The organism is Nocardia coubleae NBRC 108252 (assembly GCF_001612805.1).
GTDB classification, from domain to species: Bacteria; Actinomycetota; Actinomycetes; order Mycobacteriales; family Mycobacteriaceae; genus Nocardia; species Nocardia coubleae.
Window position 1 is genome coordinate 113,797 of record NZ_BDBD01000019.1, and the last position, 230,686, is coordinate 344,482.

A 230,686-nucleotide genomic window follows, 5' to 3' on the forward strand; every position below is an offset into this window, starting at 1 on the left:
CAGCCCCGTACATCCCGACCTCGAGGAGGGATCGCCGACGAAGTCGGCGGTTCGCGGCCGTCCCGACGATCAGGTGCCGTTGCGTACGCGACGAAGGAGCAAGCAACGGCGCCTGATCGTCGGGACCGGCGGGGCCGCGAACTCGAGCGCGCCAGCGCTCCAACAACACAGTACTCTCGGGCGGGTGAGCAGCGACATCACCGCGTCGGCGGCCTGGCAGGCACTGCAAACCAATCACCGCACTGTCGCACCTCTGCATCTGCGGCAGTTGTTCGCCGAGGATCCGGCGCGCGGCCGGGAGTTGACCGTGCAGGTCGCCGATCTACACATCGACTACAGCAAACATCGTGTGACCCGCGAAACCTTGCGTCTGCTGGTGGATCTCGCGCGCGCGGCCGGGGTGCCGCAGCGACGCGACGAGATGTATTCCGGCAAGCACATCAACACCTCCGAGGACCGCGCGGTGGGGCACATCGCGTTGCGTCTGCCGGTGGGCGAGCAGCTCGACATCGACGGCACCGACGCCGATGCCGCCGTGCACGACGTGCTGCGCCGGATGGGTGAGTTCGCCGATTCGGTGCGCTCGGGTGCGTGGCGCGGGGCCACCGGTGAGCGCATCACCACGGTGGTCAATATCGGTATCGGTGGCTCGGATCTGGGGCCGGACATGGTGTATCGCGCGTTGCGCCACTATGCCGATCCGGAGATCGAGGCCCGGTTCGTGTCGAATGTCGACCCGGCCGATCTGGTGTCCAAGCTGGCGGGTCTCGATCCGGCGCGCACGTTGTTCATCGTCGCGTCGAAGACGTTCTCCACCTTGGAGACCCTCACCAACGCGACGGCGGCGCGGCGCTGGCTGGTCGCGGCGCTCGGTGAGGACGCGGTGGCCAAGCATTTCGTCGCGGTATCGACGAACGCGGAGCGGGTGGCGGCTTTCGGTATCGACACCGCGCACATGTTCGGTTTCTGGGATTGGGTCGGCGGACGCTACTCCGTGGATTCGGCGATCGGCCTCTCGGTGATGGTGACCATCGGCAAGGAACGGTTCGGCGAGTTCCTCAGCGGAATGCACGCCGTGGACCGGCATTTCGCGTCGGAGCCGTTGGAGTCGAACGGTCCGGTGCTGCTGGCGATGCTCGGCGTCTGGTATTCGAACTTCTTCGGTGCGGAATCGCGTGTGGTGCTGCCGTATTCGAACGATATGGCGCGGTTCCCCGCGTATCTGCAGCAGCTGACGATGGAGTCCAACGGCAAGTCGGTGCGCGCCGACGGTACTCCGGTCACGTCGTCGACGGGTGAGATCTTCTGGGGTGAACCGGGTACCAACGGCCAGCACGCCTTCTATCAGCTGCTGCACCAGGGCACCCGGCTGATTCCGGCCGATTTCGTCGGCTTCGCCCGGTCGACCGACGACCTGCCGACCCGCGACGGCACCGGCAGCATGCAGGACATCCTGATGAGCAACCTGTTGGCGCAGACCAAGGTGCTCGCGTTCGGCAAGACCGCCGAGGAGATCGCGGCCGAGGGCACCGATCCGAAGCTGGTGCCGCACAAGGTGATGCCCGGCAATCGGCCGAGTACCACGATCATGGCGCCGGAGCTCACGCCGTCGACGATGGGTCAGCTGATCGCGCTGTACGAGCACCAGGTGTTCGTCGAGGGCATCATCTGGGGCATCGATAGTTTCGATCAGTGGGGTGTGGAGCTGGGCAAGCAGCAGGCGCTGGCCCTGATGCCGTTGCTCAGCGGGTCGGAAAACCCTGAGTCGGTGGGTGACTCGTCGACCGACGCGCTCATCGAGTGGTATCGCGCGCGGCGGCGCTGACCTCGTTCGCGGCGCGGATCCGGCTGGTGACGCTGGTGGTGACGATGGCGAGCAGGGTGCCGAGCACCACCAGGTCGAACACGATCTGCACCATGGTCACGATGCGGGCGGCCTGGCCGGTGGCGTGGATGTCGCCGTAACCGATGGTCCCGAGGGTGACCAGCGTGTAGTACAGCGCGTCGGTCCGGGTCTCCAGCCCGGTGAACTGGTTCGGGTGTAGCTGCTGCATGCGGTAGTAGACGAGCGCGAACACCACGCACACGATGCACAGCACGAGCAGCACCCCGTCGACCCGCTCCCCCAACGCGGTCGACTCCTCGAGGAGGTGCTCGATCCGCTGCCAGACGAGCCAGCCGAGTCCGGCGACGCTCGCGACGAAGGCGACGACCCCAACGACCTGCCCCGGCCACGCGTCGAGTTCGAACACCCACCCCACCGGAACGCTGTAGTACAGCAGCAGCGCGCAGACCGCTGCCGCGCCGTTGCGGACCGCGTGCACGGGGACTCGTCGCTTCATCAGTCCATGATTGCGCCGAATCCGCCGCTTTCCGCGCGACACACGCCCGGCGTGCCGCGGCTGGTAACGGATGCCGCGCGGTGAAGGGGGCGGTCAGTCCAGGGCGTAGCCGCGGCCCGTCGCGATCAGGACGCGATCCGCGCGGCTTCGGGTGGCGGCGATGAGGTCGGCATTGCGCAGGTCGCTGTCCATCACTTTCACCCGCGCCTCATCCGGGGTGCGGCCGCCCGCGGTGTGCCGGTCGAGCAGGCGTTCGGTGAGCACCTGCCGTGGCGCGTCGAGATACCAGCATTCGTCGAGCAGTCCGCGTACCGGCGCCCAACCCGGCGCGTCGGTGAGCAGCAGGTAGTTCCCCTCGACGACGACCACGCGTTCGTCGCGCACCACCACACCGCCCTCGGTCGGCTCGTCGACGGCCCGGTCGAACAGCGGCCACGGCACCGGTTCGCCCACGGGTGTTTCCCGGAGCAGACGAAGATCGGCGACGAACGCGTCCGCGTCGAAGGTGTCGGACTCGCCTTTGCGGGCCAGCGCGCCCCTGGCTCGCAGCACGTCGTTGCGCAGGTGATAACCGTCCATCGGCGCGACGACCGCACTGCGCCCGAGACGATTCAGCTCGTGGCAAAGACGCTGCGCGAGAGTCGATTTGCCAGCGCCCGGCGGGCCCGCGATACCGAGGAGAAACCGGTCCCCGCGCGTCGGCACCAGCCCGGCGAGGTCCCCTGCCGTCAACACATCGTCCGCTCGAGCCACGCGATCACGGTACCGCCGGCCCGGCCATGCGAAGGACCGGCCGGAGCTGACTCAGTGCGTATCGACGAACCCTCGTTCGAGAATCGCACCGGTATCGACACCCACCGGCAAGGTGCCATAAGCGATCCCCCAGTCGCCGCTCAGCCGGGTCGCGCAGAACGCATCGGCGACGGCCGGATGACCGTGGCGCACCAACTGCGCACCCTGCAACACCAGCGCCATCAACTCGACCACCCGGCGCGCCCGGTACTCGATATCGGACAGGTCGGTGAGTTCCTTGCCGACCCGGTCGATGGCGTCGTCGAGCCGCGGGTCCGCGCCACGAGCCAGGCCGACCTCGGCGAAGTAGGCCTCGACTGTCTCCGGCTGACGCCCCATGGCGCGCAGGGCATCCAGCGCCGCCACATTGCCCGACCCCTCCCAGATCGACATGAGCGGCGCCTCCCGGTACAGGCGGGGCATCCCCGATTCCTCGGCATACCCGTTGCCGCCGAGGCATTCCAGCGCTTCGGCGGCGTGCGCGGGCGCCCGCTTGCACACCCAGTACTTGGTGATGGCCAGCGCGATCCGGCGCAGCGCCGCCTCGCCCGGGTCGCTGCCCGCGCGGTCGGTTGCCCCGGCCAGACGCATCATCACGGTGGTCGCCGCGTCGGATTCGACGATCAGGTCGGCCAGCACATTGCGCATGGCGGGCTGGTCGATCAGCTTCGCGCCGAACGCTTCTCGGTGCCTGGCGTGATGCACGGCGGTGACCGCACCGAACCGCATGCCGGTGGCCGAGCCGATCACGCAGTCGAGGCGGGTCATATTGACCATCTCGATGATCGTCTTCACCCCGGCACCCTCGGCGCCGACGAGCCACCCGGTGGCGTTCTCGTATTCGATCTCCGAGGAGGCGTTCGACTTGTTGCCGAGCTTGTCCTTGAGCCGCTGGATCCGGATCGGGTTGCGGGTGCCGTCGGGCAGCACGCGCGGCAGCAGGAAGCACGACAGCCCGCCCGGCGCCTGCGCGAGGGTGAGGAACATGTCCGACATGGGCGCCGAGGTGAACCACTTGTGCCCGACGATGCGGTGCGACCCGTCCGGTTGCGGTGTGGCGGTGGTGGTGTTGGCGCGCACGTCCGAGCCGCCCTGCTTCTCGGTCATCGACATGCCCGCGATCAGCCCGGCTTTCGTCGAGGGCTCACGCAATCCGAAATCGTAAGTGCGCGAGCCGAGCAGCGGCTCGAAGCGGGCGGCGAGTTCGGGGTTGTGACGGAGCGCGGGCACCACCGCGTAGGTCATCGAGATGGGACACATGTGCCCGGCGTCGGCCACACCCCAGGTGTAGAACTTGGCCGCGCGGGCGGTGTGCGCACCGGGGCGCTCGTCGAGCCAAGGCGAGCCGTGCAGCCCGTGCGTGACCGCCACATTCATCAGGTCGTGCCAGTGCGGATGGAACTCGACCTCGTCGACGCGGTGTCCCCACCGGTCATGGGTGTGCAGCACCGGCGGGTAATCGTTGGCCAGCCTGCCCCACTCCTGTGCGGCGAAACCGCCTGCGAGAGCGCCGAGTTCACGTACCTCGGCCTCGGCCCAGCTCGCACCTTCCCGGTGCAGACCCTCGATGAGCGCGGGATTGCGCGAGGCGTCGAAGGGGACGAGCGGTGGTACCTGATTGAACACGTCATGGGTGATCACGGCGGAACTCCTTAGGGCTACAACGATTCCGGGCGCGCACCGAGCGCGCGAACGGCGAAGGCGACCAGCTCGGGAACGACGGACTCGGCGGGCGGGGCCGTGGCGAGGGGGCCGACGAGCACCTCACCGATGGCGCCGACGAGCGCGGCGGCGGACAGGTGCGAATCCTGCGGTGGCAGTGCGCCTTCGGCGACGCCGTGGGTGATGGCGGCTTCGAACGAGGCGGTGAAGGCGCGGCGGAATTCCAGGCGTTGCACGTCGACGGCGGCGTCGACGGGTTCGGCCAGCAATACGTAGGCGAGTCTCGGATTCTTGAGCGCACGCCCAGCGAAGGTCTCCACGGCCGCGCTGACCCGCTGCATCACGTCGCCCTCGGCGACCGCCGCGCGCACCGCGGCGACCTCGCGGGCGACGACCTTCTCGAACACGGCCGACACCAGCGCGGCCTTGTTCTCGAACTGCTTGTACACCGTGCCGGTGGCGATACCCGCCTCGGCGGCCACCGCGGCCATCGACAAGCCGGCGAACCCGTCGCGCGAGAGCACGGCCGTCGCACCCTGCACGATCAGCGCACGTTGCGCGTCGAGCCGGGCCTGCACGGCCGGCGTCCTCCGGTACACCATACGAAGAAGTGAACCACTGATTCACCTCTTCACACAAGGGTGGGTTTCGTCGTATGGTCGAGCTATGAGCTCAGGTCCCGCGTCCGATTCGGTGCGTGTCGAGAAGGCGGGGCCGGTCACCACGGTGATCCTGAACCGTCCCCACGCCCGCAACGCCGTCGACGGGCCGACGGCCCGCGCCCTGGCGGAGGCTTTCCGCGCGTTCGACGGCGACCCGACCGCCTCGGTGGCGGTGCTGTGGGGCGAGCACGGCACGTTCTGCGCGGGCGCCGATCTGAAATCGCTCGGCACCGACCGCAGCAACCAGGCGACGCCCGACGGTGACGGACCGATGGGACCCACCAGGATGCGGCTGTCCAAACCGGTGATCGCCGCGGTGTCCGGGCACGCGGTAGCCGGTGGGCTCGAGCTGGCGCTGTGGTGCGACCTGCGGGTGGCCGAGCAGGACGCCGTGTTCGGCGTGTTCTGCCGCCGCTGGGGTGTGCCGCTCATCGACGGCGGCACGGTGCGTCTGCCGCGCATCGTCGGCGAGGGGCGGGCGCTGGACATGATTCTCACCGGTCGGCCGGTGAGCGCGCCCGAAGCGTTGCAGATGGGGCTGGTCACCCGTGTGGTTCCCACCGGGGATGCGCGCCGGGTGGCCGAGGAACTGGCCGGGCAACTCGCGGCGCTCCCACAAACCTGCCTGCGTTCCGACCGCGAATCCGTGTACGACCAGGTCGGTCATTCCGAGGACGAGGCGCTGCGCATCGAATTCGCGCACGGTGTCAAGGCTCTCGCCGACGGTGCGCTGGAGGGTGCGGCCCGCTTCGCCGCGGGCGCGGGCAGGCACGGCGCCGCGTCCACGTCGTAATGGACCGCCTGACCGTCGTCGACGAGATCTTCCTGCGTACCCATCGGGGAATGGGCACGCCGATCGCCCTGCAGGGACTGTGGCGAACGCCGGACACGATGGATCCGGCTCTGCTGCGACAGATCCACCACGAGCTGAGTCATGGCCCGCTGGGCCGCAGAGTCGTCCGCGCCCACGTCCCCGGCGCCCGCCGCGCCTGGCAGCCCACCGTCCGCACTCACCCGCTCGACTACCTCGCGGCCGATGCCCACCGTGCGCCCCTGTGTGCGGTGGAAATCCTGCCGTGGGCCGATACGCTCGGCGCCGACCTCGATCCCGAGTACTTCCCCGGTTGGCGGTTGTCGGCGGCGCCTCTGGCAGACGGCGGAACCGTTGTCGCCCTGACCTGTTCGCACGCCCTTGCCGACGCTCAAGGGCTGATCCACGCTGTCGCGCTGGCCTTGCGACCGCTCAACGGCGAACCTACGGAACATGCGTCGACCGCGGTCACCTCTACCGCACGACACCAGCGCCGCGAACGGTCCGCGGACGAGGCCCGTTCGGACTGGGCCGATGCTCGGACGCAGTGGGCAACGGTGCTCGGCGGGACCGCGCGAGCACTGCGCAACGGTGTTCCCCGACCGCCCGAGACCATCGTCTACTCGGCAGCTCCAGGGCGCACCGTACGCAGCTCCCTGCTGGCTTTCGATGCGGCACAATGGGATTCCGTCGCGGCGGAAGCGGGTGGCACGCCGAACAGTCTGTTCATCTACCTGGTCGCGAACATACTGTGGGAGAACGGCTTCGGTGACGACACCATCACCGCGAGCCTGCCGGTGGACACCCGCGACGAACCACGCGTGGACAACGATCTCGCCGTGACCGAGATCCGGATCGACCGCGTCGACACCCCGGAGACGATCCGCGTCAAAGCCCGCGACGCCTATCTACGCCGCATGTCGGCGCCCGCCGGGCTGCCCGAAGAAATCCTGCAGGTACTCCCTGATCGATTGGCGTACAAGCTCAGCAAAGGTGCTGGTGAGCGCGACATCCTGTGCTCCAATATCGGCACAATGCCCGACGCCCTGCGCACCGTCGGCCCGCATGAGTGCACCCGCGTGGCCGCCCGTGCGATCCATCCGGGCATCACGGATTTTCCACGTACTCGCCTCTCCGGTTACCTCTCCCGTCTGGCCGACACCTACACGCTGGCGCTTGTCAGCTTGGACGAACACGAATCACTCACCGCGGCAGCGGATCGCGTGCTGTCGAAGGTCGGGTTGACCGCCGAGCCCTGGTGAGATCGCAGTGAGTCCTGGGTTGCGGCAACTCAATTCGCTGTCATACCCACGAGTAAAACCCTCAGCCCCCAGACGAATTGGTCGACGGACGTCCACGCCGCGATCTCGTCCACATGCGCGGCGGTACGCGTCCAGCGATCCACGTCCAGGTCCCTCAGCTGCTCCCGCCTCCGCGCGATCCGCTCCGAATCCGTAGGCAGCGGCGGTATTCCGTCGGTCTCCGCGATATCGAGCGCCGTCGAACCGAGGACATAGACGAGCACCGCGTACACCCCGTGCGCCCGCATCTGCGTATGCAGACCGCCGCGTGCGAAGCAGGCGAACAACGCCTCCTCGATATCGCGTGCGGCAGGTCCGTCCGCCGCCGGACCGTCGTGCGGACCCGACATCATCAGCACCGCGACCGCCGGATGCTCCCACAGCCGCGACCGCATACTCAGCGCCAGCTGGATCACCGCCGAGACCCACTCGACACCCCGGTCGTAGAGCGGCCCGAGCCGCACGTTCGAGAGCACGCGTTCGATGGCGGCCCGTTCCAGTCCGCTCCGATCGCAAGCCAGCGCGGCCGGGTCGACGCCGAGTCGCGCGGCCACCGCCTCGACCGTGAGTGCACCCGCCCCACTCTCGTCGAGCACTGCCAAGGCCGCGTCCACCACCCGATCCTCGGTGCACGACAACTGTTCGGGCGGCTCGCCCCCGCTGAGCGGACTCGACGGCATAGGCCGGACTGTACCGAGCGCGCACCCGCCCACTGAGGTGCCACGACGAGCGAATCGCACGACTCCATCGCCGCACTGCGCGACCTGATCGAATCACCGACGTCCGTCCCGGAACGTCCGACCCCTTCCCTACCGAAGCGCGACCGGCATCGCCGAATCCACGCGATCGGCCACTCCGGCGGGCACCTCGATCCCCGGCTCGAGGTCCGCCGACGGCACCGGCGCACCCCATACCTGCCGCAACGGTAGCTCCCCGGCCCACACCCCACCTGCGGCGATGTCGTCCTCGTCGTCCCTCGGCCCGCCGGTCCGGACTTTCACCGACGCCTCGGCGAGGTCGAGGGCCAGCACCATCGTGGCCGCCATCTCCTTGCGGCTGGGCGGACGGACACGGTCCCAGGACCCGGGCGCCGCATGCTCGACGATCACCCGCAGCGCTTCGAGACGTTCGTCCTCGTCGGTGACGAGTTCGGCCCGCCCACGCACCACCGCCGACCGGTAGTTCATCGAGAAGTGCATGGCGGAGCGGGCATAGATCAGGCCGTCGACGTGGGTCACCGCGATGCTGATGTCGGCGCCGATGGCGGCGCGCATATTGCCCGCGCCGGTGGAACCGTGCAGGTAGATCGTGTCGCCCGCGCGGCCGTACACGGTCGGCAGCACCACCGGCGAACCACCGAGCACCACTGCCAGGTGACAGATCAGCCCCGCGTCGAGCACCGCGTCCAGTTCGGCCCGATCGCTGCGGGCCCGTTCCTTGGATCTGGTCACCGTGGTGCGCGGGGTCGGGGACAGCGGCGTTCTGGTGTGCGTGCTCATAAGATGAGCATCGCCGCACGATTGGCCCTCGCACAGGTCCAATTCGATGCGGGAACGACAGTCCAATCAGAGGTGGGCGATGCTCGACGACTTCCCGATCCCGCTCGACCGCTCCGCCACCGAGCCCCTGTCGGTGCAGGTAGCCGGGGCCCTGCGCACCGCCGCGACCACCCGCGTCCTGCGCGTCGGCGACCGGCTCCCGCCCTCGCGCACCCTCGCGCAACGGCTGGGCGTGAGCCGGGCCGTGATCGCCGCCGCCTACGACCAATTGCACGCCGAAGGCTGGCTCACCGGTCGACGCGGCTCCGGCACCTACCTGAGCACCGCTCCCGCGACAGCACCGCCGAGCACCGTCGCGAGGAAGGGCATCGAGGACGAACCGACCCTGCTCGACCTCGCCGCGGGCGCACCGTGCATCGAGGCCCTCGACCGCGCGGCCTGGCGCCGCGCGTGGCGCTCGGCCGGTGACCGCGCACCCGAGGCCCGCAAGGACCGAGCGGGCGAGCCCGGCTATCGCGATGCCGTCGCCGAGCATCTGCTCTGGCATCGTGGACTGGCCGCGGGCGCGGCGTCGGTGGTACTGGCGACCGCGGGCACGAGTACCGCCGTCGGGGAACTCGCCGCGGCCCTGCTCCGTCCCGGCGACACCGTGGCCATCGAAGACCCCGGCTATCTGCGCGCGGTCGGTGCGTTCCAGGCCGCAGGGACGACGGTGCTCCCGGTGCCCGTCGACGCGCACGGGCTGTGTGTCGACCGCATTCCGACGGGTGTCCGTGCCGTGTATTGCACACCGGCACACCAGTTCCCGATGGGCGCGCGGATGCCTGCCGGGCGCCGGGTGGAACTGGTCGAATTCGCCCGCAGCACCGGCACTCTGGTCATCGAGGACGACTACGACGGCGAATTGCGCTACGACACCGCGCCCTTGCCGCTACTGGCGGCGATGGCGCCGGACGTGGTGGTCCACCTCGGCACCACGAGCAAGATCATCGCCCCCACCCTCGGTGTCGGCTGGCTCGTCGCCCGTCCCGACATCACCGAGGCCGTCCTCGCGCACCGCGTCCGCATCGGTAGTTCACCGAGCCCGGCCGGCCAACTGGTGCTGGCCGAATTCGCCCGCAACGGCGACCTCGCCCGGCATCTGCGTCGCCTGCGCCGGGTGGTCCCGCCACGGCGCGCTCTGCTCGTCGGTGAGCTCGCCGACCGGGGCCTGCCGGTCCTCGGTGACGATGCCGGGTCGCATGTGGTCGTCGAACTGCCCGACGCCGCCGCCGAGGCCGCCGCGGTCGATGCCGCCCGAAGCCGCGGAGTCCTGCTCGACGGGCTGGCCCGCCACCACCTCGCCACGCCGCACAGGTTCGGTGTCGCCCTCGGCTACACGGCCCTGACCAGCACCGAATTGGCCCGGGCCGTCCCGATCGCGGCCGACTGTCTCGCCGCCCATGTCACCCGGCGGTCGTAGCATGGACCACGACCCCGCGTGGGTCGCGGTTCGCCCGGCACTACCCCTCCGAGAATCGAAGTGGTGAGCACATGACCGATCAGGACATCCTGGCCAAGATCAAGCAGCTGGTCGACGAAGAACACGAACTGCGGTCCAAGGCGACGGCGGGCGAGATCGACCCGGTCAGCGAGCGCAAGCAGCTCGCCCAGCTGGAAGTGATGCTCGACCAGGCCTGGGATCTGCTGCGCCAGCGCCGCGCCCGCGCAGGCGCCGACGCCTCTCCCGAAGACACGCAGATGCGCTCGCCCCGTGAGGTCGAGGGCTACTTGCAGTGACCGACGAGTACGACGTCATCGTGATCGGTGGCGGCCCGGCGGGCGAGAACGCCGCCGCGTACGCCATCGCGGGCAGTGACCGCACCGCCGCGCTCGTGGAACGGGAACTGTTCGGCGGCGAATGCAGCTACTGGGCGTGCATTCCCAGCAAGACACTGCTGCGCACAGGTGCCGTGCTCGATCTCGCCGCCGGGTTGCCCGGGCTGACGGCGAGCGGCCCCGAGGTGGCCGATGTGCTTGCCCGCCGCGACACCTTCGTCCACCACCGCGACGACACGTCCCAGGTCGACTGGGCGAAATCGGCGCGCATCGATCCGATCCGCGGTGCGGCCAGGCTCGCCGGGGAGCGGCGGGTCGAAGTGCACACCGACGCGGGGGTGCGGGAACTGCGGGCCAGGCACGCCGTCGTGATCGCGACCGGAACAACGGCCGCGATTCCAGACACTCCCGGTCTGCGTGATGCCCTGCCCTGGACCTCGCGCGACGCCACCAATCTGACGGTCGTACCGCGCCGGGTCGCGATCATCGGTGGCGGTGTCGTCGCGTGCGAGGCGGCGACCTGGCTGATCGAGCTGGGCGCGGCCGAGGTGACCATGCTGGTGCGCGGTGACCGGCTGCTGCCACGGGTGGAGCCCTTCGCCGCCGATCTGGTGCTGCGAGGCCTGCGCGACAAGGGCGTCGAGGTTCGCTTGAACACCGAGGCGCTGATGGTGTCGCGCCGCGACCCCGCCGACACCGGGGTCGGCCGCATCCACGGCGGCCCGGTCACGCTGGTGCTCGACAACGGTGAGCTGGAGGCCGACGAGCTGGTCGTCGCGGCCGGTCGCGCACCCGCGACCGACGACCTCGGCCTGGAGTCCGTCGGCCTGTCGGGAGGCTATCTCGACGTCGACGATCACCTGACGGTCCGCGATGTTCCCGGGGAATGGCTGTACGCGGTGGGCGATGTGAACCACCGTGCGGCACTGACACATATGGGCAAATACCAGGCCCGCGTGTGCGGGGATGTCATCGCCGCTCGCGCACAGGGATCGCCGCTGGACAAGAGCCGCTACACCGCGAGTGCCGACCACGAGCAGATTCCCCAAGTCGTCTACACCGCACCGGAACTCGCCGCCGTCGGACTCACCGAGCAGCAGGCCCGCAAGGCCGGGTACGCGGTCGACACCGTCGAAATGGATATCTCGGTAGCCGGTTCCGCATTGTCGCGCGACGATTTCCACGGCCGCGCGAAGATCGTCGTCGATACCACCGAAAACCGCCTTCTGGGCGCCACTTTCGTCGGGCCCGACATGGGTGAGCAATTGCACGCCGCCACCATCGCGGTGGTCGGTCGGGTACCACTGGACACCCTGTGGCACGCGGTACCCGCGTTTCCCGCGGTCAGCGAATTCTGGTTACGGCTGCTGGAAACCTGGCGGGACCGCTGACTACTTGAGCAACCGCGACATCCGCCGGTCGGCGAGCACTTTGCCGCCGGTCTGGCAGGTCGGGCAGTACTGAAAAGAGCGCTCCGCGTAGGACACCTCGCGTACCGTGTCGCCACACACCGGACACGGCTGCCCGGTTCTGGCGTGCACCCGCATGCCGGATCGCTTCTCCCCCTTCAACCGGGCCGCGTCCTGCCCGGTCGAACGGTCGACGGCGTCGAGCAATACCGAACGCATGGCCGTGTACAGCTGCGAAACAGTTTCCGCGGGCATCGTTTTCGTATTCGCGAACGGCGAAATGCGGGCGGTGTGCAGTATCTCGTCGGAATAGGCATTGCCGATACCGGCCAGCAGGGTCTGATCCACCAGCGCGGTCTTGATCCGTTGCGATGTGCCGCGCAGCAGGGCCGCGAATTCGTCCTCGGTCACCGCGAGCGCGTCGGGACCGAGCCGGGCGATGCCCGGAACCGACTGCGGATCCTCCACTATGTACACCGCGAGGCGTTTCTTGGTTCCCGCCTCGGTGAGGTCGATGGCGGGTGTCGCGCCTTCGGGAGTGAAGAAATGCACGCGCAAGGCGAGGGGGCTCTTACCGCCGGGCTTGGGCGGCAACGGATTCGGTTCGTCGACCCACCGCAACCAGCCGCCACGTGACAGGTGGGTGATCAACCACAGCCCACCACAATCCATTCCGAGAAACTTGCCCCACCGGCCCGCACCGGTCACGTCCCGGCCGGACAGCGCGGTCACCGGCGGATCGAAAGTTTTCACCGCACTCAGCGCGGCCACGTCGACGCGACCCACCACCGCACCGACCGCATGATCCCGGAGGAACTGCGCCAACGCCTCTACCTCGGGTAACTCGGGCACAAGCGTCAGTCTAGCTATTCGGAACGCAACAGGTAGACGTCCATGATCCAGCCTTTTTCGGCGCGCGCTCGCGCACGACGCTCGAGAATGGATTTCTCCACCTCGCGCAGATTGCCTTCGATCAATATCTCGTCGGGCATACCGAGATAGGCGCCCCACCAGATGTGGATATCGTCGCCGGGCACCTCGGTGAACGAGCATTCGCCGTCGAGCATCACCACCGTCGAACCCGGACCGAGGCCTTCTTCGCGCAGTTTGCGCCCGGTGGTGATGTGCACGGGTTCACCGATGCGATGCAGCACCACCCGGTGGGCGGCGGCCAGTGCCGCGACGCTGGTGACGCCGGGGATCACCTCGTAATCGAACCGAACCCGCCCACGGTCGAGCACCCGCTCCACCATGCGCAGGGTGCTGTCGTAGAGGGCCGGATCGCCCCAGACGAGGATCGCGCCGTCGCCGTCCACCTGCTCGAAGGCCTCTTCCAGCAGCACCGCGCGCCGATCGTGCCAGTCCTGCACCACGCCGGTGTAGTCGGCGGGCGCGCGGTCGCGTGGCGGGTCGGCGATCTCGAGCACCCGGTGCTGGCCGTCGACGTACTCGCGCAGGATCGCGGTGCGCACGTCGACGAGTTCCTGCTTCTCGGCGCCCTTGCCGATCACGAAGAACGCCTCGGCCCGCCGCATGGCCTTGACTGCCTGCATCGTCACCTGGTCGGGGTCGCCCGCACCGATACCGATCACGTAGAGCTTGCGCATACGCGCAGAGCTTGCCAGGTGCGCACAGCAGTAGAATCGGCAGGCGTGGCCACCCCTGATACGCAGTACGAAGATCTGCTCCGGCGCGTGCTCGAACACGGCACGCCGAAAGCCGATCGGACCGGCACCGGCACCCGAAGCATCTTCGGCCATCAACTGCGCTACGACCTGGCCGAGGCGTTTCCGCTGATCACCACCAAGCGGGTGCACCTGAAGTCCATCGTCTACGAGTTGCTGTGGTTCCTGCGCGGCGATTCCAACGTGTCGTGGCTGCGCGAGCACGGCGTCACCATCTGGGACGAATGGGCGGACGCGGACGGCGAGCTCGGCCCGGTGTACGGCGTGCAGTGGCGTTCCTGGCCGACACCCGACGGCACCCACATCGACCAGATCGCCCAGGTGCTGCACACCCTGCGCACCGACCCGGATTCGCGCCGGATGATCGTGTCGGCGTGGAACGTGGCCGACCTGGACAAGATGGCGCTCGCCCCCTGCCACGCCTTCTTCCAGTTCTATGTCGCCGACGGCAAGCTGTCGTGCCAGCTGTACCAGCGCAGCGCCGACCTGTTCCTCGGTGTGCCGTTCAATATCGCCAGCTACGCGCTGCTCACCCTGATGGTCGCCCAGCAGACCGAGCTGGAGCCGGGCGAGTTCATCTGGACCGGTGGCGACGTGCACATCTACGACAACCACGTCGACCAGGTGCGTGAACAGCTCACCCGCGAGCCCTACCCCTTCCCCACCCTGCACCTGCGCCCGGCCACCAGCCTGTTCGACTACGCCTACGACGACATCGAGCTGTCCGGGTACCAGCACCACCCGGCCATCAAGGCGCCGGTGGCGGTGTGAGCAACCGCATGATCGGCCTGATCTGGGCGCAGGCCAACGACGGTGTGATCGGCGTCGACAACACCATCCCGTGGCGGCTGCCCGAGGACATGGCCAACTTCCGGGAGACGACCACCGGCCACCCGGTGATCATGGGCAGGCGCACCTGGGACTCCCTGCCCGCCGCCTTCCGGCCGCTGGCCGGTCGACGCAATATCGTCGTCACCCGCCAGTCCGACTGGGCCGCCGAGGGCGCCGAACGCGCCGCCTCGCTGCCCGACGCGCTGGCCATGACCGGCACCGCCGACACCTGGATCGCGGGTGGTGGCGAGATCTACCGCCAGGCGCTGCCGCTGGCGACCACGCTGCTGGTCACCGAGGTCGACACCACGGTGGCAGGCGATGCCTTCGCCCCGGTCATCGGCGCGGAATGGCACGCACCGGATACCCCGTGGCGCACCGCCGAAAACGGCCTGCGCTACCGCATTCGGCACTACGTCCGGCAGTGACAACACGTCGCTAACGGTCGCGGCAAAACGCCCGAGCGCGGGTGTGATCTCGGGCATACTCCCAGGCGAAGACCTGCCCGCGAGAAGCCTGCGAAAGGCGCGTTCCCATGGACAAGAAATCGCTGACCGCGGTGGCCCGTCAACAGTTGAAGCTGGCGGCCACCTCGACGAGTGGTCGGAGTTCGCAAACCCTCATCGGCGGCCACACCCACGCCCTGCGCCAGACCGTCGTCGCGCTGGCCGAAGGGCAGAGCCTGGCCGAACACGACAATGCCGGCGACGCGACGATCCAGGTCCTCACCGGCACGCTCGTACTGATCGCGGGCACCGACGAGTGGAAGGGCTCGGCAGGCGATCTGATCGTGGTTCCGCGCGCCCGTCACAGCGTCAAAGCCATCGACGACGTGACCTTCCTGCTCACCGTCGCCAAATAAGTACCTGTCGGTACGGCGTCGTACTCTGGACGCCATGGGTGAGCCACAACCGATTCTCGATCCACTGTCGCCTGCCGCGCTCTTCCTCGTCGTCACCATCGACGAGGGCGGTGAATCGGTGGTGCGCGATGTGCTCGCCGATATCAACGGTTTACGGCGATCGGTCGGATTCCGGGTGCCCGGGGAGGGCCTGAGCTGCATCACCTCGATCGGTTCCGCCGCGTGGGACCGCCTGTTCGCCGGGCCCAAACCGGCTGAGCTGCACGAGTTCCCGGGATACAACGGTCCGGTACACAGCGCGCCCGCCACCCCTGGTGACCTGCTTTTCCACATCCGCGCCGAAACCCAGGGCCCGTGCTTCGAATTGGGCATGGTGATCGCCGAACGGCTGCGTGGTGCGGCAACGGTCGTCGACGAGGTGGTCGGGTTCCGCTACTTCGAACAGCGCGACCTGCTCGGCTTCGTCGACGGCACGGAGAACCCCGAGGGTGGTGCCGCGGCCGCCGCTGCCCTGATCGGTGCCGAGGACCCCGAATTCACCGGGGGCAGTTACGTGATCGTGCAGAAGTACACCCACCCCCTCGACCAGTGGAACGCCCTGTCGATCGAGGAGCAGGAGCGGGTGATCGGGCGCACCAAGCTCGGCGACTACGAACTGCCCGACGATGTGAAGCCCGCCGATTCGCATGTGGCGGTGAACACCATCGTCGACGACGACGGCACCGAACGCCAGATCGTCCGTGCCAACATGCCTTTCGGCTCGGTCGCCGACGGCGAGTTCGGCACCTACTACGTCGCCTACGCCGCCACCCCGAGCGTCACCGAGCGGATGCTCGAGCGCATGTTCCTCGGCACCTCCGAAGCCGCCTACGACCGCATCCTCGACTTCTCCGTCGCGGTCACCGGCACCCTGTTCTTCACCCCGACCGTCGATTTCCTCGACGATCTGCCCGACGCGCCCGCGAACATCGCCGACGAGGCGGAATCCGGACCGTTGCCCGAGATAATTCCGGTGGAACGGGCAAATACCTCCGCAGCGGGTTCCGACGGCGCCCTCGCCATCGGCTCGATGAAAACTCGATGAGAAGGAGTATCCGAATGAACAACCTGCATCGCGAACTCGCGCCGATCACCGACGAGGCCTGGGCCGAGATCGAGGAGGAGGCCACCCGCACGTTCAAGCGCAATATCGCCGGACGCCGGGTCGTCGACGTCTCCGGCCCGCACGGCGTCGGTTACTCGGCGCTCAACCGCGGCAGGCTCACCCCGATCGACTCCCCCGACGACGGTGTGCAGGCACACCAGCGCGTGGTGCAACCGCTCGTGGAACTCCGGGTGCCCTTCACGTTGCAGCGCTCCGAACTCGACGACATCGAACGCGGCGCCCCCGACGCCGACCTCGACAACCTCAAAGACGCCGCCCAGAAGATCGCCTTCGCCGAAGACCGCGCGATCTTCGAGGGTTACGCCGCCGCGGGCATCACCGGCATCCGCGCCGCCGCGTCCTGCACCCCGATCACGCTGCCGAGCAATGTGGTCGACATCCCCGACGCCATCTCGCGTGCCCTCACCGGGCTGCGCCTGGCCGGTGTCCAGGGCCCCTACTCGGTACTGCTCAGCGCCGACCTCTACACCAAGGTCAGCGAAACCTCCGACCACGGCCACCCGATCCGCACCCACATCGAGCGCCTCATCGACGGCGAGATCATCTGGGCACCGGCCATCACCGGTGGTTTCGCCCTCACCACCCGCGGCGGCGACTTCGAACTGGCTATCGGTCAGGACCTGTCGATCGGTTACCTCAGCCACGACGCCGAGACGGTCCAGCTGTACTTCCAGGAAACCTTCACCTTCCTGGTCGAGACCTCCGAAGCGGCGGTATCCCTCGGGTCGTGAGCCCGATCGCGTGACCGGCGCTAGGGTTGGCCACGAATCGTGAGAGGGAGGTCCGCATGGCCGACGTGCGTGCCGGGGTCGTGCCCGCGAGCAGGAGCCTGTTCTACTGCCTGATCGGGCTGCTGGTCACCATCGGGATCGCCGGGCTGATGGTGGCGATGTTCGGCGCCAACCGGGTGGTGACCGGCCTGCTGGTCGGCGCCGTCGGCGGCGTGGCGGCGGGTGTCGCGCTGTTCGTCCGCGATGTCGTCGAGCTCACCGAGCACGGCATCTACGTGCGGACCCCGTTCCGGTCGGCCACGGTGCCGTGGGACCGGGTGGTGGCCGGGCGGTTCACCCTCGACGAACGCGGCCGCTGGGCACTGGCCCTGGACCTCACCGAGAACGGCGACGAACTCGTGCTGCTCTCGATCCCACCGGTCATGGGCCCGGTCTCGGGCGCCTACGACATGCGCAAGCGGGAACAGGTGAACGAGATCCGGGAAATGTTGCGCGCCAAGCGGATTCCGATCACCGTGCTGCCCGAGATCGCCGCCGCCCTCAACGAGCACTGGCAAATCGCGCCGCCGACCTCCCGCTGACTCAGGCGCTGAGCCCCGAGGTGAACCGCCGCCGGTAATCCGACGGCGACACACCGAGCCGTGCGATGAAGGTGCGCCGCAGCGCCTCGGGGCTGGTGAAGCCCGCGTCGGCGGCGGCCCGTCGCACCGAGCTGCCCGCCTCGAGCTGGGCGCGGGCCAGATCGAAGCGCATGTTCGCCGCGTATTCGGCCGGGCTGAGCCCGACCTCCTCGGTGAAGAGCCGGGTGAGGTGGCGTGGGCTCACGTTCACGTGGCGGGCGAGTTCCTGCACGCTGTGCCGTCGTGACGGGTCCTCGGCGATCAGGTCCGTCACCGCGCGCACCGGGCCCGGCGGTAGCGCCACCGCGCGCAACGGTGTCGAGAACTGTGCCTGCCCGCCGGATCGCTGGAGGTAGACCAGCAGACCCTGGGCGACCCGACGGGCCACGGCGCTGCCAAGGTCCTCGGCGACCAGCGCCAGCGCGAGGTCGATGCCCGCGGCGACACCGGCTGACGTCGCGATATCGGCCTCGCGGACGAAGATCCGATCCGCCAGCACCTCCACGCGCGGATACCGGCGGGCCAGCTCGGGGGCGAACTTCCAGTGCGTTGTCGCGCCGCGCCCGTCCAGCAGCCCGAGTTCGGCGAGCACGAAGGCACCGCTGCAGATCGACACCACCCGCCTGCTCCGCGCGGCGAGGACACGTGCCGCGTCGAGTAGTTCCGGCCGGACGAACTGGGCCGGGCGCACCTCGCTGCCCGGCACGACCAGCGTGTCGAGCGCGAGCACATCGGCGGCCGCCGCGTCCACAGCAACTCCCCCGCCGACCGAGGTCTGCACGGGCGCGCCGGTGGGTGAGAGCAGAACGATCTCGTAGGCATCGGCGAACTGATTGGCCTCGACGAACACCTCGGCCGGGCCTACGTAGTCGAGCGCCTTCACCTCGTCGAACAGGAGAAACCCGATACGCCGTGTCCCAGTAGATGTGTTGTGGCGTGGGCGATCCGGGGCTGCAGACATAGCCACAAATCTACTGTTCGTCCGAAATAGCGGGATTCGCGGCCGTTCGGGTAGGCGACAGCCCACCCGCGCTCGACAACTATGAGCAACCTATCCATCCACCTCGTTCGACAGGATCGCCATGCCCTACTTCACGACATCCGACGGCACCGAGATCTACTTCTCCGACTGGGGCACCGGGCAGCCCATCGTCTTCAGCCACGGCTGGCCGCTGAGCTCCGACGCCTGGGCGCTCGAGCGGAAGACCTTCGCCGACGCGGGCTTTCGCGTCATCGCGCATGACCGCCGTGGACACGGCCGCTCCGCGCAGCCGTGGCAGGGCAACGACATGGACACCTACGCGCGTGACCTCGCCGAACTCGTCGAATCGCTCGATCTGCGCGACGTGATCGTCGTCGGGCATTCGACCGGTGGCGGCGAGGCTGTGCGCTACGCGGCGCGCCACGGCCGGGACCGGGTCGCCAAGGTCGTCACCATCGGCGCGGTGCCGCCGATCATGGTGGCCACCGAGGCCTACCCCGACGGTCTGCCCATGTCGGTGTTCGACAACATCCGCGCCGGGGTGCTGGCCGACCGGTCCAACTTCTACCAGGAGCTGGCCCCGTCGTTCTTCGGCTTCAACCGCGAGGGTGCCGCCGTGTCCAAGGGCGCCATGGACGACTTCTGGCGGCAGGGCATGCTCGCGGGCATCCAGGCCGCCTACGAGTGTGTCGCCGCGTTCTCGGCGACCGATTTCACCGAGGACCTGCGGGCCCTCGAGGTACCGATCCTCATCGCGCACGGCGACGACGATCAGATCGTGCCCATCGCGAACTCGGCGCACAAGTCGATCGAGCTGGTCAAGGACGGCACGCTGAAGGTGTACCCCGGTGCGCCGCACGGCATCTTCGGTTCCTACCAGCAGGAGCTGATCAGCGACATCCTCGCGTTCATCAAGGGCTGAGGGGTTTCCGGCGCGGCCTCGCGCCGCGCCGGTCACTCAGTCCGACAGACGGTCGAGCACTGCGTCGGCGGCCGCTCGCACCGTATCCATCGCCCCGTGATGACCGACGATGCGCACGATCGCATCCGGGATGACGCGCTCGGCCTCCTCTCCCGCGGACCCTTCGTCGGACCTGATCGCGATCACCGTCTCGACCAACCGGAACGGCAGAATCCGCGCATCGTCGGATTGCCCTGCCGCAGTACATGATTCGGCGGCGAGACGCTCGTAGTGTTCACGCAGTTCGTCGCGGCGGCGACGGAAGGCGACGAAACGTTCGGTGCGCAGTTCCGGCAGCAGGTACAGGGCGCCGAGATTCCAGCGCGCGCCGCGCAGTTGGCGCACGTCGAACAGGGCGAGCGCGTAGAGCTTGGTCGTGGCGTCCTCGGGCTCGGCGTGTAGCTTGTGCGCCAATTCCACCGGGCCCGCGACGGTTTCGGCGAGCAGCGCGTCGAGGATGTCGTCCTTGGCCGCGAAGTGGTGATACAGCGAGGCCTGCCGGATGCCGACCGCGTCGGCGACCGCGCGGGTGGAGGTGTTGGCATACCCCTTGGTGGTGAACAGCTCCGCCGCGGCGTCGAGGATTTCCGCGCGCGGCGTCGTCCCGCGCCGACGGCGCTGTTCCAGCCGGGGACGCCCGGGTCCGAGGTTTGCCACGGCGTCGATTGTGTCACCGGTGCGTCACCACTCCCGCAATGGGCACCTCACCAGGTGCGATGCGGAACCGTTCAATTTCTGTCATTCGACAGAAACGTAGGCAACACAGAAGTTACGGCACGCCTCGGAGTCGATACACGCACGACACCGTTCGAGCGATCGCGAGCGCAAAACTATCGACTGATAGATATTGGCCGCACCGCCGAAGGACTCCGATATGGCCACGACGCTCGCCACCCCAGCCCCGCCCGACGCCGCGCGCGACGGCGCCGACCTCGCCCAGTTCGGCTACGAACCCGTCCTGCACCGCAAGCTCGGGCGCTACGCGTCCTTCGCGGCGGGCTTCTCGTTCGTCTCCATCCTCACCACCATCTTCCAGTTCTTCGGTTTCGGCTATTCGTTCGGCGGTGCCGCGTTCTTCTGGACGTGGCCGCTGGTTTTCGCCGGGCAGTTCCTCGTCGCCCTGAACTTCGCCGAGCTCGCCGCGCGGTATCCGATCTCGGGCTGCATCTATCAGTGGTCGCGCCGGTTGGCCGGTGGCCTCGTCGGCTGGTTCGCCGGCTGGATGATGGTGATCGCCCAGGTGGTCACCGCGGCGGCCGCCGCCATCGCCCTGCAGGTGGTGCTGCCCACGATCTGGAGCGGCTTCCAGATCATCGGCTCCGACACCGCGCTCACTTCACGCGACGGCGCGATGAACGCGGTGCTGCTGGGCAGCGTGCTGCTGGTGGTCACCACCACGATCAATGTGATCGGGATCGATCTGATGGCGCGGATCAACTCGATCGGGGTCACCATCGAGATCGTCGGTGTGCTCGCCATCATCGGGCTGTTCTTCTCGGGTTCCGAACGCGGTCCGGCCGTGGTGTTGCAGACCGATCAGGCCGCGCCCGGTCCGTTCTGGGCGGCGTTCCTGATCTCGGGCCTGATGGCGGCGTACGTGATGGTCGGATTCGATTCCGCCGGTGAGCTTTCCGAGGAGACGAAGAATCCGCGCCGGGTCGCCCCGCGCACGATTCTGCTCGCGCTGTCGGTGTCGGCGCTCGGCGGTGGGCTCATGCTGCTTGGCGCGCTGATGGCGGCACCGAGCCTCACCGACGGCGAATTGGCCTCCGGCGGATTGGCTTACGTCATCATGGCCAAGCTCGACAGTCCCGCCGGGTCGGTGCTGCTCGGCTGTGTGGCGGTGGCGGTGGTCGTGTGCACGCTCGCGATTCAGACGGCCGGTTCGCGGTTGATGTTCTCGATGGCACGTGACGGCAAGCTGCCCTTCGCCAAGGCCCTTTCCACCGTGCATCCGAGGTTCGGTACGCCCGTGTGGCCCGCCGTGGTGATCGGCGCGCTCGGCATCGGGCTGCTGGTGCTGAACCTGGGCAACCCGGCCATCTTCGCCACGCTGGCCAGTGTGTGCATCGTGAGCCTGTACCTGGCGTATCTGCTGGTCACGGTGCCGCTGCTGGTGCGGCGGATCAAGGGTCTGCCCGCGCCCGAGGACACGACGTTGTTCACCCTCGGCCGCTGGGGCGTTCCGGTCAACGCGCTGGCGGTGGTGTGGGGCATCGCGATGGTGATCAACCTGGCCTGGCCGCGACCCGAGGTGTACACGCCCGCCGGTGGTAGCTGGTGGCAGTTGTGGGCGGGACCGCTGTCGGTCGGCGTGATTCTCGCCGTCGGCGCGGTGGTGTACCGGGTCGTGGTCACCAAATCCGAGGCGGTCGAACCGGCGGTCGCACCAGCTCCCGCCTGAGCGCGTGGATCAAGATCACCGCGCTCTGGTGGCGGCATCGCCCGAGAAGCCGACGCCACCAGAGCGTGGTGATCAACCGACCAGCACCTCAGCACTGCCTGGTTGCCGCCGCAACCCGGTCGCTGCGGTGCAGAGGCCGACGAATCACCCAGTCCATCAACCGTTTTGCCGAGAACTCTCGGCCTGCATGTACGGAGGATCCTGATGACGGTTACCCCATCCGCAGACGCCGCGCGGGGCCAGGACACCGCGCCCACTCCCGCCCTTACCGAGGAAATCGCGATAGCGACCGGATCCACCGATGGCGCGCGAGCCCACGCGCGGGCCCAGGCTGCGGCTGCCACGATTGCCCGCCCGGAGATACCGCCGGGCGTCGAACCGACTCTGGCGCTGCGTATTCCGTCCGGCGGCTATGCGAATGTCGTCCTCGGCCGCGGGACCAGGGTTCGCTTGTCCGACCCCTCCGGGGCAACGTGTGCGCATCTGTTCCTGCTGCGCGCCGAATCACCTTGGGAGCGCTTGAATGTCGCCGACACCGTGAAGGTCCCGTGGCAGGCGTATCTGAGCGCCGGTCATCCACTGTTGTCGGATCAGGGGCGCGTGCTGGCCACCGTGCTCACCGATACCTCCGGGCACCACGACACCCTGTGCGGTCCGACCGGCGAAGCCCGCCACCAGCTGCACCTGGCCGCGGCCAAGCAGGGGCTCGAGCCGCGCGATGTCGGGCCGTCGATCGCCTTGTTCCGTGGGGTGCGCGTAGGGGCCGACGGTGCCCTCGCGGCGACCGGCAACGGTCCGGCGGGCGGGGCGATCGACCTGTTCGTGCATCTTCCGGTGACCCTGCTGGTCGCCAATGCGGCCCACCCGCTCGACGATCGCCCTACCGGCGACCTCGATCTGATCGCCTGGGCCGCAGAGACTTTCGACTCACCGAACGACGACCCCGAGTACCGACGGGCCGTGGAGAACACCGAGGCCGCGTGGGCGGCCGCACAGCACACGGAGGTTCCGGCATGACAACGTCCACCCGCACCGTCGTCCTGGACGAGACTGTTCCGGCGCGGGCGCCGTGGTCGGCGATCGTCCGGGCCGGCGAGCAACTCGAGATCATCGACCTGCACGGCAACCAGGCTGTCGACTGCCTGCTGTACTCGGCTGCCGACCACACCGACCGCTACAGCGCCCAGGCAACCATCGCCGCCCAGCGCAATATCTTCCTCACCACCGGCAGTGTGCTGCGCACCGAACGCGGCACCGCGCTGATGACCGTGGTCGCCGACGAGGTCGGTAACCACGACACCATCGCGGGCGCCTGTTCCCAGGAATCCAACACCCTCCGCTACGGCCACCACACCCGCCACCAGCACGCCTGCGTGGAGAACTTCCTCACGGCCGCTCTCGAATGGGGCCTCGGCAAGCGGGATCTGGTGTCCAACATCAACTGGTTCATGAATGTGCCAGTGGAGGCGGACGGCACGCTCGGCATCGTCGACGGACTGTCGGCGCCGGGTAAGAAGGTGACCTTGCGCGCGGAGATCGACACCCTCGTCCTGGTCTCCAACTGCCCCCAGATCAACAATCCGTGCAACGGATTCGATCCCACTCCCGTCCGAATGGTGGTGACCCGATGAGCCGCACCCTCACAGATTCCAGTGTCACCGCGGCCCCGACCGAAGCCATCTTTCCGACCACGGGTGCCGATGCCGTCCAGGTCTCGAAGTCGGCGCCCGCGTCGGACACCGACACCGCAGACCGGGAGCCGTCCGTCCAGCGACGGATCCAGGTCGTCCGGCCAGGAATGCAGACCACCGTGCAGGACTGGCCCGGGCGAATCGGCTACTGGCACATCGGGGTTCCGCCCTCTGGGCCGATGGACGACCTCTCGTTCCGGCTCGGTAACCGAGTGCTCGGCAACGCCGAGGGGGCGGCAGGGCTGGAATGCACACTCGGCGGGCCCGCGTTGCGGTTCGGTGCGGCGACGTGGGTGTGTGTCACCGGAGCGGTCGCCGAGGTGCGGGTCGACGGTCGTCCGGTCGAGCAATGGCGCACGGTCGAGGTGCCTGCCGGTGGGGTGCTCGATATCGGGGCGATCCGTGGGCCCGGGATGCGGACCTACGTGCTGGTGTCCGGTGGTATCCAGGTCGAGCAGTTCCTCGGCAGTGCCGCGACGTTCACCCTCGGCAAGTTCGGTGGCGGCACCGGTGCTGCCCTGCGCGCCGACGACACGCTCGAGCTGGGCGAGCCGAGAACCCGCCTGGCCGCCGCCGTCCCCATGACCGACATCCCCGCCTTCGGCAAGCGCTGGGAACTGGCCGTCACCGAAGGACCGCACGGCGCACCGGAGTTCTTCACCCGCAAGGACTTCGACACCATTCTCGGCACCGACTACGAGGTGCACTTCAACTCCGACCGCACCGGTGTACGCCTGATCGGCCCGAAACCGGAGTGGGCGCGCACCGACGGCGGCGAAGCGGGACTGCACCCGTCGAACATCCACGACAACGCCTACTCGATCGGTGCGCTCGACTTCACCGGTGACACCCCCATCCTCCTCGGCCCCGACGGACCGAGTCTCGGCGGTTTCGTCTGCCCGGTGACCGTGGTTGCCGCCGACCGATGGAAACTCGGCCAGCTCACACCGGGCGACACCGTTCGTTTCGTGGCGATCCGCTCCGAGCATGCCGCTCCCGCAGGAGCTTTGGGTACGCAGCGGCGCGCATCCATAGGCACGGTCGTCTCGGCGGGACGCGACGGCGACGACGGCATCCTGCTCCGCACCGAAGCCGACGACGAAACCAGCGTGACCTACCGCCGCCAAGGCGACGACGGCGTCCTCGTCGAATACGGCACCCTCACCCTCGATCTCGGCCTACGGGCCCGCGTACACGCCCTGCACCAGCACCTCATCGCCCTCGGCGCCCGCGGCGTCCTCGAACTCACCCCCGGCATCCGCTCGCTGCAGATCCGCGTCGACCCAGCCCTGCTTCCCATCCCGACGCTCCTCGACCTGATCACCGAAGCCGAAGCGCAACTGCCGAATTCGGATCAACTCGTCGTCCCTAGCCGCACCGTCCACCTCCCACTCTCCTGGGACGACCCGGCCACCCGCGAAGCGATCACCCGCTACATGCACGGCGTCCGCGCCGACGCCCCCTGGTGCCCGTGGAACATCGAGTTCATCCGCCGCATGAACGGACTCACCTCCGTCGACGACGTGTACCGCACCGTCTTCGACGCCGAATACCTGGTGCTCGGCCTGGGCGACGTCTACCTCGGCGCCCCCGTCGCCACCCCCACCGACCCCCGCCACCGCCTGGTCACCACCAAATACAACCCCGCCCGCACCTGGACCCCCGAAAACGCCGTCGGCATCGGCGGCGCCTACCTGTGCATCTACGGCATGGAGGGCCCCGGCGGCTACCAGTTCGTCGGCCGGACCACCCAGGTCTGGAACCACCGGGCAAGACCGTCCGGCACGGCCGGACCCGGCGTCGACCGGTTCGCGGAGGAAGCCGAAACACCATGGCTGCTCCGGTATTTCGACCGCATTCGCTGGCACCCCGTGGAAGCGGACGAGTTGCTCGACCTGCGCGCCGACTTCGCTGCGGGGAAGGTGGCGATCACCGCGCAGGACGGAGAATTCCGCCTCGCCGACTACCGGCGCTTTCTGGCCGACAACGCCGACTCGATCGCGACATTCCGGTCCACCCAGGCCGAGGCGTTCGACGCCGAACGCCAATCCTGGCGCACCACAGGCGAACTCGCAGACTGAGGTTCCGGTTCAGAGCCCGTACTTGCGGACGAAATCCTCGGTGACGTCGACGACAGGAAACCCGTGGTCGGTCGCCTTGGTGTCGGTGGCGGTTTCCTCGATCAGCCGATCGGGCTCAGCAGGCAGATGGCGCCACCGTGCTCGCGGATCGGATTCTTCGGCAGGTTTGCTGGTCATCGTCCCTCCCAGGTCCTCACATCCAGGATAGGCCAGCAGGCTCTGTTGTGCGGTCGCTGACGGGTTGGTTGCGTCGCGGAGGATGCGGAGGGCGGTGACCAGGCCGTCGAGTTGGGTGGGGGTGACGCCGGTGACTGACGGCACGGTGGAGGTGGCGCCGTTCGTTCGCTACCGTGGGTGCCTGATTTGTCCGAGGGGAGATCGGGGAGCGGACATGACGATGGTCGAGGTCGATTCAGCGCGCCTGCGTTCGGAGATCGCCGCGTTCTATGCCGGGTTCGGCGTGCCGAACGCACTGACGGCGGCGTTCGACGCGTCGACGCTGCTGGTGCCCCTGGTCGGCCCTGAAGACCGGGTCTTCACGATGGAGTCCGGCGGGGTTGCGTGGTTGTGCGCATTCACGGGTCTGCCGGAGTACGCGCGGTTCATGAGTGCCCGCGGTGTGGTCGCGGATCAGGAGTACCGGTTCCACACCTTCCTCGGTCGACGTTTGCGTGAGTTCGCCGAGGGGCAGCAGGAGCCGACCGGTGTGGCAGTCGACATGTCGGGTGCGGCGCCGATGGTATTCCCGCCGGTCGTGACGGAGGAACCATCGGCTGCTGGTGAGCGCCGCTGATGTCGGACCTGAATGTCGATCCGGCCCTGCTCACCCAGGCCGCGAACGGGATCAACACCATCGTCAGCGAGCTCAAAGAGTTCGGTATCGAGGAGACCGCTGCGACCGGGCGCGGGTTCGCGGAGCTGACGATGTCGGCGATGGAGGCAGGTAAGGCGAATGTGCAAGCCTCCTTCGAAACGTTCGCCGAACGCTGGTCGTGGGGTGTACGGGCGTTGGTGCAGTCGGGTAACGCGATCGCCGAAATTCTCGACTTGTCCGCAGGTCGTTACCACCTGATCGACGACCAGGTCTCTACTTCGTTCAAGCAGATGTTCACCCACCTCGCGGGGAATCCGCATCTGAGCAAAGCGGAGATCGAGGCGATGGACTGGGGCGAGGTGTTGTCGAACAACACCTGGAATCTCGCCACCCAAGCCGACTACAGCGCGGATTCTTTCGGCACAGCGTTCTCGCATATGGGTGACAACGTCTCGACGTTGGGGCAGGTGGGCGAGTACCTGGTGTCCGGTGACACGCCTGATCAGAGCGGTTTGGGCAGCATGTTCCTGCCGGATACCGGTGTCGCGGCCAAGGTCGCAGAAATTCAGCAAGCAAAGCAATCCGCCGGGGGGCAGTAGCTATGGGTATCGGCGATTTCATCAATGATCTCGGTGACTCCATCGAAGAGGGTCTCGAGTCCGCGACCGAAAAGGTCGGTCAGGCCTACAACTCTGCGTTGGACACGTGGTCGGGCGCGGCGAAAGCTGTTGGTGCGGACGGGTTGTCGGAGTGGCTCGACGACGCGGGCGACAAGATCGTCGACGCCACCGGTGGCGCGGTGCCGGAGAAGGAGCTCGGCGAAACCACCGATCCGAAAGAGCTGATCCGCGGTGAGCCGGCCAAGATCCGAGAGGTTGCCGAACAACTCGGTCAGATCGGTACGGCGATAGACCAAACCGGTGACGCTCTCCGAAAGATCGATGTCTCCGACTGGACCGGTGACGCATCCACGGCATTCCACGAGGAATTCGCCAAGCAGCCGAAGCTGTGGTGGGACGGCGCAGATGCGATGGGCAAGGCCAAGGGCGCCCTGGATGCCTGGGTGCACGAGGTCGAGGCCGCGCAAACCAAGGCCGCCGAGGCGATCGCGAAATGGCAAGCCGCCGACAACGAGGAACGCGATCGGAAAAACGAGTGGAACGCCAAGTCCGACGACGACCGCGAGGGTAAAAGCCTGACCGATACGTGGACCGCGATGCGCGACGAGGCACGTTCCATTCTCAACGGTGCTCGTACACAACGGGATAATGCGGCGAACACGGCCGTCACGGCAATTACCGCCGCCACGGAGACCGCGCCGGAAGAGCCGCCTTTCCTGTCTCGTTGGGGAAGCAATTTCGAAGACCTCGGCGCGATGATGGAGCACGCTCAGGCAAATATCACGACCGGACTGCTGACCTCGCTGACCGGCCTGGTGCAATTCGTGCGGTCGATCAATCCGTTGGATCTGTACAACGCGACGCACCCCGCCGAGTACATGTCGAAGATGTCGGACATGAGCACGGGGATGATCCTCGCGGCCGCAGACCCGAAAGCGACTGCCTCGGCAATGCTCGCCGGGTTCAAGGCAAATCCGACCGAGGCGTTGGGAGCCCTCACCGGTGATGCCCTGACGACCCTCGCGACGGGTGGCGCAGGCGGCGCCGCGAAGCTGACTGCCAGCACCGTGAACCGGGTCACCGATGTGGCGGATGCGGGCAACACCGCCCGCAGCGTCCTCGACAACGCCGCCGGTGCAGGCGGACGAAACGCGCCCGAGGCGCCGTCCGCGCCTGCCCAGTCGGTCGCCGATCCCCCGGACAATCCCTCCGCACCGGCAACGAACCCCGCGGCCACTGTCGGCGATCCACCGGCAGCCAACCCGCCCGCCACGCCCGAAGCTCCCGCCGCGAACCCGGCGAGCACGTCTCCTGACGCGCCACCGACCAACCCAGCCGCGCAAGCGGGCGACCCGGCCCCCACCAACCCCGACGGGCAATCGGGCGAGCCTGCTGTGGTGAACCCCGCTGACAACCCGTCGACCCTCACCGGCGATTCCACACCCGACAACAATGGTCCCGAGAGCGGGAAGCCGGAATCCCCGGCCTCGGCGTCACCGGACAACGATTCCTCCGAAAACGGGGCACCGAACACAAACACCACCGACGAATCCCTTTCGGGAAAACCAACTCCCGATTCCGAGGGTTCGGCGCCGGACCCCGAATCCGCGCCCGCCGCGTCACCGGACGGCGATTCCACCCCCACCAACGGCGACGCGACCGACCAGGACGGTGACAGGGCACCGGAGGCCAACCGCCCCGGTCACCCCGACGGCGACTCCTCCGGAGACACAGACCCGGGTAGTCACAGCGACACAACAGACCAGCAGAACAACAACACCGATCCGAGAGTTCGTTCAGACCAGGACAATGGCGGTGCCGGTGAGCCCAGCGCGGGTAACACCGCGCAAGAGGACGGACCGGCCAGCAACAGTACCGACGAACAAACGCCCAAGGTCGGAGACCCGGTCAACCCCGCGACCGGCGAATTCCTCCTTCCACTTACCGACCTCGATCTGCCCGGCGTCCTTCGGTTGGTGTTGAAACGCGCCCACCATTCCAACTACCGCTTCGGCCGCTGGTTCGGCCCTTCTTGGTCGGCCACCTTGGACATGCGGGTGGTCGTCGAAGAGGATTGCGTCACGGTCGTATTCGAAGACGGCATGTTGCTGCCCTATCCACATGCCGAGGTCGGTGTCGGTGTCGAACCGATCACCGGTGGTCAACGCTGGAAACTCACTCGCACCGAAGCCGGTGGCTATCGGTTGTGGGATCCGGATCGGGAACTGGTGTGGCATTTCGCTCCCGAGCCCGTGCTCGGCGGCATCGACACGCTCCTCGGCAATTTCGCGATCTCCGCGATCACCGACCGTCACCACAACCGAGTCAGATTCCACTACAACAGTAATGGAGACCCGACCGAGGTCACCTCCTCCGGTGGCTACCGAGTACTTCTGGATACAGCCAACGGTCGCATCAACTCGATCACCGTGGCGGGCGAAGTCGACGGGATCGAAACGTTCACCCGTGTACGCGAATTCGGCTATGACAACGGTGAACTGACTGCGGAAACCAACGGAGTCGGCGGAACCATCCGCTACACCTACGACGAACACCACCGCATGCTGTCGTGGACGGACTCCAACGGCAGCTGGGTCGTCAACATCTACGACGACGCAGGCCGCGTCATCACCCAGCGCGGCGCCGACGGTGTGTTCAACGCGGATTACGAATACCTCGAACTCGGTGACGGCACGGGTCGTCTCACCCGGCTCACCGACTCACGTGGAGGCGTCACAGGCTACGGATTCGACAACGACCTACGCCTGCGAGACTTCCGCGCTGCCGACGGCGGGCGCCGTCATATCGACTACAACACCGCCCGTAAACCACTGAAGGTCACCGAACCCGACGGTGCGATCACCCGCTACGAGTACACGGCCGACGGCGACGTAGCCAGAATCGTCCGCCCGGACGGCACCGACATCACCGTCGAATACGCCTACGCCAACCGTCCCACCGCCATAACCCAGCCCGACGGCACAACCGTGCATCGAGAGTGGGACAAGGCGGGCAATCTCGTCGCCGTCACCGATGCCGCAGGCGCACGCACCGAATACGCCCACCATCCCTGTGGTGCGGTCAGCGAAGTCCGCGATCCGGACGGCGCTGTCACCCGGATAGAAGTCGACGCCGCAGGCTTGCCGATCACCGTCACCGACCCGTACGGCGCGACCACGGAAATCCGCCGCGACACCTTCGGCCGACCCGTCCGGGTCACCGACCCGTTGGGGCAGACCACCCACTACGAATGGACCGCCTCGGGTCGCCCCGCCCGGCGGATCGACCCCGACGGCTTCGCCGAAACCTGGACCTACGACGGCGAGAACAATCTCCTCACCCACACCGACCGCAACGGCGGCATCACTCGCTACACCTACGGCGGCTTCGACAAAGTCTCCACCCGCACCGACCCCGACGGCTCGACCACTCGTTACCTCTACAACACCGAACGCCAACTCATCGCCGTCATCAACCCGCTCGGCCAACGCTGGACCTACGAATACGACCTCGCGGGCAGGCTCATCGCCGAAACCGACTACACCGGCGCCACCACCACATACACCCACACCATCACCGGCCGCGTCGCGACGGTCACGCCCGCCACCGGCGTCACCCGCCACCACCGCTACGACATCCTCGGCAATCTGACGTCTATCACCGCCGACACCGGCGAATTCCTCTCCTACACCCACGACCCCGCGGGTCGCGTCCTCACCGCCGTCAACGGCACTGACGAAACCGTCACCCACACACTGCGATTCACTTACACCCCCACCGGTCAGGTCGCCACCCAACAACTCGACGACCAACCACCGCTGGTCAACGACTACGACCACCGCGGCCGCCGCATCCGCCGCACCACTCCCACCGGCTCCGTCACCACCTGGCGCCACAACACCCTCGGTCAGGTCACCGCCCTCCACGCGGACGACACCGAGATCTCGTTCAACCACGACCCCGCAGGTCGCCTCACCGGCTGGCGCGTCGGTGAAGTCCAAATCGACCGAACCTTCACACCCACCGGCAACATCGCCACCCAACAAGTCACCGGCTTCCCCGCCGAAGAATTCACCCTCGACCTCGGCGACTTCGGCCCTTCGACCGCAAACCGCCCCGCCCCCTTCACCATCCGCCGCGACGACTACACCTACCGCCCCGACGGCTACCTCACCCACCACACCACCACCCGCCCCGACACACCTCCCACCCACGCCACCTACACCCTCGACCCCATCGGCCGGGTCAACACCATCACCCGCAACAACACCCTCACCGAAGCCTACGAATACGACCCCCTCTCCAACATCACCGCCAGCCTCCCCACCCCTTCCCCCACCCCCGCCGAACCAGCCGCCCCCCAGCGAATGGAAGGCCGCGAATACCACAACAACCTCCTCGTCCGAGACGGCCGCAACCACTACTACTACGACCCCGCCGGCCGCCTCATCCGCAAAGTAACCACCCGAATCTCCCGCAAACCGGCCGTCTGGCACTACCGCTACAACGCCTTCGACCAACTCACCGATGTCTACACACCGGAGCGAGAGTGGTGGCAATACGAGTACGACGCTTTAGCCCGCCGCATATCGAAAAGCAACTTTGCAGATAATGGCGCCTCGACACTTGCTCACGTCACCTTTACGAATGATGACGATTTAGTAATTGAACAGATAGCAGGCAAGGACTCCATAACACGTTGGCAGTATATTCCAGAAGAATATACATTATTGACTCAAACTAAATCACAACCCACAACAAGCGCGACCTCATCAGGGATTTCAATAACCCTCTCGGACCCCACAGGATCGCCCGACCAATTGATCGAGGCGTCCTCCGCGAATTCTACAGCCGTGGCGTATCGCAGCCTGTGGGGAGTTACCAGTTGGGCCGGTGAAGATGTCCCGCCCCACGGCTTTCCTGGGCAGTTTTTCGATAACGAATCAGGACTCAAATACAACCGGTTCCGAATGTACGATTCGCATGTCGGACGGTTCACCACGCTCGATCCGCTCGGCCTTGCACCTGCAGCAAATCCGAGCACCTACCCCCACAACCCGACGATGTGGCAGGATCCACTAGGCCTCAATCCAGACTACCGCCAGCCGACGTACGGCAACGGTGGCCACATTGATAATATATCCGCAAGCGAGGCCCAAAGAATTCAGAATGCCGCAAACTTGAGAGGCGTCGAGATTAGCGTAGTAGGCAGCAGGGCAGCTGGTACGTCACACGGGTACTCGGATTGGGACTACGTGATATCCGACATCAATTCGAGGACCCGCAGCAGAATCCAAGGTTCATTACCACAGGGCCCACACGAGCTTGGCGCCGGGCGTCGAATAGACATATTCACCGGTCGCCTCGTCGACGGCGAGCCCTACATCACCTTCTACCCGAATTGAGGAATAATGGAACACACCGCTGAAGTGCTCGAAACGCAGGGTGACTACTCATTGATCAGATGGAGTGGTCGAAAATTTCCCGGGCTATTGATGCAGGGTGATACATTGAGCATCCTGGTTTCCGACGCTCGCGAACTTGAGGAACTTATCGACGCAGGCGATTTGGAAGAAGCCCGCGCTGCCGCACATGAGCTTCTGAGGAGCCTTTCGGTAATGCAAAGGTCATACGAAGAGATGATGAAGCTTGCGGGAGTGAAACTTCCGTATGCACCCCATTCGTGATCGCGCGTGGCTGTCTTCAAATTGGCCGGCGGCAGCCAATAGGATGCACGAATATATTCCGTGAGGCTGGCGCAGGTCCGCTTGGCTAAGAGCCGCTATCGGGTTCGGTTGCTGAGTCGTCGCCAACAGATCAGTGCCGCACCGAGATTCAGGAATCCGTAGTGGATGTCGATGCGGCGTTCCCATCGGACGGCCAGGCGCCGGTACTGGGTAAAGTAGGGAGAAGGTCTGCTCCATGATCCAGCGGTCGGTAGTGACCTTGTCGCTTGTTCCGCGGCGGGGAACGTAGCAGGTGATGCCGAATCGCCGCAGCTCGGTGCACACGCTGGGGTGGTCCTAGCCCTTTTTGCCGATGAGGGTCTTGATCCGGCGGCGCGGTGGCACTGGCCGTCCACGCAAGGGGAACCCGATCGAGCAAGGACGAGAGCATCAGGTGGTCGTTGACATTGGCCGCAGAGAGTTCGACAACGAGCGGAAACCCTTTCTTCAGGTCAGAAGGTGATTCTTCGAACCGGTCTTGGCACGGCCTACCGGGCTAGGCCCGGTCGCGGAGCCCCTTTTCCGCCTGCACGTGCGAGCCATCAATCATGACCCGGTGAAGTCGATCAACCCGGCGGCGTTGCTGTGGTCCAAGACCGATTGGTGCATCGCCTCGAAGGCACCGGCAGCTTGCCAGTCCCGAACCTGCGCCAACACGTCCTCCCGGACCCGAACTCGAGTTCGTGGGGCAGGTCTTCCCACCCGATCCCGGTGAACCACACGAACAGGACCCCCTGGAACACCAGCCTCGGGTCATGCTGAGCCAGGCCCGGTGTCCCTGCCGGTTTCACCAGTAGTAGCGGTTCGATAACCGCCCACAACTCATCATTCACGATCCACGGCGGCATCACAGCAAAACACTCTGTACCACAGTATGTCTCACCCTACCCGACCGAACCCGTCAGGAGCTCTAAGGGTTGGCCCGCAAGTCTGGGTTGGCGAGGTCGGGTGAGGCTGGTGGTCGGAGCTCAGTGGGCGAGGTTGGCCAGAGTGGCTGCCCCGGCCATCGCGACCGCGACCCCGGCGCCGCGTAAGCGGCAGTACCGCAGGATCTTGCAGGTCTTCATACGGGCGAAGGCCTGTTCGATACGGGCGCGGACCTTGCGGTGGGACATGTTTGTGGGCGTTGTTTCCATTCCGGAGGTCGACACCGGGTGAGCGGCGGTGCGACCTGATCAGCTCGGTGCCCTGATAACCGCCATCAGCGATCACCACAGTGTTGCGGCAGGCGTGAGCCGCGCCGGACTCGATCCAGTGTGGGAGCTGGGTCGGCGCCAGCGCCAGGAGGCCCGGCGAGATATCACTCCCCGATGGCGGTTGCTGACGGGTTGGTTGCGTCGCGGAGGATGCGGAGGGTGGTGGTCAGGGCGTCGAGTTGAGTGGGGGTGAGTACGTCGATGAGCCAGGTGTCGAGGGCTGACAGGTAGTCGGGGAGGACTTCTTCGAGGCGGTGGAGGCCGGTGGGGGTGAGGGATGCGTAGGCGATGCGGCGGTCGGTGGGGTCTAGTTGGCGTTCGACGAGGTCGGATTTTGTCAGGCGGTCGACCAGGCGGGTGACTCCGCTGGTGGAGAGTTCGGTTTGGGCTGCCAAGTCGGACATGCGTAGGCGGCGGTTGGGGGATCGGCTCAGGCGGAGAAGGGCGTTGAGGTCGAGGCCGGACAGGCCGTGGGCGTGCCAGGTGGGTTCGAGCTTTGCGATGAGTCCGCTGTGTGCCTCGAAGAGCAGGCCGGAGATGGTCAGCCGGGGGTCGTCGAACAGTTCGGACATGTGAAGCACCCTAGTCGATGTTTGCCGTGAGGATTGTTGACATGAGGAATATCTCCGAGTAGACCTATGCGTACGCAATATTCCGCGCAGCAAGTATCGGAGTGGTCATGCAGAACAACTGGGTCGCCGGGTTCCGGAACGGTGTCATCAGCCCCGATGAGCAGATCAAGCTCGCGGAATCACGCGAGTTCGCGGACGAGACTGTGCGCCATGTCCTCCACATGGCCGGCGGTGGTACGGCGGTGAGGGTGCGGCTGACCAACCGGTACGGCGCGACGCCCCTGCGCATCGGCGCCGCTCGAGTGGCGTTGCGCAAGGCCGGCTCGGCGATCGACTCCGATGCCGATCATGAGATTCGCTTCGGTGGTGAGCCGAGCGCGGTCATCGAGCCGGGTGCGGATCTCGTGAGCGATCCGATCGACCTGCCGGTTGCCGCCGGCCAAGACCTATTGCTCAGCCTGTACCTGCCTGAATCGACGGGGTTGGCGACGTTTGCCCATCAGCCGGGCGAGATCTCCTATCTCGTCACCGGCGACCGGACCGCTGATGTGGAACTCCCCGATGCGCAGGAAGTCCCGTTCCGGTTCTTCGTCACCGGCGTGGACGTTCTCGACCCCACCGCGCCGCCGATCGCGGTGGCGTTCGGCGACTCCTGGTTCGAAGGGGTCGGCACTACAGTGAGCGCCAACCGTCGTTCCGTTGATGTACTCAACGACCGACTTACTCATGGATGGGTGGTCAACAACGGCATCGCGGGCAACCGACTCACCGCTACCGAGGTCGGCGAATCCGGTATAGCGCGTTTCGATTCCGATGCGATCGCGGTACCCGGGGTCACCGACGTCCTGGTGAATTTCGGCATCAACGACCTGATTCTCGGTGCGATGGGCGGGCAGCCCTCGGCGACCGCCGACGAACTGATCGCCGGCTTCACCGATCTCGCGAACCGGGCACACGCCGCAGGCCTACGCATCCACGTCGCGACCATCGGTCCCTACGCCGGCTGCGTCTATCCCGGCATGCCGCTCGTGGAGACACAGCCCACCCGTCACACGGTCAACGAATGGCTGCGCCGGACAGACATTTTCGACTCCGTCTTCGATGTGGACAGTGCGGTGGCCGACCCCGCGCGCCCCGACTTCATCCTGCCCGAATTCGACAGCGGCGACGGTATGCACCTCAACGACGCGGGCGCCGCGGCGATGGCGCACACGGTCGACCTTGCCGCTCTCTTCCGCGCGGATTAGGCCCGCTCACCGGCATGGCAGGTTTATGGCCAGGTCCGGCGGATGCCCTGCGCTGTCACGGCGTAGGCCGCTGGGCCACCGCGCTCGACGGCATGATGGATGGCTGATCGAGCACTGTGCACCCGCTCGATCATGGCGCTGATCGTCAGTTGCTGGTTGTCCAGGTAGAACATCACCGCAGCGTGCTTTTCGAGCGGGGCGCGCTCAACCGCGCGACCTTTGATTCTTCCGTCCTTGCAGAGCGGAACCCAGGCCCGAGTCAGGCCGAACTCGATCCAGGTCTCGTCCGTCGTCTCCTGAGCATCATTGGGGAAGTGGTCGACGATCCGGTGGATGTGCCACCCGAGTTCGATCAGACCTGCGGCAACCCCTTTACCGAGTCCCCGATCCAGGAAGAATTCAAGCGGCTGCTGGTAGTTCGGCTCGGACAATGGATTGGACTTCTTGTTCGTCGAGCTCGTATTCCCCCGCGACGACATTGATGGGCTCTCCGGCCTTGAAGAGGTCGATGATCGCGCTGACCGGGACTTTTGTCCGTTCGAGAACCGGGCTACCCCAGTTGAACTGTGGATCGATTACCACGGGCGCGGCCGCGGGAAAGCGCGGTAGATGCAGGCGGGTGGCGTACCCAGCCTCGCCCCAGTCGATGTAGCGCAGATAGTCGCTGATGAACTCGCGCACCGGTATCTGCCGATCGTGCACGCGGGCGAATTCGCCGTCGATGTACTCGACGAAAAGGTCGATACCGTCGGTGGCGATCCGCTTACTCGCCAGGGCGTACTCGGTGTCGAACTCTGCTCGCAGCGCCGCCACCGCAGCCTGGATCCGAGGCGTGCTGAAACGCAATTCGGTCCGTAGTGCCCGCAGCACGTAGGCCTCGACCATCGCTATGAACGGCACGCTGGCTCGACCACGTCGTTCAGGCTGCACCCGGTGAACCAGGGGGTGGCCATCGACGTCCTTCGAGAGCCACGAGTAGACGGTGCTCCTCGGGATCACCAGCTGGCGCGCCACATCAGCCGGGGTGAACAGCGCATCGGTGAACACATCGACCATCAGCACACCTCCTCGACCTCATCTGAGTATGTCACTACGACGATTGATAGCAGATGAGCTGCCGACACGCTCAGACCAGCGCGCCGACCGACGGTGAGGACACACCGTGGTCATCGGACAGGCGACGCGGTCAGCAATGTCTTCCCAGATGCGTGCCCTTCGGCGAAAAGGCTGATCGCGGCCGCGGCCTCCGACAGAGGTAGGTGGCGCTGAATCACGGGGCGCAGGGATCCGGTGGTCGCTAGTTCGGCAAGGTACTGCAGGTCCGCAGTCGCGGGGCGCATGAGGAGTGGTTTGAGGGTTTGGGAGGTGAAGAGGTTGGTGAGGAGGACTGAGCCCAACCAGCGGATAGGGCCGAACCAGTTGCCCCCGGGGGCGCCTGCGGAGGAGATGAAGACTCCTTCGGGGGTGAGGGCGCGGCGGTGGTCGCGGAGTTTTCGGTTGCCTGCCAGGTCGAAGATGATGTCGTAGGTTTCGCCGCGGGCAGCGAAATCGGTTGTGGTGTAGTCGATGACGGTGTCGGCGCCGATTTCGCGGACCATGTCGAGGTGGCGGGTGCTGCATACGGCAGTGACGTGGGCGCCGAGGGCTTTCGCTATCTGCACCGCGAAGGTTCCCACCCCGCCCGATGCGCCGTTGACGAGCACTCGGTGCCCGGGCGCGAGCTTGCCGATGTCTCGTAAGCCCTGGAGGGCGGTCATTCCCGAATCCGGCATGGCAGCGGCTGTTTCCATGTCCAGGCCATCGGGCACGAGGGCGAACCATTTCACGTCGGCGCGGACGAACTCGGCGAACGCCCCGCTGGGTACTTCACCGAAAACCCGGTCTCCGACCTGGAATTCACTGACCTCGGCACCGACAGCAACAACCTCACCGGCGAGATTCTGGCCGATCATTCGATTCTTCGGCCTGCGCAACCCGAAGCCCAAACGGAGCAAATACGGCGTGCCACTGAGTAAATGCAGGTCGCCGCTGCACAGCGATGCCGCATGCACACAGACGACCACGTCCCGCTCACCAGGCTCCGGCCGAGGCACGATTTCCGTGCGCAGAACTTCCCCACCGCCGTAGCGCGGTGCCACCCATGCCGTCATCCGGTCGGTATCCACATCGGTCATGAGCGACCCCTCCTTCGCACTTACAGCGTAAGTCGCTGACCTCAGACGCTACGCTTACGCCGTAAGTAGGTCAAGGAGGAAAACATGCCGCCACGTACCCCGCTGAGCAGGGAACGAATCCTGCGGGCGGCGATCGCCCTGGCCGATGCGGAGAGCCTCGACGCGCTGTCGATGCGCAAGCTCGCCAAGGCGCTCGGCGTCGAAGCCATGTCGCTGTACAACCATGTCGCCCACAAGGAGGACATCCTCGACGGGCTCATCGACCTGGTGGTCGAGGAGATCTACGTGCCCGAAGCGGGTGGTGACTGGCAGGAAGAACTACGCCGTCGCGCGATTTCGGCCCACGAGGTCCTGCTCCGGCACCGATGGGCCACCGGCCTGCTTGGCTCCCGGGTGAATGTCGGCCCCGCGATGCTGCGCTATGTCGAAGCGACCCTGGCCTGCCTGATCGCCGCGGGCTTCACCTACGAACAAGCCGACCGGGCCTGGAACGCCCTCGACAGCCACATCTACGGATTCACGCTCCAAGCCATCAATTTCCCCCTCGATCCCTCCGAATACGCTTCGTCCGCAGAGGAATTCCTTCCGCTCATCCCCACCGAAACGCATCCACACATGCACACTCTGGCCTCGCTCGTCATCGACGGAAAGCATTCGGATACAGCTGATTTCACCTTCGGCTTGAATCTGCTTCTCGAAGGGCTCGCCGGCCTGCTCCGTCGCTGACAACCCGGATCCACCCCGACGATCGCCGGGGTGGATCGCCGAATTCACTGTGTAGCAGCGGGCTTCCAGATCCTGCTACGCAGATCCATGCCACGAATGACCTGCACCCGCCACGGCGTCAACCGCAGCACATGCAACCGTGGATCACTCGGTGAGTGCCAGAAGGCACCGAGGTTGTAACCGGCGCCGCGTGGGCTCGTCTTGCGATACAGGCGCCACACCTGAGCTTTGACGTCCACATCGTCGACCCATTCGGCGTGCGCGTCGACCGCGACGGAGTTGTTCCTCGGCTCCCAGTACGAAAAGCTGGTGTACGGATTGCCCGCGATGTGGGCCGCCTTGACCCGGGTCTTGAAGGTAGCCAGCCAGCCGAGCGGTTGCCCGTCGACCACCTCCCAGACGGGAATGAGCACCCGCGTCCGTGGCCGGTTCTTCGCGTCGACGGTGACCATGGTCGCCGAGACGATGGCGCCCACGTAGGCGTTGAATTCCTCCTCGATCGCGGCGAAGGAGTCCACTGTGATCGTCATGCGGTCACCCGCACCGGCGAGCGAAGACCGAAGACCATGACCAGCGCACCGAGACCCGCGGCGACCACCGGCACCAGCAACGCCGTCCGGTAACCGTCCAGAATCGCGCTCGGCGCCGTGGACGCCCCGATCGCTGCGGTGCTGACCGCGGTGACGATCGCCAGGCCGAGTCCCGCGCCGAACTGGAACGAGGTGTTGAGCAGCCCACCGGCCAGGCCCTGTTCCTCCTCGACGACACCGTCGGTTGCGGCGATCGTCAACGGCCCGTATACCAGTGCGAAGGCCAGGCCGAGCAGAATCATGCTGGGGAACATGGCGACGTAGGTCCAGTCGAGACCGATCGGCTGGAACAGGGCGTAGGCCAGCAGGGCGGTGAGCAGGCCGCCGAAGATCACCCGGACATTGCCGAAGCGGTTGACCAGCCACGGCGTGAGCGTCGGCGCGAGGACGGCATCGATGCCGATGGCAAGCAGGGCCAAACCGGTCTGCAGCGGCGACCAGCCACGCAACTGCTGCAGGTACAGCACCGCGATGAACTGGAAGGCGAAGAACGAACCGGAGAACAGGATCGCGGTGAGATTGGCGCGCACCAGCGGGCCCGACGCGAGAATGCCGAGCCGCACCAGCGGCGAACGCGAGCGCTGCTCGGCGAGGACGAACACCGTGAGCAAGGCCGCGCTGATCACCAACATGGCGATGGTCTGCACCGCGCTGACATGGGTCGACCGCTCCACCGCGAGGACCAGCAGCAACACGGCGCCGGTGACGCTCACCGCACCGGTCACGTCGAAACCGCCCGAAGAACGTTCGGCCGGTTCGTCTTTCGGCACCAGCACGATAGCTGCGGCCAGCACGGCGGCCGTCAGGAAGACCGGCGCGATGAAGACCCACCGCCAGTCGATCGAGGTCAGCAGACCACCGACGACCAGACCGAGCGAGAACCCGGCCGCGGCCGTTCCGGCGTAGACGAGCAGCGCTTTGTTGCGCAACCGGCCCTCGGGAAAGCTGGTGGTGATGATGGACAGGCCCGCCGGGGTGAGGAACGCCGCGGCGATGCCCTTCACCAGCCGGGACAGGATCAGCACCCAGCCGTCGGCGGCGAAGGCACCGAGGCCGGAGAAGACCAGGAACATCGCCAGCCAGAACAGGAACATCCGGCGCCTGCCCAGCAGGTCGGCGGCCCGTCCGCCCATCAGCATGAAACCGCCGTACCCGAGCACATAGGCGCTCACCACCCATTGCAGTTCGCCGGTTGTCATCCCCAGGTCGGCCTGAATCGCGGGGAGCGCCACACCCATCATCGACACATCAACGCCTTCGAGGAAGATCGCCGCGCACAAGACGAGCAACATCCCCCACACCCGACCGCTCATGCGGTCGCTGTCGGCTTCTAACAGAACCATTTTCATCCGTTCCTCGACACGCGGCCACCCTGGGACGGGTGGCAGGAATCAAGCTTCGACCAGCGGTGATGCCGGGAACAACGGTAAAGTTCTAACGCGTCGGTTAGGCAGACTAACCGATCATGGAGGGTGGTAGATGGACTGGCAGGAGCTCGAGGCTTTCCGGATTCTCGCGCAGGAGTTGCATTTCGGGCGGACCGCCGAGCGGCTGCACCTGTCGCGTGGCCGGGTGAGCCAGCTGATCAAAACGCTCGAGCACCGCATCGGCGCGCCGCTGTTCGACCGCACCAGCCGCCGGGTCTCGCTCACACCGATCGGCAGGCGTCTGTTCGCCGATCTGGAACCGCATCACCTCGGCATCGTGGCATCGCTCGCGCGGGCCACCGACGCCGCACGCGGTATCGGCGGCACCCTGGTAGTCGGGTTCTCCAGTCCCCTGGCCGGCGAGGCGATCCTGCGGATCGCGGACGCGTTTCGCACCGACCACCCCGACTGCGAGGTGGTGGTCTGTGAGGTTCAGTTGTCGGATCGCTACGGCCCGCTACGCGCAGGCGACCTCGATCTGGCTCTCATCGAATTCCCGGTGGACGAACCGGACCTCGTCTCCGGGCCCGCGATCTTCTTCGACCAGCGGGTCCTCGCCGTGTCGGCCGGACATCGGCTGGCCGACCGCGACGCGGTGAGCGTCGAGGATCTGAAGGGCGAAACCAGCATCACGATCGCTGGTCTGCCGCAGTACTTCCTGGACGCGTTCATTCCGTCGCCATCGGACGGCACCCGACCGATCGAGGCCGCCACTTCGTGGCAGGAACTGCTCACGCTGGTCGCGGCGGATCGCGGTGTCGCGGTATGCGCGGCGCAGGGCGCCGACTACTACGCCCGCCCCACGATCACGTATCTCCCGTTCACCGACACAGCCCCGGTCGCCTACGGACTCGTCTGGCGCGGCAGCGGCGAAACAGCCATGGTCCGGGCCTTCACCCAGACCGCCGTCGCGACCTCGAAAACCGTGCGCTGACGCCACTTCGAGCAAGATCATCACGCTCTGGTGGCGGCCGCCTCTCGGCAAACGCCGCCACCAGAGCGTCGTGATCAAGTGTCCTACTCGGCGATGATCACCGTCACCTCGCCGTCGGCGGCGTCGGTCGCCTCGCCTGCCACCACGAACCAGTGGGTGACCTCTCCGTCGGCCAGGTCGTCATCGACCGAGCCGGCGGGCAGGACCGACAGGGCGCCCGCGGTGGCCGAGACCAGGAATTCCTGGATGGCGGCGGGGCCGGAGGCGTGGGTGGTGTAGGTGGTGCATTCGTAGTCGATGCCGTGTTCGTCGCGCAGGCGTTCGGCCAGGGCGACGGCGTCGGACTGGGTGAGCACCGTTGTGGTGTCGCCGGCGACCTGGACGAAGGCCGGGTGGTCTTCGGCCAGGGGGCGGACGCGGTCGGCGTAGGAGACGGGATGCGCTGCGGCTGCGGCGATCTCGTCTTCCACGTCGGGCAGGACCAGCCATTCGCCTGCCACCCCGGCGACCGGGGCCGCGCTGATGCCGAACGCCGCACCGGCGGCGGCCAGCTCGACTCCGGTCAGGTCGCCCGCGAACAGCACCGCGGCACCGGCCTTCTGCACCGCCCAGGCGGCGAGCACCGAATCCACGCCACGCGGCAGCGACACGGCGACCACGTCGCCCGGACCGGCGCCGCGCGCGATGAGCACGCGGGCCAGCTGCGAGGACTTGCGATCCAGTGCGCTGTAGGCGATCTCGCTGTCACCGCGCAGCAGGGCGGGTGCCTGCGGGTCGGCCTCCACGACCTCGGCCAGCACCTTGGCCACCGTCTTCGCGCCGACACCGGTCACCGAAGCGGGCGCCGAACCGGCCGCTGTCACACCGGATTCGGCGAGCAGCTTGGCGCGTTCGGTGGCATCGAGGATGTCGATGTCACCGACCAGGCCGGTCGGGTTCTCGAGCAGTTCGTCGAGCACCCGCAGCAACCGGGCGGACAGGGTGCGGACCTCGTCCTCGGTGAAGGTGCTGCGCAGGTAGCGCATGGTGATCTCGATGGTCGACTCGGCCATCACCACCAGCGTGAGCGGGTAGTGGGTGGCGTCGTCGAGGCCGACACCGGTGACCTGCATGCCGTCGATCGAGCTCGCCGCGGTGACGGCGTCCTTGTCCATCGGGTAGGACTCGAACACCAGCAGCGTGTCGAACTGCGAACCGGCACCGGCCACCCGCTGGATGTCGGACAGGCCGACGAAGTGGTGGCTGAGCAGTTCGGCCTGCTCGGACTGCACCTTCTGCGTGAGCTTCTCCGCCGTCATCCGGTCGTCGATCTGGATGCGCACCGGCAGGGTGTTGATGAACAGGCCGACCATCGACTCCACGCCGGGCAGCTCGGCCGGGCGACCGGAAACGGTCGCGCCGAACACCACGTCGTCGCGGCCGGTGAGGCGCCCGACGACGATGCCCCACGCGGTCTGCAGCAGCGTGTTCACGGTGACACCGAGCTCGCCGGCGAACTTGCCGAGCGCCCGGGTGCGATCGTTGTCGATCTCGACGACGACCTTGTCGATCTCGAAGCGCTCCTCGGTGCGCGGCGGCGGCGCCAGCTGAGTGGGTCCTTCCACCCCGGCCAACGCGTCGGCCCAGGCCCGCAGCGACACTTCGCGATCCCAGCCCGAGAGCCAGGACAGGAAGTTGCGGTAGGACGCCACGCGCGGCAGGGCGGTGAGGTCGCCGTGCACCGCGTAGAGCACCAGCAGGTCGCGCATGAGCAGCGGCATCGACCAGCCGTCGACCAGGATGTGGTGCACCGTGATCGACAGGTGCGCCTTGTCCTCGGCGGTCTTGAACAGACCGAAGCGGATCAGCGGCGCGGTCGCCATGTCGAACTGGTTGGCCCGGTCGGCGGCGAGCAGTTGCTGCATGCGCGGCATGCGCACGTCCTCGGGCAGCTCGGTCAGGTCGACCTCACGCCACGGCACCTCCAGCTCGCCCAGCACCACCTGCACCGGCTGACCGGCCGAGTCGGTGACGAAGGCGGTCCGCAGGTTCGGGTAGCGGTCGAGCACGCCCTGGGCGGCCTTGCGCAGCCGCTCGGCGTCGAGGGTGCCGGTCAGGTCGAGCACGGCCTGCACGGTGTACACGTCGACGGTCGCCGAGCTGATCATGGCGTGGAACATCAGGCCCGCCTGCAGCGGCGAGAGCGGCCACACCTCCGACAGCGCGGGGTAATCGCGTTCCCACACATCCAGATCGGACTGTTCGACGCGCACCAGCGGCATGTCGGACGGGGTGAAACCGCCCGCGTCGGACCGCTGCGCGTGTGTGGCGAGCGCGGTGAGCGCGGCTACGAACAGGTCGGCGAACTCCTGTGCCCGCTCGGCGGAGAGCAGTCCGGTCGGGAAGGCGATGTTCGCGCCGAGCTGCGGGCCCTCGTCGCCGTCGTCGACGATGGCGTTGATGTCCAGCGTCGCGTTGGCCGGCATGTCGAGGTCCATCTCGGCGTCGAGCTGACCGAGGTCGGCCACCGGGATCCAGCCGAGTTCGGCGAGTTCGGCGGGGATCTCGCCCGTGCCCGCCCGGCCGAGGTAGTTGAAGCTGATCTGGCCGACGCTCGGCAGATCCGCACCCTGCTCGGTCAGGTACTTGAGCATGCCGTAGCCGATGCCCTTGTCGGGCACCGCGAGCATCTGCTCCTTGACCGACTTGATCACGTCGCCGAGCACGGCGCCGCCGGCGAAGGCGTCGTCGAGGTCGGCGCCCGCCAGGTCCAGACGCACCGGGAAGGCGGTGGTGAACCAGCCGACGGTGCGCGACAGGTCGGCACCGGCGACGATCTCTTCCTGGCGGCCGTGGCCCTCCAGCTTGATCAACGCCGCGGTACCGGATTCTTCTCCGCGCCAACGGGATACGGCCAACGCCAAAGCGGTGAGCAGACCGTCGTTGACACCGCCGTGGTACAGGCCGGGGATCGCGGTGAGCACCGCGTCGGTGACCTCCGGCGACAGGGTGATCTGCACCCGGTCGACGGTCGCGAAGGTGTCGACCTTCGGGTCGAACGGACGCGAACCCAGCAGCGGGTCGGGCGTTGTGGACACCTCACGCCAGAACGGCAGTTCCGTGCGACGGTCGGCGGCCTGCTCGACCAGGCTGTGCGCCCAGCGCCGCATGGACGTGCCGTTGGCGGGCAGGTTCACCGGCTGACCCGCCGCGATCTGACCCCAAGCCATGCCGAGGTCCGGGATCAGGATGCGCCAGGACACACCGTCGATCACGAAGTGGTGGCCGACGATGAGCAAGGCGTCGCGACGGCGCGGGCTCTGTGTCGGCGCGCCGAAGGCGAACCACACGAACTGCACCATGGCGGCACCGGCCGGGTCGAGGCGACCCATGGCCTGGTCGTACTCGACGCTGGCCAGGGCGGACAGTTCCTCGTCGGTGACGTCACCGGACACCTCGACACGACGCACCAGGGCGCTCACATCGACCGCGCCGGGCGCCAAAGCCTCGAACTCCCAACCCTTCTCACCGCGCGCGACCCGCGAGCGGAGCACATCGTGGTGATCGAAGACCGCACCGATGGTGGCGTGCAGCACCTCTTCGGAGATGTTCTCCGGCAGGCGGAGCACCATCGACTGGGAGAACCGGTCGTAGGTGGAACCGCTGCTGAGGATCTGGCGCATGATCGGCAGCATCGGGATGTCGCCGACACCGCCGCCGGGCAGTTCCTCGAGCACGATCTGCTCGGTGTCGCCCGCCAGTACCGCGATCTCGGCCAGGCCGGCCACGCTGCGCTTCTCGAACACGTCGCGCGGCTTGAACAGCACGCCACGGTCCTTGGCCCGCGAGACCAGCTGGATGGACAGGATCGAGTCACCGCCGAGGGCGAAGAACGAATCGTCCAGGCCCACCGCGTCGACACCGAGCACCTCGGCGAAGACGGCGGCGATGACCGCCTCGATATCGCTTGTCGGCGTGCGGAACTCGCGCGGGGCGAGGACCGGCTCGGGCAGGGCGCGACGGTCCAGCTTGCCCGCGGGGGTCAGCGGGATCTCGTCGAGCACCATCACCGAGGCGGGCACCATGTGCGCGGGCAGCTGCTGCGCCACGAACTCGACCAGGGCGGCGGGTTCGACGGCACGGCCGGGGACCGGGCGCACGTAGGACACCAGGATGGTGGCGCCCGCGTCGGTAGTGCGGCCGATGGTGGCCGCGAAATCGACGTCGTCGTGTGCGGTGAGCACGGCGTCGATCTCGCCCAGTTCGATGCGGAAGCCGCGGATCTTCACCTGGAAGTCGTTGCGGCCCACGTATTCCACGACGGGCTTGCCGTTGACGGTGCGCCAGGCGACCACGTCACCGGTGCGGTACAGGCGCGAGCCCGGTTCACCGTAGGGGTTGGCCACGAAGCGTTCGGCGGTCAGGCCGAGGCGCTCGTGGTAGCCGCGTGCCAGCGGCACGCCACCCAGGTACAGCTCACCGGACACACCCTCGGGGACCGGATGCAGGCGACTATCGAGGACCAGCACGGTCGCGCCGGGGATCGGGCCACCGATGTTCATGGTGTCGCCGGGCAGCAGCGCGTCGGACAGGTTGGTCGCGATGGTCGCCTCGGTGGGGCCGTAGGCGTTGTAGAACCGGTGGTGCGCCGGGTCGGTGCCCGCGCTGTGCCAGTTCGCCACCAGGTCGACCGGCGCCTTGTCGCCACCGACGATCAAAGCCTCCAGCCCGGCCAGTGCCGACGGTTCCATCGACGCCGCGACGAGCGGGGTGAGGAACACGTGGGTCAGGCCCTGGCCGACGATGATCTCGGCCAGTTCCTCACCACCGACCACGCCGACCGGCGTGATCACCAGGGTGCCCGCCGACCCGACGGCCAGCAGGAACTCGAGGATCGACGCGTCGAACGACGGCGAGGCGAACGCGAGGGTGCGTGCGTCCTTGCCGAGCCCGAACTGCGCGACCTCGGCGGCGGCGAAGTTGGCCACACCGGTGTGGGTGACGACGACGCCCTTGGGCAGACCCGTCGAACCCGAGGTGTAGATCATGTACGCCGTGTTGTCCGCGCGGACGGTTCCGCGACGGTCCGCGTCGGTGATCGGCTCGGCCGACTGCGCGGCGACCTGCGTGTGCAGTGCCGCGTCGTCGAGGACGAGCCAGTCCCCCAGCGCGGGCGCGGGCAGGTGATCGACCTCGGCCGACACCGTAATGCCAAGGGCCGCACCCGAATCCGACATCATGTGCGCGATGCGCTCGGCCGGGTACTTCGGGTCGACCGGCAGGAACGCCGCACCCGACTTGACAACCGCCCAGATGGCGAGGGTGGTTTCCAGGGACCGCTGCATGGCGATGGCGACGACCGTCTCCGGTGCGGCGCCGCGCTCGATGAGCACCCGGGCCAGACGCGAGGACGCGGCGTCGAGCTCGGCGTAGGTCAGCGAGCGGGCATCGCCCGCCTGCCCTGCCGAGAGCGCGCCGAGCAGGCCCGTGTCGACGGACTCGCCGGGGGCGACGATCGCCTGACCGGTCGGGTTGGCCGCCACAGCCTGAGCCAGCAACTCGGGCAGCGTGCTCGTCGCGAGCGCGGGACCACCTGTGCGGGTGAGCAGCTCGGTGCGCTCGACGTTGTCGAGGAGTTCCAGATCGCCCACCGGCGTGGTGGTGTCGGCGACGACCTCGGCGAGCAGGCGGCGGAACCGCTGCGCGAACTTCTCCACTGTCGACTGATCGAAAAGATCGCTGGCGTAGGAGAACTCGGCGTAGGCACCGGCCTCGTCGCCCGCTCCGGCCTCGCGGACGGTGAGCAGCAGGTCGAACTTGGCGGTGTCGACGTCGAAGTCGACCGCCGAGACCGAAAGTCCGGGCAGTTCGAAGCCGGCGTCGGGCAGGTTCTCGAACGACAGCGCCACCTGGAACAGCGGGTGCCGCGCGGTGGAGCGCTCGGGGTTGAGCAGTTCCACCAGGCGCTCGAACGGGATGTCGGCGTGCGCGAAGGCGGCCAGGTCGGCCTCCTTGGCCTGGGCCAACAGGTCGCCGAAGCTCTGCTGTCCGCCGACCTGCGTGCGCAGGGCGAGGGTGTTGACGAACATGCCGATCACGTCGTCGAGCTCGGCCTCGCCACGACCGGCGATCGGGGTGCCGATGACGATGTCCTCGGTGCCCGACAGGCGCGCCAGGAAGATCGCCAGCGCGGTGTGCACGACCATGAACAGCGTCGCGTTCTGCTCGCGGGCGATGGCGGTGAGCCCGGCGTGGACGTCACCGTCGATCGGGAACAGCACCCGGCCACCGGCGAAGGACTGTGTGCTCGGACGCGGCCGGTCCAGCGGCAGGTTCAGCTCGTCGGGCACACCGGCCAGCGCGCGCTTCCAGTACGCGGCCTGCTGGGAGAGCAGGCTGTTCTCGTCGGTCTCCGAGCCAAGCACCTCGCGCTGCCAGATGCTGAAGTCGGCGTACTGCACCGCCAGCGGCGCCCAGCCGGGCGCCTCGCCTGCCGCGCGGGCGGCGTAGGCGATCATCACGTCGCGGGTCAGCGGGCCCATCGACCAGCCGTCGGCGCTGATGTGGTGGGCGACGAACACCAGGACGTACTCGGTGCTCGCGTCGGTACCGACCGGCGACACGACCCGCATCAGCTTGGCGCGCAACGGCACTTCGTCGATCACGTCGAAGCCCGCGGTGATCAGTTCGGCGATCTTGTCCCGAACCTGGTCGGGCACAACGTCTTCCGGCGTCAGGTCCGGCACATTTCCTTCGACCGGCAGGATCACCTGGTGCGGTGTGCCGTTAGCCGACGGGTACACCGTGCGCAGGGTTTCGTGGCGGGCGAGCACGTCGGCGACGGCCAGCTGCAACGCCTCGACATCCAGCGCGCCCGACAGGCGGACGGCCACCGGGATGTTGTTCACCGAGGAACTGGTGTCGAACTGGTTCAGGAACCACATGCGCTGCTGAGCCAGCGACAGCGGCACCTGATCCGGTCGCGGTACGGCGACCAATGCGCGACGCCCACCGGCACCGGCACCCTGCTCGACCTTCACCGCGAGCCCGGCCACCGTCGACGCCTCGAACAGCAGGCGCACGGGCACCCGGCTGTCCAGGGCGGCGCCGAGGCGGGCCGCGACCTGGGTGGCCAGCAGCGAGTTGCCGCCGAGGGCGAAGAAGTCGTCGTCGGCACCGACCCGCTCGACGCCGAGGACGTCGGCGAACACGCCCGCCACGATCTCCTCGATCGGGGTGGACGGTGCGCGGAACGCCTGCGCCTCGAACTCCGGCTCCGGCAGCGCCTTGCGGTCGAGCTTGCCGTTCACATTGAGCGGCAGCGCGTCGAGCACGACGAACGCGGCGGGCACCATGTACGACGGCAGGCTCGCGGCCAACGTCGACTTCACCTGCGCCACATCCACATCCGCACCGACCAGGTACGCGACGAGACGGTCACCGGTGCGCGGATCGGACTTGGCGATGACGGCCGCCTGCGCGATCTCCGGCAGCGCGAGCAGCGCGGCCTCGATCTCGCCGAGTTCGATACGGAAGCCGCGGATCTTCACCTGGAAGTCGGTGCGGCCCCGGTAGTCGAGTTCGCCGTTGTGCCAGGCCACCAGGTCACCGGTGCGGTACATGCGGGTGCCGGTACCGAACGGGTTGCCCACGAAGCGGTCGGCGGTCAGATCGGCGCGGCCGAAGTAGCCGCGCGCCAGCTGGGCGCCCGCGAGATACAGCTCACCGGCGACACCGTCGGGCACCGGGCGCAGCCGCTCGTCGAGCACGTAGACCTGGCTGTTCCATTCGGGCGAACCGATGGACACCGAGCCCTGGTCGGCCGCGTTCACCCGGTGCGAGGTGATCGAGACCGCGGCCTCGGTGGGGCCGTACAGGTTGAACAGCTCGGTGCGCGGGAACGCGGTGCGGAACCGCTGGGCCAGCGAACCGGGCAGCGCCTCACCGATGGCGAGGACCCGCCACAGCGAATCCGGCATGCCGGCGGCCAGCAGCGCGTCCAGCATCGACGGCACCACGTGCAGCGTGGTGACCCATTCGCGGATCATCAGCTCGTTGAGGTAGGCCGGGTCGCGATGCCCGTCGGGCGCGGCGATCACCAGGCGACCACCGCACACCGCCGCAGACCAGAACTCCCAGACCGAGAGGTCGAAGGTGGCCGCGGTCTTGAGCAGCACCGCGTCGGCGGCGTCCATGCCGAATTCGACCAGCTTCCACTGCAACTGGTTGGCGATGGCGCCGTGCGGCACCGCGACACCCTTCGGGCGACCGGTCGAACCGGAGGTGAAGATCACGTACGCGGTGTTGTCCGGGCGCAGCGGCTCGGTGCGCTCGTCGTCGGAAACCGGTGCGGCGCTGAGGCTCTCCAGTGCGAGTTCGTCGATACGCACGACCGGTGCGGCGTCGGTGGTGAACTCGTCGTTGGTGAGCACGCAGACCGGTGCCGCGGTGGTGAGGATGTAGTCGGTGCGCTCGGCCGCCTGATCGGGGTCGACCGGCACGTACGCGCCACCGGACTTGGCCACCGCGTACATCGCGACGATCAGGTCCACCGAGCGGCGCATGGCGAGCGCCACCCGTGCCTCCGGACCGACACCGAGCGAGATCAGGTGGCGCGCAAGGCGGTTCACCTTCGCGTCGAGTTCGGCGTAGGTGAGCTGGTTGCCGTCGTCGGTGACCAGGGCGGTCGCCTTCGGATCGGCGGCCACGGTGGCGTCGAGCAGCGAGACAAGGGTGGCCTCGGTGTCGACCGGGTTGGCCGTGTTGTTGCGGCCGTCGAGCAGTTCGGCGCGCTCGGCGGGGGCGAGCAGTTCGATATCGCCCACGGCGGTGCGCGGCGTGGCGACGATCGCCTCGAGCAGACGCTCGAAGCGGCGCAGGAATCCCTCGACCGTGGCGCGGTCGAACAGATCGGTGGCGTAGGTGAGCAGACCCGAAATGCCTTCGGGCTCACCGATTTCGTCGTAGACGTCGCTGATGATGAGGTGCAGGTCGAACTGCGACAGGTTGCTGTCGATGTCCAGGCCCGCGACCGTCAGACCCGGCAGTTCCAGGGTGGCGCGGCTGAGGTTCTGGAACGACAGACCCACCTGGAACAGCGGGTGCCGCGCGGTGGAGCGCACCGGGTTGAGCACCTCGACGAGCCGCTCGAACGGCACGTCGGCGTTAGCGAAGGCGGCGATGTCGTCTTCGCGCTGGCGGGCCAGCAGGTCGGTGAAGGCCTCACCGCTGTCGACCTTGGTGCGGAACACCAGGGTGTTGACGAACATGCCGATCATGTCGTCGAGCACGGCCTCGCCACGACCGGCCATCGGAGTGCCGATGGCGATGTCGTCGGTGCCGGACAGGCGCGCGAGCAGCACCGCGAGGGCGGTGTGCACGACCATGAACAGCGTCGCGCCCTCCCCACGGGCCAGCTCGACGAGCGCGCGGTGGGTCTCGGCGCTGATCCGCACGTCGACCTTGCTGCCCGCGAAGCTCTGCACGGCCGGACGCGGCCGGTCGGCGGGCAGGTCGAGCTGGTCGGGCAGCTCGGCGAGGGCCTGCTTCCAATAGGCCACCTGCTTGCTGGCCATCGAGTCCGGATCGTCCTCGCTGCCGAGCAGCTCGCGCTGCCAGATGCTGTAGTCCGCGTACTGCACGGGCAGCGGTGCCCAACCGGGTTCGGAGCCTGCGGCGCGGGCGGCGTAGGCGGTCATCAGGTCACGGGTCAGCGGGGCGACCGACGAGCCGTCACCCGAGATGTGGTGGACGACCATGGCGAGGACGAAGTCGTCGCTGTTCTCGACCCGGAACAGAGCGACCTTGAGCGGCACCTCGACGGTGACGTCGAAGATGGTGCCGAGCAGTTCGCCGACCGCCGTCTCCACCTCGTCGGCGGCGACGGTGCGCTCGAGCAGTTCCGGCGCGGCCTGTGCGGGCGACAGGATCACCTGCGCCGCACCGGCTTCGGTCTGCGGGTAGACGGTGCGCAGGATCTCGTGGCGGCTCACCAGGTCGAGGATCGCGGCGCGCAGCGCGGCCACGTCGAGCTCGCCGGACAGGCGGACCGCGACGGGCACGTTGTAGGCCGCCGACTGGGTGTCGAAGCGGTTGAGGAACCACATCCGCTGCTGGGCCAGCGAGAGCGGGATGTGCTCCGGACGCGGACCGGCCTTCAGCGCCTTGCGGTCACCGGTCTCGGCGTGCTGCTCGATGCGGTGCGCCAGCGCGGACACGGTCGACGCCTCGAACAGCAACCGCACGGGGATGCGGGTGTCGAGTGCCTCGCCGAGGCGGGCGGCGACCTGCGTGGCCAGCAGCGAGTTACCGCCCCAGGCGAAGAAGTCGTCGTCGAGACCGAACCGCTTGTCCTCACCCAGGCGCAAGACCTCGGCGAAGGTGGCGGCCACAAGCTGCTCGCTCGGGCTCACCGGCGCGCGGAACACGGCCTTCTCGACCTCGGGCTCCGGCAGCGCCTTGCGGTCGAGCTTGCCGTTGGCGTTCAGCGGCAGGGCGTCGAGCTGCAGGAACACGGTCGGAACCATGTAGGACGGCAGCTCGTCGGCCAGCGCGTTACGCAGCGCGACCTTGTCGATCTCGCCCGCGTCGGCCACGACATAGGCGACGAGTCGATCGCCGACCACCGGATCGGTGTGGGCGAGCACGGCCGCCGCGGAGATGGTGGGCTGACGCAGCAGCGCCGCCTCGATCTCGCCGAGTTCGATACGGAAGCCGCGGATCTTCACCTGGAAGTCGGTGCGACCCCGGTAGTCGAGTTCGCCGTCGGCGTTCCAGGCGACGAGGTCGCCGGTGCGGTACATGCGCTCACCGGTGGTGGAGAACGGGTCGGCGACGAAACGGTCGGCGGTCAGATCCGCGCGACCGTAGTAGCCGCGCGCCAGCTGGGCACCGGCGAGGTACAGCTCGCCGGAGACACCGACCGGAACCGGACGCAGACGCGAATCCAGCACGTAGACGCGGCTGTTCCACTCGGGGCCACCGATCGACACCGACACCTGGTCGGCATCGGTCACCGCGTGACTGGTGATCGAGACCGCGGCCTCGGTGGGGCCGTACAGGTTGAACAGCGCGGCCGTGTTGGCGGTGCGGAAGCGCTGCGCGGTCGCGGCGGGCAGCGCCTCACCGATCGCGAGCACCCGGCGCAGCGTGCGCGGCAGGGCGGCACCGGACTCGGTGAGCAACGCGTCGAGCATCGAGGGCACCACGTGCAGGGTGGTGACGCCGGTGGCGCGCATCAGGTCGTTGAGGTAGGCCGGGTCGCGGTGGCCGTCGGCGGTGGCGACCACCAGGCGGGCACCGGCGACGGCGGCGGTCCAGAACTCCCAGACCGACAGGTCGAAGGTGGCCGCGGTCTTGAGCAGCACCGCGTCGTCGGCACCGATGCCGAATTCGGCCGTCTCCCAGAGCAACTGGTTGACGATCGCGCCGTGCGAGACCGCGACACCCTTGGGCTTACCGGTGGAGCCGGAGGTGAAGATGATGTACGCGGTGTTCGCGGGCACGAGCGAACGCCCGGTGATCGCCTCGGCGCTCACCGCGCTCAGGTCGAGGTCGTCCAGGACGACCACTTCGGCCGCCGCCGTGGTGAATTCGGCACTCGCCGTGGTCAGCACGACAGCCGGTGCGGCGGTTTCCAGGATGTAGTCGGTGCGCTCGGCGGGCTGATCGGGGTCGATCGGCACGTAGGCCGCGCCCGTGCGGGCCACCGCGTACATCGCGATGATCAGCTCGGCGGAGCGGCGGACGGCCAGGGCGACCCGGTCCTCGGCGCCGATCCCGCGCTCGATCAGGTACCGCGCGAGGCGGTTGACCTCGGCATCGAGCTCGGCGTAGGTGAACTCGCGACGACCCGAGACGATTCGGCCGGACGCGACAGCGGCGCGTGTGTCCGCGTCGTCGGACTCCGCCTCGTCGACGACCAGCGCGATCGCGTTCGGAGTCGCCGCCACCGTCGCATCGAGCAGCGACACCAGGGTGGCGTCGGTGTCGACCGGGTGCGCGGTGTCGTTCCACGCGGTGACGATCCGCTCGGCCTCCGGCTCGGCGAGCAGGTCGATGTCGCCGACCGGGACGCTCGCGTCGGCGGTGACGGCGTCGAGCACCCGCACGAAGCGGTCGGCGAAGCTCTGCACCGTCGACTCGTCGAACAGGTCGATGGCGTAACCGAATTCGGTGACCAGCTGGGCCGGTGCGCCGTCGTCGGTGTAGCGGTCGTACAGGGTGACGTGCAGGTCGGTCTTGGCCAGCTGCGAGTCGTAGTCGACCGGGCTCACCGTGAGACCGGGGAGTTCGAAGGTGGTCTCGGCCAGGTTCTGGAACGACAGACCGATCTGGAACAGCGGGTTGCGCGCGGTGGAGCGCACCGGGTTGAGCACCTCGACGAGACGCTCGAACGGCACGTCGGCGTTGGCGAAGGCTTCCAGGTCGCGTTCGCGCACGTCGGCGAGCAGCTCGGCGAAGGAGGCGCCGGAGTCGACGGCGGTGCGGAACACCAGGGTGTTGACGAACATGCCGATCAGGTCGTCGAGTTCACGCTCGCCACGACCCGCGATCGGGGTGCCGACGGCGATGTCGTCGGTGCCCGACAGACGCGCGAGCAGCACGGCGAGCGCGGCGTGCACGACCATGAACAACGAGGCGTTGTTGGCGCGGGCCAGGTTGTGCAGGGCGGCGTGCCGGTCGGGGTCGATCTCGAAGCGGATCGCCTTGCCCTGGAACGACTGCGCGGGCGGGCGCGGCCGGTCGGCGGGCAGTTCGAGCTGGTCGGGCAGGCCGGCCAGCGCCTCGGTCCAGTACGCGACCTGCTTGGCGGCCAGCGATTCCGGATCGGATTCGTCGCCGAGGACCTCGCGCTGCCACAGCGCGTAGTCGGCGTACTGCACCGGCAGCGGCGCCCACTGCGGCGCCTCGCCCTGGGCGCGGGCCACGTAGGCGGCCATGATGTCGCGCGCCAGCGGGCCCATGGAGGAACCGTCGGCGGACACGTGGTGCACGGTGAACGCGAGCACGTAGTCGGTCTCGCTCAGTTCGAACAGCGCGACCGCGAGCGGCACCTCTCGGGTGACATCGAAGGTCGTCATCGCGAATTCGACGACGGCACCGAGCAATTCGGACTCGTCGACCTCGATGTGGTGCACCTGCGCGCTGATCTGCGAGTTCGGCAGGATCACCTGGCGCGGACCGTCGGGCGAGGCCGGGTAGACGGTGCGCAGCATCTCGTGACGGGCGAACACGTCGCCGATGGCCTGCTCGAGCGCGGGCACATCGAGGTCGCCGGTGAGGCGGACGGCGAGGGGGATGTTGTCCACCGCGGAGGTGGAGGTGTCGAACTGGTTGAGGAACCAGTACCGCTGCTGGGCAGGCGAGAGCGGGATGACCGCGGGCCGCTCCCCCGCCTTCAAGCGCGGGCGGGCGCGGCCGGAACCGGCGTTGTGCTCGGCCCTGGCGGCCAGTGCCGACACGGTCGAGGCCTCGAACAGGTCGCGGACCGCGAGCTGGGTGTCGAGGGCGGCGCCGATGCGGGCGGTGACCTGGGTGGCCAGCAGCGAGTTGCCGCCGAGTTCGAAGAAGTCGTCGTCGGCACCCACGCGGGTCACGCCGAGCACGTCGCCGAAGGTGCCCGCCACGATCTCCTCGATCGGGGTCGAGGGCGCGCGGAACACCTTGGTCTCGAACACCGGCGCGGGCAGCGCCTTGCGGTCGAGCTTGCCGGAGGCGTTGAGCGGGAAGGCGTCCAGGATCACGAACGCCGTCGGCACCATGTACGCGGGCAGGGCGCTGGCGAGTTCGGCGCGCACCGCGTCGATGTCGACAGTGGAACCGGCCGACGGGATCAGGTAGCCGACGAGCTGGTCGCCGAGGCGTTCGTCGCCACGAACCACGACCACCGACTGGGCGATCACGGGCAGTGCGGTGAGCGCCGACTCGATCTCGCCGAGCTCGATGCGCAGACCGCGCAGCTTCACCTGGAAGTCGGTGCGGCCCAGGTACTCCAGCTCGCCCTGCTCGGTCCAAGTGACAAGGTCACCGGTGCGGTACATGCGGGCGCCGTCGGTGCCGAACGGGTCGGCGACGAAGCGATCGGCGGTGAGATCCGGGCGGGCCACATAGCCGCGGGCCAGCTGCACACCGGCCAGGTACAGCTCACCCGCGACACCGACCGGGACCGGGTGCAGGCGCGAATCCAGCACGTACACCTGGGTGTTGAACACCGGCGCACCGATCGGCACCGAGGTGGTGTCGGCGTCGTCGACCTCGTGGAAGGTGACGTCGACGGCGGCCTCGGTCGGGCCGTACAGGTTGTGCACGGCCGCGCCGGTGAGGGCGCGCATCCGCTGGGCGGTCGGCGCGGGCAGCGCCTCACCGGAGGCGAAGACCAAGCGCAGGCTGTCGGCGCGGCCGTCGTCGTCGGCGAGTTCGGCGACGAACACCGACATCATCGACGGCACGAAGTGCGCGGTGGTGACGGCCTCGGCGGCGATGAGTTCGGCCAGGTAGGCCGGATCACGATGACCGTCGGGCTTGGCCACGACCAGGCGCGCACCGATCTGCAAGGGCCAGAAGAACTCCCACACCGACACGTCGAACGTGGCAGGCGTCTTCTGCAACACCACGTCGTCGGCGGTCAGGCCGTACTGCTCCTGCATCCACACCAGGCGGTTCACGATCGCCGCGTGGCTCACCGCCACACCCTTCGGGCGACCTGTCGAACCGGAGGTGAAGATCACGTACGCGGTGTTCGACGGACGCAGCGGCGCGATCCGCTCGGCATCGGTGACCGGCGCGTCCGAGTACCCGGCCAGGTCGAGGCTGTCGATGTGCAGCGCGGTCGTCGAGCCCGCGTCGAATTCGTCACGCGCCGTGGTCAATACGCACACCGGTGCCGCGGTCTCGAGCACGTAGTGGGTGCGCTCGGCCGGGTGGTCGGGGTCGAGCGGCACGTAGGCGCCACCGGCCACGCTCACCGCGTACATGCCGATCACCAGGTCGAGCGAGCGGCGCATGCCGAGCGCGACCATGGTGTCCGGGCCGACGCCCTGGGCGATCAGGTGCCGGGCCAGGCGGTTCACCCGGGCGGTGAACCCGGCGTAGGACAGAGTTGTCCCCTCGAAGGTGAGGGCCGGTGTGTTCGCGCTGGTCGCGGCCTGTGCCTGGAACATCGACACCAGGGTCGCGGCCTGGTCGACCGGGTGCGCGGTGGCATTCCAGTCGGCGACGACCTGGCGCTTTTCGACCGGTGCCAGCAGCTCCACGTCGCCGATCGGGCGGGTCGGCTCGGCGACGACCGACGACAGCATCCGCACCAGGCGCTTGGCCAGGTTCGCGATGGTGTCGGCATCGAACATGTCTGTCGCGTAGGCGAACTCGGCGGTCATGCCGTCGGCGGAACCGTCGGCGCGGTAACGATCGGTCAGGTTCAGGTGCAGATCGAACTTGGCCGTCACCACGTCCAGCGGCACGCCAGCGACCTCGAGGCCGGGCAGTTCGAAGGATGCCTCGCCGGTGTTCTGGAACGACAGCATCACCTGGAACAGCGGGTGGCGGGCCTGCGAACGGGCCGGGTTGAGGATTTCGACGAGCCGCTCGAACGGCAGGTCGGCGTGGCCGAAGGCGGCCAGGTCGTGCTCCCGCGTGGCGGCGAGCAGTTCGGCGAACGACTGCGCCGGGTCGACGGTGCTGCGCAGCACAAGGGTGTTGACGAACATGCCGATGGCGTCGTCGAGCACCGCTTCACCACGGCCCGCGACGGCGGTGCCAATGGCGATGTCGTCGCTGTTGGACAGGCGCGCGAGCAGGGCGGCGAACGCGGCGTGCACCACCATGAACAGGCTGGCGCCGTGTTCGCGGGCCAGCGCGTTGAGGCTGTGCGTCAGGGCCGGGTCGATCGAGAACTCGTGCACCCCACCGCGGTTGGAGGCCACGGCCGGACGCGGACGGTCACTCGGCAGATCCAGCTGGTCGGGCAGCCCGGCCAGGGTGTTCGACCAGTAGGCCACCTGCTGGGCGATCATCGACGACGGATCCGACTCCGAGCCGAGGGTTTCGCGCTGCCACAGCGCGAAGTCGGCGTACTGCACGGGCAGCGGCGCCCAGCCCGGTGCCTCGCCGCGCGAGCGGGCGGCGTAGGCGATCATCACGTCGCGGGCCAGCGGACGCACCGACCAGCCGTCGCCGGAGATGTGGTGCACCACGAAGACGAGCACGTGGGTGTCGGGGTGCGAGCCGTCCATGGAACCGGCCACGCGCAGCAGTTCGGCGCGCACCGGGACCTGGGCGGTCACGTCGAAGCCGGCGAGCACCAGTTCGCTGATGCGGTCGCGGATCTCGTCCTCGCCGATGGTGATCGGATCGATCGTGATCGGCACCTGGGCCGCGGGCAGCACGACCTGCACGCCCTGGCCGTCGGCGGTTTCCGGGTAGACGGTGCGCAGCACCTCGTGCCGCTCCACCACGTCGGCCACGGCCTGGCGCAGCGCGTCGACATCGAGGTCACCGGTCAGACGGACCGCGAGGGGGATGTTGTTGACGCCGGTGGCGCTGTCGAACCGGTTGAGGAACCACATGCGCTGCTGGGCGAGCGAGAGCGGCACCTGTTCCGGGCGCGGCCCGGCGACGAGCTCGCGGCGGCTGCCGCTGCCCGCGTGGGTCTCCACCTTGGCGGCCAGTGCCGAGACCGACGGCGCTTCGAACAGCACCCGAACCGGGACCCGGGTATCGAGTGCGGCGCCGAGGCGGGCGACGACCTGGGTGGCGATGAGCGAGTTGCCGCCGAGGTCGAAGAAGTCGTCGTCGCGGCCGACCGGCTGGTCCTCGGACAGGCCGAGCACCTCGGCGAAGGTGGCGGCGACGATCTCCTCGATCGGGGTGCTCGGCGCACGGAACTCGCGGGCCTCGAACACCGGATCGGGCAGGGCACGGCGGTCGAGCTTGCCGTTGGCGCTCAGCGGCATCTCGTCGAGCACGACGAACGCGGCCGGAACCATGTACGACGGCAGCTGCGCACCGAGATGCGCACGCAGCGTTTCGGTGTCGACGGTCGCACCCGCCGAGGGCACCACGTAGCCGACCAGCTGATCGCCGGTGCGGGCATCCGAACGCACGATCACCACGGCCTGGCCGACGGTGGGGTGCGCGGTGAGTGCGGCCTCGATCTCGCCGAGCTCGATGCGCAGACCGCGCAGCTTCACCTGGAAGTCGGTGCGGCCGAGGTAGGTGATCACACCGTGCTCGTCGCGGCGCACCAGGTCGCCCGTGCGGTACATGCGGGCGCCGTCGTCACCGAACGGGTCGGCGACGAAGCGGTCGGCGGTGAGGTCGGGGCGGCCGAAGTAGCCGCGCGCCAGCTGGGAACCGGCCAGGTACAGCTCACCCGCGACCCCGGCCGGGACCGGGTGCAGGCGGGCGTCGAGCACGTAGGCCTCGGCGTTCCAGACCGGCGCGCCGATCGGGACGGCGCCGTCGACCTGGTCGGCGACCGGGCCGTGCGTGGCGTGCACGGTGAACTCGGTGGGGCCGTACAGGTTGAACAGGTCGGCGTCGCTCACCCGCCGCAGCGCGGCCACGGCGTCACCGGTGAAGGCCTCACCGGCGATCAGCAGGGCGCGCAGTGAGGACAGCGCTCCGCCCTCCACCGCAGCCGCATCGACGCTGCCCGCGAAGACGGTGAGCATCGACGGGACGAACGAGGTCATCGTGACCCGTTGCGCTGCGATGACATCGGCGAGGTACTGCGGGTCGCGGTGCCCGTCGGGGCTCGCGACGACCAAGCTGCCACCGGTGCTCAGCGGGCCGAACAGCTCCCACACCGACACGTCGAAGGTGGCGGGCGTCTTGAACAGCACCACGTCGTCGGCACCGATGCCGTATTCCGCGGTGATCCAACGGATCTGGTTCACCACCGCCGAGTGCGGCACCGCCACACCCTTCGGGCGACCGGTGGAACCGGAGGTGAAGATGACGTAGGCCGGGTGCTGCGGACGCAGCGGTGCGATGCGCTCGGCATCGGTGACCGGGGTGTCGGAGTAGGCGGCCAGGTCGATCGCGTCGACGACCAGCGTGGTCGGCTCGTCGACGGCGAAACCGTCGCGGGTCGTGGTCAGGACGACGACGGGATCGGCGGTTTCGAGCACGTAGGCGATGCGGTCGGCGGGCTGGTCCAAGTCGAGCGGGACGTAGCCGCCGCCTGCTTCCTGCACCGCGTACGCCGCGACCACGAGGTCGATGCTGCGGCGCAGGCCGAGGGCGACCAGCTTCTCCGGGCCGACACCGGCCTCGATCAGGCGGTGCGCCAAACGGTGTACGCGCGAGGCGAATTCGGCGTAGGTGAGGGTTTCGCCGGTGGCCGGGTCGATGAGGGCGACCGTGTTCGTGGTGGCCGTGGCCTGGCGGGCGAACTCGTCGACGAGGGTGCCCGCGCCGGGCAGCTCGCGCGCGGTGTCGTTCCAGCCGCGAACGGCCAGTTGCACCTCGGCGGCATCCAGCAGCGGGATGTCGCCCACGGCGCGGTTCGGGGTGGCCGCGATGGCATTGAGCAGGCGGGTGAAGCGGGCGCCGAAGCGGTGCATGGTCGACGCGTCGAACAGGTCGGTCGCGTAGATCAGCTCGGCGACCATGCCTGCCGTGTCACCGGGCTTCTCGGTGAGCACCACTTGCAGGTCGAACTTGGCGACATCGATCGGCAGGTCGACACCGCTGGCGGTGAGGCCGGGCAGTTCGAGGCTGGTCTGGCCGGTGTTCTGGAAGGCCAGCATCACCTGGAACAGCGGGTGGCGCGCCTGCGAGCGGGCCGGGTTGATGATCTCGACCAGCCGCTCGAACGGCAGATCGGCGTGGCCGAACGACGCGATGTCGCTGGTGCGGACCTGGGCGAGCAGCTCGCTGAAGCTCGCCGCGCCGTCGACCTCGGTGCGCAGCACGAGGGTGTTGACGAACATGCCGATCAGGTCGTCGAGGGCGCGTTCGCCACGGCCCGCGATGGGCGTACCGATGGCGATGTCGGACTCACCGGACAGTCGCGAGAGCAGCAGGGCCAGGGCCGCGTGCGTGACCATGAACAGGGTCACGCCACGGGTGCGGGCCAGCTCGGCGAGCGCCGCGTGGGTGCGGGCGTCGATCTCGAAGGTGTGGGTGGCGCCGCGACCGCTGGCGACGGCCGGGCGCGGCCGGTCGGCGGGCAGGTCGAGCTGCTCGGGCAGGCCGCGCAGGTGCTCGCTCCAGAACGAGATCTGCTTGGTGATCACCGACGCGGCGTCGTCCTCGTCGCCGAGCACCCCGCGCTGCCAGAGCGCGAAGTCGGCGTACTGGACCTCGAGGGGTCGCCAGGCCGGTTCGGCGCCTTCCACGCGGGCGCTGTAGGCGGTCATCACGTCGCGGGTGAGCGGGCCCATGGAGAAGCCGTCGGCCGAGATGTGGTGCACCACAAGGGCGAGCACGTGTTCGGTGGGGCTCACCTCGAACAGCGCGGCGCGGAACGGCACCTCGGCGGTGACGTCGAACGCGGTCAGCACGAGCTGCGAAAGACGCTGCGGCAGTTCGGCTTCGGTCGTCTCGATCGGGGCGAGGTCGGGGATGACCTTGCCGGTCGCGACGATCACCTGATGGGCGGCGCCGTCGGCCTCCGGGTAGTAGGTGCGCAGCGACTCGTGGCGGGCGAGCACGTCGGCCACGGCAACCTGCAGTGCCTGGCGGTCGAGCAGACCGGACAGGCGAACGGCGGCGGGGATGTTGTCGACGGCCGACTCGGGGTCGAAGCGGTTGAGGAACCACATGCGCTGCTGGGCCAGCGACAGCGGTACCCGCGCGGGGCGCTGCTGCGGGACCAGCGGGGCGCGCCGCTCGTCACCGGAATGCGTCTCGGCCCGCGCGGCCAGCGCGGCGACCGTGGATGCCTCGAACAGTTCGCGCACGCCGATATCGGATTCCAGGGCGGCCGACAGGCGCGCGGCGACCTGGGTGGCGGTCAGCGAGTTGCCGCCGAGGGCGAAGAAGTCGTCGTCGAGGCCGACCCGGTCCAGGCCGAGCACATCGGCGAAGGTGGCGGCGACGATCTCCTCGACCGGGGTGGTCGGCGCGCGGAACACCGCGGCCTCGAACACCGGGGCGGGCAGGGCCTTGCGGTCGAGCTTGCCGGAGGCGTTGAGCGGGAACTCGTCCAGGACGATGATCACCGACGGCACCATGTAGGCGGGCAGGTTGTTGCCCAGTTCCTCGCGGGCGTCCTCGATGTCGACCGTGCGGCCGACGGCGGGGATGACGTAGGCAACCAGCTGGTCGCCGGTGTGCTGGTCGCTGCGGACGACCACCACCGACTGGGCGACCTCGTCGAGGCCGGTGAGCGCGGACTCGATCTCGCCGAGCTCGATGCGCAGACCGCGCAGCTTCACCTGGAAGTCGGTGCGGCCCAGGTATTCCAGCTCGCCGTGTTCGGTCCATGCGACGAGGTCACCGGTGCGGTACATGCGGGCGCCGTCCTCACCGAACGGATTCGCGACGAAGCGGTCCGCGGTGAGATCCGGGCGGGCGACATAGCCGCGCGCCAGCTGGGTGCCCGCGAGGTAGAGCTCACCCGCGACACCGACCGGGACGGGCCGCAGGCGCGCGTCGAGGACGTAGACCTCGGTGTTGAACACCGGGGCGCCGATCGGCACGGTGTCGGTGTCGGTGTCGACGACCTCGTGGAAGGTGACGTCGACCGCGGCCTCGGTGGGGCCGTACAGGTTGTGCAGCGCCGCACCGGTGAGCTCGCGCAGGCGGTGCGCCGGCTTGGGCGGCAGCGCCTCACCGGAGGCAAACACCATGCGCAGCGAATCACACTGCGCGGCAGCGGCATCCGCGACGAACACCGCGAGCATCGACGGCACGAAGTGGGTGACGGTGACACCCTCGGCCGCGACGATCTCGGCCAGGTAGGCCGGATCACGATGACCGTCCGGCTTGGCAACGACCAGGCGCGCACCGATCTGCAAGGGCCAGAAGAACTCCCACACCGACACGTCGAACGTGGCGGGCGTCTTCTGCAGGACGACATCGGCCTCGGTCAGGCCGTACTGCGCCTGCATCCACACCAGGCGGTTGACGATCGCGGCGTGGCTGACGGCAACACCCTTCGGACGACCCGTCGAACCCGACGTGAAGATCACGTACGCGGTGTTCGACGGACGCAGCGGGGAGGTGCGTTCGGCGTCGGTGAGGCGGGTGTCGGCGTAACCGGACAGGTCGAGCAGGTCGATGCGGACCTGCGCGGTGTCGATCTCCAGATCGGTGCCCGAGGTGAGCACACACACCGGATCCGCCGTCGCCAGAATGTATTCCGTGCGCTCGGCCGGGTGATCGGGGTCCAGCGGCACGTAGGCGCCACCGGCCATGCTCACCGCGTACATGCCGACGACCAGGTCGAGCGAGCGGCGCATGCCGAGTGCCACATAGGTTTCCGGGCCGACACCACGGTCCACGAGCCAGCGGGCCAGGCGATACACCTGCGCCGCGAACTCGGAATATGTCAGCGTCGCGGAGCGACTCGATGAGGGGTGGTGGTCGGGCGACGGGTGGGCCAGACTCGTCCCCTCGAAGGTGAGGGCGGTGGCCTGCGGGGTGCGGGCCAGCTGCGCCTCGAACATCGAGACGAGGGTGGCGCGCTGATCCACCTCGTGCGCGGTGGCGTTCCACTCGCGCACGACGAGGGCGCGTTCGGCGGCGTCGAGCAGTTCGATATCGCCCACGGCCACCGTCGGTTCGGCGGTGATCGCGGTGAGCACCCGGATCAGGCGCTCGGCGATGCGGTGCACGGTCGCGGCGTCGAACAGGTCGCTCAGGTAGCCGGCGCGGATACGCAGCTGGGTGTCGAGCTGGGCGATCAGCGAGAGCGGGTAGTGGGTGGCGTCTGCCGCGTCCAGGCCGGTGACGGCCATGCCGTCGATGTCGGCGGCCTGGGCCTTGATGCCCTCGGCGTCGACCGGGTAGGACTCGAAGACCACCAGCGAGTCGAACAGGCCACCGACCCCGGCGGCCGACTGGATCTCGGCCAGGCCGATGTAGTGGTGGTCGAGCAGGTCGGCCTGCTCGCCCTGGGTGCGGGTCAGCACGTCGCGCACCGATTCGGCCGCGTCGAAGCGGACGCGCACCGGCACGGTGTTGATGAACAGGCCGACCATCGACTCCACGCCCGACAGCTGCGCGGGACGACCGGAGACGGTGGTGCCGAACAGCACGTCGTCGCGACCGGTCATCCGGCCGAGCACGATGGACCACGCCACCTGCAGCACTGTGTTCGGGGTGACGCCGAGGTCGGCGGCCAGCGCGACCAGGCGGCCGGTGGTGATCTCGTCCAGATCGAAGAGGTACTCGTCCGACAGGGCGGTGATCTCGCGGCTCGCGTCCGGGCGGGCGAGCAGCGTGGGCTCGGTGACCCCGCGCAGCGCGTCGGACCAGACGGCCACGGAGGCCGAATGATCCTGCTGGGCAACCCATTCCAGGAAGTGCCGGTAGGAGCGGACGGCGGGCAGCGCGCTCGCGTCACCGTGCAGGGCGTAGAGCGCGAGCAGGTCGCGCATCACCAGCGGCATCGACCAGCCGTCGAGCAGGATGTGGTGGTTGGCCACCACGAAACGCCATTCGTGCTCGCCCACCTGGATCAGGGTGAAGCGGATGAGCGGCGGCTCGGCCAGGTCGAAGCGGGCGTTGCGGTCGGCCTCGACGAGGTCGGCGAACTCGCCGGTTTCGGTGCGGTCGTGTTCGGCCCAGACCACGCGGGCGTTGTCGAGGACGATCTGCACGGCGTTGCCGTCGTGATCGGTGACGAACGCGGTGCGCAGGGTCTCGTGCCGGTCGAGCAGTGCCTGGGCGGCGGCGCGCAGACGGGTGGCGTCGACATGACCGGTGAGCGTCAGCACCGCCTGGGCGGTGTAGACGTCGACCGAGCTCGCGGCGAGGCGGGCGTGGAAGAACAGGCCGGCCTGCAGCGCGGCCAGCGGCCACACCTGGGTCAGCTCGGGGTAGCGGCGCTCCCAGACGTCGATATCGCGCTGGGTGGCGCGCACGAGCGCGAAGTCGGACGGTGTGTGACCGCCCGCGTCGGCGGAATTGGCGTGCCTGGCAACGGCTTCCAGCGCGGTGACCCACAGGTCGGCGAATTCGCGGATCTCGGCCGCGCCGAGCAGGGTGCTCGGGTAACCGATATTGGCGCTGAGCTTGTCGCCGACCACGATCGCGTTGACATCGAGCGGCGCCATGGCGGGCATGTCGGCGTCGTAGGCGCCGCCGAGGGAGGCCAGCTCCGCGGCCGGGATCCAGCCGAAACCGCGCAGCGCGTCGGGGACATCGCTGTCGGCGACCCGGCCGAGGTAGTTGAAGCTGATCTGGCCGGGCAGCTCGGTGGGCAGTTCGGCGGCGGTGTCGGCGTTCATGTACCGCAGCAGGCCGTACCCGATGCCCTTGTCGGGCACCGAGAGCAGCTGTTCCTTGACCGCCTTCACGGCCTGACCGACCGCCGGACCACCGGCCAGCGCGGCGTCGAGATCGATGCCGGTCAGGTCGAGGCGCACCGGGAAGATCGCGGTGAACCAGCCGACCGTGCGGGACAGGTCGGCACCGGGCGCGACCTCTTCCTCGCGGCCGTGGCCTTCCAGACGCACCAGCAGGGCGTCGTTCGCGTCGTCCGACTTGCCGGGCACGCGACGGGTGCGCCACTTGGCGGCGGCCAGGGCGAGCGCGGTGAGCAGACCGTCGTTCACGCCGCCGTGGAACAGGGCGGGCACGGTGGTGAGCAGGGCCTTGGTGACTTCGGCGGACACCTCCACCGGCAGCTTCTCGATCACACCGGAGACATCGACGGCCGGGTTCATCGGCCGCTCGGTGAGCAGCGGGTCCGGTGTTTCGACGACCTCACGCCAGAAGTCGAGCTCGGCGAGGCGGTCGGGGTTGCGTGCCTCGTCGGCCAGGGCGTGCGCCCAGGCGCGCATGGACGTGGCGGGGGCGACCAGCTCCGGTTGCTGGCCCGAGGACAGCTGACCCCAGGCGGAGACGAAGTCGGGCACCAGGATTCGCCACGACACACCGTCGACGACGAGGTGGTGAGCCACCACGATCAGTCGTCCGGCCCGGCGTGCCGACTTGCTCTCCGTATCAGCGGACGAGGTCGCGGACGCGACCTCGCCGGACCCCTGCGCCGCCGCTGCGGTGCCGGGCAGCGAGATGGTCGGGGTCACCGGCTCGGTGGGCTCCAGCCACACGAAGCGCACGACGACACCGGCGGCGGGATCGAGCCGGCCCAGGCTCGCATCGAGTGCGGCCGAAGCGATCTCGAACAGTTCAACGTCGGAGACGTTCGGGTCGAAGGTGGTGTGGTCGATCAGGGTGTCGGCGTCCACGCTGCCCGTGGGGGCGGTGGTGACGACCCAGCGGCCGTCGACCTGGTGCAGACGCGAGCGCAGCATGTCGTGGCGGTCGACGACCGCGCCGACGGTTGCCGCGATCCCCGCCCGGTCGATGCCGACGGGCAGCTCGAGGGCCATGGCCTGGTTGAACCGGTCGAACGAACCCGATCGCTCGGCCATGAACCGCACCACCGGGGTCAACGGCATCTCACCGACGCCACCGCCGGGCAGCTCCGCCAGGGTCACGGCGGAAGCCGCTGCCACATCGGCGGTTTCGGCGACCGAGGCCAGACCGGCGACGGTGCGCTGCTCGAACACGTGGCGCGGGGTGAACAGCACGCCGCGGGCCTTGGCCCGGGAGACGAGCTGGATGGAGACGATCGAGTCGCCGCCCAGGGCGAAGAACGAGTCGTCCACACCCACGCGCTCGACGCCGAGCACCTCGGCGAACACCTCGGCGATGGTCTGCTCGATCGGGGTGCGCGCGGCCCGGAAGGAGACCTCGGTGGCGAACACCGGCTCCGGCAGGGCCTTGCGGTCGAGCTTGCCGACCGGGGTGAGCGGCACCCGGTCGATCACCATGATCGACGACGGAACCATATAGGCGGGCAGGCGTTCCTCGACGTGCGCGGTGAGCGCGGCCACATCGATCGAACGGCCCGGCGCGGCAACGACATACGACACCAGCGAGACGGCGCCCGCGGTGCTCTTGTGGCCGAGGGTGACGGCGAAGTCGACCGTGTCGTGCGAGGCGAGGGCGGAGTCGATCTCGCCCAGTTCGATACGGAAACCGCGGATCTTCACCTGGAAGTCGGAGCGGCCGACGTACTCGACGGTGCGTTCCGGCGTCCAGCGCACGACGTCACCGGTGCGGTACATCCGCTCCCCCGGGACGAACGGGTCGGCGACGAAACGGTCGGCGGTCAGGCCGGGGCGGGCGTGGTAACCGCGCGCCAGCTGGATGCCCGACAGGTACAGCTCACCCGCGACACCCACCGGAACAGGCTGGAGCTGGGCGTCCAGGATCAGCGAGCGCATGCCGCGCGTGGGTCCACCGATGGTGACCAGCTCGCCCGGCACCAGCGCATCGCTGATGTTCGTCATGATCGTGGTCTCGGTCGGACCGTAGCCGTTGTGGAAGGCACGAGTCGTGCCGTCCGCCAACGGAACCGCCCACTTAGACACCAGATCGGCGGGCACCGCTTCACCACCGGCGACCAGCACCCGCAGCGAATCCAGGCCGCTCGGGTCGAAGGTCGCCAGGGCGGCGGGGGTGATGAAGGCATGGGTGACCCGCTCGGCGCGGATCAGCTCGGACAGTTCGTCACCGCCGTACACACCCGGCGGGACGACCACCAGCGCACCACCGCGCGCCAGGGCGAGCAGCAGTTCCAGGATCGACGCGTCGAACGAGGGCGAGGCGAAATGCAGTGCGCGCGTGGACGAATCGAGGTGGTAGCGCTGCGCCTGCTCCTCGCCGAAGTTGGCGAGACCGGCGTGGGTGACCACGACGCCCTTGGGCACACCGGTCGAGCCGGAGGTGTAGATGACGTAAGCGGGCTGCTCGGGCGTGGTTGCCCGGACCAGCTCAGCGTCGGCGATCGGGCCGCCGTCGAAGCGATCGAGATCGAGCTCGTCGAGCACGAGCCAGCCGGCCGCAGACTTTCCGTCAGCAGGGGTGCCCGCAGTGGCATCGCCACCGGCCTGTGCGGCGGCCGGAGTAAGGGCAGAGGTGATGTCGGGGAGTCCGCCGAGCACCGACGCGACGGTGATGCCCAGCGGCGAACCCGAGTCGGTGACCATGTGCGCGATGCGGTCGGCCGGGTAGGTCGGGTCGACCGGGACGAAGGCCGCGCCGGTCTTGGCGACGGCCCAGGCGGCGAGCACCGAATCGGCCGAGCGCGGGACACCGATGGCGACCAGGTCTTCGGCGCCGACGCCCTGCTCGATCAGCAAGCGCGCCAAGCGGTTCGAGCGCTCGTCGAGCTCGGCGTAGGACAGAGCTGTCCCCTGGAACACGACGGCATCGCCGGTCGGGTTCGTCGCGGCGGCGTCGGCGAGCAGGCTGCGCAGGGTGCGGGCGGGCACCGGCGGTGCGCCGACACGGAACACCAGGTCGGCCCGTTCGGCGGCGTCGAGCACGTCGATCGCGCCGATGGTCACCGAGGCGTCGGCGGCCACGGCCTCGAGCACGCGTTCCCAGCGGGTCGCGATGGTGTCGACCGTCGCCTCGTCGAACAGTTCGGTGGCGTAGTTCAGCGCCAACGCCATCCCGCCGTGGCCGGGTTCGCCCAGCTCGGACAGGGTGAACTGGAGGTCGAAGCGGGCGACGCTCTCGTCGAGATCGAGCGCCGACACGGCGAGACCGGGCAGTTCCAGGGTGGTGCGGTCCAGGTTCTGGAAGGCCAGCATCACCTGGAACAGCGGGTTGCGGGCCTGCGACCGCTCGGGTGCGAGCAGTTCGACCAGGCGCTCGAACGGCACGTCGGCATTGCCGTAGGCGTCGAGGTCGGTCTTGCGGGCCTGCTCGAGCAGGTCGGTGAACGACTCACCGGGGCGCACACCGGTGCGCAGCACCAGGGTGTTGACGAACATGCCGACGAGGTCGTCGAGGGCCTGCTCGCCACGGCCGGCGATGGGGGTGCCGATGGCGATGTCGTCGGAACCGGACAGCCGGGCCAGCAGCACCGCGAGCGCGGTGTGCATGACCATGAACAGCGAGGCACCCTGCCGCCTGGCCACCTCGTCGAGGCGGGCGATCAGCTCGGGCGAGAGCTCGCGGTGCACCGACGCGCCACGCAGCGAGGCGACGGCCGGACGCGGGCGGTCGAAGGGGAGGGTCAGTTCGTCGGGGACTCCGGCGAGCTGACGCTGCCAGTAGGCCACCTGACGCGCCATCAGCGAATCGGCGTCGTCCTCGGTGCCGAGGACGGCGCGCTGCCAGACGGCGAAGTCGGCGTACTGCACCGGCAGCGGCGCCCAGCCGGGCGCGGTGCCCTGGGCACGAGCCGTGTAGGCCAGCATCACGTCGCGAGTCAGCGGCGCGATGGAGAAACCGTCGGCGGCGATGTGGTGGACCACCACGACAAGCACGTGCTCGTGCTCGTCGACGCGGAACAACCGGGCGCGCAACGGAACCTCTTCCGCCACATCGAATCCGGTGGAGACGAACTCGGTGACGGTCTCGAAGAGCTGGTCGGCGGCGACGGTGACCGGGCGCAGATCCAGCGAAATGCGTTCGGCCGCAACGACTTGCTGCACCGGGGTGCCGCCGTGCTCGGGGTAGCGGGTGCGCAGCGATTCGTGCCTGCGCACGAGGTCGGCCAGCGCCAGCGACAGCGCCTCGACGTCGAGGTCGCCGGTGAGACGGATCGCGACGGGCAGGTTGTAGGCCGAGGAGGTGGTGTCGTACTTGTTGAGGAACCACATCCGCTGCTGGGCGAACGACAGCGGGATCAGTTCGCCGTCGGTGCGTTCGCGGGCGACGAGCGCCGCGCGGGCGGTGCCGCCGGTGTGCGATTCCACCCGGGCCGCGAGGGCTTCCACGGTCGACGCCTCGAACAGGGCGCGCACGGGCACCGTCGCACCGAGCGCGGCGCCGATGCGGGCGACGACGCGGGTGGCGATCAGCGAGTTGCCGCCGAGGTCGAAGAAGTCGTCGTCGACGCCGACCCGGTCCAGGCCGAGCACGTCGGCGAACACCGCGGCCACGGTTTCCTGCACCGGGGTGACCGGGGCACGGAAGGCACGCGCCTGCACCGCCGGGGCGGGTAGGGCACGGCGGTCGAGCTTGCCGTTGACGGTGAGCGGGATCCACTCGAGCCGCACGAGCGCGGCCGGCACCATGTAGGCGGGCAGCTGCTCGGCGGCGCCGGTGCGCACGGCGTCGAGATCGGGCTCGATGTCGGCGTCGGCGACCACATAGGCGACGATGCGCTGGTCACCGGGGGTGTCCTCACGCACGATGACCGCCGCCTGGGCGATGCCGGGCTGGGCGAGCACGGCGGCTTCGATCTCACCGAGCTCGATGCGGAAACCACGCACCTTCACCTGGTCGTCGGCGCGGCCGAGGTATTCCAGTTCGCCGAATCGGTTCCAGCGCGCGAGGTCGCCGGAACGGTACAGCCGCGAACCGGCCTGGTTCGGGCCCGCAAGGGGATTGGCGACGAACCGGGTGGCGGTCAGGTCGGGCCGACCCAGGTAACCGCGCGCCAATTGCGGTCCCGCGACATACATCTCACCCGCGACACCCACCGGCACCGGGCGCAGCCGCGAGTCGAGCACGAACACGCTCAGGCCCGCGATGGCCCGGCCGACGACCGAACCGGCCGCCGCCGCGATGGTCTTCGCGTCCAGCGCACGGAACGACACGTGCACCGTGGTCTCGGTGATGCCGTACATGTTCACCAGCGTCGGCGACGAATCACCGTGGCGGGCAACCCAATCAGACAGGCGGCGCAACTCGAGCGCCTCACCGCCGAACACCACGTAGCGCAGGGCGAGCGGATCGAGGCCCGGTCCGGCGTTCCGGTCGGCCTCGGCCAGCTGGTAGAACGCCGACGGCGTCTGGTTGAGCACCGTCACCTGCTCCACCCGCAGCAGTTCCAGGAACTGCTCGGGCGAACGCGAGGTGTAGTAGTCCACGACGATCAGCGAGCCGCCGAACAGCAGCGGACCCCACAGCTCCCAGACGGAGAAGTCGAAGGCGTAGGAGTGGAACAGGGTCCACACGTCGCGCGGGCCGAAACCGAAGTCGCGATCGGTATTGGCGAACAGCCGCACCACATTCCGATGCGCGACGGCGACACCCTTGGGGCGGCCGGTCGAGCCGGAGGTGTAGATGACGTAGGCGACATTGTCGGGTGACAGCGGCGCGAGGCGATCGGCATCGGTGATGGGCGCATCGTCGGCGTCCTCCACATTGCCGGTCTCCACGGCGAACCCGTCGAGGACCACCGAGGGCAGATGCGAAGGCACCGTCACCTGGACGGTGGAGTCGAGCACGACGCTGGTCGGGCGCGAATCCTCGAGCACGTAGGCGATGCGCTCGGCCGGATACGTCGGATCGACCGGCACATAACCGGCACCGGTCTTCACCACAGCGAGCAGGGCGACGACCAGATCCAGCGAACGCGGCAGGATCACCGCGACCAGTGATTCCGGACCGGCACCGTCGTCGATCAGCCTGCGCGCCAGCACATTCGCGCGGCGGTCGAGCTCGGCGTAGGTGAGTGATTCGACGCCGAACTTGGCGGCGATCCGGTCCGGGTAGGCGGCCGCGGCCGCGTCGAACAGGTCGACCAGAGTGGTGTGCCGGTTGCCGAACAGCCCACGCCGGTAGCCGGCGGGGGTGCTGGCATCGTGCACCACCGGCAGGGCGATGGCGTCGGCGCCCGAGGACACCCAGCGCTGGGCGACATCGCGCTGTTCGGCCTCACCGAGCAGGTCGATGTCACCGACGATCACGTCCGGATTCTCGGCCACCGTGCGCAGGATGCGGACCAGGCGGTCGCCGAAGGCGGCGACGGTCTCGGCGTCGAACAGATCGGTGGCGTAGTTCCAGGACATGGCCAGCGAGCCGTCGGCGGCCTCGCCGACGGTGAGCTGCACGTCGAACTTCGCTGTGCCCGGGTCGAAGTCGACCACGTCGAGGTCGAGACCCGGGAGCGCGACGGTGCCGGTGTCGGCGGCGGTGGCCGCCTCGAAGGTGAGCGCCACCTGGAACAGCGGGTGGTGCGCCTGCGAGCGGGTGGGGCTGAGCACCTCGACGAGCCGTTCGAACGGCACGTCGGCATTGGCGAAGGCCGACAGGTCGACCTTGCGGACCTGCTCGAGCAGGTCGCCGAAGCGCCCGCCGAGGTCGACCTCGCTGCGCAGCACCAGGGTGTTGACGAACATGCCGACCAGGTCGTCGAGCGAACGCTCGCCACGGCCGGCGATCGGGGTGCCGATGGCGATGTCGGTGCTGTTGGACAGTCTCGCGGCCCAGGTGGCCAGGGCCGCGTGCATCACCATGAACAGGGTGACGCCACGGGCGCGGGCGATCTCGGTGAGCGCGCGATGCAGCTCGGCGTCGATCGAGAACCGGTACAGGTCACCGGCATTGGTCGCGATCTCGGGACGCGGCCGGTCGGCGGGCAGTTCGATCTGGTCGGGCAGGTCGCGCAGCTGCTCGGTCCAGTAGGCGAGCTGACCCGCGGCGACCGAATCGGGATCGGACTCCTCGCCGAGCACCTCACGCTGCCACAGCGTGTAGTCGGCGTACTGCACCTCGAGGGGCGCCCAGGCAGGCACCTCACCGCGGGCGCGTTCGGTGTAGGCGACCACCACGTCACGCAGCAGCGGACGCAGCGAGAAACCGTCACCGCTGATGTGGTGCATCACCAGGACGGCGACATGCGTGCGCTCATCGATCCGCAGCAGGCTCGCGCGGAACGGCACCTCGCGGGTGACATCGAACTGCACGCTCGCCAGCTCGACCACGCGGGCGACGACGTCCTCGGCGGCGACCGGCTGAGCAGGCAGCGCGAAACGGACCTCGTCGACGGGCAGGATCTGCTGGTAGCCCGCACCCTCGATCTCGGGGTAGAAGGTGCGCAGCGACTCGTGCCGGGCCATCACGTCGGCGATGGCGGATTCCAGTGCGGCCGTGTCGAGTTCACCGGTGAGCCGGACGGCGATCGGGATGTTGTTGACGGCGGTGCGGTTGTCGAAGCGGTTGAGGAACCACATGCGCTGCTGGGCCTGCGACAGCGGAACCAGCTCGGGACGCGGACGCGGTGCGAGCGGCACGCGCGAGCCCCGGCCGGACGCGGTTTCCACGCGAGCGGCCAGCGCGGCGACGGTCGGCGCCTCGAACAGCGCGCGCAGCGGCACCTGGGCGTCGAGGGCCTCCGACAGGCGCGCGGCGACCCGGGTGGCCACCAGCGAGTTGCCGCCGAGTTCGAAGAAGTCGTCGTCGAGGCCGACCTGGCCCGCGCCGAGCACCTCGGCGAAGGTGGCGGCGACGATCTGCTGCACCGGGGTGACCGGCGCCTGGAACACCCGCGCGGCGAACACGGGGGCGGGCAGCGCCTTGCGGTCGAGCTTGCCGGAAGCGTTGAGCGGGAAGGCGCTCAGCACCATGAACGCGGCGGGCACCATGTACACCGGCAGTTCGGCCGACAGGGCGGCCTTCGTCGCGTCGGTGTCGACACTCTGCCCGGTCTCCGGGATCACGTAGGCGACCAACTGGTCGCCGGTGTGCTCGTCGACGCGCACCACAACGACCGCCTGCGCGATCTGCGGCAGCGCGGTGAGCGCGGACTCGATCTCACCGAGTTCGATACGCAGACCACGCAGCTTCACCTGGAAGTCGGTGCGGCCCAGGTATTCCAGCTCGCCGTCCGGCGTCCAGGTGACGAGGTCACCGGTGCGGTACATACGCTCGCCCGGGGCGAACGGGTCGGCGACGAAGCGGTCCATCGTGAGGTCGGGGCGACCGACGTAACCGTGGGCCAGCTGCACGCCCGCCAGATACAGCTCACCCGCGACACCGACCGGAACGGGTCGCAGCCGCGAATCCAGCACGTACAGACGGGTGTTGAACACCGGGGCGCCGATCGGCACAGTATCGGTGTCGGCCTCGGTGACCTCGTGGAAGGTCACGTCGACCGCGGCCTCGGTCGGTCCGTACAGGTTGTGCAGCGCGGCACCGGTGAGTTCGCGCAGGCGCTGCGCGGTCGGCGCGGGCAGCGCCTCACCGGAAGCGAACACATTGCGCAGCGAAACACAGTCGGCGGCAAGCGGTTCGGTGACGAACACGGCCATCATCGACGGCACGAAGTGCACCGTGGTGACCTGCTCGGCCACGATCAGCCGGGCCAGGTAGGCCGGGTCGCGATGCCCGTCGGGCTTGGCGACCACCAGGCGCGCACCCACCTGCAGCGGCCAGAAGAACTCCCACACCGACACGTCGAAGGTGGCGGGCGTCTTCTGCAGCACCACGTCGTCGGCGGCCAGCCCGTAGGCGGCGTGCATCCACACCAGGCGGTTGACGATGGCCGCGTGGCTGACCGCGACGCCCTTGGGGCGCCCGGTGGAGCCGGAGGTGAAGATGACGTAGGCGGTGTTGCCGGAGCGCAGCGGGCGATGCCGGTCGGCGTCGGTGACCGGCTCGGCCGAGTGGCCGGACAGGTCGAGCTGGTCGATGCGCACCTCGCGACCGGCGGCCGCGGGCAGGCTCTCCCCCGACGTCAGCACGCACACCGGCTGCGCGGTGTCGAGGATGTGCTCGATGCGCTCGGCCGGATGATCGGGATCCAGCGGCACATACGCGCCACCGGCGGCCGACACCGCGTACATACCGACCAGCAGGTCGATCGAACGCCGCATGCCGAGGGCCACATACGATTCCGGGCCGACACCGGCGTCCTTGAGCCAGCGGGCGAGCTTGCGCACGCGGACCGCGAACTCGGCGTAGGACAGACTTGTCCCCTCGAACGTGAGAGCTGTCGCGTCGGGCGTGCGCGCGACCTGCGCCTCGAACAGCGCGTTGAGGGTGGCCGGGTCGTCGTCGCTCGGGGTGCTCAGTGCCGCGTCGACCGCGAACTCGGTGTCGTTCCAGCGGTCGAGCACCAGGGCGCGCTCGGCATTGTCGAGCAGTTCGATGTCGCCGACGGGGGCGGTCGGGTCGGCCACGATCGCACCGAGCACACGCAGCAGGCGGGCGCCGAAGGTGGCGGCGAACGCGGCGTCGAAGAGGTCGGTGGCGTAGACGAGTTCGGCGTCGAGGTGGCTGTCGTCGTCGGCCGGGACCTCGCTCAGCGCGAGCTGCAGGTCGAACTTGGCGGTGTGCTGGTCGATGCCCAGCTCCGACACGGTCAGACCGGGCAGTTCCAGGGTGGTGCGGCCCAGGTTCTGGAACGACAGCATCACCTGGAACAGCGGGTGCCGCGACTGCGAACGGGCCGGGTTGAGCACCTCGACGAGGCGCTCGAACGGCACGTCGGCGTGGGCGAAGGCGGCCAGATCGTTCTCGCGCACCTGGCCGAGCAGTTCGGTGAAGGTGACGCCGGGGTCGACCTCGGCACGCAGCACCAGGGTGTTGACGAACATGCCGACCAGGTCGTCGAGTGCCTGCTGGCCACGACCGGCGACCGGGGTGCCGATGGCGATGTCGGAGGTGCCCGACAGGCGCGCGAGCAGCACGGCGAAGGCGCTGTGCACGACCATGAACAGGGTGGTGCTGTGCTCGTGGGCCACGCGGTTGAGGGCGTCGACGAGTTCGCCCGGCACCTCGAAGCGGTGCGTGCCCGCCTGGTAGCTGGCCTGCGCGGGCCGCGACTTGTGGCCCAGGCGCAGCTCGTCGGGCAGGTCGGCCAGCGCGGTGCGCCAGTGGTCGAGCTGCTCGGAGATCAGCGAGGTGGGGTCGTTCTCGTCGCCGAGGACCTCACGCTGCCACAGCGCGTAGTCCACGTACTGCACGGCGAGCGGCGGCCAGCCGGGCTCGGCGTTGGCGGTGCGGGCGACGTAGGCGGTCATCAGGTCGCGCACCAGCGGGCGCAGCGAGAAACCGTCGGAGGCGATGTGGTGGACCACCATCACCAGCACGTGCTCGCGTTCGCTCAGCTCGTAGACCCGAAGGCGCACCGGCGGATTCGCGGTGACGTCGAAACCGCGACGGGCGAACTCGTAGAGCGAGGTCGCCATGTCGGTCTCGTCGGCCTCGACCAGTTCCACGTCCGGAATGGCGGCCGCGGCGGCGAGCACCTTCTGGTAGGCGGTGCCGTCGTGGGACGGGAAGACCGTGCGCAGCGACTCGTGGCGGGCGATCACGTCGGCGACGGCCCCGCGCAGGGCGGGGAAGTCGAGCAGGCCCTGCAGGCGCACCGCGACCGGGATGTTGTAGGTGCCGGTGTCCTCGGCGTCGAAGCGGTTGAGGAACCACATGCGCTGCTGTGCCAGCGACAGCGGCGGGTACTCCGGACGCGGACGCGCGGTGAGCTCGGCGCGCAGACCGCTGCCCGCGTGCGATTCCACCCGCGCGGCGAGCGCGCCGACGGTCGGCGCCTCGAACAGGGTGCGCACGCCGACCTCGGCGTCGAGCGCCTTGCTCAGGCGGGCCGCCACCTGGGTGGCGACCAGCGAGTTGCCGCCGAGGGCGAAGAAATCGTCGTCCACGCCCACGCGCTCGGCACCGAGCAGGTCGGCGAAGATCTCGGCGACGATCTCCTCGATCGGCGTCGAGGGCGCGCGGAACACCTTGGCCTCGAACACCGGGGCGGGCAGCGCCTTGCGATCGAGCTTGCCGGAGGCGTTGAGCGGGAACGCCTCGAGCACGACGAGCGCCGAGGGCACCATGTAGGCGGGCAGCTCGGCGGCGAGCCCGGCCTTGACGGCGGCCACATCGAGAGCCGAGCCCGGTTCGGGCACAACGTAACCCACGAGCTGATCGCCCGCGTGCGCGTCGGCACGGACAACGACGACCGACTGCGCGACACCGGGCTGGGCCAGCAGCGTCGCCTCGATTTCACCGAGCTCGATGCGCAGACCGCGCAGCTTCACCTGGAAGTCGGTGCGGCCCAGGTAGTTCAGTTCACCGTCGCGGGTCCAGGTGACCAGGTCGCCGGTGCGGTACATGCGCGAACCGGCGGGGCCGTAGGGGTTGGCGACGAAGCGGTCGGCGGTGAGGTCGGCCCGGTTGAGGTAGCCGACGGCGAGCTGATCGCCCGCCAGATACAGCTCACCCGCGACACCGGAGGCGACGGGGTGCAGGCGCGAATCCAGCACGAACACCTTGGTGTTCCACACCGGACGGCCGATCGGCACCGACTCCACGTCGGCGTCGACGACCTCGTGATAGGTCACGTCGACGGCGGCCTCGGTGGGGCCGTACAGGTTGTGCAGGCGGGCACCGGTCAGCTCACGCAGGCGCTGCGCGGTCGGCGCGGGCAGCGCCTCACCGGAGGCGAACACCTGACGCATGCGCACCGCGTCGCCGTTGCCGTTGTTGCCGAGGGTCGACACGAACACCGACAGCATCGACGGCACGAAATGCGCTGTGGTGATGGACTGTTCGGCGATGATCTGCGCCAGGTACACCGGGTCGCGGTGACCGTCGGGCTTGGCGACCACCAGGCGCGCACCGGTCTGCAGCGGCCAGAAGAACTCCCACACCGACACGTCGAAGGTGGCCGGGGTCTTCTGCAGCACCGCGTCGGTGGCGTCGATCGGGTACTCGTGCTGCATCCACAGCAGCCGGTTCACGATCGCGGCGTGGTCGACGGCGACACCCTTGGGGCGGCCGGTCGAACCGGAGGTGAAGATGACGTAGGCGGTGTTGCTGTCGCGCAGCGGACGCACCCGCTCGGCGTCGGTGATCGGGGCGCCGCTGAAATCGGCGGGCGCCTCGATGTTCTCGACGGCGTGCACGGTGACGCCCTCGGCCTCGAAACCGTCGCGACGGCTGGTGAGCACCAGCTGCGGCTCTGCGGTCTCGATGATGTGGCCGATGCGGTCGGCGGGCTGATCGGGGTCGAGGGGCACGTAGGCCGCACCCGTCTGCAGCACCGCGTACATCGCGACGACGAGTTCGGTGGAACGCCGGATGGCAAGGGCCACATGCGAACCCGGGCCGACACCGTCGGCGATCAGCCTGCGGGCGATGCGGTTGGCGCGCTCCTGCAGCTCGCGGTAGGTGAGCTGTTCGGCTTCGAAGACCAGCGCGACCGCGTCGGGGGTGCGCTCCACCTGGGCGTCGAACAGCGAGACCAGAGTGGCGTGCGGCACCGCGTGCGCGGTGTCGTTCCAGTCGACCAGGACCTGTGCGTGCTCCTCGGGTGCGAGCAGGTCGATGTCGCCGACCGGCACCTCGGGGTCGGCGACGATCGCGGCGAAGATGTTGTCGAGGCGGCGGGCGAACGCGGCGACCGTCGATTCCTCGAAAAGATCGAGCGCGTAGGAGAACTCGGCCGACATGCCGCCGACCTCGCCGTCGGTGTCCTGCACCTCGGTCAGCGTCAGCTGCAGGTCGAACTTGGCCAGCTGGGCGTCGTAGTCGATACCGCTCACCGACAGGCCGGGCAGTTGCAGCGAGGCCTGCTTGGTGTTCTGGAACGACAGCATCACCTGGAACAGCGGGTGCCGCGCCTGCGAACGAGCGGGGTTGAGCACCTCGACGAGCCGCTCGAACGGCACGTCGGCGTGGGCGAAGGCCTGCAGGTCGGTCTCGCGGGCCTGGTCGAGCAGGGTCGCGAAGGCGGTGGCGCCGTCCACCTCGGTGCGCAGCACCAGGGTGTTGACGAACATGCCGACGAGATCGTCGAGCGCCTGGTCGCCACGACCGGCCACCGGGGTGCCGATGGCGATGTCGGACGATCCGCTCGAGCGCGCGAGCAGCACCGCGAGGGCGCTGTGCATCACCATGAACAGCGAGGCGTTGTAGCGGCGGCCCAACTCCATCAGGGCACGCTGGGTTTCGCCCGCGATCACGAAGCTGTAGGTGCCGCCGCGGTAGCTGGCGGCGGGCGGACGCGGGTGATCGGCGGGGAGCACCAGCTCGTCGGGCAGATCGGCGAGTTCGCGCTTCCAGTAGTTGATCTCGGAGGAGATCAGCGAGGTCGGGTCGTCCTCGGAGCCCAGCACCTCGCGCTGCCAGAGCGCGTAATCGGCGTACTGGACCGGCAATTCGGCCCAGGTCGGCGCCTCCCAGGAGGTGCGCGCGGCGTAGGCCATGATGACGTCGCGCGAGAGCGGCGCCATCGACCAGCCGTCGGCGGAGATGTGGTGCACCACCATGCCGAGCACGTACTCGGAGTCCGAGATCTCGAAAAGCCGTGCGTGCAGAGGTACTTCGCTGGTCACGTCGAAGGCCATCGAGGCCAGGTCGATCAGGTGATCGATGAGGTTTTCCTCGGTGACCCGGTACGGGGTGAGGTCGGGCACGATCTGGGCGGCGTCGAGCACCACCTGCACCGGGCCGTTGCCGGAGTCGGGGAAGACGGTGCGCAACGACTCGTGCCGGTCGATGACATCGATGACGGCCACCTGCAGGGCGGCCACGTCGAGGTCACCGGACAGGCGGATGGCCACCGGGATGTTGTTGACCGCCGAGGCGGTGTCGAAGCGGTTGAGGAACCACATGCGCTGCTGAGCCAGCGACAGCGGCACCTGCTCGGGCCGCTCGCGCGCCACCAGGGCCTTGTGGGCGCCGTCGCCCGCCTGCGATTCCACGCGCGCGGCCAGGGCGGCCACGGTGGACGCCTCGAACAGCATCCGCACCGGAACGCGGGTATCGAGGGCGATGCCGACGCGCGAGACCACCTGGGTGGCGATCAGCGAGTTGCCGCCGAGTTCGAAGAAGTCGTCGTCGACGCCGATGCGCGGCAGATCGAGCACGTCGGCGAAGACCTGCGCGATGATTTGCTCGATCGGCGTTGTCGGCGCACGGAATTCGCGCACCTCGAACACCGGGGCGGGCAGGGCGCGGCGGTCCAGCTTGCCGTTGACGGTCAGCGGGATGGCGTCGAGCTGCACGAACGCCGAAGGCACCATGTAGGCCGGGAGCTGGTCGGCGGCGAACTGGCGAACCTCGTCGAGGTCGAGCTTGTGCGATTCGGCGACGACGTAGGCGACGATGCGCTGGCCGCCGGGCTGGTCCTCGCGCACGATGACCGCGGCCTGCGCGATCTCCGAGTGCGACAGCACAGCGGCTTCGATCTCACCGAGTTCGATGCGGAAACCACGCACCTTCACCTGGTCGTCGGCGCGGCCGAGGTATTCGAGCTCGCCGAAACGGTTCCAGCGCGCGAGGTCGCCGGAACGGTAGAGGCGTTCGCCGTCGCCCATCGGGCTCGCGACGAAGCGGGTGGCGGTCAGGTCCGGGCGGCCGAGGTAGCCACGCGCCAATTGCGGTCCGGCAACATACATTTCACCCGCGACACCCACCGGAACCGGACGCAGACGCGAGTCGAGCACATACACGCTCAGACCGGCGATGGCGCGGCCGACGATGGAACCCGAAGCGGCGGCGATGGTTTCGGCATCGAGCGCGCGGTACGACACGTGCACCGTGGTCTCGGTGATGCCGTACATGTTCACCAGCGTCGGCGACGAATCACCGTGGCGGGCAACCCAATCCGACAGGCGACGCAGCTCGAGCGCCTCACCGCCGAACACCACGTAGCGCAGGCTCAGCGGCTCGACGCCGGGACCGGCATTGCGGTCGGCCTCGGCCAGCTGATAGAAGGCCGAGGGCGTCTGGTTGAGCACCGTCACGCGCTCGGTGCGCAGCAGATCGAGGAACTGCTCCGGCGAACGCGAGGTGAAGTAGTCGACGACCACCACGGTGCCGCCGAACAGCAGCGGGCCCCACAGCTCCCAGACGGAGAAGTCGAAGGCGTAGGAGTGGAACAGCGTCCATACATCGTCGGGGCCGAAACCGAAATCACGATCGGTGTTCGCGAACAGCCGCACCACATTCCGGTGCGCGACGGCGACGCCCTTGGGGCGGCCGGTCGAGCCGGAGGTGTAGATGACGTAGGCGACATTGTCCGGCGACAGCGGTGCGCGGCGGTCGGCGTCGGTGATCGGCGCGCCGTCGGCGTGGTCGAGTTCACCGAGCACCAGTACGGGCAGGTCGTCGGACAGCTCGACCTCGGAGTCGGCGTCGATGACAACGCTCGTCGGACGCGAGTCCTCGAGCACGTAGGCGATGCGCTCGGCCGGATACGTCGGGTCGACCGGTACATAACCGGCACCCGTCTTCACCACCGCCAGTAGCGCGACGACCAGATCCAGCGATCGCGGCAGGATCACCGCGACCAGGGACTCCGGGCCCGCGCCGTCGGCGATCAGCTTGCGCGCCAACGCATTCGCGCGCTGGTCCAGCTCGGCGTAGGTGAGCGACTCGTTGCCATAGCGGGCCGCGACATTGTCCGGATGCGCCGCAACGGCGGATTCGAACAGGTCGACCAGGGTGATCTCCCGGTCGGCGAACCGACCGGTGCCGCCGTCGGGGGCGAAACTGACCCACTCGCGCGAGACATCGAGACGTTCCTGCTCACCGAGCAGATCGATGTCACCGACGGCCACCGACGGGTCGACGGTGATCGCGCGCAGGATCGACAGCAGCCGGTCGATGAACGACTGCACGGTCTCGGCGTCGAACAGGTCGGTCGCGAACTGCGCGACCGCCGCGAGACCCTGCGGGGCACCACCGCTGCTGTGCTGTTCGGTGATGGTCCACTGCAGGTCGAACTTGGCGATCGCGACCTCGAGCTCGTCGGCGCTGACCGTGAGACCGGGCAGCTCCAGCTCGCCGTGCGCCATCTCCTGGAACGACAGCATCACCTGGAACAGCGGGTGGCGCGCCTGGGAGCGGGTCGGGTTGAGCACGTCGACGAGACGCTCGAACGGCACGTCGGCATTGCCGAACGAGGCCAGGTCGGTGTCGCGGGTACGGGCCAGGAAATCGGCGAACGACAGGCCGGGGTCAACGTCGGAGCGCAACACCAGGGTGTTGACGAACATGCCGATCAGGTCGTCGAGCGCCTGCTCACCACGACCGGCGATGGGGGTGCCCACCGCGATGTCGCGGGTGTTGGACAGTCGCGACAGCAGCACCGCGAGCGCGGCGTGCAGCACCATGAACAGCGTGACGCCCTTGGCGCGGGCCAGGGCGATCAGGTCCGCGTGCAGGTCGGGGTCGATGTCGAAGGCCAGCTGCGCGCCGCGGAAACTCTGCTGCTGCGGGCGGGTCCGGTCGGCGGGCAGGTCGAGCTGGTCGGGCAGGCCGTCCAGCGCCCGGCGCCAGTAGTCGATCTGGCGGGCCGCGATGGACTCCGGATCGGACTCCGAACCGAGCAGGTCGCGCTGCCACAGTGTGTAGTCGCGGTACTGCACCGGCAGCGGTTCCCACGCCGGGGCCAGCCCCGCCGCGCGGGCGAGGTAGGCGGTGGCGACATCGCGGGCCAGCGGGCCGAAGGAGAAACCGTCGGCGGCGATGTGATGGACGACGAAGGCGACCGCGTATTCCGGTGTGCCATTGGTGCTTCCGCCGGTGACCCGGTAGATCCGCACCCGGATCGGCAGTTCGAGGGTGACGTCGAAACCCCTCGAAGCGAAGTCGACCAGCTCGGCGGGCAGCTCGGCCTGATCGATCGAGGACACGGTGATGCCGAGGTCGAACTCGTCGGCACCCAGCACCCGCTGGAAGCCGCCGTCGGCATCGGGGAAGATCGTGCGCAGCGACTCCTGGCGCACCACAACGTCATTGAGCGCTGCGATGAGCGCGTCGACCTCGACACGGCCCTTCATCTGCACCACGAAGGGCAGGTTGTAGGTGGGCGCGGCAGGGTCGAACTGGTTGATGAACCACATCCGCTGCTGAGCAAGCGACAGCGGCACCCGATCCGGATGCTCCTGGGCGACCAGCGGCGGACGAGACGAGATCTCGGCGGGCGCAACGGCTTCCGCACGCGCGGCCAAGCCGGCGACGGTCGGCGTCTCGAACAGGGCGCGCACGCCGAGCTGGATGCCGAACGCGGCGCCGATGCGGGCCACGACCTGGGTGGCGACCAGCGAGTTGCCGCCGAGTTCGAAGAAGTTGTCGTCGGCGCCGACCCGTTCCTGGCTCAGCACATCGGCGAAGATGCCCGCGACGATCTGCTCGGCGGCGGTACGCGGAGCACGGAAATCGCCCGCGGCGGCGGTGAACACCGGCTCGGGCAGGGCCTTGCGGTCGAGCTTGCCGCTGGTGTTGAGCGGGAACGCGTCGAGCACCATGATCGACGCGGGCACCATGTAGCTCGGCAGCTTCTCGGCGACGAACCTGGTCAGCGTCGCCGGGTCGGCGGACTGGCCGGGCGCGGGCACCACGTAGGCCACCAGCTGCTGACCGGTCGCGGTGTCGACCACGAGCACCGCCGCCTGGCTGACGCTCGGGTGCGCGAGCAGGTCGGTCTCGATCTCGCCGAGTTCGATGCGCTGACCACGGAACTTCACCTGGAAGTCGGTGCGGCCGATGTACTCGAGGACGCCGTCGCTGTTCCAGCGCACCAGGTCACCGGTGCGGTACATGCGCTCGCCGGGGCCACCGACGGGGTTGGCGACAAAGCGGTCCGAGGTCAGGTCGGGGCGGCCGCGGTAGCAGCGGGCCAGCTGACGACCGGCCAGATACAGCTCACCCGGTGCACCGATCGCGGCCGGGCGCAGCCGCGAATCCAGAACGTAGACTTCGACATTCCATTCGGGGATACCGATCGGCACCGTGACGGTGTCGGCTTCGGTTGCCTCCCAATAGGTTACGGAGACCGCGGCCTCGGTGGGGCCGTACAGGTTGTGCAGTCCGGCGCTGGAAATGGCGCGCAGACCGGCGGCGGTCTCCGGCGGCAGCGCCTCACCGATCACGAAAACCGCACGCAGCGAAGCACATTGGGCGGCGGTGGCGTGCGAGACGAAGACGGTGAGCATGGACGGCACGAAATCCGTCACGGTGACGCCGTGGCGTTCGATCATGTCCGCGACATACAGCGGGTCGCGGTGCCCGTCGGGCGAGGCGATGACCAGCTTCGCGCCGACCATCAGCGGCAGGAAGTAGCCCCACAGCGACACGTCGAAGGTGGTCGCGGTCTTCTGCAGGTACACGTCGTCGGCGGTCAACCGGTACTCGTCGAGCATCCACAGCTCTTGGTTGACGATCGCGTGGTGGGTGACCGCGACGCCCTTGGGGCGGCCGGTGGAACCGGAGGTGTAGATGACGTAGGCGGTGTTGTCCGGGCGCAGCGGGGCGAGCCGGTCGGCATCGGACACAGGTGTGGCGTCGAAACCGGTGGTGTCGAGTCGATCGATCTCCACCCGGGCGACATCGGCGGGCAGGTCGAGCTCGTCACGGCTGGTGGTGAGCACGCAGACCGGTGCCGCGGATTCGAGGATGTAGGCGGTGCGGTCGGCCGGGTGATCCGGGTCGATCGGCACGTAGGCGCCACCGGCGCGCAGCACGGCGTGCATGCCGATCACCAGCTCCAGCGAGCGGCGCATGCCGAGGGCGACGAGGGATTCCGGGCCGACACCGTCGGCGATCAGGAAACGCGCGAGCCGGTTCACCCGGTCGGCGAACTCGGCGTAGGTGAGCGTTTCACCCTCGAAATCCAGGGCGATGTTGTCGGGGGTGCGCGCGGCCTGGGCGTCGAGCAGGGCGGGCAGCGTGGTCGCGGGGACCTCGTGCGCGGAATCGTTCCACTCGGTGAGCGAGCGTTCCAGTTCCTCGGCGCCGGTGACGGGCAGCGCCCACACGGGCAGTTCGGCGTCGGCGGCGAGGAAGCGGTCGAAGAACTCGAGGAAACGGGCGTGGTGAGTACGCGCTTCCTCGGCCGAATACAGGTTCGGGTTGGTCTCGAAGTCGATGTGGGAGCGGGTGCCGCCGTGCGACTGGTAGAAGTTGACGCCCATGTCTTCGATGGACCCGGTGGACAGCACGTTGAGCGTGCCCTCCATGTCACCGAAGCGCAGCTGGTTGTCGAACAGCATGATGTTGACCCACGGGCCGAAGAACTCCGTGGAGACCATGCCATCGCCCGCCGAATCGCGGCGGATGTCCTCGTGCCGGTAGCGCTGGTGACGCAGCGCGCCCGACACCTCGGTGGTGACCGAACGCAGCAGCTGGGCGACCGTGGTGTCGTGTCCGACGCGCAGGCGCAGCGGCACGATATTGGAAGTCGCGCCACCGGAGCGGCGCATGGTCGCGGTGGTGCGGGCGGTGACCGGCAGGCTGAGGATGACGTCCTCGGTGCCGGTGATCTGGGCCAGGTAGGCGGCGAAGCCGGCGATCAGCAACGGGGCGGCGGTGCTGTCGTGGCGGGTGATCGCGGCGGCGAGCAGGTCGTCCTGGTCCGGCGACAGCGCGGCGCTCGTGATGTCGTTGACCGGCGACGGCGGCGCCGACCGACCGGTGAGGCTGCTGCCCTCCTCCAGGCCCGCGACACGCTGGGCCCAGTGCTCCTTGTCGGACTGGAATCGGGTGCTGTCGCGGTAGGCGATCTCGGACTCGTAGAGCGAGCGCAGATCGGCGGCCTTGTTCGGCGGGGCCGGGATGCCGGTGACCTCGGCGGTATAGAGCTGCGCCGTGCGGTTGACGAAGTTGTTGGCGCCGAAACCGTCCAGCACGATGTGGTGGACGCGGGCGTACCAGTACCAGCGCTCGTCCTCGAGCTGCAGCGCGGCGGCCTGCACCAGGCGGTCGGCGACGATGTCGAGCGGGCGGCTGTACTCGGCGCGCATCCACTCGGCGGCGGCGGCCTCCGGGTCGGCCTCGCCACGCAGATCGACATAGATCAGCGTCGCGTCCTGGGTGGGGTCGATGGTCTGCATCGGCTCGCCGTCGATCTCGACGATGCGCAGCCAGCCCGATTCGAGGTCGGTGGCGGCACCGGCGCTCGCCCGCTCGAGCGCGGCCACATCGAGGCGGCCACGCAGGTCGACGTACTGGGCGATATTGATCGGCACCAGCGGGTCGACGTGCTGCGCGTACCAGATACCCAGCTGTGCGGGCGAGAGCGGGAAGTACTCCGAAGAGCCTCCACGTCCGTCACCAGTTTCGCCGTTTCCGCCGAAATCCAGCCGGTCCAACCCAAACCTCGCTTCCGGAACACCCGTTCCAGGCGCTCCCCGACGACACCGGAACGCAGACGCCCAGCCAGATCCAGCGGTGGCGCCTGCGTCTCGGGTTCAATTCTCGAAATCAATCAGGCAAAAAATGTCCATAGGCACTATCTGTCGGCTCAGCCGATCTCGTTACATGGCCGAGACCATGCTTCGGACCGTCCGGCCGACCGCGCCGGTGTGCTCGTCGCAAACCATCGCACCAATCTACCGGTGCCGCTGCCCCGCAACCAACCACCTCCATAGCTGGCGGGCATCGACCCAGGTAGATCCGTCGCACCCGGTTTGCTGACTGTTCCGCGCACCTCACATCCCGACTCTCGCGGTCGTGCGCGCGAGCGATTGAGTGATGGGTCACATGCCCGGGCGCGGATCACTCCCCGCGCTGACGGGCCGGGTCGTAGAGGTGTGACTGGGCGCAGGTGGCGGGGATGTTCATCGCACGGCCGACGAGGATGACGGCCGCTTGGCGCAGACCCGCCGATTCGACCTGGGCGGCGATGTCGGCGAGGGTGCCGCGCAGGACCACTTGTTCGGGCTGACTGGCTCGGTAGACGACGGCGACCGGGCAGGTGGGGCCGTATTCCTCGGCCAGTTCGTCGGCGAGGGTTGCGATCCTCGTGATGGCCAGGTGCAGAACGAGGGTGGCGCCGGTGGCGGCGAAGTTCGCCAGGGCCTCGCCCTCTGGCATCTTCGTCGAGCGGGCCTGGGTGCGGGTCAGGACCACCGACTGCACCACCTCGGGGATCGTGAGTTCGGTGCCGAGGACGGCCGCGGCCGCCGCGTAGGCGGGGACGCCGGGGGTGATGTCCCAGGGAACGCCGTGTGCGTCGAGGCGGCGGGTTTGTTCGGTGAGTGCCGAATAGATGGACGGGTCGCCCGAGCACAGACGGGCGACGTCTTTACCCGCCTCATGCGCCCGCACGAGGTGGGCGGTGATCTGGTCCAGGTCAAGGCGCTGGGTGTCGATCAGTTGCGTGCCGGGCGCGCAGTGGGCCAGTACCTCGGGGTCGAGGTAGGTGCCCGCGTACAGGCAGACCGGGCTGTCGCGCAGCAAAGTCACAGCGCGCACCGTGAGCAGGTCCGCCGCCCCGGGGCCCGCCCCGATGAAATGCACAGTCATGGCGAGAAGTCTAGGGAGCGGGCTCGGCAGCATTCGGGCGGTGCCCACCGTCGGCGGCACTCGGTTCGGCGGCGAATACTCGCGTTTGGCGATGTCCTGTCTACGTGGTGAACAGTCCCCACCTCGAGACAAGCAACTAGTCCCGCTGCCCCGACTTCGCAGTGAGCTACCGCCAGTCTATGCGCCCTATCCGGCCAACGGGCCATAGGGCGAGGCCACGGACTCAGCATGGTTCCGCGGTGCGTCCACGTCCTGAGGGGCGGAGGCTCGGCTCAGTCAGAATCGAAAGACTCCATCCGATCAAGTGGTTCACACCCAGGCTGTTGCCACTCACCTAGCCGCATTGGTAGATTCACGCGGACTCGACGGGCTAGGAAAACAGGGGGACGGCAATTGGGGGCTCTGCAAATTCATCGGCGTAGGAGTTGTCACCGCTCTTGGCGCAACCTTGAGCCGTCTGCGTACGAATCGGGATACGAGATAGCTCCAGCATTCTCCAGGGTACCATCGCCATTCCATCACAGGGTACCGCCCCACATCGAGCTTGGCGAAATATTCGATTCCGCGACCGGTCTGAGTCCATACGAATCCGCATCTACTCCCCGACTCCCTATTACGATCCACTGCACAGATGTTAGGCAGCCGTAAACGAATGGAGATTCATGTCAAATCCTGGATTCTTCAACCACTACGATGATCCAGACGATGAGTACTGGGATGACCCGCCCTCAACACACGGATACGACATTACGCCACCCTCGGACACGTTGATCTCCACGCCAGAGTCTGCGCGCAGGAGCGTTACGGCGTCGCCTAATTCACTGGTCCAAGTGAACCTCGGTGACGATCGGCTGCCTACATCAGTCACGCTACACAAACAACTAGCACGCGTGGCAGAACCTTCCGAGTATGGGAAGTTGATTATCGATGCATACAATCACTCATTGTATGCAAAGGATTTGGAAAAGGCAGAAAATGGTCAATCGATAAGAACAATGCCAAAACTTCGAGAAATCACTGCCGCGCTACTTCAAACACGAAGATATACTGATTATATCGAATTGTACAATGACTTCCTGGGAAGTCGAGAACATACAGTCGGCGGCCCTGGGCAAACCCGCTGGGGTGAACCGTCAGTCGTTATCAGGGCATCGACAGCGCGGCTATTCGATGTCCGGATCGATCCGGAGTGGGCGTCGCGAAATTCGATGCTGACAATCGCTGATGATATCATCGCCTGCTGCAATACGATTCGAGCGCGTCAACCGACGATTGTCCATGACCAATACCTGAGCCAAGAAACTGACGACGAAGTGATATCCAGGCTGATAAAGCACTGTCAACAGCTCTTGAGGAATGAAATATGAGCAAACTGTCTGTAAGCACAACAAAATTAAATAATGCTAGCAGGGCGTGGAAACTCGACGTTGCCGGGGAGCTCGGGTTCGCAGCTAACCATATCGAGTCGTTGAAGCACTCAATGCTGCAGTTTGGACTCTACGCCGGGGCCTGGCAATCCTACACCCAGGCTGCTACGTATATACAGGCTCGCTTGCGCGAGGGAGTGACCGAAACGACCGCAGTCGGCGACGCGTTGTTCAAGGTAGCCGAAGAATTCGGCGCAGAGGATCAAGATACGATGAAAAAAATCGAAACTGTATCGACTGGATTGGACCTTCCCCCACAATGACTGAGCCCATAGTTACCAGCAAGGACGAGCTAACGCTCATAACGTCAGAATTTGAAAAGCAAGTGGAAAAATGGAAGGCCGCCCCGGATAAGATCAATGAAACGGTCGACGACCTGAAATGGTATAACCCTAGCATGTGGGCGGCGATTACCAGTACTCGCGATTCCATTCAGGATCAACTCGTAATCCTGTTGGACAAACTCAATGAAGCAGGCGAAGGCATCGGCGCGCCATTTCTGTTCATCGATCTTGCACATTCATGGACAATCGCCGGAAATATCGTCGGCAAGGCAACTAATTACACCAAGGACCCCGAGATCAGCCTTGACGGCAGCTGGGAAGGCAGCGCCTACGACGCATTCAAAGCTGTGCGCGAGAGCCAGCAGACCGCCATGGCGAGCACAAAAGAGATGTGTCAAAAGGTTCACACCGAATTGCTTACTTTAGCGGCCGAAGGGCGGGTGTTCTATAAATCTATTGTCGACGGCACTGCCCCGCTATTGACGGAGTATGGCGAGGGCTTGACCGAAACAGCCACCGGGGTTGGCGCCTTATGGGGTATAAATAAAATAAATGACGCCGTTGTCAACACCGTAGGCTTGGTTACCAGAACGATCACCGGATTCATTGAACTCCAGTCGAAGGTCGTAATCTCGTCGAACGAGCTAAGAGGCTTAACACAGCACCCAGCCGGATTTGTAACAAAAAACGGCCTCGATCATTGGCCTGGCGCCGTTACCGACGGCTATGATCAAGAGCGAGACGGATGGGAGGCCCGTACGTGAGACGGCGCCGCGTCAGCCAGAAAGCCGGAATTCTCCTTGGCCTAACCTTGGCAGCGCAAAATTTCCTAATAGGTTGCGCAGATGGTACTCAAAAATCTGCACGCTGCAGTACCGCAGCAGTGCACCTAGAGAAAAAGACAGAGGAACAAGGTATCCGCGCCGCCATCGAAAAGGACAATTCCTTACCGGATGGCCATTGCTTATACAGTGTCACGGTAAATATTGATAGCCGAACAGGCGAGATGGGTGCAAACATCTACCTGTCAATTGCAAACTCACAGGGGCGGCTCGATAATCTCCGTCCTGCAGCGACCAAAATAGCACACTCCATCAAGGCCACCGAACTAGGTAAGGCTATATCAGTCCTATATGTATCAAATCTTTCTCCGGAAAACCGGGTAGACAACTACACAGGCCTCGTCACGCGCGATTTCAAGAATCAAGCGTGGAATGGAACACCGAGCCACGAGGCCGAGCTATCATCGTGGGTTGAATGGACGGGCCTACCTCGATAGCACCAGCTCAATCGAGTTTGAACTGCAACCCGGCCAAGTCAGGATCGGCCTCATGATTTCGGTCGAGGCCGAATAGTTGAGGACGTGAGACATTAGGAAGACACGCCGTATAAATTTCCGTAATATCAAACGATAGATCCGTGTCGACAACCCCTGTAGCAGCCGACGTGCCGACAGATATGTAACGGCCAGCCGACTGCGGTTGGCGCGGTGATAGCCGGAGCAAGCCGCACGTGACGGTAGGGGTTCCAGGAGCCGATGCTGTGTCTGACACCAGGACGAGGAGGAGCGGCCACTATGCGGGTTCGTGTCGGGTTGGGGCTGATGGTGGTCGCGGCGGTCGCGCTGACCGGCTGCAATGAGACCAAGGCCGGTCATCCGACGATCACCTTGGATGGCTTCGCCCCAACCAACGACAACCAGGACCCGGCCAAGGGCATCCCCGGCGTCGTCATCGCCGAGTTCCCGCTGGGGAATCATGTGCCGAGCACGCAGCGGGTGGCGTACACGTCGATCCCGCCGATGGGTGGCACGCACGATGCGGTCTGGGCGGCCTGCGACGGTGTCGTCTATCCCGAGGGCATCCGGACCGAGAACGCGGTGCACTCGCTGGAACACGGCGCGGTCTGGATCGCCTACAACCCCGCGCGGGTGAGTGCCGACGATCAGGCGACGCTGCGGAACAAGGTGCAGGGCAGGACATACACCTTCATGTCGCCCATCCCGAACATGGCCGACCCGATCTCGCTGCAGTCGTGGGGCCACCAACTCGTCCTCGACAGCGCGACCGACGCGCGCGTCGACCAGTTCATCACCGCCCTGCGCAACAACCCCTACACCACACCGGAACCCGGCGCTTCCTGCAGCAATCCGATCTTCGACCGCGATCCCGCGCCATACGACCCGTCCACTCCCGGCCCTGACGCCGCACCGATGGACAACGAGCCCGTCTTCCCGACCGAAGTACCCGTCCTCCCGCCCGAACCGGATGTGCCCGCGCCCCGCTGACCTACCCGGTCATGTCGAAATGCGCGATGACCTTCGTCGGCCGCACCCGCACCACCAGCTCCCCCGGCACCCCGTTGCGCTTGCCGAACTCCTCGGCCCGGTCCGCACCCATGTACCGGGCGGCGATCGCGGTCGCGGTCCGCACCAGCTCCGCCGGATCCTCCGACAACTCGACCGTCCCCTGCACCTCCACCAGCCCATAGGGCGGCTCTTCCAGATCCACACACATCGCAACCCGGGGATCCCGCGCGAACGCCCGCCCCTTCGCGGTCTCCTTCCCGGTGTTGAACACCAGCTCATCGCCTTCCACGATGAACCAGATCGGTGTCACCAACGGCCGCCCGTCCTTGGCCGTGAACGCCACCTTGCCCGTCCGTGTGCCGTGGGAAAGGAACTCTCGCACCTGAGGATCCGTCAGGGAAGTCATGTGCCCAGCGTAGGCCCCTCCCCTGCCACCACCCAGGAACCCGCGAGGCCTGTCGCTCCGCGCTGGAGGGGCAGACTGGGCTGATGGACCAGCTGATCGTCGTCGATGCGGCCAACGTCATCGGTTCGCGCCCCGACGGATGGTGGAAGGACCGAGCCGGTGCCGCCCGGCGATTGCTTGCCGAACTCGCCGGCCTCACCGACACCACCGATGTCATCGTGGTGCTCGAAGGTGCCGCGAAAGCAGGCGCCGATGTGGCCGTCAAACCACTGAAAGTCGTTCTGGCCCAAGGGTCCGGCGACGACACGATCGTCGACGTGGTCGCCACCGACCCTCACGACAAGATCATCGTCGTCACCTCCGACCGCGAACTCCGCGAGAGAGTCGCGGCCCACGGAGCCGAAACCGTCGGACCGAGCTGGTTGTGGGACCGGATTACCTGACCCGAGTCACAACTGCCGGTTGCGAACTCAACTAACAGTCCCCGGTTGCGCGATCCACCGGGTGGACTGGCCGGTCACCTTTGCCACGGCCTCGTAATCGTGGTCGTAGTGAAGCAACGTCAGATGGTTCGCTTCCGCAGTAGCCGCGATCGCGAGATCGGCAGCACCGGCACTACGGTGCCACCCTTGTTCGGTGAGCAGTTGCTGGACCTCGTGCGCCCGGACCCACACGCGGTCGGGCGTCGGCGCCCAGCCGAACAGCTCCCCGAACAACGCACGCTTACGAAGCCGATCCCCGAGTGACGTGGCGCTATAGAGAAGCTCGAGTTCCACCACATCACAGATCGCGATCACCCCTGAGTTGATGGTTTCGTGCCACGCACGTTGCAGAGCGGGATTCGCGATCAACCGCACGGCGGCCGACGTGTCGACCAGATAGCTGATCACGACCGATACGTGGACTTGTCGAGCATCCCGTCGAAATCCCCATTTTCGGCCATCGCCGAGAGCTCGTTCAGCGCCTTGACCCGCTGAAGCCGTTTCGCTACCTCGGCAAGCGCAGCGTTGACCGTGTCCTTTTTGGTCGACGTTCCGAGGAGTCGTTGCGCCTCTTCGAGCGCCTCGTCATCGACTTCGATCAGAAGTTTGGACATGGCACCACCTGAACTAGGAGATATATACAGTGTCAATACAAAGTATATATGGTGTCGCTCGCCGAGCCAACCGAGGTGGTCCCATCAGAGCCGCGCCTTTCGACTCGTCAACGGCGCTGGTCGTCGACGAGGTCCGGGACCGGACCGGCCTGTGCAGGGTCGGGGGCCGGACGTTTCGGTTGACTCGCGGGCTGTACCCGACCTTCCGCACGCAATTGATCCGGTCGACTCTCTCAGCCGGCCGTCAGTGCGGCCAAGGCCATCTGCCGCAGCACCGGTCTGGCCCTGGACGCACTCGCAGCCGACGCACTGTGCGGTGTGGAGTTGATGAGGCCGAAGGCGGCGTGGGCCTGGATGCGGGCGGTCTCCTCGGCGAGGCCGGGGCGCAGTTCGCGGAGGACTTCCACCCACACTTCGACGTATTGACGCTGGGTGCGGCGCAGGACGCGGCGTTCGGGGGTGGGGACCTTGTCGAGGTCGCGGTCCTGGATGCGGATGAGTTCGGGGTTGCCGAAGGCGAAGTCGAGGTGGAAGTCGACCAGGCCGGCGAGGGCTTCGGCGGCCGTCGAGGATTCGGCGACCACGGCGCGGCCGCCGGCGAGCAGATGCTCACTGATGCCGACGAGCAGTTCGACCAGTAGTGCCTCTTTGTTCGCGAAGTGCCGGTAGACGGCGGGTCCGCTGATGCCGACGGCGGCGCCCAGGTCGTCGAGGCGCACACCGAGGAAACCCCGGTCGGCGATCAACCGGGCGCCTGCCGTGAGCAACTGCTCCCGGCGCTGGGCCTTGAGCTGCTCGCGCCGGGTCGCCTGGACGGGTTCGGCCACCGGCGCTCCTTCCACCTCTGGACAACTTGGTTAATCAACATTAACCTGAATTTCAGTTATTGGCGATTAACCGGATGGCAGGATGGCCCGATGACGGTGACACACGACCTCGGCAATGACACCGAGGCCGCCACGAGCAATCGAGACGCGCACCTCGCCCTGGTGGCAGACCTGCGGCAACGGCTGGCCACGACCGCGCTCGGCGGCCCGCAGAAGTCGCGCGAACGCCACGTCGCCCGAGGCAAGCTGCTCCCCCGGGACCGCATCGACGAACTACTCGACCCGGGCAGCCCCTTCCTCGAGCTGGCGCCGCTGGCGGGCAACGGCATGTACGACGACGAGTGCCCCGGCGCGGGTGTGATCGCGGGCATCGGCCGGATCGCGGGCCGGGAATGCCTGGTGCTGGCCAACGACCCGACGGTCAAGGGCGGCACCTACTACCCGATCACGGTGAAGAAGCACCTGCGCGCCCAGGAGGTGGCCGCGCAGAACAACCTGCCATGCGTGTACCTGGTCGAGTCCGGCGGCGGGTTCCTGCCCCGCCAGGACGAGGTGTTTCCCGACCGCGACCACTTCGGCCGCATCTTCTACAACCAGGCGAACATGAGCGCGCGCGGTATCGCGCAGATCGCGGCGGTCCTCGGCTCGTGCACCGCCGGTGGCGCCTATGTGCCCGCGATGGCCGACGAGGCCGTGATCGTGCGCGACCAAGGCACCATCTTCCTCGGCGGCCCGCCGCTGGTGAAGGCGGCGACCGGTGAGGTCGTCACCGCCGAGGAACTGGGCGGTGGCCTGCTGCATTCGCGCACTTCCGGCGTCACCGATCATCTCGCCGACGACGACCGCGACGCGCTGCGCATCGTCCGCAATATCGTGTCGACGCTCGGTCCGCGCCCCGAGGCCCCGTGGGAGGTGCTGCCGAGCACCCCGCCCGCCAAGCCCGAGGACGAGCTCTACGACGTGGTCCCCGTCGACCCGCGCACACCGTACGACGTGCGCGAGGTGATCGACCGGATCGTCGACGGCGAGAGCGGTTTCCAGGAATTCAAGGCCGAGTACGGCAAGACCCTGGTCACCGGTTTCGCCCGCATCCACGGCCATCCGGTTGGCATCGTCGCCAACAACGGCGTGCTGTTCAGCGAATCCGCCATGAAGGGCGCGCATTTCATCGAACTGTGCGACAAGCGCAAGATCCCGCTGCTGTTCCTGCAGAACATCACCGGCTTCATGGTCGGTCGCGACTACGAGGCAGGCGGCATCGCCAAGCACGGTGCGAAGATGGTCACCGCGGTGGCGTGCGCGCGGGTGCCGAAGCTGACGGTGGTGATCGGCGGTTCCTACGGCGCGGGCAACTACTCCATGTGCGGGCGCGCGTATTCGCCGCGCTTCCTGTGGATGTGGCCGAACGCGCGCATCTCGGTGATGGGTGGCGAGCAGGCCGCCTCGGTGCTGGCCACGGTGCGCGGCGACCAGCTCGACAGCGCGGGCAAGCCCTGGTCGGCCGAGGATCAGGAGGCGTTCAAGGCCCCGATCCGCGAGCAGTACGAGACCCAGGGCAACCCCTACTACGCGACGGCACGCATCTGGGACGACGGCGTGATCGCCCCCATCGACACCAGAACCGTGCTCGGACTTGCCCTTTCGGTGTGTGCGCAAGCGCCACTCGAACCCGTTTCCTACGGCGTCTTCCGGATGTGAGCGACATGCTGAACAAATCCCAACCCGTCGAATTCGACACCGTCCTGGTCGCCAATCGCGGTGAGATCGCGGTGCGCGTCATCAAGACGTTGCGTGCCATGGGCATTCGTTCCGTCGCGGTGTACAGCGACGCCGACAAGAACGCGCGCCATGTGCGCGAGGCCGATGTCGCGGTGCGACTCGGCCCAGCGCCCGCGCGCGAGAGCTACTTGTCGATCGAGAAGGTCGTCGACGCCGCTGTGCGTTCCGGCGCGCAGGCGGTGCACCCGGGTTACGGCTTCCTGTCGGAGAATTCGGCGTTCGCCGCCGCATTGGCCGACGCGGGCATCGTCTTCCTCGGACCGCCCGCCAAGGCCATCGAGGTGATGGGCGACAAGATCACCGCGAAGAAGACGGTGACGGCGTTCGGTGTGCCGGTGGTTCCCGGCATCGCCGAACCCGGGCTCACCGATGATCAATTGATCGCGGCCGCAACCGATATCGGCTATCCCGTGCTGGTGAAGCCGTCGGCCGGTGGTGGTGGCAAGGGCATGCGCCTGGTCGAGCGGGCCGAGGACCTGCCCGCCGCGCTGGTGAGCGCCCGCCGCGAAGCCGGTGCCGCCTTCGGCGACGACACCCTGTTCCTGGAACGTTTCGTCACCCGGCCACGGCACATCGAAGTGCAGGTGCTGGCAGACGCTTTCGGCAATGTGGTGCACCTCGGTGAGCGCGAGTGCAGTTTGCAGCGCAGGCATCAGAAGGTCATCGAGGAAGCACCCTCGCCGCTGCTCGATGCCGCCACCCGGGCCCGGATCGGCACCGCGGCCTGCAATACCGCGCGCAGCGTCGACTACGTGGGCGCGGGCACCGTGGAGTTCATCGTCTCCGCCGACCGGCCCGACGAGTTCTTCTTCATGGAGATGAACACGCGACTACAGGTGGAACACCCGGTGACCGAGATGGTCACCGGCATCGACCTGGTGGAATGCCAGGTCCGGGTGGCCGCCGGGCAGAAGCTGGCGCGCACTCAGGACGAGATCCACCTGGTGGGGCACGCGATCGAGGCCCGCGTGTACGCCGAGGACCCGGGCCGAGGCTTCCTCCCGACCGGTGGCACGGTGCTCGCCCTGACCGAGCCGGAAGGTGAAGGCATCCGGGTGGATTCGGGACTGTCCGTGGGAACCGTGGTCGGCAGCGACTACGACCCGATGCTGTCGAAGGTGATCGCCCGCGGCAACACCCGCGCCGATGCGCTCGCCGCGCTCGACCGGGCGCTGGAACAGACGGTGTTGCTGGGGGTCACCAGCAATATCGAGTTCCTGCGCTTCCTGCTGGCCGACGACGATGTGCAGGCGGGTCGCCTCGACACCGCGCTGCTCGACCGCCGCGTCACCGACTTCGCCCCCGCCGAGCCGACCGATGACGAATTCATCGCCGCCGCCACGTATCACTGGCTGCGTCGTTGGCCGAAGCCCGATGCCGACCTGTGGTCGGTTCCGTCGGGCTGGCGACTCGCAGCGCCGGCGCCGACCGCGATCCGGCTCGCGTCGGGCGATCAGGTGCGCCACGTATTCATCACGGGCACACCGGATTCCGCGTGCGTGCAGCTGGCGAACGACGACGCCGCTCCATCGGGTGCGCGACAACACCGAGGCGACACCCAACTCCCAGCCGCGTCACAACACACAGGCGCAACGCAGCACCCTGGCGACCCGGTAACGACCGTCCGAACACACTCGGAGGAGCCCGCGGATCCAGGGACCAGCTCACTGACCGGCGCCCTGCTCGACGACGGCCTGGTCTTCACCATCGACGGCCTGCGCCGCAAGGTACGGGTGGCCGAGGCCGACGGCCAGCTGTGGGTGAGCGGCAACGGGCGCGTCTGCGTGCTGCGCGAAGTGGCGGAGGCGAGCGTTCGTGGCGATGCCGCGCACGTCGGTGACGCCGAAATCCGCAGCCCCATGCCGGGTTCGGTGATCGCGGCACCGGTCGCGAACGGCGCGACGGTCGCCGTGGGCGATCCGGTGATCGTGATCGAAGCCATGAAGATGGAGCACACCCTCACCGCACCGGTAGCGGGCACGGTGGAGGTGCTCGCCTCGCCTGGCACCCAGGTGAAGCTGGACCAAGTGCTGGTGCGCGTCGTCGCCCATCCCGCCGAAACCGACGACGCGAACACGGCCGACGCCGACACCGAACGTGAAGGAACCACCGCATGACCGACTACCTGTCCACCGGTTCCCTGCCGGAGGAATACCGTCAGCTCGCCCGCACCGTGCGCGACTTCGCCCAGCAGGTCGTCGCCCCGGTGTCGGCGAAACACGATGCCGACCACAGCTTTCCGTACGAGGTCGTGGCAGGCATGGCCGACATGGGCCTGTTCGGCCTGCCGTTCCCCGAGGAGTTCGGCGGCATGGGCGGCGACTACTTCGCCCTGTGCCTCGCGCTGGAGGAACTCGGCAAGGTCGACCAGAGCGTGGCCATCACCCTCGAGGCGGGTGTGTCCCTCGGCGCCATGCCGATCTACCGGTTCGGCAACGACGACCAGCGCGCGGAGTGGTTGCCCCAGCTCACCAGCGGGCAGGCGCTGGCCGGTTTCGGCCTCACCGAGCCCGACGCGGGCAGCGACGCCGGTGGCACCAGGACCACGGCCGTCGAGGACGGTGACAGCTGGGTGATCAACGGCAGCAAGCAGTTCATCACCAACTCGGGCACCGACATCACCCGCCTGGTCACCGTCACCGCGGTGACCGGCAACAACGGCGGCAAGAAGGAGATCTCCACGATTCTCGTGCCGACCTCGACGCCGGGTTTCGTGGCCGAGCCCGCCTACAACAAGGTGGGCTGGAACGCCTCCGACACCCATCCGCTGAGCTTCACCGATGTGCGGGTGCCGCGCGAGAACCTGCTCGGCGAGCGCGGTCGCGGTTACGCCAATTTCCTGCGCATCCTCGACGAGGGCCGCATCGCCATCGCCGCGCTCGCGGTCGGCGCCGCACAGGGCTGTGTGGACGAGAGCGTGCGGTACGCGGGCGAGCGGCAGGCGTTCGGCCAGGCCATCGGCCGCAATCAGGCCATCGCGTTCAAGATCGCCAGGATGGAGGCGCGCGCCCACACCGCGCGCACCGCCTACTACGACGCGGCCGCCCTCATGCTGGCGGGCAAACCGTTCAAGAAGCAGGCCTCGATCGCGAAGATGGTGGCCAGTGAGGCGGCGATGGACAACGCCCGCGACGCCACCCAGATCTTCGGCGGCAACGGGTTCATGAACGAGTACGTGGTGTCCAGGCACTACCGTGACAGCAAGATCCTGGAAATCGGTGAGGGCACAACGGAGGTGCAGCTGATGCTGATCGCAAGGGAACTCGGACTGTGACCGAGAAGCGCGTGGTGCAGCGCGGCCTGTGGTTCGAGGAGTTCGAGATCGGCACGATCTACGAGCACCGGCCCGGCCGCACCATCACCGAGGCCGACAACGTCCTGTTCACCACCCTCACCATGAACACCCAGGCCTTGCACCTGGACGCGGCCTTCGCCGACGCCCAGCCACCGTTCAACCAGCGGCTGGTGAATTCGATGTTCACGCTGTCGACCCTGGTGGGGCTCTCGGTGGCCCAGCTCACCCAGGGCACGCTGGTCGCCAACCTGGGCTTCTCCGAGATGACCGTGCCCGCCCCGCTGTTCCACGGCGACACCATGTACGCCGAAACCCTGGTCACCGGCAAACGCGAGTCCAAGAGCCGTCCCGGCGAGGGCATCGTCAGCCTCACGCACACCGCGCGCAACCAGAACGGCGTGGTGGTGGCGACCGCGGTCCGGCAGACCCTGGTACGCAAGGCGCCGACCACATGAGCGCCTGGCAGCCGACGGGTCCGGCCTGGCTGTTCTGCCCCGCCGACCGTCCCGAACGCTTCGCCAAAGCCGCCGCGGCCGCCGACGTGGTGATCCTCGACCTCGAGGATGGCGTGGCCCCCGCCGACAAGGCCGCCGCTCGGCAGGCCTTGCTCGACACCCCACTGGACCCGCAGCACACCGTGATCCGTGTGAACGCGGCGGGCACCGACGACCACACCGACGACTTGGCGGTGCTCGCCAAGACCGACTACCGGCGGGTGATGCTGCCCAAGTGCGAGTCCGCCGAGCAGGTGCGCAATCTCGCCGAGTGCGAGGTGATCGTGCTGGTCGAATCTCCCCTGGGCGCCGTGCGCGTCACGGAAACGGTGCAGGTGGACAACGCCATCGGGGTGATGTGGGGTGCGGAGGACCTGATCGCCGGGCTCGGCGGCAATGCCAGCAGGCACACCGACGGCAGCTACCGCGACATCGCCCGGCACGTGCGTTCCACCAGCCTGCTCGCCGCCAAGGCGTTCGGCCGGTTCGCGCTGGATTCGGTGTATCTGAACATCAAGGATCTGGACGGCCTTGCGGCGGAAACGCTCGACGCGGTCGCGGTCGGCTTCGACGGCAAGGTTGCCATCCACCCGAGTCAGGTTCCGGTGATCCGCGCCGGGTACGCGCCTTCCGAAGCCGAAACCGACTGGGCGCGCAGGGTTCTCGCCGAAGTTCCGAACCACCGTGGCGTATTCGCCTTCGAAGGGCGCATGGTGGACGCACCGGTATTGCGTCATGCCGAGCAGATCGTGCGCCGCGCCGACCTGTCCTGAACCGAGGAGGACCACGCCAGTGCAACCACAATGGGTACCGACCGACGACGACATCGCGGCTGCCCGGATCACCGATTTCGCCGCGTTCGTCACCGCCCGCACCGGCGTCTCCTATCCGGACTACCGAGCCCTGTGGCAGTGGTCGGTCGACGACCTCGAGGGGTTCTGGCAGGCGCTGTGGGACTACTTCGAACTCGGTGAGACGGCGGGCGAGGTCCTCGGTTCCCGGGAAATGCCTGGGGCACAGTGGTTTCCGGGCACGCGGTTGAACTACGTCGACCAGATCATCCGGATGGCCCAGTTCGGCAGGCCCGCGATCATCGCGCTGCACGAGGACGCCGAACCGCGCGAGATCCTGTGGTCGGACCTCATCGAGCAGGTCACCGTTTTCGCCCGCACCCTGCGCGAACAGGGGGTCGAGGCGGATGACCGGGTGGTGGGTTATCTGCCCAACATCCCGGAGGCGGTCGTCGCCTTCCTCGCGACCGCGAGCATCGGCGCGGTGTGGAGCGCCTGTGGACAGGACTACTCCGCCAAGGCCGCGCTCGACCGGCTCGGACAACTCGACCCGACGGTGCTCGTCACCGCCGACGGCTACCGTTTCGGCGGCAAGGACCACGACAAGCGAGCCGATATCGCCGCGCTGCGAGAAGGGCTGCCCGGTCTGCGCGCGACCGTCGTCGTGCCTCAGCTCGGTCTCTCGGTGCCGGACGCACTGGCCTGGGCCGACACGGTCACCGACGAGAATTTCGGCATCATCGAAACCACCCCGGTCGATTTCGATCATCCACTGTGGATTGTGTTCTCCTCCGGCACGACGGGACTGCCCAAGGGCATCGTCCACGGCCACGGTGGCGTGCTGCTCGAGCATCTCAAAGCGGTTGCGCTGCAATCCGATATCGGCACCGATGACGTCTTCTTCTGGTACACCAGCCCGAGCTGGATGATGTGGAATTTCCAGGTCGCCGGGTTGCTGGCAGGCGCGACCATCGTCACCTACGACGGCAGCCCCACCGCGGGCGGCCCGGATGCGTTGTGGCGCATCACTGCCCAGGTCGGTGCCACCGTATTCGGCACCAGCCCAGGGTATGTGCTCGGCTGCATCAAGGCCGGTGCGGTGCCGCGCACCGATCACGACCTGTCCGCCCTGCGCACGGTCGGCATCACCGGTTCGGCGCTGCCGGAGACGAGCGCGCTGTGGCTGAGCGAGAACGTCGGCCCGCGTGTGCAGGTGAGTTCGATCAGCGGTGGCACGGATGTGGTGTCGGCCTTCGCCGGTGGCGCGCCGACCGTACCGGTGTGGCCGGGTGAGCTGTCGGCCCCGTATCTCGGGGTGGCTCTCGACGCGTTCGACGAACAGGGCAAGCCGGTGCGCGGCGAGGTCGGTGAGCTCGTGGTGACAGAGCCGATGCCGTCGATGCCGGTCTATTTCTGGCGCGACGAGGACGGAAAGCGTTATCGCAACGCCTATTTCGACACCTACCCCGGCGTGTGGCGCCACGGCGACTGGATCACGCTCACCGAGCACGGCAGCGTGGTGGTGCACGGACGCTCCGACTCCACCCTCAACCGGCACGGTATCCGCATGGGCAGCGCCGACATCTACCAGGTGGTCGAGCAGTTCCCGGAGATCGCCGAGGCCCTGGTGATCGGCGCCGAGCAGCCCGACGGCGGCTACTGGATGCCGCTGTTCGTCGTGCTCGCACCCGGCGCCGAACTCACCGACGACCTGAAAACCCGGATCAATGCCGCCATCCGGAGCGAGGTCTCGCCCCGGCACGTGCCCGACGAGATCCGCGAGGCGCCGGGCATTCCGCACACCCGCACCGGCAAGAAGCTCGAGGTGCCCATCAAGAAGCTCTTCCAGGGCGCCGATCCGGCTCGCGTCGTGGAACGCAGCGCGGTCGACGACCCGGCGCTGCTCGACTGGTATGCCCGGATCACGCCCTCCGACGCCGTTTAATACACTTCGGGTATGAATGTCGGCGAGTCTCGTGTGGCACGTGGGTCGGTAGTCGATGGTGTGCGGCGCAGGCCGAAGAATCGGCGCGCCCAGATCGCGGCCACCTCGGCGGCGGCGTTCGGGGCCGCCGGGTATCACGGGGTGAGCATGGAGGACATCGCGGCCGCGCTCGGCATCAGCTCGGCCGCGCTGTACCGGCACTACCCCAGTAAGTACGCGTTGTTCCGGGAGGAATTGCTGCGGGTCGGCCAGGCTTTCACCACGGCCGTCGAGGTACCCGCGGAGATCCGGTCGGCGCCGGAACGGTTGCGGCACAGGCTCGCCGGGCTCATCGGCGCCACCCTTGAGAACCGGGCGACCGTCACGCTGGTGCGCTGGGAGGGTCGCTATCTCGAGCCCGCCGACCGGGCGGTTCTCGATCGGCAGCAGAGTTCCGTCCTCGCCGGGTTCGACCGTGAACTCGCCGTCCTGCGTCCGGAACTGAGTGCCGAGGAGCTACGGCTGGTGTCCACGGCCATGTTCGGCGTGGTCACCAGCCTCGCCGACCACCACGCCGCGCTCCCCGCGCGGGCGGTGCACAAGCTGCTCGGCTCGGCGTGCATGTCGTTGCTCGAGTGCGAACTTCCGCCTGCCGCAACGGCTTCCGAGCAGTCGGTGCGGGCACAGATTCCCGCCGCGTTCAAACACGAACTGCTGCTGCGCAAAGCGGTCGAGCTGTTCCACGAACGTGGCTACCCGAATGTGAGTGTGGAGGACATCGCCTCCGCCGCCGGGCTTTCCGCCGCTTCGGCGGTCTACCGCTTCTACCGTGGGAAGAGCGACATCCTCGCCGCCGCGTTCCGCCGCGCCGCCGACCGGGTGTCCGGCGCCATCGGTCCCGCCGTCGCGAGCACCCCGCACAGTGCCGCCGCCCTCGATGTGCTGATCGACCAGTTCGTCGCCGACACCTTCGACGAACGCGCCCTCGCGGTGGTCTACTACGCCGAGTTCGGCCATGTCCCGGCCGAGGAACGCGCCGTCCTGCGCAATATCCAGCGCCTCAGCGTCCAGGAATGGGCCCGCCTCGTCCGCGAGGTCCGCCCCAACCTCACCCCCGCCGAGGCCCGCTTCCTCGTCCACGCGGCCTTCGCCATGGTCATCGACCTCGGCCAAGCCTTCGGCAACACACCCCTGGCCGGTCGCGCCCGAGTCGGCTTCCTCATGCGCCGGGTACTGCTCGGCTAGTTGTCCCGCCGCAGCCTGCCGCGACGGTGACGGACCTATTCGGGGCGGGGGTCGTTGGCCATGGCGGCGATGAGGGAATTGGGGCGCATGTCGAGCCAGTGGGATTCGACGTAGTGCAGGCACGAGGTGCGGGGGGCTGCGCCGAAGGCCACGGTCCAGCCGCCGGGGACGGCGGCGAAGGTCGGCCAGAGGGAGTGTTCGCCTTCGGAGTTCACGAGGACGTAGAACTGGGCGTTGTCGTCGTCGAACGGGTTGGTCATGGGAGTGCCTTCCTGGTGGGGTTGGTAGTGCCGAGGCGGACCAGAGCGGCGGTGGTTCCGTCGATTTCCCAGCGGGCTCGTTCGCCGGTGCGGAACATGCGTTCGCCGGGGATGCCGAAGGGGTTGGCGACGAAGCGTTCGGCGGTGACGGTCGGATCGTCGCGGTAGCCGCGGGCCAGTTGTGCGCCCGACAGGTACAGCTCGCCCGCGACGCCGGGGCTGGTCGGGCGCAGTCGCGCGTCGAGCACGTAGACGCGGCGGTTCCATTCCCGAACCCGGACCGGCGGGGGTTCACCCGAGTCGGCGCGGGGTTGTTCGGGGTAGGTGAGGGTGACGGTCGCTTCGGCGCGACCGTAGTCGTGGTGCAGGTGCGCGGCGGAGACGGCGGCGAAGTCGCGGATCTGTGCGGCGGTGAGCGGGGCGCCGAGCACGACGGCGCTGCGCAGGGTCGGCACGCCGTCGGCGACGCCGGTGAGGTGCTCGGTGAATTCGGTGAGCCGCTGGGGCGTGAAGTCGGCGGCGGTGATGCCGTAGGTGGCGATCAGGTCGATCAACCGGGCCGGATCAGGAGGTTCGGTGAGGACAACGGTGGCGCCGACCCGCAACGGCAGCACATATCCGTGCCACTCGGTGGCCTGGTGCAGGTACACGTCGCGACCGGTGAGCCCGTGCCTGCTCTGCATGGCAGTGATCCGGTGCACCGCCGCCGCATGACTCACGGTGACACCCTGCCCGGCGCCACGCGGATACAGCACGAAGGCCGGATGCTGCGGAAGTACGGGCGCGCGCCGCTCACCGGGCGTGATGGGTTCGTCGGAATAGTCCGACAGCGTCACGTCGTCGATGACCACCCGCGGAATGTCGTACGCCGCAGTGTGTTCACGCCCGGCCACGGTGACGATCAACGCGGGACCGACGACCGGCGGCAGCACCCCGGCCTCGACCGGCACCACCGCGCCACCCGCCTTCAGCACGGCGTACACACCGACGACCAGCTCGATCGAGCACGGAATATCGACCAGCACCGGGCATTCCGGTCCGATGCCGAGCGCGGCCAGGTGCCGGGCGAGCTGATTGGTCCGCCGGTCGAGGTCACCGTAGGTGATGATCGACCCGGAACCCGCCGCATGGACGACGGCCGGATCGAAAGGCGTCGCGGCGGCCTGGGCTTCGAACTCGTCGTGCAGGAGTTCGCCCGGCAGTCCGCCGCGGGCCGGGACGACCGCGTACCGGTCGGCGCGATCGTCCACCCGCCCGACGTATTCGAGTTCGGCCGCCCACCCCTCCCCCGGTGGCCTGCGGCGCACCAGGTCGCCGGTGGCGAACATGCGGTCGTCGACGGGTCCGATGGGGTTGGCGAGGAAGGTGGCGGCGGTCGCCTGCCTGCCGAGGTAGCCGCGCGCCAATTGCACGCCGGAGATGTACAGTTCGCCCACTTCACCGTCGGCGACGGGTTCGAGATGTTCGTCGAGAACGAGCAGTTCCACGTCGTCGGCGGCGCACCCGAGTGGCACCACTTCGAGGTCGGCGCCGGTCACCTCGTGGGCGACGACCTCGCCCGCGGTTTCCGGTCTGCCGTACACCTGCCACAGGGTGGCGCCACTCACCGAACGCAGGGCCGCGGCGGTTTTCGCCGGGAGGGTCGCGCCTCGGGCCAGTACCACGCGTAGCGAGTCGAGTAGTTCCTCGGCGTCGGGTAGCTCGGTCAGTTCCGCGAGCTGGACCGGGTCGAATGCGGCTGTGGTCACGCGGGTTTCGGCGATCGCCTCGGCGAGGGTGTCGCCGACCGGCAGCACGAGTGCCGCGCCCGATTGCAGGGCGAGCAGGAGTTCACCGATCGCGGCCTGGGAGCCGATCGGTGCGTGCCACAGCACGGAATCGCCTGCCCCGATGCCGCACATCCGGTACCGCCAGACCGAATTGGCATGTGCCGCACGGTGTCCGATGACGACGGCGGTCGAGGCGGTCGGGTCGACGACGAGGTAGGCGGGATTGTCGGCACCCGGGCCCGGAAGTGCTCGCGAACCTTCAACGGGAGGGTTGTCGGCTCGGTTCAGTACTTGAACCGAAATCGCCTGTTCAGCAGTGCTTTCGGTTGTCGAGCCGGTGTCGAGACCCGGGTCGGCGGACGTGGGAACGGCCTCGGTGAGCAGCAGGGTGGGCGCCGCCAGCGCAAGGGTGCGGGCACGCAGGTCGGCGGGTGCGTCGGGATCGAGCAGAACGAACGCCGCCCCCGAGGCGATCACGGCGTGCACGGCCACCACCAGTTCGGCGGAACGTGGCAGGCACACCGCGACCGTGGTCTCGGGTCCGGCATCGCGTTCCACCAGCACCGCCGCCAGCGCCTCGGCGCGGTCGGCGATCTCGGCGTAGGTGAGGGCGCGTTCGCCGTCGACGACAGCGAGCGCATCGGGGTCGTCGGCGACCTGGTCGATGAATGCGGCGAGCAGGGTCGCCGGGTCACGCCCGTCTTCGTTCGGGAGCTCACGCCCCAGCGTGTCGAACGGGACGGCGGCCGTGACCGAATTCGTGTGCGACATCAGAGTTGTCCTTCCGAGTCGTCAGCCGACCCCGCCCCGGCGATCACCGCGGCGGCATCGGTCACCAGTGTGTGCAAAGTGGTGGCTAGACCCGCCGCGCCGAGGGCGCCGAGCACACCGGGCACCAGCCCGGCCAGCGCGACGTTGATCAGCGCTTCGGGTTTCATCTTCGCGCCCATCGACCGGCTCACGGCGGTGAGCTTGGCGTCGAGCTCGGCGAAGGAGATGGCGTGCTCGCCGTGGACGAATGCCACGGTCGCCGGCGCCACACGGGCCGCCGAACCGATCAGGCTCGGCAGGTCGGCGGTGGTCGGTGCGGTGGGTGCCTGCTCGGCGTCGGTGCGCACGTCGATGGCCCGAACCACCACGGCGGGATCGGCGGCGACGGCGGCGAGCACCTTGCGGAATCGCTCGGTGAGCACCCGGATGGTCTTCTCGTCGAAAAGGTCTGTGGCGTAACCGAAATGCATGTCGATGCCGTCGAGTTCGCCGTCGGAGTCGTAGCGCTGCACGGCGGTCAGGTGCAGGTCGAACTTGGCTTCGGTCAGGCCCGGGTCGAGCGGCTGCACGCGTAGGCCGGGTAGGTCGATGCTGCCCGGTGGCATGTTCTGGAAGGTGAGCATCACCTGGAACAGCGGTGTGTAGGCGCCCGATCTGGTCCGCCCGAGCGCGTCGACCACCTGCTCGAACGGGACATCGGCATGCGCGATGGCGGCCAGGTCGCGGCGGCGGGCCTGGGCGAGCAGGTCGGTGAACGGGGCGCGGGAGTCGACCTCGGTGCGCAGCACGACGGTGTTGACGAACATGCCGACGAGATCGTCGAGTTCGCGCGCACCGCGACCGGCGACAGGGGCACCGACGGTGATATCGCTGCTGCCCGACTGCTTGGCGAGCAGCACGGCGAGAGCGCTGTGGACGACGGTGAACAAGGTGGTGTTGTTGCTGCGAGCCACCTCGTCCAGGCGTCGGGTCATTGCCGAATCGACCTCGAATTCGACAGTCGCGCCGTGCGTCTCGCGTCGCGTGGATCGGGGGCGGTCGGTCGGGAGCGACAGAAGTTCCGGTGTGCCCGCGAGCTCCTGCGACCAGTACCGCAGCTGCTGGGACACCACGCTGTCCGGGTCGTGCTCGTCACCGAGCATGGTGCGCTGCCAGACGCTGAAGTCGCTGTACTGGATTTCCAATGGCGCCCAGCCTGGTTCGTTGCCCTGAGCACGATCGACGTAAGCGCGCACCAGATCCCGGGTCAGCGGTGCGATCGAGTAACCGTCGCCACTGATGTGGTGGACGACGACGACCAGCACATGCTCGTTCTCACCGAGTTTGTAGAGCGCCACGCGAACCGGCGGTGCGGCGGTGATGTCGAACGGCTGGGCGACCAGGGCGGCGATCCGGGCCTCGACGTCGTCGGCGGCGACCGGGATCGGCGTGAGGTCTACCGCTGACGACCACGCGGGCAGTACCTGCTGCACCGGTCCGTCCGGGGTGTCCGGGTATCGGGTGCGCAGGCTCTCGTGGCGGGCGAGCAGGTCGGCGATCGCGGCCTGCAGGGCGGCCAGGTCGAGTTCGCCGGTGAGGCGGATGGCGGCGGGGATGTGGTACGCCGACGACTGCGGGGACAGCTGGTGCAGCACCCACATGCGCTGCTGCGCGGGTGCGAGGACGGCGGGTCCGTCCTCGGTGCGCCGGGTGAGCGGCGGGCGTGCGCCCGTGCGCTCGGCGGCGGCCAGCCGCTCGGCGAGGGCTGCGACGGTCGGCGCCTCGAAAACGGCCGCGACCGGCACCTGGGCGCCGAGTGCGGCACCGAGCCGGGCGGCGAGCCGGGTCGCCATCAGCGAGTTGCCGCCGAGGGCGAAGAAGTCGTCGTCCAGGCCGGCGCTCGGGCAGGCGATCACCTCGGTGAAGACTTGTGCGACAAGCTGTTCCAGCGCGGTGACCGGTGCGCGGAAGGCCGCCTCGGTGAAGGCCGGTTCGGGCAGCCGGGCTCGGTCGACCTTGCCGTTGGCATTGAGCGGCAGGCTGTCGAGCACCACCACGGCGGCGGGGACCATATAGGCGGGCAGGTGGCCCGCGAGTTCGCCACGCAGGCGCGACCCGATGGTCTGCTCGTCGCCGGGTGTCAGGTCGGCAACCGCCGCGTAGGCGATCAGGCGGGCGCCCGCGCGGTCGTCGTCCTTGGCGATCGCGACCGCCGCACGCACATCGGTGCAGCGCAACAGGGTTGTTTCGACCTCACCGAGCTCGATCCGGAAGCCGCCGATCTTGACCTGGAAGTCGGCGCGTTCCAGGTATTCGAGGGTGCCGTCGTCGCGCCAGCGGACGATGTCGCCGGTGCGGTACATGCGCGCCCCGGCAGGCTCGAAGGGGTTGGCGACGAAGCGATCGGCGGTCAGGGCGTAGCGGCCGTGGTAGCCACGAGCCAGCTGGGCGCCGGCCAGATACAGCTCGCCCGCGACCCCGATCGGCACGGGGTTGAGCCGGGTATCCAGCACGTACACCGCGCTGTTCCACTCGGGCGAGCCGATCGGAACCACATGCGAAGGGTGCTGCGCGACTTCGTGTTCGGTGATCGAGACAGCGGCCTCGGTCGGCCCGTACAGGTTGTGCAGACGAGCCGAGGTGCCGGACGCCAGGAACTGGGTGGCGGTCGCGACCGGCAGTGCTTCACCGATGGCGAGGACCGCGCGCAGCGACAGGGGCAGGGTCGTTGCGGTCGGGACGTCGACATCGGCACTGGTGAGGAGCATGCCGATCAGGGATGGGACGGCGTGCAGCACCGTGACGCCGTAGCGGGTCATGATGTCGCGCAGGCGTTCCGGCTCGCGTTCGTCGCCTGGGCGGGTGACGATCAGCGTCCCACCGCTGGTGAGGGGGGACCAAAATTCCCAGACCGACAGGTCGAAGGTGGCCGGTGTCTTCAGCAGGACACGGTCGGTGCCGGTCATGGTGAAACGGTCGTGCAGCCAGGCCAACTGGTTGACGACGGCCGCGTGCGGGACGGTGACACCCTTGGGCAGGCCGGTGGAGCCTGAGGTGAAGATGACGTACGCGGGGTGCTCCGGGCGCAGCCGGGTGATGCGCTCGGCATCGGTGATCGGCTCGTTCGTCACCTCTTCCAGCGCACGATGATCCAGCTCGAAGACGGGAACGTTCACCGTGACGGGCACACCGTCCGCGACGGTGGTGAGCACACACATCGGTGCGGCGGTCTCGATGATGTAGGCGATGCGGTCGGCCGGGTGGTCGGGGTCGACCGGCACGTACGCGCCACCGGCACGGACTACCGCATGCATGGCGATCACCAGATCGAGCCCTCGGCGCATGGCGAGCACCACGGTGCGTTCCGGGCCGACACCTTCGGCGATGAGCAGGCGGGCGATGCGGTTCACCCGGGCGTCGAAGGTGCGGTAGTCCAGGGATTCCCCGGTATCGGCGTCGATCAGGGCGGTCGCGTCCGGGGTCCGCTCCGCTTGCCGGGCGCCGAGGTCGGCCAGCGTGGCCGGGGCGACCGGGTGGGCGGTGGCGTTCCATGTCTCGAGTACGCGAACGCGGTCGGCGCCGAGCAGGTCGAGGTCGCCGACGCGGGTTTCCGGTGCGGCGGTGACGGCTTCGAGGATGCGGTGCAGAGACCGGGCGAACCGCTCGGCGGTGGTGTCGTCGAACAGGTCGGTCGCGTAGCCGAGCACCATGTCGATGCCCGAGGGTGACCCGTCGGCGGTGTAGTTGTCCAGGGCGAACAGGTGCAGGTCGAATTGCGCGACGCCGGAATCGAATTCGATGTCGGTCACGGTGAGGCCGGGCAACTCCAGGTTTCCACGATCGTGGTTCTGGAAGGAGTAGCCGACCTGGAACAGCGGGTGCCGGGCGGTGGAGCGGGCCGGGTTGAGCACCTCGACCAGCCGCTCGAACGGCACATCGGCGTGGGCGAAGGCGGCGATGTCGGCGGTGCGGGCCGCGCTCAGCAGCTCGGTGAACGGCGCCGCGGGCGTCACCGGGGTGCGCAACACCAGGGTGTTGACGAACATGCCGATGACCTCGTCGAGTTCGGCCTCACCGCGACCGGCGGTCGGGGTGCCGACGGCGATGTCGCCGGTGCCGGAGAGCCGCGCGAGCAGGGCGGCGAAGGCCGCGTGCACCACCATGAACAGGGTGGCGCCGTGCGCGCGGCCGAGCGCGGCGAGCGCGGCGTGCAGGTCGGCGTCGACGGTGAAGGTCACCTTGTCGCCGCGCAGGCTCTGCCGGGCCGGGCGCGGACGATCGGTCGGCAGCGCCAGCTGATCCGGAAGGCCCGCGAGCTGTCGCTGCCAGAAGGCGAGCTGCTGGGCGGCAACCGATTCGGGGTCGCTGTCGTCGCCGAGGAGTTCGCGCTGCCAGAGGGCGTAGTCGGCGAACTGGACGGCGGGCGGCGTCCAGCCGGGCGCGGTGTCGGCGAGCCGGGCGGTGTAGGCGCGCATCAGATCGGCGACGAACGGTGCGACCGACGAACCGTCGGCGGCGATGTGATGCAGGACCGCCGCCAGCACGAATTCGGACTCGCTCAGGCGGAGCAGGCGCAGCCGGACCGGGATCTCGGCGGTGACGTCGAAGGTGGTCTCGGCGAGCTCCCGAATCATGTGCGGCAGCACGTCGTCGGTGATCTCTGCCGGGTTCAGGGCCGGGATCGCGCCGGAGTGCGCGGCGTAGACGGCGCCGGGCGCGTCGGCCTTTGGGCGGACAAGGGCGATCGCCTGCGCAGCGGGGCCGGTGCCGGACGCGTCGGCCTTCGGGCGAACAAGGGCGACCGCCTGCGCAGCGGGGCCGGTGCCGGACGCGTCGGCCTTCGGGCGAACAAGGGCGACCGCCTGCGCAGCGGGGCCGGTGCCGGACGCGTCGGCCTTCGGGTGGGCGGGTGCGATGGCCTGCGCGGCGGGGACGATCGACTGGACGGGGGTGCCGTCGACCTCGGGGTAGATGGTGCGCAGGGATTCGTGGCGGGCGATCAGATCGGCAACGGCCGCTTGGAGTGCGGGGATGTTCAGGTCGCCGGTGAGGCGGAGGGCGAACGGGATGTTGTAGGCCACCGAGGTGCGGTCGAAGCGGTTGAGGAACCACATGCGCTGCTGGGCGGGCGAAAGCGGTAGGCGGTCGGGGCGTGCCCGGCCGACCAGGGCTGGACGGTCCACCTTCGCCTGGGCGTCCACGGCCGCGGCCAGGTCGACGACGCGCGGCGCCTCGAACAGGGTGCGCACCCCGACCCTGCGGTCGAGTGCCGCACCGATGCGGGCCACGGCCTTGGCGGCCAGCAGGGAGCTGCCGCCGAGGGCGAAGAAGTCGTCGTCGGCGCCGACCGGCCGGTCACCGGTGCCGAGCACCTCGGCGTAGACCGCGGCCACGATCTCCTCGGTGACGGTGGCGGGCTTGCGGTACACGGTGGCCTCGAAGACCGGCGCGGGCAGCGCGGCCCGGTCGAGTTTGCCGTTGACCGTCAGCGGAATCCGCTCGACGGGCACGACCGCGGCCGGAAGCATGTGCTCGGGCAGTGTGCGCGACAGTTCCTGGCGCAGCGCTGCGGCATCGATGTGCGTCGTGCCCGGCACGAGATAGGCCACGATCCTTGGCTCGTCGACGAGATCCGTGCGCACCAGCACCGCGACTTCGCGGGGCGCCGCCGAGCTGTTCAGCAACGCCGCCTCGATCTCACCGAGCTCCACCCGGAAACCGCGCAGGTTCACCTGCTGGTCGGCACGACCGAGGTACTCGAGGTCGGCGCCGTCACCGGTCGCCTTCCACCGGGCCAGGTCGCCGGACCGGTACGCGAGGGCACCGGGCGGGCCGTACGGATCGGCGACGAAGCGGCTCGCGGTCAGCCCGGGTCGGTTCAGGTAGCCGCGCGCCAACTGTGGGCCGGACACGTAGATTTCACCGGGCACGCCCGCCGGAACGGGACGCAGCCGCGAATCGAGGACACGCACGGTGAGTCCGGCGATGGCGCCGCCGATCACGCTGGCCGAGCCGGTGTCCGGGGTGATCTCGCGGTAGGACACATGCACGGTGGTCTCGGTGATGCCGTACATATTCACCAGTCGAGGCGCGTGCGGACAGCGGGCGAACCAAGCATCCAGTCGCTGCGGTTCCAGCGCTTCACCGCCGAAAATCACCGCGCGTAGCGCGAAGTCGGCGGGAGCACCCTCGGCCGAGCCACGCAGACCCTGCGCATTCGCCGTGGCGCGGTCTGCCCTGCCACCCGCGGGAAGCGCATCCGGGTCGGCGTCCCCACTGCCGGATTCAGCACCGGCGGACGGGTCACACGGCCGGTCCGCATCGGTGGCGCATGCGACCAGATCGGCAGCGACGGCGGGCGCGACCCCATCGGCGGCGATGGCCGGGGCGTCCAGATCGGCGGCGATGAGCTGATAGAAGGCCGACGGGGTCTGGTTGAGGACGGTCACCTGTTCGCGGATCAGGAGTTCGCGGAACTGTTCGGGTGAGCGGGAGGTGTAGTAGTCGACGAGGACGATCGAGCCACCGTGCAGCAGGGCGCCCCACAGTTCCCAGACCGAGAAGTCGAAGGCGTAGGAGTGGAACATCGTCCACACGTCCGACGGCCCGAACTCGAACTTCGCGGCCGTATTGTCCAGCAGCGCAAGCACGTTCGCGTGCGGCACCTGCACGCCCTTGGGGCGGCCGGTGGAACCGGAGGTGTAGATGACGTAGGCCGTGTGCGCGGGTGCGAGCGGGGCACGGCGATCAGCGTCGGTGAGCGGTTCGGCGCCGAAGTCGGCCAGGTTGCCGCAGTTCGGGTCGATCACGGGCCCGCCGAACCAGTCGCGCGGCAGGCCGGTCTCCGCGTTGGCGACGGCGCACAGCGGGCGGGCGTCGTCGAGGACGTACTCGATGCGGTCGGCGGGATAGTTCGGGTCGATCGGCAGGTAACCGCCACCGGCCTTCAGCACCGCGAGCAGCGCGACGGTGAGTTCGACAGTGCGCGGAAGAGCCACGGCCACCAGCCTTTCCGGGCCGACACCTGCCGCGATGAGACGTCGGGCGAGGCGGCTGGACCAGGCGTCGAGCTCGGCGTAGGTGAGCTGCCGCTCCCCTGCCTTCACCGCGACGGCCTGCGGATCGATGAGGGCGGCGCGGGCGAACCGGTCGACCATGGTGTCGCCGGTCTCGGCCACCGCGGCCTCGACGCTCGCCCAGTCGTGCAGGGTGCGCTGCTGTTCCTCGGCGCTGAGCAACTGGATGTCGCCGACGACGACGGTCGGGTCCGCGACGACAGCGGCCAGCACCTGGGTGAAGCGGCGAGCGAGGACGGCCACGCTCGATTCGTCGAACAGGTCGGTGGCATAGGCGATCTCGATGGCCATGCCGTCGGCGCGACCGTCGATGTCGTCGGATTCGCGCAGGGTGAACTGCAGGTCGAACTTCGCGACGGCGGCGTCGAAATCGACGGGGGCCGCGCGCAATCCGGCCCCATCGAGTGCGGCAACGGTGAAGTTCTGCAGGACGAGAGCCACCTGGAACAGCGGGTGCCGGTTGCGGGCCCGTGCCGGGTCGACGGCCTCGACGACCTGCTCGAAGGGGACGTCGGCGTGGGAGAGTGCGTCGAGGTCGCCCGCGCGCACGGCATCGAGGGTGGTTTCGAACTCGGCGCGCGGGTCGACCTGGGTGCGCAGGACGAGGGTGTTGACGAACATGCCGATCAGGCCGTCGATGGCGGCCTCACCGCGGCCGGCGACCGGGGTGCCGATGGCGATGTCACCGCTGCCAGACAGCCGCGCCAGCAGCACGGCCAGCGCCGCGTGCACAGTGCTGAACAGGGTCGCCTCGTGCTTGCGCGCGAGTTCCCGCAGCTCACTGTGCAGATCGGAGTCGATCTGGAACCGGTGCACGCCGCCGCGGAAGCTCGAATCGGCCGGACGTGGCCGGTCGGTCGGCAGTTCCAGCTGTTCGGGCAGACCGGCGAGGGTGCGCTGCCAGAAGGCGAGCTGGGTGTGGGCGAGCGAGCCGGGCTGGGCAGGGTCGCCGAGGGCCTCGTCCTGCCAGAGGGCGTAGTCGGCGTACTGGACCGGCAGTGGCGACCAGGTGGGGGCGATGCCGTCGCGGCGGGCGGCGTAGGCGGTCATCAGGTCGGCGGCCAGCGGGCCGAGGGAGAAACCGTCGGCGGCGATGTGGTGGACGACGAGGACGAGAACGTGCGCGTCGTCCGTCGCGAACAGTGCCGCGCGGAACGGGATCTCGGTGGTCAGGTCGAAGCGCACCGCGGCACATGCCAGCAGGCGGGCGGGCAGTTCCTGCTCGGTGACCGGCTCGGGTGTGAGCGCGAGCGGGGCGGCGGCGGCGATCCGCTGCTCGGCGCCGTCAGGGCCCTCGGGGTAACTGGTCCGCAGGGTTTCGTGCCGGTCGATCACATCGGCGAGCGCCGCCTCGAGCGCGGCGATATCGAGGTCGCCGGTGAGGCGCAGGGCGACCGGGATGTTGTCGACGGCGTCGCCGGGACCGTCGGCGTCGGCGAGGAAGCGATTGAGGAACCACATGCGCCGCTGCGCGGGCGACAGCGGAATATGCTGCGGGCGTGTGCGAGTCGTGAGCGCTACCCGGCCGCCGGTGCCACGCAGAGCCGCGCATCGTTCGGCCAGTGTGTAGACGGTCGGCGCGTCGAAGAGCAGACGTACGGGGACCTGGGTGTCGAGGGCGGCACCGAGCCGGGCGACGACCTGGGTGGCGGTGAGCGAATTGCCACCGAGGGCGAAGAAGTCGTCGTCGAGACCGACCTGCCGATCGGCCGGGAAGCCGAGCACGGCGGCGAAGGTGGCGGCGACGATCCGCTCCACCTCGGTCGACGGCGCACGGAAAACCGCGGCCTCGAAAACCGGTGCGGGCAGCGCCTTCCGGTCGAGCTTGCCGGAAGCGTTCAGCGGGAACTCGTCGAGCACCACGAACGCCGACGGGACCATATAGGCCGGGAGGGTGCGAGCCAGCGTCGACTCGACGACCTCGAGATCCGGAGCGCCGACGAGATAGCCGACCAGCACGTCGTCGCGGACCAGAACCGCAGCCTGGGCAACCTTGGGCACCCTCGACAGCGCTGCTTCGATCTCACCGAGCTCGATCCGGAGCCCGCGCAGCTTGACCTGGAAATCGGTGCGACCCAAGTACTTCAGCTCGCCACGTGCACAGCGCACCGGCGCACTGTCCACGTCTCCTCCGACGCGGATATCGGTGTCGTCCGAGGAATCAGCACCACTGGTGCGGGCGTCGATGTGCGACACACTCGCTGCCGGGTCGCTGTCGGCGAGGACCGTCCAGCTCACCAGATCGCCGGTGCGGTACATGCGCTCGCCGGGGGTGAACGGGTTGGCGACGAAGCGGTCGGCGGTGAGGTCGGCGCGACCCGCGTAGCCACGGGCCAGCTGAATGCCTGCCAGGTACAGCTCGCCGGGGACGCCGGGCGGGACCGGACGCAGGCGGGCATCGAGGACGTAGACCTGGGTGTTGTGGACCGGGGCGCCGATCGGGACGGTGACCTCGTCGGCGTCGACGACCTCGTGGAAGGTCACGTCGACCGCTGCTTCGGTGGGGCCGTACAAGTTGTGCACAGCCGTACCGGTGAGGCGGCGCAGCGCCTGGGCCGGGGCAGGTGCCAGCGCCTCACCCGAGGCGAACACCAGCCGCAGCGAGTCGCACCGGGCCGAGGAAGGCTGACGCGCTCCGGCACTCGAGCGGACTCCGAGATCCGCGCGCGTGGCGATGTCGGAGGACATGCCGAGCTCGACCAGCGCGGAGTCCCCCGAGGACGTGCCGACGTCCGCCGACGTGGCAGCATCGCGGTTTGTCGAGGGGGCAATGCCCGAAGCTGTTGCGGTCGGCGCGGTGAGGTCGGCGCCCAAGGCCGCGACGAACGCCGTCAGCATCGAGGGGACGAAGTGGGCGACGGTGACGGCTTCGCGGTCGATGAGGTCGGCGAGGTAGGCCGGGTCGCGGTGGCCGTCGGGGGCGGCCAGGAGGAGACGGGCGCCGATCTGCAGCGGCCAGAAGAACTCCCACACCGAGACGTCGAAGGTGGCGGGTGTCTTCTGCAGGACGGTGTCGGCGGGGGTGAGGCGGTAGGCGTCCTGCATCCAGATCAGTCGGTTGACGATCGCGGCGTGCGAGACGACGACGCCCTTGGGCTTGCCGGTGGAGCCGGAGGTGAAGATCAGGTAGGCGGCATTGTCCGGGGTGAGGGTGGCGAGGCGATCGCCGTCGGTGACCGCATCGGCCGGGTAATCGGTGGTGTCGACCTGATCCAGGTCGAGGACGACAGCACGCTCGGCGCGGGCCAGGTCGAGACCGTCTGCCTCACGGGTGAGCACGCACACCGGGTCGGCGGCGTCGAGCACCTGCGCGATGCGCTCGGCGGGGTGGTCGGGGTCGAGCGGCACATACGCCCCACCTGCGGTGAGCACCGCATACATGGCGACCACCAGGTCGGTGCCGCGGCGTAGTCCGAGGGCAACCGTACGGTCGGGGCGCACACCGATCGAGATGAGCAGGCGGGCAAGGCGATTCACTCGCTCGCCGAACTCGGCGTAGGTGAGGGAATGGCCTTCGAATGTCACCGCGGTCGCACCCGGGGTGCGGGCGGCCTGTGCCTCGAACAGCGAGACCAGGTTCGCCCCCTCGATCATCGGGAACGCGGTGTCGTTCCAGGTCTCGAGCAGCAGGGTGCGCTCCGCGGCGCTGAGCAGGTCGATGTCGCCGATCACGACGTTGGGATCGGCGCTCACCGTATCCAGCACCCGTAGGAGCCGGGTGCTGAAATCTGTGATGGTCCGGGCGTCGAAGAGGTCCGTGGCGTACTCGAAGCGGGCGAGCAGGCCGTCGGAGGTTTCGCGCAGCGTCAGATGCAGGTCGAATTTGGCTGTGTGGGTATCGATCTCGAGTTCGCTTGCGGTGAGGCCCGCGAGTGCGAGTTCGGTCCGGGTGGTGTTCTGGAAGTCGAGCATCACCTGGAAGAGAGGGTGGCGGGCGGTCGAGCGTTGTGGGTCGACCACCTCCACGAGCCGGTCGAAGGTGACGTCGGCGTTGGCGAGGGCACGCAGGTCGGCGTCGCGGACGGTGCCGACGAGTTCGGTGAAGGTGGCATCCGACGGAATCCGGGTGCGCAGCACGAGCGTGTTGACGAACATGCCGACGAGCCGGTCGAGAGCCTGGTCACCGCGTCCGGCCACGGGTGTGCCGACCGAAATATCGTCCTGGCCCGCAAGTTTCGCCAAGGTGGTGGCGAACGCGGCGTGCAGCACCATGAACAGCGATGCGTGGGACTCGGTCGCCAGCGCCCGCAGGCGGTCGGTGATCGTCGCGGGAATCGAGAAGACGTGGCGGGCTCCGCGACCCGATGCCACGGCCGGACGCGGGCGGTCGGTGGGGAGCGTCAGCAGGTCGGGCAGGTCCGCGAGTTCTGTTGTCCAGAAATCGATCTGATGGGCCATCGGCGACGACGGGTCGTCCTCGGCGCCCAGCGCGTCCCGCTGCCAGAGGGCGAAGTCGGCGTACTGCACGGGCAGCGCGGTCCACTCCGGAGCGGTGCCCGCGCGGTGGGCCGCGTAGGCGAGCATCACGTCGTGGGTGAGCGGCGCCACCGACCAGCCGTCGGCGGCGATGTGGTGCACCACGAGCACCAGGACGTGCTCGTCGGCGGCGGTGCGCAGCAGGCGCAGGCGGACCGGCGGTTCCTGATCCACCGCGAACGGCACGGCGGCGAGTGCGCGGACACGATCGTCGAGCGTCGCGGGATCGATGTCCTCGGGCTCGAGGGCGACGGAGAACCGATCGAGAACCTGCTGGAACGGGATACCGTCGACGGCCGGGTAGCGGGTGCGCAGTGCTTCGTGCCGGGCGATCACCGCGTCCACCGCCGCGGCCAGCGCGGCGTGGTCGAGATCGCCGGTCAGGCGGATGGCGGCGGCGATATTGTCGGCCACCGACTCCGCGTCGAACTGGTTGAGGAACCACATCCGCTGCTGCGCGTAGGACAGCGGAATCCGCTGCGGACGTTCACCCGCGACGAGTGCGGGTAGCGCGGCGGTCTTCTCCGAACCCGCCAGGCGGGCGGCGAGCGCGCTGACGGTCGGCGCTTCGAACAGCATCTTCAACGGCACACCGGCACCGAGCGCGGCGCCGAGCCTCGACACGACCTGCGTGGCGACCAGTGAGTTGCCACCGAGAGCAAAGAAGTCGTCGTCCGCGCCGACCCGCTCCACGCCGAGCACATCGCCGAACACCTGAGCCACCACGGTTTCGGTGCCAGGCGCGGGAGCGCGGAATGCCTTCGCCGCGAACACCGGCTCCGGCAACGCCCGCCGATCCAGCTTCCCGTTCGGCGTCAACGGCAACGCATCGAGCACCACGAACGCCGACGGCACCATGTGCGCCGCCAACCGACCACGCAACGCCGCGGCAATACCCTCGACATCCAGATGCGCGATGAATGCTTCGGGACCGCTACCTGCCGCTGGTCCGCGGCGCGCGGGAGTCGCCACGCTCAGTTCACCAGGAACCGCCGCGGTCGATGCGTCGGAAGACGTGAGCCGCTTCGCAACCGTGCGGCGCATTGCCGTGGCGGGCACCAGGTAGGCCACCAGCTGGTCACCGCGGTGCGCATCACGGCGGACCAGCACGGCGGCCTGGCGGATCGTGGGGTCGGTGAGCAGGGCGGATTCGATTTCGCCGAGTTCGATGCGGAAGCCGCGCAGTTTCACCTGGTCGTCGTTGCGGCCGACGTAGGCGAGGGCGCCTTCGGGGGTCCAGCGGACCAGGTCACCGGTCCGGTACATGCGGGCGCCCTGCTCCCAGGGGCAGGCGACGAAGCGGGTGGCGGTGAGGGCGGCGCGGTCGCGGTAGCCACGGGCGAGCTGGGCGCCCGCCACGTACAGCTCACCGGTGACGCCCGCGGGCACCGGGCGGAGCCTGCTGTCGAGCACCCACTGGGCGATGCCGCGCAGCGGTGTGCCGAGGGTGAGCGGGGTGTCGGCGGTGAGGGGTGCGCTGATGTTGGTGGCGACGGTGGTCTCGGACGGGCCGTAGGCGTTGACGAACACGCGGCCCACCGGGCCCTCGGTCCAGCGCGCGACCAGCTCGGGCGGGCACGCCTCGCCACCGACCATCACCATGCGCAGGTGCTCGAGCCGGGCGGGATCGAGCACGGCGAGCGCCGACGGCGTCATGAGCGCGTGCGTGACCCGCTGCTCCGAAAGCAATTGCGCCAGTTCGTCACCGACGTGCCGACCTGGCACGGCGATCACCAGGGTGGCGGCGGAGTTCACCGCGAGCAGGAACTCCATTACCGAGATGTCGAACGACGGTGAACCCACCTGCAGCACCCGCGCGTCCGGCGAGCCGACCATGCGATCGGTCTCCTCGGCGGCGAACCCGGCGATCCCGGCCTGGGTCACCAGCACCCCCTTGGGCAGACCGGTGGAACCGGAGGTGTAGATGACATAGGCGAGGTGCTCGGCCCGCAGCGGACGCACCCGGTCGAGATCGGTGACGGGTTCGCTGGAGCGCGAGGCGCATTCGGCCATCAGCTTGAGCTCGTCGAGGGCCAGCCATTCGATCGAGGTGGGCAGCGCGGTGGCCGACCCGTCGACGGTCAGGCCGAGGCACGCACCGGAATCGGTGACCATGTGGGTGATCCGGTCCAGCGGGTAGCTGGGGTCGACGGGCAGCCACGCCGCACCCGCCTTCGCGACCGCCCACACGGCGAGCACCGATTCGATGGAACGCGGAATGCCGACGGCGACGACGTCGTCCGGTCCGACGCCGGCATCGATGAGCACCCGGGCCAGTCGCGACGAGGCCCGCTCGAGCTCCCGGTAGGTGAGGCTGCGGTCGCCGTCGGTGACGGCCTCCCGCTCCGGGTCGGCCGCGACGGCGGCGGCGAGCAGGTCGGGCAGCAGACCGGTGGCGGTGACGGGTGCGCCACGCATGCCGGTGAGCCGGGCCTGTTCTTCCACCGACAGCAGCGGGAGGTCGCCCACGGCGGTTTCCGGTGCGGCCGAGGCGGCGGCGAGCAAACGCACGAAGCGCGCACCGAGGTCACGGATATCGGTTTCGTCGAACAGATCGGTGGCGTACAGGACGACGGCCTCGATGCCATCGGCTTCGCCAGTGGCGGAACGCCTTTCGCCCAGGGTGATCTGCAGATCGAACTTGGTGATGTCGAGTTCGATCTCGTGCACGGTGACCGGCGAGCCCGCCGGCTCGAAGGTGGTGTCGAGCACCGCCTGGAAGTTCAGAGCCACCTGGAACAGCGGGTGGCGTGACTGCGAGCGCGCCGGGTTCACCACATCGACGAGCCGGTCGAACGGCACCGTGGTGTGCGCGAACGCGGCCAGGTCGGTCTCGCGCGTGTGCTCGAGGGCGGCCGCGAAACTGGCGGCCGGGTCGACCTCGGTGCGCAGCACGAGCGTGTTGACGAACATGCCGATCAGGTCGTCGATGGCCCGGTCGCCACGTCCGGCGACACCGGTGCCGACGGCGATGTCGGTGGTGCCCGACAGGCGGGCGAGCAGCACGGCCAGCGCGGTGTGCAGCACCATGAACAGCGAGGCACCCGCTTGCTGAGCCAAGTCGGTGAGCTGCCGGTGCAGGGCGGGATCGATGGCGAAGCCCACCCGCGCGCCGCGCATGCTCGGTTCCACCGGACGCGGCCGCGCCGACGGCAGTTCGAGCTGATCGGGCAGTCCCGCCAGAGCCCGTTCCCAGAAGGCGATTTCGCGTGCGGCGAGCGAGTTCGGGTCGCTCTCGGCGCCCAGGAGTTCACGCTGCCACAGGGTGTAGTCGGCGTACTGCACGGTCAGCGGCGACCAGTCGGGGGCGACGCCGTCGGTGGCGGCGCGGTAGGCGGTGAGCACATCGCGGACGAGCACCTGCAGCGAAACACCGTCCGCCGCGATGTGATGCAACACGACGGCGAGCACGCATTCACCGTCACCCGCCGTGACCGCGTGGCCGACCGCGGCGCCGAGTTCATCGGAGTCCGTGTGCGGTTCGCCTCGCGCGGCAGTGTCGGCCACCACGAACACCTGCGCGCGGAACGGCGCCTCGTGCTCCAAATCGAAACCGGTGGAGGCGAATCGGGTGAGTTCGGCATCCAGTTCGGCGGCGGCCACCTCGGTCGGCGCACCGATGCGCACCAGCCCGGCCGGGCACACCACCTGCTCGGCCACCTCGCCCCCCGTGTCGACAGCCGGGAAGATGGTGCGCAGGGCCTCGTGCCGGTCCACCACGGACTCGAGCGCGCGCAGCAGCGCGGGGAGATCCGCAGTGCCGCGCAAACGCACCGCGAAGGGCATGTTGTAGCCGGGCGCGGCCGGGTCGAACCGATTCAGGAACCAGATGCGTTGCTGTGCGGGGGAAAGCGGAATAGTCGACGGGCGCGGTCGAGCGGCGAGCACGGGCAGCTGGGCGCTCACACCGGCGTCGGCGCGCTCGGCGATCACCGCGGCCAGCCGCGCCACCGTAGTGGCGCCGAACAGATCGCGCACCGTCAGACCGCAGCCGAGATCGGCGCCGAGGCGCGCCGCGACCTGGGTGGCGACGAGGCTGTTGCCGCCGAGTGCGAAGAAGTCGTCGTCACGGCCGATCCGCTCGAGGCCGAGCACCTCACCGAACACCCGCGCCACCGTCTCCTCCACCGGCCCGGCGGGCTCGGTGTAGGCGACGACGGTGCGAGCGGGAGCGGGCAGGGCCTTGCGGTCGAGTTTGCCCGAGGCGTTCACCGGCAGCTCGTCGAGCAGCACGAACGCGGCGGGAACCATGTAGGCGGGCAGGGCGCGCAGGGCGGCCGCACGCAGCGCGTCGACGGTGACCGCACCGGCCTCGGCCACCACATACGCGACAAGTTGTTCGCCGACACCCGCGTCGTCACGCACGACGACAACCGTGCGCGCGGCGCCCTCGACGCCGTCGAGGATCGCTTCGATCTCACCGAGTTCGATGCGCAGGCCACGCAACTTCACCTGGAAGTCGGTGCGGCCCAGGTATTCCAGTTCACCGTTGGTCGTCCAGCGCACAAGGTCGCCGGTGCGGTACATGCGTTCGCCCGCCGCAGCCGGGTCGGCCACGAACCGGCCCGCGGTGAGCTCGGGACGGCCGACATAACCCCGGGCGAGCTGTACCCCCGACAGATACAGCTCACCCGGAGCCCCGACCGGAACCGGCCGCAGCCGCGAGTCGAGAACATGGAGCCGGGTATTGAACACCGGCGCGCCGATCGGCACTGTCACCCGGTCGGCGTCGGTCACCTCGTGGAAGGTGACGTCGACGGCGGCCTCGGTGGGACCGTAGAGATTATGCAGCCGGGCCCCGGTGAGCAACCGCAACCGCTGCGCCAGCGGGGCGGGCAGCGCCTCCCCCGAGGCGAAAACCAGTCGCAGCGAGCCACGCTCGGCGATCTCCTGCTGGGCAAGGAAGGCCTCGAGCATCGACGGCACGAAATGCGCGACGGTGACGCCGTATTCGGCGATCACCCGGCGCAGGTAGGCGGGATCGCGGTGCCCGTCCGGCTCGGCGAGCAGCAGTGTGGCCCCGATCTGCAAGGGCCAGAAGAACTCCCACACCGACACGTCGAAGGTCGTCGGCGTCTTCTGCAGCACCGTGTCCACGCCGTGCAGGCGGTAGCTGTGCTGCATCCACACCAGCCGGTTCACGATCGCGGCGTGCTCGACGGCCACGCCCTTGGGCAGACCGGTGGAGCCGGAGGTGAAGATGACGTAGGCCGGATGCTCCGGCCGCAGCGGGGCCGTGCGGTCGGCATCGGTGAGCGGCTCGTCGGCGTACCAGCTCAGGTCGATGTCGTCGACCGCGAGTACCGGCACGTCCGTGGCGAGGGACGCCTCTCGCGTGGTGGTGAGAATTGCGGCGGGCGAGGCGGTTTCGAGGATATGGGCGATGCGATCGGCCGGGTGGTCCGGATCGATCGGTACGTACGCCGCGCCGGCGGCGAGCACCGCGTACATGGCGATCACCAGGTCGGTGGAACGCCGAATACCCAGCGCCACCAGCGATTCCGGACCGATACCCTCCGCCCGCAGGCGTCGTGCCAGCCGGGCGGCCCGCTGCGACAGTTCGCGATAGGTGAGCACCTCACCGGAACCGGCCATCCGGACAGCCACGGAATCGGGCGTCCGCAGAACCTGCGCCTCGAACATCGCGGGTAGCGTCGCCGATGCCACCGCGCGCTCCGTGAGCACGGCCGTCACATCGAAGCCGGTGGCATTCCAGATCTTGGTGCTGACCTCGAGTTCCAGCTCGGTGGCCACCTCGACGGCGCCGACCGGGGTATCCAGGTCGACCGCGGTCAGCCGCTCCAGGAAGCGCAGGAAACGGCAGTGATGCCGGGCCAGCGAATCGGCGTCGTAGAGGTTGGGGTTCGCCTCGAAATCCACATGCACCCGGTCGTGATCGCCGTAGTACACATTCAGGCTCAGATCCTCGATCGGACCCGTCGACAGCACCCGGTAGCGCCCGGTGGTGTTGCCGAGCAGCAGGCTGGTGCGGAACAGCATGAAGTTCGCGAGCGGACCGAACAGCGCGCGCCGGGCCGGGCGACCGTCGTCCTCGGCGTCGCGGCGGATGTCCTCGGCGCGGTAGCGCTGGTGGCGCAGCGCACCGGCCACCTCCACCCGGGCCGCGCGCAGCAGTTCGCCCCAGGTGGTGCTCGCCCCGGCCGCGCCGGTCGGCAGGCGCAGCGGAACGATATTGGACAGCATGCCCGCCGAGCGCCGCATGACAGCGGTGGTCCGAGCCGTAACAGGCAGGCTCAGCACCGCGTGCGGCCGGTCGGTGAGCCGGCCGAGGTAGGCGGCGAACGCGGCGAGCAGCACGGCCGACAGTGTCGAATCATCGCTGGCGGCAATGGTTTCCAGGCGCTGCACCAGTTTGTCGGTGAGCCTGCCGCCGGTGACCAGGTTGATCGCCGAGCGCGGCGCGGTGCGCGGGTCGAGCGCGGTCGGGCTGTCCAGGCCGGCGATGCGCTCGGCCCAGTGCTGACGATCGGCGGCGAAGCGGGTGCTCTCGCGGTAGCGCTGTTCGCCCTCGACGAGTTCGGCCAGGTCACCCGGCACCACCCGCGACGGCTCGAAGTCGAGCACCCGGGCGGTGTAGAGCTCCGCGATGCGCTGCGAGAGGGTGAACGCGCCGTACCCGTCGAGCACGATGTGGTGTCCGCGCAGGTACCAGAACCAGCGCTGCGCACCCACCCGCAGCACCGCGCCCGCGACGAGGCGGTCGGTGAGCAGGTCGAGCGGGGCGCCGAATTCCGCGCGCATCCATTCCTCGGCCGCGGCGACGGGGTCGTCGTGGTGACGCAGATCGATCAGCGGGAGCTCGTTCTCGATCGGGAGCGAGTGGTCGACGACCTGATACGGAACACCGTCGCGCTCACCGATGCGCACCAGCGGCGAACCGTAGGTGTGTGCCGCCTCGGCCGTAACCGCTTGCAGCACATCGGGATCCAGCTCGCCGGTGATGTCCACGTACTGGGCGATGGTGATCGGCACGTCGGGGTCGAGCAGCTGCGCGTACCAGACCCCCAGCTGAGCTGGCGTCAGCGGGAACGGTGCCGACGCACCCTCCGCTTCCTGCGGTCGCGCGCTGAACCCACCCAACTCCGTACCGTGCACCAGAGCCTCCTCGTATCGCGAAAAAACAGCAGTCCGAACGTTTTCGGGCAGCACGAAGACACCTGAGGTACCTCGTGGTCGCCGATGGGTCCGGCCAAGAGCGCGATGGGCACAACGCCACATCCGCGCAGATCCCCGACAGATCATGTGGACGAGAGCGGCGATCCTCTTCGGACCGCCTGCGGCGGCGGACAGATCGTCGGCCGCGGTTGGTCTAGCTGTTGATCGTTCCTCCAATGTCGCCTACATCACATGGCGCCTGTCCATGCAGTGCCGACACTAGGCGTTCAGTTAATAAAAAGGAACTTATTCCGATAAAAAAGTCAGACGGGCGTCCAGTCGGTTTCCGGAGCTGGGCACGACCTGGCCATGAGTGTGTGCTCCAACACATCGGCTACAGATATGTGAGCTAGCACACTTTCAGAACGGGAGACTAGGAGCCGAAACGTTGCATCTGCGTTGCATCGGCACCGAGGCGCCGATCGAGCACCCGAATCTTGGCTTCGATCTGCGCATACAGGGGTGAATCGCGATCGACGGTCGCCCGATAGGCAGCCCAGGCTGCGGCATCGTCGCGCCCTTCCTGACACGCGGTCCACCGGCGCAGCACGGCCGGGTCGGCCGAGGCGAGCACAGCGGTACGCAACCGCACCCGCAACTCGTCGCGGAGGTCGCAGATGCCCGGCGCCGACGAACGCGGCAACACCGGACCGGCGTACAACCGTAATGCGGATTCGATATCACCGGAATCCAGCGCGGCCCGCAGCGCCTCCACATCGGTTGCGACATGCACCTGCAAACGGTATGGGCGCGAGGCGACCACCGTCGCGCCGACCACCGCGCGCAATCGCGACATGGCGGCGCGGATCGTGCCGTTGTCCAGATCGGTGTCGTCGAGCAGCAGCGCGAGATGATCCGAACCGAGGCCCTCGGGATGCTCGGTGAGCAACAGCAGGATCTCGGCATGACGTTGCGACAGCGGTACCCGCTCCCCCGCCACGCTCAAGTGCGGTTGCCCGAGTCCGAGCACATCGAGCGCCAGCCTGGCCTGTTCGGGTTCGGCCGCCGGGTCGCTTCCGCGCACCGAGCCGGTTTCGCCTCGGCCCGCCCGCATGGCTCGCAGCACCAGATCCATCTCGGCAGCGGTGGCGGCGGCCTTGACCAGAGCGAGGATTTCCGGCTTGGCCACCCGCATCCCGCCGGCAATCATCAGCACCCCGACGAGCCTGCCGTCCGGCTCGTGTACGGGCGCCGCCGCACCGGTGATCTGGTGCATGCGGTGCAGGAAGTGCTCGGGCCCGTGGATCCAGGTGGCCCGGCCGGTGCGCACGACGAGGCCGACGGCATTGGTACCGATACGCCGCTCGCTGAGGTCGTCGCCTTCGCGCAGACCGATCTCGGCAGCCGCGGCGACCTGGTCGGGATGACCGTGCACGCAGAGCACCCGCCCGAACTGGTCGGCGACGGTGACGATGAGCCCCGCCCGCGCCGCGTCCTGGACCAGCAGTTTGTCGATCAACGGCATGAGGGCGGCGATAGGGTGGGCATCGCGATACCGCACCAGGTCGGCGCCGCGCAGACCGCGGCCGTCGACCATATCGGTGGGATCGATCCCACCGCGTACGCTGCGTAACCAGGACTCGAGAACGAGCGGACGCAACAGACCGGCCAGCTGGGTCAGCTGTTCACCACCGGCACTGAGAAAACCATGGGCCTGTGCGGCATAGGCTTCCAGAGCACCGAGCTGCGCGCCCGCCTCCGTAGCCTGCCGTGGGGGCCGCCCACCTGCAAGATTGCTGACCATTTGCCTTTCTTTCCCGCTACAAACTGTACCGGGCAGTTATCGGGCCAAACGCCAGAAGTGCGGGTTTGTCCCGCAGGTCACATTGTGCTAGCAGATGTCACTCCGTCACACCGCGTAGCACGCCGCTATGGCTGCGGCGAGCGTCACTACCGTGGCCTGCGGACCCCGCGTCAGCGGCACCGGGACGACCGAAAGGTCGGCAATACTCAATCCTTCGATTCCGTGCACGCGCCCGAGCTCGTCGACGACCGATTGCTCATCGTTCGCCGGACCCATCCGGCAGGTACCGGACAGATGCTGGGACGTCCCACTATTGGCACGTAGCCAGTGGTCGTCGACGGGGCCGAACCCCAGGTCGAACAGTTCGCACGCCAGCTCGACGCCCGCGCGCAGGTTTGCCCGGTCCGCCGCGGTGAGCAGCCGGCTCTGATCGATGTGGGCGGGCACGGTGGGGTCGGCCGAACGCAATGTCAGTTCGGCGGCGCCGGTCGGCCGCATGTGCGCCACCCCGAGCCTGCGCAGACCAGGTGTGAACACAGGTGTGTACGGGCGGAATTCGAGGTCGTCGTGTTCGAGCACGTATTCGAGGGCGACGGTCGACGTGGCCGGTTCGGGGCCGGGAAACTCGACGCCGATCTCGGGGTGGTCGGTGCACCACGCTCCGACGGGGGCGGGCCGGACCACCGGAATGCCGAGTGCGCGCAGCTGCCGCTCGGGTCCGATGCCCGAGCGCAGCAGCAGCGCGGCCGATTCCACGGCGCCCGCGCAGAGCACGATCCGGTCGGCGTCGGTGCGTCCGTGTTCGTGGCCGCGCACCCATTCCACACCGACGGCCCGGCTGCCGGTCATGACCAGGCGCGTTACCGTCGTTTCCCCGACGACGGTGAGGTTGGGCCGGTCGAGGACCGGATAGAGATGGGTGATGGCCGGTCCGGCGCGCCGGTTTCCCGAGATCGCGAGCGGTACCCGCCCGAAGCCGTCCGGTGCGTCGAGTGCGTTGAGGTCGGCGACCTCGCGCAATCCGGCTGCCGCGCATCGTTCGGCGAATTCGGCGCTGAACGGAGTGGGATCGGTAGTCCGGACAACCGGGATCGGGCCGTCGGTGCCGTGGCCGGGGTCGGTGCCGTGATCCAGGTCGTTCTCCAGGCCCCGGAAGAACGGCAGCAGCGCGTCGAAGGTCCATCGCTCGCTGTTCCAGTCCGTGAAGCCCGCGGCGGGCGGCCGGATGAAATAACTGCCGTTGATCGCTCCGGAACCGCCGATCAGCTTGCCACGCACCAGGTTTCCCGCGTAGCGCCAGAGCACCGCCGACTCCGGTCCGACCGGGAGATGGCCGGGGTCGAGCAGTTCGGCGGGAATGTCGGCCGTTGCGGGCCACACCTGGCCGGCCTCGAGCACCAGCACCGTGTGGGCCGGGTCGTCACTGAGCCGAGCCGCGAGCACACACCCCGCCGAACCGGCCCCGACTACCAGCGTGTTCGGCAACGCGGACAGCTCAGTTCGGCGGAACGTGCGGCTTCAGCGCCTCGAAGCTGCGTGCCCGGATGACGCCGAGCCACAGCCCGGTCCCGTACGCGACATCGTCGAGCCGCTTGTAGGCCACATAGCGCAGCGGATCGAGGCCACCGGAATCGCGGTGGGTGAACCAATCGGCCAGTCCGTCGGCCAGTGCCATGGTGACCGCGATCTTCCTGATCCGCTTCGACGCGAGCACCGCCAACAGCGTGACCGGCCAATAGTCACGACACATCGCCGAGGCCAATCGCCAGAGCCCGGCGAAGAATCCGCGCGCCAGGTACACCGCCGCGATGCGGGTGGGATTGTCGAGTTCGGCGAACACCCGACGCATCCGGACCAGCGCCGTCGCCAGGGTGACCAGCCCGCCGAGCAGCCCCCATTTCGACAGGGTGGCGAACAGGATCGCGGCGAGCACCGTCCACTTCGGCACGCTCAGCGGCGAGACCATCTCCCCGTGCCGCTTGCCGAGCGGCGCGGCGCCCGTGCCGTAGAACAGCTTTCGCGTGAACCAGGCCCGGAACTCGACCCGGTGGTCGTGGGCGACGTGGGCGGCCGGTTCGTAGCGCAGCCGCCAGCCCGCCCGCTCGAGCCGCCAGCACAGGTCGACATCCTCGGCCACCTGCATGGATTCGTCGAACCCGCCCTCGCCGAGCAGTGCCGCGCGCCGGGCGAGCAGCGCCGCGCTCGGCACGTACGACACGATGCCGCGTGCGTGCACCGCGGCCTCGCGCCTGCCCAGATCCAGCGAGGAGCGGGTGTGTTCGTAGCGGGCCAGCGCGTTGGACTCCGAATCCAGGGCGATGATGCGCGGGGCGACCAGCGCCACCTGCGGATCGCTGAAATGCCCGAGCATCACCTCGAGCCAGCCGCTGCGCGGCACCACATCGGAGTCGAGGAACGCGACGAAACCCGTTGACGCCGCCCGCAACCCGGCATTTCGGGCGGCGGCCGGGCCGAGTGGGCGCTCGTGACGCAGCACCGTCACCTGCCCGCGCCCCGGCCGGGGTGGGATGCGCACCGGTTCGTCGGAACCGTCGTCGACGACGATCACATTGTGACCGCGCAGCGAGCCGAGCAGCCGCACGAGTCCGTCGGCGTTGTTGTAGAGCGGGACGACGACGGTGACGTCGTCGGGTGAGGGCAGCAGCCGGGGTCGCGGGTTGGCGACCCCGGAGTCGAGGAGTCTGCGGGCGACGATCGCGGACTTGGTATCGGTGACCTCGAGGTACCCGTCGCCGATCAATTCGGCGGCCTCGGGTGCCAGGCGCAGCATCCGTGCGGGCGATCCGCCGATCAGGATCCGACCCCCGGAAAATGCGCGTACCCGTGGATCGATCCGTACCCCGAAGCCGTCGGGCAGACGATCATGGCGCATTCCTCGCATGCTATTCGCACTTGGCCCGCCAAACATCATCACCCCAGAAAAAAGGAAGAAACTCCGCTCGAAATGCCGCTCCGACCGCTTGGATGACGTGTCGAGCAAGATCGGCAGCGCACCGCTGGCAACCGCGACGCGACTACCCGAGCGGACTCTCGTTGCACGCCTTGGCCGGTGGCTGACGCACGGTCAGCGGCAGCGACACCCGGGTGCGGGCGCGCACCGGCCGCGAGTGGTCCACCGCCGGGCGCGGAACGACGCGGCCCGGTGCCGACAAGGCCGCCTCCCCGTACCCCTGCACACACTCCGGGTCGGGTCCGTTGGCGGGCAGACCGGTGAAGAATTTGGCGGCCATGCATCCGCCGCGGCAGGCGTCGTAGTGGCTGCACTTGGTGCAGGCGCCGCCGTCGACCGGCTCGCGCAGTTCGGCGAACAGTTCGGCATTGGTCCACACACCGTCGAAACCGCCGTCGGTGAGGATGTTTCCGGCCTTGAACCGGTCGTGGATGGCGAACGGGCAGGCGTAGACGTCACCGACCGGGTCGACCAGGCACACCACCCGGCCCGCACCGCACATGTTCAGGCCGGGCAGGGCCGAACCGAAGGCCGACAGGTGGAAGAAGGAGTCACCGGTGAGCACGCCCTCGCCGTTGCGCACGAGCCAGTCGTAGAGCTCGCGCTGCTGTTCTGGCAGCGGGTGCAGCTCGTCCCAGACGTCGGCGCCGCGGCCCGACGGGCGCAGGCGGGTCAGGCGAAGGGTGGCGCCGTACCGGTCGGCGATGGCCTTGAATTCGTCGAGCTGGGCGATGTTGTGGCGGGTCGCGACCACCGACAGCTTGGCGTCACGGAAGCCCGCGTCGGCCAGGTTCGACAACGCCTTGATGGCGGTGTCGTAGGAGCCGGGACCGCGCACGGCGTCATTGACCTCGGCGGTGGCGCCGTCGAGGGAGATCTGCACGTCGACGTAGTCGCTGGCGGCCAGCCGAGCGGCGACCTGCTGGTTGATCCGTACCCCGTTGGTGGAGAACTTGACCCCCACGTGGTGGGCGGTGGCGTAGTCGACGAGTTCCCAGAAGTCCGGGCGCACGGTCGGTTCACCGCCACCGATGTTGACGTAGAAGATCTGCATGCGCTCGAACTCGTCGATCAGCGCCTTGCACTGCTCGGTGCTCAGCTCGTTCGGGTCGCGGCGACCCGACGACGACAGGCAGTGCACGCACGACAGGTTGCACGCGTACGTCAGCTCCCAGGTGAGACAGATCGGCGCGGCCAGACCGGACTCGAAACGGTCGATCAGCCGTCCGCCCTGCGGGGCGCCGACCGGGGCAGGCGGGCTCGGTTCCACCGGCGTGACCGGGCCCGGCGCGGGCACGATCATGTCGGTGCGGGCCAGCTGGTCGAGCGCCTCGACATATGCCGTCGACGCGCTGAAGCCCTTGGCGTGCAGCGCTTCCCGCACGGAATGGTGTGCGGGCAGCGACCGGACCACGTCGACCAGCTCGCGGCTCTTGAGGAACGAGAGCTTGCGGGTGCCGAAGTGGTACAGCAGCGCACCGAAGGACTCCGGACGCAAGGAGACCCGGGGATGCAGCGCCCATCGGGCATCGAGATCGAGCACGCCTGCCGCCATGGTCAGTACACGCCGCACATGCCGTCGATGCTGACCTCTTCGATCAGCGTCTCGGCGATCAGGTCCTCGCCGGTGTCCTCGTTCGCGGGTGCCGGGTTCTCGGCCATGACTACCTCCCATGTGTTGACGGTCACTCGCGACTTTAACGTCAGTCACTGCCATAAAGGCGGGATTCGGAAAAACTCACTGGACGGGCCACGACATCTAGACTTCCGGGAGCAGGACGGAAGGGGCCCGAGAGCCCAGCGGCAGTAGAGGTGAGGCAGAGGCTTGCGTAACCACGGTGGGGTCGGCAGCGGCGCGAATTCGACACTCTCGGAAGCGGAGATCGTCGAGGCGGCGCTGCGCGTAGTACGCGAGGACGGCGTGGAGAAGCTGTCCATGCGCAGGCTCTCGCGTGAGCTCGGGGTGTCGCCGATGGCGCCCTACTACTACGTCGCCGACAAGCGCGAACTCCTCGACCTGGTCGCCAGCGCGGCGCTGGTCGGCGTGCGCAAGCCGCCGCGCGAGTCCGGCCCGTGGCAGGTACGCCTGCGCGATCTGATCGATCAGATAGACGATAAACTGCGCAGGCATCCCGGCCTGGGCGACATCCTGCTCGAGCAGATGCTCGGCAAGCAGCTCGACCTGATCGAAGCGGTGATGGAGATCCTGTTCGACGCGGGATTCTCCGATCGCAACGTGCTGGCCGCCTACGCGACCATTCACACCTACCTGTTCGGCCGCAGCAGGGTGAATCCGCGCGACCGCTCCGCCCCCGCGGACGTGCTGCTGCCCGAAGCGGTGGCCCGTGCCACGAAGTACATGTCCGACCTGCGCGGCAAGTACTCCTACGACTTCGGGATGGAGGTGCTCGTGGCCGGGCTCGAGGCGCAGCTTGCCCTGCAGGCGCGTCCGGACTTAGCATGAAACTGAAACACGTTCTAGTTTTGCCCGAGAGGACGACATGACCACAGTCGAGGTTCCGCACGGCTCGCGCTCGGTGGTACTGCGGGTCGCCGCAGTCATCGCCGAAACGACCGACACCCGCTCCGTGGTCTTCGAGGTGCCCGACGAGCTGCGCGAACGGTTCGCCTACCAGCCCGGGCAGTTCCTCACCCTGCGCATCCCCAGCGAGCTCACCGGCTCGGTGGCCCGCTGCTACTCGCTGGCCAGCTCGCCGTTCACCGACGACCTACCCAAGGTGACCGTGAAGCGCACCCAGGGCGGCTACGGCTCGAACTGGCTGTGCGACAACATCAGCGCCGGCGACGAGCTGGAAGTACTTCCGCCGTCGGGCGTGTTCACCCCCCGCGACCTCGACACCGATCTGCTGCTGTTCGCGGCGGGCAGCGGCATCACCCCGGTCATCTCCATCTTGAAGTCGGCGCTCGCCCAGGGCAGCGGCAAGATCGTGCTGGTTTACGCCAACCGCGACGCCGGCTCGGTGATCTTCGCCGACGAGCTGCGCGAACTGGTCGGCAAGTTCCCGCAGCGGCTCAGTGTCATCCACTGGCTCGAACCGCTGCTCGGCCTGCCGACCGCCGACATGCTCGCCCGCCTGGTGAGCCCCTACACCGCCTACGAGGCGTTCATGTGCGGGCCGAAACCGTTCATGGACCTCGTGCACACCGCGCTCGCCTCGCTCGACGTGCCGCGCAGCCGCACCCACGCCGAGATCTTCAACTCGCTGGCCGGTGACCCGTTCGCCGACCACGCGCCCGCCGAGGTGTCCGAGGAAGAGGCCGCCGACGCCGCGACCGTCGAGGTGGAGCTCGACGGGCAGGTCCACGAGCTGAGCTGGCCGCGCAAGCAGACGCTGGTCGACATCATGCTCGACAAGGGCCTCGACGTGCCGTACTCCTGCCAGGAAGGCGAATGCGGGTCCTGTGCCTGCACGGTGTTGGAAGGCAAAGTGGAGATGGAGAATTCGGAGATCCTCGACCCCGAGGACATCGAGAACGGCTACATCCTCGGCTGCCAGGCCCGGCCGGTGACCGACCACCTGAAAATCCAGTTCTAACGCATCGCCCGATACGCGGCGCGCTGTTCCTTGTCGAGGTGTTCGGTCGCGTAACTCAATGCGGTGCGGCCCATTTCGCGCGCGTTGGCATCGAGGAAGCCGGTGAGTAGCGCGGGGTCGACCTTCTTGCCGACCTCGCGCAGCATCCACCCGAGGGCCTTCTGGATCAGGTCGCGGTGATCGTCGAGCAGCTCCTCGGCCAGGGCCAGGGTGGTGCTCGCGTCGCCCGCGCGGATGAAGGCGAAGGTCGACAGCAGCGCGACTCTGCGCTCCCAGAGCGAATCCTGGTGTGCCAGTTCGAAAAGCAGGGTGCGGTCTTTGTCGAGCAGCCAGGCGCCGAGGATGTATTCGGCCGACGAGTCGACCAGATCCCAGTTGTTCACCCGGCCCCGGCACACGGCGGCCAGGTAGCGGTCGACTATCTCCTCGCGCGCCTTGTCGTCACGGGTGCGTGGTTTCGACGCGGTGGCGAACTTCGCGCCGAGGACGAACAGGGCGACCAGTCGTTCCTCATGGACCGGGCTGTCGAGGAGTTCGTCGACCTGGTCGAGCGGCAGCGCCGTGAATCCTTTGGCGACCCTCCGGCTGACAGGCACGCGGACGCCGAGGAACACATCACCGTCGCCGTATTCACCGGGGCCGGTTTTGAAGAAGCGTTGCAGGTGTTGCGCGTCGGCCGGGTCGGCGTGTTCGGCGAGCGCGGCGCGTACGTCGCCGGCGGTGGGAGCCTCGGTCACAACGCACCTCCAGGGTCGGTTATGCGCATTCAACACCACAGGACCGACAGAATTCGCGAGACTTCGGCGCGGGTCGATATGGGGCGGCAGCGGTTCGCGCCGTCGCGCAGTGCCACCCTGTCCGGTCACCGCACCACCCGGACCTGAACGTCAGAGGCTGACGGCGCCCAGCAGGCGGCCCGACTCGAAAGTCGCTGCGCTGGTAGGCAATTCCCCCGGTTCACCGCTGGTGCGGACGATGACTGTTCCGGTGCCGGTGGTCGGCCTGCCGAGTTCGTCCATTTTGCGGACGGTCTGGGCGGCAACGGCTTGGGCGCTGTCGAAGAGGCGGACACCGTCCGGCAATGCGGCGACGATGGCGTCGACGACCAGCGGGTAGTGAGTGCAGCCCAGGACCACGCCCTCCACGTCGGCGGGGGTGCGGGCCGCGGCGGCGGCGATGGAGGCGTTGATCGCGGGCACGTCACCTCGGTCGATGGCGTCGGCCAAGCCGTGGCAAGCCACCCCCACGACCTTCGCATCGCCACCGAAGCGGGCGATGAGGTCGGCCTGGTACCGGCTGGCCGTGGTCGCCGCCGTCGCCCAGACTGCGACCGAACGACATTGCGCCGCAGCGGGTTTGATCGCCGGAACCGTGCCGATCACCGGCACCGACTCCCCCACCTCCGCGCGCACCTGAGCCAACGCCGTCACACTCGCCGTATTGCACGGCAGCACGATCACCTCGGCCCCCAGCGCCAGCGCCTGCCGCGCCGTCGCCAGCACCCGCTCGACCACCCACTGTTCCGGCTTGGGCCCCCACGGCGCGCCCTCGGGATCGAGCAGCAGCAGCAGATCCACATCGGGTCGCAGTTTGCGCAGCCACGCGGCCGTCGGCAACAAGCCGAGACCCGAATCGATAAGCGCGACGATCACGGGTCCACCGTATTACAGGCCCGCGAAGCCCCCCGTCCCGCCTACAGCAACTCGACCTCGTCGAACCCGACGGTCATCCGATGCCGATCCTCCCGCAGCACCCCACCCTCCCGGTGCGTGGTGCCAACGGCGAACTCCAGCCCCAGCGTCGACCGCCGGGTGTCGACGGACTGGACGACAGCACAGATCCCACCGAACGGACCGTGCGAAAAGACGACCACGTCGCCGGGTGCGTACTCAGAAATCCCCACGGCGCCTGAGTAATCCGATTCGCGTGCCGGAACCCGAGTCATTTGCCTGCGCTAGGCGGCACCGCCAATGAGCCGTGCCCCACCGGCAGTCCGCCACACGCCTCAGGATCAGGACGTCGCAGCCAGGAGATCGGCCACCGGTGTGGGCGCGGCCAGTTTCGCACGCAACTTCATCACCTGGGCCGTCATCCCCGCACCGAGAACAGCGGTGAGAATCCCGTCCCTGGAGTAGTAGGCGAGAAACTTGTGCCCGTCCTCGGACACGACAGTGACCTCGTCAGCCGGATCAGGCGTACCGAGTGCCTGAATCTTGACGTCGTACTGATCACTCCAGAAGTACGGCACCCGCGCAGCCGTAGGCGCCGCACCCCCGAGCAGCGCGGTAACCACCAGCTTCGCCTGCTCCCCCGCACTGGTCCAATGCTCGACCCGCTTGCGAATGTCACCGTAACGCCAGGCAGCCACATCACCGACCGCCCAGACACCCTCAGCGGACGTACGACCCAACTCGTCGGCAAGCACACCCCCGCCCGCCGTCGGGTCGGCCAGTTCGATACCGGAACCGGCCAGCCAGTCGGTGGCGGGCACAGACCCGATTCCGATGACCACCAGATCGGCATCGATATCGGAACCGTCGCTGAGCAGCGCGCCGCGCACGTGCCCGTCGACATCCACCCGAAGCGTGTCGACGCCGACGCCACAGTGCAGGTCGACCCCGTGGTCGCGGTGCATACGCGCCACGTACCCACCGATCTGCTCGCCGAGTACCGACGCGAGCGGGGCAGGCTGCGGTTCGACGAGGGTCACGTCCTTGCCCGCGGCGCGGAAGCTCGCGGCCAGTTCGCAGCCGATGAATCCGGCGCCGACGATGAGGGCGCGCTGGGCGGCGGCCAGGTCGGTGCGCAGGGATTCGGCGTCGTCGTGGGCGCGCAGTACGTGGACGCCCGTCACCTCCTCCACCCCGGGCAGGCGGCGGGGGCGCAGGCCCGTGGCGATGACGAGCTGGTCGTAGGCGATGGTGTCACCGTCGGCGAGGGTGAGGGTGCGCGCGGCGGTGTCGACTCGGGCGACAGCGGTGCCGAGGCGCAGCTCGATGTTCTTCTCGGTGAAGAACTCCGGCGGGCGCAGGGTGGTGTCGTCGGTCTCGCCACGCACGAACTGCTTGGACAGCGGTGGGCGATCGTACGGTGGCCGCGCCTCGTCCCCGACGAGCAGCACACCCCCTTCGTACCCGGCTCGGCGTAATTCCTCGGCGGTGCGCAGGCCGGCCAGGCCCGCTCCGACGATGACGATCGGCGCGCTCATATATTTCGTCCTTCCCTCTCGCTTGTTTGTACCAGTGCGCCGGTCGGGAGTGTGGTTCACGTCGCATTCGGGCAGCGATGTGATGCCACAGGCAATCGGAGGGTCGCCGATGGTTGCTTCGTCAGAGACCCACCGGAGTGGGTTCCGTGCTCTCCACATTCACTGGACGCGAGCGCAGAACGCGCAGCGCGACCAGCCCGAGGAGCGCGTGCAGCACGGCGGCGGCCGCGGCGACTACGTGTAGCCCGTCGACGAACGCCGATCGCGCGTTGGCGGCGGCGGCTGGAAGCAGGTCGGGTAGGTCGAGGGTTGCGCCGAGGGTGGGTGCCAGGTCCGGCCCACCGATGCGGAAGACGAGCGCGGCCAGGGAACCGAACAGGGCGATACCGAGAGCATTGCCGAGCTCGTTGCCGGTTTCGGCGAGCGCGGCCGCCGACCCCGCGCGTTCGGCCGGGACCGCCGCGACCGCGATATCGGCGACCACACTGAAGGAGATGCCGTAACCGATGCCCGCTACGGCCGTGGCCGCGATATACCAGCCCGCGCCGGTGCTCGTGCCGGTCGGCAGCAACAGCAGCAAACCCGCGACGATGGTGAAATGCGCGGTGACGAGCGCGGCCGACCGGCCGATCCGGGCGGCGATCGCCGGGGTGACGACGGCGGTGACGGTGAGGACCACGGCCCCGGGCACCGCGAGCAGCGCGGCATCGGTGACGGTGAGGTCGAGTACGGACTGCAGATAGATGCCGCCGAGATAGGCGGTGGCCGACCACGCCGCCAGCGGCAGGAAGCCGGTGACGATCGCGATCGTGAACACGCGATTGCGGAACAACGCGAAGTCGATCAGCGGGTTCGCGATCTGCCCCTGCCTGCGCCCGAACCAGCCGAGCAGCACCGCACCCACCAAGCCCGCGCCCGTAGCCGTAGCGGAAATACCTTCTGCCGCAGTGTGTTTCACGGCGTACATGGCGAGCAACAGACCCGCCGCCGAGGTAGCGACGCTCGCCACGTCGATACGGCCGGCCACCGTGGCCCGCACTTCCCCGAGCAGGATCGGCGCGAACATCAGGAACAACAGCACAACCGGCACATTGATCAACAGGACCGAACCCCACCAGAACCGGCTCAGCAGCTGACCCGCGACGGTCGGTCCGATCGCGAATCCGGCGGCGAACGTGGCCGCGAAAATACCGATGGCCTGTGCGCGGCGCCTCGGGTCGGTAAACAGGGTGCCGAGCACGGCCAGCGCCGACGGCAACAGCGTCGCCCCGGCCACACCCATCAGCACGCGGAACGCGATCAGCGATTCGGGGCTGGTGGCGAAGGCCGCGCCCACCGAGCCGAGACCGAACATCGCGGCACCGATCAGCAGGAGCCGTTTGCGCCCGTAGCGGTCGCCGATGGTGCCGAAGGCGATGAGCAGGGAGCCGACGGCGAAGCCGTAACTGTCCAGGATCCACAGGCTCTGATCGGCGGACGGAGACAGTGCGCCGGTGATCGCGGGCATCGCCAGGAACAGCACCGAACCGTCCATCGCGACGAGCAGAACCGGACCGAGGACCACCAGCAGGCCCAACCAGGCCCGCACCGGAGAAGCATTGTTCATGTCACCGAATCTGGGCCCTGGCGTGCACGGCAACCAGACCCGGCGATGGGTACACCCGGCAGGGATACCCACGAGCGCGCCGGGCTCCCTACGATCGGGAACATGGAGCTGGAAAGCCTCGGCGTATTCCTCAAAACCCGCCGCGACCGCATCACCCCAGCCGACCTCGAGCTGCGCACCTACGGCGCGACCCGCCGGGTACCCGGGCTGCGCCGCGAAGAACTCGCGCAGCTGGCGGGAGTGAGCGCCGGCTACTACACCCGGCTCGAACAAGATCAGGCCGGAACGGCGTCGCCGCAGGTCATCGATGCCCTCGCGCGGGTACTGCGGCTCGATGCCGCCGAAACCGCACACCTGCACAACCTGGCCGGACGACCGACCACACCACGACTCACCCGCGACGAACCCGAACGCGCCCACCCCCGCGTCCTCGCCCTACTCGACGCGCTCGGCGACACCATGCCCGCCCTCGTCCTCGGCAGGCGCGGCGACGTGCTCGCCTGGAACCACAGCGGACACGCACTCTTCGCCGAACACCTCGACTTCGCCGCCCCCGCCGACCCGGCCGAGCGCCCCTCGATCCCGCGCCAATTCTTCCTCGATCCGCTCACCAGGGACCTGCATCGCAACTGGGACGAACTCGCCCGCATTCACGTCGGTTACCTGCGGCTCACGGCGGGCCGCTACCCCACCGACGCACGTCTGGCCGAACTGATCGGCGAATTGACCATGCGCAGTACGGAATTCGCGACACTGTGGGCCGAGGGCGAAGTCGCCGACTGCACCGTCGGCACGATGCGACTACAGCATCCGACGGTCGGCAGCGTGGATGTGGACTATCAGGTGTGGTTGCAGCCCGACAGCCCCGACCACCGGCTCGAGGTCTACACCGCCCGCAACGAGGCCTCCGCCGACGCCTTGCATCTGCTGCGCGGGGCGCCGGCCGAGCGTCGGCCCACGACACCGGAAGACCAGGCCTTCACGGGCGAGCACCGCTGATCGAATAGCACCCTCGCCGGGCGAGCTTCACCGCCCCGCGTGGTCGTCCAGCACGCGGCTGAGCAGACCGACGAGCTGGTCGCGTTCGCCCTCGGACAGCGCGCCGAGTAGTTCCTGCTGGGCGGCGCGGAGCTTGCCGTCGAGGTCGGCCAGGTGCGAGTCGCCAGGCTCGGTGATCGTGACGATATTGCGGCGCCGGTCTTCGGGGTCGGGGGCGCGGTCGACGAAGCCGCGCCCGGCCAGGTCGTTGAGCGCACCGACGATATCGCTGCGGTCGATGCCGGTGCGCCTGCCCAGCTCGGCCTGGCTGGCGGGACCGAACTCGGCCAGTGTGGCCAGCAGCGCGAAGTGATGCCTGCGCGAGCCGGTGTCGGCGAGGGCGCGTTCGACAGCCCGGTCGGCCAGCACCGCGACCTGGGTGAGCAGTCGAGTCGGCATCCCCCGCAGCTTCGCCGCCGCCTGCGCTCCCTTCTGTTCCATGACCTCATCGTATCAAGCACTTGTTGGTCATACCCACGAATGTTATCGTTGGCCGCACCTACATTGGTGATACCAACAATCAAGCCGAAGGCTGGGATCATGACCGAAATCCGTTACCTCCTGCCGATCCTCGCGCTGCCGACCGCGCTGCTCGCCACCGCCTGCACCGACTCCACCGACTCCACCGAGCAACGACTGCGTGAGCTGGAAGACCGCAACGAGATCCACGCCCTCGTCGACAATCTCGCCGCAGCACTGGAAGAAGGACGATTCGACGCCTTCGCCACCATCTATACCCCCGACGTGACCGCAAAATCGCCCGGCGGGGAGGCCGCTGGGCTCGACAAGGTCATCGCACTCGCCGGCCGCAACCACTCCGACCAGCAGCGCTCGCCGCACTACATCAGCAATGTGCGCATCGAGCTCGCGGGCGATCGGGCCCAGGTCCGGGCGAACTCGCTGTTCGCGTTCGTTCCCAGCGCACCGACCCCCGGCCGGGTGGCCCCCGAACCGTTCTACGCCGGTGGCGGCACCTACCGATTCGATGCCGTGCGCACGCCCGACGGATGGCGCTTCGCCCGCGTGGAAACCGCGCCCCTGTGGACGGTCGGCACCCTGGCGCCCTGAGTCGGTGGCGCCTGAGGAGACGCCACCGACATCCTGGTCAGCTGCCCGCGATGATCGACTTCGCGACCTCGGGTGGGACCGGGGCGTAGGAGTCGAACGTCATCGAGAAGTTCGCTCGGCCACGGGTTTTCGAGCGAAGATCGCCGATGTAGCCGAACATCTCCGACAGCGGGGTCAGCGCGCGGACGACGTGGGCGCCGCCGCGCTCGGCCAGCTCGGTGATCCGGCCACGCCGGGTGTTCAGATCACCGATCACCTCGCCGACGTACTGCTCGGGCGTGACGACCTCCACGGCCATCATGGGTTCGAGCAGCACCGGCTTCGCGCGCGCCACCGCCGCGCGCACCGCTGCCGCACCGGCCAGCCGGAACGCCAGATCCGAGGAATCCTGCACGTGGGCGGCGCCGTCGAGCAGCGTCACCAGCACGTTCACCAGGGGGAAGCCGGCGAGTGGGCCAACCGCGAGCGCGTCTTGCGCGCCCGCGTCGACCGCGGGGATGTACTCCCTCGGCACCCGCCCACCGGTGACCTGGTTGCGGAATTCGTAGACGGCGCCGTCGTCGGCCACGTGCGGGGCCAGCGCGATCGCCACCTTCGCGTACTGCCCGCGTCCACCCACCTGTTTGCGGTGGGTGTGCTCGAGCAGGTCGACGGGAGCGGTGACGGTCTCGCGGTAGGCCACCCGTGGTTCGCCGATGGTCGCGTCCACCCGGAACTGTCGTTTCAGCCGGTCGACCAGGATTTCCAGATGCAGCTCGCCCATGCCGCCGATCACCGTCTGTCCGGTTTCGGCGTCGACGTGCACGGTGAACGTCGGGTCCTCGTCGGCCAGGCGGGCCAGGGCGGTGCCGAGCTTGTCCTGGTCGGCGCGAGTCCTCGGTTCGATCGAGACCGACAGGACCGGGTCCGGGAAGGTCATCGACTCCAGCACGATCGGGTCGTGCCGATCGCACAGGGTGTCGCCGGTGCCGGTGGCTTTGAGGCCGATCACGGCACAGATCTGACCCGCCCGCACCCGATCGATCGCGATCTCGGTGCTCGCGTGCATCTGGAACAGTTTGCCCAGGCGCTCCTTTCGTCCGTTCGTCGAATTCAGCACGGTGGCACCGGGTTCGGCGGTGCCGGAGTACACGCGCAGGTACACCAGCGTCCCGAAGAACGGGTGCGCCGCGACCTTGAACGCCAGGGCCGCGAACGGCTCGGCGATATCGGGAGCGCGGTGCACGTGTGTTCCTTCCATCGAGAAGCCGTGCACAGCAACGACATCCACCGGCGACGGCAGGTAGTCGACGATGGAGTCCAGCAGCGGTTGCACGCCGATATTGGCCAGCGCCGAACCGCACAGCACCGGGTAGGCCGTGGCGTCGAGCGTCATCCGCCGGATCGCGGCTTTGAGGACGTCGACGGCGATCGGCTTGCCGGACAGGTAGCTTTCCAGCACGTCGTCGTCGGCTTCGGCGACCGTCGCCAGCAGTGCTTCTCGATGCTGGATCGCCTTGGCCCGCAGCTGTTCCGGTATCTCGACGGTCTCGTAGCGGACACCGTTTCCGGTGTCGCCGCGCCACCGCTTCGCGGTCATGTCGACCAGGTCGATCACGCCCTCGAAGTCACGTTCGGCACCGATCGGCAGCTGGATCACCAACGGGCGCACACCGAGTCGTTCCGCGATGGTCCGCACGGTGAAGGCGAAATCCGCACCGAGCTTGTCCATCTTGTTCACGAAACAGATCCGCGGCACACCGTAGGTGTCGGCCTGACGCCACACCTGCTCCGACTGCGCCTCCACACCCTCCTTGGCGTCGAACACCGCGACCGCGCCGTCGAGCACCCGCAGCGTGCGCTCCACCTCGGCGGTGAAGTCGACATGGCCAGGGGTGTCGATGACGGTGATCTGGTGCTCGGCCCACTCGCAGGTGGTCGCCGCGGAGGTGATGGTGATGCCGTGCTCGCGCTCCTGCACCATGTGGTCCATCACGGCGGTACCGTCGTGCACCTCACCGAGAGTGCGAATCACGCCGGTATAGAACAGGATTCGTTCGGTGATCGTGGTCTTGCCCGCGTCGATGTGGGCGGCGATGCCGATATTGCGTAGGCGGGCGAGGTCGGTTCTGGTCATGGGAGGCTCCCGGCCGAGTCGGTTCAGAGATCGACGCTCGCCGGTGAGGCGCTCCGGGGGGACGGCACGGGCGTCGGGTCACGCGGCGTCGCCTCGGCGCCACACGGACCCGATGCGAACTAGAACCGCGACTGCGGACGTACCGTAAACATGGACTCTTTGTACGCGGCCCGGTCCGGGATTGTCGACAGGTTTTCCGCGCGGGCATAAACGCAGGTGCACATCGGTTCGTCAGAACACACCGACAACAGGAGTGGCCCATGACCGAACAGTTCGATCCGCACGCCCTGCTCGCCGAGGCGAAGATCGGTGTCCTCGCCACGATCAAAGCCGATGGCAGACCCCAGCTTTCACCGGTGACTCCCTACTACGACCGCGAGGCGGGCGTCATCTACGTCTCGATGACCGAGGGCCGCGCCAAGACCGCGAACCTGCGCCGCGACCCACGCGCCGCCCTCGAGGTGGGCAGCGCCGACGGCTGGTCCTGGGCAACCGCCGAAGGCACCGCCCAGCTCACCGGCCCCGGCACCGACCCACACGGCCCCGAGGTGGAAGCCCTCGTCGCCTACTACCGCGCCGCCGCGGGCGAGCACCCGGACTGGGACGAATACCGCGAGGTGATGGTGTCGGACCGCCGCGTCCTGATGACAATGGCGGTCGAGCATGTCTACGGGGCCAAGGTCCGCTGACACAGTGAGCTCTCAATGAATTGCCACAGTCGATCGGTACGGTCGAGACCACACATTCCGTGACAGATCCGGGGCAGGTAGATGTTTCAGAATCCGATGATGCGACGCGGTATGCGCGTCTTCAACGCGATCGTCCTCGCCGTGACGAAGGCGCCGGGCCTTCGCAAGGTTCTCGGCAAATCATTCGCCGAGGTGAGTTATGTCGGCCGCCGCTCGGGGCGCACGTTCAGCACCCCGGTCAACTACCGCCGGTCCGGGGACGAGTACGTCATCGGCGTCGCCATGCCGGATCAGAAGACGTGGTGGCGCAACTTCCTCGGTGCGGGTGGGCCGATCACCCTGCGCATCGACGGCCTCGACCATTCCGGCCATGCTGTCGCGCACCGCGGCGAGCGCGGCGGTGTCACGGTCCGGGTACATCTCGACGAGCGGTGAAGACCGTTCGCCGGATGCCTCGATTACGTTGCTGATCCCAGGAATTCGGTGACTTCGGGAGCGAAGCGTTCGTGTTTGATCGCGCCCATGTGGGTGGTGTCGGGGTAGATGATCAAGCGGGAGTCGGGGATGCCCTCGGCGGTCTGATGGAAGATCGACTGGGGGTAGAACTCGTCGCGTTCGCCGCCGATCACCAGAGTGGGGGCGGTGATGTCGGTGAGGCGGTCGGTGACGTCGAAGGCGTCTTCGGCGCGGACGAACGCCAGCGTGTCGGCCGGGTTCTTCGGGCGCATCAGCGGGTCGGCGAGCCAGGCCACCGCACCGACCAGGCGGGCCTTCACCGGCGACTCGATACCGACGGTCGCCATGTGCTGGAGTGCGCGTTTCCCTTCGGCGGCGGCCGTCGCGTACTTCAGCTGCGAGGCGCGAGCGGGTTCGGGCAGCCTGCACCCCGACGACGCGATCACCAGCCTGCGCACCGCCGACGGGTGATCGGCGGCCAATTGCAGGGCCACCGACCCGCCCGAGGAAATCCCCAGCACATCGACGGGCTCCCCGAATTCTGCCCGCAAAGCCGCCGCGTGGTCGCGCGCGATATCGGCCATCGACGTCCCCTCCGCCATCCCCGGAGCCCGATTCACCGCGTACACCCGGAAGTTCCTGGCCAGCGGTGCCAGCGTTTTCACCTCACTGGCCCGCATCCACCCGCTGGGGTTCGTGTGATCCGGCGTGAACCACCGCAGGAACACCAACGGTCGCCCCTCCCCGAACGCGAAATACGGCAACCCGTGCCCGAGCTCCCCCTCGACAACCTCGAACCCCTTCACCACGACCACGCCGCCTCCGTTCACCGCCGACACCTGTACCGGGAACGCTACTCACCACTAGCCCCTCGAGCGATGACCCCAAAAGTCGTGCCCCCGGAAAACGCCGAACGGCGCCGCTCCCGGAGGAGCGACGCCGTTGCGGTGTCAGTGGGTCTACAGACTCACTTGATGATCTTCGTGACGCGACCGGCGCCGACGGTGCGGCCACCCTCGCGGATCGCGAAGCGCAGGCCCTCGTCCATGGCGACCGGCTGGATCAGCTTGACGGACATCTCGGTGTTGTCACCGGGCATGACCATCTCGGTGCCCTCGGGGAGGGTCACAACGCCCGTCACGTCCGTGGTACGGAAGTAGAACTGCGGGCGGTAGTTGTTGAAGAACGGGGTGTGGCGACCGCCCTCGTCCTTCGACAGGATGTACGCCTGGCCCTCGAACTCCGTGTGGGGAGTGGTGGTGCCCGGCTTCACGACGACCTGGCCACGCTCGACATCTTCGCGCTTGATGCCACGAACCAGCAGACCGACGTTGTCGCCGGCCTGGCCCTGGTCGAGCAGCTTGCGGAACATCTCGATACCGGTGACGGTGGTCTTGGTGCTCTTCTCGCGGATGCCGACGATCTCGACTTCCTCGTTCACGTTGATGATGCCGCGCTCGACACGACCGGTGACGACGGTGCCACGACCGGTGATGGTGAACACGTCCTCGACCGGCATCAGGAACGGGAGCTCGGTCTCACGGACCGGGTCCGGGATCGAGTCGTCGACGGCCTTCATCAGCTCGACGATGGACTCGGCCCACTTCTCGTCACCCTCGAGGGCCTTGAGGCCGGAGACGCGCACGACGGGGGCATCCTCGTCGAACTCCTGCGACGCCAGCAGCTCGCGGACCTCCATCTCGACGAGCTCGAGGATTTCCTCGTCGTCGACCATGTCCGACTTGTTCAGCGCGACCAGGATGTAGGGCACGCCGACCTGACGGGCGAGCAGCACGTGCTCGCGGGTCTGCGGCATCGGGCCGTCGGTGGCGGCGACCACGAGGATGGCACCGTCCATCTGGGCCGCACCGGTGATCATGTTCTTGATGTAGTCGGCGTGACCCGGGGCGTCGACGTGCGCGTAGTGGCGCTTTTCGGTCTGGTACTCGACGTGGGAGATGTTGATCGTGATACCACGAGCCTTCTCCTCCGGCGCCTTGTCGATCTGGTCGAAAGCGAAGCTCTCGTTCAGGTCCGGGTACTTGTCGGCGAGCACCTTGGTGATGGCCGCAGTCAGCGTGGTCTTGCCATGGTCGACGTGACCGATGGTGCCGATGTTGACGTGGGGCTTCGTCCGCTCGAACTTCGCCTTCGCCACTGTTGTCCTCCTGGACTAGTTAGTGCGTGCTTTTTTGCAGCAGTGCGGTTAATAAGGGGGGTCGTGCTGACGCCCGGTTGCCGCGGCCAAGCGTACAAGGCCGCGGCAAGCGAATTACTCGCCGGTCGCCTTGGCGATGATCTCCTTGGACACGTTGGCCGGAACCTCCGCGTACTGGGCGAACACCATGGAGTAGTTCGCGCGACCCTGGGTCTTCGACCGCAGGTCACCGATGTAGCCGAACATCTCCGAGAGCGGAACCAGCGCCTTGACGACACGGGCACCACTGCGTTCCTCCATGGCCTGGATCTGGCCACGGCGGGAGTTGAGGTCGCCGATCACTTCACCCATGTAATCCTCGGGTGTGATGACCTCCACCGCCATCAGCGGCTCGAGGATCACCGGACCGGCCTTACGGGCCGCTTCCTTCAGGGCCTGCGAACCCGCGATCTTGAACGCCATCTCCGAGGAGTCGACGTCGTGGTACGCGCCGTCGAGCAGGGTGACCTTCAGGTTCACCAGCGGGTAGCCGGCGAGCACGCCGTACTGCATGGCGTCCTGGGCACCCGCGTCGACCGACGGGATGTACTCACGGGGCACGCGACCGCCGGAGACCTTGTTCTCGAACTCGTAGTGCGCACCGTCTTCGCCGACGAAGGGCTCGACCGCGATGATGACCTTCGCGAACTGGCCGGAGCCACCCGTCTGCTTCTTGTGCGTGAACTCGAGCTTCTCGACGGTCTTGGTGATCGTCTCGCGGTAGGCCACCTGCGGCTTACCGACGTTCGCCTCGACCTTGAACTCGCGCTTCATGCGGTCGACGAGGATGTCGAGGTGGAGCTCACCCATACCGCCGATGACGGTCTGGCCGGTCTCCTGGTCGAGCTTCACCGAGAACGTCGGATCCTCGCGCGCCAGCTTCTGGATCGCGGTGCCGAGCTTCTCCTGGTCGGACTTGGTCTTGGGCTCGATCGAGACCTCGATGACCGGGTCCGGGAAGGTCATCGACTCGAGGACGACCTGGTTCTGCGGGTCGCAGAGGGTGTCACCGGTGGTGGTGTCCTTCAGGCCGATGACCGCGTAGATGTGGCCCGCGGTGACCTCGGGAACCGGGTTCTCCTTGTTGGAGTGCATCTGGAACAGCTTGCCCAGACGCTCCTTCTTGCCCTTGGTCGAGTTGACGACCTGGGCGCCGGAGGCCACCGAACCCGAGTACACCCGGATGTAGGTGAGCTCACCGAAGAACGGGTGCACGGCGATCTTGAACGCCAGCGCCGAGAACGGCGCGTCGATGCTCGGCTGACGAGTGATGATCTCGTCTTCCTTGCCGGGCACGTGGCCCTCGACGTTCTCCACGTCCAGCGGGGACGGCAGGTAGTCGACGACGGCGTCGAGCATGGGCTGCACGCCCTTGTTCTTGAACGCCGAGCCACACAGCACGGGGTAGAGCTCGGAAGCCACGGTCATCTTGCGGATGGCGCCCTTGATCTCCTCGATCGAGAGCTCCTCGCCGCCGAAGAACTTCTCCAGCAGCGCCTCGTCGGACTCGGCGACGGTCTCGAGCAGCTCCTGACGGTACTGCTCGGCCTTGTCCTTGAGGTCGGCCGGGATTTCCTGGACTTCGTACTTCTCGCCCAGCTTGGTCTCGCCGGTCCACACCTTGGCGTTCATCTCGACCAGGTCGACGATGCCCTCGAAGGTGTCCTCGGCGCCGATCGGCAGCTGGATGACCAGCGGCTTGGCACCGAGACGGTCCTTGATGGTCTGCACGGTGAAGTAGAAATCCGCACCGAGCTTGTCCATCTTGTTCACGAAGCAAATGCGCGGCACGTCGTACTTGTCGGCCTGACGCCACACCTGCTCGGACTGGGGCTCGACGCCCTCCTTGCCGTCGAAGACGGCGACGGCGCCGTCGAGCACGCGCAGCGAACGCTCCACCTCGACGGTGAAGTCCACGTGACCCGGGGTGTCGATGATGTTGATCTGGTTCTGGTTCCAGAAACAGGTCACAGCGGCGGAGGTGATGGTGATACCACGCTCCTGCTCCTGCTCCATCCAGTCGGTGGTCGACGCGCCGTCGTGCGTCTCACCGATCTTGTAGTTGACACCCGTGTAGAAGAGGATGCGTTCGGTGGTGGTGGTCTTGCCCGCATCGATGTGGGCCATGATGCCGATGTTGCGGACCTTGTTCAGGTCGGTGAGCACGTCCTGTGCCACGAAATTCTCCCTTTTAAGTGACGGGCCGGGCGGCGATCACCAGCGGTAGTGCGCGAACGCCCGGTTCGACTCGGCCATCTTGTGGGTGTCCTCGCGACGCTTCACCGCGGCACCGAGGCCGTTGCTCGCGTCGAGGAGCTCGTGGGCGAGACGCTCGATCATCGTCTTCTCACGACGGGCGCGGGAGTAGCTGACCAGCCAGCGCAGCGCCAGGGTGTTGGCGCGGCCCGGACGGACCTCGACCGGCACCTGGTAGGTGGCGCCACCGACGCGGCGGGGCTTCACCTCGAGGGCGGGCTTGACGTTGTCGAGCGCGCGCTTGAGGGTGACGACCGGATCGGTGCCGGTCTTCTCGCGCGCCTGCTCGAGGGCACCGTAGACGATGCGCTCGGCGGTCGACTTCTTGCCGTCCAGCAGAATCTTGTTGACCAGCTGAGTGACCAGCGGGGACCCGTAGACCGGGTCGTTGATCAGCGGACGCTTGGGTGCGGGGCCCTTGCGTGGCATATCAGCTCTTCTCCTTCTTGGCGCCGTAGCGGCTGCGGGCCTGCTTGCGGTTCTTCACACCCTGGGTGTCCAGCGAGCCACGGATGATCTTGTAGCGGACACCCGGGAGGTCCTTCACACGACCGCCGCGGACGAGCACCATGGAGTGCTCCTGCAGGTTGTGGCCTTCACCGGGGATGTACGCCGTGACCTCGATCGCGCTGGTCAGGCGAACGCGCGCGACCTTACGGAGCGCGGAGTTCGGCTTCTTGGGGGTGGTGGTGTACACGCGAGTGCACACGCCACGACGCTGCGGGCTCCCCTTCAGGGCCGCAGTCTTGGTCTTGGTGACCTTGTCGCGGCGACCCTTGCGGACCAGCTGGTTGATGGTTGGCATAGACCGGCTTTCCTTATTGGTGATTGCGGTAGCGGAACACGTGTCTTCAGTTCATCGAGCTTTCACTCGCACGTCCGACCGTGTTTCCGTTTACCCGCGGTCGGGCGTGTCGCGCGCAGCTCAGGGCCCTTTTTCTGGGCACGCTGGAACGTATCAGCCGCTCTCGCTGGCCTACGTTCACGCACGAACTTGCCCGTAGCAATCCGGGCACAGCGGTCCACGATACGCGCCCGCCCGAACCGGGGTCAAAGCGGGGTCGTGCGTCAAGGCTTCTACCTGGCCAGATCCAAGGTCAGCTCCACCAGCTTCTGCGCTCCCGCGCACGGATCCGGGTGGGCCGAGCCCGGCCGGTAGTTGATCCACCAGCCGATGACCCCGACATCGGCGGCCGGCGCGGTGACTCCGCAGGAGTCGTTGTCGCCCGGCCTGCGCACCTGCAGGGCCCTGCGACCCTGCACCGTGATGTCACCGGTGAGGTACCCCAACTTCTCGTTGGTGGTCTTCTCGTTGTTCAGCGTACCCATCTCGTACCAGTTGAGGGTGGCCATGGCCGAGCCGCCCGGTGCGTCGTCGATGTCCCACATGCAGACGGCGCCGCTGAAGGAGGTGGTGACGCTGAGCGCGTTGCCGACGATCTCACCGATCTTCGCGGGTTCGACGACCTCGCATTCGCGCAGCAGCTTGTCGAAATCGGTGTTCACCGACTCGCCGCCGCCACCGCCGCCCGCCGGGCGCGCGTTGCCCTCGACCTTCTCACCGCAGCCCGCGAGGGTGACGGTGAGCAGCAGCGCCGCCGCGGCGGTCGCGATCCTGGTGGCACTCATCCCAGCCGTCCTACCGTGAGCTCGGCCAGTTTCCGTGTGCGGTCGCACGGGTTACCGCCCGTGGCGAAAGTGCCGGTGGAGATGGACCATTCGAAGAAGTCGTCGTCGAGTTGCACCGCGAAGTCGCAGACGGTCCCCTGCGGGTCGAGCGCCTGAAAACCGGGGCGACCGGCCACATCGATCGACTCCGGGTTGCGGCCGACGCTGGACACCCAGGCCTTCTCGCGTTCGATCGGGCTGCCGCGATAGGACGCGAATGTCACGCTCGGGGCGAACAATCCGGCCGACTGCCAGTTGCAGCCGGTCGAGTTCTTGTACACCCGCGCGATCTGGGACAGGCCCGCCAGCTCGCGCACCTCGTCGTCGGTGACGTGCCCGCACTCGCCGACGAACGGGCCGAGTGAGGCCACCTTCGGTGGCGGCCGATTCGGGCCCGCCGGCGAATCGGAGTCGCCCCCCGATCCGCACGACGACAGCACGACAGCCAGGGCCATGCCGGTGATGATCGCCGAGGGGATCCGCATGCCATGAACTGTAGTGCGTGCGCGGACGCACTCACAGGTTCCCGCGGGCCGCCTGCTCGCGTTCGATGGCTTGGAAAAGGGCTTTGAAATTGCCTTTTCCGAAGCCGAGTGAGCCGTGTCGCTCGATGAGTTCGAAGAACACCGTTGGACGGTCGGTGATCGGGCGGGTGAAGATCTGCAGTAGGTAGCCGTCTTCGTCGCGGTCGACGAGAATGCCGCGCCGCTGCAGTTCCTCGACGGGGACGCGGACATGGCCGATGCGGGCGCGCAGTTCTGGGTCCTCGTAATAGGTGTCGGGGGTCGGCAGGAATTCGACGCCCGCGGCGCGCAGGGCGTCGACGGTGGCGAGGATGTCGCCGGTGGCCAGGGCGATGTGCTGCACGCCCGGTCCGCGATAGAACTCGAGGTACTCATCGATCTGGGAACGTTTGCGGCCGACGGCCGGCTCGTTGAGCGGGAACTTCACGCGGTGGTTGCCGTTGGCGACGACCTTGCTCATCAGCGCGGAGTATTCGGTCGCGATGTCGTCGCCGACGAATTCGGCCATGTTCGTGAAACCCATGACGCGGCGGTAGAAGTCGACCCAGCGGTCCATCATGCCCAGTTCCACATTGCCGACCACATGGTCGATGGCCTGGAACAGGCGCGGACCGTCGCGAAGGGTCGAGGTGCGTGCGATATAGCCGGGCAGATACGGGCCCGCGTAGCCGGAGCGGTCGATCAGGGTGTGCCTGGTCTCGCCGTAGGTGGCCAGAGCGGCGGAGCGCACCGTGCCGAATTCGTCGCTCTCGTCGTGTGGTTCGGCCAGGATCGTCGCGCCGTGCTCGCGCGCCCAGGTGACGCACCGGTCCACGTCGGGGACCTCGAGAGCGATGTCGACCACGCCGTCGCCGTGCCGATCGTGATGGGCGACCAGCGGACTGTCCGGATCGACCGCGCCCTTGACCACGAACCGCGCTCCCCCGCTGCGCAGCACGTAGGCCTTGTGGTCGCGGTTGCCGGTCTCGGGGCCGGAGTAGGCCTCGAGCCGCATCCCGAAGGCCGATTGCAGGAAGTGCGCGCACTGGGTGGCGTTGCCGACAACCCACACCAGCGCGTCCCAGCCGGTGACAGGGAACGGATCGACACTGTCGTCGTGCTCGATCAGCCCGACGAGCTGCTGCTCAATGGTCATGACCTAGGAAAACGCGCCACCGTGAGCTAGGCAACAACACGGCTCGCGCCTGGTCATGCTGACCAAAGTTGATACCTCACGCTGCCGGATGGTGGACAATTTGAATAGCACCCGAGGATGGAGGTCTGGCATGCGCACACCCGCGAAACTGGACGAACTCGACCTGGCGATCCTGTCGGCCATGCACGAGTTCCAGAAGGCCGGGATCCTGGAACTCTCGCGGCGCACGAAGGTGGCCCGCGCGACGGTGCAGGCCAGGATCAACCGGATGGAGGAGGCCGGGGTGATCGCCTCCTACGACCCCCAGATCGATGTCACCGCAGCGGGTTTCGATGTGCAGGCGTTCGTCACCCTGGAGATCGCCCAGGGCGCGCTAGACACCCTCACCGCCGAACTCGACGCGATCCCCGGCGTGCTCGAGGCCTACGCGACCACGGGTTCCGGTGACGTGCTCTGCCGCATCGGTGCCGACTCACACGCCGGTCTACAGGCCGTGCTGCTCAGCATCGACCGGACGAGCGCGGTGGTGCGGTCGCACAGCGTGATCGTGCTGTCGACGGTGATCGAACGGCGCACGCTCCCCTTGCTGCGCACGCTGACACCCGCCGGCACCGCGAAGGCGCCCGCTTATCGGGACCGGCGTGTCAGCCCGCCGGGTACCCGCGCCACGGACCGGTAGGAAGTACGCGAAAACCTCTGGCGCCGTGACCGACTAGGGCCATCGAGCGTGACACCCGCCTCGGCACCGGCTCAGGCAAGCCGGTGCCGGGCGAGGCCGTCGAGGCACGGCGCAGCGCCGGGCGGGGTTGAAGCGCGGCACGTCAAAGCTTGGCCACGGGGCGAGGCACGTCAGTGCCGGGAGGCGCGTCAGTGCCGGGAGGCGCGTCAGTGCCGGGAGGCGCGTCAGTGCCGGGTGAGGCGCGTCATCAGGCCGTGGACGTGTGCCTCCGCAGCAATGCGGGCCGATTCGGGGTGGCCCGATTCCAGGGCTTCGAGGATGCGGCGGTGTTCGCGCAGGGCCACGCGACGGTTGCGCGCCGAGCACCACAGATCGCCGCGGTAGAGGTGTGCCTGCGCTTCCAGACGCGCCAATTCGTCGGCGAGGCACCGGTTTCCGGCTGCGTCCCGGATGAAGCTGTGGAATTCCAGGTCGAGCTGGGCGTCGCGGGCCGCGTCGGTGGCGTCGTCCAGGTTGGTTTCCTGGGCGGCGATGACGGCCGCGAGTTTGTCGAGGTCCGCTTCGGTGAGGCGGGTGGCGGCCGTGGCGGCGGCCAGGCCGTCGAGGACGGCGCGGACCGCGAGTACCTCACGGATGCGTTCGTCGTCGACGGCGGCCACCTTCGCGCCCGCGTGCGGTGTGCTCACCGCGAGACCCTCGTAGATGAGCTGCTGCACGGCCTCGCGCACCGGGCTGCGACTCACCCCGAGCCGAGTGGCCAGTGCGGGCACGCTGAGTCGGCTGCCCGGGGCGAGTTCGCCGGAAAGGACCAGCTGCCTGATCCGGCGATGCACCGACGGGCCGAGCAGTGAGGTGCCGTCGCCACGCTCCGCTTCCGCCTCCGGGCGCTGACCGCTCATGCCGTGTCCCTTCCGTTGTCTGCGCCGATTATCCCTGCGGCCGGTAGTTGGCCCGCACACGCTGGGTGAGGAAATCGGCCGCGGTGACCGGTGGGTATTTGCCGCCGGGTCCCTGGATGATCGCGTCGCGGTCGGCCTGGGCGAAGTAGGCGATGCTGTAGCGCTCGCCCTGGTATTCGCCCTCGCCGGGGCTGCGGACGCGGTGGAAGTTCGACGGCAGCAGGTCGTCGCTCCAGCGGGTGAGCATGTCGCCGATATTGCAGGTGATCAGGCTCGAGGACGGGGTGATGGAGGTCCATTCCTGTTCGGCCATCTCCTTGCCGGGACACACCTGCAGTCCGCCTTGGCCGTCGCGCTGGAAAAGCAGGGTGAGGCAGTCGAAGTCGGTGTGCGCGCCTGCCCGCCAGCGGCCGGGAACGCCGCGCAGTTCCTCGGGCACCGCGAAGTAGTGCAGCAATCGCAGTGCGCTCTGGTAGTCCGGCGATGCGGGATCGTGTGCGGTGGTGAAGTGTTCGCGCGCAAGTCCGAGCCGGTCGGCGAAGCAGGACAGCACCCGCATCGCCACTTCCCAGGCCCGGCGCTCGAAATCCAGGACACGCGAACGGAATCCGGGCAGCTCGGTCTCGCTCGGCCAGAGGCAGTCCATGTGCGGCCGGGTGACCTGATACGACTCCTTCTGATCGGGCACTCCGATGGACGGGCGCACCTGACTCATGCTCTCCCAGCCCGCGTTGTGTTCCTTCACCAGCGGATATTTGCCTTTGACCTCCTCCGGCAAGGCGAAGAACTCCGCTGTGGCGCCGAACATCTCGTCGATCAGCGCTTGCGGGATGCCGTGCCCGGAGAGCTGGAAGAAGCCGATCTCGGTGGCCGCCGCCCACAGTTGGTCGGCGATCTCGACGCGGCGATTCTCGAAATCAGTCAGGTCGACGACGCGGATCTCACGGGCGGTTTCCCTGCCGAGGCCGCCCATCCGCTTCTCGCGCGAGACCTCGGACAGGTCGTAGCTGGTGCTCATGGAATGTCTCCTTATCCGGTGACGGAGATGGACGGGTCGAGGAATTCCTTGGTGACGAGATCCGATGCCCGCAGGCCGGACGGCACATTCGCCCCACCCGCGCGCAGAATGGGCGCGAACTCGTCGATGATGCGCTGCACGCGGGCCTCGTCGAAGCTGCCGAGCACACCGTCGCTGTCGTTGCCGATCAGGCCGCCGTCGATCAGCGCCTCGGAGCCGAACGCGGCGAGCTCGGCGCTGTAGGGGCTGAGCTTGGGGTTCTGCTCGACCACATCGACGACCACCTCGTCGACATGCGTCGAATCGGCCCGGAATTCGGCGGTGGCCCGCTGGATCATCGGCACCAATTTCTGCAGGCAGGGCCGCAATTCGGCGAGTTTGTCCGCCCGGACGTTCACCGTGCGGGCGTATCCCTCGTAGCCGACATCCTTGAGCAGCTGGTAGCGCACGGGCTTGTTCCAGGCGCGCACCTCGTGTTCGTAGGTGTAGGGCTCGGCGTTGACGAAACCCTGCTGCGCGAACGACGGATCGGTGACGAACCGGGACGGCGAATTGTCGTAGGAGGCGTCGATCTGTTCGGCTTTCACCAGGCCACGCGCCACCAGCCAGTCCGGGTACAGCTGTCCCTTGGACACCACGATCGGCTTGCCGGACCGGCCGATATCGGCGATCCCCTGCCAGCCGGGATTGGTCGCCGGATCCCACATCAGCATCTGCGGGCTGTTGCGCAGCAAGGTGGTGACCGCCAGGATCGGCTGCTGCCCGGCGGCGGCGATGGCGTGCTCGGAGTGGGCGAGACCGAGGGTGATGCTCTCGTCGACGTACATCTGCGACGGCACGGTCTGGAAGCCGATGGCCGGTCCGCCCGCCCGGATCTCGAGTTCCACCCCGGTGTCCTTGCCCGCGGTGACGAGCGGGCCGGTGATCCTGTTGTTGTCGGCGTCGACGGTGTAGCCGGGACCGAGCAGGCCGAAGATCGGACCGGAGTCGGTTTCCGGGGCCCATTGCAGCTGCACGACAACGGTATCCGGGCAGACACCGGCCAGCCGTTGTTCGGCGGGTGCGGGCTCGAGGGCGACGGCTGTGTCGTCACCGGTTTCGCCGGAACAGGCGGCGAGGGTGAGGGCCAAGGCCGCGATACCGAGGCGGCGCAGGGGGCGTGCGTTTTTCATGGCGGTTCCTTCTAGTGGGCCGAGTCGTGCCAGCGGCCGACGCTGACCTTCTGGATCAGCGTGAAAACGGTGAACACGAGCACCCCGAACAGGGCGGCGAGCAGGAGCGCGCCGATGAGGTCCTCGGATTGGAGCCGAGCGCGGTAGGTGTCGAGCAGGGTGCCGATGCCCGGTTTGCCCTGCGCGAAGAACATGTCGCCGATGATCGCGCCGGTAACAGAAAGCCCTGCGGCCGTGCGTAAACCGGTCAGGGTGGAGGGCAGGGCGGCCGGTAGTTGCAGCGACCAGAGCCTGCGCAGGCGCCCGGCGCGGCCGAGGGTGAACAGCTCGCGCAGGTTCGCGTCGACCGATTTGATGCCGAACAACGTCATCGCGATGATCGGATGAATGGCGATGAGCACACAGACCGTGGTCCGCGCGGCGAAACCGTAACCGAGCCACAGCCCGATCAGCGGGACCACGGCGAGCACCGGAATCGCCTGCAGCACCACGGCATACGGGTAGACGACGTTCTCGATCGGTTTGGCCTGGCTCATCAGCACCGCGATGGCGACACCGAGCACGGCCGAGATCAGCAGCCCGGTGAGCGCGACCCGCGCGGTCACCGCCAGCGCCTCACCCATCACCTCGAGCTTCTTCGGGTCGGCCAGCGACTCGGTGAACACCACATGCGGTGGTGGCAGCAGGAAGCGGCGACCTTCGCTGAGTACCAGCATCGACACGGCGTACCAGGCGGCGAGGGCAAGGGCGATCGAAATAGTCGGCGCCGCAAGGGCCTTGCCGATCTTGCGCAGGCGTGCGGTGGACAGCTCGGCCCCCGGCTTCGCCGGTACCACGGCCCGGGCGGCGATACTCACCATCAGGCAGCCTCTTTCAACGAGTGCGACACGCGCGCGACGAGTTCGGTGAAGGCGGGATCGAAGCGCAGTTCACGGTCGCGCGGATAGGGCAGGTCGACGTCGATCACCTCGTGCACCCGCCCCGGCCGCGCCGACATCACCACCACCCGCGACGCGAGGAACACCGCCTCCGCCACCGAGTGCGTGATGAACAGGGCGGTGAAGGCGTTGTCCCGGTAGAGGCGGAGCAGCTCCTCCTGCATGGTCAGTCGCGTCATCTCGTCGAGCGCGCCGAGCGGTTCGTCGAGCAGCATCAGCCGCGGTTCCAGCGCCAGCGCCCTGGCCAGCGAGACCCGCATCCGCATGCCGCCGGAGAGCCTGCGCGGCAGGGCATTCGCGAAGTCGGCCAGCCCGACCGCCTCGATCGCCCGTTCCACCCGTGCCCGCCGCACAGCGCGCGGCACCCCGGCCAGCTCCGCCGAGAGTTCGACATTGCGCCGCACCTTGCGCCAGGGCAGCAGGGTGGCTTCCTGGAAGATGAAGCCGATCGAATTCGTGCGCACCGCAACGGCTCCCGCGCTCACCCGCTCTAGGCCGGCAGCCAGACGGAGCAGGGTGGACTTGCCGCAACCGGACGGCCCGACCACGGCGACGAACTCGCCCTCGCGGATATCCAGATCGATGCCGGTGAGGGCCAGGGTGCCGTCGTCACCGCCGAAACGTTTGCCGACGCCCGCGAAGGAGACCTCGAGTCCGGCGAGCAGCGTCCTCGCGTCCGCGTCGTTCACTGTGTCGTAGAGCGTCACCGTGATCACCTTCCTACGGTGGATGTTGCGTGCAACATGTGAATGAATTCAGTGTGGACTTGCTTGATTACATGCAATATGTGAGCTGTTTCCGCTGGATTAACATTCATCGCATGTGGATCAGGCGGTGAGTCAGTTCATCGGTGTCGACCCTTGTGCTGCGGCCGTCGCGGATCACCGCCTCGCCGTCGACCCAGACCGTGTCGACCACGCGCGGTGAAGCGGTCGTCAGCAGGGTCGCGCCGGGGTCGAGCACAGGAAGACAGGCGAAGTCGCGGTCGAAGCGGACCAGGGTGAGGTCGGCCCGGTCGCCGACGGCGATGCCGGTGTGTACCGGTCCGCCGAGCACCCGACCGGCCGCACCCGTGGCCATGTGCAACATGCGATCGATGCCGAACAGGTCGGCGCGCCGGTGTGCGGCACGCTGCAGATACGCGCCCAGGCGCAGAGTCAGGAGCATGTCCTGGGTGTCGTTGCTTGCCGCGCCGTCGACGCCGAGGGTCACGTCGATCCCGGCGGCCAGCATGTCGCCGATCGGGGCGATGCCGCTGCCGAGGCGCATGTTCGAGATCGGGTTGTAGGAGACGGTGACACCGCGCTCGGCGAAGACCGCGCGACCGTGCGCGTCGAGGTTCACACAGTGCACGGCGAGCGTGCGCTCCCCGAGGAAGCCGTTGGTGTCGAGGTAGTCGACGGCGCCCATACCGGCGTGCAGGCGGCACATGTCGTCGTCGGTGGTGGTCTCGAGGACGTGGATCGACACCGTCTTGCCGGTCGACTCGGCGTAGGCGCGGGCCGCCGCCATGCCGTCGGGGGTGAGGCAGCGCGGGTTGGGCACGGCAAGCGCGGTGGTGATGCGCGAGCCCGCCAGCTGCCGGTCGAGTGCGTCGATATGGGCGAACGCCTCGTCGAGCGGTTGCATCAGGCGCGGGTCGAGGCCCCATTTTCGGGTGACGTCGGCGCGGTCGGCGATGCCGCGCCCGAGGACCACCCGGATGCCGAGCTCGTCGAGCGCGCGGATCACGGCCTGGTGGACCTGGTCGGACGGGTTCGGCCACAGGTGCTCGACGACCGTTGTCACCCCGCTGCGCAGCAGTTCCGAGCCACCGGCCAGAGCCGAGAGGTAGGTCTGTTCAGGAGTGGCGGCGACGGTGTGCTCGCCGACGCAGCGCAACCATTCCAGCAGCGGCAGCCCTTCCCCCACGCCACGAAGTACCGCTTGTTGCAGGTGGGTATGGGTGTTGACGAAGCCGGGAAGCAGATAGCCGCCCGCACCGTCGAAGCGTGGGAGCGCCGCGTGCTCCTGGTCTGTCCGCAATGCGGCGACCCGGCCGTCGCGGACGACGACCTCACCAGGCTGCCACCCCTGCGGCGTATAGACGGTGACATCGGTAATGACCACGGACGAACCCATGCGCGCACCCTTTCGGTTGCGGCTGGTTCGCTCGCCGGGTTCGGCCGAGCACGTCGTCCGTTGCAGCCATGAACGTCGTAGGACCGACCTTAGGAATCCGGTATTTCCCCGGCGTTAAAGCCGTGTCACGGACGGAGGTCGGCCTCGGGGGCGAGGATCTCGACGACCGGGGCGGATTCCGGCTCCAAGAACGCGAGCAGGGCAGTGGCCTCCGATTCGACCTCTGCCACTTCGGCTTTCGTCCATGCACGGGTAGGGCTCACGCGGAGGCGGGCGGTTCCCGACTTCACGAAGACTTTGTAGACCCCGGCGGTGAAGCCGTCGATCAGGACCGGCGAGACATTGGCACCGAAGGAACGCGGGGCGATGGTTTCGCCGATGACGCGGCTGCGGTCCTGGTGGGAGAGCAGCGCGTTGTCGTACCAGCCGAGCAGGCGCACCGGGGCGGGCAGGTCGGTGTCGGCGAGTTCGAGTTCGGCGGCGTCGTAGAGGGTCCGGCCGCGCTCGTCGGTGTAGGTGCGGACGCGGTCACCCAGGTCGGCGACCACCTGTTTCATACCGGGTAAGCGCGACCAGGTCTGCATGTCCATGGTCGAGGCCGGCCCGAACGCGCGCAGGTAGCGCAGGATCAGTTCGGCCACCGGATAGCCCGGGTCGAGCGGGGCGCCCAGCCACGGCTGCACCCGCGACCAGACGGGTCGGCTGTTGTCGCGCCAGCGGCCACGCGGCGGGGTCTGCAGGACCGGGAGCTGGTAGAGCCAGGTCTGCGACACCGCGCCCGGATCGCGATCCGGGTAGCGGATGGCGGCTTCGGCGCGCAGGTCGGCGGCCGACATGGGTTCGTCGCCGAGCACCGCCTCCCCGTCGGCACGGACCTGCTCGGGGTCGAGTCCGACCATGGCCCCGTAGTTGAAACCCTTACGGAAGGGCACCTTTTCGAGTTCGGGCTGGATGTGCGGGGCGATGCGGAGGGCGTCGGGCGGGGTGACGAGGTGGATGGTGCCGCGCATCAGGGTGATCCGCACCAGCGTGCGGTCGTCCAATCCGCGCGACACCGTGTCGGGGTCGAAATCGACTGTCCGGCTCCACAAACCGATGAACGGCGGCGGGACATCCTGCGCCTGCAACCCGACGAGATGCTCGCACATCTGCGGTGTGCTCAGGGTGGACCGTTCGAGGAGGTGCTGCCGCGCGAGCAGCGTCCGGTTCAGTACCCGATTCGACAACTGCACGGCGCGCTCCTTCGATCCCGGCGACGAACCGGACGCTACCCCGGCGGTCCGACAACCTCACACCGAGTCAGCGCAGTTGTACGACGACCTTGCCGGTCGCGGTCCGGTTGTCCAGGGCCGCAACGGCTTCGGCCGTGCGTTCCAGGGGGTAGAGCACCGGTTCCGGCGCCGTGACGGCACCGGAGGCGAACAGCGGCTCCAGGTCGGCCCATTGTTCGGCCAGGTAGCCGGGGTGGGTCATCACCCATTCACCCCAGGCCGCGCCGACGACCTCCACGTTCTTGAGCAGCAGCCGGTTCACCTTCACCGTGGGGATCTCGCCGGCGGTGAACCCGACGACGAGCAACCGGCCACCGCCCGCGAGGCTGCGGATGCTGTCGGTGAAACGGTCGCCGCCCACCGGGTCGAGCACGATGTCGACGCCTCGCCCGCCGGTGAGGTCCTTGACCGCCGCCAGCCAGCCGTCGGTGAGCACCACGTCGGTGGCGCCGTTGGCCTTGGCGACCTGCGCCTTGGCCTCGGTGCTCACCACCGCGATCACCCGGCCCGCGCCCAGCGCCTTGGCCAGCCGCAGGGTCGAGGTGCCGACGCCACCGGCCGCACCGTGCACGAGGACCGTCTCGCCCTCGGCCAGCCTGCCGCGCTTGGTGAGGCAGAAGTGCACGGTCAGGTCGTTGAACAGGATGCCCGCACCCGACTCGAGCGACACGTTGTCCGGCAGCTTGAAGACCGCGTCGGCGGGTGCGACCGCCACCTCAGCGACGCCGTTGCCGAGCATGGTCAGTGCCGCGACGCGGTCACCGGCACGCAGCCCGGACTCGGCGGGCGCCTCACGCACCACGCCACCGACCTCACCGCCGACGACGAACGGCAGACCCGGCTTCATCTGGTAGAGACCGCGCGTCATCAGGACATCGGGGAAGGCGATCCCGGCGGCGTGCACGTCGATGAGGACACCGCCCGGGTAAGCGACCGGTTCGGGCAGGTCGACGACCTCGATCGACGACGGACCTTCCAACTTGCTCACCTGAGCTGCACGCATCCGGGAAACCTCTCTCGACATCGAACCCCTGTCGAACATATCCCGGCCACGCTCAGCGATGGGCGAATTCCAGCATCGCCTCACTGGAGAGCACCGAACCACTCTTGATGATCGTCAGGCCCGCAGGCGTGACCTGGTATTGCGTTCCATCGCTCGGGTTGGTCGCGGTGAATCCGCCGTCACCGGTCGGGACGGGATCGTCGAGTTCGATCGCGTTGCCGTTACGCACCGCGACGCCCTTGTAGTAGAAGCGGTCGGCCCCGGTGTGGCAGATGACCACCCGCGAGGTGGTGGTGCGCGCGATCGTCATGGCGGCGTCGTTGTCGTTGCAGCGCGGGCCACCGCTGAGGAAACCCTGCCCGTCGGCGCCGGTGACGGCCGAATTCAACGGCGGCACAGTGGTTGTGGTCGCTTTCGGCTCCGTCGGCGGTGCCTGCGGAACGCCGGTTGGCGCTTCCTGGCTGACCGACACCACCACCGGCGGGGGCACCTGCAGACTGGACGAGGACACCGGCTGACCTGCGCGATCGGTACCGGAATCGTTGACGCTCAACATCACCCACACCGCCACACCGACCGCGGCCACGACGATCAGCGCGCCGAGCGCACCGGCGAGAATCGGCGTCGCCGAATTCCGCTGCGGAAGGGGCAGCGGTTCCGACGGATGGGCGTAGGCACCCGAGGAGAACTGGGGGCCGGTGCTCATCCTGGTCTGCTGCCGCCCGGGCTGCGCGAAACCGGCGATCGGCTGCTGCGGTGCGGACCGGTGCGCCGCGGCGGGTGGCTGAGCAGGCGAGGGAGCGGTCGGCGGCGGTGGTTGCGGCCCGGTGACCCGGGTCTGCCCGGTGAACGGGCGCGGCGGCGGCTGCTTCACCAGCGGCGTCACCCGCGGGCCGGGAACGGTTGCGGGCGCGTCGCGTTCGGCCTGCACCAGCGCGGCGCGGGCGGCGCGAGCCAGGTCGCCCGGCGAGCCGTAGCGCTGCTCGGGCCGCTTGGCCATGCCGCGCTCGATCACCGCGTCGAACGCCGACAGCGCCGGATCGACCGCACTCGGCCGGGGCGGAGGTGCCATCTGATGCGAACCGATCGCGCCGGCGAGACTGTTCACCGGGAACGGCACCCGTCCCACCAGCGACTCGTAGAGCACACAGGTGAGCGCGTAGGTGTCGACGGCCGGCGTCATCGGCACGTCCTCGAACCGTTCCGGCGCCATGTACGCCATCGAACCGACCGCGCTGCCCGCGCTGGTGAGCTGCGGATCGGACGCGCCGTGCGCGATACCGAAGTCGACCAGATAGGCGAACAGGTTGGCCGTGAGCAGGATGTTGGCCGGCTTCACGTCGCGATGCACCAGGCCGAGCTCGTGGGCGGCATCGAGCGCGGCCGCGATCTGCTCGACCACCTGCACCGCCTCGCCGGGCGTCAGCTTGCCGTGCTGCTGCAGCCGCTCCTTGAGATCGGAACCGCGCACCAGGCGCATATCGATGTAGAGCACACCGTCGACCTCGCCCCAGTCGTGCACCGGGATGACGTGCGGCTCCTGCACACTGGCCATCGCATGGGATTCGCGGCGGAAACGCTGCACATAGGTGGGGTCGGCCGCCAGCTCACGATTGAGCACCTTGAGCGCGACGACGCGATCCTTGGTGGTGTCGAAAGCCTCGTAGACCTCGCCCATACCGCCGACTCCGAGAAGCCGACGCAACTCATAGCGCCCGAACATCGCGCCTGCCATCGCCCCGCCGGCCATTCCAGCAGGTTACCGGGCGCCTACAGCACTTGTCATGTACGCCGGTGGGGGCTAGTCCCGGCTCGACGTGAGGGTGTGATCTGCGCACCGTAAAGTCGAGGGCAGAACTACGCAAGAAGTCGCGGCTCACCTGTGTGGACCGCGCAAGGAGCACACGTGTCACTCGATCAGCCACTGGCCCCGCTACCCCAGGAGGGCACGGGTTTCGCCACGGCGTGGCCTGTCCGGGCCGGCGACGTGGACCCGTACCACCGGCTGCGCTTCGACGGGGTCGCCCGCTACCTGCAGGATATCGCCTACGAGGAACTGCATCAGACCGCGCTGCACCGCACCGATCCCACCTGGATCGTGCGCCGCACCGTCATCGACGTGATCCGCCCGGTCGTCTTCCCCGATCACGTACACCTCACGCGGTGGTGCGCGAGCATGTCGACCAGGTGGACGAACATGCGCGTGCGCATCACCAGCGAGGGCGGCGGCCTGATCGAGACCGAGGGGTTCTGGATCAACCTCAGCGAGTCGAGCAACCTGCCCGCCCGCATCAGCGACGAAGGCCTGGCCTATCTGGCCCGCACCACCGACGAACACCGGCTGCGGTGGCGGCCCTACCTCACCGATCCGGCGCCGCGCGAATCCGACACCGATGTGCCGTTCCCGGTGCGCGCCACCGACATCGACCAGTACAACCACGTGAACAACGCCTGCTACTGGCAGGCCGTGGAGCAGTTCCTCGTCGACTATCCAAAACTGCTCGCGGTGCCGCATCGCGCGGTGATCGAGTACGTGGCGCCGGTGCTGGCGCGTGAACACATCACGGTGCGCGGGCGGTACGAGCCGGGCGATGTGAGTGGGCGGCCGGTGTTGCGGTTGTGGTTCGTGGTCGGTGGGATCACGACGACCGTCGTCAAGGTCATGCCCCTGCCGTAACGCAGGAGGCAGGAACCGGGGTTCTCGGCCTGTTTCGTCGATTGCCAGGCGGCCGAGAACCGGAGGCGAGTGGGCCTGGTCGGTTCTCGGCCGCGGGTCCGATTAGCCCTTCGCGGCCTTGAGGAGATCGGCGCGGGTGGTGAACTTGACGCGGGGTCGGCCTGCGGCTTTACCCGCGGCCTTTTCCGCCTGGTCGATGGTCTTCCAGGCGGCGCGATCGACGAGGTCGGGCTGACGTTCGGTGAGCAGGGCGCGCAGGGCGGCCCGGTCGCCGGTCGGATTGGTGAGCCTGCCCGCGATGAAGTCGTCGATCAGTGCCTCGACGGTTTCCTCGGCATCGATCCGGTTGGAGCCGATCACGCCGCGCGGGCCACGCTTGATCCAGCCCGCCACGTACACACCGGGCAGCGGCTGGGTATCGGCGAGCACGCGACCGTGCTCGCTCGGCACCACACCGCGCCGCTCGTCGAACGGCAGGCCGGGCACGGGGACGCCGCGGTAACCGATCGAGCGGAGCACCAGGCCGGTGTCGAGGCGCTCGGTGCGGTCGGTGGGAGTGGCGACGAGGTCGGCGGTGAGTTCGTTGTGCGCGAACTCGATACCGGTGACGTGGTCGTCACCGAGCACCTCGGTGGGAGTCGCCAGGTAGCGGAAGACAATGCGCTTGTTCGCCGGATCGCGTCGGCCGGTCGAATACTCCTGGGCCAGCTGATACTTGAGTCGCAGCGAGGGTTCGATGTTCGGGTCGTCGAGGATCGCCCGGCTGTGCTCGTCCAGCTCGAGGTCGGCGGGATCGACGACCACGTCGACACCCTTCAGATGGGTGAGCGCCAGGAACTCCGGCGAGCTGTAGGCGGCCTGCAGCGGACCGCGGCGGCCGAGAATCACGACCTCGCGGATGTTGCTGCGGCGCAGGGCGTCCAGGGCGTGGTCGGCGATATCGGTCTTGGCCAGCTCGTCCGGGTCGACGGTGAGCACGCGCGCCACGTCGAGCGCCACATTGCCGTTGCCGACGATCACCGCGCGCTCACCCGACAGGTCGAACTCGCGCTCGGCGAAATCGGGATGACCGTTGTACCAGGCGACGAACTCGGTGGCCGAATGGCTGCCGGGCAGATCCTCACCCGGGACACCGAGCTTGCGGTCGCTCGACGCGCCGACGGCGTAGATCACGGCGTGGTGGTGCTCGAGCAGCTCACGGTGATCGATGTGTTCGCCGATCTCGACATTGAGGTAGTACTGCAGAGTATCGCGGCGGAAGGCCGATTCGAACATCGTCGCGACGTTCTTGGTGCCCGCGTGATCGGGCGCCACGCCCGCGCGAACCAGACCCCACGGCGTCGGCAGCCGGTCGAACATCTCCACCTCGACATCGCTGCGCCGCAACAGCTCGTCGGCGGCGTAGCAGGCCGCCGGGCCCGCACCGACGATCGCGACGCGCAGGGTGCCGAGACTCTTCGGTGGGCGCACGGGGGTGGCGAGTGGATCGAAATTCGTCTCCAGCGGGTGACGCCGGAAGTAATCGGCATTGATCTCGCGGTACCTGCCGAGCGAGGCGAGGAGATCGTCCTCGGAGAAGATGGCGTCCACCGGGCACGCATCGACACAGGCGCCGCAGTCGATACAGGTGTCTGGGTCGATGTAGAGCATTTCCGCCGTGGCGAACTCCGGCTGATCCGGGGTCGGGCGGATGCAGTCGACCGGGCACTCGGTGACGCAGCTGGCGTCGTTGCAACAACGCTGCGTGATGACGTAGGCCATGGGTGCAGATCCTCGAAATGTGTGGTCGGACGTCACCTCGGGTATGAGTGACGCAGCTTTCAGTGTGCCTCGAGTGTGACTGCGACCTCACCGGTGTGCACGATTACCGTGTAGTACATGGCGGTGACCCTGATCCTGATGCGGCACGGAAAATCGGCGTACCCGGACGGGGTGGAGGACCACGAACGACCACTGGCACCACGCGGCGAACGCGAAGCCGCCCTGGCGGGCGACTGGTTGCGCGCCACCCAGCCGGCGATCGACGCGGTGCGCTGCTCCACCGCCCAGCGCACCCGGCTCACCCTGGCCGCCACCGGAATCGACGCTCCCGTCGAGTACCGCGACGACATCTACGAGGCGAACCCGCACACCCTGATCGAGCTGATCCAGCTCACCGACGATGCTGTCTCGACTCTCCTCCTTGTCGGTCATGTTCCCGGAATTCCTTGGACCGCTTGGGATCTCGCGACCAACCGCGATTCCGACGCGGCCACCGAGCTGAGCCGCAAGTTCCCCACCTCGGCGCTGGCGGTGCTCGAGTTCGACCGGCCGTGGGCGCGAGTGGACCAGGGAACCGGCGAACTGACGCACTTCCACGTGCCGCGCTGAGCTACTTCAGCAGCTTGCCCCCGACCACGATTCCGACGCCGAGCAGCGCGAGCAACACGAAGGCGACCACGCCGTTCGTCAGCCACCAGACCACGCCGAGTACCAGTACCACCGGTGCCACCGCGATGGCGGTGATCACCGGGCTCTCCTTCACCGTTTCCCAAGCCGAGCGGGCCCGGATGCGGTCGATCTCCTTAGCCATGTGATCCACACTACGTTTCTGTCGGTGGGCGGTGGGATGCTTGACCGCATGGATTGGAAAATCGAGCTCGTTGCCATCCCGGTCACCGATATCGATCGGGCCAAGGACTTCTACACCAGCATCGGTTTCAACGCCGACCACGACCACACGCCGAGCCCCGACATCCGCTTCGTCCAGCTCACCCCGCCGGGTTCGGGCTGCTCGATCTGCATCGGCCGCGGCATCACCCAGGCTGCTCCCGGCAGCGTCGAGGGCATGCAGATGGTGGTGCCGAGCGCCCAGCAGGCCTACGAACAACTCGTCGCGGCGGGCGTCGAGGCGACCCCGGTGGAGGATCTGGGCTGGGGCCTTTTCACGTTCTTCGCCGATCCCGACGGAAACCGCTGGGCGGTACAGGAACTGCCGAAGTACAACTGAGATCGGCTCGTCCCGCGAATAGGCTTGCTTGGAGTGCACTCCAGGTGGCTAGCGTCGGTGGAGTTCCACGGAAAGGGACGAGCACGATGGATCCGGAAGCGGTTCGGCACACCGACAGCGCGAACGAACGGGAGCGCCCGAAATACTCGATCGGCGAGGTCGCCGAGCGGTCGGGCCTCAGTCGCGACACGCTGCGCTGGTACGAGCGGATCGGGCTGATGAACTACATCGGTCGCGACCACACCGGCAACCGCCGCTTCAGCGATCGCGACCTGGAGTGGCTGGAGCTGATCGCGCGGCTGCGCACGACCGGCATGCCGGTGGCCGACATGATCCGGTATGCCGAACTGGTGCGGGCGGGTGAGCAGACCTTCCCGCAACGGCTGGAGATGTTCCGGCAGACCAGGGCCGACGTGCTCGACAAGATCGCGGAACTACAGAAGACCGTGGCCGTGCTGGACTACAAGATCGCCGTGTACGAGGGCCGATCCGAGTTGGTCCCGCCGGTCACGCTCACCGCGCACACGAGCGAAGGAACCGATACATGAGCACCACTCTGCCGACCACCACCCTCGGCGCCGACGGTCGACGGGTCGGCATCCAGGGTCTTGGCTGCATGGGCATCAGCGAGTTCTACGGCGACTCCGATCTGGCGGAGTCCCGGGCCACCCTCGAACACGCCCTCGAGCTCGGCGTGACCCTGTTCGACACCGCCGACATCTACGGCTCCGGCCACAACGAGGAATTCCTGTCCGGTTTCGTCCGCGAGCACCGCGACGAGCTGGTGATCGCCACCAAATTCGGCATCGTGCGCAAGGCCGACGATCCGGCGTTCCGCGGCTTCGACAACTCCCCCGAATACATCCGCGCCGCCGTGGACGCGAGCCTGCGCAGGCTCGGTGTCGACACCATCGACCTGTACTACATGCACCGCCGCGACCCGGCCGTGCCGATCGAGGACACCGTCGCCACGATGGCCGAGCTGGTCACCGCGGGCAAGGTGCGCGCGCTCGGCCTGTCGGAAGTGACCGGCGACGAACTGCGCGCCGCCCACGCGGTGCACCCGATCGCGGCCGTGCAGTCGGAGTGGTCGCTGTTCTCCCGCGATGTGGAGCGCACCGCCGTGCCCGCCGCGGCCGAACTCGGCGTGACATTCGTGCCGTACTCGCCGCTGGGTCGCGGGTTCCTCACCGGCGCGTTCCGCAATGCGGACAGCCTCGGCGGCAACGACTTCCGGCAGCGGATGCCCCGCTTCACCGGCGCCAACGCCGAACGCAACGCCGAACTCCTCGCACCGCTGGCGGCGATCGCGCAAGCGCACGGCATCACCCAGGCCCAGGTCGCCCTCGCGTGGGTGCACGCGCGCGCCGAGGCACACGGCCTTGCGGTGGTGCCGATCCCGGGCACCCGCAAGCGCAGCAGGCTCGCCGAGAACGTCGCGGCCGCCGGGGTGCGGCTCGGCGACGACGAACTCGCGACGCTGGAACCGATCGCCGGACAGGTGGCGGGCCCACGGTACGCGGACATGTCGTTCACCTCGGCGGGACGGGAATAGCATCGGCTCGGGCGCGGCCGGGAATACTCACGCCGCGCCCGGGTTGGTCGGTATACCAAGTCACGAGCGCACCTGTTGGCGGTGCGGAAGGAGCGCAAAGATGTCGGAGACCACCGCGTCGCAGGCCCGTGTCGTCCGCAACCAGGACAAGAACCGCTACGACATCTTCTACGGCGACGAACTCGCCGGCTTCGCCGAGTACATCGAGCGCGGCAACGACACCGACTTCGTGCACACCGAGATCGACGACGCCTTCGGCGGCAAGGGCCTCGGCAGCAAGCTGGCCCGCTACGCCGTGGAGGACGTGGTCGCGCGCGGGCGAACCATCACTCCGCACTGCCCGTTCATCCGCGGCTGGCTCGACAAGCACCCCGAGTTCGACGCGCACGTGGTCGGCAAGGGCATCCCCGGATGAGCGACCTCGAGGCCGACCCCGCCGAGGCGCTGTGCGAACCGTCGCCGAGCCCCGGTCCGATCACCGAGCTGTACCCAGCCAGGGAGGTCCCGCTCGGCGGCGTGCGCGGCGTGTACGTGGAACGCACCCTGCCGCAACGGGATCTGCCGACCGTCGGCGCGTGGTGTTTCCTCGACCGGTTCGGCTCGCCCACCGTCACCCGCACCGGCGCCTCGCCCGACATCCTGCCCCACCCGCACATCGGCCTGCAGACGGTGACCTGGCCGTTCGACGGGCAGATCCGGCACCGCGATTCGGTGGGTTCGGATGTGCGGATCGAACCGGGTCAACTCAACCTGATGACCTCCGGTCGCGGCATCGCGCATTCGGAGTTCGGCGTACCGGGCGCGAACGCGGGCAACGGCCTGCAACTGTGGATCGCCCTGCCCGACAACGCGACCGGCGTCGAACCGCACTTCGAACAGCACCGCGAGCTGCCCGTATACGAGGAACCGGGGCTGCGGGCGACCGTGCTGATCGGTTCGCTGGGCGGCGTCACCTCACCGGCGAAGGCCTATACGCCGATCGTCGGCGCGGACATCGTCCTCGATCCCGGCGCCGACGTGCGCTTACCGCTGGAACGCGCATTCGAGCACGCGGTGCTCGTCGTCGAGGGCACGGTCGTCGTCGACGGCATCGAGCTCGGTCCCGGACCGCTGCTGTACCTGGGCACCGATCGGGCCGAGGTGCGTTTGACGAGCACCGACCGCGCGCATTTCGCCCTGATCGGCGGTGAGCCGTTCACCGAGGAACTGGTGATGTGGTGGAACTTCGTGGGCCGAAGTCACGAGGAGATCGTCGCGGCGCGCGAGGCGTGGGAAGCCCACGACACCAGCCGATTCGGGCAGGTGGTCGACCATCCGGAGCAGGAGCGGATTCCCGCTCCGCCGCTGCCGCCGCTGCGGTTGAAGCCGCGTAAACGCGCGACCGGCTGCTCGCACAGCTGAGCAGCCGGGCCCGCGTCGTGAGTTCCGCGCGCGGTCAGCGGTTTCCGGCGAGCAGGGCGTCGAGGGCGCGGTAGCTGTCGTTGAGGCCGGTCTCCATGCCGGAGGCGAGCATGCCCGCGCATTCCTCGGCGGTGTGGAAGATGCTGTCGGTGACCACGCGGGTGCGGCCGTTGCCGAGGTCGACGAAGGTGGTCGTGTCGATCGAGATGTGGGCGGGCATACCGTCCCATTCGAAGGACTGCACGATCCGCTCCTTCGGGGTGATCTCACGGAAGCGGCCTTCGAAACCGTAGGACTCGTCGCCCTCGTGCTCCACGAAACGCCAGTGGCCGCCCTTGCGGAACTCCCAGCGCTCGATGTCGACCTCGTGGCCGCGCGCCCACCAGCGCGACAGCTGCTCGACGCGGCTGTAGGCGTCCCACACCCGATCCAGCGGTGCGTCGAAATCGCGTTCGATGTGCACTTCGCGGTCCGAGGTGGAGGTGATGACCGCGTCCTTGGTTGTGGTGCTCATTGCTCTGGCTCCGTTCGTCGCAGGAATTCGTCGAGACGGTCCATCCGGGCTTCCAGCATCTGCCGATAACCCTGCATCCAAGCCACCTCCCGATCGAACACGTGCTCGCCGATGCGGCAGTACCGCACCCGCCCACGCTTCTCGGTGACCACCATGCCCGCATCCTCGAGCAACCCGATGTGCTTCTTGATGCCGGTCAACGTCATCTCGAACCGCTCGGCCAACTCGCTGACGGTGGCGGGCCCACGACCGAGATGCTCGAGGATGCCCCGCCGGGTGGGGTCCGCGAGCGCCCCGAACGAGGCGTCTAGGAAGTCATACTGAACCATCTAGTTCAGTATTGCGCTCGCGCCTCGGCACGTCAAGGGGCGGTCGGGAGTTTGCCGAATTCGCTGTACCGGCAGCAGGATTTACTACTACGCTTCGTCGTAGACATTTCGGCGGAGGGGAAAACGATGGACAAGACAACGTGCTGCATCGTCGGCGGCGGACCGGCCGGGATGATGGCGGGCCTGCTGCTGGCGCGGGCGGGCGTCGAGGTCACCGTGCTGGAAAAGCACCCCGACTTCCTGCGCGACTTCCGCGGCGACACCGTCCATCCGTCGACGATTCGGCTGCTCGACCAGCTCGGACTCGGCACCGAATTCGCCCGTCTCCCCCAGTCCGCGCTGACCACCCTTCGCGTCTACGCGGGCGACCGCATGGTGGTCGCCGCCGACTTCACCAGGGTCCCCGGCCGTTACCGGCACATCGCGATGGTGCCGCAGTGGGATTTCCTCGACCTGCTGGCCGGGGCTGCCGCTGCCGAACCCGGGTTCACCCTGCGGATGCGCTCGACCGTCACCGGGCTCGTCAAGGAGTCCGGCACGGTCGTCGGCGTGCGCTACCTCGACGCGACGGGCGACACGCACACACTGCGCGCCGACCTCGTCATCGCCTGCGACGGACGCGATTCCGTGGCACGAGAGTCGGCGGGCCTGCTTCAGCGAAGCGAGGACGTACCGATGGACATGTGGTTCTTCCGCATCCCCAAAGCCGTCGACGACAGCGCGAGTGGAGCCGTCCAGACCCGTTTCACCAGCGGAAACTCGGCCGTGGCGATCGATCGCGGCGACTACTACCAAACCGGATACATCATCGAGAAGGGTTGCGACGCAACGCTACGGGCCGAGCACGACGTGCAGTGGCTGCGGGATCGGATCGGCGAGCTGTTCGACTGGCCGGGCGAGGCGCTGGCACACATCCGGTCCTGGGACGACGTCAAGTTGCTCGAGGTGACCGTCGGGATGCTCGAACGTTGGTACGTGCCCGGCCTGCTGTGCATCGGCGACGCGGCGCACACCATGTCGCCGGTCGGCGGTGTGGGCGTGAACCTCGCCATCCAGGACGCCGTCGCCGCCGCGCGCCTGCTCGCGCGACCCCTGCTCGACGGCACCGTCAGCACCGCCGACCTCGACAAGGTGCAGCACAGGCGGATGTTGCCCGCGAGCTTCACCCAGCGCTCGCAGCGTGGCGAACACGAGCTGCTGATCGCTCCCGCCCTGCGCGGCGACCTGGACGCCGCACCGCTGCCGCTGCGCGTGGTCGACGCGATGCCCGCACTCGCCGGACTCACCGCGTACTTGGGCGGTATCGGACTTCGGCCGGAGCACGCACCCGACTTCGCCCGGCGCCCACCGGTCGGTGCGGACCCTCTGAATCCAGCTCACTGAACTGTGGATTCGTACGCCGATCACGACTGTTGGTTGTGGTCTTGCCCGACGCCCGAGTCGTGACGGGGTAGAACTTTCCGAAAAGCTGATCAGCGGCTAAGTTTGCCGCGATGACCGGGCGTGCGTGGCCCGGTGCGGGCAGCAGGAGGATGGCGCGATGAGGTTCGGCAAGATGTTCGGCGCGGCGGTGCTGGCGGTGGGAGTCGGTGTCGCGGGAGTCGGGATCGGACACGCCGAGCCGGCGCCCGCCCCGGAACCCCTCGGCCTGCGTGGGGTCGACAAAGGCGTGAACTACGAGGTCAGCGCGACCGACGATCGGCGCGCGGTGGTCACCAGCATCGACACCGGCCGCTTCGAGCTCGTCCACGACGCGAAAGTCGTTGCCATCACCGATGATTCGGGCGCGGTAGTGGCAGCGCTGCCGATGGTCGTGCGGGTCGGCGAGCACGCGGTGCCTCTCACTCCGAGTATCGACGCCGAAGGTTCCCGACTCACCCTCACCCCGGTCGGCGAATCCGAGACCCCGGTCCGCGACATCAGCGCGCAGGAGCGGTTCTTCGCCGAAACCCAACGGCTGCAGCCGGAGATCATCCAGGGCGCGGCGATCGGTGCTGCCATCGGATTCGTTCTCGGCTTCCCCCTCGGGCTGTTCGTCCTCGACTTCATCACGGTGCCCGTGGCGACCGTCGCCGGTGCCGCCATCGGTGCGCTCGCGGGGTACGCCATGGCCGGTGGTCAGCCGGCGATCGATACCGCGATCGCCTACGTCACCGGGGCACCCTGAATCTGCACCCACGATCCCGCGTCATATCGAGGTAAGACGCGGGATCGGTAGCGCTCATCCCGTTTCGGGCGCCGACCGCATCAACGCTGACGTGCGCGATATGCGGCGACTGCGTTGCGGTTGCCGCAGGTGGTGCTGCAGTAGCGCTTCGAGCGGTTGCGGGACAGGTCGAGGACCAGGCCTGCACAGTCGTCGTCGGCACAGATCGAGAGGCGGCTCAGGTCGTCGGCCCGGATGACATCGATCATCGCCATGGCGGTTTCCACCGCGATGCGCACCGGGAGCGCGGCCTCGGCGGGGACGGCGTGCACGTGGTAGTCGACGCTGCCGTGGCGGACCAGCTGCGGCACGGCGCGGTGCTCGCGCAGGATCTCGTTCACCAGCGTGACGGCGGTGTCGCGGTCGCTGGTCAGCAACCGGCGCAGCGGGCCGCGCAGGGCGCGCACCTCGGAGAGTTCCGCCGCGTCGCTCCGGTGCGCGCCCGTGTAGTCGTGCCGGACGAAGAACTCGTCGAGCTGGGCGATCTCGGTGAGTGTGTCCGGCTCGACGGCGGAATTCACCAGCTCCACAGCCGACAGCAGCGCCGCCTCGGTGTCATGAGCAAAAACCATGTTGACAGATTACGCCATGGTTCCTACCGTCATTAGTCATGGAGACTTTGACCCATGACGCGGCGGCCCGGCGGCTGCGCACCGGCTTGCTCTTCGCCCTCGCCTCGGCCACCTCGTTCGGGCTCTCCGGACCGCTCGCGCGTGGGTTGATGAACGCGGGCTGGAGCGCTGCCGCGGTGGTCGCTGTTCGGGTACTGCTCGCGGGCGTCGTGTTGTTGCCGCTGGCCTGGCCGCATCTGCGCGACAACCGGAAGCTGTTGCGCGACAACGCGAAACTCATCGTCGCCTATGGTTTGGTCGCCGTAGCGGGCACGCAGCTCGCCTATTTCAACGCGGTCGCGCGCATGGAGGTCGGCACCGCCTTGCTCATCGAATTCGCGGCCCCGATCGCTGTGGTCGGCTGGTTGTGGGTGCGGCACCGGCAGCGCCCCGGCGCGGCGACCGTCGCCGGTGCGATTCTCGGTATCACCGGCCTGATGCTGGTGCTCGACGTGGTCTCCGGCGTCTCCACCGACCCCGTCGGCATCGTCTGGGCCCTCGGCTCGATGGTCGGCGCGGCAACCTATTTCGTGCTCTCCGACCAGGGCAGCGACCTGCCCGGCACCGTCCTCGCCGCAGGCGGTCTCCTCATCGGCGGCGTGGTCCTGCTCGCGGCCGGAACCATCGGCATCGTCCCCCTGCGCGCCACCACGAACCCCGTCGTCTTCGACGATTTCACCACCCCCTGGTGGCTGCCGATCCTCCTCATCGGCATCGTCACGGCCGCCATCTCCTACGTCACCGGCATCGCCGCCACCCGCCGCCTCGGCTCCCGCCTGGCCTCCTTCGTAGCCCTCACCGAAGTCCTCGCCGCCCTGGTCTTCGCCTGGCTCCTCCTCGGCGAAGCCCCCGGCCCCATCCAACTCCTCGGCGGCGCCTTGATCCTCCTGGGCGTCATCGCCGTCCGCCTCGGCGAACCCGCCGTCACCACTCTCGGCGACCCCGAATCCCCCACCGCCGAACCCCAACTCGACCGGTCATGAGTCCTGTCCTCGGTCATCCGAGGACACGCGGTGCCCGCGTCCTCGCTGCTCGGCCGCGGCAGCAAGCAGGCTGCGGGCAATTTGCTCGAAGTCGCTCGCTCACCAGCGATAGTCGAGAAACTTGCCGTCCAGGGTGATGACGACACGGTCGCCGTCGGGGTGGGGCCGGCGAGCGATGTCGATGTTGAAGTTGATGGCGCTCATGATGCCGTCGCCGAACTCCTCGTGGATGAGTGCCTTGAGCGCCGGACCGTAGACCGAGACCGCCTCGACCAGGCGGTAGATGGTGGGGTCGGACAGTTGCGCCGGGTCGGCACTGCGGGACGGTTGCAGGCGCAGGCTTTCGGCGACGGTGTCGTCGAGGTCGAGCAGCGCGCAGACGGCGGCCGCCTGCTCCTCGGTCATCGGGTGCTGGCCGAGCAGGGCCGCGGTCGTCCAGACCAGTGGTGCGCCGATCGACTCCGCGATGCTCGCCCACGTGATGCCCTTGCGGAGACGGGCGGCGACGATCAGATCGGCGGCGGCGGACTTGGGCAGGATCGGTTGCATGCGGGCTCCTCGATTCGGGGTCGCCGCCAGCCTGCCCGGTACCGCTGGCGCTGATCGCCAAGCGGCGCGGGGTCACCGTGCGCTCGATGTTGCGGAACTGGGGGCTGGTCTTCGTCGGCAACTTCGCGGGCGCGTTCACCGTGGCTGTGATGATGGTAATCGCCTACCGATCGCGATATTCCGCCTCCGCGATGGTCAGCCCGGTTCCGGGCATCGTGATCGTCAGGAGGCCGGTATCGGTGTTCCAGGAAGCCTGGACGTCGCCCGCTGAATACGGGATGTCATAGAACAAGCCACGATTCGGTGCGATTCCGACATGCATTTCGTATTCGGTGCTCAGCAGCCCCGGTGTGGTGCGGTGGTACACGCAGTACGACCGCGCGGAATCAGGGCGGCAGCTGACGACCACCTGGTCCGACATCCAATGACTCGCAACCCAATAGGTGGTGAACGCGGACGCCAGTACGCCGATCACAGCGAACACGACCACGACTACCTGAGACCTCACGTGGCGAAATCTACGCGTACCGACCGCTGACAGCCACACTGATTCCGCTTGGAACATGTCATCGACAGGCTCCAGAAAAGACGAGCGGAGGCAGGGGGACGGTAGTGGTGCCGGTACTCTGGATTGATCCCCATGCGGTGCGATCCAGGCGGTGAACGTGCACGATCCGATGGCAGAAGTCGAGCGGGCGCTGGCCGCGCGGGTCGGGTGGAACCGGCTCGATGACCATCTGATCTACGCCTGCGAGATGCTGTCGCGGCGATCCGATCCGATCTACCTTCCGGAAGGCCAGACACGTTCCGTCAGCCATTCTGACCACCTACGATCGCCAGAAACCTAAGGAACGACGTTGATGTAGTCGAGCCCCGCGGTGCGGACCGCACGGAAGTGGTGGTCGGCCGATGCTATATCCCGGACTTGTAGGCGCTCGGCGACGGCGATCAATGAGGCATCGGCGGCACCGAGTGGGAAGCTGGCGAACTGCTTCATCAGCTCGACGATGCGGGTCGCGTCGGCGGGCTCGAACTCCTCGCAGAACACACCATCACGCACCGTCTCCATGAACTGGATCTCGGCATGCGCACCAGCATATTTCTGCAGCAGGTAGGTCACCTCAGCAACGATGTAGGGCGTCACAATGAAGGTGTCGGTCCGCGAGGATACGTAGTCTTTCATTTCGGCGTGACGCTTGTCCCTGCGATTCATCACCGCGACAAGCACATTCGCGTCAACTATCAGGGTCACTGCGAATCGAACAATTCGTCGTCCATACGCTCGCTGAGGTCTTCCGGTCCGTCGAAGGTCGGCAGCGCCGCAAGCCGGTCAGGGGTGCTGGACTTGACCAGGCGCAGCAATGCCTCGCGAGCCGCCGGGGCGGTCTCGGGTCGTAGCTGCTCGACCAACCGGTGTAGCTCGGGGTAGTGGTCATAGGCCGCGGTCATGAGTCCACGATACCGAAGCACGGCGGCCACTGAACGACGAACGCCCCGCTCCTCGAAAGGAGCGGGGCGTTCGGTTACTGCTTAGCGGTAGTCGCTGAAGCCGTAGTCGTCCAGCGGCACCGCGGCACCGGTGGAGGAGCCGAAGCTGTCCGGCGAGTAGTAGGTGTCGTCGTAGGACGGCACCGCGTACGCGGCGGCACGGGCTTCTTCGGTCGGCTGCACCTGGATGTTGCGGTAACGGTTGATACCGGTACCGGCCGGGATGAGCTTACCGATGATCACGTTCTCCTTCAGGCCGATCAGCTTGTCGGAGCGGCAGTTGATGGCCGCGTCCGTCAGCACTCGGGTGGTCTCCTGGAAGGAGGCCGCCGACAGCCACGAATCGGTGGCCAGCGACGCCTTGGTGATACCCATCAGCACCGGACGGCCGGAGGCGGGCTCGCCACCCTCGGCGACCACGCGACGGTTCGAGGCCTCGAACTCGGCACGCTCGGTGAGCGAACCGGGCAGGAACTCGGTGGCACCCGAATCGATGATCGTCACGCGACGCAGCATCTGGCGCACGATGACCTCGATGTGCTTGTCGTGGATCGACACACCCTGTGAGCGGTAGACCTCCTGGACCTCGTGGACCAGGTGGACCTGCACCTGACGGGGACCCATCACGCGCAGCACCTCGTGCGGATCGGCAGCGCCCTCGAGCAGCTGCTGACCCACCTCCACGTGGTCACCGTCGGCCAGCAGGCGCTCGGAGCCGTCGTCATGCTTGAACACACGCAGACGCTGACGCTTCGAGAGCTTGTCGTAGACGACTTCCTCCGACCCGTCATCAGGGATGATCGTGATCTTGTAGAAGCGGTCGTCGTCCTCGAGCCGCACGCGACCCGAGACCTCGGCGATGGGCGCCTTGCCCTTGGGCACACGAGCTTCGAAGAGCTCCTGCACACGGGGCAGACCGCCGGTGATGTCGTCACCCGCGACACCACCCTGGTGGAAGGTACGCATGGTCAGCTGGGTACCGGGCTCACCGATGGACTGGGCGGCGACGATGCCGACGGCCTCGCCGATATCGACCAGCTTGCCGGTGGCCATCGAACGGCCGTAGCAGGTAGCGCAGACGCCGGTGCCGGTGGTGCAGGTCAGCACGGAGCGGACCTTCACCTCGGTGATACCGGCCTCGAGCAGCGCCTCGAGCGCGGGATCGCCGAGGTCGGCGCCCTTCGCCACGATGACGTTGCCGTTCGCGTCGACCGCATCCTGTGCCAGGGTGCGGGCGAAGGTCGAGGTCTCGACGTGCGCGTCACGGATGATCGTGCCGTCGGCCTGCTTCTCCGCGATCGGCACCACGATGCCGCGCTCGGTGCCACAGTCGTGCTCGCGCACGATCACGTCCTGCGACACGTCGACCAGACGACGGGTCAGGTAACCCGAGTCGGCGGTACGCAGCGCCGTGTCGGCCAGACCCTTACGAGCACCGTGGGTGTTGATGAAGTACTCGAGCACGGTCAGGCCCTCACGGAACGAGGACTTGATCGGGCGCGGGATGAACTCACCCTTCGGGTTCGTCACCAGGCCCTTCATACCGGCGAGGGTACGGGTCTGGGTGAAGTTACCCGTGGCACCCGAGTCGACGATCGTGATGATCGGGTTGTCGGCCGGGTAGTGGGTGCGCAGCGCCGCACCGACCTCTTCGGTCGCTTCCTGCCAGATCTTGACCAGGGCGTTGTTGCGCTCCTGGTGATCGAGAGCACCACGCTGGTACTTCTTCTCGATCTGGTCGGCCATGCCCTCGTAGCGCTCCATGATGTCGGCCTTCTCCGGCGGAACGAGCACGTCCGACATGGAGACGGTGACACCCGAACGCGTGGCCCAGTAGAAGCCGGCGTCCTTGAGCTTGTCGACGGTCTGCGCGACGACGATCATCGGGTAACGCTCGGCCAGATCGTTGATGATCGTGGCCTGACGCTTCTTCGGCATCGGCTCGTTGATGAACGCGTAGTCCGCCGGGAGCAGCTCGTTGAAGATCACGCGACCGAGCGTGGTCTCGGCGAGCCAGGCATCGCCACGGTGCCAGCCCTCGGGGAACAGCTCCGCCTCGATCTCCTTCGGCGGGCGCTGCTCGGTGAGCCGCACCTTGATCAGCGAACGCACGGTGAGCTCACCGCGGTCGACGGCCATCTGCGCCTCGGCGGGCGAGGAGTACACGCCGAACTCCGGGGTGTCCTTGCCGCCGGCCCGGTAGGTGCCGACACCGTTCTCGTCGAGACGAGTCAGGTAGAACAGGCCGGTCACCATGTCCAGACGCGGCATCGCCAGCGGGCGACCCGACGCCGGGGACAGGATGTTGTTCGACGACAGCATCAGGATGCGCGCCTCGGCCTGCGCCTCCGCCGACAGCGGCAGGTGCACGGCCATCTGGTCACCGTCGAAGTCGGCGTTGAACGCCTCACACACCAGCGGGTGCAGCTGGATGGCCTTGCCTTCCACCAGCTGCGGCTCGAAGGCCTGGATACCGAGGCGGTGCAGGGTGGGCGCACGGTTCAGCATCACCGGGTGCTCGGCGATGACCTCTTCGAGGACATCCCACACCTGGGGACGCTGACGCTCGACCATCCGCTTGGCGGACTTGATGTTCTGCGCGTGGTTGAGATCCACCAGACGCTTCATGACGAACGGCTTGAACAGCTCGAGCGCCATCAGCTTCGGCAGACCACACTGGTGCAGCTTCAGCTGCGGACCGACCACGATGACCGAACGGCCCGAGTAGTCGACACGCTTACCGAGCAGGTTCTGACGGAAACGACCCTGCTTGCCCTTGAGCAGATCGCTCAGCGACTTCAGCGGGCGGTTACCCGGACCGGTGACCGGGCGACCACGACGACCGTTGTCGAACAGCGCGTCGACGGACTCCTGCAGCATCCGCTTCTCGTTGTTGACGATGATCTCGGGCGCACCAAGATCGATCAGTCGCTTGAGGCGGTTGTTGCGGTTGATCACGCGGCGGTACAGGTCGTTCAGGTCGGAGGTGGCGAAGCGGCCACCGTCGAGCTGAACCATCGGGCGCAGCTCCGGCGGGATCACCGGAACGGCGTCGAGCACCATGCCCATGGGCGAGTTGCCGTTGGCCTGGAAGGCCGCGACGACCTTGAGGCGCTTGAGCGCGCGCAGCTTCTTCTGGCCCTTACCGCTGCGGATGGTCTCGCGCAGCGACTCGGCCTCGGCGTCGATGTCGAAGTTCTCCATCAGCTTCTGGATGGACTCCGCACCCATGGCACCGGTGAAGTACTCGCCGTAGCGGTCGACGAGCTCGCGGTAGAGCACCTCGTCGACGATGAGCTGCTTGACCGACAGCTTGGTGAAGGTGGTCCAGATCTCGTCGAGCCGGTCCAGCTCACGCTGGGCGCGGTCGCGCAGCTGACGCATCTCGCGCTCGCCGCCGTCCTTGACCTTGCGGCGCACGTCGGACTTGGCGCCCTCGGCCTCCAGCTCGGCCAGGTCGGCCTCGAGCTTCTGCGCGCGGGCCTCGAGATCGGCGTCGCGCTGATCGGCGACAGCCTTCTTCTCGACCTCCATCTCGGCCTCGAGGGTGCTGAGCTCGTTGTGGCGCAGCTCCTCGTCGACACCGACGATGACGTAGGCGGCGAAGTAGATGATCTTCTCGAGATCCTTCGGCGCCAGATCCAGCAGGTAGCCCAAGCGCGACGGAACGCCCTTGAAGTACCAGATGTGGGTGACCGGTGCGGCCAGCTCGATGTGGCCCATGCGCTCACGACGCACCTTGGCGCGAGTCACCTCGACGCCACAGCGCTCACAGATGATGCCCTTGAAGCGGACGCGCTTGTACTTGCCGCAGTAGCACTCCCAGTCCCGGGTGGGGCCGAAGATCTTCTCGCAGAAGAGCCCGTCCTTCTCCGGCTTGAGCGTGCGGTAGTTGATGGTCTCCGGCTTCTTGACCTCGCCGTAGGACCAGTTGCGAATGTCTTCGGCAGAGGCCAGGCCGATCCGGAGTTCATCGAAGAAGTTGACGTCTAGCACGTAACTTCCTTTCCCCTGTTCGGGTCGAATTCGAGCAAAAGTTCACTAGTTGTCGAGCGCGGTGCGCGATGCGGGCGCCTTTTCCGGAGACGCCCGCACCGCGCTTACCACCTAGTTCGCCAAATCGTCGACAGTGGCCGCTTCGTTCCTGGACAGGTTGATGCCCAGGTTCGCCGCGGCGCGCTCCAGATCCTCGTCGTCACCGTCACGCATCTCGATCGCGGCGCCGTCCGAAGACAGGACCTCCACGTTGAGGCACAGCGACTGGAGTTCCTTGAGGAGCACCTTGAACGACTCCGGAATGCCCGGCTCCGGAATGTTCTCGCCCTTGACGATGGCCTCGTAGACCTTCACGCGGCCGACCACGTCGTCGGACTTGATGGTCAGGAGCTCCTGCAGCGTGTACGCCGCACCGTAGGCCTGCATGGCCCAGCACTCCATCTCACCGAAACGCTGACCACCGAACTGCGCCTTACCACCCAGCGGCTGCTGCGTGATCATCGAGTACGGACCGGTCGAACGCGCGTGGATCTTGTCGTCGACCAGGTGGTGCAGCTTCAGGATGTACATGTAACCGACCGCGACCGGGTACGGGAACGGCTCGCCGGAACGACCGTCGAACAGGGTCGCCTTGCCGTCGGCGTCGACCATCCGCTCGCCGTCACGGTTGGGCAGCGTCGAGCCGAGCAGACCGGTGAGCTCGTTGTCCTTCGCGCCGTCGAAGACGGGCGTCGCGATGTTCGAGTCGGCCGGTGCGGCCAGCATCTCCTCGGGCAGCGTGGCCGCCCACTCGGGACGAGTGCCGTCCGAGGCCACGTCGATGTTCCAGCCGGCCTTACCGATCCACCCGAGATGGGTTTCCAGGATCTGGCCGATGTTCATACGACGCGGCACACCGTGGGTGTTGAGGATGATGTCGACCGGGGTGCCGTCGGGCATGAACGGCATGTCCTCCACGGGGAGGATCTTGCCGATGACGCCCTTGTTGCCGTGGCGGCCGGCGAGCTTGTCGCCGTCCTGGATCTTGCGCTTCTGCGCCACGTAGACACGGACCAGCTCGTTCACGCCGGGAGGCAGATCGTCGTCGTCCTCGCGCGAGAACACGCGGATGCCGATGACCTTGCCGGACTCACCGTGGGGCACCTTCAGCGAGGTGTCGCGCACTTCGCGCGCCTTCTCACCGAAGATGGCACGCAGCAGGCGCTCTTCCGGGGTGAGCTCGGTCTCGCCCTTGGGCGTGACCTTGCCGACCAGGATGTCGCCGTCGCGGACCTCGGCACCGATGCGGATGATGCCGCGCTCGTCCAGGTCGGCCAGCACCTCGTCGGAGACGTTCGGGATGTCCCGGGTGATCTCCTCGGCGCCCAGCTTGGTGTCGCGGGCGTCGATCTCGTGCTCTTCGATGTGGATCGAGGTGAGAACGTCCTCTTCCACGAGGCGCTGCGACAGGATGATCGCGTCCTCGTAGTTGTGGCCTTCCCACGGCATGATCGCGACGAGCAGGTTCTTGCCCAGCGCCATCTCACCGTTCTCGGTGCAGGGACCGTCGGCCAGCACCTGACCGGCCTCGACCCGCTGACCCTCGTCCACGATCGGACGCTGGTTGGAGCAGGTGCCCTGGTTGGAGCGGTTGAACTTGCGCATCCGGTAGGACTTGCGGCTGCCGTCGTCGGCCATCACGGTGACGTAGTCGGCCGAGACCTCCTCGACCACACCCGACTTCTCGTTCACCACGACATCGCCGGCGTCGACCGCGGCGCGCAGCTCCATGCCGGTGCCCACGATGGGAGCCTCGGAACGGATCAGCGGCACGGCCTGACGCTGCATGTTCGCACCCATGAGGGCACGGTTGGCGTCGTCGTGCTCGAGGAACGGGATCATGGCCGTCGCGACCGACACCATCTGGCGCGGCGAGATGTCCATGTAGTCGACCTGCGACGGCGAGACGAACTCGACCTCTTCACCGGCGCGCCGCACGAGGACCTTCTCCTCGATGAAGCGACCCTCGGCGTCGACCGGCGAGTTGGCCTGCGCGCGGACGTAACGGTCTTCCTCGTCGGCCGTGAGGTACTTGACCTCGTCGGTGACCTTGCCGTCGACGACCTTGCGGTACGGCGTCTCGATGAAGCCGAACGGGTTGACCCGCGCGTACACCGACAGCGAACCGATCAGGCCGATGTTCGGGCCTTCCGGGGTCTCGATCGGGCACATGCGGCCGTAGTGCGACGGGTGGACGTCACGAACTTCCAGACCGGCACGCTCACGGGACAGACCACCCGGGCCCAGCGCCGAGAGGCGGCGCTTGTGGGTGAGACCCGACAGCGGGTTGTTCTGGTCCATGAACTGCGACAGCTGGGAGGTTCCGAAGAACTCCTTGATCGCCGCGACCACGGGACGGATGTTGATCAGGGTCTGCGGCGTGATCGCCTCGACGTCCTGAGTCGTCATCCGTTCGCGGACCACGCGCTCCATGCGGGACAGGCCAACGCGGATCTGGTTCTGGATCAGCTCGCCGACGGTGCGCAGACGACGGTTACCGAAGTGGTCGATGTCGTCGATCTCGACGGGGACCTCTTCGCCGCCGGGGGCGGTCATCGAGCGGTCACCGGCGTGCAGACGCACCAGGTACTCGATGGTGTCGACGATGTCTTCCTTGGTGAGCACCGAGGAAGTGACCGGCTTGTCGAGGTTGATGCCGAGCTTCTTGTTGATCTTGTAGCGACCGACGCGCGCCAGGTCGTAGCGCTTCTCCTTGAAGAACAGGTTCTCCAGCAGAGTCTGCGCGGACTCCTTGGTCGGCGGCTCGCCCGGACGCAGCTTGCGGTAGATGTCGAGCAGCGCCTCGTCCTGGCCGGGCGTGCTGTCCTTCTCCAGGGTCGACATCATGATCTCGGAGAAGCCGAAACGCTCGACGATCTCCTCGGTGGTCATGCCGAGTGCCTTGAGCAGCACGGTGACCGGCTGACGGCGCTTGCGGTCGATGCGGACACCGACGGTGTCGCGCTTGTCGACGTCGAATTCCAGCCAGGCGCCGCGCGACGGGATCACGCGCACGCTGTGCAGGTCCTTCTCGGTGGCCTTGTCGATGCTGTGATCGAAGTACACGCCGGGGGAACGCACGAGCTGGGAGACGACGACACGCTCGGTGCCGTTGATGATGAAGGTGCCCTTGTCGGTCATCATGGGGAAATCACCCATGAAGACGGTCTGGCTCTTGATCTCGCCGGTGTTGTTGTTGATGAACTCCGCGGTGACGAACAGAGGCGCCGCGTAGGTCATGTCCTTCTCTTTGCACTCATCGATGGAGGCCTTGACCTCTTCGAAGCGCGGGTCGGAGAACGACAGGGACATCGAACCGGAGAAATCCTCGATCGGCGAGAGCTCTTCGAGCACCTCTTCGAGGCCGCCTGCGAGACCGACGTCGCCGCGTGCGGCCGCCTTCTCACGCCAGTCGGGAGAACCGACCAACCAGGCGAACGAGTCCGTTTGTAGGTCGAGAAGTCCGGGCACCTCCAAGGGCTCTCGGATCTTCGCGAACGAAACCCTCAACGGGGCTCCGGGGATACCAGCCTTGGTCTGGGTGGAGACTGCCAAGATGCGTCCTTCCAGCACCTCACGCGCGTCGCGTGGTGGTCCGCGACCGTCGCTTGTCTGCTACGAATTCCGCTGGTTACAACCCGAACGAAACCCGAACAGGCAGCAGCGGAAGTAACACCGGAAGGGTGGAACTTACGTGTGCGAATCAAGGTGTGGACAGGAGGCAGCCAGCGCAACGTCCAAACTTACACCCCTATGCAAGGGGGTGTCAACATACCATCCGAGTCATCACTCGGACGGCAAACGCGCCGAAGTCCCGGGACGCTGGCCGCGTCGGAAACTCGGGCGCCGAAGCCCCTGTAACAGCAGACGCTGTTGTGAATAGGGTGACGGTTCGCGACCGGCTCGTCAAGTGGCGCGGCGGCTCCGTGTCCGAGATCGAGATCGCCTGGCGCGCTGGGCATCCCCGCCCGAACCGCGGTTATTTTACCCGCGACACGCCGTGTGCGCCATCCCGCGAAACGCCAGGTCAGGGCGCTTTCCGGCACCGGAACGCGAAAGGCCCCGGGCGAACCCGGGGCCTTTCGAGACGAAACTTGTCAGCCGTTGGTCTGGCCGTGCGGCATCGCTTTGAACGATTCGGTGGGGTGATCGTTGCCCCCGTAGGCGGCCATCACCTGGGTGTCGTCGGACTCGGCCAGCGACTCGCGGATGGCGGCCTGGGCCGCGGCAGGCAGGGTGTGCATGATCTCGCGCACACGGGCCTGACGACGGTAGACGGCCTGCCGTGCGGGCATGCCCGGCTCGGCCTTCATCTGCGGGATGATGCCCTCGATCTCCTCGGCGCCACCGTGGTGGTGACCGGCGTCGACGAGCGCCTGCTCGCGCGCCATCTGCGCCTCGTCCTTCTCCTCGGACATACCGATCGGGCCGATCATGCGGCCGTTGAGGAACTGCTTGACCACCGGCTCCTCGCTGGTGAGCAGCACCTCACGCGGGCCGAACATCACCAGCTGACGACGGAACAGCATGCCGATGTTGTCGGGCACGGTGCGGGCCAGGTTGATGTTGTGCGTCACGATGAGGATCGTCGCGTCGATCTGGGCGTTGATGTTGAGCAGCAGCTGCGCGAGGTACGAGGTACGCACCGGGTCGAGGCCGGAGTCGGGCTCGTCGACGAGGATGATCTGTGGGTCGAGCACCAGCGCGCGGGCCAGGCCGGCGCGCTTGCGCATACCACCGGAGATCTCGCCGGGCAGTTTGTTCTCCGCGCCGAGCAGACCGGTGAGCTCGAGCTTCTCCATCACGATGCGACGGATCTCGGTTTCCGACTTCTTGGTGTGCTCGCGCAGCGGGAACGCGATGTTGTCGAACAGATTCATCGAGCCGAACAGCGCGCCGTCCTGGAAAAGGACGCCGAACAGTTTGCGGATCTCGTAGAGCTCCTTGTTGGAGCAGGTGGTGATATCGGTGCCATCGATGAAGATCGACCCGCGCTCGGGCCGCAGCAGACCGATGAGCGATTTCAGGAACACCGACTTACCCGTACCCGAGGGGCCGAGCAGCGCGCTCACCTCGCCCGAAGGGAGCGTGATCGACACGTCCTGCCAAATTCGCTGTGAACCGAAGGACTTGGTTACACCCTCGGTCCTGACCTCGACGCCCACGCCTACCTCCATTGATCCTGCGAGCACCCCACCCGCTCACCGCGCGCTCACATCTCGGCGGTGCGTCACGACACTGTGGGTCCGGTCACTGTAACCCATGAGTGAGACGGGGCACACCTCTACATGACTGAAGAGTAACCCCGACCATGCGCTACAGCGCGTATCACTTTCCCATGTCCGTATATATAACAAACGGGCGGCCCCCTGAGGGACCGCCCGTTCGTCTACGCGAAGCGCTGAATTACTTGACCGAGACCTTGGCGCCGGCCTCTTCCAGCTTCGCCTTGGCAGCCTCGGCGGCGTCCTTGGCGACCTTCTCCAGGATCGGCTTCGGGGCACCCTCGACCAGGTCCTTGGCTTCCTTCAGGCCCAGGCCCGAGACGATCTCACGGACCACCTTGATGACCTGGATCTTCTTGTCGCCGGCACCCTCGAGGATGACGTCGAACTCGTCCTGCTCCTCAGCGGCCTCGGCCGGAGCAGCGGCGCCACCGGCGGCAGCGACGGCGACGGGGGCAGCAGCGGTGACCTCGAACTTCTCCTCGAACGCCTTCACGAAGCCCGAGAGCTCCAGCAGGGTCATCTCCGAGAAAACGTCGAGCAGCTCTTCGGTGGACAGCTTGGCCATGATTGTTCCTTTCGGTGGTGAATGTCTTGGTGCGCGGGCGGTAACACCCACACGGGGGTATTACTCGGCAGCGCCTTCGGCCTGCTTCTTCTCCTGCAGCGCGGCGGCCAGACGGGCCACCTGACCGGCAGGAGCCGAGAACAGCCCGGCAGCCTTGGACATGTTGCCCTTCATCGCGCCGGCCAGCTTGGCCAGCAGGACCTCACGGCTCTCGAGGTCGGCGATCTTCTCGACCTCGGACACGGACAGCGCAGCGCCGTCCATGTAGCCGCCCTTGATGATGAGCGCCTTGTTCTCCTTGGCGAAGGTCTTGATGGCCTTCGCGGCGTCGACCGGCTCACCCTGGATGAAGGTGATGGCGGTCGGTCCGACGAACAAGTCGTCAAGGCCCTCGATGCCCGCTTCCGCGGCCGCACGCTTGACCAGGGTGTTCTTGGCGACGGAGTACGTGGCACCGGCGCCAAGCGCGCGACGCAGCTCGGTGAGCTTGCCGACCGACAGGCCACGGTATTCCGTGACAACAGTGGCCGTGGAGTTCTTGAACTGCTCCGCGATCTCCGCGACAGCGGTGACCTTTTCAGGCTTCGCCATACTTCGCCTCCTCTCTGATGTCGGTTCGTGAACGCGCACTACCGAATTCAGGGGCCGGCGACAAAACTAACGCCCCGGACGCAAGGCGTACCGGGGCGCGAAAGAATAGAATTCTTCTGCCTCAGCTCTCCCTGCGTGGGCCGCCGGCAATGTCGCCGGACCTTCGATCGAATACCGCGCGAGCGGCATCGACGACCAACGGTCTTCGGTAGAACGAATGGGTAGTCGTCGAACAGGCCGACGACCGGATTCCACTGTACCTGCACCCACCCCCATCTGCCAAAACGGGTCGGTGGGTGCCCGGAATGCCCGAATGTGTTGTGAGCCAGGCCACTTTGATTCCTACATTGTGGTAGCAATCGCACGCGAAAGGTGTTACGCAGGGTGACAGTAACCTGGTTCACTCCTGGCTTATGACAACCTCCGTAGTCGCTCCACCAGTGTTGCTGGACCGGCGTTCCCGGCGATTCCTCGCACTCGCCGTGATCTGTCTGGCCGAACTGCTGGTCGTCCTCGACAACACCATCGTCAACGTCGCTCTCCCCTCCATCGGCGTCCAGCTCGCCACCGGCGTCTCCGGCCTGCAATGGGTCGTCGACGCCTACACCCTCACCTTCGCCGGACTACTGCTCGCCGCGGGCAACCTCGGTGACCGGTACGGCCGCAGGCGGATCATGACGATCGGCTTGGTCGGCATCGCAATCATGTCGGTCGGCGGCGCGCTCGCCGAGTCGATGACCCAGGTCATCGCGGCCCGCGCGGCGATGGGCGTCTTCGCGGCCGCCGTCTTCCCCGCCACCCTCGCCCTGATCATCAACATCTTCACCGACCGGCGCGAACGCGCGCTCGCCATCGCCGCCTGGACCGCGATGGCGGGCTTCGCCATCGCCATCGGCCCGATCTCGGGCGGCTGGCTGCTCGAACACTTCAGCTGGCACTCGGTGTTCTGGATCAATGTGCCGGTGGCGCTCGCCGCGTTGATCGCGACACTGATCTGGGTGCCGGAATCGCGAGCCGAGCAGGTCGGCAAGCTGGATCTACCCGGGATCGGACTCTCGATCGCCGGCATCACGCTGGTGGTGTGGGCGATCATCGAGGCACCGCACAACGGCTGGCTCTCGCTCACCACCCTCTGCACCGCCACACTCGGCGCGCTCCTGCTCGCCGCCTTCGTGATCTGGGAATTGCGTACGCCCGCACCGATTCTCGACATGCGACTGTTCCGCAATCGACGATTCTCGTTGCCCGCCTTGGCCATTGCCATCGGCTATTTCTCGATGTTCGGATTCCTGTTCCTGATCACCCAGTACTTCCAGGGCGTGCGCGAATACACGCCACTCGAATTCGGCATCGCCTCGCTGCCGTTCGCGTTCTCGGTGGCGATCGGCGCCCCCGTCGCGACCCTGCTCGCGCAACGGGTCGGCACCACGGCGGTCCTGGTGATCGGCCTGCTGCTCACCGGCCTCGGCCTCTACCTGGGCGGACAGGTCACCGTGGACAGCAGCTATCTGATCGGGGTACTGCCATCGATGGTGTCGATGGCACTCGGCCTCGGCATCGTGCAGGGTCCGGCCACCGAATCGATCATGTCGGCGCTACCCCTGGAGGAGGCGGGCGCCGGTTCGGCCGTCAACGACACCACCCGCGAGATCGGCGGCACCCTCGGCGTCGCGGTCCTCGGCTCGATCGTCGCCTCGTACTACGCCAGCCGGATCGGTGCCCGAATCGACGCCATCCCGGTCGGCATCATGAACGACAACGAGAAGAGCCTGGTCAAAGCCAGTCCCCTCAGCGTCTTGGAGCTGCGCAAACGCGAACTCGCCCCGTTCCTCGAAACCCAGCGCGAGAACCTCATCGTCGCCATGAAGACGGCAACCCTGCAGGGCGCACACGCCGCCTCCCTCGTCGCGACCGGCGCGGTCCTCGTCTGCGCGGTGATCGTGGCGATCTTCCTGCCCTGGAAACCACACAGCGGCGAGTCCGTACTGCTCGCCTGGCGCGACACCGACGACGCCGAGCGCTGAAACGCCGCGAGGGTGGGAACGCAGTGCGTTCCCACCCTCGTGGTCGATCAGGAGCTACCTGTCAGAAGCTCACGCGTCCTCGTCGAGGAGGTTGCGGGTGCGGTTCGGGTCCACCGGGATGCCCGGGCCGGTGTTGGTCGAAACCGTGATCTTCTTGACGTAGCGACCCTTGGCGGTCGACGGCTTCACACGCAGGATTTCGTCCAGCGCGGCACCGTAGTTCTCCACCAGCTTGGCGTCGTCGAACGAGGCCTTGCCGATGACGAAGTGCAGGTTGGCCTGCTTGTCGACGCGGAAGTTGATCTTGCCGCCCTTGATGTCGTTGACGGCCTTGGTCACATCGTTGGTGACGGTGCCCGTCTTCGGGTTCGGCATCAGACCACGCGGGCCGAGGACACGCGCGATGCGGCCGACCTTGGCCATCTGGTCCGGGGTGGCGATCGCGGCGTCGAAGTCGAGCCAGCCGCCCTGGATCCGCTCGATCAGGTCCTCGGCGCCAACGGCGTCGGCACCGGCGGCTTCGGCCTCGGCGGCCTTCTCGCCGGCGGCGAACACGATGACGCGGGCGGTCTTACCGGTGCCGTGCGGCAGGTTGACGGTGCCACGGACCATCTGGTCGGCCTTGCGGGGATCCACGCCGAGACGAACGGCGACCTCGACGGTCGCGTCGGTCTTGGTGGTCGCGGTCTCCTTCGCCAGGCGCGCGGCGGCCAGCGGGGAGTACAGCTTGTCGCGATCGACCTTCTCAGCAGCGGCGAGATACGCCTTGCTTCGCTTTGCCATGTTTCTCTGTCCTTAATCTGGTTCAGAAGTGGTTGTCGGGCCTGGCCGGCCCTCCCACTCGAGTTGCTGGAAGATCAGCCTTCGACGGTGATGCCCATCGAGCGCGCGGTACCGGCGATGATCTTCGCGGCCTGCTCGATGTCGTTGGCGTTCAGGTCTTCCTGCTTGGTCTTGGCGATCTCCCGGACCTGGTCCATGGTGACCTTGGCGACCTTGGTCTTGTGCGGCTCGGCCGAGCCCTTCTGCACACCGGCGGCCTTGAGCAGCAGCTTGGCGGCGGGCGGGGTCTTCAGCTTGAAGTCGAACGACCGGTCCTCGTACACCGAGATCTCGACCGGGATGACGTTGCCACGCTGCGACTCGGTCGCGGCGTTGTACGCCTTGCAGAACTCCATGATGTTGACGCCGTGCTGACCGAGCGCGGGGCCGACCGGAGGGGCCGGGTTCGCGGCGCCGGCCTGGATCTGCAGCTTGATGATCCCGGCGAGCTTCTTCTTCTTGGGGGGCATCTTTCTTCCTTGGGTTTCGGTTCCTTACGGTTGCCGTAAGCCTGTTGCGGGATCGCTCCCACGCCGGGTCCAAGCCCGGCATTCGCGCACGACCGTCACACCGGGCGGAAAACGCCTGGAGGGGGTCTACACACGAACTGTCACACTCTACCGAACCGCGTCGCGGGCGCCGCAGCCGGGAGGGTCGGGAAACGACAACGGCACCGCCGAGGCGGTGCCGTTGCGAAGCTGGTTCGAGCTTAGATCTTGGAAACCTGGGTGAAGTTCAGCTCCACCGGGGTCTCGCGACCGAAGATCGACACGAGCACCTTGAGCTTCTGCTGCTCGGCGTTGACCTCGCTGATGCTGGCGGGCAGCGTCGCGAACGGGCCGTCCATCACGGTGACCGACTCGCCGACCTCGAAGTCGACCTCGATGGTCGGCTTGCCCGCGGCGGCGGCACCGGTGTCGGCACCACCCGAAGCAGCGGCGGCGGCCGCCTTCTTCTGGGCCTGCGCACCGGCCGGAACCAGGAACTTCACGACCTCGTTGATGGTCAGCGGGGTGGGCTTGGCGCCCGGGCCGCCGCCGGTCATACCGACGAAACCGGTGACGCCGGGGGTGTTGCGCACCGCGCCCCACGACTCGTTGTTCAGTTCCATCCGGACCAAGATGTAGCCGGGCAGCACCTTGCGGTTGACGTTCTTCTTCTGTCCGTTCTTGATCTCGGTGACCTCTTCGGTCGGTACCTCGACCTGGAAGATGTAGTCCTCGAGTCCGAGGTTCTGCACGCGGGTCTCGAGGTTGGTCTTGACCTTGTTCTCGTAACCGGCGTAGGAGTGCACGACGTACCAGTCGCCGGGGACGCGGCGCAGCTTGGCCTTCATCGACTCGACGGGGTCGGCTTCGGGGTCTTCCTCGGTGGGAACCGTGGTGTCCTCGACGACGGCGTCGGCGGCCTCGTCAGCGAGCTCGGTGGTGGCCTCGACCTCGTCGGTGGCGTTGTCCGCCGCGACAGTGTCGTCAACCGGGAACTCGTCGTTGGTGTCGTTCTCCGGGGTGCTCACTGAGGCACTCGCTTCCTGTGTCGTCACGTACATCCTCTGGGCCGGGTCGGGTGCGCGGAGGCACACTCCGCCGTTCCGGCCCGCGATCGGCTACCGGCGTGGGTGTCGGCGATCAGCCGAACAGCCAGTCGACACCCTTGACGAACGCTACGTCGATCCCGGCGATGAACGCGACCATGAAGACCACGAACACCAGAACGACGGTCGTATAGGTGACCATCTGCTTCCGGTTGGGCCAGATCACCTTGCGCAGTTCCGCGATGACCTCTCGCAGGAACTTGAGCAGCCGCTTGAACGGGTTGCCCGTCTTGGCCTTACCGGCAGTCTTGTCCGCCTTGCGCGAGTTCGACGGCCGGTCGAGCATGGCCACCGAACCGGTGGTCGCCGGAGAGTCCGACGTGCGCGCACGACGAGCAGTCCGCTTGCCGCTCGGCCGAGTGGCAGCGGCGGTATCGTCGCCGTCTTCGGCGCGAGTATCCCGCTCGTCCGTCACGTCGATCCTCTCTCGTCGCTGGCATTCAGGGCAGGGGCGACAGGACTTGAACCTGCAACCTGCGGTTTTGGAGACCGCTGCTCTGCCAATTGAGCTACGCCCCTTCGGTTGGACCGGCCTGGGCCGATACGTCCAACCACAATCGATATTCGATTATCGACTCTTGCGAGCCGTCTTTTCCAGGGTCGGCATCACACACAACACGCGCGCCGCTTCCGTGGGAGCAGGCTCCCGGGAAGTCAGCGCGCAGCAGCCGGTGACCCCAGAGTCCCGAGTGTACGTTACCGCGTGGGCAATGTGCCAATCGGGACGCTCGACCAGGTCAGGCCAGCTGAACTGTTGCCGTGGCGCGGCCGAAGATCTTCTTGCCCGCCGATTTCGCCGTGATGGCGACGACGGCCGTTCGGGTCTCCGGGTCGACCGACTTCACCTTACCCGTGAAATCCACCTCGGCCGGTGCATCGGCACGCACGTAGACGGGGCTGGTGAAGCGCACGTTGTATTCCTTCACCGCGCCGGGGTCGCCGAGCCAGGAGGTGACGAAGCCGCCGCCGAGGCCCATGGTGAGCATGCCGTGGGCCACCACGTTGTCGAGACCGACGAGTTTGACGATCTCGTCACTCCAGTGAATGGGGTTGGCGTCACCGGAGACGCCGGCGTAGTTCACCAGGTCGCCGCGGGTGAGCCGGACCGTCCGGGCGGGCAGTTCGTCGCCGACCGCGATGCTTTCGAAGGCGAGCGCGTGGGTACTGGTCTGCGGTTCCGGGTTCTTGGTCACCGGGTCCGGGGTGATCGCGGTGAAGGCGTCGCTCGGCGCGTGGTGTGCCGGTTCGTCGTCGCCGAGACCGTGCATGAGCACATTGCGGACGGCCGCCGACATATTCGGATCGATATCGCCGCCGCTGCGTCCGATGAGAGTGGTGTAGGTGGTGAGCACCAATTCGTCGTCGGCGTCGGTGACGATGTTCTTGGTCACGATGATGTCGCCGCCGAATGCCTGCCGGAACGAATGCAGATAAACGTCACAGGTGAGCCGATCGCCGACGCGGATCGGCCGGTGGAATTCCAGGATCTGGTCGGTCTGCATGATCTGGCTGAGGTCGTATCCGGTGACGATCTCCTCGAACAACCGGCGCTGGGCCAGGATGCCGACCAGGGAGATGAAGGTGAGCGGGGCGAGCAGACCGGAGTGGCCGTATTCGCGCGCGATGTCCTCGTCCCAGTGCACCGGGTGGTAGTCCTGCACGGCGCGGGCGTATTCACGCACCTTTTCGCGACCGACCTCGTAATAGTCGTCGACCCGGTAGTGGTGGCCGACCATCGAGGCCGCGTGGGCGGCGGGATCGAATGGTTCGGCGGCTGCGGCCGAGACCGCTTCGTCAGTTCCGGTGTTCACTGTCACAGCGTGGCACATTACCGACTTGTGCGCGCGCACCCCTGGCGACCGGTCTGGAAAACGCACGAAGGCCGGACTTTCGTCCGGCCTTCGGCAGATGTTTTTGTTTCGAATCAGCGCGATTCGCGGTGCGCCCGGTGGGTGCCGCAGTTCGGGCAGAACTTCTTCAGCTCGAGGCGGTCCGGGTCGTTGCGCCGGTTCTTCTTGGTGATGTAGTTGCGGTGCTTGCACTCTTCGCAGGCCAAGGTGATCTTTGGCCGGACATCGGTGGACTTCGCGGCCACGATATGCCTTCTTTCCGGTCTGGGCTGAGTCGTTATTGGTAGCGATGGCCGGACTTGAACCGGCGACACAACGATTATGAGTCGTTTGCTCTACCGACTGAGCTACACCGCCACGGCGGACCTATTACGGTGGGGCCGGCGGGAAAGTCGGTCACCACCGGCAATCCGGCGAGCCCCCTAACGGAATCGAACCGTTGACCTTTTCCTTACCATGGAAACGCTCTGCCGACTGAGCTAAGGGGGCATGACTACGTGGCACAGAGTCTTGGTCGGCGAACCGATCAGAGCGACCCCGTGCTCCGGCGTCCTGAAAGAGATTACACACTGCAACCGATGAGCACCAAATCGCCAGGTGGGAGCAGCTTTTTGCCGCCAACCAGACCACTGATTGCGCAAGCACATGGGTAACTCACCGGGTACGGGCTGACTCAGCGCCTCGATCAAGCTTGCCGCGTCGAGAACCGGGTCACGCGCCTGAGTCTGGCCCAAAGTCCCGGGGAGGCGGAACAGAAAACCCCGCCGATCTTGGTGATCGACGGGGTTCGATGTGGCAGATGTAGGATTCGAACCTACGTAGGCTTGCGCCGACAGATTTACAGTCTGCTCCCATTGGCCGCTCGGGCAATCTGCCTTGTGCGCCGTTTCCGGTGCGCTGAGCAGCTTACAACGAACCCACCCCGGGGATGCAAACCGCCTGCACAGACCCCCTGCGGGCGCGCGCTACGGCGCGTTACGGGTACAACTGTCTCGGCGGTGAGGCAGTCTTGCCGCGGAGTTGTACGGACCTTCCGAAGAACAGGAGCGCAGTGTGGCTGATTCGTCATTCGACGTGGTGAGCAAGGTCGACCGGCAGGAGGTCGACAATGCGCTGCATCAGGCGGAGAAGGAGCTGAACTCCCGCTACGACTTCAAGGGCACCGACGCCTCGATCGCCTGGTCCGGCGAGGAGGCCATCGTGCTCACCGCCAATGCCGAGGAGCGGGTGAAGGCGGCGCTCGAGGTGTTCAAGGAGAAGCTGATCCGGCGCGACATCTCGCTCAAGGCGTTCGACGCCGGCGAGCCGCAGGCCTCTGGCAAGGTGTTCAAGATCACCGGCACGCTGGTGCAGGGCATCGACACCGAGAAGGCCAAGAAGATCTCCAAGAAGATCCGCGACGAGGGCCCCAAGGGCGTGAAGGCGCAGATCCAGGGCGACGAGCTGCGGGTGAGCAGCAAGAAGCGCGACGATCTGCAGGCCGTGATCTCGCTACTCAAGGGCGAGGACTTCGGTATCGCGCTGCAGTTCGTGAACTACCGCTAGTTCCTCAGAACCGGTGCGTTCCGCCCGCCATCTCCTCGAGCCGCCTGATGCGATCGGCGGTCGGGGGGTGGGTGGAGTACCAGCGGGCGATGCGGTCGCCCGCGCGGAACGGGTTGGCGATCATCAGGTGCGATTCGCTGGTGATCTTCGGGTCCGGCGGCAGGGGGGCCGCCTGGACGCCCCGTTCGATCTTGCGCAGTGCCGAGGCGAGGGCGAGCGGGTCGCCGGTGAGTTCGGCACCGGACTGGTCGGCCTGGTACTCGCGGGAACGTGACACCGCCATCTTGATCAGCCCGGCCGCGATCGGGCCCAGCAGCGAGACAAGCAACACGCCGATGACATTGGGGCCCTGCCCGTCGCGGTTGCCGAACGAACTCGCCAGGAACGCGAAGTTGGCCAGACCGGTGATGACCGAGGCCATCGCGCCCGCCACCGACGAGATGAGAATGTCGCGGTTGTAGACGTGCGACAGTTCGTGGCCGAGCACCGCGCGCAACTCGCGTTCGTCGAGTAATTGCAGGATGCCGCTGGTACAGCACACCGCAGCGTGCCGGGGATTGCGCCCGGTGGCGAAGGCGTTGGGCGCGTTGGTCGGGCTGATGTAGAGGCGCGGCATCGGCTGGCGCGCCGCGGTCGCCAGTTCCCGCACGATGCGGTACATGACCGGGGCTTCCAGCTCGCTCACCGGTTGGGCGTGCATGGCCTTCAACGCCAGCTTGTCGCTGTTGAAATAGGCGTAGGCGTTCATCGCCACGGCCAGCACGATCGAGATGACGAGGATGGTCGGGCTGCGGAACATCGCGCCGATGGCGACGATGAGCGCCGACATGGCGACCATCAGCCCGATCGTTCGCAACATGCTGTTCCGCCTCTCCGCGATTTTTGGCCAGACTCCAGTGCGGGCGGGCTCGCGTTGGCGGCCAGACAGAGGTGGAGGGTCTGGTCAGCCCGTTCCCGGCGAGTTACCCATGTCCGTACGAGATCAGGTGTTGCTTTCGGATCCGGACGGGTTGCTCGCGTTTAGTGAACGGGTGCGGGGGGCGAGAAGTTCCGGGTCAGCCGACTCGTTCGATGGTGTAGCGGACGAGGCGGGTGAGGGCGTCGTTGGCGGGGCCTGCGGGCAGGGCGGCCAGTTCGGCGTCGGCCAGGTCGGCGTATTCCTGCAGCTTGTCCTTGGCCATCGCCATGCCGGGCGAGCGGCGCAGCAGTTCCAGGGCCTCGTCGACCTCGGCATCGGTATCGAGCGGGTGGTCGAGCAGGGTGCGCAGGCGGTCGCCGTCGGCGCCGGACTCGCGCAGGGCGTAGAGCACGGGCAGGGTGTGCACGCCTTCGCGCAGGTCGGTGCCGGGCGTCTTGCCGGACTGTTCCGACGACGACGAGATGTCGATGATGTCGTCGGAGATCTGGAAGGCGGTACCGACCGCGTCACCGAGGCGGGCCAGGCGTTCGACGTGCTCGCTGTCGGCGCCGGAGAAGGTGCCACCGAAGCGGCCCGCGGCGGCGATGAGCGAACCGGTCTTCTCCCACACCACCTTCAGGTAGTGCTCGACGGGGTCCTGGGTCTGCTTGGCACCCATGGTTTCCCGCATCTGACCCGTGACCAGCTCGGCGAACGTCTCGGCGATGATGCGCACCGCGTCGGGGCCGAGGGTCGAGGTGAGGCGGGAGGCGTGCGCGAAGAGGTAGTCGCCCGCGAGGATGGCGATGTTGTTGCCCCAGCGCGAGTTCACGCTCTCGGCGCCGCGGCGCTGGGTGGCCTCGTCCATCACGTCGTCGTGGTAGAGGGTGGCAAGGTGCACGAGTTCGACGACCGTACCCGCGGTGACCAGTGCGGGATCGGTGGGATTCGGGCCGAGCTGACCGGTGAGCAGCGTGAACAGCGGCCGGAACCGCTTACCGCCCGCCCTGGCCAGATGTAACGCGGCCTCCTGCAGGAATTCCTCGCCGTCGGAGAGTTCGTCGACGAGCAGTTTCTCGACTGCGGCCAACCCGTCGCGCACGGTGGCGGCGAGTTCCGGATCGACGAGATCGACCCCGGCAACCACGGTGCTCTCGTCGCTCACAGCCGATGTGCTCATTAGTTTCTCCCAGCGATGCGTCCGACCCCGACGGGTAGCAACCTAGCGTGTTCCTGCGCTACAGCCGATGAACCCCGTCACACGTGAGATTTCCCGGTGTACCCGACACTCTCGCACAACCGCGCGAGGTGCCAGTATTGAGCCATGGGTTCACCGGATGTCGTCCCCGCCGACCACGCGACGCTGCCCGACACCGTAGAGGTGCTCGTGGTGGGGGCCGGACCTGCGGGTTCCGCCTCGGCGGCGTGGGCGGCCCGCGCCGGACGCGATGTGCTGCTGCTCGATTCGGCTGTCTTCCCGCGCGACAAGACCTGCGGTGACGGTCTCACCCCGCGCGCCACCGCCGAATTGGAACATCTCGGACTCGGCGAGTGGTTGCGTGCGCACACGGTGAACCATGGATTGCGGATGGCCGGGTTCGGGCGGGAGGCGCTGCTGCCCTGGCCGGGCGGGTCGTTTCCCACCTACGGAAGCGCCGTTCCGCGAACCGAACTCGACAACACGTTACGGGAGACGGCGATCAAGTCCGGTGCCCGGATGGTCGACGGCGCGAAGGTCACCGAGGTGCTGCGCGACGGCGATCGGGTCACCGGGGTGACCGTGCGTATCGGCGACACCACGCACACCGTGAACTGCCGGGTGCTCGTCGTCGCCGACGGGGTTCGCTCCCCCGTCGGCAAACAGCTCGGCCGCACCTGGCATCGCCGCTACGCCTACGGCACCGCTGCCCGCGCCTACATCACCTCCGGCCGCAGCGACGACCAGTGGATCTCCTCGCACCTGGAATTGCGCAATGCCGACGACCAGCTCGTCCCCGGCTACGGCTGGATCTTCCCGCTCGGCAACGGTGAGGTGAATATCGGTGTCGGTTCGCTGGCCACCGAGGCACGGCCGTCGCATATCGCGCTGAAACCGCTGCTCGAGCACTACACCCGGCTGCGCCGCGAGGAATGGGAGTTCGAGGGCGAACTGCGCGCGGTGGCCTCCGCGCTGCTGCCGATGGGCGGGGCGGTGTCCAACGTGGCCGGACGCAACTGGGTGCTGGTCGGTGACGCCGCGGGCTGCGTGAATCCGCTCAACGGCGAAGGCATCGACTACGGCCTCGAAGGTGGTCATCTGCTCGCCGATCTGCTCGACGAACCGGACATGACGCGGGTGTGGCCGCAACTGCTGCACGAGCGCTACGGGCGCACGTTCTCCGTGGCCCGCAGGCTGGCCGGGCTGGCCACGCACCCGAAGATGGTCCCCCTCGGCGGCCCGCCGGTGATGCGCTCGAAGTACCTGCAGCGCACCGCCGTTCGCGTGATGGGCAACCTGGTGACCGACGAGGACGACGACCTGACCGCCCGCCTGTGGCGAACGGCCGGTCGCGCTTCCCTACGCGCCGACGAACTGACGCCGTTCAGCTGAGCTTCGCGAACCAGCCCTCGATGAACTTGCGTTCGCTGTTGAGGACGCGCTGGTGCAGTTGTTCGGCCAGCGGCTCGATGGCGCCGCCCACCAGGGGCACCTTGACGGTGACGGTGCCGACGACCTCGATCTCGCTGCCCTCGGCGGTGGGACGCAGCTCGTAGGTGCCCGACATCTCGGTGGTGATGCCGCCGGTGCGCCCGGTGAAGCTGCCCTTGGCGACCTCGCCGTCCAGCGGCTGCCAGACATCGGTGCGGGCGAGCACGAGATCGCTCTTGAGAACCTTGCGGACCAGCGCGGGAACCTTGTCCCGGCCGGGTGTTTCGGTCATCTCGATGCGGATCGAATCCGGTCCGTCGGGATGGGAGAGTTCCAGCGTCGCGGTCTCGGCGGCGGCGAACCGCTCCTGCCAGATCGCGTCGTCGACGAGTGCCCGGTGAAGATCTTCGACCGGGACGGCATAAGGCACGGTGAAGCTGAATTTTCGGGACATGGTGGCACACGCTAGTGCAGCCCACCGTTAGGGTGGCGTGGTGTCGGAAACCAGCCAGTCGGATAGGTACTCCGATCGCCTGCGGCGGGTTCGTACCGGAATCCTCGGTACCGCGACGGTGATCAGCGTGCTCATGGTGCTGCTGGTACTCGCGGCATGGCGCAACGATTACGAGATCGAGCACAACCGTGGGGTCACCTCCGGTGAGGTGCTCTCGGCGGGGCGGCTGCGCTCGGCGGTGATGTATGTGACGCCCGACAGCGTCACCCACAATCCGAAGGTCGGGATCCTCTATCCCACCAATCTCACCGCCGGTCAGCGCATCAACGTGGAGTACAGCACCCGCGACCCCGACCTGGTCCGGGTGGCCGGACGCGACGCGCGGGTGGCGATCGTGCCCGCCGCGTCGGTGATCGTGGTGGTGTGGGCGCTCGCGCTGCCCGCCCTGTGGCTGGTGCGGCGCAGACAGCGGTAACTTTCCCCTGCTGTTCGCCCCGGCTTCACGTCGGTGTGGGCGTGGCGCGCGGTGTGGCGGTCACTCTTGGAGTGTGCGCGTAGCCATCGTCTCGGAGTCTTTCCTGCCGAACATGAACGGCGTCGTCAATTCCGTGCTCCGGGTGCTCGATCACCTGGACCAGCACGGGCACGATGCCATGATCGTGGCGCCCGATACGCTGCGCGGCGCACCGCCCGCCCCGCGCCTGCACGGCCGGTTCCCGGTGCATCGGGTGCCCGCGATGATGGTGCCGAAGGTGAGTTCGCTGCCCGTCGGCCTGCCACAACCCGGGATCACCGCCGCGATCGCCGAGTTCGACCCGGACGTGGTGCATTTGGCCTCGCCATTTCTGCTGGGCGCGGGCGGGCTCGCCGCCGCCACCCGCCTCGACCTGCCCTCGATCGCGGTGTATCAGACCGATGTGGCCGGTTTCGCCAAGAGCTACGGGCTCGGACTGGCGGCGCGGGCGGCTTGGGCGTGGACGCGCCGGATCCACGAGGGAGCCACGCGCACGCTCGCCCCGTCGTCGGCGGCCGCGGCCGACCTGGCCGAACACGGAATTCCCCGGGTGCACCGGTGGGGGCGCGGCGTGGATGTCGACCGGTTCAACCCGGCCGCGCGTAGTGCCGAACTGCGGGCGAGCTGGCTGGGATCGAGCGAGCGGTTGGTGGTCGGGTTCGTCGGTAGGCTCGCGCCGGAGAAGCATGTGGACCGGTTGGCCGCGCTCGCCGATGACCCGTCCATTCAGCTCGTCGTGGTCGGTGACGGGCCGGAGCGGGCGCGGCTGAGCAGGCTGATGCCGCGCGCGGTGTTCACCGGCGAACTGGGCGGGTCCGAACTGGCCACCCATTACGCCAGCCTCGATGTGATGGTGCATCCGGGCGAGCACGAGACGTTCTGCCAGGGCGTGCAGGAAGCGTTGTCGTCGGGGGTGCCGGTGATCGGGCCGGACGCCGGCGGACCGCGTGACCTGATCGCGCACTGCCGCAACGGTTATCTGCTGCCGGTGGACCGGTTCGCCGAGTTGCTGCCGAGCGCGGTGTCGGCGCTGCGCGACGCCGATCAGCGTGCCCGGTTCGCGGCCGCGGCACGCAAGTCGGTGCTGCACCGCACCTGGCCCGCCATCTGCACCGAACTGATGGGCCACTACGCCGACGTCACCGGGATGCGGCAGCGGTTGCCGCGCTCGGCCTAGCCCCGAGCGGGCGGATAAGCTCGAATCGTGGCGACAACAGAGCAGCGGGAACCGATTCGGGCTTCGCTGGACAAGCAACCCCACGAGGTCGCGTCGATGTTCGACGGTGTGGCGAAACGCTACGACCTCACCAACACGGTCATCTCCGGTGGTCAGGACCGGTACTGGCGGTGGGCGACACGACGCGCGCTCGCCCTTCGGCCCGGTGAGCGGGTGCTCGACCTGGCCGCGGGCACCGGTGTGTCCACCGTGGAACTCGGCAAATCCGGCGCCTGGTGTGTGGCGGCCGACTTCTCCCAGGGCATGCTCGCCGCGGGCCGGTTCCGACAGGTTCCGATGGTGGCGGGCGACGCGATGGCGCTGCCGTTCGCCGACGACTCGTTCGATGCGGTGACCATCTCCTTCGGTTTGCGCAATGTGGCCGATATCGACCTGGCGTTGCGCGAGATGCTGCGCGTCACCAAGCCGGGCGGCCGGCTCGTGGTGTGCGAATTCTCGACCCCGGTGTTCGGGCCGTTCCGCACCGTCTACATGGAGTACCTCATGAAGGCGCTGCCCCGGGTGGCGCGCGCGGTGAGCTCCAACCCGGATGCCTACGTGTACCTGGCCGAGTCGATCCGGGCGTGGCCGAACCAGCGCAGGCTGGCCAGGCGCATCGCCGACGCGGGCTGGGACTCGGTGCAGTGGCGTGACCTCACCGGCGGTGTCGTCGCCCTGCATCGCGGCTACAAAATGGGCTGACCTGCGCCGATTTGCCCGGGTGAGTCCGGTCACGCCGGCCACCCCCTCGGATCTGCGGCAAACCCCGAAAGATCCCCTGATCAGGGACTATATTTCGGTGGCAACCTCACAGCCGGAATTTCGACCGGTGAGGTCGATTGTCACCTGGACATAACGTTCGTTAAATCGAGCGCAACGCCGGGTGCGGATGATCGGTGCCATGACAGGTCAGCGCCCGGACACGCCTACCCGCGTCACCACGCAGGGCGCCCGAGCATGCCGAGGGGGACGCGCATGACCGGCGACGATTCTGTGCGCACGCAGTGCTCGTACTGCGGCGTCGGCTGCGGCATCTCCGTCCGGACCACGATCGACCAGTCCGGCGCACCGGTGATCGCCAAGGTGAGCGGCGACAAGCTGCATCCCGCGAACGCGGGCCGGCTCTGCACCAAGGGCGCGACGCACGCGGAGATGATGGCCGCACCCGGCCGGATGACCACCGCCTACCACCGTCCCGAGCGTGGTCAGGCGCCTGTCGCGCTGCCGGTGGACGACGCGGTGCGCGAAACCGCCGACCGGCTGCGCGCGGTCCTCGATGAACACGGGCCCGACGCCATCGCGCTCTACGTGTCCGGGCAGATGTCGCTGGAAGCCCAATACTTGGCGACCAAACTCGCCAAGGGGTACCTGCGCACCAAACACATCGAAGCCAACTCGCGGCTGTGCATGGCCAGTGCCGGCACCGGCTACAAGCAGTCGCTCGGCGCCGACGGACCGCCCGGCTCCTACGACGACTTCGAACACGCCGACCTGTTCTTCGTCACCGGCGCGAACATGGCCGACTGCCATCCGATCCTGTTCCTTCGCATGGCCGACCGGCTCAAAGCCGGCGCCAAACTGATCGTGGTCGACCCGCGGCGCACCGAAACGGCCGCGCGCGCCGACCTGTTCCTGCAGATCGCGCCGGGCACCGACCTCGCCCTGCTCAACGGCCTGCTGCACCTGCTCGTCGCCGACGGCGCCATCGACACCGACTTCATCGCCGAACACACCGAGGGCTGGGAGGCGATGCCGGAGTTCCTCGCGGACTACCCGCCGAAGCGGGTCGCCGAACTCACCGGGCTCCCCGAAGCCGACATCAGGACCGCGGCGACCATGATCGCCGAGGCGGGCGAGTGGATGTCGCTGTGGACGATGGGGCTCAACCAGTCCACGCACGGCACCTGGAACACCAATGCCCTGATCAACCTGCACCTGGCCACCGGCGCGATCTGCCGACCCGGCAGTGGGCCGTTCTCGCTGACCGGCCAGCCCAACGCGATGGGCGGGCGCGAGATGGGCTACATGGGGCCGGGGCTGCCCGGCCAGCGCAGCCTGCTCTCCCCCGCCGACCGCGCCTTCGTCGAGACCGCGTGGGACCTGCCCGAGGGCACGCTGCGCACCGAAGCGGGGCCGGGAACCATCGACATGTTCGCCGGTCTGGCCGACGGCGAGATCAAGGCGGCGTGGATCATCTGCACCAATCCCGTTGCCACCGTCGCCAACCGGAAGACGGTGATCGCCGGGCTCGAGGCGGCCGAACTGGTGGTGGTGCAGGACGCCTACACCGAGACCGCGACCAACTCCTATGCCGATCTGCTGCTGCCCGCCACGCTGTGGGCGGAAAGCGATGCGGTGATGGTGAATTCGGAACGCAATGTCACCCTGTTGCGCCGCTCCGTCGACCCGGTCGGTGAAGCCCGGCCCGACTGGCTGCTCATCGCCCAGGTGGCCACCGCCATGGGTTTTCCCGGTTTCGACTTCACCTCCAGCGCCGAGGTTTTCGACGAGTTGCGCCAGTTCACCAATCCCGCCACCGGCTACGACCTGAGCGGGATGAGTTACGACCGCCTGCGTGAGGGCCCGATGCAGTGGCCGTGCAACGACAGCGACAGCCCACGCAACCCGATCCGCTACCGCAACGACGGCATCCACCAGCCGCTGCACGTAGATGCCGACGGTCACACCCCCGCGCTGGCCTTCGCCACGCCGAGCAGGCGCGCGGTGTTCTTCCCTCGCCCCCACCTGCCCGCTGCTGAACTTCCTGATGACGACTACCCCTTCCTGCTCAATACCGGTCGGCTGCAACATCAGTGGCACACCATGACCAAGACCGGCAAGGTCACCAAACTGACCAAACTCAACCCGGAACCGTTCGTCGAGGTGCACCCCGACGACGCCGCCCGCCTCGACCTGAAACCTGGCGATCAGCTCGAAATCGCCTCCCGTCGTGGGCGAGCCGTTCTCCCGGTACGCATCAGCGACCGGGTCCGTCCCGGCGACTGCTTCGCTCCTTTCCACTGGAATGACGAACAGGGCGAATACCTGACGATCAACGCCGTCACCAACGACGCCGTCGACCCCACCTCCCTGCAACCGGAGTTCAAGGCGTGCGCGGTCGCGCTGCGCCGTGTGGGGCCGGCGCCGGAATCCTCGACGGGAGTTCCGATGCAGCAAGGTTCCCCAGAGGCCGGCCGGTTGCCCCAAAACGCCATGCCGGCCGGGCAACCCACACCGTCGACCGCGCACACTGGTCAGCCGTCAGCCGACACCCGTCAACCGGTCGGGTTCGCCCCGGAGAGCCCGGCGGTCCCGGGACCCGGTCACGGAGGTCCGCATCCGTTGGCTGAGATGCTCGGGCTCGATGCGGGGATCTCGCCATTACTCAGCGAGTCCGAGCGCATCTATCTCGGTGGGTATCTCGCTGGGCTGCAATCTCTTCCGGTGTCCGGTCAGCCCGTGCTGCCTGCCACCGCCCCGCTGTCACCGCAGGCCCGCTTGTGGATCGACGGCATGTTGGCCGGCATGTACTCCCGTGGTCCCGGCACTGCCGGGGAATCCGCCGGCAGCCCTGGTATCGGAATGCCGGTCGGTGGGCAGCCGTTCGGTAACTCTCCCTTCGGAGACTTCAGCCCAGGTGGTGCGGTAGCCAACGGCGGACCCACCGGCGATGCGGTTCTCGGCCGACCGGGTGCCGTAGGCGTCTCGGCGGGCGGAGCCGAGCCAGGAGCGGGTGGTGCGTTATCCACAACTGTGACGGTGTTGTGGGCTTCGCAAACCGGCAACGCTGAGGAGCTGGCCGCCTCGGTGGCGGCGCGGCTCGCCGATGGCGGGTTCGCGCCCAAGCTGCTCGATATGGACTCCTGCGAGCCCACCGCGCTGGAAGGTGATGTTCTCGTCGTCACCAGCACCTTCGGTGACGGTGGTCCGCCGGACAACGGTGCCGACTTCCTCGCCCGGTTCGAGGACACCGCTATCCGCCTCCCCCGAGTCCGCTACGCGGTCTTCGCCCTCGGCGACTCCTCCTACGACGACTTCTGCGGCCATGGCCGCACTCTCGACACCCTTCTCGCCGCGCGCGGCGCCCACCGTCTACTCCCCCGCGTCGACAGCGAACCCGATTTCGACGACGCCGCCGACCAGTGGCTCACCGATGTCCTCGCCGCCCTCACCCCGGCGTCCGGCCCCGGTTCGTCGGCGTCCGGCCCCGGTTCGCCGTCCGGCGTCGGTTCACCGTCCGGCGTCGGTTCACCGGCCGGCGTCGGTTCACCGGCCGACGTTGGTTCACCGGCCGGCACTCCCACAACATTCGGCACGAGTTCAGCCGGATCTGCGCTGACCGGCATCCCCTCAACCGCGGGCACGCCCCGATTCGACTCCGGCCCGCCCGCAACCACTTTCCCGTCCGCAGCGCCACTCGTCGGTTCCCCCTCGGCTGACGCAGGCAACCACTTCGGCACGGCCCTGCCCGGGTCGACGGCCCCTGCCACGCCGGGATTCGCACCTGTACCAACAGCGACGTGGCCCCCTGGATTCACGGCGACGACCCAGCACTCCGCAATACAGGCGGCCCCGCCGCAGCCTTATCCCGCGCAGACAGCGAGCCGACCGAGCGGTCGAGGTGGCGCCTCCGTCCTCGATCGCCCGCAGAACACACCTTCGCGGCGCACACCGGCCGCACCCTTCACCCGTCAGTCCCCTGTACTCGCCACCCTCATGCGCAACGAAGTGCTGAGCGCACCGGGATCGCCGAAAGAGGTGCGCCGCTTCGGTTTCGACCTGCACAACCTCGATGCCACCTACGAGGTGGGCGATTCCTTGGGTGTGCTGCCGACCAACTGTGACGACCTCGTGGCGGAGTGGCTCGCGGCTACCGGCCTCGACGGACGACGCGCGGTGGAGGTCGACGGGCGGGAGCTGCTGCTCACCGACGCACTGCGCACACATTTCGACATCACCAAGGTGAGCAACGATCTACTCGGGTTCATCGCCGAGCGGAATCCGCACCCGCAACTGGCCAAACTGCTGCGCCGGGACAACCGCAACGAGTTGGCGAGTTACCTGTGGGACCGCCAGGCCGTGGACGTGCTGCGGGACTTCCCGGTGCGGACCGACCTGGTCGACTGGCTCGGTGCACTGAAAAAGTTGCAGCCGCGCCAATATTCGATTTCGTCCAGCCCGCTCACCACGCCGGACGAGGTACAGCTGACGGTAGGTGTGTTGCGCTACGGCGACCCGGTGGGTGATTCAGTGCGCCGAGGCGGGGTGTGCTCGACCTTCCTGGCCGACCGCGCCGGGGCCGAGGTGCCGATCTTCCTCCAGCGGGCACCGCATTTCCGTCCACCGCTCGACCCGACCGTGCCGATGATCATGGTCGGCCCCGGTACCGGTATCGCTCCTTTCCGTGGGTTCCTGCACGAACGCCGGGCCGTCGGCGCGACCGGGCGCAACTGGTTGTTCTTCGGCGACCAGCACGCGGCACACAACTTCTACTACCGCACCGAGCTGGGGGACATGTTCCGCTCGGGCTTCCTGACCCGCCTCGACCTGGCCTTTTCTCGTGATCAGCGCGAGCGGATCTATGTGCAGCACAGGATGATCGAGCACGGCGCCGAGTTGTGGTCGTGGCTGTGCGAGGGCGCCCACTTCTACGTGTGCGGTGACGCCGCTCGCATGGCCAAGGACGTCGACGACACCCTGCTGCGGATCGCCCGCATCCACGGCAAGCTCGACGAGGCGGGCGCACTGGCCTTCAAGAAGCAACTGGTCGCCGAGAAGCGCTACGTACGCGACGTGTACTGATCAGGCCGCGCGGACCACGGGCGGGTTGAGCCGGGCGAAGTCCGGTAAGCGGTGGTACGGGTAGTAGGGGTACGGGGGTGTGGTGGCGCTCGCCGCGTCGAGGGCGGCGAGGTGTTCCGGGTCGAGTTGCCAGCCGACGGCGCCGAGGTTCTGCCGCAGCTGTTCCTCGTTGCGGGCGCCGATCAGGACGGTGGCGACGGTGGGACGGGTGAGCAGCCAGTTCAGGGCGATCTGTGGGACGCTGCGGCCGGTCTCGGCCGAAATGGTGTCGAGCACGTCGACGACGTCGTAGAGGTGCTCGTCGTCGACGGGTGGACCGGCTTGCGCCGTGTCGTGCAGTCGACTGCCCGCCGGAAGTGGCTGGCCACGACGGACTTTCCCGGTGAGACGGCCCCAGCCGAGCGGGCTCCACACCACCGCGCCGACACCCTGATCGGCACCGAGCGGCATGAGCTCCCACTCGTAGTCGCGCCCGACCAGAGAGTAGTAAACCTGGTGCGCCACGGGTTTCGGAAGGCCGCGCGCCTCAGCGGTGGCCAGGGTTTTCATCAGTTCCCAACCGGCGAAGTTGGAGACACCGACATAGCGGATCTTGCCTACCTGCACGAGATCGCCCAGCGCCGAGAGTGTTTCGAGCAGCGGTGTGCCCGCGTCGAAGGCGTGCAGCTGGAACAGGTCGAGATAGTCGGTACCGAGGCGGCGCAGCGACGCATCGACCGCGCGGATGAGCCTGGCCCGGCCCGCACCGGCGTCGTCAGCACCGGGACCGGTGGGTAGCGCCGACTTGGTGGACAACAGCACCTTGTCGCGCCTGCCCTTGATCGCGGCGCCGAGCACTTCCTCGGACGCACCGTCGGAATAGACATCCGCCGTGTCGAACAGGGTTACCCCGGCCTCGAGGCTGACGTCGATCAACCGCCTGGCCTGGGCCGCGTCGGTATCGCCCCACGCGCTGAACAGGGGACCACGCCCGCCGAAGGTGCCTGCCCCGAAACCGAGGGCCGGAACGTGCAGACCCGAAGCGCCGAGCCGCCGATACTCCATGAGAACTCCTAAAGGGTCTATAGTTTCGTTAACGCTTCGGACAGTACACCCGATTCGCCGTAAATGAAACAGGAGTTCCGTTATGCAGCACGATATCGCTTGGCCCGGGTCCGTTCGCCCAGGTGGGCGCACCGCGCGGGTTCGTGAAGCCGTCCTGCAGGTGACCGGCGATCTGCTCGCCGAACGCGGCTTGGCCGGGCTCGATCTGACCGAAGTCGCCGCGACGGCGGGCGTCGGCAAGACCACCGTCTACCGGCGCTGGCGCACACCCGCGGGCCTGGTCGCGGACCTCCTGATCGATATGGCCGAGCAGTCGCTGCCCCGCACCGACACCGGCGCCCTGCTCGACGACCTGACCGCGAACGCCCGCCTGGTCGCCAAAACCCTCACCGACCCACGCCAAGGCAACCTGTTCCGGGCCGTGATCGCCGCCGCTACCGTCGACGCCGACACCGCGAACGCGCTGCACGCCTTCTACGACACCCGCCTCGACGAGTGGGCGCCCTGTGTCCACGACGCGGTCGCTCGCGGCGAAGCACCCGCGGGCACGGATGCCCGCGCGGTGCTGTCAGCGGTCTCCGCACCGCTCTACTACCGCCTCCTGGCCAGCGGCGATCCGATCGATCGGGAGGCAGCCGACCGGGCCGCGCGCGCCGCGACCGTGGCGACGATGGCAGGCACCTTCGTCGACGCGGCCTACGCCGACCAACGGTCGTAGGACAACGTTCGACCCGCGAGTTCGGGCAAACAGGCCCGCAGCGCCAGACCCGCAGCTTCCACCCAGCAGCACCAGACTCGCGGCTTCCACCTCGCAGCGCTAGGCCGGAGGCTTCCATCCCGCATCGCGACCGGTGAGCCCCAACACCCGGTCGAGTGCGGGCGCGTCCTCGGCGACAGCGACGACCGGCCCGAACAACCCGGGCGTCCCCTCCGGATCGGTCTCTCCCAGAAAATCGAGCAGAACCTCCAGATGACCGGAGTCGACCTCGAGTACCTGACCGGTCGACACCGCCAGATCCCACCCGTGGACGACGAGCTCGTCGAGCGCGACCATCGCCATCGCCGCAGCCGGCATCACCACCCCACCGGCTTCGGTCTCACCGTCCCAGGCCTCGGGCACCCGCCATGCCTCGACGAGCGCGTCGAGCTGCGTGGGAATCCTGGTGCGCCAATCGGCGGACAGCTCGTCGTCGACCACGCCGGGTGGCGTGGACCGACCGACGGACTCCTTGGTCGCGGCCTGGCGGAACGCTTCGGTGAGCTCGACGGCATGGCGGATCAGGTCACGAACGTCGAGGCCGACGCACGGGGTGGGGGCGGTGAACTGGTCGTCGGTGATCCCGGCGACGACGGTGGCCAGCGAACGGGCGGCCGGGGCGAAATCGAATTGCGGCTCCATACAGAACGAGACGACCCGACGGTGCCGGAATCATCGGTGTGGGTTGCCGAGAACCGGCGAACGGCGCACTCTGGACAGCGCACGACCCGATCAGCGACACCCGTCCGAGGCAACGACGACGACAGAGGAGTACCGATGATCGACTACGACACCGCCCGCCCGCTGGACGAGGTCCCCGAGGCCGATCGCGTGGAGCAGGAGCAGTCGGCCTTCCGCGACGATGTCCCCGACGACCCGGCTTTCGTCGACAGCGCCGACTACAGCGAGGAGATGGCGGCCCGGGTCGATCAGGACGCCGACCGGGCCAATCCGGCCGATGTGATCGAGCAGAGCATCGAGGTGCCGCTCGACGACGGGGACGCGTTCGTCGACGAGGAGGACGAGCTCTAGCCGGCGATCTTGGCGCGCACGGTGGCGTGTAGCTCGCGTAGGCTCGACCGTTCGGTGGCCACCTCGAGCACCCGCATGCCGTGCGCGTCGACGGCGAGTTCCTCCGCGAGTTCGGCGGGGTCGACGCCGCGATGCGGAATGCGGTAGGCGGCGCACAGCGCGGCCAGATCCATGCCGTGCGGCGTGCCGAAGACCCGCTCGAACACTCCCGCGTACTGCGGGTCGCCCTGTTCGAGCAGCTCGAAGATGCCGCCGCCGTCGTCGTTGGCGACCACGATGGTCAGGTTGCCGGGGCGCGGTTCGCCGCGGCCGATGAGCAGGCCGGACGCGTCGTGCAGGAACGTCAGGTCGCCCATGAGGGCGATCGTGCGGCCGGGGTGGGCCAACGCGGCACCCACCGCGCCGGAGACGGTGCCGTCGATGCCCGCGACGCCACGGTTGGACAGCACCCGCACACCTCGGCGCGGGCTCGACACCAGTGCGGCGTCGCGCACGGGGTTCGATGCGCCGAGCAGCAGCTGATCACCCTCGCGCAGAGCGTCCATGACCACGGCGGCGACGTGCAGGCCGGTGGCCTTGGGGTGGCTCGCCAGCTCGGCGCGGACCACCGCTTCGGCCTGATTGTTCAGATCGGCGCAGCGGGCCAGCCACGCCGGGTCCGGGTTTCCGGTGGTGACCGCGCGGGTACCGGTGCCGACGACATTGCCGGACACATCGGGCCAGCGTGGACCCGTGGTGAGCGCGTACACGGTGACGTTCGGATCGGCGAGCACCCGCGACACCTGCCGGTGCAGCGTGGGCCGACCAGTGATGATGGCCTGCTTCGGCGCCAGCAGCGACAGCGCGAGCGGATGCAGGGCCGGGCCGTGCATGGGCGCGGTCGGCTCGGCGACCGTCGGCAGCGCCGCGAGCTCGGGGCGCAGACCTGCACCGTGGCCGGAGATGACGACGGTGTCCGGGGTGAGGTCGATGTCGAGCGGCACGTCGAGGGTCGCGTACTGGGTGGCAGTCCACGGCTTGTCACCCTCGCGACCGACGGGGATCACGTCGTCGGACAGCTCGGGGACCAGGGGCTCGCGCAGCGGGATGTCGAACTGCACCGGTCCCGCGTTGCCGGAGCGGGTACCGCGCGCGGCGGCGAGCACCCGGCACACGGCCGAGCGCCACACGCTGTTCTGCCTCGGATAGTTCGCCTCACCGGCCTCCGCTTCGGCCAGTCCGAGACTGATGGTCGCGCGCACCTGGCTGCCGAACAGGCCGAGCTGTTCGACGGTCTGGTTGGCGCCGGTGCCGAGCATCTCGTAGGGCCGGTTCGCGCTGACCACGATCAACGGCACCCGCGCGTAGTTCGCCTCGAGCACGGCGGGGGCCAGGTTGGCTACGGCGGTACCGGAGGTCATCACCACCGGGACGGGCCGCCCCGACGACACCGCAAGGCCGATCGCGAGGAATCCCGCGGTGCGCTCGTCGATGCGCATGTGCAGCCGCAGCCGTCCGGCCGCGTCGGCGGCCTGCAGGGCGAAGGCGAGCGGTGCGTTGCGCGATCCGGGGCACAGCACCACCTCGCGGACGCCGCCGCGCACGAACTCGTCGACGACCACTCGTGCCTGCGCAGTTGACGGATTCACAATCACCAGCCTGTCAGACGGGGCGGGACGCGTCTGCCTCCGGCCCACGTTGGATACGTCACCGCCGGAGCCCTGCGGCACCGTCATGGTGCCGGAGACCAATTCCCCGGCGGTTCCGGGCAATTAGCTGCCGATGGCTCGAAAGGTATGGCTATTACTATGTTTATCTGTTCGAGATACATCGGTTCGCAAACAAGTCGTCAAGACAAAGAAATCCGGCGACGGGGCCGTGGCCCGGTCGCCGGATTTCGTTTCGGCACAAGGGCCGAGGGTGGGATCAGCTCACTCGGCGGGAGCGGTGAGGTCCTTGATGCCGGTGACGGCGTCGACGATGTTGAGGACGGCGGAGGTGAGGCCGTCGATGGCGCCACTGCCCGACTCGAGCACGCTGGAGCCGGCGGCGGGGCCTTCGAGCAGGCCGGCCGAGCCGGTGGACAGCTCGAGCAGCTCGGCGGAACCGCTGGCGGAGCCGCTGTCCTCAGCGTTCGCCATAGCGGCCGGACCGAAGAACATGACGGCGGCGGTAGCGGCGGCACCGGTGGCGGCGAGGGCCTTACGAGAGATCATGTGACCGGACTTCCTTTCGACCTGCGCAATGCAGTCATTTCATCTGTACCCAGCGGAAGATGCGATTTCCGCAGCAAGCAATTCCTCTTTCCGAACCGCTCGAGAGGCACGGTAATCGATTCCGGTCGGCAGTAGCCAATCGTTCGCGGCATCCTCGCGCGCTCCATAATTCACGGCAACCCGCAATTTTCCCGCCGTTTACCGGCGCGGTTATCTCGCTCACAGTCGCGGCGGCGGAATTTACCCGCGACCGGGCGTGGCCGTGGCGGACGGTTCCCGCGAATCCCCCGGGGTGACAGTGGTCACAGGACATGCGAAAGGCCGGTGCGGTTCGCGTACGAACCACACCGGCCTTCGGTGTGTGCGGGAAACTCAGCCCGCGTGCTTCTGCACCAGATCGCCGACGCGCGGCAGCGCCTCGATGACGTGCTTCTTGGCCGAACCGCGCATCGAGGAGTACACCTTCTGCAGCGCGGGACGGGTCGACGCCTCGGCGCGGGCGTCGGTGACGGCCAGCAGCGACTCGGCGACCTCGTCGGACTTGGCGCTCAGCAGATCGGCGAAGGTGCCGGTGCCCGAGGCGGTGAATTCGGCCCAGTACGGCTGGAGCTGGTCGAGCAGCTTCGGCGCCAGCGAGGCCAGCGCGTCGGGAACGATGGTGGGGCTGATCTTCTTGACCGCCGCGTAACCACCCTTCACGGCCAGGCCGGACGCACCACCTTTGTCCGAGACCTCGGCGTCGAGAACCTCGACGGCGTCAGCAAGGAAAGCCGGACGCTTGGCGTCGTCGAGCAGGGATTCAGACAGTGCTGCAACCACTTTCAGGTTCCTCCGGATCGGTTCGATGAACGAGCAGGCGCAACTATACGCACCCGCGCGCGCGATGCTCGCGCGACCGCTCGACCTGCGGTGTTACCGCCTCGTAGGCTCGCCCCATGCGGTAGGGCAATAATCGGTGTCGTGACTTTCGATCCGAAGCTGTGGCGGCCCGTCCCCGGGTTCGAAGACCTGACCGACATCACCTATCACCGGCACGTCGAACAGGGCACCGTGCGCGTGGCCTTCGACCGGCCCGAGGTGCGCAACGCCTTCCGCCCGCACACCGTCGACGAGCTGTATCGCGCGCTCGACCACGCGCGCATGTCGTCGGATGTGGGTGCGGTGCTGCTCACCGGCAACGGGCCGAGCCCGAAAGACGGTGGCTGGGCGTTCTGTTCCGGTGGCGACCAGCGCATCCGCGGCCGCAGCGGCTACCAGTACGCCGAGGGCGAGACCGCCGACACCGTCGACAAGGCGCGCGCGGGCCGGTTGCACATCCTCGAGGTGCAGCGGCTGATCCGGTTCATGCCCAAGGTGGTGATCGCCCTGGTGAACGGGTGGGCGGCCGGCGGCGGCCACAGCCTGCACGTGGTGTGCGACCTGACGCTGGCTTCGCGCGAGCACGCGCGCTTCAAGCAGACCGACGCCGATGTCGGCTCGTTCGACGGTGGTTACGGCAGCGCGTATCTGGCGAAGATGGTCGGCCAGAAGTTCGCGCGCGAGATCTTCTTCCTCGGCAGGCCGTACACGGCCGAGGAGATGCACCAGATGGGTGCGGTGAACAAGGTCGTCGACCACGACGAGCTCGAGAACGTGGCGTTGGAGTGGACCGCCGACATCAACGGCAAATCGCCACAGGCCCAGCGCATGCTGAAGTACGCCTTCAACCTGCTCGACGACGGTCTGGTCGGTCAGCAGCTGTTCGCCGGTGAGGCGACCAGGTTGGCGTACATGACCGACGAGGCGGTCGAAGGGCGCGACGCCTTCCTGGAGAAGCGCGCGCCCGACTGGACGCCCTACCCCTGGTACTTCTGAGAACGGACGGGCGATGGAAATTCTCAACAGCCGGATCATCGTGCGGCCCAGCGACTATGCGGCCACCCTCGCGTTCTACCGCGACGGGCTCGGTCTCGCGATCGCCAGGGAGTACCCCGGCGGCACGGTGTTCTTCGCCGGGCAGTCGCTGGTTGAGGTCGCCGCGCACGGTGGCAGCGGGCAGCCGGGCACCTTCGACGGTGCGCTGTGGCTGCAGGTGCGCGACGTGTCCGACGCGGCGGCGGAGCTGGCGCTGAAGGGAATTCCCATCGTCCGTGAACCCGTGCTCGAGCCGTGGGGACTGTGGGAGATGTGGGTGGCCGACCCCGACGGCGTACCGATCGTGCTGGTGGAGGTGCCCGCCGAACATCCCATCCGGCGTGACCAGCGCTGGTCGCCGGAGTGAGCCGGGTCGCCCGATTTGCCGATGCGCGCGTGCCCGAGCACGATGGCTGGGAGCAAGCGCCCGACCGCCGACGTCCGGACCGCGCAGCGAGTTCTGTCCATCTACTGAATCGCAGACGCTATGCCTGGCTTTTTCCCGCAGAGCAAACCGACCCGTTGGCCGGGTCTTGTCGCCCGCATGACACGATCGAAGTCGTGAGGTCGCACAGCTTGCTGTATCCGGAGGTGGTGGCGTGAGCAGAACCCTTCGGACGCTGCAGATGCCCACCGGTTCCGGTGTCGGCGAAGTACTTCCCCATCTGCGGCAAGCCCTCGACGGCAGCGGACCGGCGTGGCTGCCGATCCCGACGACCGACCGTCGCGAGGCACGCCGACTCTCCGACGCGCTCAAGCCGGGTGACCCGATCGACGACGACGTCGCGCTCGTCGTGACGACCTCTGGCACCACCGGCATCCCCAAGGGCGCGTTGCTCGGCGCCGAGGCACTGCGGGCCAGCGGAAACGCCACCCACGCGCGCCTCGGCGGACCCGGCAGCTGGCTGCTCGCCCTGCCGACCCACCACATCGCCGGCATCCAGGTGCTGTTGCGCAGCATCCTCGCGGGCACCGAGCCGACCGTGCTCGACGTGTCGGGCGGATTCCTGCCGGAGGCGCTGGCCGGGGCGGTCGGTGCGATGCGCGGGCCGCGCCGCTACACCGCCCTCGTCCCGACCCAGCTCATCAAGTCGCTTGACTCGCCGATCGCGGCCAAGGCGCTCAGCGAGCTCGACGCCGTGCTGGTCGGCGGGGCGGCCACCCCACCACCGGTGTACGAGCGGGCCCGCGATGCCGGGATCAATGTGGTCCGCACCTACGGCATGAGCGAGACCTGCGGCGGCTGCGTGTACGACGGCGTACCGCTCGACGGCACCCGCGTACGCATCGAGGACGGCCGGGTGGTGCTGGGCGGCGCGATGATCGCGCGCGGGTATCGCAACCTGCCCGACCATCCCGCCTTCGCCGAACCCGGCTGGTTCCGCACCGAGGACGCGGGTTCGTTCGAAGACGGCAAGCTTTCGATCAGCGGGCGGCTCGACGAGGCCATCATGACCGGTGGCCTGCTGGTGATCCCGCAGGTGGTGGAGGCCGTGCTGGCCACTCATCCGGGGATCCGGGAATGCATCGTGCTCGGGTTGCCCGACGAACGGCTCGGTCAGCGGGTGGCCGTGGCGATCGTGCCGAACGCGGGCGCCGCCCCCACGCTGGAGGAGATCCGGGCGCACGTCGTCGCCGAGCTCGACTCGATCGCGGCGCCGAGGGAACTCGTGGTGCTCGACGAGATTCCGCTGCGTGGGCCCGGTAAGCCCGATCGCGCGGCCGTGCGGGCACGCCTGCTGGCCGGATAGTCGACGGGTGGGGTGCCGACCTGCCGCGATGACACCGGCCCGCATGCCGCGAATTTGTCGGTGCGGGGTTCTAGGCTCACCCTCATGGGCGACTTCGAGGTGAGCAGGCGCGCGACCATCGCCGCCGAGCCGGCACGCATCCGTGGCTTCATCAACGACTTCCGGCAGTGGCGGTTGTGGTCGCCCTGGGAGGATTCCGACCCGCAGTTGGCCCGCACCTACAGCGGTCCCGAATCCGGTGTGGGCGCGCGGTACGCGTGGCGCGGCAACCGCAAAGCCGGTGCCGGTGTGATGGAGATCAAAGCCGATGCCGAACGCGAGATCGGCGTGCAACTGGAATTCGAGAAACCGTTCAAGGCAACCAATACGGTCACCTTCACCCTCGACCCGGTCCCCGGCGGCACCGAGGTGACCTGGCGGATGACCGGCACCCACTCGGGCCTGATGGGTGTGCTCGGCAAGGTGTTCCCGATCGACAACATGATCGGCAAGGACTTCGACAAGGGCCTGGCCAGATTGAAGACGGTCGCCGAATCAGCCGGCTCCTGAACACGCGACTAGGCTTCGATTCATGGCTACAGCTGCGGAATGGATCGAAGGCGCCCGGCCGCGGACGCTGCCCAACGCGATCGCCCCGGTCCTGGCGGGCACCGGTGCCGCCGCCTCGATCGACGGCGCCGTCTGGTGGAAAGCACTACTGGCCCTGCTCGTTTCGCTCGCCCTGATCGTCGGGGTGAACTACGCCAACGACTACTCCGACGGAATCCGCGGCACCGACGACGAGCGGGTGGGGCCGCTGCGGCTGGTCGGGTCGAAACTGGCCTCCCCCAGCGCTGTTCGCACCGCCGCCGTGGTGAGCCTCGCGGTGGGGGCCGTCGCCGGGCTCGTGCTCGCCGCGACGACCGCCTGGTGGCTGGTCCTCCTCGGCGCGCTGTGCCTGGCCGGTGCCTGGTTCTACACCGGTGGCAGCAAGCCCTACGGCTACAGCGGTTTCGGTGAGATCGCGGTGTTCGTGTTCTTCGGGTTGATCGCCGTGCTCGGCACCCAGTTCGTGCAGGCGGAGCGGGTCGACTGGGTGGGGCTACTGCTCGCGATCGGTGTCGGTGCGTTCTCCAGTGCGGTGCTGGTCGCCAACAATCTGCGCGACATTCCCACCGACACCGAGTCCGGGAAGGTCACCCTCGCCGTGAAACTCGGTGACGCGCGCACCCGCACACTGCACCTGGTGCTGCTGGCCGTACCGTTCGTCATCAGTCTCGCGCTGATCGCCCGCACACCGCTGGCGCCGGCCGGACTGCTCGCGATTCCGCTCGCGGTCCGGGCCAACGCCCCCGTGCGTACGGGCAAGGGCGGGCTGGAACTGATTCCCGCCCTGCGCGATTCCGGGCTGGCGCTGCTGGCCTGGTCGGCGCTGAGCGCGCTGGCCGTCGGTTTCGGCTAGTCGCCGTCGGGCACGATGATGCCCAGCACCCAGTTGACCAGCATGATGATGACACCGCCGAGCACCGCTGCCCAGAAACCGTCGACCCGCAGGCCGTAGTCGGTGAGTTCGGTGATCTTGGCGGTGAGCCACAGCATGGCCGCGTTCACCACCAGCAGGAAAAGGCCGAGCGTGAGGATCACGAACGGCAGGGACAGAAGTTTCACGATCGGCTTGATGACGGCGTTCACGGCGGTGAACACCACCGCGACGATGAGGATGACCAGGGCCTTGCCCCAGTTGCCCCACTCGTCGGACCATTCCGGCGGCACGGAAATAGTGATCTTGTCGATCCACGCCGCCGCGGCCCAGATGGCTATGGCGTTGATGACCAACCGTATGGCTAGCTGCATAGACCCATGCTAGGCCCGAAATCGGACATCGCGGTGTGTCCGGCGCGGCAAGTTCAGGCGGCGCGGTCGAGCATTCGGTGGATGTCCTCGCGCAGCATCGCGATGCCGTCGCTGCCGCCGAGCAGATCGGCCTGCGCCGGATCGACGCTGCGGAGAATGCCGAGCAACAGGTGGGCGGTGCCGATCTCGCGGTCCTTGCGGCGCAGCGCCTCGCGCAGGGCGAGCTCGAGGGACTTCTTTGCGGGCGCCGAGAACGGGATGTGGCCCCAGTTGGCACCCTTCACGCGGCCGAAGATCCCGCGCTTGGGTTCGGGTTCGGCCTGATCCCACGCCTGCGGGCCGAAGTTCTCGATGACGCTGGCCCGCACCGCGTCGAGGTCGATGCCGATGGAGCGCAGCGCCTCCGCGTCGTCGGCGCCGAGCGGGGTTTCGTTCGCCCGTGCGGCGAGCGTGGAGCGCACGCCCTCGGCGGTGATGCCGTCGGCGTCGAGAACCGCGCGCAGCGGCGGCTCGGCGTTGGTCAGCACGCCGAGCAGGACGTGTTCGGGTCCGATTCGCTGGGCGCCCAGTTCCTTGGCTTCTTCCTGAGCCAGGACAACGGCCACCTTGGCGCCTTTGGTGAATTTCTCGAACATCAGCGGGTGCCACCCTTCCGGTTGTGTTTCTGATGCACCGCTTGCTTGCTCACCTCGAGCGCGTCGGCAATCGCCTGCCACGACCAGCCGTTGGCGCGGGCGTTGGCCACCTGGATGGTTTCGAGCCGGTCGGCCAGTCTGCGCAGGGCGAGCACCGCGCGCAGACCGACCGAGGGATCGGGATTGCCCGCTGCGGCGGCGAGCGTGGTTGCGTCGGTCATGCTGTCAATTTTGATTGACGATCCAGATGTTGTCAACAAAAATTGACGACCGGTGTCAGCTCAATCGGTACACGAGCTTGGCGAACTGCCCCAAGCGCTCCACCTCGACGAGTCGCATCCGGTCGGCCAGAATGCGGCGCGGGAGTACGGGCGCGCCGCCACCGAGAGTCACCGGCGCGACGCCGACGATCACCTCGTCGAGCAGCCCGGCATCGGCGAACTGTCCGGCGAGGTCGCCACCACCCATCACCCAGATGTCGCGACTCCCGGCAGCCTCGGTCATCTGCTCGTGGACCGGGCCGACCTCACCCGCGACGAAACGCACGTTCGCACCGGGCAGCCGGGGCAGCTCCCGGTGGGTGAACACCCAGGTCGGCAGGTCGCCGTACTCGTCGTGCCAGCTCTCGGGCGGGTTGTTGTTCGCCATCCACTCGTAGGTGGTCGACCCGAGACACATGGCGCCGACGCCTTCCAGGAAAACGCCGACATCCCCGGTGGCCGGATCGGCATCGGCTACCGCCATCAGCCAATCCAGCGAATTGTCGGGGTCGGCGATGTAGCCGTCGAGACTGGAAGCCGTGTAATAGGTCGTCGTCATGAACACCGATCCTGACAGTGAAACCTGCCATCCACTGTCAAGGTTCGGTGTGGGAAATCAGCCGGTCCAGCGCCCCGTCGCGGCGAATTCGGCGAGAACGGCGCTCGGTCCGGTCAGATCGAGGCGCTGACCCTCGACCCAGGCATCGTCGAAGTAGGTACCGGCGTAGCGGTCACCGCCGTCGCACAGCAGGGTGACGACACTGCCGCTGCGTCCGGCCGCGAGCAGTTCGGCGACCAGGTGGAACGCACCCCACAGATTGGTCCCCGTCGAGCCGCCCACACGGCGGCCGAGGGCGGTGCTCGCGTGCCGGGTGGCCGCGATCGAGGCCGCGTCGGGCACCACGATCATGCGGTCCACGACCTGACCGATGAACGACGGCTCCACCCGTGGGCGGCCGATTCCCTCGATGCGCGAAGGCATTCCGGTCTCGTACCCGGCGTCGCCGGTCTCGTAACCGCCGTAGAATGCGGAGTTCTCCGGGTCGACCACGGCCAGGCGCGTGGGGTGCCTGCGGTAGCGGATGTAGCGGCCGATCGTCGCGCTCGTGCCACCGGTGCCGGCGCCGACCACGATCCACTCCGGGATCGGATGCTGTTCCAAAGCCAGCTGCTGGAAGATGGATTCGGCGATGTTGTTGTTGCCGCGCCAGTCCGTCGCCCGTTCGGCGTGGGTGAACTGGTCCATGAAGTGCCCGCCCGATTCGGCGGCCAGCCGCTTGGCCTCGGAGTACATCTCCGGCGGCCGCTCGACGAAATGGCAACGGCCGCCCTGTGCTTCGATCAGCGCGATCTTCTGCGGCGACGTACTCGCCGGCATCACCGCCACGAAATCGAGCCCGAGCAGCTTGGCGAAATACGCCTCGCTCACCGCCGTCGACCCCGACGACGCCTCGACCACCGTCGTCCCCTCGGTGACCCAGCCGTTGCAGATCGCGTACAGGAACAGCGATCTGGCCAAGCGGTGCTTGAGACTGCCCGTGATGTGGGTGGATTCGTCCTTGAGATACAGCTGCACCGGCCAGTCGGCGGGCAGCGGGTAGCGCAACAGGTGGGTGTCGGCGGAACGCTGGGCGTCGGCGTCGATCAGCCGCACCGCGTTGTCGACCCAGTCACGCGGTGCGCTGCGGTCGAGGTACTTCACGCGTCGTCGTCACCCCGCAGACGAGCCCGCAGCTGCGCCTTGTCCTGGCGGCGGCGCTCGTCGACGACGGCGATGTCCTCGTTCACCTTCATGCGCAGTTTCTTGAACAGGGTCAGCGACAGCGGCATCGCGACGATCAGCGCGAACAGGGCCGCTACGATGATCGGCACCTCGACCCCGATGAGCTTGGCGACGCCGACGATCAACGCGGCGATCACCACGACAAGCCCGAGCCGGGCCAGCGTGTAGAGGGCAAGGTTGCGGGCCAGCCGCTTCCCCGCAGAACCTTGCTGACCAGTTGCTTCACTCACCTTGACAGGGTAACCCCGGCGCGCGCGGCCCCGTTCGCGGCATTTGTCTATTACTTCCCCTTTACCAACTGTAGGTGGTTCGACTACGTGGGGGTCGCAGTGCGACGATGGCGCCATCTGATGAGGGAACTGTCGAGAACGGAGAGGTTAGCTATGACTGCGATCACCGTCGGCGGCCAGGACACTCTGCTGACACCAGGCCAAGTGGCCGCAATGTTCCACGTAGACCCGAAGACCGTTACTCGGTGGGCCCATGCGGGCAGGCTCGGTTCGCTGCGCACGCCGGGCGGACACCGCCGATTCCGCGAGTCCGAGGTTCTGCAGCTGCTCAAATCGCTCACCACCGAGGCAGCCCCCCGCTGACCTCACCGGCGGCGCGAGCCGGTTCGGCTCGCGTTTGCCGGGAATTTCCCTTCCGTTGCCGATGTGCACACGGTGCGGACACGGCTACCCTCGATAGCAGGAGGTGAGCGACGTGACGTACCTGTTGGCACTCATCGCGATCGTGGCCATCGCGGTGCTGTGCTGGAAGGCGTTCGGCCCCGAACGCCCGAGCCCGAATCCCGGCCCGGCCGCACGCAGGCCGATCCTCGGTCCGGACGACGACCCGGAATTCCTGTGGCGGCTCCGCAAGCAACCGCGCGACGATTCCGGTCCCGAGGCGTGAGCTGACCCACATACCCCCCATTGCGCACGAAACAGCTGGGTAGATAACGTATTCCGGTGATCGATGTGCAGCAGGCTTCCATCCCGACCACTTGGCGCGCGGCCGACGGCAGCGCCGTGACGTTCACCGAGGCGCGGTCGGCGTGGACACGCGCGGCACACGACGTGCTTGCCGCCACCGCGTCGCGCTTCAACAACTTCATCGTCAATACCGAGCTGGCCGAATTGGTGCAGGAAGAGTCCGGTATCCGCACCCAGGTGAAGTGGCAGCACTGGCTGCCGGTCGTGCTCGACCGGGTCGCCGAATACTGTCACAACAACAACGAGCCGCCGCTGAGCGCGCTGTGTGTGCGCCGCAACCAGACCGTCGGCACCGGCTACCGCTACATCCTCGAACTCGCCGGCCTGCCCATCCCCGACGACCTCGAGATGCACGCGGCCGCCGCCCGCTGGCAGTGCTACCAGCACTACGCCACCGACCTCCCCGCCGACGGCGGCCTGCCGACCCTCCCCCCGAAGGTCGCCGCGATCCGCCAGCGCACCTCCCAGGACCTGGCGACCACCGAGGCCGCGGAAGCCGCCGAAGCCAAGCGCACCGCCTCCTCCCGCCCCAGCGTCACCACCCCCAAGCCCGAACCGGTCCGCAAACCGGTCTGCCTGAACTGCCACGTGGAACTCCCGGCCAACAAGATCTGCTACTACTGCTGATCGCACCGACCACTGCCCGGATGCTCACCCGAGCACCCGGGCACAGTTGTCTCCGGCCCCGCCACACTTGACCTCAACCGAAGTTGAGCAAATAGCGTCCGGACCTATGAACACGATGCAACCGCCGGTGGTCGATGACGACACCGTGGACCACACCGCCGATATCGCCGCGATCCGCCGGATCGTCGCCGATACCCAGACCGCGTACAACACCAACGATGCCGAGTTGATGACGGCACCGTTCGCCGCGAACGCCGTCGTGGGTAATGCGGTCGGCATGGTGCTGCGTGGGCGCGATGCGCTGCTCGATGCCAATCGACGGGGCTTGGCCGGATTTCTCGCCGACGAGTACGTCCGGTACGACGTCACCGACATCACCTTCCTGCGCCCCGATGTCGCCATCGCGCACAAGGAAGCCCGGGCCACTACCGCCGACGGCACGCTGATCGACACCGACCCTGCCATGGTCGCCCTGTACGTGCTGGTCAAGGAGAACGATCGGTGGTGGGTGTCGGCCCGCCAGAACACCCTCGTTCCGGCTTCCTGATCGCGGCACTACACGCCGCTGCAGACCGTCTTCATCACCATCACCGGACCCGGCCCGATCTTCGCCGCAGCGGCGATCGCGGCCGCTTCGGCCTCCTCGGCCGTCGGGGCGACCCGGGCGCGGAAGTCCCCGTCGCGCCCGGCCCCGCCAGCATTCACCATGTTCCTCGCCAACGACACACATTCGTCGACGAATCGGGCGACGACTTCACAGTTCGGCCGGTGGCACAGCTCCCGCGCGGCTTCCTCCGCAGCCTCCCAGCTCGGATAGTTCACCGCCGAGATCAGATGCGACGAATCGGCCCGATCCATCGTGACAACCCCGTAGTACCGCCCGCCCTCCCCCGGTTCGGCCGCCGCCGCCCCGGCACCCGCGACAACCATCGCCACAGCGGCCAACACCATCGAAATCTGCTTCCCCACGGGGCCCTCCAGTCGATCATCGACTCCTGCCGAGCCGAACCGGACAGCATGACCCGCCCGGCGATCAACGTCAACTCGGTTGCAGCACAAGGGGGTTCACAGCAGCACACCGAGCCAACCGAGCTCAGGAAAAACCGGGCTCGGCGCCGGTGACAGTGCCCGACCACGACCTGACAGCGGCTCCTCACCGAGAGGCCGGGGACGTTCAGGAGCCTTGCCTGAAGGTCAGACGCAGGTCGGCATCCCCATGAGCATGCTCGTGCCGGTGGACAGGCATCGCAGCAGCAGGCCGGGAAGGGCCGCCGAACCCGAATCCGGATCTGCGGAGGCAGTCATCGGGCCGGCCGATCCGGAATCGGTGGCCACCGGGCTCGGGGTCGCGACGGGCGAAGCTGTCGCAGTACCAGCCAGCCCAACGCCCAACGAAATCGCAACAGCAGCAACCACACTCAGACGACGCATTTCTTCAACCTCTCGAACACCGATAGATACCGCAGACGGTAATGCCGATGAGCAAAAGTGAAACGCCCCCACTTCCGTGGGCTCGCGTCACACCTCCGCGCGGTCAAGTGCCTCGGCTTCCATAGACGCGATGAAGTCCGCGACGTTCGAGCCATAGATGCCCCAGCTATTGACGCCGCCGAGCTCTACGAGGCGAAGCACGCCATCCGGGCAGACGCCTACGTCGACCGTGACCATATTGGAGCCGTGCACGAGCATGCGCCTCGCCGCAGCCTCCGCGAAAGCGCGCACGTGGTCGGGGACCGGAGCATACGGTTCCAGGGGGTACGAACTTCCGCAGAAGAAGCGGCCGTTGCGGCAGAAGCAGCGGTACTCATTCTCGAAGTTCACGACTTCCGACACCACGACGAGTTCGTGCTTGTGCTTGTCGTACAGGTCGCCCCACCGATCCAGCTCGGCAATCGGATGAACGGCCGCGGGAAAGAGTTTGAAGTTCGTGTCGCTGCGGAGAAAGACGCGATCGCTGCCGAACATGCGTCGCAAGGGAAGGTCGGGAAGCGCCGAGAACGGCACAAGAATGGCGGTGCGGCCGAGAAGGTCGTATACGTGCGGGTAGTACGACGAGCAGCGCAGCGTCGGGTAGTCGTCGAATACCGCGTCACCGAGGTGCGGATGCCGACGCAGGTGCGTCATTGTCGGCATCGTCCCGTAGCCGACGACCGGGCGCGCGTCGGGCACGACAGGCCAACGGCCCATCATGACGTCATGACTGTGCACGATCACGGGATTGTCCAGGGCAGCCGCGACAACGGCCGATCCAGGGAATTCGTCGTGGTGGTCGATGAGCCAACGCGGTCGCACGGTTCGACGCTACTCGCGGTCGATGCCGTCGAATATGTTGCGGGCCAATGTCCGTACCGTCTCGCCGTTCACTCGAGACGAGCAGCAGGCCTGGTCCATTCCGCGTCACACTCGGCTGGTTCTCCTGGTACGCAACCTCTTTCGAGAACCTCGAGGACCTTGTGGGGATCGCAGCCGTATACCCCGGCACCGAAAGCGCAGTTGGCTTCGACGATTGCCCAACCACGCCCCTCGATCAGACCGACATCGATGACGATCGACGGTGGAACGGGTACTTCGGTGACCAACTCTTCGATACACGTTTGGACTGCGGTCACTTCCGATGGCGCAACAGGCCAGCTGCCGTTCTCGGCGCGGGCGGGCTCACCGTTGCGGAGGTAAGGCGACATCGTCAGTACCGCACCGTCTTTGACGAAGCAGCGGAATTCCGCGCGCCATTCGACAGGCTCCGCCATGAATACCAGCGTGTCGTCGGGGCACGCTTTCGGCGGTGGCAGACCGATCCCGTTGCGATAGACCGCGCCCGCGAATCCTTTGCGGCCGTCTGCGGGTTTGACGAACACCGGGTCGGCATGGCGGCGAGCCTCACCAAGGGTGGAGATCTGAATTTGTCGCTGCAGTAGGGATTTCGGCAGATTCGGCAGCCAGTCGTCCGGGGCGTCGAGCAAGGTGATGCCGAGCTGTGCTGCGATCACCTCGGCGAACATCGTCTCGCCGTAGATGGCTGTCGCGACCGTGTCTTCAGGCACGCGCCAATTCGTCAGCCGGACGACATTCCACCCTGCGCGAATTGCGGCGGCCCGCATGACGCGCGAGTCCTCGGAATAGCGGGGCGAAAGGATCAGAGTCGACATTTCTACAGATCATCCACTACGGGCGTCCCGGAACAGACAGGATCCGGGGTGGACCGGCGGCGAGATCCCCGCAGCTATGGGATGTCGGCCGACTCGATTCAGGATGCTGTCGGGCCGGCGCTCAGTGTGGACGAGCCGAGGCTCAGCAATTGCAGGAGGTTCTGGATGAAGTCGCACCCGCCCGGTGCTCCGATCGGGTACTCGACGCACGCGGCAATAGGGGCAACGGGCTGAGTGGCGGCTTGGGCGGGGCCGACCGGTGCCAGCATCAGCGCGCCGACCAACGTAGCCACCGCGAAAGATCTAGTCATCGAGAATCCTTACCGCGCCGAGTTTCGAACTGCCCACTGCCGAGCAGGCTATTGAGGTGCCGGCGCAACCACGAGACCCCGCTTCCGTGGTCTGTGGCTCGAAGCATCTGTATGAGCGGAATTCTCGGATCAGTCACAGCAAGCGCAGTCGTGATCGCTCGTACTCGCGACAACGGGTACCGGACAGCAGGTGTCACCCCGCCACGCGTCGAGACCTTCCTTGACCGCGATCGCGGCGATGACAAGGCCGGCGATGGGGTCGGCCCACGACCACCCGAACAGGCTGTTGAGCAACAGTCCGACCAGCAGCACCGCCGAGAGATAAGTGCACAGCAAGGTCTGCTTGGAATCGGCGACCGCGGAGACCGATCCGAGTTCGCGGCCGGCGCGGCGCTGGGCCCACGACAGCACCGGCATCACCGCCAGGCTCACCGCCGCCAGCGTGATCCCGATCGGGGAAGGCCGGGCTTCGCCGGCGCCGAGCAACCCACGGATCGAATCGACGGTGACATAGAGAGCCAGGGCGAAGAATGAGAACGCGATGATCCGCAGCGCGATCTTCTCGCGCTTCTCCGGGTCCCGGCCTGCGAACTGCCAAGCGACTGCGGCAGCAGAGGACACCTCGATGATCGAGTCCAAGCCGAATCCGATCAGCGCGGCCGACGAAGCGCGAGCGCCCTCGGTCAAGGCGATGATCGCTTCGATGACGTTGTAGGTGATGGTGGCCGCGACGAACCAGCGGATCCGGCGCGCCAGCAAGGCCCGGCGCTGCGTCGAGGCCGCGGACACCGAGGAAGACATCAGCAGCACTCTTGCGTAGCCGAGTCCGGACAGCAGGCCGGATCCACGGCCAGCACCAGGCCGGTCAGGTCGTCCAGGGCCCGACCGATGCGCGCGTCGGCCAGCTCATAACGCGAGCGCCGCCCCTCCGGCACCGCGACCACGAGCCCACACCCGCGCAGGCAGGCCAGGTGATTGGACAGGATCTGACGCGACACCCCTATACGTTCGGCCAGGTCCGAGGGGTACGCAGGAGCTTCACGCAGGCTCAGCAAGATCTGTGTGCGAGTGGCGTCGGAGAGCGCGTGCCCGAAGCGTGCCAGCGCGTCACGACGAATCAGAGTATCCACACGTCGACAGTACATCGAAATCTGTATTCATAAAATAATGAATTTAGGCCGCGATGCGCACGACGACCACAGTCTTGTCATCGTGGCGTTTGGCCCGAGGAAGTGCCTGGCCGTCCGGGTCGGTTTCGGCCTCCCAGATGTGCACATCACGAAGCAGTTGTTCGAGCTGTTGCGTGGACATGTTCGCGACTTCGGGCCAGGTCACCCCGAGCGAAGGAACGAGATCGAAGGCGCCGTCGGTGGCAGCGATGATCCACGCGACCTCATCACGTGGATACCGAAAACACAGAGCATGTTCGGCCACGCGGGGATCGGCTTCGGCAATCCAGTAACCGTCCGGGCGGTTGCGCTGCGCCCGTTCGGCGACCTGAAGCTCCTGCAAAATTTTCTGGTGGCGCCCGCTGTAGCCCTGTCCGTCGGCCAGAAAGCGGCGGAACAGGTCTGCCTCCGGCAGCTGCAATCGCGGCAGCCGATCGTCGGTGTGCACGTTCACCGCACCGGTGCGGAGCCCCATGATCACCGACGAGTCACCCAGCACCAGCACATCGACCACGTCGGGTTCGGTCCGAACGAGGGCGACAGTGCTCGACGGCGCAACCCCGGCTCGATACCGAGCAGGTCCACAGCCCTCGCGATCGACCGCGCGAGAATCTCGGCCAACGATGACGATTCACCGATCGACCGCGCGAGATCCGCGGCGAGAAAGTCGACATACGCACCTGCGGAGGGCATCGCCGGATCATGAGCCGTAGCACCGTCGAGAACGATCACCGCACCGTCGGTAACCACCAAACGGTCCTCGTCCGAGCCGGCAGGCAGTTGCGCGGATTCGACGGTTGTCCCCATACGTCCACAGAGTACGGGCACGCGGCAATCCACTTCCAGGATCAGCGAGCACCGGATACGGTCACGCCGTGACCAGCGAGATCAGTTTCGATTACCAGCCGGGATCGCTCGACCGTGCCGACGTCCACCGAATCATGCCCCGCATCGACAGCGTCCCCCTGATCGATCTCGTCGACACCTTCGAAATCGGTGCCGGTATGGAGCCTTCCGGTGACATGTACGGTGGCCTCGCGCCCCAATTCTTCCGGTTCGACTCGGCGACAGAGCATTTCCACGGATCCCGCAAGCCTCGAAAGACCCCCGTTCTCGCGTGCAGTTGCGGGGAAGTCGGCTGTTGGCCGCTATTCACCCGAATCAGCCTGACCGGTGACCTCGTCGTCTGGGACCACTTCGAGCAGCCTCATCGCCCCACCCGCGACTACAGCGCGCTCGGCCCGTTCCTCTTCGACCGCATCCGGTACGACGCAGCTGTCCAGGACCTCGACACAGCAATCGAGTCCCACAAAGTGAGTTGAGCACAGCCCCAACGCACTGGCAGAAGCGGTTAGTTCAGACCCGCATAGCTGTGCAGACCCGAGATCACCATGTTGATGATGAAAAGGTTGAACAGCATTGCCACGAACCCGGCGATGTTGATCCACGCGGCCTTGGTGTCTCGCCAGCCCGATGTGGCGCGGGCATGGAGGTAGGCCGCGTAGAGAACCCAGGCGATGAAGGAGCAGGTTTCCTTCGGGTCCCAGCCCCAGAAGCGGCCCCAGGCGGCTTCTGCCCAAATCGCACCTAGGATGACGCCTGCGCCGAAGAGGGGGAAGCCGATGATGGTGGTTTTGTAGGCGAGTTGGTCGAGGGTGCGGGCGTCGGGGAGGCGGCGGGCGATGGTGCCGAAGATGTTCGAGGACTCTTCGCCTGCCGGTTGGCGCATGCGGTAGAGGTAGAGGAGGCTGGCGACGCCCGAGACCAGGAAGACGCCGCTGCCGACGCTCACGATGGTGACGTGGATGGGCAGCCAGAACGAGCGAAGGGCGGGGACGACGGGGGCGGCGTCGGCGTAGAGGACGGTGCCCGCGAGGAACATCAGGATCAGCACGGGTACGAGCAGGAACGCCCACATCGCGCGGAAACGCTGGTCGCGCAGGAAGATCAGGCCGATCACCACGGCGGCCGCGGTGGCCATGGTGGTGAACTCGTACATGTTGCCGAGCGGGAAACGGTGGGTGGCGAAGCCGCGCAGCACGATCGAGGCGATGTGCAGGACCGCACCCACCGAGAGCACGGAGAACGCCATGTCACCGAAGCGTTCGGCGCGCGACTTCGCCTCGGGCATCGCGATCCGACCGGGCAGGGACGGATCGACGGGGCCGTGGTCGCGCGCGGCGACCTGCTTGGCACGGGCCGAGGCGTACTGCACGATCAGCAGCACCGTCGCCAGGGTGTAGACGGCGATCGCCGACATGAACGAATAGTCGCTGTAGCGTGCCAGCGTTTCGTCGATCGGCATCAGAACTCCGCCTCGATGTCGCGTGCGCTCGTCCGCATCACTTCTCCGCTCCCAGCAACCGTGCCCGCAGTCGATCGAATTCGCCGCCCCAGCCAGCTTGATCGCTTCTGGCGAGGCCGCCCATCTCTACTACGGTTCGTCGTTGATCCACGGTACCTGCCCCGGGGTCGGCGGGGTACGCCCGGATCCAGATCCGGCGTCGTTTCACCAGCAGCGAAACCAGCAGACCGGCCATCATGGTCAGCGCGCTCACCAGCACCCACTGCTGGGCGGGGTCGTGCGAGACCTGCAGGTTCACGAATTCCTCGGCGCCGTCGAAGGTCACCTTGGTGCCGTTGGGCAGGGTGGTCGACTCGCCGGGACGCAGGTTGACGCGCGCTTCCTTGGTGAGCCGTCCCTGCTTCACCATCTCCGGGTCCAGTGCGAACAGCGACTGCGAACGGCCGGTGTCCAGACCGGTGTTGCCCCGGTAGATGTCGACCGCGACGGCCGGATCGTCCATCTTCGGGAACGACGACGTGAGCAGACTTCCGTGGAACATCGCGGTCGGCGCGAAGAGACCTTCGATGGCGATCTGGTTCTGGCGGCGTTCCTCCTCGGTGGCGTACATGCCGCCGGGCGGGTCGATGCGCAGCACACCGCTGGACAGGAAGGTCTGGGCGTCGTCGGGCCGCCACTGGATGGTCTCGGTGCGGGTCTGCCCGTTCGGGAAGGTGACGGTGAACGTCGGCGCGAAACCGTGCCCCTGCAGGTAGACGCGATCACCGGCGACGCGCAACGGGTGATTCACCCGCAGCTCGGTGCTGCGCCACGTATCGGTGGTCAGGTCCTCGCCCGCCTGGTAGTCGATGTTCGAGGTGAACATCTCGGCCTGACCGGTGGGCAGGTAATCGGCCTTGAAGTCCTTGACCTTCACGCACAGCGGGGTCATCCCGGTGCCGTCGTTGACATTGCCCGCCCGGAACGAGTCGAACACCGCGGGCGAGGTGGTGCAGAAACCGGGACCACCGTTGGCGATCACGATGACATTGCCCTCGTACCCGAACAGCTTGCCGAGCGCGATCGCGACCAACAGCCCAACCAGCGACAGATGGAACACGAGGTTGCCGAATTCGCGCAGATAGCCCTTTTCGGCGGAAATCGTCATCTCGCCGTCGCGGTTGCCCGGACGGACCTCGGTACGCCAGCCGCGCAACTGTTCGCGCGCCTGCTCGATCACGGTGTCGGCGTCACGATCGACGGTCTCGTCGAAATGATGCGGCAGCCGCCCGAGGTTGCGCGGGGCGGCGACGGGCGGGGTGCGCAGCGCTTTGTAGTGGTCCCAGCAGCGCGGCAGGATGCAGCCGACCAGCGAGATGAACAGCAGCACGTAGATGGCGGTGAACCAGAAACTGCCGAACACGTCGAACAGTTCGAACCGGTCCATCCACGGGCCGAGTGTCGGCCGGTCGGCGATGTACTGGTCGACCTTCTGCGCGTTCAGGCTGCGCTGCGGCAGCAGCGCGCCGGGAATGGCGGCCAGGGCGAGCAGGAACAGCAGAACCAGCGCGGTGCGCATGCTGGTCAGGCCACGCCACGTGTTGCGGACCAGCGCCCAGGCGCGACCGGGTAGCGACTGGCGGGGCGGGGCGGAGGCAGCGGGGGGAGTCAGTGTGTCAGTCATCAGATCGGCAGGGTCACCTCGGAGACGAACCCGTCACGCACCCAGCCGACGAACTGATCCCACGCCCCCGTGACCAGCGCGACGCCGACGGCGACGAGCAGAACACCCCCGACTACCTGAATGGTGCGCGAATTGCGCCGCAGCCAGCCCACCCCACGCAGCGCGCCCGCCGACCCGAAAGCCAGCACGACGAACGGCAAGCCGAGGCCGAGGCAGTACGCCACGATCAGCACCACACCGCGCGCGGCGGTTGTGCCCTCGGTACCTGCCGACACCGCCATCACTCCCGACAGCGTCGGGCCGAGGCACGGCGTCCAGCCGAGCGCGAACACCCCGCCGAGCAGGGGCGCGCCGACGATGCTGGTGAACCGGCGCGGTTCCATCCGCGTATCGCGCTGCAACGCGGGCACCAGGCCGATGAAGACCAGACCCATCAGGATCGTCACCACACCACCGATGCGCTGCAGCAGTTCGCGGTTGACGTTGAGCGTCTGGATCACGCCGAAAACAGTGGCCGTGGCCAGCACGAACACCACCGTGAACCCGGCGACGAACAGCCCGGCGGCACCGGCGACCCGCAGCTTCGCGCTACGGCGCTGCTCGGTGAGCGTGGCGACCTGGGCGGTCGAGGCAGGCGGCGCCTCGGCACCGACCAGGCCGGCCAGATACGACAGGTAGCCGGGCACGAGCGGCACGACACACGGTGAAGCGAACGACACCAGGCCCGCGAGCAGACAGGCACCCAGCGCCAACAGCAACGGTCCCGATGCCGCGGTCTGCTGGAACGAGTCCCCGACTGCGGCGAGAACCATCACTCGGAGGTGTCCTCGTCACGCTGCTCGTCGCGGGGCAACGACAGGGTGCGCTCGGTCTCGGCCGGCTCGACCGGACCGAACTCGAACAGGCCCGCACCGGCGACGCTGCGCGGGACGGTGGCGATGCCCGCCCAACGATCATCGACGGTCCACCCCGCTCCCATGCGGCGGGCACCCTGGCGGGGGCGACACGCGGTCAGATTTCCGGGACGACGACGACTCACTGCTTCTCCTCGAGGGCGAGTTGCTCGACCACGGGCTGCAGGTCTTCGGCCAGTAGCGAGCGAAGGAAGACCGCGGCGACCCGGTGCTGACGATCCAGGATCAACGTGGTCGGGATAACACTGGTTGGGAAATTTCCGCCGAGGGCGAGCAAGGTTCGCATCGACGGGTCGTAGATGGACGGATACGCGATCTTGTTGTCCACCACGAAGTCCTGGGCTTTGTCACGCTGGTGGTCGCGCACATTGATGCCCAGGAATGCGACGCCCTTGTCCTTGGTCGCCGCGTACACCTTCTCGAGCGCGGGTGACTCGGCGCGGCACGGGCCGCACCACTGTCCCCACAGATTCACGACCACGACCTGACCGGGGAAATCATCGACCGAAACGGTCTTTCCCTCGTTCATCAGGTCGGGCCCCGCGAGCGTACCGATCGTGCCGCGCGTGGCGGGCGGATCGTATCTGATATCAGTCTTACCACCGGGCGACACGAATTCGAACGTGCCGCCGCCGGTGGCCACCGCATCGGTACCGGTCGAACAGCCCGCCGCGGCCACGACGACCAGCAGGGCGGACAGGACGGCGGTCAGCGCCCGCAGCCGATGGCCACGGGCGTTACCCGATGCGGTGCGTAGCTTCATGCGCCGTGAACCGACGGATCCGACGCGCCGGCGGGCTCGGAGTAGACGATGTCGACCAGCGTGTCGCCGTGGTAGACCAGCGAGGTCAGCGAGGCGAGCGAGCACTGGCGGTTGCGTGGGTCGTGCCAGAGGCGCTGACCCTGCAGGAAACGGCGCAGCGTCCACACGGGCAGTTGATGCGACACCAGCACCACCTCGCGGCCCGCTGCCTCGACGCGCGCCTTGTTCACGGCGGCGAGCATGCGATGCGCGATCTGCAGGTACGGCTCGCCCCACGACGGGGTGAACGGGTCGCGCAGCTTCCACCAGTGCCTCGGCTTGCGCAGCGCGCCGTCACCCACCGACACGCGAAGGCCCTCGAAGGTGTTGCCCGCTTCGATCAGGTTCTCGTCGGTA

178 protein-coding genes, 4 tRNA genes and 1 pseudogene (1 of these 183 cut by a window edge) are annotated in these 230,686 nt (G+C 67.8%); 74 read left to right on the forward strand and 109 right to left on the reverse strand.

Annotated elements, in window-relative coordinates:
* The first annotated feature begins 184 nt into the window (after positions 1-184).
* Positions 185-1,825: a glucose-6-phosphate isomerase gene (gene pgi / locus NCO8_RS20380; RefSeq protein ID WP_067641789.1), complete on the forward strand. Its 1,641-nt coding sequence runs from the start codon at positions 185-187 to the stop codon at positions 1,823-1,825.
* Here the strand turns inward: pgi and NCO8_RS20385 are convergent.
* From NCO8_RS20385 to NCO8_RS20400, 4 genes are all read right to left on the reverse strand, one after another.
* Complete coding sequence (locus NCO8_RS20385) at positions 1,794-2,342, reverse strand: potassium channel family protein (RefSeq protein WP_067641790.1); 549 nt, start codon at positions 2,340-2,342, stop codon at positions 1,794-1,796. The two genes, pgi and NCO8_RS20385, sit on opposite strands and share 32 nt — an antisense overlap.
* 93 nt (positions 2,343-2,435) lie before the next feature.
* Positions 2,436-3,095: a nucleoside/nucleotide kinase family protein gene (locus NCO8_RS20390; protein ID WP_084457335.1), complete on the reverse strand. Its 660-nt coding sequence runs from the start codon at positions 3,093-3,095 to the stop codon at positions 2,436-2,438.
* Between the two features lie 51 nt (positions 3,096-3,146).
* Positions 3,147-4,775 carry an acyl-CoA dehydrogenase family protein gene (locus NCO8_RS20395; RefSeq protein ID WP_067641792.1) on the reverse strand — a complete coding sequence of 543 codons (1,629 nt, stop codon included), beginning with the start codon at positions 4,773-4,775 and terminating at the stop codon, positions 3,147-3,149.
* Between the two features lie 17 nt (positions 4,776-4,792).
* Positions 4,793-5,398 (reverse strand): TetR/AcrR family transcriptional regulator, encoded by a 606-nt coding sequence (locus NCO8_RS20400; protein WP_067641793.1) that lies wholly within the window; start codon positions 5,396-5,398, stop codon positions 4,793-4,795.
* A 64-nt stretch (positions 5,399-5,462) separates the two neighbouring features.
* Between NCO8_RS20400 and NCO8_RS20405 the strand changes: the two genes are divergently transcribed.
* Positions 5,463-6,251 carry a crotonase/enoyl-CoA hydratase family protein gene (locus NCO8_RS20405; RefSeq protein ID WP_067641794.1) on the forward strand — a complete coding sequence of 263 codons (789 nt, stop codon included), beginning with the start codon at positions 5,463-5,465 and terminating at the stop codon, positions 6,249-6,251.
* Positions 6,251-7,531, forward strand: a complete 1,281-nt coding sequence (locus tag NCO8_RS20410) for a hypothetical protein (protein WP_245655439.1) — start codon at positions 6,251-6,253, stop codon at positions 7,529-7,531. Before NCO8_RS20405 ends, NCO8_RS20410 begins: the two co-directional genes overlap by 1 nt.
* A gap of 29 nt (positions 7,532-7,560) precedes the next feature.
* On the opposite strand, the gene NCO8_RS20415 is transcribed toward NCO8_RS20410, so the two are convergent.
* Together NCO8_RS20415 and NCO8_RS20420 are read right to left on the reverse strand one after the other, a co-directional pair.
* Positions 7,561-8,250: a TetR/AcrR family transcriptional regulator gene (locus NCO8_RS20415; RefSeq protein WP_210740916.1), complete on the reverse strand. Its 690-nt coding sequence runs from the start codon at positions 8,248-8,250 to the stop codon at positions 7,561-7,563.
* A 129-nt stretch (positions 8,251-8,379) separates the two neighbouring features.
* Entirely contained in the window at positions 8,380-9,069 is a 690-nt protein-coding gene (locus NCO8_RS20420; RefSeq protein WP_067641795.1) for a pyridoxamine 5'-phosphate oxidase family protein, read from the reverse strand.
* 79 nt (positions 9,070-9,148) lie between these two features.
* Between NCO8_RS20420 and pdxR the strand changes: the two genes are divergently transcribed.
* The 3 genes from pdxR (at position 9,149) to NCO8_RS20435 (ending at position 12,278) form a co-directional block, all read left to right on the forward strand.
* Positions 9,149-10,531 (forward strand): MocR-like pyridoxine biosynthesis transcription factor PdxR, encoded by a 1,383-nt coding sequence (pdxR, locus tag NCO8_RS20425; protein WP_067641796.1) that lies wholly within the window; start codon positions 9,149-9,151, stop codon positions 10,529-10,531.
* Between the two features lie 71 nt (positions 10,532-10,602).
* On the forward strand, positions 10,603-10,848 hold the full coding sequence (locus tag NCO8_RS20430; RefSeq protein ID WP_067485911.1) for a DUF2630 family protein: 246 nt from the start codon (positions 10,603-10,605) through the stop codon (positions 10,846-10,848).
* Entirely contained in the window at positions 10,845-12,278 is a 1,434-nt protein-coding gene (locus NCO8_RS20435; protein ID WP_067641797.1) for a dihydrolipoyl dehydrogenase family protein, read from the forward strand. Before NCO8_RS20430 ends, NCO8_RS20435 begins: the two co-directional genes overlap by 4 nt.
* Here the strand turns inward: NCO8_RS20435 and NCO8_RS20440 are convergent, their stop codons facing one another.
* The gene (locus tag NCO8_RS20440) at positions 12,279-13,148 is read right to left on the reverse strand and encodes an Fpg/Nei family DNA glycosylase (RefSeq protein WP_067641798.1); all 870 of its coding nucleotides are present in this window, start codon (positions 13,146-13,148) and stop codon (positions 12,279-12,281) included.
* A gap of 14 nt (positions 13,149-13,162) precedes the next feature.
* A complete protein-coding gene (cobF, locus tag NCO8_RS20445) occupies positions 13,163-13,903 on the reverse strand; it encodes a precorrin-6A synthase (deacetylating) (RefSeq protein WP_067641799.1) in 741 nt (246 codons plus the stop codon).
* A 45-nt stretch (positions 13,904-13,948) separates the two neighbouring features.
* Between cobF and NCO8_RS20450 the strand changes: the two genes are divergently transcribed.
* The 6 genes from NCO8_RS20450 to NCO8_RS20475 all read left to right on the forward strand — a co-directional run bounded on the left by NCO8_RS20450 (position 13,949) and on the right by NCO8_RS20475 (position 18,151).
* Positions 13,949-14,752, forward strand: a complete 804-nt coding sequence (locus NCO8_RS20450) for a thymidylate synthase (protein ID WP_067641800.1) — start codon at positions 13,949-13,951, stop codon at positions 14,750-14,752.
* On the forward strand, positions 14,749-15,240 hold the full coding sequence (locus NCO8_RS20455) for a dihydrofolate reductase (protein ID WP_279537542.1): 492 nt from the start codon (positions 14,749-14,751) through the stop codon (positions 15,238-15,240). Before NCO8_RS20450 ends, NCO8_RS20455 begins: the two co-directional genes overlap by 4 nt.
* 107 nt (positions 15,241-15,347) lie before the next feature.
* Positions 15,348-15,674 (forward strand): cupin domain-containing protein, encoded by a 327-nt coding sequence (locus NCO8_RS20460; protein WP_067485336.1) that lies wholly within the window; start codon positions 15,348-15,350, stop codon positions 15,672-15,674.
* A gap of 34 nt (positions 15,675-15,708) precedes the next feature.
* Positions 15,709-16,758 (forward strand): Dyp-type peroxidase, encoded by a 1,050-nt coding sequence (locus NCO8_RS20465; RefSeq protein WP_067641801.1) that lies wholly within the window; start codon positions 15,709-15,711, stop codon positions 16,756-16,758.
* A 14-nt stretch (positions 16,759-16,772) separates the two neighbouring features.
* Positions 16,773-17,570: a family 1 encapsulin nanocompartment shell protein gene (locus NCO8_RS20470; RefSeq protein ID WP_067641802.1), complete on the forward strand. Its 798-nt coding sequence runs from the start codon at positions 16,773-16,775 to the stop codon at positions 17,568-17,570.
* Between the two features lie 56 nt (positions 17,571-17,626).
* Entirely contained in the window at positions 17,627-18,151 is a 525-nt protein-coding gene (locus NCO8_RS20475) for a PH domain-containing protein (protein WP_067641803.1), read from the forward strand.
* A 1-nt stretch (position 18,152) separates the two neighbouring features.
* Here NCO8_RS20475 and NCO8_RS20480 read toward each other — a convergent pair whose 3' ends face one another.
* Positions 18,153-19,151, reverse strand: a complete 999-nt coding sequence (locus NCO8_RS20480; RefSeq protein WP_067641804.1) for a GlxA family transcriptional regulator — start codon at positions 19,149-19,151, stop codon at positions 18,153-18,155.
* A 121-nt stretch (positions 19,152-19,272) separates the two neighbouring features.
* On the opposite strand from NCO8_RS20480, the gene NCO8_RS20485 reads away from it, so the two are divergent.
* Positions 19,273-20,094, forward strand: coding sequence for an alpha/beta fold hydrolase (locus NCO8_RS20485; RefSeq protein ID WP_067641805.1), 822 nt, complete (start codon positions 19,273-19,275; stop codon positions 20,092-20,094).
* 36 nt (positions 20,095-20,130) lie between these two features.
* On the opposite strand, the gene NCO8_RS20490 is transcribed toward NCO8_RS20485, so the two are convergent.
* Positions 20,131-20,790, reverse strand: a complete 660-nt coding sequence (locus NCO8_RS20490) for a TetR/AcrR family transcriptional regulator (protein WP_067641806.1) — start codon at positions 20,788-20,790, stop codon at positions 20,131-20,133.
* Positions 20,791-21,007: 217 nt separating this feature from the next.
* Between NCO8_RS20490 and NCO8_RS20495 the strand changes: the two genes are divergently transcribed.
* The 4 genes from NCO8_RS20495 (at position 21,008) to NCO8_RS20510 (ending at position 26,309) form a co-directional block, all read left to right on the forward strand.
* Positions 21,008-22,537 (forward strand): amino acid permease, encoded by a 1,530-nt coding sequence (locus NCO8_RS20495; protein ID WP_067641807.1) that lies wholly within the window; start codon positions 21,008-21,010, stop codon positions 22,535-22,537.
* Between the two features lie 282 nt (positions 22,538-22,819).
* Positions 22,820-23,554, forward strand: a complete 735-nt coding sequence (locus NCO8_RS20500) for a DUF1989 domain-containing protein (protein ID WP_067642083.1) — start codon at positions 22,820-22,822, stop codon at positions 23,552-23,554.
* Positions 23,551-24,168, forward strand: coding sequence for an urea amidolyase associated protein UAAP2 (locus NCO8_RS20505; protein ID WP_067485316.1), 618 nt, complete (start codon positions 23,551-23,553; stop codon positions 24,166-24,168). Before NCO8_RS20500 ends, NCO8_RS20505 begins: the two co-directional genes overlap by 4 nt.
* Complete coding sequence (locus NCO8_RS20510) at positions 24,165-26,309, forward strand: 5-oxoprolinase/urea amidolyase family protein (protein ID WP_084457336.1); 2,145 nt, start codon at positions 24,165-24,167, stop codon at positions 26,307-26,309. The genes NCO8_RS20505 and NCO8_RS20510 overlap by 4 nt, the downstream gene beginning before the upstream one ends.
* Positions 26,310-26,318: 9 nt before the next feature.
* On the opposite strand, the gene NCO8_RS20515 is transcribed toward NCO8_RS20510, so the two are convergent.
* Positions 26,319-26,630, reverse strand: coding sequence for a hypothetical protein (locus NCO8_RS20515; RefSeq protein WP_067641808.1), 312 nt, complete (start codon positions 26,628-26,630; stop codon positions 26,319-26,321).
* Positions 26,631-26,700: 70 nt separating this feature from the next.
* Between NCO8_RS20515 and NCO8_RS20520 the strand changes: the two genes are divergently transcribed.
* Genes NCO8_RS20520 through NCO8_RS31465 form a run of 4 tightly spaced genes read left to right on the forward strand, consistent with a single transcriptional unit; the run spans position 26,701 to position 33,430 of the window.
* Positions 26,701-27,102 carry a hypothetical protein gene (locus tag NCO8_RS20520; RefSeq protein ID WP_245655440.1) on the forward strand — a complete coding sequence of 134 codons (402 nt, stop codon included), beginning with the start codon at positions 26,701-26,703 and terminating at the stop codon, positions 27,100-27,102.
* Positions 27,102-27,722, forward strand: a complete 621-nt coding sequence (locus NCO8_RS20525) for a hypothetical protein (protein WP_084457337.1) — start codon at positions 27,102-27,104, stop codon at positions 27,720-27,722. Before NCO8_RS20520 ends, NCO8_RS20525 begins: the two co-directional genes overlap by 1 nt.
* A gap of 2 nt (positions 27,723-27,724) precedes the next feature.
* On the forward strand, positions 27,725-33,148 hold the full coding sequence (locus tag NCO8_RS20530; protein WP_067641809.1) for a putative T7SS-secreted protein: 5,424 nt from the start codon (positions 27,725-27,727) through the stop codon (positions 33,146-33,148).
* A 6-nt stretch (positions 33,149-33,154) separates the two neighbouring features.
* Positions 33,155-33,430: a DUF6959 family protein gene (locus NCO8_RS31465; RefSeq protein ID WP_157105018.1), complete on the forward strand. Its 276-nt coding sequence runs from the start codon at positions 33,155-33,157 to the stop codon at positions 33,428-33,430.
* 605 nt (positions 33,431-34,035) lie between these two features.
* Here the strand turns inward: NCO8_RS31465 and NCO8_RS32910 are convergent.
* The 3 genes from NCO8_RS32910 to NCO8_RS20535 all read right to left on the reverse strand — a co-directional run bounded on the left by NCO8_RS32910 (position 34,036) and on the right by NCO8_RS20535 (position 35,237).
* On the reverse strand, positions 34,036-34,317 hold the full coding sequence (locus tag NCO8_RS32910) for a transposase (RefSeq protein ID WP_084457338.1): 282 nt from the start codon (positions 34,315-34,317) through the stop codon (positions 34,036-34,038).
* Positions 34,318-34,437: 120 nt separating this feature from the next.
* Complete coding sequence (locus NCO8_RS31470) at positions 34,438-34,584, reverse strand: hypothetical protein (protein WP_157105019.1); 147 nt, start codon at positions 34,582-34,584, stop codon at positions 34,438-34,440.
* Between the two features lie 185 nt (positions 34,585-34,769).
* Complete coding sequence (locus tag NCO8_RS20535) at positions 34,770-35,237, reverse strand: MarR family winged helix-turn-helix transcriptional regulator (RefSeq protein WP_067641810.1); 468 nt, start codon at positions 35,235-35,237, stop codon at positions 34,770-34,772.
* A gap of 107 nt (positions 35,238-35,344) precedes the next feature.
* On the opposite strand from NCO8_RS20535, the gene NCO8_RS20540 reads away from it, so the two are divergent.
* Positions 35,345-36,484: a GDSL-type esterase/lipase family protein gene (locus NCO8_RS20540; protein WP_067642086.1), complete on the forward strand. Its 1,140-nt coding sequence runs from the start codon at positions 35,345-35,347 to the stop codon at positions 36,482-36,484.
* Positions 36,485-36,507: 23 nt separating this feature from the next.
* Here the strand turns inward: NCO8_RS20540 and NCO8_RS20545 are convergent, their stop codons facing one another.
* The 3 genes from NCO8_RS20545 to NCO8_RS20555 form a co-directional block, all read right to left on the reverse strand.
* Entirely contained in the window at positions 36,508-36,915 is a 408-nt protein-coding gene (locus NCO8_RS20545; protein ID WP_067641811.1) for a PIN-like domain-containing protein, read from the reverse strand.
* Positions 36,884-37,540 carry a DUF433 domain-containing protein gene (locus tag NCO8_RS20550; RefSeq protein WP_245655441.1) on the reverse strand — a complete coding sequence of 219 codons (657 nt, stop codon included), beginning with the start codon at positions 37,538-37,540 and terminating at the stop codon, positions 36,884-36,886. Before NCO8_RS20550 ends, NCO8_RS20545 begins: the two co-directional genes overlap by 32 nt.
* Positions 37,541-37,650: 110 nt before the next feature.
* Positions 37,651-38,658 carry an NAD(P)-dependent alcohol dehydrogenase gene (locus NCO8_RS20555; protein ID WP_245655442.1) on the reverse strand — a complete coding sequence of 336 codons (1,008 nt, stop codon included), beginning with the start codon at positions 38,656-38,658 and terminating at the stop codon, positions 37,651-37,653.
* An 84-nt stretch (positions 38,659-38,742) separates the two neighbouring features.
* Between NCO8_RS20555 and NCO8_RS20560 the strand changes: the two genes are divergently transcribed.
* Positions 38,743-39,384, forward strand: coding sequence for a TetR/AcrR family transcriptional regulator C-terminal domain-containing protein (locus tag NCO8_RS20560; RefSeq protein ID WP_084457339.1), 642 nt, complete (start codon positions 38,743-38,745; stop codon positions 39,382-39,384).
* Between the two features lie 44 nt (positions 39,385-39,428).
* Here the strand turns inward: NCO8_RS20560 and NCO8_RS20565 are convergent, their stop codons facing one another.
* Both NCO8_RS20565 and NCO8_RS20570 read right to left on the reverse strand, forming a co-directional pair.
* Positions 39,429-39,914, reverse strand: a complete 486-nt coding sequence (locus NCO8_RS20565) for a pyridoxamine 5'-phosphate oxidase family protein (RefSeq protein ID WP_067641812.1) — start codon at positions 39,912-39,914, stop codon at positions 39,429-39,431.
* The gene (locus NCO8_RS20570) at positions 39,911-41,317 is read right to left on the reverse strand and encodes an MFS transporter (protein WP_245655443.1); all 1,407 of its coding nucleotides are present in this window, start codon (positions 41,315-41,317) and stop codon (positions 39,911-39,913) included. Before NCO8_RS20570 ends, NCO8_RS20565 begins: the two co-directional genes overlap by 4 nt.
* Positions 41,318-41,453: 136 nt before the next feature.
* Here NCO8_RS20570 and NCO8_RS20575 point away from each other — a divergent pair, with 136 nt between their 5' ends.
* Positions 41,454-42,335: a LysR family transcriptional regulator gene (locus tag NCO8_RS20575; protein WP_067641814.1), complete on the forward strand. Its 882-nt coding sequence runs from the start codon at positions 41,454-41,456 to the stop codon at positions 42,333-42,335.
* Between the two features lie 83 nt (positions 42,336-42,418).
* Here the strand turns inward: NCO8_RS20575 and NCO8_RS20580 are convergent, their stop codons facing one another.
* Together NCO8_RS20580 and cobM are read right to left on the reverse strand one after the other, a co-directional pair.
* On the reverse strand, positions 42,419-86,290 hold the full coding sequence (locus NCO8_RS20580; protein WP_067641815.1) for a non-ribosomal peptide synthetase: 43,872 nt from the start codon (positions 86,288-86,290) through the stop codon (positions 42,419-42,421).
* 406 nt (positions 86,291-86,696) lie between these two features.
* Positions 86,697-87,446, reverse strand: coding sequence for a precorrin-4 C(11)-methyltransferase (gene cobM, locus NCO8_RS20585; RefSeq protein WP_067641816.1), 750 nt, complete (start codon positions 87,444-87,446; stop codon positions 86,697-86,699).
* 830 nt (positions 87,447-88,276) lie between these two features.
* Here cobM and NCO8_RS31475 point away from each other — a divergent pair.
* The 4 genes from NCO8_RS31475 to NCO8_RS20600 all read left to right on the forward strand — a co-directional run bounded on the left by NCO8_RS31475 (position 88,277) and on the right by NCO8_RS20600 (position 91,444).
* Positions 88,277-88,813 (forward strand): hypothetical protein, encoded by a 537-nt coding sequence (locus tag NCO8_RS31475; protein ID WP_157105020.1) that lies wholly within the window; start codon positions 88,277-88,279, stop codon positions 88,811-88,813.
* Positions 88,810-89,136 (forward strand): hypothetical protein, encoded by a 327-nt coding sequence (locus NCO8_RS31480; protein WP_157105021.1) that lies wholly within the window; start codon positions 88,810-88,812, stop codon positions 89,134-89,136. The genes NCO8_RS31475 and NCO8_RS31480 overlap by 4 nt, the downstream gene beginning before the upstream one ends.
* Positions 89,133-89,921, forward strand: a complete 789-nt coding sequence (locus NCO8_RS20595; RefSeq protein ID WP_067641818.1) for a hypothetical protein — start codon at positions 89,133-89,135, stop codon at positions 89,919-89,921. The genes NCO8_RS31480 and NCO8_RS20595 overlap by 4 nt, the downstream gene beginning before the upstream one ends.
* A gap of 812 nt (positions 89,922-90,733) precedes the next feature.
* Complete coding sequence (locus tag NCO8_RS20600; protein WP_084457340.1) at positions 90,734-91,444, forward strand: thioredoxin-like domain-containing protein; 711 nt, start codon at positions 90,734-90,736, stop codon at positions 91,442-91,444.
* Position 91,445: 1 nt separating this feature from the next.
* Here the strand turns inward: NCO8_RS20600 and NCO8_RS20605 are convergent, their stop codons facing one another.
* The gene (locus NCO8_RS20605; protein WP_067641819.1) at positions 91,446-91,871 is read right to left on the reverse strand and encodes a PPOX class F420-dependent oxidoreductase; all 426 of its coding nucleotides are present in this window, start codon (positions 91,869-91,871) and stop codon (positions 91,446-91,448) included.
* An 83-nt stretch (positions 91,872-91,954) separates the two neighbouring features.
* Here NCO8_RS20605 and NCO8_RS20610 point away from each other — a divergent pair, with 83 nt between their 5' ends.
* Positions 91,955-92,314: an NYN domain-containing protein gene (locus tag NCO8_RS20610; RefSeq protein WP_067641820.1), complete on the forward strand. Its 360-nt coding sequence runs from the start codon at positions 91,955-91,957 to the stop codon at positions 92,312-92,314.
* Positions 92,315-92,341: 27 nt separating this feature from the next.
* Here the strand turns inward: NCO8_RS20610 and NCO8_RS20615 are convergent, their stop codons facing one another.
* The 3 genes from NCO8_RS20615 to NCO8_RS20625 all read right to left on the reverse strand — a co-directional run bounded on the left by NCO8_RS20615 (position 92,342) and on the right by NCO8_RS20625 (position 93,794).
* Entirely contained in the window at positions 92,342-92,761 is a 420-nt protein-coding gene (locus NCO8_RS20615) for a PIN domain nuclease (RefSeq protein ID WP_067641821.1), read from the reverse strand.
* Positions 92,758-92,967, reverse strand: coding sequence for a type II toxin-antitoxin system VapB family antitoxin (locus NCO8_RS20620; RefSeq protein ID WP_067641822.1), 210 nt, complete (start codon positions 92,965-92,967; stop codon positions 92,758-92,760). The genes NCO8_RS20615 and NCO8_RS20620 overlap by 4 nt, the downstream gene beginning before the upstream one ends.
* A gap of 233 nt (positions 92,968-93,200) precedes the next feature.
* Positions 93,201-93,794, reverse strand: a complete 594-nt coding sequence (locus tag NCO8_RS20625; protein ID WP_067641823.1) for an SACE_7040 family transcriptional regulator — start codon at positions 93,792-93,794, stop codon at positions 93,201-93,203.
* Between the two features lie 90 nt (positions 93,795-93,884).
* Between NCO8_RS20625 and NCO8_RS20630 the strand changes: the two genes are divergently transcribed.
* Genes NCO8_RS20630 through NCO8_RS20660 form a run of 7 tightly spaced genes read left to right on the forward strand, consistent with a single transcriptional unit; the run spans position 93,885 to position 103,322 of the window.
* Positions 93,885-95,492 carry a carboxyl transferase domain-containing protein gene (locus NCO8_RS20630; protein WP_245655444.1) on the forward strand — a complete coding sequence of 536 codons (1,608 nt, stop codon included), beginning with the start codon at positions 93,885-93,887 and terminating at the stop codon, positions 95,490-95,492.
* Positions 95,493-95,497: 5 nt separating this feature from the next.
* Positions 95,498-97,690: an acetyl/propionyl/methylcrotonyl-CoA carboxylase subunit alpha gene (locus NCO8_RS20635; protein WP_067642091.1), complete on the forward strand. Its 2,193-nt coding sequence runs from the start codon at positions 95,498-95,500 to the stop codon at positions 97,688-97,690.
* Positions 97,687-98,847 carry an acyl-CoA dehydrogenase family protein gene (locus tag NCO8_RS20640; RefSeq protein ID WP_067641824.1) on the forward strand — a complete coding sequence of 387 codons (1,161 nt, stop codon included), beginning with the start codon at positions 97,687-97,689 and terminating at the stop codon, positions 98,845-98,847. The genes NCO8_RS20635 and NCO8_RS20640 overlap by 4 nt, the downstream gene beginning before the upstream one ends.
* Entirely contained in the window at positions 98,844-99,323 is a 480-nt protein-coding gene (locus tag NCO8_RS20645; protein WP_067485249.1) for a MaoC family dehydratase, read from the forward strand. Before NCO8_RS20640 ends, NCO8_RS20645 begins: the two co-directional genes overlap by 4 nt.
* Positions 99,320-100,135 (forward strand): HpcH/HpaI aldolase/citrate lyase family protein, encoded by an 816-nt coding sequence (locus NCO8_RS20650; protein WP_067641825.1) that lies wholly within the window; start codon positions 99,320-99,322, stop codon positions 100,133-100,135. The genes NCO8_RS20645 and NCO8_RS20650 overlap by 4 nt, the downstream gene beginning before the upstream one ends.
* A 19-nt stretch (positions 100,136-100,154) precedes the next feature.
* On the forward strand, positions 100,155-102,098 hold the full coding sequence (locus NCO8_RS20655) for an acetoacetate--CoA ligase (protein ID WP_245655445.1): 1,944 nt from the start codon (positions 100,155-100,157) through the stop codon (positions 102,096-102,098).
* A gap of 12 nt (positions 102,099-102,110) precedes the next feature.
* A complete protein-coding gene (locus NCO8_RS20660; RefSeq protein ID WP_067641827.1) occupies positions 102,111-103,322 on the forward strand; it encodes a TetR/AcrR family transcriptional regulator in 1,212 nt (403 codons plus the stop codon).
* A 35-nt stretch (positions 103,323-103,357) separates the two neighbouring features.
* Here NCO8_RS20660 and NCO8_RS20665 read toward each other — a convergent pair whose 3' ends face one another.
* From NCO8_RS20665 to mftA, 8 genes are all read right to left on the reverse strand, one after another.
* Positions 103,358-103,582 carry an MbtH family protein gene (locus NCO8_RS20665; protein ID WP_067485237.1) on the reverse strand — a complete coding sequence of 75 codons (225 nt, stop codon included), beginning with the start codon at positions 103,580-103,582 and terminating at the stop codon, positions 103,358-103,360.
* A complete protein-coding gene (locus NCO8_RS20670) occupies positions 103,579-106,122 on the reverse strand; it encodes an AMP-binding protein (RefSeq protein WP_067641828.1) in 2,544 nt (847 codons plus the stop codon). Before NCO8_RS20670 ends, NCO8_RS20665 begins: the two co-directional genes overlap by 4 nt.
* Entirely contained in the window at positions 106,122-124,769 is an 18,648-nt protein-coding gene (locus NCO8_RS20675) for a non-ribosomal peptide synthetase (protein WP_067641829.1), read from the reverse strand. The genes NCO8_RS20670 and NCO8_RS20675 overlap by 1 nt, the downstream gene beginning before the upstream one ends.
* Before the next feature lie 433 nt (positions 124,770-125,202).
* On the reverse strand, positions 125,203-126,573 hold the full coding sequence (locus NCO8_RS20680) for a GAF domain-containing protein (protein ID WP_067485228.1): 1,371 nt from the start codon (positions 126,571-126,573) through the stop codon (positions 125,203-125,205).
* 105 nt (positions 126,574-126,678) lie between these two features.
* Positions 126,679-128,058 carry a mycofactocin dehydrogenase MftG gene (gene mftG / locus NCO8_RS20685; protein WP_067641830.1) on the reverse strand — a complete coding sequence of 460 codons (1,380 nt, stop codon included), beginning with the start codon at positions 128,056-128,058 and terminating at the stop codon, positions 126,679-126,681.
* 10 nt (positions 128,059-128,068) lie between these two features.
* The gene (mftF, locus tag NCO8_RS20690) at positions 128,069-129,466 is read right to left on the reverse strand and encodes a mycofactocin biosynthesis glycosyltransferase MftF (protein WP_067641831.1); all 1,398 of its coding nucleotides are present in this window, start codon (positions 129,464-129,466) and stop codon (positions 128,069-128,071) included.
* A gap of 142 nt (positions 129,467-129,608) precedes the next feature.
* Positions 129,609-131,099 carry a mycofactocin radical SAM maturase gene (gene mftC / locus NCO8_RS20695; RefSeq protein ID WP_084457342.1) on the reverse strand — a complete coding sequence of 497 codons (1,491 nt, stop codon included), beginning with the start codon at positions 131,097-131,099 and terminating at the stop codon, positions 129,609-129,611.
* Between the two features lie 2 nt (positions 131,100-131,101).
* Positions 131,102-131,206, reverse strand: coding sequence for a mycofactocin precursor MftA (gene mftA, locus NCO8_RS20700; RefSeq protein WP_067641832.1), 105 nt, complete (start codon positions 131,204-131,206; stop codon positions 131,102-131,104).
* Positions 131,207-131,369: 163 nt separating this feature from the next.
* Here mftA and mftR2 point away from each other — a divergent pair, with 163 nt between their 5' ends.
* Entirely contained in the window at positions 131,370-132,008 is a 639-nt protein-coding gene (mftR2, locus tag NCO8_RS20705) for a mycofactocin system transcriptional regulator MftR2 (RefSeq protein ID WP_067485219.1), read from the forward strand.
* Between the two features lie 37 nt (positions 132,009-132,045).
* Positions 132,046-133,101 carry a ferredoxin--NADP reductase gene (locus tag NCO8_RS20710; protein ID WP_067641833.1) on the forward strand — a complete coding sequence of 352 codons (1,056 nt, stop codon included), beginning with the start codon at positions 132,046-132,048 and terminating at the stop codon, positions 133,099-133,101.
* Here NCO8_RS20710 and NCO8_RS20715 read toward each other — a convergent pair.
* The 5 genes from NCO8_RS20715 to NCO8_RS20735 all read right to left on the reverse strand — a co-directional run bounded on the left by NCO8_RS20715 (position 133,098) and on the right by NCO8_RS20735 (position 137,915).
* Positions 133,098-133,838: a DNA alkylation repair protein gene (locus tag NCO8_RS20715; RefSeq protein WP_084457343.1), complete on the reverse strand. Its 741-nt coding sequence runs from the start codon at positions 133,836-133,838 to the stop codon at positions 133,098-133,100. The genes NCO8_RS20710 and NCO8_RS20715 overlap by 4 nt on opposite strands.
* A 150-nt stretch (positions 133,839-133,988) precedes the next feature.
* On the reverse strand, positions 133,989-134,753 hold the full coding sequence (locus NCO8_RS20720) for a glutamate racemase (RefSeq protein WP_067641834.1): 765 nt from the start codon (positions 134,751-134,753) through the stop codon (positions 133,989-133,991).
* 41 nt (positions 134,754-134,794) lie between these two features.
* Positions 134,795-135,004: a hypothetical protein gene (locus tag NCO8_RS20725; protein ID WP_067641835.1), complete on the reverse strand. Its 210-nt coding sequence runs from the start codon at positions 135,002-135,004 to the stop codon at positions 134,795-134,797.
* Positions 135,005-135,112: 108 nt separating this feature from the next.
* A complete protein-coding gene (locus NCO8_RS20730) occupies positions 135,113-136,309 on the reverse strand; it encodes an NAD(P)/FAD-dependent oxidoreductase (protein WP_067641836.1) in 1,197 nt (398 codons plus the stop codon).
* A 121-nt stretch (positions 136,310-136,430) separates the two neighbouring features.
* A complete protein-coding gene (locus NCO8_RS20735) occupies positions 136,431-137,915 on the reverse strand; it encodes an MFS transporter (RefSeq protein ID WP_067641837.1) in 1,485 nt (494 codons plus the stop codon).
* Between the two features lie 102 nt (positions 137,916-138,017).
* Here NCO8_RS20735 and NCO8_RS20740 point away from each other — a divergent pair, with 102 nt between their 5' ends.
* A complete protein-coding gene (locus NCO8_RS20740) occupies positions 138,018-138,914 on the forward strand; it encodes a helix-turn-helix transcriptional regulator (RefSeq protein WP_067641838.1) in 897 nt (298 codons plus the stop codon).
* Between the two features lie 27 nt (positions 138,915-138,941).
* On the opposite strand, the gene NCO8_RS20745 is transcribed toward NCO8_RS20740, so the two are convergent.
* A complete protein-coding gene (locus NCO8_RS20745; protein WP_067641839.1) occupies positions 138,942-139,394 on the reverse strand; it encodes a MarR family winged helix-turn-helix transcriptional regulator in 453 nt (150 codons plus the stop codon).
* A gap of 99 nt (positions 139,395-139,493) precedes the next feature.
* On the opposite strand from NCO8_RS20745, the gene NCO8_RS20750 reads away from it, so the two are divergent.
* Positions 139,494-140,021 (forward strand): nuclear transport factor 2 family protein, encoded by a 528-nt coding sequence (locus tag NCO8_RS20750; RefSeq protein WP_067641840.1) that lies wholly within the window; start codon positions 139,494-139,496, stop codon positions 140,019-140,021.
* A 37-nt stretch (positions 140,022-140,058) separates the two neighbouring features.
* Here NCO8_RS20750 and fusA (NCO8_RS20755) read toward each other — a convergent pair whose 3' ends face one another.
* Positions 140,059-142,137 (reverse strand): elongation factor G, encoded by a 2,079-nt coding sequence (gene fusA / locus NCO8_RS20755; protein ID WP_067641841.1) that lies wholly within the window; start codon positions 142,135-142,137, stop codon positions 140,059-140,061.
* Positions 142,138-142,397: 260 nt separating this feature from the next.
* On the opposite strand from fusA (NCO8_RS20755), the gene NCO8_RS20760 reads away from it, so the two are divergent.
* Positions 142,398-142,826: a PPOX class F420-dependent oxidoreductase gene (locus NCO8_RS20760; RefSeq protein ID WP_067641842.1), complete on the forward strand. Its 429-nt coding sequence runs from the start codon at positions 142,398-142,400 to the stop codon at positions 142,824-142,826.
* 99 nt (positions 142,827-142,925) lie between these two features.
* Positions 142,926-143,261, forward strand: a complete 336-nt coding sequence (locus NCO8_RS20765; protein WP_245655446.1) for a hypothetical protein — start codon at positions 142,926-142,928, stop codon at positions 143,259-143,261.
* 23 nt (positions 143,262-143,284) lie between these two features.
* Here the strand turns inward: NCO8_RS20765 and NCO8_RS20770 are convergent, their stop codons facing one another.
* The 8 genes from NCO8_RS20770 to hppD all read right to left on the reverse strand — a co-directional run bounded on the left by NCO8_RS20770 (position 143,285) and on the right by hppD (position 151,062).
* Positions 143,285-144,112: an alpha/beta fold hydrolase gene (locus NCO8_RS20770; protein ID WP_245655447.1), complete on the reverse strand. Its 828-nt coding sequence runs from the start codon at positions 144,110-144,112 to the stop codon at positions 143,285-143,287.
* 137 nt (positions 144,113-144,249) lie between these two features.
* Positions 144,250-145,440 (reverse strand): elongation factor Tu, encoded by a 1,191-nt coding sequence (tuf, locus tag NCO8_RS20775; protein ID WP_067485177.1) that lies wholly within the window; start codon positions 145,438-145,440, stop codon positions 144,250-144,252.
* A 114-nt stretch (positions 145,441-145,554) separates the two neighbouring features.
* The gene (fusA, locus tag NCO8_RS20780; protein ID WP_067641844.1) at positions 145,555-147,657 is read right to left on the reverse strand and encodes an elongation factor G; all 2,103 of its coding nucleotides are present in this window, start codon (positions 147,655-147,657) and stop codon (positions 145,555-145,557) included.
* A 36-nt stretch (positions 147,658-147,693) separates the two neighbouring features.
* The gene (gene rpsG / locus NCO8_RS20785) at positions 147,694-148,164 is read right to left on the reverse strand and encodes a 30S ribosomal protein S7 (RefSeq protein WP_067485171.1); all 471 of its coding nucleotides are present in this window, start codon (positions 148,162-148,164) and stop codon (positions 147,694-147,696) included.
* Position 148,165: 1 nt separating this feature from the next.
* On the reverse strand, positions 148,166-148,540 hold the full coding sequence (gene rpsL / locus NCO8_RS20790; RefSeq protein WP_056814220.1) for a 30S ribosomal protein S12: 375 nt from the start codon (positions 148,538-148,540) through the stop codon (positions 148,166-148,168).
* Between the two features lie 272 nt (positions 148,541-148,812).
* Entirely contained in the window at positions 148,813-149,364 is a 552-nt protein-coding gene (locus NCO8_RS20795) for a DUF3558 domain-containing protein (protein WP_067485168.1), read from the reverse strand.
* Positions 149,361-149,888 (reverse strand): DUF3558 domain-containing protein, encoded by a 528-nt coding sequence (locus NCO8_RS20800; protein WP_067485165.1) that lies wholly within the window; start codon positions 149,886-149,888, stop codon positions 149,361-149,363. The genes NCO8_RS20795 and NCO8_RS20800 overlap by 4 nt, the downstream gene beginning before the upstream one ends.
* Before the next feature lie 31 nt (positions 149,889-149,919).
* The gene (gene hppD / locus NCO8_RS20805) at positions 149,920-151,062 is read right to left on the reverse strand and encodes a 4-hydroxyphenylpyruvate dioxygenase (protein ID WP_067641845.1); all 1,143 of its coding nucleotides are present in this window, start codon (positions 151,060-151,062) and stop codon (positions 149,920-149,922) included.
* Positions 151,063-151,192: 130 nt separating this feature from the next.
* Between hppD and NCO8_RS20810 the strand changes: the two genes are divergently transcribed.
* Positions 151,193-151,741 (forward strand): Lrp/AsnC family transcriptional regulator, encoded by a 549-nt coding sequence (locus NCO8_RS20810; protein WP_067641846.1) that lies wholly within the window; start codon positions 151,193-151,195, stop codon positions 151,739-151,741.
* A 224-nt stretch (positions 151,742-151,965) separates the two neighbouring features.
* Here the strand turns inward: NCO8_RS20810 and NCO8_RS20815 are convergent, their stop codons facing one another.
* The 9 genes from NCO8_RS20815 to NCO8_RS20855 all read right to left on the reverse strand — a co-directional run bounded on the left by NCO8_RS20815 (position 151,966) and on the right by NCO8_RS20855 (position 161,913).
* Positions 151,966-152,640, reverse strand: coding sequence for a GntR family transcriptional regulator (locus NCO8_RS20815; protein ID WP_067641847.1), 675 nt, complete (start codon positions 152,638-152,640; stop codon positions 151,966-151,968).
* 28 nt (positions 152,641-152,668) lie between these two features.
* Entirely contained in the window at positions 152,669-153,658 is a 990-nt protein-coding gene (locus NCO8_RS20820; RefSeq protein ID WP_067641848.1) for an isopenicillin N synthase family dioxygenase, read from the reverse strand.
* Positions 153,659-153,669: 11 nt separating this feature from the next.
* On the reverse strand, positions 153,670-154,830 hold the full coding sequence (locus NCO8_RS20825) for a nitrate ABC transporter substrate-binding protein (RefSeq protein ID WP_067641849.1): 1,161 nt from the start codon (positions 154,828-154,830) through the stop codon (positions 153,670-153,672).
* Between the two features lie 11 nt (positions 154,831-154,841).
* The gene (locus tag NCO8_RS20830) at positions 154,842-155,690 is read right to left on the reverse strand and encodes an ABC transporter permease (RefSeq protein ID WP_084457345.1); all 849 of its coding nucleotides are present in this window, start codon (positions 155,688-155,690) and stop codon (positions 154,842-154,844) included.
* Positions 155,690-156,475: an ABC transporter ATP-binding protein gene (locus NCO8_RS20835; protein ID WP_067642095.1), complete on the reverse strand. Its 786-nt coding sequence runs from the start codon at positions 156,473-156,475 to the stop codon at positions 155,690-155,692. The genes NCO8_RS20830 and NCO8_RS20835 overlap by 1 nt, the downstream gene beginning before the upstream one ends.
* Positions 156,476-156,581: 106 nt before the next feature.
* Positions 156,582-157,889 (reverse strand): amidohydrolase family protein, encoded by a 1,308-nt coding sequence (locus NCO8_RS20840; protein ID WP_067641850.1) that lies wholly within the window; start codon positions 157,887-157,889, stop codon positions 156,582-156,584.
* Between the two features lie 125 nt (positions 157,890-158,014).
* Complete coding sequence (locus NCO8_RS20845) at positions 158,015-159,121, reverse strand: winged helix DNA-binding domain-containing protein (protein WP_067641851.1); 1,107 nt, start codon at positions 159,119-159,121, stop codon at positions 158,015-158,017.
* A gap of 67 nt (positions 159,122-159,188) precedes the next feature.
* On the reverse strand, positions 159,189-160,163 hold the full coding sequence (locus tag NCO8_RS20850; protein ID WP_067641852.1) for an NADPH:quinone oxidoreductase family protein: 975 nt from the start codon (positions 160,161-160,163) through the stop codon (positions 159,189-159,191).
* A 52-nt stretch (positions 160,164-160,215) separates the two neighbouring features.
* Complete coding sequence (locus NCO8_RS20855) at positions 160,216-161,913, reverse strand: serine/threonine-protein kinase (protein ID WP_067641853.1); 1,698 nt, start codon at positions 161,911-161,913, stop codon at positions 160,216-160,218.
* 156 nt (positions 161,914-162,069) lie between these two features.
* Here NCO8_RS20855 and NCO8_RS20860 point away from each other — a divergent pair, with 156 nt between their 5' ends.
* Complete coding sequence (locus NCO8_RS20860) at positions 162,070-162,840, forward strand: acyl-[acyl-carrier-protein] thioesterase (RefSeq protein WP_067485874.1); 771 nt, start codon at positions 162,070-162,072, stop codon at positions 162,838-162,840.
* A gap of 102 nt (positions 162,841-162,942) precedes the next feature.
* Here the strand turns inward: NCO8_RS20860 and NCO8_RS20865 are convergent, their stop codons facing one another.
* On the reverse strand, positions 162,943-164,601 hold the full coding sequence (locus NCO8_RS20865; protein ID WP_067641854.1) for an FAD-dependent oxidoreductase: 1,659 nt from the start codon (positions 164,599-164,601) through the stop codon (positions 162,943-162,945).
* 117 nt (positions 164,602-164,718) lie between these two features.
* On the opposite strand from NCO8_RS20865, the gene NCO8_RS20870 reads away from it, so the two are divergent.
* Positions 164,719-165,210, forward strand: coding sequence for a SixA phosphatase family protein (locus NCO8_RS20870; protein WP_067641855.1), 492 nt, complete (start codon positions 164,719-164,721; stop codon positions 165,208-165,210).
* Position 165,211: 1 nt separating this feature from the next.
* Here NCO8_RS20870 and NCO8_RS20875 read toward each other — a convergent pair whose 3' ends face one another.
* Entirely contained in the window at positions 165,212-165,412 is a 201-nt protein-coding gene (locus NCO8_RS20875) for a hypothetical protein (RefSeq protein WP_067485129.1), read from the reverse strand.
* A 48-nt stretch (positions 165,413-165,460) separates the two neighbouring features.
* On the opposite strand from NCO8_RS20875, the gene NCO8_RS20880 reads away from it, so the two are divergent.
* From NCO8_RS20880 to NCO8_RS20900, 5 genes are all read left to right on the forward strand, one after another.
* On the forward strand, positions 165,461-165,829 hold the full coding sequence (locus tag NCO8_RS20880; protein WP_067642096.1) for a VOC family protein: 369 nt from the start codon (positions 165,461-165,463) through the stop codon (positions 165,827-165,829).
* Between the two features lie 86 nt (positions 165,830-165,915).
* A complete protein-coding gene (locus NCO8_RS20885) occupies positions 165,916-166,377 on the forward strand; it encodes a MerR family transcriptional regulator (RefSeq protein WP_067641856.1) in 462 nt (153 codons plus the stop codon).
* Positions 166,374-167,384: an aldo/keto reductase gene (locus NCO8_RS20890; RefSeq protein WP_067641857.1), complete on the forward strand. Its 1,011-nt coding sequence runs from the start codon at positions 166,374-166,376 to the stop codon at positions 167,382-167,384. The genes NCO8_RS20885 and NCO8_RS20890 overlap by 4 nt, the downstream gene beginning before the upstream one ends.
* Positions 167,385-167,484: 100 nt before the next feature.
* A complete protein-coding gene (locus tag NCO8_RS20895) occupies positions 167,485-167,799 on the forward strand; it encodes a GNAT family N-acetyltransferase (RefSeq protein WP_067641858.1) in 315 nt (104 codons plus the stop codon).
* Positions 167,796-168,785, forward strand: coding sequence for a pirin family protein (locus tag NCO8_RS20900; protein ID WP_067641859.1), 990 nt, complete (start codon positions 167,796-167,798; stop codon positions 168,783-168,785). Before NCO8_RS20895 ends, NCO8_RS20900 begins: the two co-directional genes overlap by 4 nt.
* 34 nt (positions 168,786-168,819) lie before the next feature.
* On the opposite strand, the gene NCO8_RS20905 is transcribed toward NCO8_RS20900, so the two are convergent.
* Both NCO8_RS20905 and NCO8_RS20910 read right to left on the reverse strand, forming a co-directional pair.
* The gene (locus tag NCO8_RS20905; RefSeq protein ID WP_067485115.1) at positions 168,820-169,299 is read right to left on the reverse strand and encodes an SRPBCC family protein; all 480 of its coding nucleotides are present in this window, start codon (positions 169,297-169,299) and stop codon (positions 168,820-168,822) included.
* Positions 169,296-169,628: an ArsR/SmtB family transcription factor gene (locus NCO8_RS20910; RefSeq protein WP_067485870.1), complete on the reverse strand. Its 333-nt coding sequence runs from the start codon at positions 169,626-169,628 to the stop codon at positions 169,296-169,298. The genes NCO8_RS20905 and NCO8_RS20910 overlap by 4 nt, the downstream gene beginning before the upstream one ends.
* Before the next feature lie 126 nt (positions 169,629-169,754).
* On the opposite strand from NCO8_RS20910, the gene NCO8_RS20915 reads away from it, so the two are divergent.
* Together NCO8_RS20915 and NCO8_RS20920 are read left to right on the forward strand one after the other, a co-directional pair.
* On the forward strand, positions 169,755-171,011 hold the full coding sequence (locus tag NCO8_RS20915; RefSeq protein WP_067641860.1) for an FAD-dependent oxidoreductase: 1,257 nt from the start codon (positions 169,755-169,757) through the stop codon (positions 171,009-171,011).
* 157 nt (positions 171,012-171,168) lie between these two features.
* A complete protein-coding gene (locus NCO8_RS20920; RefSeq protein WP_067641861.1) occupies positions 171,169-171,795 on the forward strand; it encodes a DUF8020 domain-containing protein in 627 nt (208 codons plus the stop codon).
* Positions 171,796-171,875: 80 nt separating this feature from the next.
* Here the strand turns inward: NCO8_RS20920 and NCO8_RS20925 are convergent, their stop codons facing one another.
* Positions 171,876-172,406 carry a CGNR zinc finger domain-containing protein gene (locus tag NCO8_RS20925; protein ID WP_067641862.1) on the reverse strand — a complete coding sequence of 177 codons (531 nt, stop codon included), beginning with the start codon at positions 172,404-172,406 and terminating at the stop codon, positions 171,876-171,878.
* 38 nt (positions 172,407-172,444) lie between these two features.
* Here NCO8_RS20925 and NCO8_RS20930 point away from each other — a divergent pair, with 38 nt between their 5' ends.
* Complete coding sequence (locus NCO8_RS20930; RefSeq protein ID WP_067641863.1) at positions 172,445-173,428, forward strand: EamA family transporter; 984 nt, start codon at positions 172,445-172,447, stop codon at positions 173,426-173,428.
* Between the two features lie 99 nt (positions 173,429-173,527).
* Here NCO8_RS20930 and cynS read toward each other — a convergent pair whose 3' ends face one another.
* Positions 173,528-173,977 carry a cyanase gene (gene cynS, locus NCO8_RS20935; protein WP_067641864.1) on the reverse strand — a complete coding sequence of 150 codons (450 nt, stop codon included), beginning with the start codon at positions 173,975-173,977 and terminating at the stop codon, positions 173,528-173,530.
* A 38-nt stretch (positions 173,978-174,015) separates the two neighbouring features.
* Here cynS and NCO8_RS32570 point away from each other — a divergent pair.
* Positions 174,016-174,138: pseudogene (locus NCO8_RS32570) on the forward strand (formate/nitrite transporter family protein); the annotation flags it as partial.
* A 2-nt stretch (positions 174,139-174,140) separates the two neighbouring features.
* Here NCO8_RS32570 and NCO8_RS31490 read toward each other — a convergent pair.
* Entirely contained in the window at positions 174,141-174,485 is a 345-nt protein-coding gene (locus NCO8_RS31490; protein WP_157105023.1) for a hypothetical protein, read from the reverse strand.
* A 151-nt stretch (positions 174,486-174,636) separates the two neighbouring features.
* Between NCO8_RS31490 and NCO8_RS20945 the strand changes: the two genes are divergently transcribed.
* Entirely contained in the window at positions 174,637-174,825 is a 189-nt protein-coding gene (locus tag NCO8_RS20945; RefSeq protein ID WP_067641866.1) for a hypothetical protein, read from the forward strand.
* On the opposite strand, the gene NCO8_RS20950 is transcribed toward NCO8_RS20945, so the two are convergent.
* The 7 genes from NCO8_RS20950 to rplJ form a co-directional block, all read right to left on the reverse strand.
* The gene (locus NCO8_RS20950; RefSeq protein WP_067641867.1) at positions 174,822-175,229 is read right to left on the reverse strand and encodes a type II toxin-antitoxin system VapC family toxin; all 408 of its coding nucleotides are present in this window, start codon (positions 175,227-175,229) and stop codon (positions 174,822-174,824) included. The genes NCO8_RS20945 and NCO8_RS20950 overlap by 4 nt on opposite strands.
* A complete protein-coding gene (locus tag NCO8_RS20955; RefSeq protein ID WP_067485085.1) occupies positions 175,226-175,426 on the reverse strand; it encodes a hypothetical protein in 201 nt (66 codons plus the stop codon). Before NCO8_RS20955 ends, NCO8_RS20950 begins: the two co-directional genes overlap by 4 nt.
* Positions 175,427-175,507: 81 nt before the next feature.
* Positions 175,508-179,461: a DNA-directed RNA polymerase subunit beta' gene (locus NCO8_RS20960; protein WP_067641868.1), complete on the reverse strand. Its 3,954-nt coding sequence runs from the start codon at positions 179,459-179,461 to the stop codon at positions 175,508-175,510.
* Positions 179,462-179,572: 111 nt separating this feature from the next.
* A complete protein-coding gene (gene rpoB / locus NCO8_RS20965; RefSeq protein ID WP_067485078.1) occupies positions 179,573-183,073 on the reverse strand; it encodes a DNA-directed RNA polymerase subunit beta in 3,501 nt (1,166 codons plus the stop codon).
* Positions 183,074-183,597: 524 nt separating this feature from the next.
* Complete coding sequence (locus NCO8_RS20970; protein WP_067485076.1) at positions 183,598-184,677, reverse strand: ABC transporter ATP-binding protein; 1,080 nt, start codon at positions 184,675-184,677, stop codon at positions 183,598-183,600.
* Between the two features lie 229 nt (positions 184,678-184,906).
* A complete protein-coding gene (gene rplL / locus NCO8_RS20975; RefSeq protein WP_067485073.1) occupies positions 184,907-185,293 on the reverse strand; it encodes a 50S ribosomal protein L7/L12 in 387 nt (128 codons plus the stop codon).
* 60 nt (positions 185,294-185,353) lie between these two features.
* Positions 185,354-185,884 (reverse strand): 50S ribosomal protein L10, encoded by a 531-nt coding sequence (gene rplJ, locus NCO8_RS20980; protein ID WP_067485070.1) that lies wholly within the window; start codon positions 185,882-185,884, stop codon positions 185,354-185,356.
* Between the two features lie 413 nt (positions 185,885-186,297).
* On the opposite strand from rplJ, the gene NCO8_RS20985 reads away from it, so the two are divergent.
* Positions 186,298-187,908, forward strand: coding sequence for an MFS transporter (locus NCO8_RS20985; RefSeq protein WP_067641869.1), 1,611 nt, complete (start codon positions 186,298-186,300; stop codon positions 187,906-187,908).
* Between the two features lie 69 nt (positions 187,909-187,977).
* Here NCO8_RS20985 and rplA read toward each other — a convergent pair whose 3' ends face one another.
* The 10 genes from rplA to NCO8_RS21035 all read right to left on the reverse strand — a co-directional run bounded on the left by rplA (position 187,978) and on the right by NCO8_RS21035 (position 193,050).
* Entirely contained in the window at positions 187,978-188,691 is a 714-nt protein-coding gene (gene rplA / locus NCO8_RS20990; protein ID WP_067641870.1) for a 50S ribosomal protein L1, read from the reverse strand.
* Positions 188,692-188,765: 74 nt separating this feature from the next.
* Entirely contained in the window at positions 188,766-189,200 is a 435-nt protein-coding gene (rplK, locus tag NCO8_RS20995) for a 50S ribosomal protein L11 (RefSeq protein ID WP_067485062.1), read from the reverse strand.
* A gap of 239 nt (positions 189,201-189,439) precedes the next feature.
* Positions 189,440-190,246, reverse strand: coding sequence for a transcription termination/antitermination protein NusG (nusG, locus tag NCO8_RS21000; protein WP_067485059.1), 807 nt, complete (start codon positions 190,244-190,246; stop codon positions 189,440-189,442).
* A 112-nt stretch (positions 190,247-190,358) separates the two neighbouring features.
* A complete protein-coding gene (gene secE / locus NCO8_RS21005) occupies positions 190,359-190,739 on the reverse strand; it encodes a preprotein translocase subunit SecE (protein WP_067641871.1) in 381 nt (126 codons plus the stop codon).
* A gap of 31 nt (positions 190,740-190,770) precedes the next feature.
* Positions 190,771-190,843 (reverse strand) — tRNA-Trp (locus NCO8_RS21010).
* A 218-nt stretch (positions 190,844-191,061) separates the two neighbouring features.
* Positions 191,062-192,135 carry a fused (3R)-hydroxyacyl-ACP dehydratase subunits HadA/HadB gene (locus NCO8_RS21015; protein WP_167353317.1) on the reverse strand — a complete coding sequence of 358 codons (1,074 nt, stop codon included), beginning with the start codon at positions 192,133-192,135 and terminating at the stop codon, positions 191,062-191,064.
* Positions 192,136-192,248: 113 nt separating this feature from the next.
* Positions 192,249-192,419: a 50S ribosomal protein L33 gene (gene rpmG, locus NCO8_RS21020; protein ID WP_019049401.1), complete on the reverse strand. Its 171-nt coding sequence runs from the start codon at positions 192,417-192,419 to the stop codon at positions 192,249-192,251.
* A 36-nt stretch (positions 192,420-192,455) separates the two neighbouring features.
* Positions 192,456-192,531 (reverse strand) — tRNA-Met (locus NCO8_RS21025).
* A 59-nt stretch (positions 192,532-192,590) separates the two neighbouring features.
* Positions 192,591-192,663: transfer RNA gene (locus NCO8_RS21030), tRNA-Thr, on the reverse strand.
* Positions 192,664-192,967: 304 nt separating this feature from the next.
* Positions 192,968-193,050: transfer RNA gene (locus NCO8_RS21035), tRNA-Tyr, on the reverse strand.
* A 177-nt stretch (positions 193,051-193,227) separates the two neighbouring features.
* Here NCO8_RS21035 and NCO8_RS21040 point away from each other — a divergent pair.
* Positions 193,228-193,719 (forward strand): YajQ family cyclic di-GMP-binding protein, encoded by a 492-nt coding sequence (locus NCO8_RS21040; protein WP_067485050.1) that lies wholly within the window; start codon positions 193,228-193,230, stop codon positions 193,717-193,719.
* Between the two features lie 4 nt (positions 193,720-193,723).
* On the opposite strand, the gene htpX is transcribed toward NCO8_RS21040, so the two are convergent.
* Together htpX and NCO8_RS21050 are read right to left on the reverse strand one after the other, a co-directional pair.
* Positions 193,724-194,578, reverse strand: coding sequence for a zinc metalloprotease HtpX (gene htpX / locus NCO8_RS21045; RefSeq protein ID WP_067641873.1), 855 nt, complete (start codon positions 194,576-194,578; stop codon positions 193,724-193,726).
* A 196-nt stretch (positions 194,579-194,774) separates the two neighbouring features.
* A complete protein-coding gene (locus tag NCO8_RS21050) occupies positions 194,775-195,797 on the reverse strand; it encodes a polyprenyl synthetase family protein (RefSeq protein WP_067641874.1) in 1,023 nt (340 codons plus the stop codon).
* A gap of 144 nt (positions 195,798-195,941) precedes the next feature.
* On the opposite strand from NCO8_RS21050, the gene NCO8_RS21055 reads away from it, so the two are divergent.
* Positions 195,942-197,207, forward strand: a complete 1,266-nt coding sequence (locus tag NCO8_RS21055) for a geranylgeranyl reductase family protein (RefSeq protein ID WP_067641875.1) — start codon at positions 195,942-195,944, stop codon at positions 197,205-197,207.
* On the opposite strand, the gene NCO8_RS21060 is transcribed toward NCO8_RS21055, so the two are convergent.
* Positions 197,200-197,700 (reverse strand): DUF2505 domain-containing protein, encoded by a 501-nt coding sequence (locus NCO8_RS21060; RefSeq protein WP_067641876.1) that lies wholly within the window; start codon positions 197,698-197,700, stop codon positions 197,200-197,202. The two genes, NCO8_RS21055 and NCO8_RS21060, sit on opposite strands and share 8 nt — an antisense overlap.
* Before the next feature lie 40 nt (positions 197,701-197,740).
* Between NCO8_RS21060 and NCO8_RS21065 the strand changes: the two genes are divergently transcribed.
* The 4 genes from NCO8_RS21065 (at position 197,741) to NCO8_RS31495 (ending at position 205,232) form a co-directional block, all read left to right on the forward strand.
* Complete coding sequence (locus NCO8_RS21065) at positions 197,741-198,175, forward strand: DUF3592 domain-containing protein (protein WP_067485868.1); 435 nt, start codon at positions 197,741-197,743, stop codon at positions 198,173-198,175.
* Positions 198,176-198,248: 73 nt separating this feature from the next.
* Positions 198,249-199,391 (forward strand): glycosyltransferase family 4 protein, encoded by a 1,143-nt coding sequence (locus NCO8_RS21070; RefSeq protein WP_067641877.1) that lies wholly within the window; start codon positions 198,249-198,251, stop codon positions 199,389-199,391.
* 27 nt (positions 199,392-199,418) lie between these two features.
* Positions 199,419-200,132 (forward strand): demethylmenaquinone methyltransferase, encoded by a 714-nt coding sequence (locus tag NCO8_RS21075; protein WP_067641878.1) that lies wholly within the window; start codon positions 199,419-199,421, stop codon positions 200,130-200,132.
* A 273-nt stretch (positions 200,133-200,405) separates the two neighbouring features.
* Entirely contained in the window at positions 200,406-205,232 is a 4,827-nt protein-coding gene (locus NCO8_RS31495) for a bifunctional nitrate reductase/sulfite reductase flavoprotein subunit alpha (protein ID WP_157105024.1), read from the forward strand.
* Here NCO8_RS31495 and NCO8_RS21085 read toward each other — a convergent pair whose 3' ends face one another.
* Positions 205,233-206,276 (reverse strand): aldo/keto reductase, encoded by a 1,044-nt coding sequence (locus NCO8_RS21085; RefSeq protein ID WP_067641880.1) that lies wholly within the window; start codon positions 206,274-206,276, stop codon positions 205,233-205,235. It lies immediately after the preceding gene.
* An 82-nt stretch (positions 206,277-206,358) separates the two neighbouring features.
* Here NCO8_RS21085 and NCO8_RS21090 point away from each other — a divergent pair, with 82 nt between their 5' ends.
* Entirely contained in the window at positions 206,359-206,994 is a 636-nt protein-coding gene (locus NCO8_RS21090) for a TetR/AcrR family transcriptional regulator (protein WP_067641881.1), read from the forward strand.
* Between the two features lie 99 nt (positions 206,995-207,093).
* Here the strand turns inward: NCO8_RS21090 and NCO8_RS21095 are convergent, their stop codons facing one another.
* On the reverse strand, positions 207,094-207,675 hold the full coding sequence (locus NCO8_RS21095) for a TIGR03086 family metal-binding protein (RefSeq protein WP_067641882.1): 582 nt from the start codon (positions 207,673-207,675) through the stop codon (positions 207,094-207,096).
* A gap of 135 nt (positions 207,676-207,810) precedes the next feature.
* Between NCO8_RS21095 and NCO8_RS21100 the strand changes: the two genes are divergently transcribed.
* Positions 207,811-208,065, forward strand: coding sequence for an Rv3202a family protein (locus NCO8_RS21100; RefSeq protein WP_067641883.1), 255 nt, complete (start codon positions 207,811-207,813; stop codon positions 208,063-208,065).
* Here NCO8_RS21100 and menD read toward each other — a convergent pair.
* The 3 genes from menD to NCO8_RS21115 form a co-directional block, all read right to left on the reverse strand.
* Positions 208,062-209,693, reverse strand: a complete 1,632-nt coding sequence (gene menD, locus NCO8_RS21105; RefSeq protein ID WP_067642097.1) for a 2-succinyl-5-enolpyruvyl-6-hydroxy-3-cyclohexene-1-carboxylic-acid synthase — start codon at positions 209,691-209,693, stop codon at positions 208,062-208,064. The genes NCO8_RS21100 and menD overlap by 4 nt on opposite strands.
* A gap of 282 nt (positions 209,694-209,975) precedes the next feature.
* Complete coding sequence (locus NCO8_RS21110) at positions 209,976-210,260, reverse strand: hypothetical protein (RefSeq protein WP_067485012.1); 285 nt, start codon at positions 210,258-210,260, stop codon at positions 209,976-209,978.
* Between the two features lie 372 nt (positions 210,261-210,632).
* On the reverse strand, positions 210,633-211,079 hold the full coding sequence (locus NCO8_RS21115) for a DUF6918 family protein (protein ID WP_067485009.1): 447 nt from the start codon (positions 211,077-211,079) through the stop codon (positions 210,633-210,635).
* A 141-nt stretch (positions 211,080-211,220) separates the two neighbouring features.
* On the opposite strand from NCO8_RS21115, the gene NCO8_RS21120 reads away from it, so the two are divergent.
* From NCO8_RS21120 to NCO8_RS21140, 5 genes are all read left to right on the forward strand, one after another.
* Positions 211,221-212,114 (forward strand): 1,4-dihydroxy-2-naphthoyl-CoA synthase, encoded by an 894-nt coding sequence (locus tag NCO8_RS21120; RefSeq protein WP_067641884.1) that lies wholly within the window; start codon positions 211,221-211,223, stop codon positions 212,112-212,114.
* Between the two features lie 13 nt (positions 212,115-212,127).
* The gene (locus NCO8_RS21125) at positions 212,128-212,520 is read left to right on the forward strand and encodes a VOC family protein (RefSeq protein WP_067641885.1); all 393 of its coding nucleotides are present in this window, start codon (positions 212,128-212,130) and stop codon (positions 212,518-212,520) included.
* Positions 212,521-212,779: 259 nt separating this feature from the next.
* Complete coding sequence (gene menE / locus NCO8_RS21130) at positions 212,780-213,904, forward strand: o-succinylbenzoate--CoA ligase (protein ID WP_067641886.1); 1,125 nt, start codon at positions 212,780-212,782, stop codon at positions 213,902-213,904.
* Positions 213,905-213,988: 84 nt separating this feature from the next.
* Positions 213,989-214,453 (forward strand): SRPBCC family protein, encoded by a 465-nt coding sequence (locus NCO8_RS21135; RefSeq protein ID WP_067641887.1) that lies wholly within the window; start codon positions 213,989-213,991, stop codon positions 214,451-214,453.
* Positions 214,454-214,475: 22 nt separating this feature from the next.
* Positions 214,476-215,345 (forward strand): 1,4-dihydroxy-2-naphthoate polyprenyltransferase, encoded by an 870-nt coding sequence (locus NCO8_RS21140; RefSeq protein ID WP_067641888.1) that lies wholly within the window; start codon positions 214,476-214,478, stop codon positions 215,343-215,345.
* On the opposite strand, the gene NCO8_RS21145 is transcribed toward NCO8_RS21140, so the two are convergent.
* Genes NCO8_RS21145 through NCO8_RS21170 form a run of 6 tightly spaced genes read right to left on the reverse strand, consistent with a single transcriptional unit; the run spans position 215,342 to position 218,645 of the window.
* Positions 215,342-215,737: a phage holin family protein gene (locus tag NCO8_RS21145; protein WP_067641889.1), complete on the reverse strand. Its 396-nt coding sequence runs from the start codon at positions 215,735-215,737 to the stop codon at positions 215,342-215,344. The genes NCO8_RS21140 and NCO8_RS21145 overlap by 4 nt on opposite strands.
* A 53-nt stretch (positions 215,738-215,790) precedes the next feature.
* Complete coding sequence (locus NCO8_RS21150) at positions 215,791-216,372, reverse strand: Clp protease N-terminal domain-containing protein (protein ID WP_067641890.1); 582 nt, start codon at positions 216,370-216,372, stop codon at positions 215,791-215,793.
* Complete coding sequence (locus NCO8_RS21155; RefSeq protein WP_067484990.1) at positions 216,372-216,593, reverse strand: hypothetical protein; 222 nt, start codon at positions 216,591-216,593, stop codon at positions 216,372-216,374. The genes NCO8_RS21150 and NCO8_RS21155 overlap by 1 nt, the downstream gene beginning before the upstream one ends.
* Positions 216,594-216,648: 55 nt before the next feature.
* Positions 216,649-217,191 carry a dihydrofolate reductase family protein gene (locus NCO8_RS21160; protein ID WP_067641891.1) on the reverse strand — a complete coding sequence of 181 codons (543 nt, stop codon included), beginning with the start codon at positions 217,189-217,191 and terminating at the stop codon, positions 216,649-216,651.
* A 57-nt stretch (positions 217,192-217,248) separates the two neighbouring features.
* Positions 217,249-218,334 (reverse strand): L-cysteine desulfhydrase Cds1, encoded by a 1,086-nt coding sequence (gene cds1, locus NCO8_RS21165; protein WP_067484984.1) that lies wholly within the window; start codon positions 218,332-218,334, stop codon positions 217,249-217,251.
* Positions 218,331-218,645, reverse strand: coding sequence for a DUF4229 domain-containing protein (locus NCO8_RS21170; RefSeq protein ID WP_067641892.1), 315 nt, complete (start codon positions 218,643-218,645; stop codon positions 218,331-218,333). Before NCO8_RS21170 ends, cds1 begins: the two co-directional genes overlap by 4 nt.
* A 153-nt stretch (positions 218,646-218,798) precedes the next feature.
* On the opposite strand from NCO8_RS21170, the gene NCO8_RS21175 reads away from it, so the two are divergent.
* From NCO8_RS21175 to NCO8_RS21190, 4 genes are all read left to right on the forward strand, one after another.
* Complete coding sequence (locus NCO8_RS21175) at positions 218,799-219,008, forward strand: BldC family transcriptional regulator (protein ID WP_019049435.1); 210 nt, start codon at positions 218,799-218,801, stop codon at positions 219,006-219,008.
* Between the two features lie 112 nt (positions 219,009-219,120).
* Complete coding sequence (locus NCO8_RS21180; RefSeq protein ID WP_067485864.1) at positions 219,121-219,312, forward strand: hypothetical protein; 192 nt, start codon at positions 219,121-219,123, stop codon at positions 219,310-219,312.
* A gap of 56 nt (positions 219,313-219,368) precedes the next feature.
* The gene (locus NCO8_RS21185; protein WP_067484979.1) at positions 219,369-220,019 is read left to right on the forward strand and encodes a hypothetical protein; all 651 of its coding nucleotides are present in this window, start codon (positions 219,369-219,371) and stop codon (positions 220,017-220,019) included.
* Positions 220,020-220,125: 106 nt separating this feature from the next.
* Entirely contained in the window at positions 220,126-220,566 is a 441-nt protein-coding gene (locus NCO8_RS21190; RefSeq protein WP_067484976.1) for an SgcJ/EcaC family oxidoreductase, read from the forward strand.
* 8 nt (positions 220,567-220,574) lie between these two features.
* Here NCO8_RS21190 and NCO8_RS21195 read toward each other — a convergent pair whose 3' ends face one another.
* The 8 genes from NCO8_RS21195 to NCO8_RS31890 form a co-directional block, all read right to left on the reverse strand.
* Positions 220,575-220,988, reverse strand: a complete 414-nt coding sequence (locus NCO8_RS21195) for a DUF4189 domain-containing protein (protein ID WP_067641893.1) — start codon at positions 220,986-220,988, stop codon at positions 220,575-220,577.
* A gap of 549 nt (positions 220,989-221,537) precedes the next feature.
* Complete coding sequence (locus NCO8_RS21200) at positions 221,538-222,311, reverse strand: ATP-grasp domain-containing protein (RefSeq protein ID WP_067641894.1); 774 nt, start codon at positions 222,309-222,311, stop codon at positions 221,538-221,540.
* A 68-nt stretch (positions 222,312-222,379) separates the two neighbouring features.
* The gene (locus tag NCO8_RS21205; RefSeq protein WP_167353318.1) at positions 222,380-223,117 is read right to left on the reverse strand and encodes an ATP-grasp domain-containing protein; all 738 of its coding nucleotides are present in this window, start codon (positions 223,115-223,117) and stop codon (positions 222,380-222,382) included.
* Positions 223,118-223,263: 146 nt separating this feature from the next.
* On the reverse strand, positions 223,264-223,476 hold the full coding sequence (locus NCO8_RS21210; protein WP_067641896.1) for a hypothetical protein: 213 nt from the start codon (positions 223,474-223,476) through the stop codon (positions 223,264-223,266).
* 129 nt (positions 223,477-223,605) lie between these two features.
* Positions 223,606-224,277: a cation efflux transmembrane domain-containing protein gene (locus tag NCO8_RS21215; RefSeq protein ID WP_067642098.1), complete on the reverse strand. Its 672-nt coding sequence runs from the start codon at positions 224,275-224,277 to the stop codon at positions 223,606-223,608.
* On the reverse strand, positions 224,277-224,621 hold the full coding sequence (locus tag NCO8_RS21220) for an ArsR/SmtB family transcription factor (protein WP_210740173.1): 345 nt from the start codon (positions 224,619-224,621) through the stop codon (positions 224,277-224,279). Before NCO8_RS21220 ends, NCO8_RS21215 begins: the two co-directional genes overlap by 1 nt.
* A gap of 28 nt (positions 224,622-224,649) precedes the next feature.
* The gene (locus NCO8_RS21225) at positions 224,650-225,159 is read right to left on the reverse strand and encodes a hypothetical protein (protein WP_067641897.1); all 510 of its coding nucleotides are present in this window, start codon (positions 225,157-225,159) and stop codon (positions 224,650-224,652) included.
* Positions 225,123-225,452 carry a hypothetical protein gene (locus tag NCO8_RS31890; protein WP_067641898.1) on the reverse strand — a complete coding sequence of 110 codons (330 nt, stop codon included), beginning with the start codon at positions 225,450-225,452 and terminating at the stop codon, positions 225,123-225,125. Before NCO8_RS31890 ends, NCO8_RS21225 begins: the two co-directional genes overlap by 37 nt.
* Positions 225,453-225,520: 68 nt before the next feature.
* On the opposite strand from NCO8_RS31890, the gene NCO8_RS21235 reads away from it, so the two are divergent.
* Positions 225,521-225,967: a hypothetical protein gene (locus NCO8_RS21235; protein WP_067641899.1), complete on the forward strand. Its 447-nt coding sequence runs from the start codon at positions 225,521-225,523 to the stop codon at positions 225,965-225,967.
* Positions 225,968-225,996: 29 nt separating this feature from the next.
* On the opposite strand, the gene ccsB is transcribed toward NCO8_RS21235, so the two are convergent.
* The 6 genes in view from ccsB to NCO8_RS21260 are tightly spaced (at most 37 nt apart) and all read right to left on the reverse strand, a layout consistent with a single transcriptional unit that may run on beyond the window.
* Positions 225,997-226,950 carry a c-type cytochrome biogenesis protein CcsB gene (ccsB, locus tag NCO8_RS21240; protein WP_067641900.1) on the reverse strand — a complete coding sequence of 318 codons (954 nt, stop codon included), beginning with the start codon at positions 226,948-226,950 and terminating at the stop codon, positions 225,997-225,999.
* 37 nt (positions 226,951-226,987) lie between these two features.
* Complete coding sequence (resB, locus tag NCO8_RS21245) at positions 226,988-228,613, reverse strand: cytochrome c biogenesis protein ResB (RefSeq protein ID WP_067641901.1); 1,626 nt, start codon at positions 228,611-228,613, stop codon at positions 226,988-226,990.
* Positions 228,613-229,425: a cytochrome c biogenesis CcdA family protein gene (locus NCO8_RS21250; RefSeq protein ID WP_067641902.1), complete on the reverse strand. Its 813-nt coding sequence runs from the start codon at positions 229,423-229,425 to the stop codon at positions 228,613-228,615. Before NCO8_RS21250 ends, resB begins: the two co-directional genes overlap by 1 nt.
* On the reverse strand, positions 229,425-229,652 hold the full coding sequence (locus NCO8_RS31500) for a hypothetical protein (protein WP_133733852.1): 228 nt from the start codon (positions 229,650-229,652) through the stop codon (positions 229,425-229,427). Before NCO8_RS31500 ends, NCO8_RS21250 begins: the two co-directional genes overlap by 1 nt.
* On the reverse strand, positions 229,649-230,290 hold the full coding sequence (locus tag NCO8_RS21255; protein ID WP_067484954.1) for a TlpA disulfide reductase family protein: 642 nt from the start codon (positions 230,288-230,290) through the stop codon (positions 229,649-229,651). Before NCO8_RS21255 ends, NCO8_RS31500 begins: the two co-directional genes overlap by 4 nt.
* Positions 230,287-230,686, reverse strand: the 3' portion of a protein-coding gene (locus tag NCO8_RS21260; protein WP_376739935.1) for a histidine phosphatase family protein. Its footprint extends 332 nt past the window's final position; the window shows 400 of its 732 coding nt (coding positions 333-732); the start codon falls outside the window, past its right edge; it ends in the stop codon at positions 230,287-230,289. Before NCO8_RS21260 ends, NCO8_RS21255 begins: the two co-directional genes overlap by 4 nt.

Coding starts and splice junctions, on each gene's coding strand:
- NCO8_RS31480 (WP_157105021.1), top strand. CDS start 88,810: ATGAGCAAACTGTCTGTAAGCACAACAAAATTAAATAATGCTAGCAGG.
- NCO8_RS20535 (WP_067641810.1), bottom strand. CDS start 35,237: ATGTCCGAACTGTTCGACGACCCCCGGCTGACCATCTCCGGCCTGCTC.
- NCO8_RS21210 (WP_067641896.1), bottom strand. CDS start 223,476: ATGACTAGATCTTTCGCGGTGGCTACGTTGGTCGGCGCGCTGATGCTG.
- NCO8_RS21125 (WP_067641885.1), top strand. CDS start 212,128: ATGGAAATTCTCAACAGCCGGATCATCGTGCGGCCCAGCGACTATGCG.
- NCO8_RS21110 (WP_067485012.1), bottom strand. CDS start 210,260: ATGATCTCTCGTAAGGCCCTCGCCGCCACCGGTGCCGCCGCTACCGCC.
- NCO8_RS20480 (WP_067641804.1), bottom strand. CDS start 19,151: ATGTCTGCAGCCCCGGATCGCCCACGCCACAACACATCTACTGGGACA.
- NCO8_RS20475 (WP_067641803.1), top strand. CDS start 17,627: ATGGCCGACGTGCGTGCCGGGGTCGTGCCCGCGAGCAGGAGCCTGTTC.
- NCO8_RS20745 (WP_067641839.1), bottom strand. CDS start 139,394: ATGGAACAGAAGGGAGCGCAGGCGGCGGCGAAGCTGCGGGGGATGCCG.
- NCO8_RS20910 (WP_067485870.1), bottom strand. CDS start 169,628: ATGGTTCAGTATGACTTCCTAGACGCCTCGTTCGGGGCGCTCGCGGAC.
- NCO8_RS20885 (WP_067641856.1), top strand. CDS start 165,916: ATGGATCCGGAAGCGGTTCGGCACACCGACAGCGCGAACGAACGGGAG.
- NCO8_RS20620 (WP_067641822.1), bottom strand. CDS start 92,967: ATGTCCAAACTTCTGATCGAAGTCGATGACGAGGCGCTCGAAGAGGCG.
- NCO8_RS21055 (WP_067641875.1), top strand. CDS start 195,942: ATGGGTTCACCGGATGTCGTCCCCGCCGACCACGCGACGCTGCCCGAC.
- NCO8_RS20820 (WP_067641848.1), bottom strand. CDS start 153,658: ATGAGCACCAGCTACGACCTGTCCGAGGTCTCGCGCGAGAAGCGGATG.
- NCO8_RS21215 (WP_067642098.1), bottom strand. CDS start 224,277: ATGTCTTCCTCGGTGTCCGCGGCCTCGACGCAGCGCCGGGCCTTGCTG.
- NCO8_RS20925 (WP_067641862.1), bottom strand. CDS start 172,406: ATGGTTTTTGCTCATGACACCGAGGCGGCGCTGCTGTCGGCTGTGGAG.
- NCO8_RS31890 (WP_067641898.1), bottom strand. CDS start 225,452: ATGGGGACAACCGTCGAATCCGCGCAACTGCCTGCCGGCTCGGACGAG.
- NCO8_RS20605 (WP_067641819.1), bottom strand. CDS start 91,871: ATGACTTCCCTGACGGATCCTCAGGTGCGAGAGTTCCTTTCCCACGGC.
- mftC (WP_084457342.1), bottom strand. CDS start 131,099: ATGGCGGCAGGCGTGCTCGATCTCGATGCCCGATGGGCGCTGCATCCC.
- hppD (WP_067641845.1), bottom strand. CDS start 151,062: ATGACCATTGAGCAGCAGCTCGTCGGGCTGATCGAGCACGACGACAGT.
- NCO8_RS21150 (WP_067641890.1), bottom strand. CDS start 216,372: ATGTTCGAGAAATTCACCAAAGGCGCCAAGGTGGCCGTTGTCCTGGCT.
- NCO8_RS20865 (WP_067641854.1), bottom strand. CDS start 164,601: ATGGCCTACGTCATCACGCAGCGTTGTTGCAACGACGCCAGCTGCGTC.
- NCO8_RS20850 (WP_067641852.1), bottom strand. CDS start 160,163: ATGCGTGCAGCTCAGGTGAGCAAGTTGGAAGGTCCGTCGTCGATCGAG.
- NCO8_RS20520 (WP_245655440.1), top strand. CDS start 26,701: ATGACGATGGTCGAGGTCGATTCAGCGCGCCTGCGTTCGGAGATCGCC.
- NCO8_RS20710 (WP_067641833.1), top strand. CDS start 132,046: ATGACCACAGTCGAGGTTCCGCACGGCTCGCGCTCGGTGGTACTGCGG.
- NCO8_RS20420 (WP_067641795.1), bottom strand. CDS start 9,069: ATGAGCACGCACACCAGAACGCCGCTGTCCCCGACCCCGCGCACCACG.
- NCO8_RS20740 (WP_067641838.1), top strand. CDS start 138,018: ATGGAGCTGGAAAGCCTCGGCGTATTCCTCAAAACCCGCCGCGACCGC.
- NCO8_RS20735 (WP_067641837.1), bottom strand. CDS start 137,915: ATGAACAATGCTTCTCCGGTGCGGGCCTGGTTGGGCCTGCTGGTGGTC.
- NCO8_RS20680 (WP_067485228.1), bottom strand. CDS start 126,573: ATGGTCAGCAATCTTGCAGGTGGGCGGCCCCCACGGCAGGCTACGGAG.
- NCO8_RS21140 (WP_067641888.1), top strand. CDS start 214,476: ATGGCTACAGCTGCGGAATGGATCGAAGGCGCCCGGCCGCGGACGCTG.
- NCO8_RS20460 (WP_067485336.1), top strand. CDS start 15,348: ATGGACAAGAAATCGCTGACCGCGGTGGCCCGTCAACAGTTGAAGCTG.
- NCO8_RS20855 (WP_067641853.1), bottom strand. CDS start 161,913: ATGGCCGGCGGGGCGATGGCAGGCGCGATGTTCGGGCGCTATGAGTTG.
- NCO8_RS21050 (WP_067641874.1), bottom strand. CDS start 195,797: ATGAGCACATCGGCTGTGAGCGACGAGAGCACCGTGGTTGCCGGGGTC.
- NCO8_RS20905 (WP_067485115.1), bottom strand. CDS start 169,299: ATGAGCACCACAACCAAGGACGCGGTCATCACCTCCACCTCGGACCGC.
- NCO8_RS20495 (WP_067641807.1), top strand. CDS start 21,008: ATGGCCACGACGCTCGCCACCCCAGCCCCGCCCGACGCCGCGCGCGAC.
- rplA (WP_067641870.1), bottom strand. CDS start 188,691: ATGGCAAAGCGAAGCAAGGCGTATCTCGCCGCTGCTGAGAAGGTCGAT.
- NCO8_RS20405 (WP_067641794.1), top strand. CDS start 5,463: ATGAGCTCAGGTCCCGCGTCCGATTCGGTGCGTGTCGAGAAGGCGGGG.
- NCO8_RS21095 (WP_067641882.1), bottom strand. CDS start 207,675: ATGGAGCCGCAATTCGATTTCGCCCCGGCCGCCCGTTCGCTGGCCACC.
- NCO8_RS31470 (WP_157105019.1), bottom strand. CDS start 34,584: ATGTCCCACCGCAAGGTCCGCGCCCGTATCGAACAGGCCTTCGCCCGT.
- resB (WP_067641901.1), bottom strand. CDS start 228,613: ATGACTGACACACTGACTCCCCCCGCTGCCTCCGCCCCGCCCCGCCAG.
- NCO8_RS20920 (WP_067641861.1), top strand. CDS start 171,169: ATGAGGTTCGGCAAGATGTTCGGCGCGGCGGTGCTGGCGGTGGGAGTC.
- NCO8_RS20765 (WP_245655446.1), top strand. CDS start 142,926: ATGCGACGCGGTATGCGCGTCTTCAACGCGATCGTCCTCGCCGTGACG.
- NCO8_RS21190 (WP_067484976.1), top strand. CDS start 220,126: ATGAACACGATGCAACCGCCGGTGGTCGATGACGACACCGTGGACCAC.
- NCO8_RS20635 (WP_067642091.1), top strand. CDS start 95,498: ATGCTGAACAAATCCCAACCCGTCGAATTCGACACCGTCCTGGTCGCC.
- NCO8_RS21060 (WP_067641876.1), bottom strand. CDS start 197,700: ATGTCCCGAAAATTCAGCTTCACCGTGCCTTATGCCGTCCCGGTCGAA.
- NCO8_RS20870 (WP_067641855.1), top strand. CDS start 164,719: ATGGCGGTGACCCTGATCCTGATGCGGCACGGAAAATCGGCGTACCCG.
- NCO8_RS20550 (WP_245655441.1), bottom strand. CDS start 37,540: ATGGTCGATGTGTTCACCGATGCGCTGTTCACCCCGGCTGATGTGGCG.
- NCO8_RS20400 (WP_067641793.1), bottom strand. CDS start 5,398: ATGGTGTACCGGAGGACGCCGGCCGTGCAGGCCCGGCTCGACGCGCAA.
- NCO8_RS31465 (WP_157105018.1), top strand. CDS start 33,155: ATGGAACACACCGCTGAAGTGCTCGAAACGCAGGGTGACTACTCATTG.
- NCO8_RS20430 (WP_067485911.1), top strand. CDS start 10,603: ATGACCGATCAGGACATCCTGGCCAAGATCAAGCAGCTGGTCGACGAA.
- NCO8_RS20410 (WP_245655439.1), top strand. CDS start 6,251: ATGGACCGCCTGACCGTCGTCGACGAGATCTTCCTGCGTACCCATCGG.
- NCO8_RS20830 (WP_084457345.1), bottom strand. CDS start 155,690: ATGGTGAGTATCGCCGCCCGGGCCGTGGTACCGGCGAAGCCGGGGGCC.
- NCO8_RS20485 (WP_067641805.1), top strand. CDS start 19,273: ATGCCCTACTTCACGACATCCGACGGCACCGAGATCTACTTCTCCGAC.
- NCO8_RS32910 (WP_084457338.1), bottom strand. CDS start 34,317: ATGCCGCCGTGGATCGTGAATGATGAGTTGTGGGCGGTTATCGAACCG.
- ccsB (WP_067641900.1), bottom strand. CDS start 226,950: ATGCCGATCGACGAAACGCTGGCACGCTACAGCGACTATTCGTTCATG.
- NCO8_RS20595 (WP_067641818.1), top strand. CDS start 89,133: ATGACTGAGCCCATAGTTACCAGCAAGGACGAGCTAACGCTCATAACG.
- cynS (WP_067641864.1), bottom strand. CDS start 173,977: ATGCAACCGATCCTGCCCAAGTCCGCCGCCGCCGATCTGATCGTCGCC.
- pdxR (WP_067641796.1), top strand. CDS start 9,149: ATGCTCGACGACTTCCCGATCCCGCTCGACCGCTCCGCCACCGAGCCC.
- NCO8_RS20610 (WP_067641820.1), top strand. CDS start 91,955: ATGGACCAGCTGATCGTCGTCGATGCGGCCAACGTCATCGGTTCGCGC.
- cobM (WP_067641816.1), bottom strand. CDS start 87,446: ATGACTGTGCATTTCATCGGGGCGGGCCCCGGGGCGGCGGACCTGCTC.
- NCO8_RS20900 (WP_067641859.1), top strand. CDS start 167,796: ATGAGCGACCTCGAGGCCGACCCCGCCGAGGCGCTGTGCGAACCGTCG.
- NCO8_RS20570 (WP_245655443.1), bottom strand. CDS start 41,317: ATGGTTCTGTTAGAAGCCGACAGCGACCGCATGAGCGGTCGGGTGTGG.
- NCO8_RS20895 (WP_067641858.1), top strand. CDS start 167,485: ATGTCGGAGACCACCGCGTCGCAGGCCCGTGTCGTCCGCAACCAGGAC.
- NCO8_RS21220 (WP_210740173.1), bottom strand. CDS start 224,621: ATGTACTGTCGACGTGTGGATACTCTGATTCGTCGTGACGCGCTGGCA.
- NCO8_RS20840 (WP_067641850.1), bottom strand. CDS start 157,889: ATGGGTTCGTCCGTGGTCATTACCGATGTCACCGTCTATACGCCGCAG.
- NCO8_RS20890 (WP_067641857.1), top strand. CDS start 166,374: ATGAGCACCACTCTGCCGACCACCACCCTCGGCGCCGACGGTCGACGG.
- NCO8_RS20505 (WP_067485316.1), top strand. CDS start 23,551: ATGACAACGTCCACCCGCACCGTCGTCCTGGACGAGACTGTTCCGGCG.
- rpsG (WP_067485171.1), bottom strand. CDS start 148,164: ATGCCACGCAAGGGCCCCGCACCCAAGCGTCCGCTGATCAACGACCCG.
- NCO8_RS20815 (WP_067641847.1), bottom strand. CDS start 152,640: ATGAGCGGTCAGCGCCCGGAGGCGGAAGCGGAGCGTGGCGACGGCACC.
- NCO8_RS31495 (WP_157105024.1), top strand. CDS start 200,406: ATGACCGGCGACGATTCTGTGCGCACGCAGTGCTCGTACTGCGGCGTC.
- NCO8_RS21255 (WP_067484954.1), bottom strand. CDS start 230,290: ATGAAGCTACGCACCGCATCGGGTAACGCCCGTGGCCATCGGCTGCGG.
- mftA (WP_067641832.1), bottom strand. CDS start 131,206: ATGGCCGAGAACCCGGCACCCGCGAACGAGGACACCGGCGAGGACCTG.
- NCO8_RS20555 (WP_245655442.1), bottom strand. CDS start 38,658: ATGACCGATGTGGATACCGACCGGATGACGGCATGGGTGGCACCGCGC.
- rpsL (WP_056814220.1), bottom strand. CDS start 148,540: ATGCCAACCATCAACCAGCTGGTCCGCAAGGGTCGCCGCGACAAGGTC.
- NCO8_RS20670 (WP_067641828.1), bottom strand. CDS start 106,122: ATGTCGCACACGAATTCGGTCACGGCCGCCGTCCCGTTCGACACGCTG.
- NCO8_RS20915 (WP_067641860.1), top strand. CDS start 169,755: ATGGACAAGACAACGTGCTGCATCGTCGGCGGCGGACCGGCCGGGATG.
- NCO8_RS21250 (WP_067641902.1), bottom strand. CDS start 229,425: ATGGTTCTCGCCGCAGTCGGGGACTCGTTCCAGCAGACCGCGGCATCG.
- NCO8_RS20470 (WP_067641802.1), top strand. CDS start 16,773: ATGAACAACCTGCATCGCGAACTCGCGCCGATCACCGACGAGGCCTGG.
- NCO8_RS21205 (WP_167353318.1), bottom strand. CDS start 223,117: ATGCGGGCCGCCGCAATTCGCGCAGGGTGGAATGTCGTCCGGCTGACG.
- NCO8_RS20665 (WP_067485237.1), bottom strand. CDS start 103,582: ATGACCAACCCGTTCGACGACGACAACGCCCAGTTCTACGTCCTCGTG.
- NCO8_RS20825 (WP_067641849.1), bottom strand. CDS start 154,830: ATGAAAAACGCACGCCCCCTGCGCCGCCTCGGTATCGCGGCCTTGGCC.
- NCO8_RS20640 (WP_067641824.1), top strand. CDS start 97,687: ATGACCGACTACCTGTCCACCGGTTCCCTGCCGGAGGAATACCGTCAG.
- NCO8_RS21145 (WP_067641889.1), bottom strand. CDS start 215,737: ATGCAGCTAGCCATACGGTTGGTCATCAACGCCATAGCCATCTGGGCC.
- NCO8_RS20565 (WP_067641812.1), bottom strand. CDS start 39,914: ATGACGATCACAGTGGACTCCTTCGCCGCGATCGAGGAGGAATTCAAC.
- NCO8_RS20560 (WP_084457339.1), top strand. CDS start 38,743: ATGCCGCCACGTACCCCGCTGAGCAGGGAACGAATCCTGCGGGCGGCG.
- NCO8_RS20760 (WP_067641842.1), top strand. CDS start 142,398: ATGACCGAACAGTTCGATCCGCACGCCCTGCTCGCCGAGGCGAAGATC.
- NCO8_RS20465 (WP_067641801.1), top strand. CDS start 15,709: ATGGGTGAGCCACAACCGATTCTCGATCCACTGTCGCCTGCCGCGCTC.
- mftF (WP_067641831.1), bottom strand. CDS start 129,466: ATGCGCCATGATCGTCTGCCCGACGGCTTCGGGGTACGGATCGATCCA.
- NCO8_RS21135 (WP_067641887.1), top strand. CDS start 213,989: ATGGGCGACTTCGAGGTGAGCAGGCGCGCGACCATCGCCGCCGAGCCG.
- NCO8_RS20575 (WP_067641814.1), top strand. CDS start 41,454: ATGGACTGGCAGGAGCTCGAGGCTTTCCGGATTCTCGCGCAGGAGTTG.
- NCO8_RS20880 (WP_067642096.1), top strand. CDS start 165,461: ATGGATTGGAAAATCGAGCTCGTTGCCATCCCGGTCACCGATATCGAT.
- NCO8_RS20730 (WP_067641836.1), bottom strand. CDS start 136,309: ATGAGCGCGCCGATCGTCATCGTCGGAGCGGGCCTGGCCGGCCTGCGC.
- NCO8_RS20810 (WP_067641846.1), top strand. CDS start 151,193: ATGCGCACACCCGCGAAACTGGACGAACTCGACCTGGCGATCCTGTCG.
- NCO8_RS21100 (WP_067641883.1), top strand. CDS start 207,811: ATGATCGACTACGACACCGCCCGCCCGCTGGACGAGGTCCCCGAGGCC.
- NCO8_RS20630 (WP_245655444.1), top strand. CDS start 93,885: ATGACGGTGACACACGACCTCGGCAATGACACCGAGGCCGCCACGAGC.
- cobF (WP_067641799.1), bottom strand. CDS start 13,903: ATGCGCAAGCTCTACGTGATCGGTATCGGTGCGGGCGACCCCGACCAG.
- NCO8_RS21160 (WP_067641891.1), bottom strand. CDS start 217,191: ATGACGACGACCTATTACACGGCTTCCAGTCTCGACGGCTACATCGCC.
- NCO8_RS20750 (WP_067641840.1), top strand. CDS start 139,494: ATGACCGAAATCCGTTACCTCCTGCCGATCCTCGCGCTGCCGACCGCG.
- rplK (WP_067485062.1), bottom strand. CDS start 189,200: ATGCCCCCCAAGAAGAAGAAGCTCGCCGGGATCATCAAGCTGCAGATC.
- NCO8_RS20510 (WP_084457336.1), top strand. CDS start 24,165: ATGAGCCGCACCCTCACAGATTCCAGTGTCACCGCGGCCCCGACCGAA.
- NCO8_RS20970 (WP_067485076.1), bottom strand. CDS start 184,677: ATGGAGGTAGGCGTGGGCGTCGAGGTCAGGACCGAGGGTGTAACCAAG.
- NCO8_RS20600 (WP_084457340.1), top strand. CDS start 90,734: ATGCGGGTTCGTGTCGGGTTGGGGCTGATGGTGGTCGCGGCGGTCGCG.
- NCO8_RS20660 (WP_067641827.1), top strand. CDS start 102,111: ATGAATGTCGGCGAGTCTCGTGTGGCACGTGGGTCGGTAGTCGATGGT.
- rplJ (WP_067485070.1), bottom strand. CDS start 185,884: ATGGCGAAGCCTGAAAAGGTCACCGCTGTCGCGGAGATCGCGGAGCAG.
- NCO8_RS20415 (WP_210740916.1), bottom strand. CDS start 8,250: ATGCCGTCGAGTCCGCTCAGCGGGGGCGAGCCGCCCGAACAGTTGTCG.
- NCO8_RS20385 (WP_067641790.1), bottom strand. CDS start 2,342: ATGAAGCGACGAGTCCCCGTGCACGCGGTCCGCAACGGCGCGGCAGCG.
- menE (WP_067641886.1), top strand. CDS start 212,780: ATGCCCACCGGTTCCGGTGTCGGCGAAGTACTTCCCCATCTGCGGCAA.
- NCO8_RS21085 (WP_067641880.1), bottom strand. CDS start 206,276: ATGGAGTATCGGCGGCTCGGCGCTTCGGGTCTGCACGTTCCGGCCCTC.
- NCO8_RS20795 (WP_067485168.1), bottom strand. CDS start 149,364: ATGAGTGCCACCAGGATCGCGACCGCCGCGGCGGCGCTGCTGCTCACC.
- NCO8_RS20525 (WP_084457337.1), top strand. CDS start 27,102: ATGTCGGACCTGAATGTCGATCCGGCCCTGCTCACCCAGGCCGCGAAC.
- NCO8_RS20800 (WP_067485165.1), bottom strand. CDS start 149,888: ATGCGGATCCCCTCGGCGATCATCACCGGCATGGCCCTGGCTGTCGTG.
- NCO8_RS20650 (WP_067641825.1), top strand. CDS start 99,320: ATGAGCGCCTGGCAGCCGACGGGTCCGGCCTGGCTGTTCTGCCCCGCC.
- NCO8_RS20930 (WP_067641863.1), top strand. CDS start 172,445: ATGGAGACTTTGACCCATGACGCGGCGGCCCGGCGGCTGCGCACCGGC.
- NCO8_RS20875 (WP_067485129.1), bottom strand. CDS start 165,412: ATGGCTAAGGAGATCGACCGCATCCGGGCCCGCTCGGCTTGGGAAACG.
- NCO8_RS21090 (WP_067641881.1), top strand. CDS start 206,359: ATGCAGCACGATATCGCTTGGCCCGGGTCCGTTCGCCCAGGTGGGCGC.
- NCO8_RS21155 (WP_067484990.1), bottom strand. CDS start 216,593: ATGACCGACGCAACCACGCTCGCCGCCGCAGCGGGCAATCCCGATCCC.
- NCO8_RS20955 (WP_067485085.1), bottom strand. CDS start 175,426: ATGACCGCGGCCTATGACCACTACCCCGAGCTACACCGGTTGGTCGAG.
- NCO8_RS21175 (WP_019049435.1), top strand. CDS start 218,799: ATGACTGCGATCACCGTCGGCGGCCAGGACACTCTGCTGACACCAGGC.
- NCO8_RS20540 (WP_067642086.1), top strand. CDS start 35,345: ATGCAGAACAACTGGGTCGCCGGGTTCCGGAACGGTGTCATCAGCCCC.
- htpX (WP_067641873.1), bottom strand. CDS start 194,578: ATGTTGCGAACGATCGGGCTGATGGTCGCCATGTCGGCGCTCATCGTC.
- NCO8_RS20530 (WP_067641809.1), top strand. CDS start 27,725: ATGGGTATCGGCGATTTCATCAATGATCTCGGTGACTCCATCGAAGAG.
- fusA (WP_067641841.1), bottom strand. CDS start 142,137: ATGACCAGAACCGACCTCGCCCGCCTACGCAATATCGGCATCGCCGCC.
- rplL (WP_067485073.1), bottom strand. CDS start 185,293: ATGGCCAAGCTGTCCACCGAAGAGCTGCTCGACGTTTTCTCGGAGATG.
- NCO8_RS20985 (WP_067641869.1), top strand. CDS start 186,298: ATGACAACCTCCGTAGTCGCTCCACCAGTGTTGCTGGACCGGCGTTCC.